This is a genomic window from Duganella sp. Dugasp56 (assembly GCF_047304105.1).
Classification (GTDB): Bacteria; Pseudomonadota; Gammaproteobacteria; order Burkholderiales; family Burkholderiaceae_D; genus Rugamonas; species Rugamonas hordei.
On sequence record NZ_JBGLYQ010000007.1, the window covers coordinates 1 to 211,001 of the forward strand.

Sequence of the window (211,001 nt, forward strand, 5' to 3'; positions counted from 1 at the left end):
TCCATGGCTATCCTCCCGAGGCATGCTGACCTCTGTTAGAGTGTCCATGAAACCCGGGGTTCCTCAATCTGACCCCGAAGTGACGTGGTGATTTGACAAACCATCAACAAAACATGAAAACGCTTAACTGGTTCCAACTTGGTGCAAAGAGGGTGGAAATGTTTATAAAAGCGTCTCTTTCGTGCACCAATTGCTCTGCTGCGGTGCAGCAATGTTTGACGTGATACAGTAAAGACACATATAATCCCGTGTCTTTGGGTTTTATCGGCTTTTTGGGAGCTCGCCAAGTGAGTGATTCGACGAGTATTTCCAAGCCGATTTTTAAAGTCGTCGCCCTCCAGTTGGCCATCGTCACTGGATTCGCCTTGCTCGCCTGGAACTTGGGCGGAGTACTCAAAGCTTGGTCGGCCGCCTATGGCGGAGCAATCGCAGTCATCGGGAGTCTGATGTACGCGATGATTGTTGCGGGCGGAACAAATGACGCCAAAAAAGCTTTCCGGGCGCATGTGCGCGCCGAAGTAGTGAAAATATTTATCACGGTAGTGCTGTTCGTGTTGGCACTAGCGCTGTTTCAGTCGGCCTCATGGTTATGGCTGATCTTGGGTTTCGCGGTGGCAACCTTGGCTTACTGGTTCTCACTGCTCGCAGTTTAATCACCAAAATCTAATACTTTTATGACCACAGAAAACGCTGTTGAGGCAGTCCACGAGGCGCCGACTTCCATCGAGTACATCCAGCACCACTTGAGCCATCTCAAAAATGCTGACGCAACCTTCAACCTGGACACGTTCTGGGTTTCGGCCATTCTGGGCCTGATCTTCCTCGGCGTGTTCTACATGGCGTCGCGCAAGGCGACCGCCGGCGTGCCGGGCAAGCTGCAAAACTTCGTCGAAGCCGTCATGGAGCTGGTCAACGAGGTGGTCAATTCCGCATTCCACGCCAAGAGCAAGGTCATCGCGCCGCTGGCCATCACGATCTTCTGCTGGGTTTGGCTGATGAACGCGATGGACTTCCTGCCGGTCGATCTGCTGCCCAAGCTGCTTGGCTACTTTGGCGTCCACAAGCTGCGAGTCGTGCCGACCGCGGACGTCAACCACACTTTCGGCATGTCGTTCGGCGTCATGCTGTGCATTATTGGTTTCTCGATCAAAGCCAAAGGTCTCGGCGGCTGGGGTAAAGAGTTGCTGACCGCCCCCTTCCACGCCCATGGCTTCATGGCCGTCGTGCTGGCTCCGGTCAACTTCATCTTCCAGATGATCGAGTTGCTGGCTAAGCCACTGTCGCTGTCGCTGCGACTCTTCGGCAATATGTACGCCGGTGAGCTGCTGTTCATTCTGATCGCTCTGCTGCCATGGTGGGCGCAGTGGCTGCTGGGTGGTCCTTGGGTCATCTTCCACATCCTGGTGGTGACCCTGCAAGCGTTTGTGTTTATGGCGTTGACTGTCGTGTATCTGAGCCTCGCGGTTGAGAAGCACTAAGCAACAAATCGTTTTTAACTTTTCAGTATCGTAGTCTTTTTTAAAATCTTAGGAGAAATTCAATGCAAGCTCTGATCGCACAAGTACAAGGCATGACCGTTCTGGCCGCAGCAATCATCATCGGCCTGGCCGCAATCGGCACCGCACTCGGTTTCGCAATTCTGGGCGGCAAATTCCTGGAAGCCTCGGCTCGTCAACCAGAACTGATGCCACAACTGCAAACCAAGCTGTTCGTTATCGCTGGTCTGCTGGACGCGATCTCGATGATCGGCGTCGGTGTTGCTCTGCTGTACACCTTCAGCAACCCATTCCTGGCCGCCGTTATCGCTGCTGCTGGCAAGTAATTCGCTCCCTTCTAGGAGAAACTTTTAGTTAGGAGCAAAGGTATGGACATCAATATGTCTCTCATCGGTCAGATGATCACCTTCGCGGTGTTGGTCTGGGTTTCGATGAAGTTCGTATTTCCATCGCTGAATGCAGCGTTGGATGAGCGTGCCAAGCGTATCGCTGACGGTCTGGCTGCGGCCGACCAAGGCCAGCAAGCGATGGTGGTCGCTGAGAAGCGCGCCAGCGAAGCGCTGGCAGGTGCACGCGAAGAAGCTTCGCAACGCGTTGCCGACGCTGAAAAGCGCGCGCAACTGGTCGCCGAAGAAATCAAAGCTAATGCACAAGCCGAAGCGAACCGCATCATTGCGCAAGCCAAGGCCGACGCCGATCAGCAACTGGCCAAGGCGCGCGAAGCGCTGCGCGCTCAGGTGGCTGACCTGGCTGTGAAGGGCGCCGAGCAAATCCTCAAGCGCGAAGTCAACGCCTCGGCCCACGCCGATCTGTTGTCGCGCCTGTCTGTCGAGCTGTAATCATGGCAGAAAACGCAACCGTCGCCCGTCCCTACGCGGAAGCTTTGTTCCGCGTAGCCCAAGCAGGTAAGGAATCGTTCAACCTCGCGGCGTGGTCCGAACTGGTGGCCGAACTGGCCCAGATCGGTGCCCACCCCGAGGTGCAAGCATTCGCCCGCAACCCGAAAGCTTCGGCTAGCGATGTGAGCGCCGCCATTACGGCATTGGTCAAGTCGCCGTTGAACACGGAAGCGAAAAACTTCCTGGCGATGCTGGTCGACAACGGCCGCATCAGTCTGCTGCCGGAAATCGGCACGCAATTCCAGGCGTTGAAAAACGCCAAGGAAGGTGCGGCAGACGCCGAGATCACCAGCGCCTTCGACCTGAGCGCGGCTCAAGTGAGCGAGCTGGTCGCCACGCTGGAAAAGAAATTCAGCCGTAAGCTGAACCCGGTAGTGACCGTGGATCCAGCGTTGATCGGTGGCGTGCGCGTGGTCGTTGGCGATGAAGTGCTGGACACTTCGGTCCGCGCCAAGCTGCAGCAAATGCGTGTCGCACTGGTCGCATAAGCGTCGCTTAGAACAGATTCTTCATCTCGCGCAAGCTGAGAGAAACACTTTTAGGAGTTAGTATGCAACTCAACCCATCTGAAATCAGCGAGCTGATCAAGAGCCGTATCGAAGGCCTTGATGGCGGCGCTGAAGTACGCAACCAAGGCACGGTTATTTCCGTCGCCGACGGTATCGTCCGCATTCACGGCCTGTCGGAAGTGATGCAGGGCGAAATGCTGGAATTCCCTGGCAACACCTTTGGTCTGGCGATGAACCTGGAGCGTGACTCCGTCGGCGCCGTGATCCTGGGCGCTTACGAGCACATCTCCGAAGGCGACACGGTCAAGTGCACCGGCCGCATCCTGGAAGTGCCGGTCGGTCCTGAACTGCGTGGCCGCGTGGTCAACGCCCTGGGCCAGCCGATCGACGGCAAAGGCGCCATCGACGCCAAGCTGACCTCGCCTATCGAAAAGATCGCTCCAGGCGTTATCGCCCGTGAGTCCGTCTCGCAGCCGATGCAGACCGGTCTGAAATCGATCGACGCGATGGTGCCGATCGGCCGTGGTCAGCGCGAGCTGATCATTGGCGACCGTCAAACCGGTAAGTCCGCCGTGGCGGTTGATGCGATCATCAACCAAAAAGGCCAGGGCATGACCTGCATCTACGTGGCTATCGGTCAGAAAGCCTCGACGATCAAGAACATCGTGCGTTCGCTGGAACAGCACGGCGCGCTGGAGTACACCATCGTTGTTGCCGCATCGGCCGCCGAATCGGCAGCGATGCAGTACATCTCGGCCTACTCGGGCTGCACCATGGGCGAATACTTCCGCGACCGCGGCGAAGACGCGCTGATCGTCTACGATGACCTGTCCAAGCAAGCCGTCGCCTACCGTCAGATCTCGCTGCTGCTGCGCCGCCCACCAGGCCGCGAAGCGTATCCAGGCGACGTGTTCTACCTGCACAGCCGCCTGCTGGAACGCGCAGCCCGCGTGAACGCCGACTACGTGTCCGCCTTCACCAACGGCGCCGTCACCGGCAAGACCGGTTCGCTGACCGCACTGCCGATCATCGAAACCCAGGCTGGCGACGTTTCGGCGTTCGTGCCGACCAACGTGATTTCGATTACCGACGGTCAAATCTTCCTGGAAACCTCGCTGTTCAACTCGGGCATCCGTCCTGCGATCAACGCCGGTATTTCGGTGTCGCGCGTCGGTGGCGCCGCTCAGACCAAGGTCATCAAAAACCTGTCCGGCGGTATCCGTACCGACTTGGCGCAGTACCGTGAACTGGCTGCGTTCGCGCAGTTCGCTTCCGACCTGGACGAGTCGACCCGCAAGCAGCTGGACCGCGGTGCCCGCGTGACCGAACTGCTGAAGCAGGCTCAGTACTCGCCACTGTCGATCTCGCTGATGGCCGCTTCGCTGTTCGCCGTGAACAAAGGCTTCCTGGATGATGTGCCAGTCAAGAAGGTACTGCCGTTCGAAGCCGGTCTGCACGCTTACCTGAAGACCAAGCAAGCCGACCTGCTGTCCAAGATTGAATCGTCGAAGCAACTGGACAAAGACGGCGAAGCAACGCTGTCGGCCGCCGTTGCTGACTTCAAGAAATCCGGCGCATTTTAAGCACAACGGCGACCCGGGTTCATTCCCGGGCCGCCTTCCGCGCAGAAGGAGTAAGGACTCATGGCAGTAGGCAAAGAGATACGTGGCAAGATCAAGAGCGTAGAGAATACGAAGAAGATCACCAAGGCGATGGAAATGGTCGCCGCATCGAAAATGCGCAAAGCGCAGGATCGCATGCGCGCCGCCCGTCCCTACAGTGAAAAGATTCGCAATATCGCCGCCAATCTGGCTACCGCAAATCCGGAATACACCCACCCGTTCCTGGCAACAGAGCAAAAGGATACGGCGAAGGCAGTTGGCTTCGTGATCGTCACCACCGACAAAGGTCTGTGCGGCGGCATGAACACCAACATCCTGCGCATGGTGACGGCGAAAACCCGTGAGCTGGAAACGGCCGGCAACAAGATTGCCGCGGTAGCTATCGGTAACAAAGGTTTGGGGTTTTTGAATCGCGTAGGCGTCCCTGTCGTTGCGCAAGTAACGCAGATCGGCGACACGCCGCACCTGGAAAAACTGATCGGACCGGTCAAGGTCATGCTCGAGAAATTCCAGAACGGCGAGGTCGACGCAGTCTACCTGTGCTACACCAAGTTCATTAACACGATGAAGCAAGAGCCGGTAGTGGAGCAACTGTTGCCACTGCCAGCCGCCAAGACGCAGGCCGACGCGGGTAATCACAACTGGGATTACATCTACGAGCCGGATGCTGCGACCGTGATTGATGAGCTGCTGGAGCGCTATGTTGAAGCGCTGGTGTACCAGTCGGTGGCGGAAAACCTGGCGTCCGAGCAATCGGCGCGCATGGTGGCGATGAAGTCGGCAAGCGACAACGCCGGCAGTGTGATCGGCGAATTGAAGCTGATCTACAACAAGACCCGTCAAGCTGCGATTACCAAAGAACTCTCCGAAATCGTCGCCGGTGCGGCAGCGGTTTAAACGAATTTAACTATATTTGAAGGAACGAACATGGCTGATGGCAAAATCGTTCAGTGTATCGGCGCTGTGGTGGACGTAGAGTTTCCACGCAACGCGATGCCTAAGGTATTTGATGCCTTGAAAATGGAAGGCTCCGAGCTGACCCTGGAAGTACAACAACAGCTGGGCGACGGCGTAGTCCGTACCATTGCGCTGGGCTCGTCCGACGGCCTGCGCCGCGGCATGATGATCCAGAACACCGGCAAGCCGATCATGGTGCCAGTGGGTAAAGCTACCCTGGGTCGCATCATGGACGTGCTGGGCAACCCGATCGACGAATGCGGCCCGGTCGCTCACGACCAGATCGCCTCGATCCACCGCACTCCTCCTGCCTACGACGAACTGTCGCCATCGCAGGACCTGCTGGAAACCGGCATCAAGGTGATTGACCTGGTCTGCCCGTTTGCAAAAGGCGGTAAGGTCGGTCTGTTCGGCGGTGCAGGTGTGGGCAAGACCGTGAACATGATGGAACTGATCAACAACATCGCCAAGGCGCACTCGGGTCTGTCCGTGTTCGCCGGCGTTGGTGAGCGTACCCGCGAAGGTAACGACTTCTACCACGAAATGGCTGACGCTAAAGTGGTTGACCTGGAAAACCCGGCCAACTCGAAAGTAGCGATGGTCTACGGCCAGATGAATGAACCACCAGGCAACCGTCTGCGCGTCGCGCTGACCGGCCTGACCATCGCGGAATCGTTCCGTGACGAAGGCAAGGACGTTCTGTTCTTCGTGGATAACATCTACCGCTTCACGCTGGCCGGTACCGAAGTCTCCGCACTGCTGGGCCGTATGCCTTCCGCAGTGGGTTACCAGCCTACCCTGGCCGAAGAAATGGGCCGTCTGCAAGAGCGCATCACCTCGACCAAGACCGGTTCGATCACCTCGATCCAGGCCGTCTACGTTCCAGCGGATGACTTGACCGACCCATCGCCAGCGACCACCTTCGGTCACCTGGATTCGACCGTCGTGCTGTCGCGTGACATCGCCTCGCTGGGTATCTACCCTGCGGTGGACCCGCTGGACTCGACCTCGCGTCAGCTGGATCCGCTGGTCGTCGGCCAGGAGCACTACGACACCGCGCGCGCCGTTCAGGGTACGCTGCAGCGTTACAAGGAACTGCGCGACATTATCGCGATTCTGGGTATGGACGAGCTGGCACCGGAAGACAAGCTGCTGGTGGCGCGCGCACGTAAGATGCAGCGTTTCCTGTCGCAGCCGTTCCACGTTGCTGAAGTGTTTACCGGTTCGCCAGGTAAATACGTTTCGCTGAAGGACACGATCAAGGGCTTCAAAATGATCGCTTCCGGCGAACTCGATCACCTGCCGGAACAAGCGTTCTACATGGTTGGCACGATCGACGAAGCCATCGAAAAAGCCAAGAAACTCAACTAATTGTTGAGACCGCTCCTGCCGTGAGGCGGGAGCGTTCCACCCGACAGGACACACATGGCAAATACTATTCACGTTGACGTGGTTTCCGCCGAGGAGTTGATCTACTCCGGCGAAGCCGAATTCGTCGCGTTGCCGGGCGAGCAGGGCGAGCTGGGGATCTATCCCAAGCACACGCCGCTGATCACCCGCATCCGTCCGGGCGCGGTGCGCATCCAGGTACCAGGTCAAGCTGAGGAAGAATTTGTCTTCGTCGCTGGCGGCCTGCTGGAAGTGCAGCCGAACGCCGTGACGGTGCTGGCGGACACCGCGATTCGCGGCAAGGATCTGGACGAAGCCAAAGCGGCAGCGGCCAAGAAACGTGCCGAAGAAGCGCTGGCCAACAACAGCTCCGGCATCGACTACGCGAAAGCGCAAGCCGAACTGGCAGCGGCCATCGGCCAGCTGGCGGCCATCGCCAAACTGCGCGCGAAGCACTAAGCAACGCAAGGCATCACAGCAAAAAGGCAGCTTCGGCTGCCTTTTTTATACGCTACCCATGCAAACAGAAACTGTTGCCTCGATTTACAAGACGGCCGAACGCGCCTGCCTGGCCGTAGTGGCGCTGCTCGTGCTGTATCTGTTGTGGGCGGTCTTTTCGTCGCCGTTCTCCGGTGCGGATTTTGACGAAAAACGGTGGGCCGACGCCGGCGGACACGATGACACGTGCGTCCGGGGATCAATGGTCAACGACTTGCTGAAAAAGCGTGTCCAGATCGGTATGCCAAGGAGCAGTCTGGTCGCCATTATCGGCAAACCTGACCACGGTGATGGCGCTGAGATTTCCTACTATTTGGGCTTTTGCCAGACCCCTGTCGACCCCGACACATTGGATTTTTATTTCGACAGTCGCGGCGCGCTGACAAGTCACGAAATCAGAAATCATTGAACAGGACCGCATCGCCGGCGGACTTTATTTTTGCGCCGCTTCGTCAGTGCGGGCTTTGACGGCTAGCAGGGCTTGTGGGTTTTCGCGAGCGATGGCCAGCAGCGTCAAGGCGGCGCCGCTCGGCCGTCTCCTTTCCTGCTCCCAGTCGCGCAAGGTGCGGACAGACACGCCTAAGAGTTCGGCGAACTCCGCGTGTGACAAACCTGTGTTTTTTCGCGCTGCGATAATTGGTGAATAGACCACCCTGACTCGTCCAGCCTGTATGTCGCGCGCAGCCTGCTTGAGCTCAGCATACAAGTCGCGCATGGTTGTCGGCTAGTTGACCTGCAAGCTGCAACGCAGCAATCGCGGCCTCTCTGGAAACGGATGGGTATTGGTCGATGAACGTCTCAATTGACTCACCCGCTTTCAAATAGTCAAACATGAAAGATAGCGGCACACGGGTACCAACAAAAACAGTAGCGCCGCTATAAATCTCCGGATCACGATGTATGACTTGCTTGCTCATATGTCCGATTCCATCGATCGACTATAAAGGCAGTATAGTCGATCTGGTTCTACTGGCTGCCGTTCGCCCTGCGGAAGTGCCGTTCATCATTTTCCCATCGCTATTGTCGGCGCGCGGGATTATTCTGGCTGCGGATCTTTGATCGGGGGAACGCATGAACTCAGCGATGCAAACTTGTTTGTCCGTGGGCGCCAGCATGGTCGCCGCGCTGCTGGTCCTGGCGCTGCCGGCGCGGGCGGCTACCGGCCCGCTGCCGGCCGCAACGCCGCAGATCTTTGCGCCGGGCGTCATTTCCGGTCCGGCCAACGATGCCGACCCGGCTTTTGCGCCCGACGGCAATACAGTCGTTTTCTCCCGCAACAACACCATCCTGATCGCGCAACGCAGCGGCGACGGCTGGGGCCAACCGCATATCGCTCCGTTTTCCGGCCTGTGGATGGACCAGCAGCCCAGCATGGCGCCGGACGGCTCCTTCCTGGTGTTTGTCTCGAACCGGCCGGTGCTTCCGGGCGAGTCGAAGGGGCCTTCGGGCAACCTGTGGCGCGTCGACCGTCAAGGAGACGGGTGGGGTGCGGCAGTACATCTGCCGGCCAACGTCAATCGCGGCGACAGCACATGGGCGCCAAGCGTGGCCGGCGACGGCAGCCTGTATTTCATCGAGCGCACCAGCGCGGAATCCCCGTTCCGTCTGTGGCGCTCGCAGTTCCGTGACGGCCAGTATCTGGCGCCGGTGGCGCAATCGTTCGGCGACAGCCGTACCCAGGATGTCGATCCCGCCGTGGCGCCGGATGAATCATTCATCGTTTTCGGCTCGATGCTGCCGGGGCCGAACGCGCACGAGCGATTGTTCATCGCGTTTCGCCACGGCACCGGCTGGGGCACGCCGATCGATCTGGGCAAGGCGGTCAACGGTAGCGGCGCCACCGATACCAATGAGGCGCGTCTAGGTCCGGACCATCGTACCTTGTATTTCAGCACAGACCGCAGCGAACCTGTCCCCTTCCCGCGCACTCTTGCGCAAGCGGAAGCCGATCTGGCAAGGAGCCAACGCTGGGACAACGGCAGCCAGAATATCTGGAGCGTTTCCTTGTTGCCGTGGCTGAATGCGGAGCGTGCGCAATGACGGCTCCTTTGCTTGCGTCGGTCGAGCAGCTGAACGCTGTGTTGGCGGAAGCCGCGTTCCTGGCGCCGTATGGATTTTCGGTGCGTTCGTGCGAGGAGGGGGTATGCACCCTCGTCGTCCCGTTCAGCGCGACGCTCGAGCGGCCGGGCGGCATCGTCAGCGGCATGACGATCATGGGGGCCGCCGACGTCGCCATGTGGCTGGCCATCATGACCCAACGCGGCACCAGCGAGCGCTGGGTGACGTCGGACATGAAAACGGCATTTCTTCGCAGCGCCCGCCAGGAGGATATCGTGTGCGTGGCGCGGGTACTGAAGCTTGGAAAGCGGACCGTCTACGGCACAGCCGAATGTTTCAACGAGCAGTCGGAACTGCTCGCCCATCACGTCATCAGCTACGCGCGTATCGTTGAATAAGCCGGTGCGATGATTTACGGCTAACGTCGTTTGTCCCTGGACCGGACAGCGGCTGCACGATTCAGGATTTTCCATTTGGCGACTTCGGCGATGCGGTCCAGCGGGGTTTGCTGGCTGCGGCGGGCTTCGCGCAGCAGCTTGTGATAGTTCTGCAGCCGGTCGTCGTCGACCGCTCCGCGTACCGCGCAACCGGGCTCGCTGTTGTGGCGGCAGTCGCGGAACTGGCAGTGTGCCGCCAGCGCGTCGATATCTTCGAAGGCGGCGGTGAGGCTCGCTTCGTCGGCGTCGGGCTGCCAGCTGCGCAGGCCCGGCGTGTCGATGATGCAGGCGCCGCCGGCGCATTGGTGCAGCGTGCGCGACGTGGTCGTATGCCGGCCGCGTCCGTCGCCCTTGCGCACGCCGCCGGTTTGCTGGGCGGCCAGCGTCAGCGTGTTGGTCAGCGTGGACTTGCCGGCGCCTGAAGAGCCCAGCAACACCAGCGTCTGGCCGATGCCCAGCCACGGCACCAGTTGGGCCGCGTCGTCGCCGCTGAGCGTGTTGATGGCCAGCAGCGGAATGCCGGCTGGCAGGCGCTGCCGCAGCAGCTCCATGCGCTGTTCCACCTCGCCGCCGATGTCGGCCTTGCTCATCACCACTACCGGCTCCACGCCCGCTGTCTTGACGATGGCGAGATAGCGCTCCAGGCGGCGCGGGTTGAAGTCGTGATCCAGTCCCATCACCAGCAGCGCGGTGTCGACGTTGCTGACCAGGCTGTGATGCCGGCCATCGTTGCCGCGCCGGGCGATGTGCGTGGTGGGCGGCAGCAGGGCGCTGAGCCAGCGTTCGTCGTGCGCCAGCGTGGTGCTGAGTACCCAGTCGCCGACGGCCAGCGCTTCGTCGTGCAGCGCCGGCAGCACGCGTGCGCGGAACTCGGCGTGGCCGTCGTGGACGGTGAGCCAGTCGCGCTGGATCTCGGTGATGCGGACCAGCCGGGCGTCGGCTTGGGCGTCGTGCAACAGGTGTAGCTGGCTGGCGATGGTTTGCGTCAAGCCGATAAGGCGCAGCGATTCAAAATCGATGTCGATCATGATGTGTGTGATTCCTGATTTCGTTAGGGCGAACGATGCCCTTCGCGGTGTCGCGACGGGCGGCGAAATACGGGAAGTCAGCTGCGCGAGAACGCGCGGATCAACACACTACAGAGGGAGTCCCGACGTAGTCAGGCAGCCGACAGGAGGTCAATGTCTGGATGGCGCATTTTTTAGTCTCCTGTGGATTGGTAGGGCGTTCAGTGTCTCATCGGATGTTGGCGCCGTCAATAGTGCAGGCTGCCGTCGATGACGGTGACTACGTTGCCGCCTATCCATGGCTCGCCTTCGCTGTAGGTGACGGCGACCCGGCCGTCGCGGCCCAGCGCCGTGCCCTGGCGTGCCACGTAGGGCCGGTCCGATGGCAGCAGGCGGGCGATGCAGGCGTTGGCGCTGCCGGTGACGGGATCCTCGATCATCACATCGTGTTCCTTGAACAGCGCGCGCACTTCGTAGTCCGCCGGGCCGCCGGACGGATGCGGGCCGTAGACCGCCACACCGTTGCTCGACGTGCACCGCATCAACTCCTGCAACGCGGCGGCGTCCGGCGCCAGCGCCATGCAATCTGCCGCCGTGCCGAGCCGTGCAACCAGCCAGCAGATGCCCATGTTGACCGCAACCGGCGGCTGGCTCTCGGTCAGCGCCTCGCTGCCCAGCGCGGTGCGCAGCAGCGGCAGCAGGCCGGCGTCCAGCGTCTCGAACGTCGCCGGCGGTGCCCGGAACGCCAGTTCGCCGCCGGCGGCTATCCGCACCGGCACCAGGCCGACGCCGCATTCCTGCATCAGCATGCCCGGTGTCTTGGGCTGCAGTCCCGCCTCCAGCAGCGCGTGGGCGGTGCCCAGCGTCGGATGGCCGGCGAATAAAAACTCTTCCGCCGTCGTGAAGATGCGCACGCGGTAGTCGGCGGCGGGATCGGTGGCCGGCAGCACGAAGGTGGTTTCCGACAGATTGGTCCAGCGGGCGATGGCCTGCATCTGCTCATCGCTGAGACCTTCGGCGTCGAGTATCACAGCCAGCGGATTGCCTTTGAACGGCGTGGTGGTGAAGACGTCCACCTGTTTGAAACGACGGATCATGCTTGCTCCTTGCAGCTGCGGCGGTAGTCGGCGGGCGGCTTGCCCACCAGTTTTTCGAAATCGGTGGTGAAGTGGGACTGGTCGTAATAACCCAGCGCCTGCGCCAGCGAGGCGAGGTCGACCTCGGTGCCGGTGGCCAGCTGGTCGGCCGCGTCGAGCAGCCGGTTGCGGCGGATGACCCATTTGGGCGTCGCGCCCACGTATTCCTTGAACAGTATCTGCAGCCGCCGCACGCTGATGCCGGTGACGTCCGCCAGTTGCTGCACCTGGGTGATGTCGGCATGCTGCTGGACGGTCTGCATGATGGTGCCGATGCGCTCGATTTCCGCATCCGGCGGCGGCAGCGCGCGGCGGATCACGGTGCTGGCCGCCGCCACCATGCCTGCGTCGTCCGGCGCCTCCAGCACACTGCGCTCGGCTTCAACGTCATCGCAGTGGAACAGCGACGACAGCGACAACTCACGGTTGGTGATGGACTGTACCGGCTGTCCGAGGAAGCTGCGAAACGCGCCCGGCCGGAAGCGCACGCCCAGCACGCGTCCGCTGTTTTGCAGCGTGTATTCGAACGAGCCCGTCATGACGCCAAACACCGCCGTCTTTCCCGCATCGAACACCAGGTGGATGCAGGGCGAGGGCAGCGTGCGCTGCACGTGCGTCACGCCGTCGGGCAGCTGCCACGCGACCAGCCAGAAATACTCGATGAACGGCGCCAGGTCGGACGCGGGCGCGAAGCGCTCCAGCCGGAAGACCTTGCCCACCGCCGAGGGATTGACCACGCCTTTGTAACTATCCGCCATAGTGTGTTCGCGTTTTTACAAGACCGTCATCATAGCAAGAGATATCGTGGCCTTTCCTCACCAACTCAAGGAGACCCACCATGGCACCACAATTGACGCTGTACCACTGCCCGCATTCCCGCTCGACCGGCGTGCTGACCTTGCTGGAAGAACTGCACGCGCCCTACGAGCTGCACGTGATGAACATGAAAAAGGGCGAGAACCGCGAGGCCGCCTACCTGGCCGTCAACCCGATGGGCAAGGTGCCGGCGCTCCGCCACGGCGACGCCGTCATCACCGAGCAGGTGGCGATCTACCTGTACCTGGCCGACCTGTTCCCGGACGCCAAACTGGCGCCGCCGCTGGGCGATCCGGAGCGCGGCCCCTACCTGCGCTGGATGGCTTTCTACGGCAGCTGCTTCGAGCCCGCGGTGATCGACCGGTGGATGAAGCGCGAGCCGGTCGACAAGTCCGCCTGCGGCTACGGCGATTTCGACGACATGTTCAGCACCATGACGGCGCAGCTGTCCAAGGGACCGTATCTTTTGGGCGACAGGTTCAGCGCCGTCGATGTGCTGTGGGGCGCGTCGCTGGGCTGGATGAGCGCGTTCGATCTGCTGCCCAAACGCCCGGAAATCGCCGATTACGTGGCCCGCGTCCAGGGCCGGCCGGCCGCCGTCGCCGCCGGTGAAAAGGATAGCCAGTTGGCCGCCGCCCAAGCGGCCTGATGATTTTTTTGTGTTTAGTGCCCCGCTGGGTTATTGTGTTAAGACTATTGCGATTGGTAAAACAATAATTCATAGGGGTAACGCATGAGCAGGGTAGTCGCTTTGTTGGGCGCCATGGCGCTGACCGGTTGCGCCTCGGTGATCGGCGAGAAGATGCAGCCGCTGGCGTTGCAGACCGTTTTGGACGGCAAGGAAATCGCCGGCCTGGGCTGCACCTTGAGCAACGACGCCGGCAGCTGGACGCTGACCAGCCCGGCCAGCGTCATGGTGCACAAGAGCACCGGCGACCTGGCCGTGGACTGCAAGAAGGACAGCTATGTCGGCAACGCCACCGTCGTGTCGAAGTCGAACAAGGCGGTCTGGGGCAACTTGTTGCTGGGTGGTGGCATCGGCTACATCGTCGACCGCAACACCGGCGCCGGCTTCGACTACCCGCCGAATATCACCGTCACGCTGCGCCACGTGGATATGGCCGGCATTCCATCCACGGCCGCACTGGCGCCGGTGGAGGTCCCGCTGAAGCCCATGTCGCCCAGCCAGGCCGCTGCGCGGGTTTATTGAGGCGGCGCGCGCTTGATCGTATTGATCTGGCTGGAAGCCGGTTTCAAGGCCATTTCAATGATAGCAAGCGCTAACTCCGGCTGGGCGCTGCCGCACATGAAAATGTCGGCGGCGGCAAAGCCGCACTCCGGCCAAGTATGAATCGAGATATGCGATTCGGCCAGCAGCACCACTCCCGTCACACCCAATCCCTCGCCAAAGCCGTGAAAATGGCTGAACAGCACCTGCGCATGCGCGGCTTGGGCGGCGGTGCGCAGCAGTTGTTCCAGCTGGCCGCAGCTGCCTAATATTTCGGCAGCGATGCCGCTCAGGTCGGCCAGCACGTGGGTGCCGGACGGCGCATGGACGACCGCGGCCGCGCCGCCGGGAAGCGCTTCGCGTTTCACTTGTGGCCCCCGCCGCCGGAGCCGCCGCCATAGCTGCCGCCCCCGCCGCCGGTATGCGAGCTCCACGTGCTTCCGCGGTAGCCGCTGTTGTAGTTGCTGCCGCCGCTCATGGCACGCATCCAGCTGCTGCCCGAGGTGACGACGCTGACGATGATCGCGTAGATGAAGAATTTGCTCATGATTTGCTGTCGTTATCCATAAACCACGCGGGCAGGTAGATCGCCGCCGCGCCGATCAGGCTGAGGAACCAGGTGCCGGAAAAATTCATCAGCAGCGGGATCGCATTAATCGCCAGCATGAACCAGATGATGTACTTGGCGGCGTTGCGGTAGCGGCGATTGTCGTTGCCGCCCTTGGCTGCGGACGGCGCGACACGGCCCTTGAACTGGTTGCCGAACCAGGCCTTCAGTTGGTCGGCCGGCACCGGCGAAGAGCGCGACCACGTCATTTCCTGCGCAGTGGTCTCGGACGCGAGCCGCAGCTGGCCGGCCGAAAATTCCTCGACCCGGGTGCGGTCGCCAACCGCCACGCGCCAGTTGAAGGCGCCCGCAGCGAAGGTCACCACCGAGCCGTAGTCATAGAGGCGGTTAAACTGCACCTTGTCCACCGTTACCCGCTCCGAACCGGGGGCATACCAGAGCGGCCATTCGGACATCACGTTGGCGCCGGACCAGCCTTCGTCCGTCTCCACCAGCCACGAGAAGCCCGCGCGGGTGCCGTACATCAGGTACTCGGTCCATTCCGTGCCTTCGTCGTCGGCGCGCCGCATCATGCCGATGATGGTGAAGTCCTGGTTGTTGATCTTGGCGGTCGCGCCCAGCTCCAGCGAGGATTCGTAGCGCGTCACGCGTTCGCCCGCCGCCAGCACTTGCGCTTCCGGACTGGCCGCGTCGATCTGCGTCTGGCAGGCCGGGCACACCAGCGTCGCCGTCACGCCCGGCAGGTATTTGATGGCGCTGCCGCAGGAAGGGCAGTCGAGCGCATCGAGCTTGCCGCGATAGCGGCCGGCCGCGCGCTGGATCGCGTCGGCGTCGCGCAGCAGCTGGCATTGCATGCTCTCCAGCGTGACGGCCAGGCCGGTGTAGACTACGGGGCGGGGCGCATCGGAATAATCGAGCGTGATGAATTCCACGCCGCGGCGGAAGTCGGCCACCCTGGCCTGGTAGCCTTCGCCGACCTTGAACGGCAGCTCGCCCTGGCCGCCGATGCAATCGGCGACGCGGATCTCGGCGGCGGTGTAGGGCGCGCCGAAGATGCCGTAGTTGCGGCCCGGCTGCAACTGCTCGAAGGCCGGCAGTTCGCCTTCGCCCTTGTACTCGGCGGTGATGGTGTACATGCCGGACGAGTCGCCCAGCCACGAAGTCTTGCCGTCGTCGAACAGCAGATACCACTCGTTCCACATGCCGGCCGAATAGCGCAGCTGGATGCGGCCGACCACGTTGTACGGCCGTCCGCCCAACACGCCGGACGTGCCGATCTGGATCGGCGAGTAGTCCTCCAGCACGGACGACATCTTGCCCAGATCCTTGACCGAGTCGGCGTCCTTGAGCACGCTGGTGCTGCAATACTCGCAGACGGCCATGACCGAGGCATGCGAGCGGAATTTGACTTCCGCACCGCAGCTGGGACAGGAAACGATTTGCATGTAGCGCGCTTAGCCGATCAGTTTTTTCAGCAGTTCGGCCTTGGTGCTGTCGTAGTCGGCGGCCGAGATCAGGCCTTTGTCCATCAGCCCTTTCAGTTTTTCCAGGCGGGCTTCAATCGAATCTTCCGCCGGCGCTGCTGGTGCCGCAGCCGGCGCGGCTTGCGGCGCCAGCGTCGAGCCGAGCGCCTGGCCCATCACCTGTCCCAGCGTGACGCCGGCACCCAGGCCGGCGCCGATGCCGGCCATGCCGCCTTCGTTCTGCGCCGCCAGCGGAATCGCGCTGGCCACCTGGTACTTGGTGAAGCCGGCCATCTTGTCGGCGCTCATGCCGCCTTTCATGCCGGCGGAGATGCGCTCGTCCAGCGCGGCCTGCAGTTCTTCCGGCAGGCTGACGCTGGCGACGTTGAATTCGTCAAGGCCGATGCCGTAGCGGCCGAACGCCGCCGCCAGGTCGCCCTTGACCTGCTGCGCCATCAGCGCCTGGTTGGCCGCCATGTCGAGGAAAGGCACCTGCGCGCTGCCCAGCGAGCTGGCCATGGTCGCCATCAGGATGCCGCGCAGCTGGTCTTCGACCTGGTCGCGGGTGTAGCTTTCGCGGGTGCCGCTGATCTCCTTGAAGAACAGGCGCGGATCGGCCACGCGGTACGAGTACATGCCGAAGGCGCGCACGCGCACCATGTCGAAGTCCTTGTCGCGGATGGTGATCGGTTGCTGCGTGCCCCATTTGCGGCCGGTCTGCACGCGGGTGCTGAAATAATAGACATCCGACTTGAACGGCGAGTCGAACAGCTTGTCCCAGTTTTTCAGGTTGGTCAGCACCGGCAGGGTTTGCGTGGTCAGCTTGTGGGTGCCGGGGCCGAACACGTCGGCGATCTGGCCCTCGTTGACGAACACCGCCATCTGCGATTCGCGCACCACCAGCACGCCGCCGTTCTGGATCTCCTGGTCCTGCATCGGATAACGCCAGGCCAGTACGCCGTCGACTTCCTCGTTCCACTGCAGTACGTCGATAAACTGCTTCTTGATAAAGCTGCCGAGACTCATGATGTGATCCTCATTGAATTAGGAAACGCAAATTAGGAAATGCAGGCGCCGTTGATGACGCCGATGGAAATGGAGATCGCGCCCAGCAGGCCGCCGAACGCTGCGTTGTTGCCCTCGATCTGGTCTTTCGACATATTCAGCACCCGGGTCGTGATCGCATACGCCAGCATCTGCACCACCATCGCGCCGAAGGCCCAGGCGGAGAACTCGCGGTAATCGGCAGTATGCACCAGTGCCGAACCGATGGTGATGGAAAAACCTATCAACGCCCCGCCCAGCGATAGCGCCGCCGCGAAATTCCCCTGGCGTATCAGCAAAACCTCGTCAAAAGGCGTCATCCATGTGTAGGCTTTGAAAAACACGGCCAGCAACACGGCGGCCAGTAAAAGATGAATCAGATAGTTTAGGATGGCGGGCACGGCGCACCTTCAGTTAAAGTGGTGAACTTGGCAATGATTCGTTGATAATAGTTCAAAAAAGCGCAAATGACCAAAAAGATTCTGATCCTGTCCGTGTTCGTGGTTGCTTCCTGTGGGCTGGCCTATGAATTGATCGCCGGCGCGCTGTCCAGCTACCTGCTGGGCGACTCCATCCTGCAGTTTTCCACCATCATCGGTTGCTATTTGTTCGCGATGGGCGTCGGCGCGCATTTTTCCAAGTATGTACGGGATGAGGATGTGCTGTCGCGCTTTGTCGATATCGAACTGGCGGTCGGCCTGATCGGCGGCGTGTCGGCCGCGATCCTGTTCCTGACCTTTTCGTGGATGGCCGCGCCGTTCCGCACGCTGCTTTACGTGATGGTGTTCCTGATCGGCGCCTTCGTCGGCATGGAGGTGCCGCTGGTGATGCGCGCGCTGAACGCCCGCCAGACCGAATTCAATGAACTGGTCAGCCGCGTGCTGACCTTCGACTATCTCGGCGCGCTGGCCGTGTCGCTGCTGTTTCCGCTGGTGCTGGCGCCGTACCTGGGACTGGTGCGCACCGGCTTCCTGTTCGGCATGCTCAACGTCGGCGTCGCCCTGTGGACAATTACCGCGTTTCGCACAGAGCTGAAAAACGTCAGCGGCCGCATGCTGCGCGCGGCCAGCGTGATGTGCGTGCTGGTGTTCGGCTTCGCCTTCGCCGACAAGCTCACCTACTGGGGCGAGCATGGCCTGTTCGGCGACGAGATCGTGTTCGCCACCACCACGCCGTACCAGCGGCTGGTGATCACGCGCTGGAAGGACGACCTGCGCCTGTACATCAACGGCAACCTGCAGTTCTCCTCGCGCGACGAATACCGCTATCACGAGGCGCTGGTGCACCCGGTGCTGCAACCGCTGCCCTGGGCGAAGCATGTGCTGGTGCTGGGCGGCGGCGACGGATTGGCGCTGCGCGAGATCCTGCGCTATCCGAACATCGAGCAGGTCACGCTGGTCGACCTGGACCCGGCCATGACGGGCGCCTTCACCAAGCGCGAGGAGCTGGTCAAGCTGAATGGCGGCTCGTTCAGCGACAAGCGCGTGCGCGTCATCAACGCCGACGCGGCGATCTGGCTGCAGCACAACGACGACATGTTCGACGCCGTCATCGTGGACTTCCCCGATCCGTCCAGCTTCGCGCTGGGCAAGCTGTATTCGGTGCCGTTCTACGGCATGGTGAGGAAGCACCTGGCCGCCAATGGTTTGATGGTGGTGCAGTCGACGTCGCCGTTCTTTGCGCCGCATGCCTACTGGACCATCGACGCCACGCTGCGCGAGGTGGGCATGAAGACCTGGCCATATCACGCCTACGTGCCGTCGTTCGGCGAATGGGGCTTCATCCTGGCCTCGCCGCAGGCGGACTACAAGCCGCCGGTGAACTACCGCCTGCCGATGCGCTACCTGAACGCCGACACCACGCGCGAGATGTTCATCTTCCCGCCGGATATGAAGCCGCTGCCGATGGAACCCAACCGGCTCAACACGCAGTCGCTGGTGCACGAGTTCGAGCAGGACTGGCGCCGGGTGATACGCTGATGCTGCGTCGTTCCTTCCTCGTGTGGGCCGGCGCCAGCGGCGTGGTGGCGGCCGGCAGCGTGGCCGGCTTCCAGCGCTGGCAGGAGATCACGCCGACGGTCCGCTATCCGGGCCGCGACGAAGGCCACTATCTGCGCGACCGCCGCCCGTTGCCGCCGCCGTCAAAAGTTATCCACATCGATATCGCGATACTCGGCTCCGGCATCGCCGGCCTGACCGCCGCGTGGAAGCTGAAAAAACTCGGCCAGTCCGACGTGCTGATGATCGACGGCCCGCAGCCGTACGGCAACGCGGCCGGCGGCGCCTTCGACGATCTCGAATATCCGACCGGTGCGCACTACCTGCCGCTGCCGTCGCCGGAGTCGGTGCACGTGCGCGAGATCCTGGCCGACCTGGGCATCATTCAAAAAGACGCGATGGCGGAGAAGCCCTACTACGACGAGCGCTACATCCTGCACGGGCCGGAGGAGCGGCTGCTGTTCAACGGCCATTGGCAGGACGGCTTCATCCCGACGGACGGCGTGCCGCAATGGGAGCGCGACGAGCATGCGCGCTTCTTCGCCGAAGTGACCAGGCTGCGCCAGACCAAGGGCGCCGATGGCCGCCGCGTGTTCGTGTTCCCGACCGTGATGTCGTCGGAAGACCCGCAGTGGCAGGCGCTGGACCGCATCACGCTCAAGCAGTGGCTGGAACAGAGCGGCTACAAATCGCCGACCTTGCACTGGTATCTGAACTACTGCTGCCGCGACGACTACGGCACCCGCTACGACCAGGTGTCGGCGTGGGCCGGCCTGCATTACTACTGCAGCCGCTGGGGTCAGGCCGCCAACGCCGGCAACGGCGCCTGGCTGACGTGGCCGGGAGGCTTGCAGCCGCTGGCCAAAGGCATGGAACGCGCGGCCGGCGTGCCGCGCCTGGCCGGCACCGTGGTGTCGCTGAAAAAAACGGCGAACGGGGTCGAAGCGCTGTGCTTCGCGCTGGAAGCCGGCAAGCCCAGCACCTATCTGGTCCGCGCCCGCAAGGCGATCTGCGCCATGCCAGTCAACATCGCCGCGCGGGTTGTGGATAACATCGCCGAATACGGCTTCGATCCGGCCAAGCACATCCCCGAATACGCGCCGTGGATGGTGGCGAACTTCCTGCTCAAGCGCTTTCCGGAAGAGCGGCCCAGCCAGCCGCTGTCGTGGGATAACGTGGTGTACAGCGAGCCGGGGCTGGGCTTCGTGGTCTCCACCCACCAGGACATCCGCGTGCGGCCGCCGGAAAAGACGGTGTTCAGCGCCTATGTCGCGCTGTCGGACCGCAAGCCCCTCGCCGCGCGCCGCTGGTTGGCGGCGGCCAGCCCGGAGGAACTGCTGGCGCTGGCCAGCGCCGATTTGAAGGAGGCCTACGGCGCGCAGTTCGCGTCTTGCGTCGAGCGGGTCGACATCACCTTGCGCGGCCACGCGATGGCGTCGCCGTGGCCCAACTTCCGCAGCAACGCCGGCACGAAGGCGCTGCGCGAGGCGGACGGCAGCATCCTGTTCGCGCATGCCGACCTGTCGGGTTTCTCGGTGTTCGAGGAGGCGGCGTGGTGGGGTTATCGTGCCGCCACGCTGGCCGTAAAGTGATAAGCTTGCCTCATGACACATGACGCCCGCCAGCGCTTCCGCGCCACCGCCAAGCAGAAACTGCATGAAAAATATGCGGATGACGATGCTTTTTCCAGCCGCTCCGCCAATCCGGAACTGAGCAAGTCCAAAGGCAAGGCGCTCGACATCAAGCGCACTGTCGCGCTGATCGACCGCATCTCGGCCTTGCAGGACAAGCTGTACGCGCAGCACAATCAAAAAGTGCTGCTGATCCTGCAGGGCATGGACACCTCCGGCAAGGACGGCACGATACGCGTCATGTTCAGCGGCATCAGCCCGATGGGGGTGAAGGCGGTCGCCTTCAAGGCGCCGACCGACAACGAACTGGCCCACGACTACCTGTGGCGCGTGCACCAGCAGGTGCCCGTCAAGGGTGAAATCGCCATCTTCAACCGCAGTCATTACGAAGACGTGTTGATCACCAAGGTGCAGGGCATGATCGACGCCAAGGAATGCGAGCGCCGCTACGCGCAGATCCGTGATTTCGAACGCATGCTGAGCGAGACCGGGACCACCATCATCAAGGTCTTCCTGCACATCTCGAAGGAAGAGCAGCGCCAGCGCCTGCAGGAGCGCCTGGACGATCCGGACAAGCAGTGGAAATTCAATCCGACCGACGTCGAGCAGCGCAAGAAGTGGGACGATTACCAGCGCGCATACGAGAAGGCCATCCGCGAAACCAACGCGCCGCACGCGCCGTGGTACATCGTGCCGGCCAATTCCAAGACGCACCGCAACCTGGTGGTCGCCAGCCTGCTGCTGGAGACGCTGGAAAGCATGGATCTGGCCTATCCGGAACCGCATCCCGACCTGTCCTCGTTCACCGTGGAGTAAAACGCGCCGCCGCGGTCTGTGGCATAGTGATCCTTTGCGCAATGAAGGAGATCACCCATGCTGCAACTGAAAGATCCGACGCTGCTGCGCCAGCAAGCCTACATCAACGGCCAGTGGAGCGACGCCGACAACGGCGCCACGCTGGCCGTCACCAATCCCGCCACCGGCGAACAACTCGGCACCATTCCGCTGATGGGCGCCGCCGAAACCAAACGCGCGATCGCGGCCGCCAACGCGGCCTGGCCGGCCTGGCGCAAGAAGAGCGCCCGCGAGCGCGCCATCATCCTGCGCAAGTGGAATGACCTGATCCTGGAAAACACCGAAGACCTGGCGCAGCTGATGACGGCCGAGCAGGGCAAGCCGCTGGCCGAGTCGCGTGGCGAAGTCGCCTACGGCGCCTCCTTCATCGAATGGTTCGGCGAGGAAGCCAAGCGCGTCGCCGGCGAAACGCTGGCCTCGCCGTGGCAGGACCGCCGCCTGCTGGTGACCAAGGAACCGATCGGCGTCTGCGCCGCCATCACGCCGTGGAACTTCCCGATCGCGATGATCACCCGCAAGGCCGGCCCGGCGCTGGCCGCCGGCTGTCCGATGGTGCTCAAGCCCGCGGAAGCGACGCCGTATTGCGCGCTGGCGCTGGCGGTATTGGCTGAGCGTGCCGGCGTGCCGGCCGGCGTGTTCAGCGTGGTGACCGGCACGCCGAAGGACATCGGCGCCGAGATGACCTCCAACCCGACCGTGCGCAAGCTGACCTTCACCGGCTCCACAGCCGTCGGCCGCCTGCTGATGGAGCAGAGCGCCAAGACGATCAAGAAACTGTCACTGGAACTGGGTGGCAACGCGCCCTTCATCGTGTTCGACGACGCCGACCTCGATGCCGCTGTCGAAGGCGCGCTGGCGTCCAAGTATCGCAACGCCGGCCAGACCTGCGTCTGCGCCAACCGCATCTACGTGCAGGATGGCGTCTACGAACAGTTCGCGGAAAAACTGGTGGCGGCCGTGGGCAAGCTCAAGGTCGGCAACGGCGTCGAGCCTGGCGTCACGCAAGGACCATTGATCGACGAGAAGGCGGTGCAGAAGGTCGAGCAGCACGTGGCCGACGCGCTGGCCAAGGGCGGTCGCCTGCTGACGGGCGGCAAGCGCCACGAGCTGGGCCACAGTTTCTTCCAGCCTACCGTGATCGCCGACGTCAGCAACGACATGATCGTGGCGACCGAGGAAACCTTCGGCCCGCTGGCGCCGCTGTTCCGCTTCAAGACCGACGAGGAAGCCATAGCCCTGGCCAACGACACCGAGTTCGGCCTGGCCAGCTACTTCTATTCGCGCGACATCGGCCGCATCTGGCGCGTGGCGGAGGGACTGGAGAGCGGCATGGTGGGTGTCAACACCGGCCTGATCTCCACCGAAATCGCGCCGTTCGGCGGCGTCAAGCAGTCCGGCCTGGGACGCGAGGGTTCGCACTACGGGCTCGATGAGTTCCTGGTCATCAAGTACATCTGCCTGGGCGGCATCTAGGCACTTCGCGCACCAGCACGGTGACCGGCGAGACGCCCGTCAGCCGGTCGACCATGCGCTTGACGGCCGCCATCTGGTGGCCGTTTTTCTGTGCGTAGCGCGTGTCGTCATAGGCAAACCAGTCCCAGCATGCGTTGGGATTGGGGTAGGGAAAAATCGCAGTCGCCTGCGGATACAGGATCACTATTTTGTTGGTGTCGGCCCAGGCGTTGTAGCCGGCGCGCTCGATGAAGGTGGTGCCGATATCGTCGAGGTCCTGCAGGCAGCCGTGGAAGGCCACATGCAGCCGGCAGCCGGCGCCGGCGTCCGTGTCGCAGGCCGGTGGCACGTACAGATAGCCGGTGTCGGCCATGCCGTGCCATCCCGGCAGCGGGATGAACTCCGACTGGTCGAAGGCGATGAAGCGCCCGCTGCGGTTGCCGGTGTTGCGCGGGAACAGCGGGCCGTAGATCCACTTCAGCAGCTCGCCCGCCGCATCGTAGCCGCAGTTGTTGATGTAGGGGCTGCCCAGCGTCTTGCAGCTGCTGCCGTAGCGGTCGGTGGGCATCGCATGCTCGGCCTCCAGGTCGCGCGTGTAGGAAATCCGGTTGGCGTCGACGTAGTGGCGCAGATAGGCGTACAGGTCGTGCATCACCGGCTGCGGCACGACGCTGTCGGCGCTGCCCGAAAACATCCATATCTTGTGGGCGGCCAGCGCGGAGGTCGGATCGATGCTGCCGCCTTCGGCAAACCAGTCGGTAAAGGCGATCAGGTCCGGCACGTGGGTCGAGCCTTGCCGCACGCGGCAGGAAAACAGTTCGGTGGTGCAGCTGCAGCTGGTGGTGGCGGTGAACACGCTGCCCTGCGAGCAGAAGTACGGGCCGCCGGCGATGATGCCAGCGCCCGTGACGACGCTGGAAAACGCCACCTCGAACTGCACCGCCATGAAGGCGCCGGACGACAGGCCGGATACGCTGACCTGGGTGGTGTTCATCGCCGGCAACGAGACGGTCTGCGCGCGGACCAAGCCGGTTATCAGCAGACATAACAACCAAAGAATTCGCATGATGGCCTCCATGCTGGCGCGATCGGATTCCCAGTGTGCGGCAGGCTTTTGGATTTTGCTTAATCCCGCTCAATCGTGTGGAGGACCAGGGCCGGAAATTTCGGGCCTCCCGGCAATTTTGTCGGGTTTGGCATAGAATGATTTCCCCTTCCTTTTTCGGCCGATAACCATGTCCAAGTCCCTTGCCCAGTTGTGCCTGATTTCCTCGCTGACCATGCTGGCCAGCGCTTCGGCGTTTGCCCAAGCGCCAGCGGCGACCGCGCCTGCGGCGGCGCCTGTCGCCGCGCCGGGCAGCTGCCCCGCGATCCTGAAGCAAACCTTCAAGCGCCTGCAGGACGAGGCGCCGCAAGACCTGTGCCAGTATTCCGGCAAGGTGATTCTGGTCGTTAACACCGCCAGCTATTGTGGTTTTACTAACCAGTACGAAGGCCTGGAAGCGATGTATGCCAAGTACGGCAGCAAGGGCCTGGTGGTGCTGGGCTTTCCGTCGAACGACTTCGGCCAGCAGGAGCCGGGCAGCAGCAAGGAAATCGCCGATTTCTGCTACAACACCTACGGCGTGAAGTTCCCGATGTTCGCCAAATCGGTGGTGTCGGGCAAGGAACCTAACCCGCTGTTCGCCAACCTGATCAAGATCACCGGCAAGGCGCCGGCCTGGAACTTCCACAAATACCTGATCGACCGCAACGGCAAGGTGGTGGACAACTTCGGCAGCAAGGTAACGCCTACCGACAAGCAACTGGTCGGCGCCGTGGAAAAAGCGCTGGCGATGTAATCCTGCCTGAACTTTTGAGCTTGCCCCGGGTCTGACAGACATGGCCGCCCCGGCGGCTCAATGTTCAGCGGAGGATGCAATGGCGCGCAGTGGCAAGAAAGTCCGAGTCAGTGGAATCGTAGTCCGAGCATCGCCCGACCGCCCCGAGTGCAACCGCGCCGCCACCGCGCTGGCCGATGCACTCGATCCCGATACCCCCGTTTTCAGCGTCGATCCGCAAGATCCCGACCTGGTGATCCGCGAACTCGACGGCTATGCTGTCCGTGGTTATTTCAAGCGCGGAAAATTCATCGAAATTTTATGATCCCGTGGCCAGGGCGAAACCTTCGTCCAGCCAGCCCGTGATACCACCCGGCATGACTTTGACGGGACGGCCCAGTTGCGCCAGTCGTACGGCGGCGCGGGCGGCGCCGTTGCAGTGCGGACCGGCGCAATAGACGACGAACAAGGTATCCGCCGGGAACTCGGCGATCTTCGAGCCGATGATCTTGCGGTGCGCCAGATCGAGCGCGCCAGGCACGTGGCCGGCAGCGTATTTTTCCGTGCCGCGCACATCGAGCAGGACGAAATCCTGCTGGCCGCCGGTCAGCGCGTCGTGCACGTCCCAGCAGTCGGTTTCATAGCTGAAACTCGCTTCGAAGTGGGCGAGAGCGGCGGCGCTGGGGGCGGCGGGTATGGCGCTGACGAGGGATTTGGCGGACATCTTGATCTCCTTCAATGAGTGGACAGTGACGCCATTGTGCGGCCGCGCCGTCGTCGTCGGCAGTGGCGCATAAGCCATTCTGCGTTAAGATTGCGCCATGAAAAAACATCTTGTCGTCGCACTGGCCTACGACCGCCTGTGCACCTTCGAGTTCGGCTGCACGGTCGAACTGTTCGCGCTGGAGCGTCCCGAGCTGGACGTGGACTGGTACGATTTTGCCGTCTGCGCCGTCGAGCCCGGGCCGATACGCGCAGCCGGCGGCATCATCGTGCAGGCGCCGTACACGCCGGAATTGCTGGAGCGGGCCGACACCATCATCATTCCCGGCTGGCGCGATGCCGACGAATTGCCGCCGCCCGCGCTGCTGGACATGATCCGCGCCGCCCACCGGCGCGGCACCCGCTTGTGCTCGATCTGCTCCGGCGTGTTCGTGCTGGCCGCCGCCGGCGTGCTGGACGGCCAGCGCGCCACCACCCACTGGCGTTATGCCGACCGGCTGGCGCAACGTTATCCACAGATCGCGGTCCAGCCCGACGATTTGTATGTGGATAACGGCCAGGTGATCACCGCCGCCGGATCGGCCGCCGGCCTCGACATGCTGTTGCATCTGGTACGGCGCGACTACGGCGCCAAGGTCGGCAACCTGGTGGCGCAGCGGCTGGTGGTGGCGCCGCATCGCGAGGGCGGACAGGCGCAGTTCCTGCCGCGTCCGATGGCGCAGGGGGAGCAGGGGCGGCTGTCGCGGCTGATGGATTGGCTGCGCAGCAATCCGGCGCAGCAGCACACCGTCAACAGCATGGCCGAGCGCGCCGCGATGAGCCCGCGCACCTTGCAGCGGCAGTTCCAGCAGGCGACCGGCCTCGGCCCGGTGGAATGGCTGATCCGCGAGCGCGTGGCGATCGTCAAGGAGATGCTGGAAGTGCTCGACGTGCCGCTGGCGCAGATCGCCGAGCGCGCCGGCTTCGGTTCGGAGGAATCATTGCGCCACCATTTCCGCCGCCTGGCCGCGACCACGCCGGGCGCCTATCGCCGCCGCTTCGCCAACACGATCTAGGTCTAGGGTGCGCCGCTTGTCATTTTTGTCAACCTTGGCTAATCTGAATCGCTCAACACAACCAAGGAGACGGACATGCCATACGTAGACGGTTTTGTGATTCCAGTACCCAAGGACAAGGTGGAGGAGTACAAGAAGATGTCGCTCGAGTGCGGCAAGGTGTGGAAGGAATTCGGCGCGCTGGAATTCCGCGAATGCATAGGCGACGATGTCCCGCCCGGCAAGATCACTTCCTTCCCGCTCAGCGTGGAGTTGAAGGAAGACGAGGCGGTGGTGTTTTCATGGATCGTCTACGAATCCCGCGCCGCGCGCGACGCCATCAACGACAAGGTGATGAAGGATCCGCGCATCGCCGCCTACATGGATCCGAAGAACATGCCCTTCGACGGCAAGCGCATGATCTTTGGCGGCTTCGAGATGATGATCGACATGTGAGGCCGGGCCTCAGGCCAGCGTCGCCCTCATCGCACCGCGCAACGCGTTGCAGACGACGATCTCGTCGGCCGTTTCCAGCATCGCGCGGGTGATGACCGCCTCGCTGGCGTTCCATTGCGGATCGTCCAGCATCACGGCGCGCATCACGCCGGGCAGGATGCCGCTGCTTAAAGGCGGCGTGAGCCAGCGGCCGGCTACGCGCACGAACACATTGCTGCGGCCGCCCTCGGTCAATTCTCCGCGCTCGTTGAAGAACAGCGTATCGAACGCGCCCTTCGCTTCGGCCTCGCGCCAGGCGGCGTCGTAGCGGGTGCGGATGCTGGTCTTATGGCGCAGGAACAGGTCGCCCGAATGCGTCGTGTCCGGCGCCAGCAGCACGCGCACCGGTTCGGCCAGCGGCGCCAGCGGCGCGTGCTGCACCGAGAACGCGCCCGATGGGCTCAGCGCCAGGCGCAGGCGGTAGTCGATGCCGGCATCCAGCATCGCGCAGGCGGTGTCCAGGTAGGCATCGGCCGCCGCCGCATCCCAGGAAAAACCGAAGTACTTCGCCGATGCGGCCAGCCGCGCCAGATGGCGTTGGCGATGGCGCGCGCCATCGCGGGTGGCACGCATGGTTTCGAAAATCTCGAAGTCGTTTTTCAGGCCGGTGAGGAAGCGCGCCTTGAGCTGGCATTCGGCGTATTCCTCCAGCGGGTCGCTGTCGAAGACGATGCCGGCGCCGACGCCCATCTCGCCTTTGCGCAAGCCGTGGGGGCTGTCCGGCGCCCGCAGCGTCAGCGTGCGGATCGGCACCGACATGCAGAAGTCGCCGACCTTGCCGTCCGCGCGCGGATCGAACCAGCCGATGGCGCCGGTGTAGACGCCGCGCGGGTCCGGCTCCAGTTCGCGGATGATCTCCATGGTGCGCCGCTTCGGTGCGCCGGTGATCGAGCCGCACGGGTAGAGCGCGTTGAAGATATCGGCCAGCGTGGCATCCTCGCGCAGCCTGGCGGTGATGGTCGAGGTCATCTGCAGCACGCTGCTGTAGCGGTGCACTTCGAACAGTGCCGGCACTTCCACCGAGCCGGTCTGCGCGATGCGGGCGATGTCGTTGCGCAGCAGGTCGACGATCATCAGGTTCTCGGCGCGGTTCTTCGGATCGGCAGCCAGCACGGTGGCGCGCTGGATGTTGTCGGCGGCCTGCGCAGACGGCGCGGCGGGCGCCGTGCCTTTCATCGGCCGCGCGGTGATCACGCCGTTCTCGTGGCGCGCAAACAGCTCGGGCGACAGCGACAGGATGGCAGTGCCGTCGTCCAGCCGCACCAGAGCGCCGTAAGGAACCGGCTGGCGGCCGCGCAGGCGGGCGTACAGCGCGTGGATGCTGCCAAACGCGTCAAAACGCAGCCTGTAGGTGTAATTGACCTGGTAGGTGTCGCCGGCCTCGATGTAGTCGCGGATGCGCGCCAGCGCGCCGGTGAAGGCTTCCTGGTCGATGTTGGCGCGGATGTTGGCGATGCCGGCCGGTCGCTCGATCGGGAAGGAGCGCGCCGCCAGCCAATCGCCGACTTCGGATGCGGACAGCTGCGTGCAATCCTTGAACAGCAGGACTTGCGCCAGCGGCAATGGCAAGGCCGGATCGGCAGGCGCCGGCGCCGCGCCGAGTTCGAGCAGCTCGGCACCCAGTTCGTAGCTGCACACGGTGACCGCGTATTCGCCGCGCGTCAGCGCCGCCTGCATTTGCGCCAGCAGTTGCGGCCACTGGCCGATGTCGTCGCAGCGCAACGTGGCGGTGTGGCCGGTGTACAGGCGTGAGCGCGCGTCCGGGGCTTGCGTGCCTTCGGGGCTGGCGTCATCGAGCAGTGCGAAAACTTCGTCGTTCATGTTCAACTTACGAAAGCAGCAGGGCGATTTGCAGCGGTGCGTCCTGCGACGGGTTGTTCTTGAAGCCGCTCTTGGCGTAGCGGTGCCAGCGGCCGATGACGAAGCTGGCCAGCATGCCGGCGCGCGCGTTCACGTCCGCTTCATGTCCATGGCCTTCGGTGACGGCCAGCCGCAAGGCCTGCTTCAGCGCCAGCTCGACGCGATCGTAAAACTGGTTCATGCGCGCCTGCAGCCGCTCGTCCTCGTTGACCAGCGCGTCGCCGATCAGCACCCGCGTCATGCCCGGGTTCTGGCTGGCGAAATGCAGCAGCATGCCGACGATATCACGCGCCTGGGCGGCGCCGTCGCTCTGGCGGTCGGCGATCTGGTTGATCAGGCCGAACACCGTCGACTCGATGAACTCGATCAGCCCCTCGAACATCTGCGCCTTGCTGGCGAAGTGCCGGTACAGCGCGGCTTCGGAAAACTCCAGCTTGCGCGCCAGCGCGGCGGTGGTGATCTTGTCGCCCTTGGGCTGTTCCAGCATCTCCGCCAGCGCCTGCAGGATTTGCATGCGGCGCTGGCCCGGCGGTGTGCTTGCCATGTGATCTCGCGAGTAAATGGATGGGTTGGTTAATGCAGGTGACGCAGGTAATGCAGGCGTGCCGGTAAATTCCTGACAGATTTTACTTTGACATCGACATAAGCGGGGCGATTTAGCCTTTTTTGCGGATGGGCCAGGCCGATGGCGTCGCCCACCTCCAGGTATTGCGTGACCCACGCCGTGCGCATGCCCAGCTCGTGCGCGCTGCGCAGGTTGGCCAGCGTGTCCTCGACCAGGATGCAGCGGCCGGGCGCCAGCCCATGGCGGCGCATCAGTTTGCGCAGCAGCAGCTTCGACGGCTTGGGCCGCATCTGCCGGTGCACCGTCATCGCCTCCACCGATATGTGGTGGCTGAATTCGCGCTGCAGTCCCAGGTGGCGCAGCACCTGCGTCGAGTAGCGGTGCGGCGCGTTGGTCAGCAGGATCTTGCGGCCGGGCAGGCGGCGCAGCAGCTGGCGCAGGCCGCGCTCGGCGCGGATCATCGCCGTCAGGCCGGCGATCGCATGGGTTTCGCGCAGAAAGTGCTCGGCCCGCACGCCGTGGTGCTTGACCAGTCCCAGCATGGTGGCGCCGTAGCGCCGCCAGTACATGGTGCGCGCCGCGTTGACGGCGTCCTCGCCGGCCGGCGTCACGCCGTCGCCCAGCACATTGGCGATGTAGACGTTCATGTTGGCCATGATCGTCGGGAAGATCGCGTGCGAGGCGTTGTGCAGGGTGTTATCGAGATCGAACAGCCACACCGGGGAGTTGCGAGTAATATTCACTTCAGAGCCATCTTTAAAGGAAACCATGCTGCGCCAGATTATAGTGATGTTCTGCGGTTTGTTCTGGTTTGTCCTCAGTCCGGCCTGGGCGATCGACAAGCACGGCGCGCTGTTCAAGGTGGAGCACGGCGGACACACGCTGTACCTGTTCGGCACCATCCACGTCGGCGCCGCGGATTTCTATCCGCTGGAGCCGCGCGTGGCGGAGGTGATAGCCAGGGCGCCGGTGCTGGCGCTGGAGATCGATCCGCTGGGCGACCAGCAGCAGCTGACGCGCGCCGTGCAACGGCACGGCATGGTGATGCGCGGCGGGCCGGCGGGGCCGGCGCTGTCGGCGTCGTGGCGGCTGCGGCTGGAGCGCTTGCTGAAGCAGTACGGCATCGAGCCGGAGACGGTGGCGCCGATGAAGCCGTGGCTGCTGGCCAGCCTGCTGACGGTGAGCGAATTCTCGGCGCAGGGCTACGATGCGGCGCTGGCGGTGGACGGCTACCTGTCCAGGCAGGCGCACGCGCGCGGCCAGAAGATCGTCGAGCTGGAATCGGCGGACAGCCAGATGGCGCTGTTCGACAAGATGAGCGCCGCCGACCAGTTGAAGTTTTTGGAGGAGGCCATCGCCGGCATCGAGGACAAGGAGCAGGCCAACCAGGCGCGTGAGATCGCCGACGCCTGGCGCAAGGCCGATATCGCCGGGCTGGACGCGCTGGCGGCCAAGGCGGCGAGGGACGACAGCTTCTCCGGCCGCTTCGTGCAGAGGGTGCTGCTGGACGGCCGCAATCCGGCGCTGGCCGACGGCATGGTCAAGTTGATGGCGCGCGAAAACAACAGCCTGGCGGCGATCGGCATTTTGCACCTGATCGGCAATGGAAGCGTGCCGGAACTGCTGCGCAAGCGCGGGCTCAAGGTGGAGCGGATTTACTAGTCGGGGAGGGTACTGCAGAGGTGAAGCCGAAAGATGGTGCCCTTTACGTGGATTGAACACGTGGCCTCTCCCTTACCAAGGGAGTGCTCTACCACTGAGCTAAAAGGGCGTACTGGTATGGCGATGCACTTGAAATCGCGGCAAAATGTGCATCGCCGTTTTTTCAGTGAGACCGGATCATAGTGCCAAAAGCCTGTTCGGTCAACACCTCGAGCAATAAACTGTGTTCAATTCGCCCGTCGATGATGTGAACGGTGTTGACGCCGGACTTCGCCGCATCCAGTGCTGATGAAATTTTAGGCAGCATGCCGCCCGAAATCGTACCGTCGGCGAACATCTCGTCGATCTCGCGCGCCGACAGGTCGGTCACCAGATTGCCCTGCTTGTCCTGCACGCCGGCGATGTTGGTCATCATGATCAGCTTTTCAGCCTTCAGGATTTCCGCGATCTTGCCGGCGACGACGTCGGCGTTGATGTTGTAGGCCTGGCCATCCTGGCCGAAGCCGATCGGCGAAATGATCGGGATGAAGGCGTCGTCCTGCAGCGCCTTGACCACGGCCGGGTTGATCGCGTCGATCTCGCCGACGAAGCCGATGTCGAGGAACTGGCCCGGATTGTCCTTGTCCGGCATGGACATCTTCTTGGCGCGTATCAGGCCGCCGTCCTTGCCGGTCAGGCCCACCGCCTGGCCGCCGTAGTGATTGATCAGCATGACGATGTCCTGCTGGACTTCGCCGCCCAGCACCCACTCCACCACTTCCATGGTTTCTTCGTCGGTGATCCGCATGCCCTGCACGAAGGTGCCCTGCTTGCCGATTTTTTTCAGCGCGTTGTCGATCTGCGGACCGCCGCCGTGCACCACGACCGGGTTCATGCCCACCAGCTTGAGCAAAATGACATCGCGGGCGAAGCCGTGTTTCAGGCGCTCGTCGGTCATCGCGTTGCCGCCGTATTTGATGACAATCGTCTTGCCGTGGAAGTTACGGATATAGGGCAGGGCCTCGGCCAGGATCTGCGCCTTGATCTGCGGTGCCACCGCGGTCAAGTCGTCAGTCATGCCTAAGTTAAGGTTAGCAAGTTGGGTCATGGCGAGTCCGGTTTGGAAAATTGGTGCAATTTTACAGCCTGATGCTGCAATCAACCATGCATTATAGGGCCATCCGGTTGTATTTTCCCGGAACCTCCGATACGCTGCCCGACTATGACCGCCACCAACACCCTCCACCGCCAGCTAGAAGTCATGCGTCCACTGCTTGTCCGTTTTGCACAATTGCAAATTCGGAATCAGGCATTGGCGGAGGACGCCGTGCAGGATGCGCTGATCGCGGTGCTGGAAAAGCCCGAGCGCTTTGCCGGCCAATCGTCGCTGCGCACCTATGTGACGGGCATCCTGAAGTACAAGATCATCGACTGCCTGCGCGCCAGCTCGCGCGAGCGCCAGATCGACACCCACGACGACCAGTCCGAGGACGACGCCATCGACGCCTTGTTCATCGCCGACGGCCACACGCGCGAGCAGCCGATGGCCTGGGGCGACCCCGACGCCACGCTGGAGCAGAAGGATTTCTTCAAGGTGCTGGAGATCTGCCTGGAGAAGCTGCCGGCCAAGACCGCCCGGATTTTCATGATGCGGGAGTGGCTGGAGCTGGAAACCGACGAAATTTGTAAGGAATTGGCGATTACCACGTCTAATGCATGGGTGCTCCTGTACCGGGCGCGCATGCGCTTGCGTGAATGCCTGGACTTGAACTGGTTTGGCAACCGCCAGGCCACGTGACCGCATCATTGATTGTCTGCGACTATGGAATCTCATAAAACCGGCTTGAAGCCGACCTGCCGGGAAGTCCACCGGCTGGTGTCGGAAGGGATGGACCGCGATTTGTCATTCGTCGAGCGCACCCGCATGCGGCTGCACTTGATGGTGTGCGACGCCTGCACCCGGTTCAACGGCCAGATGTCGATGCTGCGTTCGGCCATGCGCCGCTTTCCGCTCGATTTTGAGCCCGACAGCCCGCCGCCGCTGGACGACGACGAAGCGGAACACCGCCACACGTAGCCCGCCATGAGCACCTGCTCGCGCTGCGGCGCCGAATTCAGTTGCGCGATGGCGGACGCCGATCCGTCGGCCCCGCCGCAGCCCTGCTGGTGCACCTATTTGCCGGCCTCGCTGCCGGTACCGTCCACGCCGGGCGCCAGCTGCTGGTGCCCGGACTGTTTGAAGAAACACATCGCCGACCACCCGAAGCCGGCCGGCTAGCCACAAGGAAGCAAGCATGCGTCGTTTTAGCGACATGGGTATCCGCGCGCGTATCAGCAGCGGCTACATCATCCTGATCCTGCTGCTGATCGGCGTGATACTGGTCGGCGTCAGCCGCATCTATGCCATCCGCGCCGAGAGCGACCATATCCTGCACCAGGACTGGGCCGCCAGCGCCGCCATCAACACCATCGACACGCAGTCGCGCGAGGCGGCGACCCGCATCGTCACGCTGATCATCCAGAAGGAAAAGCACCGCCGCATCGACAGCTACAGCCGCATCGACAAGATCAAGATCGACATCGACGCCCAGCTGGAACTGCTGGCCAGGCTGGATGCGGCGCCGGAGGCGCGGGCGCAGATCGAAAAGGTCAAGCAGGCGCGTGCCGCCTACTACGACAGCTTCATCGCCGTGGCCGACATGGTCGAAGGCGAGGACCGCGAGGCCGCCGAGGAGAAGATGAACTCGATGGCCTTGCCGGCGCTGGAGCGCCTGCAGGAAGAGATCAAGAAGCTGGGCCAGCTGCAGCAGGCGCAGGTGATGACCAGCGCCGAACAGGCGCGCGCCGACATCAATATGTCGCTGATGGAGATTTCCGCGATGGGCGCGCTGGCGGTGATCGTCGGCATAGCCTTCGGCTTCTCGGCGCGCTCGATCACGCGTCCGCTGGAGGCGGCGATCGCGATCGCCAAGCGGGTCGGGCAGGGCGACCTGAGCTCCGTCATCGAGGTGACGTCGCAGGACGAGACGGGCGAGCTGCTGCATGCGCTGAAGCTGATGACGGCCAGCCTGGCCGCCGAGCAGGAGTTGCGCAAGGCGGTGACGGTGGCCGAGGATGCGACCAAGATGAAGTCCGACTTCCTGGCCAATATGTCGCACGAAATCCGCACGCCGATGAACGGCATCATCGGCATGACGCACCTGGCGCTGCAAACCGACCTGACGCCTAAGCAGCGCAACTACCTGGAGAAGGTCGAAGGCGCGGCCAAGAACCTGCTGGGCATCATCAACGATATCCTGGACTTCTCGAAGATCGAGGCCGGCAAGCTGGCTTTCGAGCAGGTCGATTTTTATGTGGAAGACGTGATGGCGAACATCGCCGACCTGTCCATCATGCGCGCGCAGGACAAGGGACTGGAACTGCTTTTCGATATCGCGCCGGAAGTGCCGCAGGCGCTGGTCGGCGATCCGCTGCGCTTCGGCCAAGTGATGATCAACCTGACCAACAACGCCATCAAGTTCACCCAGCACGGCGAGATCGTCGTGACGATACGCGTGGCCGAGCGCCTGGCGGACCAGCGCGTGCGCCTGCGCGTCGACGTGCGCGACACCGGTCCGGGCATGACGCCGGAGCAGCAATCGCGCCTGTTCCAGGCCTTTTCGCAGGCGGACACCTCGACCACGCGCCATCACGGCGGCACCGGCCTGGGCCTGACCATCAGCAAACGCCTGGTCGAATTGATGAACGGCGAGATCGGCCTGGAAAGTCAGCCCGGCGTCGGCAGCACGTTCCATTTCACCGCCGAATTCGGCGTCGCCGACATCGAGGCGCCGCAGCCGATGCCCGACATCTCCGGCCTGCGCGTGCTGGTGGTGGACGACAACGCCAGTGCCCGCGAAATCTTCATGGGCATGCTGTCGGCCATGCAGTTCGCCGCCGCCTCGGCCGACAACGGCCGGCGTGCCGTCGACATGGTGACGCAGGCACGCAGCGAAGGCCGTCCGTTCAACATCGTGCTGCTGGATTGGCAGATGCCCGGCATGAACGGCATAGAAACGCTGCAGGCGATGCGCGAGCAGGCCGCGGCCGCCGGCGCCGAGGCACCCGCCGTCATCATGGTCACCGCCTACAACCGCGACGTGCTGCTCGACGAAACGCGCGGCATCGCCATCGACGCCATGCTGAACAAGCCGGTCAGCTCGTCGACGCTGCTCGATTCGATTTCCACCGTGTTCGGCAAGGACTTGAGCAGCTGCCGCCGCACGCGCCGCCGCGCCGACTACATGGCGGCCGAGGAATCGGTGCGCGGCGCGTACCTGCTGCTGGTGGAGGACAACGAAGTCAATCAGGAAGTGGCGCAGCAGATCCTCAGCGACGCCGGCATCCGCGTCGACATCGCCAGCAACGGCGCCATGGCGCTGGCCAAGATCGCCGTGGCCGACTATGACGGCGTGTTGATGGACTGCCAGATGCCGGTGATGGACGGCTACGACGCCACCCGCAAGCTGCGGGAGGATCCGCGCCACGCGAGCCTGCCGGTGATCGCCATGACCGCCAACGCCATGGTCGGTGACAAGGAAAAATGCCTCGCCGCCGGTATGAACGATTTCATCGCCAAGCCGATCGACGTGGCGCAGCTGTTCACGACGCTGTCGCGCTGGGTCAAGGTGAAGAACCCTGTGGCGCTCGACGCGGCAGAAGCCCAGCCGGCCGGCGACAGCCGCGACGAAGCGCTGCCCATCATCGCCGGCCTGCGCATGGAGGCGGCGCTGCAGCGCGTCGGCGGCAACGTCAAGCTGATGCGCAAGCTGTTGTCGCGCTTTGTGGAAACCCAGATCGACGCCATGACGCGCATCGCCAACGCCATCGAAAACAACGACCTGGCCGGCGCCACGCGCGAGGCGCATACTGTGAAAGGCCTGGCCGGAAATATCGGCGCAACCGGCATGGCCGATGCCGCCGGCAAGGTGGAACAGATGCTGGCCATGGGCGCCACCAAAGGCCGCGACGAAGCCATCGCCGCCATGGCGCAGGAGCTGGGCGACCTGGTGGCCCGCATCGCCATGGCGATGAACGACAAGCCGGGCGCCGGCGCCGCGATTGAATCGCCGCAGCAGATCGACCTCGGCGAACTGGCCGCCATGGCGAAGGAGCTTGCGTTGCTGCTGGCGCAGGACGACAGCGCCGCCGTCAAGCTGCTGGACCGTATCTGTCCGCTGTTGACCGCGGCAGGGCAGGCCGAGCATGGCCGCCAGCTGCGCCGCCTGCTGGGGCAGTATGATTTCGAAGGCGCGCTGGATGAATTGAAGTCCGCCGCCGCAGCGCTGGATATCTCGCTGAATGCCGATTTATAAGAAGGAAAAACCGATGAACGCCAAGCCAACCATCCTCGTGGTCGACGACACGCCCGATAACATCGACCTGCTGTGCGCGGTGCTGGAAGAGGACTACCGCACCAAGATCGCCGTCAACGGCGAGCGCGCGCTGAAAATCGCCAACGGCGAAGCCAAGCCGGACCTGATCCTGCTGGACGTGATGATGCCGGGCATGAGCGGCTACGATGTCTGCAAGGCGCTCAAGGCCAATCCCGATACGCGCGACATTCCGGTCATCTTCGTCACCGCGATGAGCGAGACGGTGGACGAGCAGCTGGGCCTGGGCCTCGGCGCGGCGGACTACATCACCAAGCCGATCTCCGCGCCCATCGTCCTGGCGCGCATCAAGACCCAGCTGTCGATGAAGCGCGTGCACGACTTCCTGCGCGACCAGAACAACTTCCTCGAAACGGAAATCGAGAAGCGCACGCGCGAGATCGTCGCGCTGCAGGACGTCACCATCCACACTATGGCCTCGCTGGCCGAAACGCGCGACAGTGAAACCGGCAACCATATCCGCCGCACCGCGCACTACGTCAAGACGCTGGCCGAAAAGCTGCGTGCCAATCCGCGCTTCAGTGACTTCTTGACCGACAAGACGATTGAGCTGCTGTTCAAGTCCGCGCCGTTGCACGACATCGGCAAGGTCGGCATCCCCGACCGCATCCTGCTCAAGCCTGGCCGCTTCGAGGGCAACGAATTCGAGATCATGAAGACCCACACCACGCTGGGCCGCGACGCGATCCGCCAGGCCGAGCGCGAGCTGGGCCTGGAAGTGGAGTTCCTCAAGTACGCCAAGGAGATCGCCTACGGTCACCAGGAAAAGTGGGACGGCAGCGGTTATCCCGAAGGCCTGGCCGGCGACGATATCCCGATCTCGGCGCGGCTGATGGCGGTAGCCGACGTGTACGATGCGCTGATCAGCCGCCGCGTCTACAAGGACGGCATGTCGCACGAGGCTGCGGTGGCGATCATGGTCGAAGGCCGCGGCTCGCACTTCGATCCCGACATGCTGGATGCCTTCCTCGAACTGCAGCCGGAGTTCATCGAGATCGCCAAACGCTACGCGGACTCCGATCACGACATGGAGCACACACGCGCGAAGATCGAGCGCTTTACCAGCTGATGCTTTGCCAGTGGATCCTTGGGCGTAGTCGCTCAAACTCGACCTGACGTGAATTGTCAGATGGATTAGAGTTCTCATGCGTCTGTTACCGGCCAGGAGCGATCGCTGGCGAAAGCCAATTACCAGTGTTCCGAAGAAGAAAAGCAGGTTATGGAGAGCCAATGTCAGAAATTAGTGAAGTTGCAGGAAATAATATCCTTATCATTACGTCGAATAGTGTTGAAAATGATGCTTTGGTGACCCAACTACGTAGCAAGGGTGTCTCGCTAACAAAGCAACCGCAACTTTCAGGGAGAGTGAAAGCAGGCGGTCTAAGTGGGTATCCGATTTTCGTTCTTAATGCGGAACGTGGTAGCTTAAAACCCGAGTCCGTCGGGGCCCTGCTGCCAAAACTTCTTTTAAGTATCAAACCAAAGCTAGTAGTTTTGGTTGGGTTTTCATATGGAAGAAAAGGCCGAGTTGAACTTCATGATGTGGTTATCACCAATGAGGTAGTTTCGCTTGGAGATTTTGAAGGCACTGATTCCGGTATAGGTTTTCGTACTTTTCCTCGGTTAACTTCTTTGTTAAGTGGCGAGTCATTTCAGGCGGTTTTCGATAAGGCAAAAAATGATCTCAAAACCGACTTTAAGCGACTTAATTTAGAATCAAAGTTGATACAGGGTGTAAGCGTTAGCGGTGAGGTTTTCGCTAATGGATTTCAATTCACTGAACGTTTATTTGCGAATGTGACGGATGCGGTTGCAGGCGACATGGAGGGACATGTTGTCGCGTTAAATTGTAGAAACCTCGAAATCCCGTGGTTGGTTGTGAAATCTCCTAGCGATTTCGGAGATGGAACGGCGGGAACTCGCAATGCACAAGCGCATTCCGCTTCGTTATCGGCGATGGCTGCAGTTCACTTAATTCAAGCCTTCCTTTCAGAGAATAAACTCCGCTCCGCTGAGCCTTTGCCGGAGTTCCTAGAATCTGCTATTCCTGTGCCGTATGAATCAATTCAGGTTCAAGGCAGTTCAAAGTATCCTGCCTATATCAGAAAATTTGTGGCCAGTCTAGCACTTGGAGATAGGTACGACAAAGACTTTCATGATCACCTGATTGGAGTGCTAAAAGAGCATGCCGAAAACGCGGCAAAGCACGCTCCAGGGGCTGAAGTTTGCCTTCGGGGAGATACTAACGCCATTGTTCTTGAATACGGCGGCGGTGTTTTTAACCCACTTAAGGAATATCCAAAAATGAAATCGGCTGGAGGTGGAAAGCGTGAATTAACCTCCTTCATGTCGAGCTACGTTGAGTCTGAGAAGATTGTTTCTATCGACTGGACGCATGAAGACGCAAAGAACTTCTTGAGAGTTGTATTTATTGAAGCAAACGCGAATCTTCGAAAAAATTTTAGTTGTTCACTAACACTAACTACAGAAGAGATGCGCGAATACTACCTATTTGGCAACAGAAATCTTACTGAATTTTCTAGCTGTGAGACTCTTTGGATTCATGTTGACGATCAAGTAATCAGTGACTCCGATGGGATGCTATTGCACAATCTTGTTGGGAAGGTGCCGAAAACTGTACAACGGATTGTGGTTAAAGGATGGCCTAAGAGATTGATAGCTGAACACACCAGGATGTTTAGTTATGATGGCCGTTTGGAGTTTGCATAAGTCAACTGATTTATCATGTAGGTCCCTTATATTTTCTGAACAATGCAAAAGCCGTAGCAGAGGAGCTGGCTGTTCCTTTGCGAAGGAATACGCTCGTTGCCGCTACTGTTCTAGTTCCTTAACCACTGCAGTGGGTCGGAAGCGGTCGCCGTTGAAGGGCCGCAACCCAAAGCAGTCATTGAGATTTTATTATTTATTAGTATGAATTTGCATGACATAATTACTCCTCGCTCCCAATCTATCGGGCCTACTTTTGGTCTTGGCTCTGGACTGTCTACTCAGTCATAAGGAATAGAATGACAAAACCTCGTGTGTTCATTGGTTCGTCTGTTGAAGGCCTGAATATTGCTTATCCCGTGCAGCAAAATCTTTGTCATGTTGCTGAGGTGACGGTTTGGCCTCAAGGCATATTTGAATTATCAGGCACTACAATTGAATCTTTAACAAAAGCACTCGATGAAACCGATTTTGCAATCTTTGTGTTTTCAGGTGACGACCTGGCAACGATTAGAAAAGAAACTGCGAATGTTGTCAGAGATAACGTGCTTTTTGAATTTGGTTTGTTTATAGGGAAGTTGGGGCGTCAGCGGGTATTTTTTTTAATCCCGTCCGATGCCGAACTTCACCTTCCAACTGACTTATTAGGCATCACACCAGGAAAATATGAGTCTGCACGCCAGGATAAAAATATGATTGCTGCAACAGGTGCTGTCTGTCATCAGATTCACCAGCAAATGAAGGTTGTAGGAATTCTACCAAATAGAACCACAACCGACATAGGTAAGGATAAAGTCGAAGAAGAAAAACCATTAGATTGGATTTCCGAAATAGAGAATAAAAAATACGCTAGTGCGAAGGTTATTCTTGAAAATAATCTGAAGAGTATGTCTGGCGATGATGCTTTGGAAGCTACTGCGCTTATTTTGTATTGTGAAATCAAGGATAAGAAATCTTCGGATTTCTCAGGATTGATTGAGTATGCCACGAAAAACCAGAACTGTTCCCGTGTTCAATCGGCGATAGGGATGGTTTTGCGGTTAGAAGGATATATGGGGGACGCAATTAAAGTGCTATCCTTTGCAATTGAAAAATTCCCCGAGAACTTTGATGTCTTGAGCCAACTTTTCTATACTTTACGAGAAAATGCTGATGACGAGGTTGCTGTCCAGAGATTGCAGAGTTTCGGTTTAGAAAAAAGTCCGGAAGCAACTCTCCTACTTGCAGAACACCTTGAACGAATCGAAAAAACGGAAGAGGCAATGTCGGTTGTGCAACGATGCTTTGCGAACAATCCTAAACACATCGGTTTGCAATTTAAGTATGCGCGCCTCGCGCAGGAGATGGATAAGTTACCAATCGCCGCGTATCTGTTTAACGCTCTGACGCGCGAGGAGCCGACGAATGATGGATATTGGGGCTACCTTGGAAATTTATGTGTCTCAATGAATCTATACGACATGGCACTCGGAGCTTATCGCGAGGCAGAAAAGCTTTCTCCTAATTCTGGATGGATAACTGCTAATATTGGAAACGTATTTTTAAATAATGGTTTGCCAAAAGAAGCGTGTCATTACTTTGAGCGTGCTATATTGGTTGACAAACATGATGAGTATAGCCTCGAAAAACTATCTGGTGTGATTAAAAAAATGTCTGAAAATCAGAAAGCTTTCGACAAACAGTGCGCGGAGGGAAAGCGGCTGCTATATGAGGCAATGAAGGATATTATCTCGGAAAATGCTCCGGCACTCGCATCCCCCGCACCCACTCCTCTCAGCAAATAGCCAATGATGGCGTAGAAATTTGTCGCGTTCTAATATGCAAGTCTGGTTTGGGGCGGCGGCCGGCAGTCATCAGGCACACTGAGTCAGCTCAAGTCCGAGCTAGCACACCTTAGCTGACCGTGCGGAAGAAGCGCAGCATCTCGCGGCTGGCGTCCGGACCTTTGGCGTCGGTGTAGGTGCCGTTGGAGCTGCCGCCGAACCATGCGTGGCCGGCGCCGTGCACCACCCAGTGTTCGCCCACCGGCGTACCATCCGCCTTGGTGTGCGTGGTCTGCGTGTAGCGGTGGCCGTTCGGCACCGATCCCGATTGCGTCAGCGACGCACCCTTGTGGCTGTGCAGCCGCTGCTCGATCACCTGCTCGCCGTTGCGCGGATTGACTGTGGTGTCGCTGTCGCCATGGAAGACGATGATGGGCTGCGAACCGTCGCTGGTCTTGAGCGACGCGGCGCCGCGCTTCATGGCCGTCAGCGCCGACGGCAGGTCCTGCGCCGAGGCGAACGGCAAGCCCGAATGCACGCCCACGGCGGCAAACATTTCCGGATACAGCGTGGCGACAATCGCCGCCATCGCGCCGCCGGCCGACAGGCCCGCCACGAACACCCGGCGCTCGTTGACCGGATACTCGTCGATGATCTGCTGCGTGATGCCGGCGATGATCGAAGGCTCGCCCTGGCCGCGCGTCTGGTCGATGGCGTTGAACCAGTTCCAGCACTTGGAGTGGTTGGCGCTGGCGTTCTGCTCCGGATAGGCGACCAGGCATTCCATCTCTTCCGCCACCTGGTTCATCTGCGTACCGGCGGCGAAATCGTCGGGATCCTGCGTGCAGCCGTGCAGCATCACCAGCAGCGGCATCGCCTGGCCACGGTAGGTGGACGGGATGTACAGCTTGTAGTTGCGGGTGCCGGCGTGATTCGTGTAGCTGCCCTTGATGAACTGCGCGCCTTCCGGCAGCGGGGCGGGCGCCGATGGATGCGTGAAGCTGCCGGCGTCGATGGCGCGGTCGATATTCGCCTGCAGGTCGATCTGGATGCCCATGCGGTTCAGCATGTCCTGCGCGAACTCGGTCGGATTGGTGGCCGGGTTCGGCGTTGCGGCTGGCGCGGTCTCCGGCGCCGTGCTGGATGGCGCGGATTTTGGCTGTGCGTGGCCAGGCGGCGGATTCAGGTCGCGCATCGCCGGTTGTGCGGAAGCCGGCGCCGCCGGCTGGTGCGCGCGCATGGCTTCCTGAACGGTCGCCATCGCCTGCTGCATGGCGGCGGTGGAATTTCGGTTCAATAGTCTTTGCGCGGCTTCGCGCATCTGGGATAGCAGGGGTAGTTTCATGTTGGTGTCCTTTAGTGGATCCGTTTGGCCAGCGCGGTTTTCAGCACGGCGCTGGCGTGCAGGGAGCCTAATACGAAGATTGATTCGATTGTTGCCAGTGCCAGTTCGACCGATACGTCGCTGGCGATGCTGGCCAAGCCCAGTACCTGTATCTGCAGCCGCTGTCCCGCCGCCTGGATGGCCTCCAGGTCGGCGCGCGAGTAATGCTGCATACCGAGCACAAGGCTTTTGCGCGCCACCGTCTGCTTGACGACGTCGGCGTGCTGGTTCAACTGATTGCGGATCGCTGTGCGGATCAAGTCGGTACGGTTCGAGTAGAACCCTTCCTGTACCAGCAAGTCTATCTGTCCTAGGTCTATGGGACCGAGGTTGATGGTGATTTTTTCCGATTCAGCGGTCTTCAGTTTTAATTCTTGCTTTGCCATAGTCTCCATCCGGTTACCATCTACATGGATGGTATTATGGAGATGAAACTCCCTAAGTCAAGGGTGTTCGAGGCATAATGGGCATATGAGTGAGCCAACTAACTTAATTCCCGCCGAGGGATCTGAAAATTCGCCCGAATTGGCAACACCGGTGCCGTCGCCTTGCGTCAGCCTGTGCAAAATGGATGAGGATCGCATGTATTGTATGGGCTGCATGCGCACCATTCCGGAGATCATCGCGTGGTCGAAGGCGGATGACGATTACAAGCGCGGCGTGTGGGCGGAGATCCGCCGCCGTGAACAATTAATCAACTTTGACGATCAATGAACGGGTTGCCCGATTCGATCCAGGTATTTGAACGGGGCTGGCTGTCGTCCAACAACGTGATGCTGCTGGGCCGCCATGACACGGCGATCATCGATACCGGCTACGTGACGCACGCGCCGCAAACGCTGGCGCTGGTGCGTCATGCGCTGCACGGGCGCCATCTCGACCAGATCGTCAACACCCATCTGCATTCCGATCATTGCGGCGGCAACGCCACGCTGCAGGCGCATTTCGGCGCGCGCACGTCGATCCCGGCGGCCGAGGCGGACAAGGTGCGTCACTGGGACGTGGAGGCGCTCAGCTTCAAGGCCACCGGCCAGCGCTGCGATCGTTTCACTTTCGACGCCACCATCGCCCCCGGCGACGTGCTGCGGCTGGCCGATATGGAATGGCAGGCGCTCGGCGCGCCCGGCCACGATCCGCATTCGCTGATCTTTTACTGTCCGCAGGAGCGGGTGCTGATCTCGGCGGACGCGCTGTGGGAGAACGGCTTCGGCGTCATCTTCCCGGAGCTGGACGGCTTGTCCGGCTTTGCCGAGGAACGCGCTACGCTGGACGTGATCGAGGGGCTGGACGTGCGGCTGGTGATCCCCGGCCACGGCAAGCCGTTCGAGGACGTGGCCGGCGCGCTGGCGCGGGCCCGCTCGCGGCTCGATTACCTGCAAGCCGATCCGGTGCGCAATGCGCAGAACGCGCTGAAGGTGCTGCTGAAGTTCCTGCTGCTGGAGCGCCAGCGCATCCTGCTGGCCGAGGTGCCGCAGCTTTTGCTGGCGATGCCGGTGTTCGCGTCCGCCAATGCCAACTTCCTGAAGCAGACGCCGGAGCAGCTGGGTTCCTGGGCTACCAGCCAGCTGGTGCGCGCAGCTGCGGCACGTATTGAGGGTGAGTACTTACTTAATGAGTAAGGGCAGGGCGAATATAGAGGGACTTGCCTAGTTTCTGCACGATCGTACTTTTTTGGATCTATAATCGGTTTTCCGATAACTTCCGTCAGTGAGTTCGCCATGGCCCTGCCTGCAGCGTTGCAAAACCTCTCCCTTCCCGTCATCGCCTCCCCGATGTTCATCGCCAGCGGCCCGGCCCTGGTGGCGGCGCAGTGCAAGGCCGGCATCGTCGGCTCGTTCCCGGCTCTGAACGCGCGCCCGGCGGAAACACTGGATGTGTGGCTGACCGACCTGCAAAAGGAACTGGCCGACTTCCAGATGGCCAATCCGGACAAGCGCGTCGGCCCGATCGCCGTCAACCAGATCGTGCACCAGTCGAACGACCGCCTGGCGCATGACGTCGAAGTCTGCGTCAAGCACCAGATCCCCATCATCATCTCGTCGCTGCGCGCGCCGCCGAAAGAGATGCTGGACGCGATCCACAGCTACGGCGGCATCGTCATGCACGACGTGATCTCGATCCGCCACGCCGAGAAGGCGCTGGAAGCGGGCGTCGATGGCCTGATCCTGGTGGCCAGCGGCGCCGGCGGCCATGCAGGCACCCTGTCGCCGTTCGCGCTGGTGGGCGAGATACGTAAGTTCTTCAAGGGCCCGATCGCGCTGTCCGGCTCCATCGCGACCGGCGACGCGATCCTGGCGGCGCAGGCGATGGGCGCGGACTTCGCGTACATCGGCTCGCGCTGGCTGGCGACGCAGGAGTCGAACGTCAGCGACGATTATCGCAATGCGATCGTGGAATCGACGGCGGCGGACATCGTGTATTCGAACCTGTTCACCGGCGTTCACGGCAACTACCTGAAGAAGTCCATCATGGCCGCCGGCCTGGATCCGGACGCGCTGCCGCAGGCCGACAAGAGCTCGATGAACTTCGGTTCCAGCAGCGCCAAGGCCTGGCGCGACATCTGGGGCGCCGGCCAGGGCGTGGGCCTGATGGACGACGTGCCGACCACCGCCGAGATGGTGGCACGCCTGAAGCGCGAGTACGACGCGGCCCGCGCGCGCCTGGCGCTGTAATTACTGTTTGACCGCCAGGCTGCCGCGCGCAGCCTGTTTGCCGCGCACCCAGACCGTGTCCACGCTGTCGTAGGCGCGGATGTCGGCCAGCGGCGACATCTTCATCAGCACCAGGTTCGCCACCTTGCCCGCCTCGATGGTGCCGACCTGCGCATCGATCTTGAAGGTACGGGCGTTGTTGATGGTGGCCGACTTGAACACCTGCGCCAGCGACATGCCGGCCTTGTGCATGTCCTGCATTTCCAGATAGCCGTTCAGGCCGGGGATGTTGCCGTAGGTCGGCGACGACGGCGTATCGGTGCCGAACACGAAGTTGGCGTCCTTGCTGGCCAGGTAGGCCACCACCTGCGCCTGGCGGCGCAGCGGCGCTTCCATTCCCCTCAGGATCACGGCGTCGGTTTCATCCTCGGCGATCTCCTGCTTGAACCATGCGCCCTCCGGCGTCTTCAGCCACGCCAGCATCGCAGGCGGCAGCAGCTTGGCCAGCGCCGGGTTGTTCAGGTACGCCGGGTCGAAATAGGCGCCCAGGCCGTACAGCACCTGCATCGTCGGCTGGAAGCCGATCTTGCGTTCGACGATCTTGTCGAGCAGCTGCTTGATCTCGGCCGGCAGTTCCTTTTCCTTGTCCAGCGCACCCCAGTGCCACATGCCGTGCGCCAGCACGTCGACGCCGCCGTTGACGGCGAAGGTCTGCGCCTCGAACGAATTGCCGTGGGTGACCAGCACCACGCCTTCTTTGGTCGCGGCCGAGCGCACTTCGGCGTACACGGCGGGGCTCATCACCGGCAGGTTGTGCATGGCGCCGAAGCCGTGTTCGAAGTGGGTTTTGACGCAGATGGCGTTGTCGGCCTTGACCCGCGCCACGCCCTTGGCCGGGGTGTAGTCCTCCGGCTTGAACCGGGCCGGGATCTTGTCGGCCTGCGCCGGATCGTAGATGAAGTTGGAGAAGGTATCGAAGCGCGTCTCGGGCGAGGCGTACGCCGACGGGTAGCCGTTGGCGAACACCAGCGGCGCGCCGCAGTCGTAGATGTCCGGGTGCAGCGGCGAGGCCTTGACCCGGTCAATGAAGGTGCGGCTGCCGGCGGCCAGGTCGATCACCGTGGTGTAGCCGTAGTAGAGGAAGGAGCGCGGCATCTGCGCGAAATAGTCGGCGGCCATGGTCTTCATTTTGTCGGCCTGCTCGAAGCTCATGCCGGGCACCGCATACAGGTGCACGTGCGAGTCGATCAGGCCGGGCGTCAGGTAGCCGCCTTTGCCGTCGATGGTGCGGGCGCCTTTCGGGGCCTTGTGGCCGGCGCCGCGTTCGACGCGCACGATGCGGTCGTCTTCAATCAGCACGCTGCCGGTGACGATGCTGTCCAGTTTTTCCGGCGACACCAGCTTGACGTTGGTGATCCAGGTCTGCGGCGCGGCGCAGGCCTGGGCGCAGATCAGGAGGGACAGGCTGGCGATCAGTTTGGTGGTTTTCATACTAGGCTCCGTGTTGTGATGAGCCCAGTTTGCAGCCCGGGACGGGGTTTTGCGTCCCAAATGATGATTTGGCACTCGCTACGCGGGCGTTTCGGCCTGGCTGCGGAACTCGCCGGGCGTCATGCCGGTGGACTTTTTAAATACGCGGTTCATCGCGCTTTTGCTATTAAATCCGGCCAACATCGCCAGGTCCAGGATGCTGGCACTGCTCTGTTGCGGGTCGAGCAAGGCGAATTTGAGCGCCTCGACGCGGTATCGGTTCAGGTAATCGGCGAAATTGGTGCCGCAGCTTTCGTTGATCAGCTGGGACAGTTCGTGCGGCGTCATCGCGAGCTGTCCGGCCAGTTCTTCCAGCTTCAACTCGCCGTTGCGGTAGGGCTGGTCCTGTTCCATGCAGGCGGTCAGCCGTGCCAGGAAGGCGCCGCTGTCGGCTGTGGATAACTTGTTGCTGGCGTAGCGAGGTTTCGGTGGCGGCAGCGTTTGAGGGCGATAGCCCAGCGGCAGCCGCATCGCCGTGAAGGCGGTCGCGAACACGAACAGCATCAGCGCGATGCCGTCCACGGCATCGGCGGACACCGGCAGCTCGACGTCCAGCAGCGCCATCGCTAGCGCGGCGATACTCAGCGCGGCGCTGGCCAGCCAGACGCGCATCAGCCGCCGCAGGCCATGCACCAGGCCGGAACCGGCCGGCACCCGCTGCACCAGCCGGTAGCTGGCGTAGATATAAGACAGCAGGATCGCCAGCTTGACCACTCCGCCCAGCGCCAGATACCACGGCAGGCCGTCCCACTGCCGCATCCACGTCAGTTTTTCAGCGGCCGGGCGCAGGTAGAACGGCATCATCGCCAGCGTGGCGGCGCCGAACGGCACAAAATGCAGCAGCGCGCGGCGGCCCAGCGGCTGGTTGGACAGCATCGCATGCAGGTAGAGATACAGCAGCGGCCCGACGGCCAATCCCAGCGTGACGATGGACAGCGCGCTGTGCGGATACTGCGGGTAGAGATGATTGATCCCCAGCCAGCCGTGACCCATGATGGCCGCGAACATCAGCAGCAGCGCGGACAGCAGCCGGTTGGCGGTGCGCATTTCCGGCTGGCGGGTGCTCAGCAGCGTGGCGCTGAGGAAGAAGGCCTGGCCGATCGCCAGCAGGTATAAGCCCGAGAGTATCTGTATCAACATGATACAAATCCTGACAGTATCGGCCGATGAAAGCAATTACAATAAATCCAACATTATTAAAAAATGAAAGCGCGGCCGATGAAGAAACTGCTTGCTGTATCGATGATGCTGGCGCTGGCCGGCGCGGCCCATGCCGCCGTGATGCCCAACCCTGCCGCCGAGGCGCTGGTCAAGGAAGCCAATGTGCTGGCCGCGCAAAACAAGTACCAGGAAGCGATCAACAAATATTCCGAAGCGATGAAGGCCGATCCTTCGTCGTCGACGCCGCTGTCGCATATCGCCCACGTGTTGCTGATGGTGTCGCTGAAAAACACGCCGGAGAACGCGGCCAAGTTGAAACAGCAGGCCGAAGGCGCTGCGCGCCAGGCATTGAAGATTGCATCGGACGACCCGTTGGCACAGGAAGTGCTGCGCACGCTGTTGGACGATAAGCCGGTGCCGCTGCACGCTCCGACAGAGGCGGCGTGGAAGCTGGCGCAGGAAGGCGAGGTGCTGTTCCAGTCGCAGAAGCCCGACGAGGCGCGGGCAAAATACGAACAGGCGGCACAACTGGATCCGCTGTATTCGAGTGCCTGGGTCTATGCCGGCGATTGCTACTACACGCAGAAGAACTGGCCGGAGGCGGAGGCGCACTTCCGCAAAGCGACCGAGATCGAGCCGCTGAACAGCCAGGCCTGGCGCTTCCTGTCCGACGCGCTGGCCCAGCAGGGTAAGCGGCCGGCGGCCGAGGCGGCGCTGTTGAGCGGCATCGCGGCGCAACCGAGCCAGCAGCCGAACTGGGACAAGCTGGCGGCCCTGCGCAGCGCGGCCGGTTTCCCGCTGACGTCCCTGCATCTGGTGCGCAAGGGTAGCGGCAGGGTGGATCCCGATACCGGCAAGCCGGTCGTCAATCTCGACCCATCGCTGAACGGCGCGGCCGAGCAAAAGAGTCCGGACGGCGCCCTCTGGATGATGGTGGGCATGACACAGGCTAACCTGCTCTTGAAGAACCGCGAGGCCAAGGTGGCCGACAAGCCGTTCGCCATCGAACTGGCGGCATGGGAGGGCGCGATGAAGGTGGCCGATGAAATCGCCGGCAACGGCGGCGGCGAGGTCACCGATCCGGCGCTGAAATCCATGCGCATGCTGGCCAAGGCCGGCCAGCTGGAAACGGCGCTGCTGCTGTTGCAGTACAAGGAATCCTGGCGCCCCGAGTTCGAGGCGTGGAAGAAGGAGAACCCGAACGGTATCCGAAAATTCATCGATACCTACGGGCTGCGTCCCTGATCAGCTCTCCGTCTGGATGGCCCACAGGCCCGGCAGATTGCGCCAGTAGCCATAGGCGTCCATGCCGAAGCCGACGACGAAGCGGTTCGGAATGGTGATGCCGACGATGTCCGCCTTGACCGGCTTGGCCTTGCCGATCGCCTTGTCGGCGAAGACGGCCAGCACCACCTCGGCGGCGCCCATGTCCAGCAGGCGCTGTTTGACGTGGGCCAGCGTTTCGCCTTCGTCCAGGATATCGTCCAGCACGATGACCACGCGGCCTGCCACGTTCGAACGCGGCACCACTTTCCACACGACCTGGCCACCCCGGTCTTCGTCGCCGTAGCGGCTGACGTGGATGTAGTCGAATTCGAGCGGGAAGGTCAGCTGCGGCAGCAGGTTGCCGGTGAAGACCACCGCGCCGCCCATCACGCCCAGCACCAGCGGGAATTCCTCGCTGTCCGGCCGGTCGAAACGGGCGTTAAGGGTATCGGCCATCGCGGTGACTGCGTTGTCGACGGTCTCTTTGCTGAACAGCTCTTCCGCGTTCTCCAGCAGGGCGCGGGCGCGGTTGTGGTGGAAGTCTTGCATGATCTTCTTCGGCTTCTAAAAACAGGTGGGAAGTTCGCTATTATCCGCCATATCCCGGCCCTACGCTTGGCGTTGGATTTATGCCACAAACGTTGTCCTACTTATAATCACGCACGTCGTCGATCACCTTGCCGTCGTTGGGGAGGCTGCCGATGCCGGCAAATTGCACCTCGCCCCGCAGCTTGGTCAGGTCTCGTATCGATTCGACAATGGCGCCGGCGCTTGCGGAACCGGGATCGGCCACCTCGCAGTGCAGCGTCATCACATCCTGCGCCATCTGGCCGGAGACCACCAGCCGCGCCTTGACGATTTCCGGATGCCGCTGCGTGACGGCATGCACTTGCGACGGGTGGACGAACATCGCGCGCACCTTGGTGGTCTGGTCGGCGCGGCCCATCCAGCCTTTGATGCGGGTGTTGGTGCGGCCGCAAGGCGAGTCCGGCACGCCGGTCAGCACCGCCGACAGGTCGCCGGTGGCAAAGCGTATCAGCGGATAGTCGGGGTTGAAAACGGTGAGCACCACTTCGCCGATCTCGCCCGGCGGCACGGGATCGCCGCTGCCGGGGCGGACGATTTCCAGTATCACGTCCTCGTCGAGCACCATGCCCGGATGGCGCACATCGCCGCTGCGGGTTTCGTAGGCGATGCTGCCGATATCGGCCGACGCATACGCCTGCAGCACGTGCGGCACACCGTTCTCGGCGAACCAGGTGCGCAGCGATTCGGGCAGCGCCTCCGCGCTCATCAGCGCCTGCCTGATGCTGCTGACGTCCGCGCCCAGTTCCCGCGCCTTCTCGATGATGATCTTCAGGAAGGACGGCGTGCCGATGTAGGTATCGGGGCGCAGCGCGCTGATGGCCTGCACCTGCATTTCGGTCTGGCCGGCGCCGGCCGGTATCACGGCGCAGCCGATGCGGGCGGCGCCGCCTTCCACCATGAAGGCGGCCGGCGTGAAGTGATAGGAGAAGCAGTTCTGCAGCAGGCCGCCGGGACGCACGCCGGCCGCATACATCGGCCGCGCGAAACGCCACCAGTCCTGGCTGCGGCCTTCGGGATCGAAGATCGGGCCGGGCGACATGTACACCCGCGCCAGCTGACCGGCCGGGGTTGTATTCAGGCCGCCGAACGGCGCCTGTTTTTTTTGCAGCGCGTGCAGATCCGATTTGCGCGTGACCGGCAGCGTGGCCAGCGCGGCGCGGCTGTTGATGCTGGCGGCGTCCACGTTTTCGAGTATGCGCGACCAGCCGGCGGCGGCCTTCGCGCGCGCCACCAACTGCGGCAGGCGCGCCATCAGTTCGCGCTCGCGTTGTTCCGGCGGGCGCACTTCCAGGCTATCGAGGGTATCGGCCATGTGCTTATCCTTGTATTTCGCGTTGCAGCTTCTTGGTCAGTTTGGCGAACACCAGCTCGTAGGAACGCTTCAGCAGTTCCGCGGCTTCGGCATCGCTGACTGACTTCAGGTCCTCGATATAGACCCATTTCGCGCGCGCCAGGTACGGCGCGGGAATGATGCCGGGGCGGTCGGTCAGTTCGAGAAAACGATCGTCGTCCACCTTGAAGCTGATGCCCTTGGCGTTGTCGTCGAGCGAGGTGACGGCGAACATTTTTTCGCCGACCGAGAAGACGAGGTCGGCGCCCCACTTGGTGTCTTCGGTGGCGCCGGCAAAGCTGCGGCACAAGGCTTTGGCCTTCTTGATATTCATTCGTTGCTGTCCTTAGTCCTTATGCCAGCCAGCGTTTGCGGCGGCGGTAAAATTTCATGTCGCGGAAGCTCTTGCGGCCGGCGCCTGAAACGCCGAGGTAGAACTCCTTGACGTCTTCGTTGCTGGCCAATTCGGAAGCCGCGCCTTCCATCACCACGCGGCCGTTTTCCAGGATGTAGCCGAAATCGGCGTAGCGCAGCGCGATGCTGGTGTTCTGCTCGGCCAGCAGGAAGGAGACGTTCTCCTTGCTGTTCAAGTCCTTCACGATGCCGAAGATCTCATCGACGATCTGCGGCGCGATGCCCATCGACGGCTCGTCCAGCAGGATCATCGACGGCTTGGCCATCAGCGCGCGGCCGATGGCGCACATCTGCTGCTCGCCACCCGAGGTGTAGCCGGCCTGGCTGCCACGGCGTTCCCGCAGCCGCGGGAAGTAGTGGTAGACCTTTTCCAGCGATTCCTTCAGCTCCGCGCGCGATGCGCTGCGCGTGTAGGCGCCGGTGAGCAGGTTTTCCTCGATGGTCAGGTGGCCGAAGCAGTGGCGGCCTTCCATCACCTGCGACAGGCCGCGCTTGACCAGTTCATTCGGCGTCAGCTGGTCGATGCGCTCGCCCTTGAACTGGACTTCGCCCTTGGTGACGTCGCCCCGTTCGCCGCGCAGCAGCGTGGAGATGGTCTTCAGCGTGGTGGACTTGCCGGCGCCGTTGGCGCCCAGCAGGGCCACGATCTTCCCTTGCGGGACCTGCAGCGACACGCCTTTGAGCACCAGGATAACGTGGTCGTAGATGACTTCCACGTTATTCACCGAGAGATAAGGTGTCGTCATTTTGCGCAGGCCGGCGTGATTTTCTTCTCGGCGGCATAGGCTGCGGAGCTTTCCTCCAGCAGCTTGCGCGTCAAGGCCTTGTCGCCGACGATCCAGTTCGGCGTGATGGCGTTCCACTTCTTGCCGTCCCATTGCTGGACCTTGACCGCGCCTGAGCCTTCATGATCGTCGCAGCTGGTTTTAACCACCGGCAGCATGCCGAACGCGCCGATGGCTTTCTGGCGCGCCTCGTCGACGTTCAGGTGTTCCAGGCCCCAACGCATTTGCTCGCCGGTGACCGGTTTGCCCTTGCCGAATTTTTCCTGCGCGGTGCGCATCGCCTCGACCCACAGGATCGCCGCGCTGACGCCGCGCATGTGGTACACGGAGCCGATGCGGCTGCGGTCGGCCAGGTTGCCCTTGCCGGCGTCGTAGATTTTCTTGTGGATCTCATCCATCACGGGGTAGTTGCCCGGCGTGTTGAAGGTCATCGCGCTGTAGCCCTTGGCCGCATCGCCCGTAGGTACGGTATCTTCTTCCGATCCGGCCCACCATACGCCGAGCATTTTCTCGCGCGGGAAGCCGTTGCGCTGCGCGGTCTTGATGGCGACCGCGTTCATCGAACCCCATCCCCACAGGATCACGTAGTCCGGATTGGCCTGGCGGATCTGCAGCCACTGCGACTGCTGTTCGCTGCCCGGCGGCGTGACGGGAATCTTGATCAGGTCGAAGCCGTACTGCTTGGACAAGGCTTCCAGCACCGGCAAGGGTTCCTTGCCGAACGCCGAGTCGTGGTACAGGTGGACGATCTTCTTGCCCTTCAGCTTGTCCATGCCGCCGCTTTTATCACCAAGGTATTTGATCATAGCGGCCGCCTGATTCCAGTAGCTGGTGATCAGCGGGAAGACGTAGGGGAAGACCTTGCCGTTGGCGGCGTCCGAGCGGCCGTAGCCGATCATCGTCATCGGAATCTTGTCGTTGGCCAGGCGATCGAGCACGCCGTAGGCGACGCCGGTCGACAGCGGCTCGACCAGCGTGGCGCCGCCGTTCTTGGTCTTCAGCCGTTCGTAGCATTCGACGCCGCGCGACGGGTTGTATTCGGTCTCGCATTCTTCCCACGAGATCTTCACGCCGTTGACGCCGCCCGACAGGTTGACCAGGTTGAAGTAGTCGATGATGCCGCCGTAGAAGCCGGAACCACCGGCCGCGTAAGGACCGACGCGATAGGAGGGCAGGGCGACGTACTGGTCTTGCGCCCATGCGGTACCGGCGGATGCCAGTGTGAGTCCGAGTGCGATGATGGATGCGATGCGCTTCATAATCTTCTCCTCAAGTTATAGTTTTATGCGTTCAGTGCGGGAACGGCCACAGACGCAACTTCTCTTTACCGATTTGCCACAAACGCGCCAGGCCGTGAGGCTCGACGATCAGGAAAAATATGATCAGCGCGCCAAACACCATCAACTCCAGGTTCGACGCCACGCTGGTCGGCAGCGCCAGGCTGTGCGCGAAAATATTCAGGAACACCGGCAGCAGCACGATGAACGCCGCGCCGAGGAAGGATCCCAGCACCGAACCGACGCCGCCGATGATGACCATGAACAGGATGCGGAACGACAGGTCGAGGTTGTAGGCTTCCGGCTCCACGGTGCCGAGGTAGGCGTACGCGTACAGCGCGCCGGCCACGCCGCAGTAGAACGAGCTGACGGCGAAGGCCAGCAGCTTGGTGCGCATCAGGCGGAAGCCGATCACCTCGGCCGCCACGTCCATGTCGCGCACCGCCATCCACGAGCGGCCGACGTTGGAGCGGATCATGTTCTTGGCCAGCAGCGCCATCACGGCCACCACGCCCAGCACCAGCAGGTATTTGCGGTCCGGCGTGTCGAACTGGTAGCCGAGGATGACGATCTTCTGCGCGGTGATGACGCCGGAGCTGCTGTAGTTGGTGAGGTAGGGGATCTTGGTCAGGCACCAGACCACGAAGAACTGCGTGGCCAGCGTCGACGCGGCCAGGTAGAAGCCGCGTATCCGCAGCGACGGCAGGCCGAAGGCGATGCCGACCAGCGCCGCGCTCAAGCCGCCCAGCACGAACGCCAGCAGCACCGGCAGGCCGGGCAGCCGGGCCAGGAAGTTATACGAGGCGAAGGCGCCGACCGCCATGAAGGCGGCCGTGCCCAGCGACAGCTGGCCGGCATAGCCGGTCAGGATGTTCAGGCCCAGCGCTGCCAGCGAGAAGATCAGGAAGGGGATCAGGATCGCCGACAGCGTGTACGGCGATGCGAACAGCGGCACGACCACAATCGCCACGGCCAGCAGCGCGAACAGCGCGATGCGGTCCTGCAGGATGGGGAAGATCTGGCTGTCGGCCTGATAGCTGGTTTTAAATTGTCCTGCTTCGCGGTAGAGCATTCTGGCCTCTCAGATTCTGCGGATGATTTTTTCGCCGAACAGGCCTTCCGGCCGCACCAGCAGGAACAACAGGGCCAGCACATACGGGAACCAGCCCTCGATGCCGCCGCCGACCAGCGGGCCGATATACACCTCGGCCAACTTCTCGGAGGCGCCGATAATCAGACCGCCGACGATGGCGCCCGGCATCGAGGTAAAGCCGCCCAGTATCAGCACCGGCAGCGCCTTCAGCGCCACGAAGGTCAGCGCGAACTGCACGCCGTTGCGGGCGCCCCACAGCAGGCCCGCCACCAGCGCGACCAACCCGGCCACCGCCCACAGCACCGCCCAGATGCGCTGTAGCGGAATGCCCACCGCCAGCGCCGCCTGATGGTCGTCCGCCACGGCGCGCAGCGCGCGGCCCACCTTGGTCTTGGAGAACAGCAGGGCCAGTGTGGTCACCAGCAGGCCGCACACCGCCGCCGCCATGATGTCGAACTGCGACACCAGGATGTTAAATTTGTTCATCAGGTATTCGGACGGCACGTCCTCGATCGGCAGTTCCAGCTTGTGCACCTGCGCGCCCCACATCAGCTGCGCCAGGCCTTCGATGAAGAAAGCCAGGCCGATGGTGGCCATGAACAGCGTGATCTCCGGCTGGTTGACCAACGGCCGCAGCACCACCCGCTCGATCGCGATGCCGAGCAGGATCATGACGACGATGGTCAGCGGTATCGCCACCCACAGCGATACGCCGAAGTTGTCGACGATGCCGACGCAGGTCAGCGCGGCGAAGAACACCATCGCGCCCTGGGCGAAGTTGAACACGCCGGAAGCCTTGTAGATCAGCACAAAGCCGATCGCCACCAGCGCATACATCACGCCCGACAGTAGGCCGCCGATCAGCACCTCAAAGAAGAAATTGATGTTCATTTTAAGACCCTGTCAGATTGCAGGCGGGAGACTGCCCATTCATGGGCAGTCCGTTCCGTAGGCAGGCAGCATGCTGCCTGAATTCCCTACTCCACCTCCAAGGTAAGCGTTGATCACGTCCTGGTTGCAGCGGACCTCGTCCGGCGTGCCGTCGCCGATTTTCTTGCCGTAGTCGAGCACCACCACGCGGTCCGAGATATCCATCACCACGCCCATGTCGTGCTCGATCAGCACGATGGTGGTGCCGAATTGGTCGTTGACGTCGAGGATGAAGCGGCACATGTCCTGTTTCTCTTCGACGTTCATGCCGGCCATCGGTTCGTCCAGCAGCAGGATCTCCGGCTCGGCGGCCAGCGCGCGGCCCAGCTCCACGCGCTTCTGCAGGCCATACGGCAGGCGGCCCACCGGCGTCTTGCGGATCGCCTGGATCTCCAGGAAGTCGATGATTTCTTCCGCCTTGACGCGGTGGGCGATTTCCTCGCGTCGGGCCGGGCCCCAGTACAGGGCCTGCATCAGGAAGTTCGATTTCATCTTCAGGTTACGGCCGGTCATGATGTTGTCGAGGACCGTCATGCCCTTGAACAGCGCGATGTTCTGGAAGGTGCGGGCGATGCCGGACTTGGCCGCCGCATGCACATCCATATTCTTGCGATGTTCGCCGCGATAGATGATCTCCCCCTGCTGCGGGCGGTACACGCCGTTGATCACGTTCAGCATCGAGCTCTTACCGGCGCCGTTCGGGCCGATGATGGCGCGGATTTCATGCTGCTTCACGTCGAAGGAAATATCGGTCAGCGCTTTCACGCCGCCGAAAGACAGCGAGATATTTTTCAGGTCGAGAATCACCGGCCCGATCTTGCGGCGCGTTGGATCGGTGCCGAAATGGGCGTCTGGTTCGTTCATTTGCATGGTGTCGTCCTCCATTCCGACCTAGGCCGCTGCCTGGATGGCAGGGAAGGTCTTGCACGGTTCGATCTTCAGATCCGCCGCCACCAGCCCGGTGCGCCCATCCTCGAACTTGACCTGCGTTTCGATGTACTGCGAAGTCTTGCCGCTGTAGAGCGCATCGATCAGCACCGCGTATTTTTCGGCGATGAACTTGCGCCGCACCTTGCGCGTGCGTGTCAGCTCGTCGTCGTCGGGATCGAGCTCCTTGTGCAGCATCAGGTAGCGGTGGATCTGCGTGTCGCTCATCATCGGCTCGGCGGCCAGGTCGGCGTTGACCTGCTCGATGCAGTCGCGCACCAGGCCATAGACCTGCGGATGCGCGGCCAGGTCGGTGTAGCCCGAATAGGCGATGCTGCGGCGCTCGGCCCAGTTGCCCACGGCCTCGATGTCGATGTTGATGAAGGCGCAGACCTCGTCGCGCTTATCGCCGAACACCACCGCCTCCTTGATGAAGGGGAAGAACTTGAGTTTGTTCTCGACGTAGTTGGGCGCGAAGATGGCGCCGCCGTTCATCCTGCCCACGTCCGCCGCGCGGTCGATGATCTTCAGGTGGCCTTCGTGGTCGAACAGGCCGGCGTCGCCGGTATGGAAGTAGCCCTGCGCGTCGATCGCCTCGGCGGTGGCGTCGGGACGCTTGTAATAGCAGTCCATCAAGGTTGGCGATTTGACCAGAACCTCGCCGTTGTCGGCCAGCTTGACCTCCACGCCCGGCGCCGGCAGGCCGACGCTGTCGAACTTGATCTGGCCGTTCGGCTGCAGACATATATAGGCGCAGGTTTCGGTGGAGCCGTAGAACTGCTTCAGGTTGACGCCGATGGAGCGGTAGAAGCGAAACAGGTCCGGGCCGATCGCCGCGCCTGCGGTGTAGGCGACCCGCACGCGCGAGAGGCCCAGCACGTTTTTCAGCGGACCGTAGACCAGCGCCTTGCCCAGCGCGTACGACAGCCGGTCGCCCGGCGGCACCGGCTTGCCGTCGAGGATGTCGGAACCGCAGCGGCGGGCCACCGCCATGAAGTGATGGAACATGCGGCGCTTGATCGCGCCCGCGTCCTCCATCCGTATCATCACCGTGGTCAGCATGTTCTCGAACACACGTGGCGGAGCGAAGTAATAAGTAGGGCCGATTTCGCGCATGTCGGTCATCACGGTGTCGCCGGATTCGGGACAGTTGACTGTGAAGCCGGCCGTCATCGCCTGGGCGAAGGAGAACAGGCAGTCACCCACCCAGGCCATCGGCAGGTAGGACAGGATGTCTTCCTCGTCGGTGAGCTTTTCAAAGCCGACGCCGCCGGTGCCGGCCGCGATCAGCGCGGCGTGGGTCTGGCACACGCCTTTCGGCTTGCCGGTGGTGCCGGAGGTGTAGAGGATGATGGCGTTGTCGCCGCCCTTGCCGGCGTTGACGGCGGCGTCGAACTTGCCGGGATTGGCCTTGTCCCATTCGCGGCCCAGCTCCTGCAGCCGGGCGAAGGACAGCAGGCCGGTCTGGCGGTAGTGGCGCATGCCGCGCTCGTCGTCGTAGGCGATGTGCTCGATGTGTGGATATAAAGATTGCAATTCAAGCAGCTTGTCGACCTGTTCCTGGTCTTCGACGACGGCGTAGCGGATCTCGGCGTTTTCCAGCACATAGGCCATGTCGGCGGCGGGGGCGTCCTGGTACAGGGGGACCGGTACGCCGCCCAGGCATTGCGCGGCCAGCATGGACCAGTACAGGCGCGGACGGTTGTCGCCGATGATGGCCAGGTTCATGCCACGTTCGAAGCCCAGCGACGCCAGGCCGCAAGCGAGCGCCCGCACCTCGTCGCTTACCTGCGCCCAGGTCCAGCTTTGCCAGATCCCCAGGTATTTTTCGCGAAACGCGGGTTTCCCCGGGCGGACCTGGGCATGCGTCAGCAGCCAGCGTGGAAAGGTCTCGTTCTGTGTATGCACCAGTGTCTCCCTGTTGCCATCTATTTATGATGATGCCGCTTTTTTATGTGATGATATTAGCCTGCCGCAGAAAGGGAAGTTGTCTTTTCGGCGACATTTGATCGAACTTTCTATGGTGCGTCGCAATATGTCTGATCGGAATCAAATTACTCTAAAAGAAGCTTTGCGTTCGGCGATCTGGGCCCAGGGTCTGACGCCGGAACAAATGGCGCGCGTCGAGGCCGATACCTTTGAAACTTTCGTTCCCAAGGGCGGCTATGTTTGCCGCAAGGGCGAAATGGTGGAGCATTGGCTGGGTATTATGGAAGGCATGGTCAAGATGACCAATTTCTCCGCTGCCGGTAAAAGCGTTTCTTTTACCGGCGTACCGCCGGGTGGCTGGTTTGGCGAAGGTTCGCTTTTAAAGAAAGAAATCCTTAAATATGATGCGATGACCTTGCGCGATAGCCGCATCGCGCGCATGCCTATGTCAACTTTTCATTGGCTGCTGGAATCAAGTTTGCCGTTCACCCGTTTCCTTTTAATGCAGTTGAACGAGCGCCTGGGCCAGTTTATCGGCATGGTGGAAAATGACCGTTTATTGAATCCGGATACCCGGGTGGCGCGCTGTCTCGTTTCCATGTTTAACTCCCATCTTTATCCGGGATTGGAGAAGCTGGTGCAAATATCGCAGGAGGAATTGGGGCTGCTCTCAGGCGCGTCCCGGCAGCGCGCAAACCAGGCATTGCAGCTTTTGGAAAAACAAGGCTTGCTCAGCCTTGATTATGGCGGCATTCGCATTCTGGATCTTGAAGGTTTGCGCCGTTACGAAGCCTGAAACAGGTTCCAATAATCATCAAAAAAGCTCCCGCAAGGGAGTTTTTTTTTGTTCGGAGTGTGCCATGCCCTTGAATCATGCTGATTTTTGGCGCGTTCTAGCCAAACTTCGGCATGTGAAGCTCGCCGCAGGGCGATCAGGGAGCGACGCTGCCTGCCCGATGATGAATAAAATCTGAGGAGTTGATATTCAGGCGGCGCTACGCAGCTTTGCCTGCCAGCGGTCGTACATTTCTTGCATGGCGAGCCAGCTTTCAGGTGAACGTCCTAAACCTGCAGATAAGCGCTGGGCCATTGCGGCAGTTACCCTGCCACGGCCACTTAAAATGCGATTTAAGGTTGACGGTGCTACTCCCAACTTTTCCGCGCATTGGCGGCCACTTAATTTTTGTGGACGCAGATATACTTCTAAAATAAATTCACCAGGATGGAGAGGGTTGTGCATTTCCATTAGTGATAATCCTCATAATCAACTACATAAGCATTGCCTTGATTGAATTCAAACGTCATGCGCCAATTAGCACTTACTGTAACTGCCCAGCGGGGCAGTGTTAATCCCTTCAATCGATGAAAATAATACCCTGGTTGATTCATGTCATTAATTTTTTGAGCGGAGTGTAATGCAGTCAACAGTATTTGCAGCCGCTTTGAATGTTTAGGCTGAATACCGGCGAGATTCCCGGTTTCAAAAAAGCGCTGTAAACCTTTGTGCTGGAATGAAACGATCATGATCACTATAGCTTTCGGCATGTTGCGTAACAAGCTGAGCGATTAAATCATTTCCACTTTCCATACGTCTGGCGACAGATCAAACTTCGGAACCAGCGCCCCGGGCAATCGCGGTATCATAGCGACAAGCTATGCCGCACCGGCGGCGCATTAGAAGTGAAATCCATGCAAACTCCAGACACCTCCCAAGTCGTCGAGCGCCTCGCGCTGTTGAGGACGGCGATGCATCAGCAACAGATCGATGCGCTGATGGTGCCGTCGGCCGACCCCCACCTGTCCGAATACCTGCCCGAACGCTGGCAGGGCCGCGAATGGCTGTCCGGCTTCACCGGTTCGGTCGGCACCTTCATCGTCACGCCTGACTTTGCCGGCGTCTGGACCGACGCCCGCTACTGGACCCAGGCCGAGCAGCAACTGGCCGGCACCGGCATCCAGCTGATGAAACTGACCTCCGGCGCCAGCGTCCAATATGTCGACTGGCTGGCCGCCAACCTGAAAGCCGGCCAGACCGCCGCCGTCGACGGCGCCGTGCTGGGCCTGTCGATTGCCCGCCTGCTGGAGCAGCCCCTGGCCGCCGCCGGCGTCAAACTGCGCACCGATATTGATTTATTGCAACAAATTTGGGCCGACCGCCCGCCATTGCCGGCGGCGCCGGTGTACCAGCACCTGCCGCCGTACGCGTCGAAAACCCGGGCCGAAAAACTGGCCGAGCTGCGCGGCGCGATGCAGCAGCTGGGCGCCCAGCGCCACCTGATTTCCACGCTCGACGACATCGCCTACCTGTTCAACCTGCGCGGCGCCGACGTCAATTACAACCCGATCTTCCTGTCGCACGCGCTGGTCGCCCCCACCCGCGCCACGCTGTTTGTCGCCGGCGGCAAGATTCCGGCCGAACTCATCACCGCGCTGACGGAAGACGGCGTCGATGTTGCACCATATGAAACGATTTCCGTTGCCTTGGCCACGCTGCCGGCCGACAGCACGCTGCTGATCGACCCGCGCCGCATCACCTACGGCACCCGCCAATGGATACCGGCCACGGTCAAAGTCATCGAGTCGATCAACCCGACCACCTTCGCCAAGTCCAAAAAGAGCGACGCGGACGCCGCCCACGTGCGCGCGGCGATGGAGCAGGACGGCGCCGCCCTGTGCGAATTCTTCACCTGGCTCGAAAAGACGCTGGCCGACCCGCAGCGCGCGCCGTTGACCGAAGTGGCGATCGACCACCACATCACGGCGGCGCGCGCGCGGCGTCCGGGTTTCGTCAGCCCGAGCTTCTCGACCATCGCCGGCTTCCGCTCGAACGGCGCGATCATGCACTACCACGCCACCGAGGCGCAGCACTCCATCATTGAAGGCGACGGCCTGCTGCTGATCGATTCCGGCGGCCAGTACCTGGGCGGCACCACCGACATCACCCGCGTGGTCGGCGTCGGCAGCATCACGGCGGAGCACAAGCGCGACTTCACGCTGGTGCTCAAGGGCGTGATCGCCTTGTCGTCGGCGCGCTTCCCGCGCGGGACCAGGTCGCCGATGCTGGACGCCATCGCCCGCGCGCCGCTGTGGGCCGAGGGCCTGGACTTTGGCCACGGCACCGGCCACGGCGTCGGCTACTTCCTCAACGTGCACGAAGGTCCGCAGTCGATTTCGCAATCCGCGATGCCGGAGCCGCATACCGCCATGGAGCCCGGCATGATCACCTCGATCGAGCCAGGCCTGTACCGGCCCGGCAAATGGGGCATCCGCATCGAGAACCTGGTGCTGAACCGCCCGGCGGGCCAGACCGAATTCGGCGACTTCCTGCAGTTCGAAACGCTGACGCTGTGCCCGATCGACACCCGCTGCATGGCCGCCGATCTGCTGCGCGACGACGAAAAACAATGGCTGAACAACTACCACGCCACGGTGCGCGAGCGCCTGTCGCCGCTGTTGTCGGGCGACGCGCTGGCGTGGCTGAACCAACGAACGGAGGCACTATGAGCGGCCGCGCAACCCGGGCCACAACGGCCGTCGACCGCCTGAAAGTCCGCAGCGGCAATCCGAGATATTCGATGTCGCGCACCGGCAGCGGCCATTTCTTCCTGACCGAAGGCGCCGGCCAGCCGCCGCTGTGCGCGCCGCTGGAACTGGACGATTTCGTCGCCTTCGTCAACGGCATTTCGCCTGCGGCGCCCAAGCGCGTCAGCAAACTCGATGTGGCGTTCGAAAAACAGCTCGTAAAAAAAGCGCCGTAAGCGGCGCGACATAACTAGAAAGGGCGGGTATGCCGTCGATCGAATTCCTGTTTGCCTATTGGTCCGCCCACGAGATCGCCACCAACGGCGTCATCCTGCTCAATTTGGTCGGCGCGCTGCTGCTTGGCCTGATGGTCGGCTATGAGCGTTCGTATCACGGCCGCGCGGCAGGCATGCGCACCTACGGCCTGGTGTGCATGGCGTCCGCCGCGCTGACGGTGATCGGCGGCTATCCCGGCGACTGGTTCGGCGGCCACGCCGGCCACACCATCCTGACTTCCGATCCAACCCGCATCGTGCAGGGGATCGTCACCGGCATTGGCTTCCTCGGCGCCGGCGTCATCATGCGCGAAGGTTTCAACATCAGCGGCCTGACGACCGCGGCGTCGATCTGGGCGTCGTCGGTGATCGGTGTCATGGTCGGCATCGGCTTCTACCTGGGCGCCATCGGGCTGTCGATATTGTGCGCCGGCGCGATGATATTCCTGTCAAAGTTGGAAGCCTGGCTGCCGTCGCGCCATGCGATCGCGATCACCATGCGCTTCAAGGAAGGCTATATGCCGCAAGAGCCGGCGCTGCGCGCGCTGGCGCTGCAGCGCGGTTATGAAATCGCCGGTGGCTCGCTGATGATCGGCAGCGATGCCGGCATGCAGGAGTGGCGCTTCGTCGCCATCGCGCTGAGCAAGCGCAGCGGCGCGCCGATGTCGGTGCTGTCGGCCGAGCTGGCGGTGTTTGACGGTATCCACAGCTTCCAGCTGTCGCACGCACGGAACTAAGACCATGAACGCACAAGCCCGGGCCGTATTCGATTTCTGGTTCCAGCCGTCGCCGGGCCAGCAGGCAGACGCGCCGCGCCGCGAGTGGTTCCAGAAGGACGACGCCTTCGACCGTGAAATCGCGCTACGCTTCGGCGAACAGATAGACCAGGCCCTGGCCGGCGGCCTGCATGGATGGGAAGCGGAAGGCCCGCAGTCGGCGCTGGCGCGCATCCTGGTGCTGGACCAATTCTGCCGCAACGTTTATCGCGGTACGCCGCTGGCGTTTGCCGGAGACCACCAGGCATTGCAGGCGGCGCTCGACATGGTCGATGCGGAACAGGACCTGGAACTGCCGCCGTTGCAGCGCGCCTTTGTCTACCTGCCTTTCGAGCACGCGGAAGACATGGCGATGCAGGAGCAGGCGGTGGCTTTGTTCACGCGCATGGAAGGCAGCAACGGCATCGCCGGCATGCTCGATTACGCCAAACGGCACCGCGAAGTGATACGCCGCTTCGGCCGCTTCCCGCACCGTAACGCGATCCTGGGCCGCACCTCGACGCCGGCGGAAGCCGAGTTCCTGAAGCAGCCGGGATCGGGCTTCTGATGGTGGCGACGCTCAACCTGATCGGCGCCGGCCATGTGGGCCGCGTGCTGGGCCGCCTGTTGGCGGCGCAGGGCGGCTACACTGTCCAGCAGGTGCTGACACGCTCGGCGTCGAGCGCGCGGCAGGCGGTGGCCTTCATCGGCGCGGGTGCGGCGGTGGAGCGCTACGACCAGCTGCAGCCTGCCGCCGTGCACGTGCTGGCCGTCGGCGACGACCAGATCGTTCCGGCCTGCGCGGCGCTGGCGGAGGCCGTGCCGCTGGCAGGCAGCATAGTGTTTCACTGCAGCGGGGCGCTGGCCTCGACCCAGCTGCAAGCGGCGCGCGACGCCGGCGCATGGGTGGCCAGCGTGCATCCGATCCGCAGCTTTGCCGATCCGGCGGCGGTGGCCGCGCAATTTGCCGGTACTTTTTGCGGCATCGAAGGCGACGCCGCCGCGCTGGCCGTGCTGACGCCGGCGCTGGAGGCGATAGGCGCGCAGCCGGTGCCGATCGATGCGTCGGCCAAGACCGTGTATCACGCCGCCGCCGTCTTCGCCAGCAACTACCTGGTCACCGTGCTGGACGCGGCGTTGCGCGCCTACCAGGCGGCCGGCATTCCGGAACCGGTGGCGCGCCGGATGGCGCAGCCGTTGGCCACCGAGTCGATGGCCAATGTGTTCCGCCTGGGCGCCGCGGCCGCGCTCAGCGGGCCGGTCGCGCGCGGCGACATGGTCACCGTCGAACGCCAGCAGCGCGCCGTCACACAATGGGATGCGGCGACCGGCGAGTTGTACCGGGCGCTGGTGGCGCCGACCGCCGATCTGGCGCGCCGCAAGTAGGCCGGCTGCGCTGCCCGGCCCGTTATCTTCTTGAAAATTACTACTTACTAACTATATTTCAGGTAGGCGTTGCAGTTTTATTGGTACGAATTCACAAATAAGTGGCGGGATTAGTCGACAAACAGCTCAATTAGCAATAAGCTTGTTTCTTAGAATGTTTTCTTTTGAGAATCTAGCAACAAGCCGGCGCGCGAAAAGGATAGGGGTAAGAACATGTTATTTCTGAAAAGTACGACCGTCACGAAAGCGCCTGGGATTTACGACGTAGATATCGCCGCCAAACCGCCGGGCAAGACCTTCGGCGTGTTCATGGCCACCGATCCGGACAATCCCCCGACCGAAATCCTGGCCGCGCTCGCCGCCATGGGCTTCAAGAATACCTACAGCGGTGGTTACACCCACAAAGACCGCGGCAAGGTGCTGGACCTGCACTTCCAGAAGGACGGCACCGACCTGTTCCAGGGCTGGAAGGCGGAGGAGATGGAAGCCAATATGGCCGCCATCACCGCGCTGTTCAGCGGCATCGGCATTACCATCGCGCCGCGCGTCATGACCTTGGCCGAAGCCTACGCCTAGAAGTCGCCGCAAAAAGACCGCAGCGTCGTTGCAGCGCCTCGCCGTGCTAGCGCACTGCCTTCGCCGCTGCGCCTAGCTGCGCTCATTTTGCGACAACTTCTACACTTCGATGTGATACAGCGCCCAAGGGCAGGAACCGAACCGTTCAGCGAGCGGTTTGACCGCCATCTCGGGCACCTTGTCGGCATCGTAGATCGCCCATAGCGGACCGAGTCCGCCCAGCGCCATCGGCGCGCCATCCAGATGGGTGGCGACGATCCAGCGCTGCGCGCGCGCCTGTGCCACCGTGATCGTGGCGGCATAGCCATCCACCGCGCGCAACACCAGCTTGCCGTTGTCGCTCAATCCCGCACCGGCCGCCTTCATCACGTCCAGCAGCAGCGGGCCGCGCAGCGTGTGCGGCTTGCTGTCGTATTCCAGCGTCGGATGGATGGTGATGCTGGGCAGCGCCGCCAGCGCGGCGAAATCGAAACCATGCGCCTTGTCGAAGGTCAGCTTTTGCTTGAACATCATCTGGTCCAGCACCGGGTCGAAGCGGCCGCGGTTGGGCTTGCCGATCGCGCCGGTGACGGTGAGCAGCGCCGGGCCGGCGCTCTTGGCGGCGGCGCGCGCAGGCAAGGCTGTTGCTGCGGCCATGCCGGCCAACGCGGCGGTGCCCAGGAACTGGCGTTTTTTCATGCGGTTCACTCCTCGATGACGTAGTGCCGGTATCATACCGCGCATGGATCTTTTTGCCGACGACACCAGCCTGACCGCCATCCCCATCGAGGACGGCGAACTGTGGTTTCAGCAGCGGCTGGCGCTGGACCTGGCGCCGGCCGAAGTCATGCAACGCCTGCTCGACGAAACCGACTGGCGCGCCGAGGAAATCCAGGTGTGGGGCAAGCTGCACCTGCAGCCGCGCCTGTCGGCCTGGCATGGCGAGGCCAGCTACCGTTACTCCGGCAAAACCTTCCACCCGCTGCCGTTCACGCCGCTGCAGCTGCACATCAAGCAGGCGGTGGAAAAGGCCACCGGCCGCCAGTTCAACAGCGTGCTGCTGAACTACTATCGCAACGAGCGCGACAGCATGGGCTTCCATGCCGACGACGAGCGCGAGCTGGGGCCGGATCCGGCTGTCGCGTCGGTCAGTTTCGGCGATCCGCGCACCTTCATCCTCAAGCACCGGCGCCTGCCGAAGACCGTCAAGCTGGCGCTGGGCGACGGCTGCCTGCTGCTGATGGCCGGCGCGCTGCAGCGGCACTGGCTGCACGGCATCAACAAGGAACGCGCCGCGCGTGGTCCGCGCATCAATTTGACCTTCCGCCTGATAATGCCTTAAGCCTCTCTTAAGTTTGGCTTGGAAGGTTTTTTACCTGCAATCGTTCGGCTTACATCCTGTCACACTTCTTACTAATTCGGTGGTGACGGGTGTTGGTTGGAGTGCTATCTTGGTTCCATCGCAATTCAAAGAACTGCGATCCCAAGCAAGTCCTGCTTCAACCATTTTGCTGAAAGATCCAATACCATGAAAAAAATTCTGTTCGCATTAGTTGCTTCCGCAGCCGCCTTGGGCGGTACTTCCGCATACGCCGCCGATGATGCCGGCACCGCCTACATCGGCGCCGGTGTCGTGGGCAGCCACTACAAGTTCGACGTGCCGAATACGACCACGTCCAGCGACCGTAGCGGCGATAAGGCCACCGGCAAAATCTTCGCCGGCTACAACATCGACAAGACCTGGGCGGTTGAAGGCGGTTATACCGACTTCGGCAGCAAGGCGTTTAACTACACCGACGCCACCGGCGCCGCCGGCCGCATCGAGAGCGATGCCCACTCCTTCTATCTGGCGGGCAAGGGCAGCTGGCCGGTGAACGAGCAGGTCGCCCTGTTCGGCAAGCTGGGCGTGGCGCGCAACCACAACAGCGTGGACACCTCGGGCGTCGCCTCGGTCAGCGGCGGCAGCAACAAGAACGCGCTGTACGCATCGGTGGGCGCGGAATACGCGATCAACAAGAACGTCAAGGTCTCGCTGGAGTATGAAAACTACGGCAAGAACGACATCGATGTGGGCCGCAAAAACGGCGCCATTACCGCCGGACTGCGCTACAACTTCTAAGCCGCTCCAGCGTCGGGAAAGCCGCCTTCGAGGCGGCTTTTTTGCGCCCATATTTGATAATCGAAAATTTCGAACATGATTCGCAAAATTTTCCGTTTTTCTTTTGAGTCAGGATGGAAGATACTTCATTCCAGCAGAGAAAACACCGCAAACAACGCGGATCAGAAAATCGAAATTATTGAATATAGACTGGAGATTCACATGCCTACCGCTATCGCTAAACCAGGAAGCACCCTGCTCGATCCAAGCAACCACACGCTGATCATGATCGATCACCAATCGCAGATGTCCTTCGCCACCAAGTCCATCGACCCGGTACAGCTGCGCAACAACGTCGCGCTGGTCGCCAAGGCCGCCAAGGGCTTCAACGTGCCGACGATCCTGACCACGGTCGCGGAAAAATCGTTCTCCGGTCCGATCTTCGACGAAATCAAATCCGTGTTCCCGGACCAGGCGGCCATCGACCGCACCACCATGAACACCTGGGAAGATCCACGCATCGCCGAGCGCGTCAACGCCATCGGCAAGGGCAAGATCGTGCTGGCCGGCCTGTGGACTTCCGTATGTATCGTCGGCCCCGCGTTGTCGGCGCTGGACCAGGGCTTCGAGGTCTACGTGATCACCGACGCCAGCGGCGACGTGTCCGACGAAGCGCATGAGCGCGCTGTCGAGCGCATGGTGCAGTTGGGCGCCCGTCCGATGACCTCGCTGCAGTATCTGCTCGAACTGCAGCGCGACTGGGCGCGCGGCGAAACCTACAACGAGACCGTGGCGACCTCGATAGCCCATGGCGGCGGCTACGGCCTCGGCCTGATCTACGCCAAGACCATGTTCGGCGCGGCGGAAGGCCATTAATGCGAAAACCCCGAAAGCCGTCGCCGGCTTTCGGGGTTTGTCGTTGCCCGCCACGTAGATTTAGACGGTCAGCGGCTTGTAGCGGATGCGTTTTGGCTTCGCGCCTTCCTCGCCCAGTCGTTTCTTCTTGTCGGCTTCGTATTCCTGATAGTTGCCGTCGAAGAAGGTGACCTGCGAGTTGCCTTCGAACGCCAGGATGTGCGTGGCGATACGGTCGAGGAACCAGCGATCGTGGGAAATCACCAGCACGGAGCCGGCGAATTCCAGCAGCGCGTCTTCCAGCGCGCGCAGGGTTTCCACGTCCAGATCGTTCGACGGTTCATCCAGCAGCAGCACGTTGCCGCCCTTGAGCAGCGTCTTGGCCAGGTGCAGACGGCCGCGTTCGCCGCCGGACAGGTTGCCGACGATCTTCTGCTGGTCCGAACCCTTGAAGTTGAAGCGGCCCAGGTAGGCGCGCGACGGCATGTCGAAGCGGCCGACGCTGAGCATGTCGGCGCCGCCGGACACGTCCTCGAACACGGTCTTCGCGTCGCCCAGCGTGTCGCGGCTCTGGTCGACCAGCGAGATGCGCGCGGTCTGGCCGATCACCACCTCGCCGCTGTCCGGCTTGTCGAGGCCGGCGATCATCTTGAACAAGGTCGATTTACCGGCGCCGTTCGGGCCGATGATGCCGACGATCGCGCCCGGCGGAATGGTGAACGACACATTGTCGATCAGCAGGCGGTCGCCAAACGCTTTCGAGACGTTCTTGAATTCGATCACTTCGTTGCCCAGGCGCTCGGCCACAGGGATGAAGATCTCCTGGGTCTCGTTGCGCTTCTGGTATTCGTACTCGCTCAGCTCGTTGAAGCGGGCCAGGCGGGCCTTGGACTTGGCCTGGCGCGCCTTCGGATTCTGGCGCGACCATTCCAATTCCTTCTGCAGCGCCTTCTGGCGCGCCGATTCGGTGGCTTCTTCCTGCTTCAGGCGGTTGGACTTCTGGTCCAGCCACGACGAGTAGTTGCCTTTCCATGGGATGCCGTGGCCGCGGTCCAGCTCCAGAATCCATTCGGCGGCGTTGTCCAGGAAGTAGCGATCGTGGGTGATGCCGACCACGGTGCCCGGGAAGCGCAGCAGGAATTGTTCGAGCCATTCGACGGACTCGGCGTCCAGGTGGTTGGTCGGTTCGTCGAGCAGCAGCATGTCCGGCTTGGACAGCAGCAGCTTGCACAGTGCCACGCGGCGCTTTTCGCCGCCGGACAGCACGCCGATCTTGGCTTCCCAAGGCGGCAGGCGCAGCGCGTCGGCGGCCATTTCCAGTTGCAGGTTCAGGTTGCCGCCGTCGGAGGTCGAGATGATCGCTTCCAGCCGCGCCTGTTCGGTGGCCAGCGCGTCGAAGTCCGCGTCTTCGTCGGCGTAGGCGGCGTACACGGCTTCCAGCTTGGCTTGCGCCTCGAACGCTTCGCCCAGGCCGGACTCGACTTCCTGGCGCACGGTTTTTTCCGGATCCAGCTGCGGTTCCTGCGGCAGGTAGCCGATGTTCAGGCCCGGCATCGGCACGGCTTCGCCCTGGATGTCGGTGTCGAGGCCTGCCATAATTTTCAGCAAGGTCGACTTACCGGAGCCGTTCAGGCCCAGCACGCCGATCTTTGCGCCCGGGAAGAAGGACAGCGAAATATCTTTCAGGATCTGGCGCTTGGGCGGGACGATTTTGCCCACGCGGTTCATGGTGTAGACGTAATTTGCCATTGAGAATCTCAGTGATAGGTATAAATGCAAGGAAGGACGACAGGATACGATAAATCCCGCCATCCGCCCACTATTTAGCGCGGCGGCTGACCCACAGCCCCTCGGCCACGTACAGCAGCAGCGCGCTCCAGATGATGACGAAGCCGATCAGCCGCGCCTGCGGGAAGGTTTCATGGAACACCCATACGCCCAGCAGCGCCTGCATGCTGGGCGACAGGTATTGCAGCAGGCCCAGCACCGACATCGGGATCTTGCGCGCGCCGGCCGCGAACATCACCAGCGGAATCGCGGTGATCGGCCCGGCCGCCGCCAGCAGCCAGCGGGTGCTGTCGTTGGGGCTGTTGATGAAGGTGTTCTGGCCATGCAAGGTCAGCCACAGCACATACACCAGCGCCAGCGGGAACAGCAGCATGGTTTCCAGCGACAGGCCCTCCAGCGCCGCCAGCGCGGCGGTCTTGCGCAGCAGGCCGTAGCCGCCGAAGGTGATGCCTAAAATTAAGGCAATCCACGGCAGCTGGCCGGCCGACCAGGTCAGCCAGGCCACGCCGCAGGCGGCCACGCCGATGGCGATCCACTGGGCGCGGCGCAGCTTTTCCTTCAGCACCAGCAAGCCCAGCAGCACGTTGACCAGCGGATTGATGAAGTAGCCGAGGCTGGCGTCGATGACGTGACCGTTGTTGACCGACCAGATGTAGACGAACCAGTTGGCCGTCAGCAGCACGGCGCTGGCGATAAAGCTGCCCAGCACACGCGGCTGCCGCAGCACCCGCGGCAGCCACTTCCATTGCTGGCGGACGGTCAGCACCAGGCCCAGGAACAGCAGCGACCACAGCATGCGGTGCGCCAGGATTTCCATCGCCGGCACTTCGCCGATGGCGTGGAAATACAACGGGAACAAGCCCCAGCAAAAGAACGCGAATGTGGCGTACAGGATACCTGTGTTCATGTGGGGCGGTGGCGGGGAGGGGGCAAGGTCTGCCATTATCGCTGAAATACCGCCTGGCCGCAGGCGGGGGAGCAGGTTCGGCTGCCAGACTCGCACTCCCGCCCGCACCAGCGTACACTGGCGATATTGAAATATTGGAATGCTATTCCATGCGAAAATATCCTTGCCTTTTGCAAATACTTATCCTATTGTGCAATGCACCAAAACAACAACAGGTGCAATCTTGACCGTGCAACACAAGAAAAGTAGCCTCGCCGCGCTGACGCTGGCGGCCGTGGGCATCGTCTACGGCGACATCGGTACCAGTCCCCTCTACACCCTCAAAACCATCTTCGATCCCGAGCACGGCCTGGCGTTGAACGAGTTCAATCTGCTGGGCATTATTTCGCTCATTTTCTGGGGCCTGACGATGATCGTCTCGCTCAAGTACGTCAGCCTGGTGCTGCGCGCCGACAACCGCGGCGAGGGCGGCATCATGGCGCTGATGGCGCTGGCGCTCAATTCCGTCGCCAAGACGGCTGGGCGCTGGCACTATCCGCTGATGCTGCTGGGCGTGTTCGGCGCGACGATGTTCTACGGCGACAGCGTGATCACGCCGGCGATTTCCGTGCTGGGCGCGATCGAGGGTCTGGAAGTGGCCGCGCCGGGGCTGGAGCAGTACATCGTGCCGCTGACCCTGATCGTGTTGGTGACGCTGTACGCGGTGCAGCGCCATGGCACGGCCGGCATCGGCCGCTGGTTCGGTCCGGTCATGGTGGTCTGGTTCGCCGCGCTGTCGGTCATGGGCCTGGTCAACATCGCCGCCGCGCCGCAGATCCTGTGGGCGCTCAATCCGCTGCATGCGCTGCGCTTCATGTTCGAGAACCGCATGATCGCCTTCGTCGCGCTGGGCGCGGTCGTGCTGGCCTTCACCGGCGCCGAGGCGCTGTATGCCGACATGGGCCACTTCGGCAAGAAGCCGATCCGCGCCGCCTGGTTCCTGATCGTGTTTCCGTCGCTGGCGCTGAACTACCTGGGCCAGGGCGGGCTGCTGCTGACCCATCCCGACGCGATTTCCAACCCGTTCTTCCAGCAGCTGGGCGCGTGGAGCGTCTATCCGCTGGTGGTGCTGTCGACGCTGGCGGCGGTGATCGCCTCGCAGGCCACCATTTCCGGCACCTTCTCGATGACCAAGCAGGCCATCGCGCTGGGCCTGTTGCCGCGCATGCGCGTGGTGCACACGTCGGAGCGTGAGATTGGCCAGATCTACATCCCTGCCGTCAACTGGCTGCAGCTGGTGGTGGTGCTGCTGGCGGTGATCGGCTTCGGCTCGTCGGACAAGCTGGCCGGCGCCTACGGCATCGCGGTGACGGCGACCATGCTGGCGACCACCTTCCTGACCTTCTTCGTGATCCGCTACCGCTGGAACCTGCCGCTGTGGCTGTGCTTTGCCGCCACCGGCTTCTTCATCATCATCGACATCCTGCTGTTCTCGGCCAGCACGCTCAAGCTGCTGCACGGCGGCTGGTTCCCGCTGCTGCTCGGCTCCGTGCTGTTCACGGTCATGCTGACCTGGAAGCGCGGCCGCGAGCTGGTGTTCCAGAACCTGCAGAAGCACGCCATTCCGCTGGAGGACTTCCTGTCGTCGCTGTTCGTGGCGCCGCCGACGCGGGTCTACGGCACCGCCATCTTCCTGCGCGGCGAAAGCGACGGCGTGCCGCACGCGCTGCTGCACAACCTGTCGCACAACAAGGTGCTGCACGAACGGGTGGTGTTCTTCACCGTGCACGTGGTCGAGGAGCCTTACGTCGCCGAGGCCGAACAGGTCAAGGTGACGGACCTGGGCCACCAGTGCTACCAGCTCAACGTCTACTACGGCTTCAAGGACGAACCGGACATCCCGCGGGTGCTGGCGCTGTGCGAGTGCATCGGCCTGCCGTTCGAAATGATGGAGACCTCGTTCTTCATCGCCCGCCAGACGGTGATCTCGACCCCCGGCGCCGGCATGGCGACCTGGCGCGAGCACCTGTTCGTGACGATGTCGCGCAACGCGCGCGGCGCCGCCGACTACTACCAGATTCCCACCAACCGTGTCATTGAATTAGGCACGCAAGTGGAAATTTAAGCACACAAACGGTGCTAAAAGATGTAACCGAATGTAGTGCCCGGAGCGGAAGCGGCGCGGTCTGCTAAACTTCTGCTCCGACATGCCCGCATCCGTGCGGCGCAAGCGTACGAATACGAACATTCCATCAAAGGTAATCATGAAATCGATGTTTCAAATTATTGCTGCCGTCGTCTGTGCAGCAGTCCTGGCGGCCTGCGGCGGCGGCTCGAAGACCCCGGCCGTCGTGGTGGTGGCACAGCCGACCTACAAAGTGACTGAAACCGTGGTCGGTACCGGCCTGACGGCGGAAACCGGCGACCTGGTGGTGATCAACTTCGTCGGCTACCTGTACGACTCGACCAAGGCCGACGGCAAGGGCGCCAAGGTGGAAAGCTCGGTCGATACCGGCAAGACCGCGGCGCCGTTCACCATCGGCGTCGGCGCCGTGGTCACCGGCTGGGACCAATCCATCCTGGGCATGAAAGTGGGCGGCAAGCGCACCGCGATCCTGCCGGCCAACCTGGCCTACGGCGCCGTCGCGCACACCGCGCTGCCTGCGATCGGCAGCATCACCTACCAGCCGATTCCTGCTAACCAGGCGCTGGTGTACGACTTTGAACTGGTCGACGTGACCAAGGCGGTGCTGCCGGTTGTCGTGCCGCCGCCGACCACGCTGAAAATCGTCGACACGCTGGTTGGCAGCGGCGCTGCCGCCGCCAACGGCAAAACGCTGAGCGTCAACTACTCGCTGTATGTCTACGATGGCACCCGTGCCGACTTCCGCGGTCCGGCGGTGCAGACCACCGTCGGCGCCACGCCGTTCAGCTTCCAGCTGGGCGCCGGCAAGGTCATCGCCGGTTGGGAGCAAGGCGTGCCTGGCATGCTGGTTGGCGGCAAGCGCACGCTGACCGTTCCGCCTAGCCTGGGTTACGGCACGGTTGCGCAGCCCGGCATCCCCGCCAACTCGACGCTGATCTTCGATATCGAACTGCTGTCCGTGCAATAAGGCGCGGTTCGGCAAGCGGAAAGGCAGCCTGTGTGGCTGCCTTTTTTTTCGGCTAGTCGCGCAGCGCTTCTGCGGGCGCGATGCGCATCGCCGCCAGCGTGTGGCGGGCGGTGGCCGCCGCCACGATCAGTGCCGCAAACGCCAGCGCCGCCACCGGCGCCCAATCGCCCAGCGGCGTGTGCTCGGCAAACCCGGACAGATAACGGGCAATGCCCAGCCAGGCCAGCGGCAATCCCATCGCCGCCGCCACCGCCGTCAGCAGCACGAACTCGCGGCCGACCAGCGCCGCGATCGCCCTGCGGCCGGCGCCGTGCAGCTTGCGCAGCACGATCTCCCGCGCGCGCCGCTGCACGCTGTGGGCGGCCAGCACGTAGATGCCGAACGCCGCCAGCGCGAACACCACGGCCGTAGCGCAGGCCAACAGGCGGGCCAGGCGAACGTCGTCCGCATAGGCCCGCTTGTAGTAGCTGGCGGCGCCGCGCATCACCAGTTCGCGGTCCGGATAGTAGCGGCTCCACGCGGCGGCGATGTTCTGTTCCAGCGTGGCCGGCGCACCGGCGCGCGCGCGCACGGTCAGCAACCGGCCGCCACGCGCCAGATCGTAGATGGTTGGTCGCACCGGGTCGCGCAGCGTTTCCCAGCGCAGGTCCGGCGCGATGCCGACGATGCGCTGCCGCGTGCCGTTGATGCGCTGGCCCAGCGCCTGTTGCGCCGACTGCCAGCCCAGCGCGCGCAGCGCCGCCATGTTAAGCAGCACGTTCTGCTCGCCATCGTCCACCAGCCGGTCCATCGACGGATCGAAGATGCGGCCGGCAACGGCCGGCAAGCCGTAGACGCGGAAGAAGTCCGGCCCGACCATCTGCACCGTCAGCGCCACCTCGCTGCCGTCGAGACGCTTGACGTTCTCGCTGCCGCGCGTGCCGGTACCGTTATCGCGTCCCGGCACCTCCTGGCTGTCCGCCACGCCCTCGACACCGGGCAGCTGCGTCACCGCATCGCGGAAGGCTGTCGCCGCCGGTGCGGTGGCGCTTTCGGGCAGTTCCACCACCAGCAGCGGCGCCGTATCGAAGCCCGGCGGGGCCGACGCGGCGAACTGCGTCTGCCACAGGATCGCCAGCGCCATGCCGCCCATACCCATGGCGGCGCCGAACTGCACGGCCGTCAGCACCCGCCGCATCCACGCACCGCCGGTGGTTTCGCCGCTGCGGTGGGCCAGCGTCTCGTTCATATCGACGCCACGCGCCAGCCAGCCGGGATAGGCGCCCGCCGCCGCGCCGACCGCCACGCCGAACAGCAGGCAGGCACCGATGGCCGGTGGCGTGAACATGCCGTCCAGCCGCCGCTCCAGCATATCGGACGCCAGCGGCAGCAGCAGCCACGCTAGCAGCACGCCCAGCAAGGAGGCGAGCAGCGACAGCAGCGTCGATTCGGTCATGAACTGCGCCAGCAGCTGGCGCGTGGTGGCGCCGAGCACGCGGCGCACGGCGATCTCGCGCCGGCGCTGCAAGGTGCGCACCGTCGCCAGGTTGACATAGTTGACCGCGGCGAGGAACAGGATCAGCAGCCCGACCGCACCGAGCGCCAGCACCATGCGCTTGTCGCCGCGCGGACCGGTACCCATGGTGTTGGCCACGGTTCGGTCGAAGTAGGCCTCGGCCAGCGGACCGAGTCCGATATCGACGAACTTGCGCCCGCCCAGTGCCTTCTTCATTTCCGGCGTAGCCATGTTGTCCCATGGCGCGCGGTCGACGGCGTCTTGCAGCACGGCCTGCAGCGCCTGTGCGCTGACGCCTGCACCGGTCTTGACGTAGATGCGGCCGCCGATACCCATCCAGTTGGCCAGCGCCTCGCGGCGTTCCTGCTCCGGCCACAGCGCGCTGCCGACGCCGACCAGCGCGCCGAACTGGATGGTGCTGTTGGCCGGCCGGTCCGCCAGCACGGCGCGTACCTGCAGCAGCTGGCTATTGATGGTGATGCTCCGTCCCAGCGGCAGGGCGCTGCCGAACAGGCGCAGCGCCTCGTGCTGCGTGACGGCCAGCCCATCGGGTTGCGTCAGCGCCTGCTGCAGATCGCCCGCCAGGGCTTGCAATCCGGCGATGCGCTGGAATGCCGGGTCCACGACCGTCATTTGCAGCAGCGTTGGACGGCCTTGCAGTTGGAGTGTCGCCTCGCGCGGCCACCATGCGCTGGTTTCCAGCTGCAGGCCGCTGCGCATCGCCACTTCGCGCAGGGCGAACGGCGTGTACTCCATCCACTGCGGCTGCGGGATGAAATTCAGCCGGTGCTTGATGACGAAGACGCGTTCGCGCTCCGGCACATCGCTGTCGTAGCTGAACGAGTAGCGGACGAATCCCAGCAGCAGGAAACAGACGGCGAAACCGGTCGCCAGCCCCAGTATCTCCACGGTGGAGTGCCAGGGCTGGCGCAGCAGCAGGCGCCAGCCGATGCGAAAATCTCGTAGTGCCATGGGTGTTCTCCTCTTTATTCGCGCAGCGCGAGGGCCGGCGACATGCGTAAGGCGGTCAGCGTGTGGCGAGTGGTCGCCAGCAGCGCCACCAGCGCGGCCAGCAGCAACGCCGCCGCCAGCGTCCAGCCGCCGACAGGCGCGCGATCCGTGTAGCTGGCCAGGTAGCGCTGTATCGCCACCGCCGCCAGCGGCAGGCCGACCAGCGCGCCGGCCCCTACCAGCGTCGAGAATTCTCGGCCCATCATCAGCGCAATATCGATGCGGCCCGCGCCGTGCAGCTTGCGCATGACGATCTCGCGCCGGCTGCGTTGCACGCTGTAGGCCGACAGCACGTAGATGCCAAAGGCCGCCAGCGCGATCGCGATCACGCTGGTGGTGATCAGGATACGCATCAGGCGCGCGTCGGTGGCATAGCGTTCCGCCAGCACGGCTTCCTGGGTTGTCATTTCCAGGATGGCGTTAGGGAAGTGGCGACGCCATAGCGGTTCGATGTTGTTGTACGCCGCCCCCAGGCTGTCGGTGGTGCGGATCGTCGCCACAAAGCCGGGACGTATGAAGTAGACGATGGCTTTCGGTGGCTGTCGCAATCCCTGAAAGCGCACCTCGGGCGCGATGCCGACGATCTGCATGCCGCCGGGGACTGTCTGGCCGACGGCGTCCTGCGGTTGCGCATAGCCCAGCGCCTGCGCGGCGGTGACGTTGACCACGGCGCGCGGGGCTTTGCCATAGTCCACGTCCAGCTTTTCGTCGTACAGCCGGCCATAGAGTGGCTTCAGATGGTTCACTTCGAACCAGTTGGCGCTGACGTACTTCCCTTCCAGCGGAATCTCATTGCCCTCCTTGGTAGTGACCGTGTTAATCAATTTCATACGGTCGCGTCCCACCGCTTCGGAGATCGACGACACCCCCTGCACATGCGGCAGACGCTGAGCCTCTTCGATGAAGGCGGCGACTGTCGGCTTGCCCACTTGGCCTTCCGGCAAATCCACCACCATCAGATTGGACGGATCGAAGCCAGGCGATGCGTGGCTGGCGAAATAGGTCTGCCAACTGACCGCCAGGGCTGTCGCGCTGAGTGCCATCGCGCTGGAAAACTGCAACACGGTCAGCACGCGCCGCATCCACAGACCTGCGACCGTTTCGCTATTGCCGCGTCCTGCCAGCGCGGGGCCGGGCAGCGAGTTCTGCGCCAGCCAGGCGGGGTAAGCGCCCGCGCAGATGCCGATGAAAATGCTGAACAACAGCGCGATCGCGCAACGCAGCGGTGTGAACATGCCGTCCAGCCGGCGATTGACCAGATCGGAAAACACCGGCAGCAGCAGCCACGCGAGCATCAGGCCCGCGATGGCGGCCAGCATCGCGGTCAGCACCGCTTCGCTGAGGAACTGCCGTACCAGCCGCGAAGCGCTGGCGCCCAGCAGTTTGCGGATGCCGATTTCACGTTGGCGGCGCAGCGTGCGCACGGTCGCCAGGTTGACGTAGTTGATCGCCGCCAGCAGCAGGATCAGCAAGCCGCCGGCCGCCAGTCCGTACACGCTGCTGCGCTGGCCGTGGCGCTCGGCTTCGCGGCCGCTGGCCAGGTCCTCGTCGAAGTAGGCGTCGCGCAGCGGCAGCAAGCTGATATCGGCGACATTGCGGCCATTCAGGCCCTTGCCCAAGCCGCCGGTTTTCACGCGTTGGTTAAGCGGCGACTTCTCGCTCTCCGCCTGCAGCAACGCCGTCAGCGCGGATATCGATGCGCCGGGCGCCAGTTTGATGTAGATCGGGCCGCGTCCCCATTTGCTGGTGGCCGTGTCGCGTTCGTCCCATGCGCTGCTGCTGGTGCCAACCAGCGCTTCATACTGCTGCGTGCTATTGGCCGGCGCGTCGGGCAGCACGGCCCTCACCTGCAACGCGGTATCGCCAATTTTGACGGTTTGGCCAAGCGCAGAGGCGGCGCCGAACAGTTTGTGGGCGCCGGTGCGCGTCAGCGCCAGACCGTCCGGCTGGGTCAGCGCGGCATGTAGATCGCCCTGCAGTGCGCTGATGCCGAACATCGCGCGAAACGCCGGATCGACCACGAGCAGATCGACCTTGTGCAGCTCGTTCCCGGACCGCAGCGGCGTATCGATCGGTTTGGCGATGCTTGCCTCCGTCGCCATGCCACTGGAGAGTGCGATGTCTCGCAAGGGGATGAACGCCCACATTTGCCATTCCGGACGCGGGAAAACATTGATGCGCTGCTTGACCACGACCACGCGGTCGTTGTCAGGCACGCTGTTGTCGTAGTTCAGGCAGAACTCGACAAAGCCGAACAGCAGGAAGCAGGCGGCAAAGCCGATGGCCAAGCCGCCGGTAACCACGAGGGAATAAGCCGGCTGCTGCACGAGCAGACGCCAGCCGATGCGAAAATCGCGCAGGTTCATGTGGGTGATCCTGTCGCTTAAGCGGCTTGCAGGGCGTCGACCATGATGCGGCCGTCGAGCAGATTCAATGTGCGCGACGCTTGCGCGGCATGGTCCGGCGAGTGCGTGACCATGACCACGGTGGTGCCTTCGGCATTGATTTCGCGCAGCAGGCGCATGACTTCGTCGCCGTGGGCGGAATCGAGGTTGCCGGTCGGTTCATCGGCCAGCAGCACGGCGGGGCCGGCCACCAGGGCGCGTGCGATCGCGACGCGCTGCTGCTGGCCGCCGGACAGCTGCGAAGGCCGGTGCGCCGCGCGGTGGCCGACACCCAGCTTGTTGAGCATCGCGGTGACGCGCTCGCGCCGTTCGCGCGCCGGCGTGCCGTTGTATTCCAGCGCCAGTTCCACGTTCTCGAACACCGTCAGCTCTTCGATCAGGTTGAAGCTCTGGAAGATGAAGCCGATGCGGCCGCGCCGCAGCTGGTTCAGTTTCGATTCGCTCCAGCCGGCCACGTTCTGCCCCTCGAACCAGTACTCGCCGTGGTTGGGCACGTCCAGCAGGCCCAGTATGCCCAGCATGGTCGACTTGCCGCAGCCGGAAGGCCCGGTGATGGCGACGTATTCGCCCGCCTCGATTTCGAGGTCGATGCGGTCAAGGGCGGTGGTCTGGATTTCTCCGGCCTGGTGGATCTTGCTGATGCCGACGAGTTTGAGCATATGCGTTTGCCTTTGATGGTGGTGATGAGAATTTACTGCGTAATTTGCAGTCTGGGTGAATTTCCGTATGCGGCGTAGCTGGACAGGATCACCCTGTCGCCGGGGGCCAGGCCTTCCAGTACTTCGATCTGGCTGTTGTTGCGGCGGCCGATGCGCACCGGGCGGCGCTGCGCCATGCGGCCGCCCGCGTCCAGCACGTAGACCCAGGCGCCGCCGCTGTCGTTGATGAAGGCGCCGTTCGGCAGTAGCAGCGCCTTGGCTGGCTCGCCCAGCGTGATGCGCGCGTCCAGGCTCTGGCCGGGGTTCAGCACCGGCGGCTGGCCGGCCGTGAACACCAGTTCGACCATGAAACGGCCTTCCTTGATTTGCGGGTAGATGGCGCTGATGTCGGCCGCGTAGCTGCGCTGGTCCTGCTGCACGCTGCCGTGGCGGCCGACGGCCATGCGGTTCAGGTAGTACTCGTCGACGCTGGCCGAGAGCTTGAAGCGGGTGGGATCGTCGATGCGGCCGATGTTTTTGCCGGTGGCGATCGACTCGCCGACCTGCAGGCGGAAGTTGGTCAACCGTCCCTCGACCGGCGCGCGCACGGCCAGCGCCTCGACGGTGGCGGAGACCAGCTTGAGGCCGTTGTTCAGGCCATCGATCGAGGTTTCCAGCTGCTGCGCGGCGCTGCGGCGCACGTTGGCTTCGGTGCCGGAGGCGCGCTCCTCTTGCGCCAGCAGGCGTTGCTGCTGTTCGACCTTGTCGGCCGATTCCTCCAGCGCGACGGCGGAGATGAAGCCTTGCGCGGCCAGCCGCTTGTTGCGCTCATGCTGCTTGCGTGCCTGGTCCAGCGCATACTGCAAATCTTCGTGGCGGCGCAGATGGTCGCTGGCGCTGGCCTCCTGCGACACCCGCAGGTTGGACAGGTTGAAGATGCTGATCGCGTGCTCCGACTGGCGCGCCAGCAGTTCCAGGTTGCGTTGTGGGTTGGAGATGCGGAACAGCAGCTGGCCCTTCTTCACCAGCGCGCCGTCGGTGGCGAAGACTTCCTCGACCCGGCCCGACTCGACCGAATCGAGTATCACCGAGTTAAGCGGCTCGGCGCTGGCGCGCACCACGATTTCATCGACGAAGATGCCCGGTGCCGCCTGGCCCACGCGCAGCTCGGCGCCTTCCACCTGCAGACCGCGCGGCATCAATGACCACAAGGCATAGCCGCCGGCCGCGATGGCCAGCGTTGCGGCAATTGCGATGGCGGCTGTCTTGCCGCGCCGGCGCGGTACGACGATATCCATCGCAGCGCCGCTGGATGGCAGGTTGGGAACCGGACCGCTGATATTTTTTTTGGTGTGCATGCGGGCCATACTGCAAACCCCGTGCCATGGCTGAAAAGCGCTATTCGATGCGGTTTTGGCGCGTTATGCCTGCGAGGTGTTCATTTCCGGACACCGGCCGCTGTCCGGAAGTGGACAGCGCCGCGCCGTGAGCGCGGATGGGTCGTTTACAGCCGGCCGGCGGCTGATAGAATGACTTCCCATGTCCGCCTACATCCTGATACTTGACGATGACCCCGATGTCGCCACCGCCGCGCAATTGCTGCTGCGCCGGCGTTACGGCAAAGTCGCGACCTTGTGCGATCCGGCCGGCTTGCCGGCCTTGCTGGCACAGGGCGTGCCGGACGTGGTGCTGCTGGACCTGAACTTCACGCCCGGCTTCATCGACGGCGCGGAAGGGCTGGCGCTGCTGGACGTATTGCGCGCGCAGTCGCAGCCGCCTTCGGTGATCGCCATGACCGCCTATGCCGACGTGCCGCTGGCGGTGGAAGCGCTGAAGCGCGGTGCCGGCGACTTCATCACCAAGCCCTGGGACAATGCGCGGCTGGTGGCGGCGATCGACCAGGCGCTGGCACGGCGGGCGGCATCGCGCGGGCCATCGGCATCGGCGCCGGATTTGATGGGCGAGTCGACGGCGATGCGCGAGTTGAAGGCCTTGATCGCCAGCGTGGCGCCAACCGAGGCGAACGTGATGGTGTTGGGCGAAAACGGCGTCGGCAAGGAATTGGTGGCGCGCGCGATTCATGCGATGTCGCGGCGCTCGGCGGGCACCTTGCTGGCGGTCGATATGGGCGCGTTGCCGGAATCGACGTTCGAGAGCGAGTTGTTCGGGCATCGCAAAGGCTCGTTCACTGATGCCAAGGCCGACAGGGCGGGGCGCTTCCAGGCCGCGCGCGGCGGTTCGTTGTTTTTGGATGAAATTGGCAATATGCCGCTGGCTGCGCAGGCCAAGCTGCTGACGGCGCTGGAGCGGCGCGAGGTGACGCCGATCGGCGCCGACAAGCCGGAAGCGATCGATGTGCGCATCGTCAGCGCGACCAACCTGGACGAGGCGCGCTTGTTCGATCCCGCGGTGTTCCGGCCGGATTTGCTGTTCCGCTTGAATACCATCGTGATCCGCGTGCCGCCGTTGCGCGAGCGGCGGGAGGACATTCCGCTGTTGCTGGGTCATTACCTGAAACAGTACGAACTGCAGTACCAGCGGCCGGCGCGCAATGTGAGCGCGGCCGCGCTGGACGGACTGGTGGCACATGAATGGCCGGGCAATGTGCGCGCGTTGCGGCATGCCTGCGAACGCGCCGTCATCCTCGGGCAGGGCGCGGAATATGGTTTGGCCGATTTAGGCATGGCCGCCGCTGCCCCGGTCGCCGCCTCGATCCCTGTGGCCCCGGACGCCATCTCCAATGACATGACACTCGACGCACTGGAGCGCGACGCCATCGCGGCCACGCTGGCGCAATTCAACGGCAACATCAGCCACGCCGCCAAGACGCTGGGCATCAGCCGCGCCGCGCTGTACCGCAAGCTTGGCAAGCATGGCATCTGAGCGCGCCCTCAAGTTCGGCGCGGCCGCCAGTGTCGCCGCATTGATGGCGTTGACGGCCGCCGCCGACATGCTGGCCGTCACGCCCGAACCGCGCCGCATCGTATTGTGCTGCCTGCTGGCGGTCATCCCTGCGGCCACGCTCTGGCAATGCCTGCGCCGCCTGGCTCCGCGCATGCCGCGCATGGAGCGGAGCGATAGCGCCTTCGAAGTCCGCAGCTCCGCCGAAGCCGACACCATCCTCAATCTGGAAGCCCGCCTTGAACACGCGCCCATCGCGCTGTTCCGCATCCAGAACGCCTCCGGCCCGGGAGCCGTCGCGCCGCTGAACGCCAGCGCGCGCAGATTGCTCGCCCCCGGTCGCGCCAGTGCGCCGCAGGATATGCAGCTGCTGCTGGCGGCACAAGCGGCCGGTCAACGCCAGCTGGTCAGCTTCGACACCGAGCGCGGCGTGGAGCGCGCACTGGTCGCCGTCGCCGCATTGACGATGCAAGGCTCGGCCCAGCGCCTCGCCGCGATGATGCCGGTGGAAAGCGAACTCGAAGCCGAAGCCCTCAACGCCTGGCGCGAACTGGTTCAGGTGCTGACGCACGAAATCATGAATTCCCTGACGCCTGTCGCCTCGCTGTCGCGCACCGCCTGCGGCCTGCTGGAAGAAGCCGGCGCCGGCCTGCCCGCCGACATCCACGCCGACCTGGGTACCGCGCTGGACGCGATCTCGCGCCGCGCCGCCAGCCTGGTCGACTTTGTCGGCAGCTACCGCAGCCTGTCGACCGTGCCGCAGGCGCAGCCGCAGCGCGTGCTGCTGGAGGAATTGTTCGAGCGCCTGAATATGCTGCTGATGCCGCAATGGCAGGCCGCCGGAGGACGCGTGACGTTCTCGGTGGAGCCGGCCTCGCTGGAGGTGATGATCGATCCCGGCCAACTGGAACAGGCGTTGATCAACCTGCTGAAGAACGCCGCCGAGGCGATCACCGGCAAATCGCCGGAAGCCCAGGTGAGCGCAAGGCTGAGCCGGGGCGGCCGCCTGCGCATCGAAGTCTCCGACAACGGCCCCGGCGTGCCGGAGGCGCTGGCCGCGCACATCTTCACGCCGTTCTTCTCGACCAAGAAGCAGGGCAGGGGCATCGGCCTGGCGATGGTGCGCCATCTGGTGCACGCCAACGGCGGCACGGTGCGTTACGCGCGCTCGATCAGCAGCGGCGCGCGCTTCATGCTGACGTTCTAGATTAGCGGACCATGTCGATGTGCATGATGCCGTCTTCGTCATACGGCTCGGTCACCGTCTTGAAGCCGAAGCTGCCGTAGAATTTTTCCAGGTGCGCCTGCGCGCCGATGCGGAAGCCATGGCCCGGATGCAGCGCCTCGGCCAGCGGGATCGCCTTGGCCAGCAGCTCGCGGCCGATACCGCTGCCGCGCGCGGCCTGCGTGGTCAGCACGCGGCCCAGCGACATCTCTTCGTATTTCAACCCCGGCGGCACGCAGCGCAGGTAAGCCACCAGCGTGCGCTTGCCGTCGATCTCACGCCACGCCATCAGGTGATGGCACTGCGGATCGCAGCCATCGATGTCGGGATACAGACAGGTTTGCTCGAGGATGAACACCTGCTGGCGCTGCAGCAGTACTTCATACCAGTCGGCGCGGGGGATGTCGTCAAAAGCCAGCCATTGCCACTCAATCATTGCGTATCTCGGTTAGGAACGGGAACGATGATTGTATGTGAAAAAGCCGGCGCCTTTGAAGGGCGCCGGCTTCCGGAGGCTGACTCGATTAAACGATGGTCAGGGTCACGTCGATGTTGCCACGGGTGGCGTTCGAGTAAGGGCAGACGATGTGGGCGGCGGCGACCAGTTTCTCGGCTTCTGCGCGGTCCAGGCCTGGCAGCGAGATTTTCAGTTCGACTTCGATGCCGAAACCGGTAGGGATCGCGCCGATGCCGACAGTGCCTTCGACCGATACGTCTGCCGGTACGGCGATCTTGTCGCGGCCGCCGACGAATTTCATCGCGCCCAGGAAGCAAGCCGAGTAGCCGGCGGCAAACAGTTGTTCAGGATTGGTGCCCACGGCGCCGGCGCCGCCCAGTTCTTTCGGGGTCGTCAGTTTGACGTCCAGCACGTTGTCGGAGGAAACGGCACGGCCTTCGCGGCCACCGGTTGCTTTTGCGTTTGCGCGGTACAGAACTTGTTGGATCGACATGATGATTTCCTTTTCAGTGAGTGGGACTACATAAGTTAGGTACTATCTAATCGCTTGCTACCTACATGACGGCATAGCTAGCTTGCTAATTTACTTCTGTTCGGCGTTGTTTGCAGCGCCCATGTACACACTATAGATCGTGCACTACATAATAGCAAGCGATTTTTAAAAATATTTTCGCTTGCCTTAGACGAATCGGACATATGGATGGATTTGCGTTTACTGATGTTTGTCGACAACAGCCAGATTGAGCTGCGCTTCAATCTGGACCCGCGCCAACGCAAGGGCGTCGCGCAGCACAGCCATGTCGCCGATATGATTCGACAATAACAGTACCAGCCGAGCGTTGAGCATCGCGCTCTGGTCCGGATCCAAACCGTCATGAGAATCGCCCAGCATGTCATAGAATTCTTCAAAATCGCCGAGATTCTGGCGCAGGTTTAAAGAGGTATTCATACTCTTGCTCCATCTGGTTAACAACAGAAAAGGCGGCTGTCGCAGTCCGAAGCCCGATCGGGATCGACCTTTGGATACGCGGCAGCCGCATCCGGACGCTATCTTGAAACCTTGCCCTCGGCGTGCGCGATGGCGATGGCGGGATCCCATCCGCCGCCCAATGCGCGGTAGACCCCGACGGCGGCCCTGGCGGCATCGGACCGCTGAGTTTCAAGCAGATCTTTCGCTCCGAGCAGCTGCCGGTCGGCATCGAGCACATCCGTGAGCGTGATCGACCCCGCCCGGTATGCGCTGGCCGACAGCGCGCGGGCCTTTTCCAACGACTGGACTTCGTCCTGCAGCTGCGTCACATTGAGCTGAGTCTGTGAAAGACCCATGAATGCGTTCTCCACATCCTCCGCCGCGCGGAGCACGGATTGGCGGTAGACCGCCAGCGCCTCGGCGTTGGCGCCCTTTGCGCGCTTGATATCGGCGTCCACTTTTCCGAAATCGAACAGGCGCCAGCGCAAGCCCAAACCGCCCGCCGCCTGGAAAGCGCTGGAAGAGAACTGATGGCCGTTGACGCTGTCAAACCCCAGCGCTCCCGACAGCGACAGCTTGGGATAGTATTCCGAGATCGCCGCCCCGATGCGTTCATTGGAGGCCGCCAACCGGCGCTCGGCCGCAATGACGTCGGGACGGCGCCGCAGCACGTCGAGCGGCTGGGCGTCCGCCGGCACGGCAGGAATGCGTGGTATGTCGGCCACGACCTGCAGTTCGCTCGCGTAGGTGCCAGGCTGGACGCCCATCAGCACGTCCAGCCGGTTCAACTGGCGCTCGATGGCGATACGCAGCGGCGGCACCGTCGCCCGCGCGGCTTTCAGCAAGGCGTCGGCTTGCGCCACCTCCAGGCCCTGGGCGACACCCGCGGCATATCGGCGGTTGACCAGCGCCAGAAGCTGCTCGTCGGTCTCGATGTGTTTTTGCGCGATGAGCAGTCGCGCCTGATAGCCGCGTATCTGCAGATACGCGTCTGCCGCGTCGGCGGCGATGCTGACGTGCGTGCCCGAATGGTCGGCCTCCGCCGCCTGCGCCTCCCCTTCGGCCGCGCCGGAGTTGCGGCGCAGCCCGCCAAACAGATCCAATTCCCAGCTTGCCGCCGGCCCGATTGTGACGTCATGGGTATTGCGCTGGAAACCGGGGCTGGCACCGGCGATGGCGCCGAGCGGACTGCGCAGGCTTTGGCGCTGTGCGACAGCGGCACCGGCCAGGTCCGCCGTCGGCGCCAGTTGCGCCGCCGCGCCACCGGCCGCTGCTCGCGCCTGACTTACGCGGGCGATTGAGGCGGCCAGGTCGAGATTCTGCCGTAGCGCCCGTTCAACGATCGAGGTCAGGACCGGGTCGTCAAAACCCAGCCACCAGCGCTCCAGCGGCGGGGTGTTCACGTCGGCTTTGCCCGACAAGGGCTTCGCGTTGTGGAACGCGCCCAGACTGTTTTCCGGCGCTTTGTAGTCAGGGCCCACCGCGCAGCCGGCCAACGCCAATCCGGCCAGCAAGCCGCCAAAGGCGATCCTGATTGAAACGGGAATAATGGTGTTCATGCTGCTCTCCTAAAGCCGAGGAAATGGGTGCCCAGTTTGAATTTTCGGACAACGGTGTAGAACGCCGGCGTGAACATCAAGCCGAATATGGTGACCCCGAGCATCCCGAAGAACACTGTCGTCCCCAGCGAGCGACGCATCTCCGAACCCGCTCCCGTGGCGACGACCAGCGGCGCGACGCCGGCGATGAAGGCCAGCGACGTCATCAGGATGGGGCGCAGACGCTCGCGGGCGGACAGCACCGCCGCCTCCTCCGCCTCCATGCCGCTGTTGTCCTGGTGATGCTTGGCAAATTCCACGATCAAGATCGCGTTCTTGGCCGCCAGGGCGAGCAGCACCACGAATCCGATCTGCGCCAGGATGTCGATCGGCAGGCCGCGCAGGTGCAGGCCGCTGGACGCCGCCAGCAGGCACATCGGGATGATCATCAGGATCGCGAGCGGGATTCTCCAGCTTTCATACTGGGCCGCCAGCACGAGGAACACGAACAGGGCCGACGCCGCGAAGATGAACATGGTCGGGATGCCCTGCTGCTCCTGCTGGTGGGCCAGGTCCGCCCATTCGAACCCGATGCCGTTCGGCAGGGTCTGCTTCGCGAGTTCTTCCATGCGTTTTATGGCGCTGCCCGACGCCACGCCGGGCGCCGCGCTTCCCATGATTTCCGCGGCGGGATAGAGGTTGTGGCGCGGCACCCGATACGGTTTGGTCTGGTCCTTGAAGCTGGCGACCGAGCCGACGGGGATCATCTCGCCGCTGGCGTTACGCACCTTCAACCGCGCGATATCCTCGGCCGACTCGCGGAACTGCTGGTCGCCTTGCACATAGACGGGATAGGTCCTGCCCATGAAATTGAAGTCGTTCACGTATTGCGAACCCAGGTAGAGCTGCATCGTCGAGAACACATCGCCAGGCGTGAGGCCGAGTTTTTGCGTCTTGAGCCGGTCGACATCCACATACAGCGATGGCGAACCCGCGTTAAACAGCGTAAACGTGCCGGCGAAGGTCTTGTCCTTGTTCGCTGCGGCGACGAGATCGTTGGCGGCCTTGGCCAGGGCTTCGTGACCCAAGCCGCCACGGTCCTCCAGCATGAGCTTGAAGCCGCCCGCCGATCCGAGGCCTTGCACGGTCGGCGGCATGACGGTGATAACGTAGGCGTCCTTGATGGCGGCGTTGAATCGCTTTTGCAGGGTTTGAACCATCGATGCGGCGTTGACGCCCGGTACGTGCTTGCCGTACAGGGACGGCAGCGACGAGAACACGGTGCCGACGTTGGGGGCGACGGTGTAGGTGGTGACGTCGAAGCCGGCCGTCGGCGAGGTATGTTCGACCCCCGGCGTGCTCAGGGCGATTTCATTGACCTGGCGGATCACCTCGTCGGTACGCTCCAGGCTCGAACCCGGCGGCAGCATGACGATGGTGGCCAGGTAGCCGATGTCGGAGTCCGGGATGAAACCGGTGGGCATCTTCGATACCTGGAACGAAGTCAGGCCGATCAGACCCGCATAGGCCACGAGCATCACGCCAGTCGCGCGCACCAGGCGGCCGGTGAGCTTGCCGTATTTCGTCGACATCCATTCGAAACCGACATTGAAACGCTCGAAGAAGCGTTGCAGAGGCTTCATGACGGGATGCACGTCCTCTTTCGCGTGTGGCTTCAGCAAGACGGCGCACAGCGCCGGGCTGAGCGTCAAGGAGACAAAGCACGAAATAATGGTGGAGGCGGCGATCGTGATGGCGAACTGCTTGAAAAAGATGCCGGTGATGCCGGAGATGAAAGCCGTCGGGACGAAGACTGCGCACAGGGTCAGCGCGATGGCGATCAGCGCAGTCGACACCTCTTTCATCGTTTGATGCGCCGCTTCGCGGGGCGCCATGCCCAGCACCATGTTGCGCTCGACGTTTTCCACCACCACGATGGCGTCGTCGACCACGATCCCGACCGCGAGCACAAGTCCGAACAGGGAGAGATTGTTGATGGACGCGCCGGTGAGCGCCATGACGGAGAAGGTGCCGATGAGCGAGATCGGAATGGCCACCACGGGGATGATCGTCGCGCGCCAGCTTTGCAGGAACAGGAACACCACGCCGACGACCAGCACGATCGCCACCGCGATGGTGACGATCACTTCTTCGATCGACTGGCTCACGAAGGTGGTCGGATCATACAGGTGGTCGATGTAGTCGACGCCGGGCGGGAAGCTTTTCTTCAGTTCGGCCATTTTCTTCCAGATAGCCCGCTCGACCTGGACCACGTTCGCGTCTGGCGTGGCGATCACCCACCACGGCGCCGACGGATACCTGTCGGCATAGGCCTTGGAGCCGTAGTCGATCGAGCCCAGCTCCACGCGGGCCACATCGCGGACACGGGTGACTCGGCCCTGCGGGTCCGACTTGATGATGACGTCGCCGAACTGTTCGGGCGTCGTCAGGCGGCCAAGCGTCTCGACATTGATCTCATAGGCGGAATGGCTGGAAATCGGCGGCTTGTTGAGCACACCCGCCGGCACCTGAGCATTCTGCGCGCGCAATGCCGCCAGGATGTCGTTGGCGGTGATGCTGTAGGCCGCGGCCTTGTCCGGATCGACCCAGACGCGCATGGCGTACTGGCGCTCGCCCAAGGCCCAGAACTGGGATACACCTGGAAGCCGCGCGATCTCGTCGCGGATCTTCAGCATGTAATTGGACAAGTACTCAGGGCTGCGCGAGCCGTCCGGCGAGATGACGTGGATCCCCAGCAGCAGCGCCTTCACGGTTTTATTGACCGTGACGCCCTGCTGTTGAACCTCGGGCGGAAGCCGGGACAGGACATCCTGCACGCGATTGCGGGTCAGCATCAGCGCGGTGTTGGGATCGGTGCCGACCTTGAATATGACGGTGGTGGTGAGGCGGCCATCGCCGGTGGACTGGCTGGTAATGTAGTCCATCTTCTCGACGCCATTGACCGCCTGTTCGATCGGCGTCGCGACCGTGTTGGCGATTGTTTCCGCCGAGGCGCCGGGGAACGAGGTGGTGATATCGATCGCCGGAGGGACGATGTTGGGATACTGGGCGACGGGCAGGAAGAACATCGTGGCCAGGCCGGCGATCACTATGAAGGTGCTGAGGACGGCGGCGAACCGCGGGTGCTCAATAAAAAAGTGGGCTAGTTTCATGATTTACCTCGTCCTTAGCGCAGGTTCGCGACAGTTTGAATCGGAGCGTTCTGCGGCGTTACCTTTTGGCCAGGCACCGCCAGCGGAATGCCTGCGGTGACCACCCGGTCCGTCGGCTTCAATCCGGACTGGATCACCCGCAAGCCATCGCGCATCTCGCCGATTTGCACCTGCTTGGGCGTCACGGTATTGTCCGGGCCCACGGTCAGCACGATATGGTTGGACTGGTCCGCCAGCACCGACGCGTCCGGCACCAGCAGCGTCGGCTTCGCGTCTGATAGCGCGAGGCGCACCCGGGCGAAGGCGCCCGGCGTCAGCATCAAATCGGGATTAGGCACCGTCGCCCTCGCGTGTATGGTGCCGCTGGACCTGTCGAGCGCATTGTCGATAAAGTTGAGGGTGCCCTGGCGGCCGTAGTTTTTTTCGTCGCTCAGCGCGATCTCCACCTTGTCGGCCAGTTCCCCCTTCTGGCTCGTGCGTTCGCGCATGAAGGCCATGTAATCGGCTTCGCTCATGTCGAAGTTCAGGTACACCTGATCGAGGGAGACCAGCGTGGTGAGCAGCGTCGTCTGCGCGCCGCCGGCGCGGCTGCCGGACACCAGGTTGCCGGCCGATACCAGATGCGTACCGATGCGTCCGGTGAAGGGCGCGGTGATACGCGTGCGATCCAGGTCGAAGCGGGCGTCGCGGATCAGCGCCTGCGCCGCATCCACGGCGGCTTGCGCCTCGCGCTTCTCGGCTGCTCTTTGGTCGACGTTTTGACCGCTGCCCGCATCGTCGCGCTTGAGCGTCTCGGCGCGCTGCAGCTCGCGGGATGCCAGTTCCAGACGCGCGCGCGCCGTCTCCAGCTGCGCGTTGGCCTGGCTCAGCCGGATTTCGTAAGGCGTCGGATCAACGACGAACAGCAACTCGCCCTTTTTCACCACGCTCCCGTCCTTGAAACCGATCTGAGTGAGGATACCGCCGACCTGTGCGCGTATTTCCACGCTGCTCACAGCGGAAAATTGCCCCAGAAATCCCAGTTGTGGCGCCAGGTCGCGCTGGGATGGCGTGGCGACGGTCACGTTTGGCGGCGGAGGGGGGGAGGTGTTGGCGGGCGAGTCGCCCGAATAGACGGCCAGGCCTGCCGCCAAGGCGATGGCCGACAACGCGATGCCGGAGCCGATCCAGATTTTTTTAATCCCCCGCGTGCCCGAGGATCCCGCATCGTCTTGATAGATATCGTTCTTCATAATTTTCCTTGTTGGTCTTGAAGTTGATTTGCGTCGTTAAGTGATGTTTGCCGCAAGCGTCGATTCGACTGCCTGACCCGGATTTAGATGATCAGGTGACACTATGATTTAATGGTAAAACTCATCATCTAAAAAGTCAACGTTTAGATGATGATCTTGCACAAAAAAATGCCATGGCCGTGCGGTGGTGCGAAATGGATGTGAAATCGGAATCGGTGCGGGAGCGCCGGCCGACGGGATGGCCTGCCGGGACGCGCGGAGGAAGCTGGGGAGCGGGTTATGGCTTGTGCGCGGCGGCGCGATGTGCGCGCGCATGGGATGTGAAGCGCGGCCACATTGCGATCATGGCCAGAATACGGGGTGGGTACAGCAGTCCTCGCCGGATTGCCGCAGAACTTCATTTGCGCTTCGGCGATGACTTTGCGGAGTGCATAAAGGCGCTGATGAATGTTTGAAGGCATTACACATCCGTTGAGAATGTGGACTATGGAGATGGCGTATCTTGGCCTGCATCTAAAAAAAAATGTTTGACAAAAAAAGTACAAATTCTGCCATTCCCCAAGCCGGACGCATTACGCGCATTGGCGAAAATTGCCCCTTTTTTGTCAAACATTTTGTTTTGAATGGCAGCCAGAATTAACTTTCGTAAAGAAATTTCACTACCTGGTCATGAAGGAGTACGAGGAAGTGCATTGCTGCTTTCGTGGCTCAGCACACGCCAACCGGAGCCTGAGCAATCCACTTTTTCTGCGAGATTAAAAATGTTCAATAAAAAACTTACCGTGGCAAGTCGTTTGGCTTTTGGATTTGGCGCACTGCTGCTGTTGATGGTCGTCGTTGCTTTGATTGGGGTTTCGCGTCTTCAGGATGTGGAGGAAATTACCAACACATTAACGGACAAGGACCGCTTGGTCGCCTACGCCATCACCGACATTGAGGCGCTTGTCCGCTCCAACGGGTTGGCAGTATTGGAGCTCACGATTGTCAAAGATGTGGCGCGCATGGAGCACCTTCGTAAGGAAATCACGAGAAACAGAAGCAAGATAAGCGATGCATTGTCGACCGTTGAATCAGTAGACGGCGAGGTCTCGCACCGGCCATTGCTCGCCGACATCGTCAGGGCCCGTGTAACGGCCGCGGATTCGATTGACAAGGTTTTGAAGTTGATTGAAGACGGGCGCAGGGAAGACGCAATCGCGACGGTAACGTCTGAAACGATTCCGTTCCTTACCGCTACGCAGGCTGCAATAGCTACGTTATCCGCAAGCGAATCCAAAATCATCATATCCAGGGCCGCCGACGTCAAGCGAATCACCAATGCCGCCTACGCCATGATTTTCACAGTGAACGGAATCGCGATTGGTATCGCAATACTCATTGCGTTGTCGATTTCAAGAAAGCTTACGGGGCAGTTGGGCGGCGAACCTGAATACGTCGCCTGCGTCGCAAAGGCAGTAGCAGCGGGTGATTTAACCATGATTGTCGAGACCAAAGACGGTGACAAATCCAGCCTGCTTTTCTCTATGAAGGAGATGTGCTTCCGGCTCTCGTGTAACATTCTGCGAGTGCAAACCGGCACAGACACCATCGCAAGCGCGACGAACCAAATCGCCGCGGGAAACCTGGATTTGTCAGCCCGCACGGAACAACAGGCGAGCGCGTTGGAAGAGACTGCGTCTTCGATGGAGCAGCTGTCGTCGACCGTAAAACAGAACGCTGACAATGCGAAACAGGCGAACACCCTGGCCATCTCCGCCTCTGATGTTGCCAGTCGCGGCGGAAAGGTCGTTTCCGAAGTCGTTGATACGATGGGCGCAATCAACGACTCCGCGAAAAAAATCGTGGACATCATCGATGTCATCGACGGCATCGCCTTCCAGACGAATATTCTCGCTCTCAACGCGGCGGTTGAAGCGGCACGCGCCGGCGAGCAAGGCAAGGGTTTTGCTGTGGTCGCTACGGAGGTGCGCAGCCTGGCCCAGCGTTCCGCAAGCGCTGCGAAGGAAATAAAGTTCTTAATCGACACCTCAGTAGAGAAAATCGAAATCGGCAGCGCGCTTGTAGACCAAGCGGGCGCAACGATGGAGGAGATTGTCGCATCAGTCCGGCGAGTGACGGACATCATGAGCGAAATCACGACTGCAAGCATGGAGCAGGAGGCCGGCATTCAACAGATCAACCAGGCGATCACTGAAATGGATGACGTGACCCAACAGAACGCTTCACTGGTGGAACAAGCGGCCGATGCTTCAGCTGCGCTGCAAGAACAGGCGTCAGTCTTGATGGATGTGGTTCACGTATTTAAGGTTGACCGCACATCGACGCGGCGCGGGCTGGAAGGCATCAAGAACGTCGCTGTCGAAGTGGATGTGCATGGCAGGGATGTCCCTGTGAAGATGGTCCGCCTTCGGTAAGGAGGCCGCTTGTCTACTTCATGCTGAAGGCCTTTGGGCGCACGGCACCTGTGGCTCGAGAGTCGTCAATGCCAAGTCCATCCGATGATATCGAATGGCATCCCTCGGTTCGCGGCGTAACTGGCGGAGTTGCAAAGCGGCCACGCGAAAGACCGAAGCTCTCCCGGTATTCTTTCGGCGTTATCGCGAGCTGCTGCACAAAGGCCCGGCGAAGTGATTTCTCATCGCGAAAGCCCGTCAGTCCGGCGATTACCTTGAGTGGAAGGTCATCAGTTCCGAGGTGCTCGCACACGGCCTCTACACGAAGAGCCTGTACCCAACGTGCAGGAGTCATTTTGAAATGCAGCTCAAAATGCCTTGCGAATGTGCGTGGAGTCATCGAAACGATTTTAGCCAGGGTGTTAACTCCAAGTTTTTCTGTCAGATTTGCCTTGGCCCAGGCCGGCAAACTTCGCATTGGCGAACCGCCGACGCTATCTTGCTGGGCAAGCATTGCGCTGTACTGGACTTCGGTTCCCGGCCGACGAACGTAGAGCACAAGAGCGTGTGCGATTGATGCGACCATCTTGTGACCGAAATCCTCCTCGACGATGGCTAAGGCCATATCTATTCCAGCCGTCACGCCGGCAGTCGAATAGACATTGCCGTCCTGGATGAAAATCTGGTCTTGCTCCATCAAAATCTTCGGATATTGTTGCGCGAGCCTGTGCGAGTGATGCCAATGCGTAGTGGTGCGCTTTCCATCAAGCAGGCCTGTAGGTGCCAACACGAATGCCCCAGTACAGACCGAGACAATGCGCCGCGCGCGAGACGCCCGCTCGCGTATCCACTGAATTAACTCCAACGCAGGCGCCTCAAAAACGCCCGTGCCTCCCAGAACAATTAGCGTATCGATAGCTCCATCATAGTCGGTATAGGGAATGCAGTTGGTCACCGTGACGCCATCTATGCCGCGAACTTCGCGCTCCGAAAGCGTCGAAAGCAGTACCGGGATATAAGCCGGCTCGCCATCTATGGTGGGGTATGAAAACACGGATGTAATCGAGACTAAACTTATAAGGTCCCCTGGCGAAGAAACCAGATACACGATGATTTTTTGACGACTAGGCATGCAGCTACCTCAAAACAAAAAGTGGAGTCTTCGTCTGCCGGCGCGAGGCTCGTGGCCGGGTGCCTCATGCCCGATAGATACTTCTACCATGCATCTTACACGTCTAGAAAAAATGTTAGTAGGGACCAAGAACTCGTTGGCAATGCGTCATTTTGAGCGGCGAGTGCAAGCTGGTAGCGACGCGGGAGCTAAATTAATTGCGTCAAAATCGGCTAGAAGGACCGCAGAATGCCATGTGACGGCCCTTGGGGGAGGTGAGACTGGCGCATTTTGATATCACTGAAAAATGGAAACGTTACCGTCATGCTAGACACGGTGGCAAAAAAGTGCCCGTTTTTTGTCAAACATTTTGTTCTCAATCAACGTCAAAATTAAAATGAAGTTAAGGCATGCCTGACGCTGCGGGAATAAAAATGGCGCGGGGGACCGTAGTTTTTCCATTGCCTCGGCCGTGAATCTCGAAGCGAAAAACAGCTCTGTTGAATAAAGAAAATCGATGTCTTACGAATACATTTGGGTTGATTCACCCGTTGGAAAATTACGCATCGTAACTAAGGGTGATGCGCTCTCCGCCATTCTATGGGAGGTGGACCGCCCGAACCGTGTGAAGCTCGGCCTCATGACGGAAAACAAAAATAGCGTGGTGCTGGCCCAGATCGCAGAGCAGCTTTCCGAATACTTTGACGGGCGCCGCGACACCTTTGACGTGAAGCTTGATTTCAACGGAACTGAGTTCCAAAAGAAGGTGTGGGCTGCATTGCTAAAGATACCGTTCGGTGAAACGAGAACATATGGCGAGATTGCCGAGCAAATTGGTTTGCCGACCGCGGTGCGTGCGGTTGGGGCCGCGAATGGACGAAATCCTATTTCAATCATCGCGCCGTGTCATCGGGTTATCGGGGCGACGGGCGCTATGACCGGTTTCGCCGGAGGCCTGAGAGCAAAGGAAATACTGTTAACGGTGGAAGGGCACCACCTGGTGCAGGGCAAAGTCGTTGACAGGGGAGTAGGTAGCCAGTGCTCACTGAATATATAGAAATTGACACAAGTTTCCTAGTCTCCCTTGGGAGATTTTTCTGCCTCCGATCTGGAGGCAGTTTTTTATTTTCGAAACGAAGTCTACAGAGACTTGCCGTTGGCGCTCACTTTCCTCGGTTTGACCGGGGCTCCCAGCTTGTCGTCCGGCGTTTTGCGGGGAGGCTTCAGCAGGCGGTTCTTTGTTACGTCGAGGACGCGCTCCGACAGTTTGGCGTCGTCAACAAGCCGCGACATCGTTATCGCGCCGATCATGGCCGATATCGTAAAAATCGCGTCGTCCTCTGCGGAGTCGCCGGCATCGGCGCCGCCCGTCTTGACGGCGATCTCGATCAACTGCTTGAGGCCCCTGGAGATGCCCTCGCGCGTGGCGGTGTCGACGCGGGCCAGCTCACTGCCCAACTGGATCACCGGGCAGCCGCCCAACTCCTCGTCCCGGAACTCGGACGTCAGATAGCTTCGGAGGTATTTGAGAAAGGAAGAGGGGCCCTTGGCGGCCGCCGACTGGGCCGCGTCGACAAACACATCCATGCTGACCGTCGCGGCTTCGGCGACCAGGGCTTCCTTCGAAGGAAAGTGCCGGTAAAACGCGCCATGCGTCAGGCCCGCGGCGACCATCACCTCGGCCACGCCGGTGGCGTCGATTCCTTTTTTCTTAAACGCCTGCGCGGCCACCTCGACGATCCGCTTGTGGGTCTCCGCTGTTTCGGCTTTGGACTTTTTCATTGCTTAACTCCTTGGTAATGTGGCTTCAATCCTCCCCGGCGGCGAGGTCGTGTCGGATTGATAATGTGACGCCTGTATAAGTTAGATGATACAGCTAAACTAAAAATAACGCACAATGCCGCTTGTGCCTGGGGTGTTGCCGTCATTTCGTACTCCTGGAATTGGCGCTGTCCGGTGCGGACAAATAGGCGACGACCGCCAGCAGTTGGATCGCGGCGGAGATTAAAAATATGCTGTGGTCCGACCAGGTCTGTCGAAGCAGGCCAAACACGGCCGGCGCCATCGCGTACGCGCCTTGCGAAATGGCGACGATCAACGCGACCGCCCTGGCGGCGTCCCGGCTCGAAAATTCAATATTGGCGATGACGGGTGGAACGGAGATGGCATTGCCGACGCCGAACCCGAACAGCACCACGCCAAGAATCAACAGAGCAACATCGGCGCCGCCGGCGAGGATAAAGATGCCGCAACCCAGCGCCTGGGAAAGCAGGCTGAGCGAGGCGATCGCGCGCCAATTGGAACGACCCGATGCCCTCCATCCCACGACCAGGCGGCCAGCCACCGCGGCCACACCGCAGGCGCCGGCGGCCAGGCCCGCGCCTTGCGCTCCGAGAGCCGGCGTCAGCACCGAAATCAGGTGGGCGACCAATCCGGTCTGCGCGAACAGCGCCAGTGTCATCCCGATACACAACGTCAGGAATGCTCGATCCCGGAATGGAACGAAGCGCGCGGGGATGCCGGTTTCCGCAATCGCAGCCGACGCCGGATTGCCGCCGGCCGATGTTGCGCCATCGGGCGACTGGCCGAGGCTTTCGGGCGACCGCCCAAGAACCAGGACGGCCAGCGCACCGAGCGTCCCGACCATGACGACGCCGACCACGACAGCCGCCGTTAAAAACCCCACGCTGTGAATCAGCGCGATCCATAGCGGAGAAAATATCACGCCGCCGACACTGCCGCCGTTGAACGCCACACCGAGCGCCAGCGGGCGTCTGGCGTTGAACCAAGGCGCGACGATGGCGTTAACCGTCGCCGCGCCGAGGGCGGACCAGCCGATGCCGGTCAGGACCGCCGCCGCGTAGAGCTGCCAGGGAACGGCCGCGCACGCCCACCCCACCACCCCCAGCGCCATGACAACACCAGCGGCGAAGGTCATGATCGGAAGCCCGAATCGGCGGTGGAGCGCCGGAAGCGTGGGAATGAGCGCGAGGCCGACCAGGAAGTGCAGGGTCACCGCCCCCGACACCAGCGCGATGGACCAGCCGCGCGACTGGTGCACCATCTCCAGATACGCCGGCGGTCCGTAAAAACCCGTACCCCAGCCAAATACCGCCACCACAAAGGCGGCGGCGACGACGCGCCAGCCGTAGAACGGCGCGTCGCCGGCGCGGATCGCCGCGCGGTGACCGGCGGGCCCCGGCGCCGGCTTGCCTGGCTGGGTGGGTGTAATAGTTTCGTAGTGAGCCACGATCAAATCTCCATGTGGGCTGTCTGTCGGCGGGGCGTCCAGCGCCCCGGCCAGTGGCATCAGTACATGGTGTTGCCGTTTTTCGACGTGTCGGGGATCGTCTGGATGACATCCCAGTGCTCGACGAGCTTGCCATCCTTGACACGGAAGAAATCGACACCCACATCGCCATTTTTTCCGATCAGGCCGGTCCAATGGGCATGCACGGCGACGATGTCGCCATCGGCGATCACATGTCGAATATCACCCTTGGCGTTGGGGAACGCTTTCAGGAAAAAGTTAATGTAGCTTCGCAGCCCTTCCACACCGTCCTCGGCGGCCGGCGTGTGTTGAATGTAGGTGTCGCCGACGTAAAGCGCGATTGCGCCATCGACATCGCCATCAAAATGCGCCTGCTTGTAGAAGGCTACGACGGCTTCTTTATTTTTTTCCTGAATGCTTTTGGTATTGGTCATGATCTTTTCCTTTGATGTGCGCGGCGCGCGGACGGGTGTCCGGCGCAAAAAATTTGAGTAATGAAGCACTGCTTTGTCGATGCAAGCGAAGCCTGGGAGCGTCAGGCGGCGCCATCGAGCGCAGCGATAAACTTCTCTGCCAGCTCGTGGTCCGACATCGGGTTCTGGCCGGTCACCAGTTCGCGGTCGACGACCACATGCGACGTGAAGTTGTCCGCAGTGATGATCTTGCCGCCGGCCGCCTCCAGCGCGTCGGGCATGTTGAAGTGGAGCTTGGCATGGAATACGTTGTCCTCGGCGTATTCCTCTTCGCTGCGCGAGAAGACGGTCATGCGGTAGCCTTCATACTGCCAACCCTTGGCCAGTTCGGCGGCCTTGGCCTTGTCTTCGGCGATCAACGCGGCCCGGAATTCCGGCGCGGTGTTCAGTTCCGCAAGAATCGACACCGGTCCGTGGCAGATTGCCGCGGTGGGTTTTTTGTGTGCGTGGAAATGGCGAAGTATCTCGCGCACGCTTGGGTCTTGCATGACGTCGACCACCGGCGCGTGGCCGCCGGGGAAGAAGACGCCGGCGTATCGGTCCAGTCCATCGTCGACCACCGAACGCAGCGTGCGAACCTTGTTCATGGCGGGGTCGTTGACGAAGAAGTTGCGGGCGCGTTGACGAGCTTCATCGTCGCCGCCGAAATAGATCAGCGCATCGGAATCCTTATCCATATGCGGCTTCTCGCCGGTCGGCGTGGCGAGAACAAAGTCGTAGCCCGCCTCGACCAACGCCATGATCGGCACGGCCGTCTCGTTCAAAAACTGTCCGATCAAAATCGTGCCGCCGCCTTTCGCTTCCAGCAAGGTGGCGTTGGAGCCGACGACCAGGATTGTGCCCTTTTTCATGATGATTTCCTTTTTCTTTGCGGGGCCGCCCCGGTTGCTCACCATGAGCAGTCGAACCGGCACCCAATTAGTGGGGATAGTGAATCTGAGAACAGCGATCGCATGAAAATCCGACGCCACATGATTCGGACTTGCCGTGCTTTTTAGCTGATGAAATCTCACTAAACGCAAAGATAATACTCATCATCTAAAGTGTCAAGCGGTTTTTCTCTACGGTTTTCACGCATGCGAAAAAAACTCTTGAATTTTTAGAGGATGGGTATTACCATTAATTTCAGTGCAGTGTCATCATCTAAACGAGCGGGGATAGGTCATATGGTTTTGTTCCTGTCCGTCGCAAATTGGCGCTGCATCTGGTCAGGCTCGAACATGGCCAGAACCTACTCATCGCTTCATTTTTATAGGACTTAGGAAATGACTACCTTTACACACCGCAATCCAGAAATGGAACTCGAAAAAGGCCGGACCGCTTTGGTGCTGGTCGATATCCAAAACGACTTTCTGACCGAAGGTGGCAAGTATCACGTTCTCATCGCGGAGCTGATGAAGAAAAATAAGGTGAATGAAAAGCTGGAGACGCTGCTCCAGACGTCGAAAGCCAACGACATTCCGGTCTTCATGTCGCCGCACTACTTCTTCCCTCACGATCATCACGGCCATCATGGACACACGCACCTGGGCGCCATGGAAGACCTGGCGCTCAATGGCGGGGTCGTTGCCCGCCAGAGCGCGCTCAGCTTCGAGGGGGTACAGGGTTCGGGGGCGGACATTCCAGACCGCTTCAGAAAGTACATGGAAGACGACAACACGACCATCACATCGCGCCACGTCTCCTATGCACCCACCAACGATCTCGTACTGCTGCTGCGTCGGCGCGGTATCGAAAAGGTGATCATGGCCGGACCGGTCGCCAATCTCTGTCTCGAAGACCATATGCGCAACCTCATCCAGAACGGCTTTGAAGTGGCGATGGTGCGCGACGCGGTGGCCGCGGCAGAGAACGAGGAAGGCTCGGGCTACGACGCGGCGATGATCAACTGGCGCTTCATGGCCAACGCCGTATGGACCGCCGAAGACACGGTCCGCCGGATGGCCGCGATCGGCGGCGCATGACCTGCCCGCGGTCCACAAGAATCTGATTCACCCAACTAACATCACATTTTTCAGGAGTTCATATGAGCAAAGGCACTATTCTCGTCGTCGGTTCCAACGCAACCCAGCTGGAGGCCAAATCCGGCGGCACCATCACGATCGGCCAATTCCTCAACGAAACGGCCGTGCCGCTGATGGCGATCGAGGCCGCCGGGTACGACTTCGTCCTCGCCACGCCGACCGGCGACAAGCCGCACGTGGATAAAGATTCCGACGCGTTGCTTTATTTCGCCAACGACGATGCGGCCAGAACCCGGGCGCGGGATTTCTTCAACAATGCCCCGGCCATGAACGCGGTACGCAGCTTGCGGTCCGTGATTGACGAGGGGCAGGACCGCTACGCCGGCGTGTTCTTCCCTGGCGGTCACGCTCCCGTCGTCGACGTCATGCAAGACCCGGACGCGGGCGAGGTCTTGCGTCACTTCCACGCTCACAACAAGCCGACGGCCGCCATCTGCCACGGTCCGATGGGCATCCTCGCGGCGCTTGATAAAGCGCGTGAATTCCGCGCGGCGCTGATCGCCGGCGACCAGGCCAAGGCGCGCGACCTGGCCAAGGGTTGGCCGTACGCAGGTTATCGCATGACGGTCTTCTCCCGCGGCGAAGAGGAATTCGCCGAAGACAATGTCTTCAAAGCCAAGCTCTTCTTCAATATGCCGGATGCGCTGGAGGCCGCAGGAGGAAAAGTAATCACGACCGCGGAGAACTTCACGTCGCACGTCGTCGTTGATCGCGAGCTGATCACTGCACAGAATCCGATGTCGGACCATGAGCTGGCGGCCAACTTCATCGCAGCACTCGACAAGCGCGCTTGAGAGCGCGCTGCGAGATATCTTTACCAACAGAAAACGGAGTCCAACTATGAAAATCAAATTCGCAGCAGCTATCGCCCTGGCGGCCTTAACATTCACGTCGGTTTCGAATGCCGCAGACAGTGGCTTTGCATACCCTCCAGCCCAGGGCGGCAGGTCCGTATCGATTCCTTCCAGCGCGCTGAAGTTTCAGCACACCGGACTGAAAGGAGAGGACGGCAGTGAAATCCTGGTCGTCGATGGTTATGGCGATCAAAAGAACCGGGAGCACGGCACCTTCATGAAGTTCTCTTACGGCTTCAAGAGTCCCGTCCATAGCCACACCTATGACTACTACGGCGTGGTCATCAAGGGCGAAATGGCCAACTACAACCCGGAAAAACCACTCGTCAAAATGGGCCCGGGTTCGTACTGGTACCAGCGCGGCCTGGAAGCTCACATCACGGAATGCTTGTCCAAGGATGGATGCGAGGCCTGGGTTGTGCAGAGCCAGAAATTCGATGCCCAGATACCGCCGAAAACCGAATAAGCGGAACCAGGTTGGCATTGAAATCCGGGTGATCATCCCGAGCAACTCGCGGGCCGTACGGCACGGCAATGAGTTGGTTCGCGATCACCCGCTTTCAACCGCCCTCCCGGAGAAAGTAAATTCAGGCGGAAGGAATGCGCCCGAATTCAGCGAGCAACTCGCGAAGTTTCGGCACAGCATAATCAATAAATCGCCGTAACTTTGCTGGCATTGCTGCTCGGGAGAGGTAAACCACGTGAACCGGAATCGGTTCAATCTCGAAATCTTGCAGGATGTATTTTAACTTCCCTGCTATTACCGCCTCGTGCACATCGTGTTCAAGGATGAACGTCACACCGATTCCATCAATCGCCGCATCAACAGCTGCATCGGGCGACGAAACGAGCAACCTCGGTACGTCAGCGATCGTGTAGATTTGCCCCGTATCCTGGCTACGATAACGCCACGGCGAAAGACTAGGGCTATCGAATACGACGCAGGGCAATTCACGCAAGTCTTCCGGCGTCTCCGGCCAGCCATATTTATCCAGAAGAGCCGGGCTGGCTACCGTCACCACCCGTAATGCCCCGACCCGCGTAGCGACCAAACTGCTATCGCGCAGGCGTCCAACACGGATTGCTATGTCGGCGTGCACATCAACCAAATCAATAATCCGATCGGACTGCACGAGCCGGATTCGAATCTCAGGATATAGCGCGAGAAACTGGTTAACGACCGGCAGCACTCGCAAACGAGCGACCTGCACAGGTGAGGCGACGACCAGTTCTCCCCGTGGGGTCGTGAATTCGCCGGCGGCACGCCGTTCCAATTCGTCCACCTCTTCAAGAATTCGCTTTGCCGTGGCCACATATTCGGCGCCAACATCGGTCAACGCGAGCTTTCTTGTTGTCCTGATGAGCAGTCTCGTGCCCACCAGCGCTTCAAGGTCATTGACGTTCCGCGTGAGCGTTGCAACCGGTATGTTCAACTTTCTGGCAGCGGCCGACAAGCTACCTTCCTCAACTGAGGACACCAGCATCGCCATCGCTTCTAGTCGGTCCAAGTGACGCACCCGGGAAAAATATGAAGAAGCAATTCTAACCCTTTGGTTGCCGAATTGAACCTAAACCCCGTCCACTAGGACGGGGAACTCATTAGAATTGTGTCAAACCACCATCAACCACCATTTCGGTTCCGGTGGTGTACGACGAATCGTCGCTTGCCAGGAACAAGGCCGTCTTGGCCAGCTCGGCAGGCTCACCAAAACGCTTAAGTGCAACCTTGTCTGTAATACTGGCGGCGACTTGGGACAGCACGTTGTCAGGCAGGCCCATCTTGCCATAGAACGGTGTGGCGATTGCGCCCGGGCTGACGGCGTTAACCCGGATGCCGAGCGGTGCCAATTCGGCGCCCAAGGTACGAACCAGCGAACGCGTTGCGGCCTTGGCCGCTGCCAGAATCGACAGGCCTGGATAGCCGATGGTGTTCAGGAAGGAGGTCGTCACGATCACACTACCGCCCTTCTTCATCAGGGGGGCCGTTTTTTGGATCGTGAAGAATGTCCCAGTGAAATTCAACGCGAGGTTGTCGTTGATGTACTCCTCCGTGACGGCAGCGAGAGGAGCGACCGTGCTGGCGCCAGCGTTGGCAAATACGACGTCGATATGACCGAACTTCGCACGGGTTTCTTCGACGGCACGTTCGATGTCGGCTACCTTGCGGATGTCGGCTTGGACCAGCAGAACCTTGCCGTCGAGTTCCTTGCCGGCCTCTGCCAGACGGTCGGCGTTCGAACCAACCAACACGACATTAGCGCCTTCCGCCTGGAACAGCTTTGCAGTTTCCAGTCCGATGCCCGATGTACCGCCAGTAATGAACGCTACTTTGTTTTGAAGTTTCATAATATTTTCCTTTAAGTAAAGTGATTAAGTCCGATCGCAATACAACAGCTGGCAAACGCGTCGCTTTGTGGATTTGGCGAATGCCTCGCTTGGTGTGAATAGTAGGTCTCGCCATTTATTTATGGAATCCGCTAAATTTGCGCAAGATTTAATCGAAAAATGAGGAAATGGCCGGAATCTCGGCCTGGCGCAGAGACGCGCCTGATCCATGGGGATCTAAGGGAATTGGGTTTTGAAGAGTCCTGCGACAGGGGCGCGGCGTTCGCGAGGGTATGGAGGGCGGGTCAATCTGACCGGGTCAACAGTTCATAGACTGTATTCATATTTTACAGGATACAGACTGTAATCAGGAATAACAGGTTTTACCTTGTTTTTCCACATAACAGGCTATACACTGTAAAAACTTCTTTCGAACGGATCTGCACATGCAATTTCCACTTCAAACTATTGACCAGCTAAAACCACTGGTCCAAGGCTTTCGAAAACGGGCTGGCCTGACACAGGCCGCGATGGCTGAAAAACTGGGGATAACCCAACAAAGCTATGCGCAAATGGAATCAAACCTGGGCTCTACGAGTGTGGAGCGTCTCTACACAATCATGCGTCTGCTCGACGTACAGCTAAGTTTCCTACCATCTGATGGCGAGGTAGCGACTAAGCCAAGTAAAGCAAATAAGATAAAGTCGGCCATGACAGGGCCACAGGAAGTTAAACAATCCGACAAGACGAAATGGTGAACCATGGCGCGAGCACGTAACCGAGGAAGCCTCAATGTCTGGCTCAATGGCATCCCGGTCGGGCAATGGACCAATGCTGCGAACAGCTCAACGTTTGAGTATTTCGGCCGATGGCTTGAGCACGAGCAAGGACGCCCACTTTCGTTGTCTATGCCTTTCCGGGCAGACAACGCCGCATACTCGGGCGACGTGGTCACGAACTACTTTGACAATCTCTTGCCAGATAGTGAGCCTATTCGGCGGCGCTTGGCCCAGCGTCATCATACCGGAGGGACTTCGCCGTTTGAGTTGCTTGCCGCCATAGGTCGCGATTGCGTTGGCGCGGCCCAGTTGCTACCGGTCGATCAAGTCCCGGATGATTTATTTCGCATAAGCGGCGAGCCGCTCGATGAACATCGAATTGCGAAACTGCTGCGGTCGACCACTGCCCCGGCGGGAGGCTTGGTTCGTGCGGACGCCAATGCAGACCTTCGGCTTTCGATCGCCGGCGCACAGGAAAAGACCGCTCTGCTCTGGCACAACGATCAGTGGCTCCTCCCTGATGGAAGCACGCCAACCACGCATATATTGAAGCTTCCTCTCGGCTTGGTCGGCGATATGCGGGCTGATTTTCGAACATCGGTTGAGAACGAGTGGCTTTGCGCTCAAATCATGGAGCTATTCGGCCTGCCTGTCGCACGAACGGCCATACTGCAATTTGAAGACCAAAAGGTATTGGCCGTTGAGCGGTTCGATCGTAAGATTTCTGACGATGGCCGGTGGATAGCACGGTTGCCGCAGGAAGATATGTGTCAGGCCGTGGGTTGCTCTCCGCTTCAAAAATACCAGCGAGAAGGCGGCCCAGGCATCGAACGGATTATGCAATTGCTTCTTGGGTCCGACACAGCCGAAGTGGACCGCTTTAACTTTTACAAGACGCAACTCATATTTTGGCTTCTGACTGCAACGGACGGGCATGCCAAGAATTTCAGCATTGCGCTATTGCCTGGGGGACATTACCGTGCAACGCCGCTGTACGATGTATTGTCTGCGCATCCGATCGTCGGTACCGGGAAAAATCAAATCCAGCCGCGTGATGCAAAGCTCGCGATGGCGGTCCGAGGAAGTAGCAATTACTACGAGGTGTACCGAATTCAGCGCCGGCACTGGTCCGCGATGGCCCAGCGGGTGAATCTCGGCGCGCAGATGGCCGAGCGAATTATCGAAGAACTGCTCGAACAAACACCGCAGGTCGTACAAGATGCGTATCAGAGAATTCCCGAGGGATTTCCGCAGGATTTAGCAGACAGCATCTTATCGGGAATAATGCGGCAGCTAGAGACCTTGCGGAGACAGCCATCGGGCATTCAGGCGCGATCAGCTTGAAGTGATCATTGGCGAGACACGCGCCCGTCGTCGATCAGCGCACAATCAGCAGTGCGCGGAAGTCGTTGACGTTGGTGAGGGTAGGGCCGGTGACGACGCTGTCGCCCAGCGCCTGGAAGAAACCATGGCCGTCGTTGTTATCGAGGCTGTCGCGCGGCCGCAGGCCGTGTTCCCATGCGCGGGCGAGTGTGTCGGGCGCGATCCAGGCGCCGGCGATTTCTTCCTGTCCGTCGACGCCGTCCGTATCGCCGGCCAGGCCGTGGATGCCCGCCTCGCCTTGCAGCGCGATGGCGCAGGACAGCAGGAACTCGACGTTGCGGCCGCCGCGTCCCTGGCCGCGGACGGTGACGGTGGTCTCGCCGCCGGACAGCAGCACGCATGGCGTGGCGAACGGCTGGCCGCGCCGCCCCGCCTGCAGCGCAATGCCGGCCATGACCTTGCCGACGTCGCGCGCCTCGCCCTCGATGCTGTCGCCGAGGATGTGCGGCGTGACGCCCTCCGCCGCCGCCACTTGCGCCGCCGCTTCCAGAGCCATTTGCGGCGTGGCGATCATCCGCACTTCCGCGCGGGCCAGTCTCGGATCGCCGGGTTTGATGGATTCGCCACGGCCGCTGCGCAGTACTTCCAGCACATGCTCCGGCAGCGCGATGCGGTAGCGGCGGATGATGTCCAGCGCGTCGGCGCAGGTGCTGGCGTCGCCGATGGTGGGGCCGGAGGCGATGTCGCGCGGATCGTCGCCTGGCACGTCTGAGATCAGCAAAGTCACCACCCTGGCAGGATGGCAGGCGGCGGCAAGGCGGCCGCCCTTGATGGCGGACAGGTGGCGCCGCACGCAGTTCATTTCGCCGATGCTGGCGCCGGAGGTCAGCAAGGCCTGGTTGACCAGCTGCTTGTCTTCCAGGCTGATGCCGTCGGCCGGCAACGGCAGCAGCGACGAGCCGCCGCCGGAGATCAGGCACAGCACCGTGTCGTCGGCGCTCAGGCCGTGCACGCGGTCGAGCATGCGCCGGGCGGCCGAGAGTCCGGCGGCGTCGGGTACCGGATGCGAGGCTTCGACGATTTCTATGCGCTCGCACGGAACGGCGTAGCCGTAGCGGGTCGCCACGAGGCCGGTGAGTGGTCCCGGCCAGTTGCGCTCGACGGCGCGCGCCATCTCGGCCGAAGCCTTGCCCGCGCCGATCACGATCAGGCGTCCCTTGGGCGCCTCGGGCAGCGCCGGCGGCACGCACAGCGCCGGCTGCGCCGCCGCTATCGCCGCCTCGAACATGCGTTGCAGGAGTGCGCGTTCGATGGTTTGCTCATTCATGATGTTCACCGGTCAGGCAGATGCTTTTTGCAGGATCGCCACTTCGGGCAGCGGCTCGTTGGCGGCGTCCTCCGGCGCATACAGCGCCCGCATTTCCTCCTGCGTGGATTCGCCGTTCAGCACGCGGTTCATGCGGTCGTGGTCCAGCGCGCCGACCCACTGCGCAATGGCCATGGTGCCGACCGCATTGCCGATGGTATTGGTGATGGCGCGTGCCTCGGACATGAAGCGGTCGACGCCGAGCAGCAGCACCATGCCGGCCACGGGAATCTTGCCCATCGAGGCCAGCGTTGCCGCCAGCGTGATGAAGCCCGAGCCGGTCACGCCGGCCGAACCCTTGGAAGTCAGCATCAGCACGCCCAGCACGACAAACTGGTCCATCATGGTCAGCGGCGTATTGGTCGCCTGGGCGATGAAGATGGCCGCCATCGTGTAGTAGATGCACTGGCCGTCCGGGTTGAAGGTGACGCCCGCCGGAATGACCAGGCCGACCACCGGCTTGGACACGCCTACATGTTCAAGCTTGCGCATCAGTTGCGGCACCACCGATTCCGACGAACTGGTTCCCAGCACCGTGAAGATTTCATCCTTGATGTAGCGCAGGAACTTGAGCAGGCTGAAGCCGGAAACGCGGGCGACCAATCCCAGCACGACAAACACGAACAGCACGCAGGTAATGTACATGCTGCCCATCAGCTGGCCCAGCGAGACCAGCGAACCCAGGCCGTACTTGCCGACCGTGAAAGCGATCGCGCCGAACGCGGCGATGGGCGCGGCGCGCATGATCATGCCGACGACGATGAACATGCTGTTGCAGAAGGCATCCAGGAAGTCGACCACCGGCTTGGCGCGGCGGCCCATGTGCGACAGCGCGATGCCGAACATCGTCGCGAACACCAGGATCTGCAGGATGTCGTTCCTGGACAGGGCTTCGACCACGCTTTGCGGGATCATGTTGAGCAGGAAGTCCGTGAAGCCGGTGGATTTTGCCGCCGCCGCCGTGTAGTTGGCGATGCTGTGGGTATCGAGCGTCGTCGCATCGACATTCATGCCGGCGCCGGGCTGGACGACGTTGACGACGATGAGGCCCAGCAGCAGGGCGAACGTCGACATCACTTCAAAATAGATCAGGGCGCGGACGCCGACGCGCCCGAGCTCCTTCATGCTCTCCATCTTGGCGATGCCCAGTACCACCATGGCGAAGATCACCGGCGCAAAGACCATCTTGATCAGCCGGATGAAGGCGTCGCCCAGGGGTTTGAAGTCGGTGCCGAGCTTGGGGTAGAAATAACCCAGCAGGCCGCCGGCGACGACGCCTGTCAGTACCTGGACGTACAGTTTTCCAAAGAAACGCTTAGACATGATGCCTCCTTATGTTTTGCTGCCTGGATCGCGCCCCGCCATGCTCTTGGGGGCGGGTGGGGGCGGACCTGCGCCGATGGCGCGTATTTATGCGGCCTGCAGTTCCTGTACGGACGTCAGGTATTCGCATACGGCCTGCGTGACGTCGGCCGTGGTGGCGACGCCGCCCAGGTCGCGCGTGTGCAGGCGGACGTTGGCTGTCACTTTTTCGATGGCGCGCATCACGCGCTGCGCCGCCTCGTGCTCGCCCAGGTGCTCGAGCAGCATGACCACCGACCAGAAGGTGCCGACCGGATTGGCCAGGCCCTTGCCCATGATGTCGAACGCCGAACCGTGGATAGGCTCGAACATCGACGGGTAGCGGCGCTCCGGATCGATGTTGCCGGTGGGGGCGATGCCCAGGCTGCCGGCCAGCGCGGCGGCCAGGTCGCTCAGGATGTCGGCATGCAGGTTGGTGGCGACGATGGTGTCCAGCGTGGCCGGACGGTTGACCATGCGCGCCGTGGCGGCATCGACCAGCTCCTTGTCCCATTTGACGTCGGGGAAATCGCGCGACACTTCCAGCGCGATCTCGTCCCACATCACCATCGCGTGGCGCTGGGCGTTGCTCTTGGTGATCACGGTCAGCAGCTTGCGTGGACGCGACTGGGCCAGCTTGAAGGCGAAGCGCAGGATGCGCTCGACGCCGACGCGGGTCATCATCGAGACGTCGGTGGCCGCCTCGATCGGGTGGCCTTGGTGCACGCGGCCGCCGACGCCGGAATATTCGCCTTCCGAGTTTTCGCGCACGATGACCCAGTTCAGGTCTTCCTGTTTGCAGCGCTTCAGCGGGCCGTCGATGCCGGGCAGGATGCGGGTCGGACGCACGTTGGCGTACTGGTCGAAGCCCTGGCAGATCTTCAGGCGCAGGCCCCACAGCGTGATGTGGTCGGGGATGTCCGGGTCGCCGGCGGAGCCGAACAGGATGGCGTCCTTGTCGCGCAGGGCCTCCAGGCCGTCGGCCGGCATCATGACGCCGTGCCGGCGGTAGTAGTCGCCGCCCCAGTCGAAGTCTTCGAACTCGAACTGGAAGCTCTTGCTGCCGGCGGCCAGCGCGGCAAGCACCTGCTGGCCGGCCGGCACGACTTCCTTGCCGATGCCGTCGCCGGGAATGGTTGCGATTTGGTAGGTCTTCATTGCGGTCTCCTGTGCATGATTGGGGCGGTAGTGCATGCACTGTAAGCGGTGGACGGGGCGCTTTAAGGGGGCTAAACTCAATCCATTGTTAACCTTCAGCTCAACAATCAATCATGAGTAACGGATTCCAACCGGCCGAGCTCGGCTTCATCGTTTCCCTGTCGAATGCCGGCAGCTTGAGCGGCGCCGCGCGGGAACTGGGCATCACCACGTCGGCGGTCAGCAAGCGGCTGTCCCTGATCGAGGCGCGCGTGGGCGTGCCGCTGGTGAACCGGACCACCCGGCGCATGAGCCTGACGCCCGAGGGCGAGGTGCTGCTGGAGCATGCGCGCCGCATCCTGGGCGAGATCGCCGACCTGGACCAGTTGCTGACCACGTCCAAGGGCGTGCCCAAGGGGCAGCTGCGGGTCAACGCGACGCTGGGCTTCGGGCGCCTGCACATCGCGCCGGCGATTTCCAAATACGTGCTGCGCTATCCGGAGGTGGATGTGCAACTGCAGCTGTCGGTGGATCCACCGGCGCTGACGGACGACCAGTTCGATGTCTGCATCCGCTTCGGCGCGCCGACCGACACGCGCGTGATCGCCAGGCGGCTGGCGCCGAACCGGCGGCTGCTGTGCGCGTCGCCGAAGTATCTGGCCCGGCATGGCGAGCCCAGGTCGCCGGCCGAGCTGCGGCGGCACAACTGCATCTGCATCCGGCAGGGCGATGAGGCGTATGGCCTGTGGCGGCTGTTCGCGGGACGCGAATCGGAGCGTCATGCGGAAGCGGTCAAGGTGCGCGGCAACCTGGCGACCAACGACGGCGAAATCGCCGTCAACTGGGCGCTGGATGGCCACGGCATCCTGATGCGGGCGGAATGGGATATCGAGCGCTATCTCGAGAGCGGGCGGCTGGTGCAGGTGCTGCCCGGCTTCAGGACGCCCGATGCGGACATCTACGCGGTGTATCCGCAGCGGCACCAGTTGTCGGCGCGGATACGGACGTTTGTCGATTTCCTGGCGGAGTCGTTCGAGCGCTTTGAATAACTAGTGCTCGATGCGGCGGGCTGCCGCCTGGTGCAGTTCTGCCAGGGTGGCCGCGTCGTCCGGCCAGCGCACCAGGCCGATGCGCGGGTGTACGCGGTGCGACTCGCCGGCCTCGATGCCCGCCTTCAGCCGGTCGGCGATCTGCTGGCCCTGCAGCTGCGTCACCCACGGCACCAGCACGCAAAACCGCGCGTCGCCGAAACGGAACGCCCAGTCGCTGCCCCGGCAGACTTCCTCGATGCGGCGGGCGACGTGGACCAGCGCAGCGTCGTCGTGCTGGTCCACGTCGATCAGCATCAGCGACACGGTGGCCGGCTTGCCACGCTGCGGACGGGTCAGCTGGCTGAAGATGGATTCGAGGTAGAGATGGTTATGCAGGCCGGTCACCGGATCCAGCGCGGCGGTGCGGCGCAAGGCTTGTATCAGCGCCTCGCGTTTGACCTCGAACAGGTGCGACAGCACGCCGACGCCGAGCAGGGTCGCACCCAGGCTGGATAGCTCCTCGGCCGTGCTGCCGGGCCGCAGCATCAGTATCGCCATGCCCAGCACCGGCCAGCCGACGCTGTAGACCATGCCCATTCTCTGCCCCAGCGTCAGGTAGGACAGCACCGGCACCAAGCACAGCAGGCTGGCCACCGACGGCAGCAGGTACAGCGCTGCCAGCAGGGCGCTGAAGCAGCAAAACAGGATGGCCGACCACAAGGTCAGTCCCGGCGTGCTGTCGGCCCAAGGCAAAGGTTTCTCCATGGCCCAAGTATGGTTGTGGCGGTTTGGGGCGTCAAGGCGGGGCGGCGTACGTAGTAATCGCAATTGATAATGATTCGCATTATCGATATAATGTGTAACCTTCGTCCTATTTCGCCGCCATGCCCCACGCCCGCCTGCCCTTGTACCTCATGTTGACCCTGGCTTTTCCCGCCGCCGCGCAGGAGGCGGATGAGCTGGTCCTGCAGGCCGTGCGGGTGACGGCGGCGCGTGCCGACGGCTTTGCGCCGAAAACGGTGGAGGCGGGCAGCTTCCGCGGCGCCGACATCATGGACGTGCCGGCCACCGTCAACGTGGTCACGCGCGAGGTGCTGGAATTGCAGGCGGCCGGCGGCTTGTACGACGCGCTGCGCAACACCGCCGGCGTCACGCGCCAGCAGAATGGCGGCGACACCTGGGACCAGCTGGTCATACGCGGCATCGCGGTGGAGAACCGCACCAACTACCGCCTGAACGGCACGCTGCCGATCATGAACTTCTCGCAGGTGCCGATGGAAGACAAGGAACGCGTCGAAGTACTGAAGGGCGCCACCGCGCTGTACTACGGCTTCACCTCGCCGGCGGGCGTGGTCAACTTCGTCACCAAGCGCGCCGGCGCCGCGCCGGTCAGCACGGTCGGCATGACGGTCGACCAGAACGGCACGGCGGTGGCGACGGCCGATGTGGCGCGCCGCTTTGGCGGGGAGCGGCAGTTCGGCGTGCGCATCAACGCCGCCGCCGGCACGCTCGGCTCCTACCTGGACAACGTCGGCAACGGCAACCGCGGCTTCGCGTCGGCGGCGCTGGACTGGCGCGTCAATGCGAGCCTGCGCCTGAAGGCCGATCTGGAATACGACAAGCGCCGTGTGACCGAGCAGGCGGGCATCGCCTTGCCGGCCGTCGTCAACGGCGCCATTCCGCTGCCGGCCACGGTCGATCCGCACCGGCTGATCGGCCCGGACTGGGCCAGCTTCGACGCACAAACCAGGAATGCGCAACTGCGCGCCGACTATGCGCTGAGCGACGTCTGGGCCCTGACGGTGGAAGGCGGCCATTCCGAAACGGCGCGCGACCGCAGGCTGGCCATCTTCAGGCTGAATAACACGGCGGCGCTGCAGACCGGCGCGGGCCGCATCAACGGCAATCTGCAGTACAACGTGGTGGACTCCAGCATGCTGCGCGTGGAACTGGCGGGCAGCGTGGCGACCGGTTTCGTCCAGCATGACGTGACCTTCGGTGCCACCCGCACCGACAAGAGCCAGGACCCGATCTATCAATCGACCTACACCGTCGCCGCGCAAAACCTGTACAACCCGAGCGCCATCACCAGCGTGACCTACGGCGCCGTGCCGACAACGCCGACCACCGCCGCGCTGGACTCGCGTGATGGCGGGATCTATGCGATAGACCGGCTGACCTTCTCGCCCCACTGGCAGGCGGTGGCCGGCGTGCGCAGCGTGCAGTACACCAGCGACCAGGGCGCGAACCACTACGACGTCAGCAAGACCACGCCGATGGCGGCCTTGATCTACAAGGCCTCCGCCGACCTGTCGTTCTACGCGTCCGGTTCGCAGGGGCTGGAAGAAGGCGAAACCGCGCCGACCGGCAGCGCCAACGTGGGCGAACGCATGGCACCGGGCGTGAGCCGCCAGAAGGAGCTGGGCGCGCGCTGGCGCGTACCGGGCGGCACGCTGGTGCAGGCGGCGCTGTTCGACATCAATCGTCCCGGCTACTACACCAATACCGCCAACGTCTTCACCGCCGACGGCGAGCAGCACTATCGCGGCCTGGAGTTGTCCGCGCAGGGCAAGCTGGCGCGTCAGCTGTCGTGGCAAACGTCGGCGCAGTGGATCGCGCCGGAATTCCGCAACATCAACGCGAACTACAACGGCAAGCTGCCGGAGAACGCGTCCAGGCGCACCGCCAGCGCGTTCCTGTCGTATGAACTGGATGCGGTGCCCGGTTTGTCCTTCAACGGCGGCGCCTACTTCACCGGCCGCCGGCCGGTCAACGATCTTGACCAGGCCTTCCTCGGCGGCGTGACGCTGTTCAGCGCCGGCGGCCGCTACGTGACGACATTGATGGGCAAACGCACCACGTGGCAAGCCAATATCGACAACGCCGGCGACAAGCGGTACTGGGCCGGCGCCGGCACGCGCCTCAGTGCCGGCATGCCGCGCCTGGTCAAATTGAGCGTGAAGGTCGACCTGTGAAAAAGCTCTGGTTCCAGCTGCACTGGTTCATCGGCATCACCGCCGGCTCGGTATTGGTCGTGATCGGCCTGACCGGCGCCATTCTCGCCTTCCGCGAAGAGCTGCTGGACCTGCTCAATCCGGGCGTGACCAGCGTGGCCGTGCAAGCGGCGCCGGTGCTGGCGCCACCGCAGATTGCGCAGATCGCGCGGCGCGCGCATCCCGAGGCGCGCATCACCAGCATCATCGTGTATTCCGAGCCTGGCACGACGGCCCGTGTCGGCTTTGCGCCGGCGCCGGGCGAAAAACACGGCGAGACCGTCTTCGTCAACCCTTACACCGGCGCGCTGCTGCCGCCGCTGCGCTACGACGACGCGTTCGAGTGGGTCGAGTCGCTGCACCGCTACCTGCTGCTGCCGCGCGAAAGCGGCCGTCCGGTGGTGGGCACGCTGGCGCTCTGCCTGATGGGATTGGCCCTGAGCGGGCTGTATCTGCGCTGGCCGCGCCGCGCGCTGGACTGGCGCACCTGGCTGACGTTCGACACGCGTCTCAAGGGCCGCTCCTTCCTGTGGGGCCTGCATTCGGTGGCGGGAACGTGGGCGCTGGCGGGCTATCTGATCTTCACGGCCAGCGGCGTGTACTGGAGTTTCGACGTGGTGCGCGATACGGTCGATGGCTGGGCCGGCGTGCAGCGCCCGCCGCGCGAAGCTGCCGCGCCCAAACCCAAGGTGCCGAAGACGGATGGCGCGCCGCGTACCGCCGTGGCGGAAGCGGTCGACCTGACGACATCGTGGTCGGCCTTCCAGCAGCAGGCGCCGAACTGGCGCATGGCGATCCTGCGTCCGCCGGAACGCGCCAAGCAGCCGATCCAGGTCATCTGGGTGGCGAAGGACGCGCCGCACGTGCGCGCGCGCGGGCGCATGTCGATCAACCAGCAGACCGGCGTCATCGTCAAGAACGAGCCGTACGACGGCATGGCCGCCGGCCAGCGCGCGCTGTCGGTCATCTATCCGCTGCACATGGGGACTTACTTCGGCCTGCCGGGCCGCGTGTTGATGTTCCTGGTCAGCCTGTCGCTGCCCGGCTTTGCGGTCACGGGCTGGATGCTGTACCTGAAGCGCCGCCGCCAGAAGCGCGAGGCGCAGGCGGAGCGCGCGCGGCTGGCGGAGGTGCCGGTGTCGGGCGATATGCACGATCCGGTGCTGATGGCCTACGCCAGCCAGACCGGCCAGGCGGAAAGGCTTGCGCTGCAAAGCGCCGCCGCGCTGCGCGAGGCCGGTGTCGCGGTGCACGTGCAATCGCTGGAAAAGCTCACGCCTCCGCTGCTGGGCAATTATCGCCGCGCGCTTTTCGTCGCCAGCAGCTTCGGCGAGGGCGAACCGCCCGATGCGGCGCGCCGCTTCAACCGCCTGCTGCATGCCGCCGCCGGCGAACTGGCGCATCTGCAATACGCGGTGCTGGCGCTGGGCGACCGCAATTATCTGCAATTCTGCGGTTTCGGCCAGACGCTGGACCAGCGCTTGCGTGTACTAGGCGCGCAGGCGCTGCATCCGATCATCGAAGTCGATAACGGCGATGCCGGCGCGCTGGCCCGCTGGGCGCACGCGCTGCGTGAACTGATCGGCGGTGATGCGCTGGACATGAACTTGTCGACCGCAGTGCCGGACAGCGACTACGCCAGCTGGCGCCTTGCCCGGCGCACCTTGCTGAATCCCGGCAGCAGCGGCGCGCCGTTGTACGAACTCATGCTGAGCGGGCCTCCGACGGAATGGCGTCCCGGCGCGCTGGTCGACATCTGGCCTGGCCATTACGGCGAGGACCTGGTGCCGCGCCGCTACTCGCTCGCTTCGCTGCCGCAGGACGGCGGCATGCAGCTGGTGGTGCGTCAGGCAGGCCTGGCCTCGGGCTGGCTGACCGCGCAGGCTTCCATCGGCGATGACGTGCGGGTGCGGTTGATCGCCAATCCGGCCTTCGACGCGCCTCTACAGCCGCTGCCGGCCATCTACATCGGCAATGGTTCCGGCATGGCCGGCCTGCGTTCGCATCTGCGTGCCCGCGTGGCCGATGGCCTGCAGCGCAACTGGCTGATCTTCGGCGAGCGGCAACGCGCGTTCGACAGCATCTGCGCCGAGGAGATCGAGCGCTGGCGCGGCGGCGGCTTCCTGCCCGAGCTGGACCTGGTTTTCTCGCGCGACGCGGAAGGCGGCGGCTACGTGCAGGACCGCCTGCGGGCAAAGGCCGACACGCTACGCGCATGGCTGGCCGACGGCGCCGTCATCTACGTCTGCGGCAGCCTGCTAGGCATGGCCGCCGGCGTCGACGCCGCGTTGGAGGAAATCATCGGCCGCCCGGCACTGGACGAGTTGACCGAGGCCGGCCGCTATCGCCGCGACGTCTATTAAAGGGCGGTTTCGCAGTCCGAGATATACTGGTTTGCCCTCACCTCGACCATGGAATGGAGCGATATGATCAGGATAGTTCTTTCTTTGATGCTGGCCGTCGTGTCGTCGACTGCCGTCGCGGACGATGAATGGCCGCGCACCGCACCGGCCGCCGCAGGATTGAATCCGCAGCCGCTGGAGGCGATGGACGCCGCGGTCCGCAAGGGCGACTTCAAGCAGATCACCAGCATCCTGATCGCCAGGGACGGCAAGCTGGCGTTCGAGGCCTACTACGACGCCGACGGCGAGGCCGGCCTGCGCAACACCCGTTCGGTGACCAAGAGCGTGACTGACATGTTGGTCGGTATCGCGATCGACCAGGGCAAGCTGGCCGGCGTGGGCGCGCCGGTGTTTGCCTTCTTCCCGGAGAAGCATCCGGTGCTTCATCCCGATCCGCGCAAGGAAAAAATCACCGTCGAAGATTTGCTGACCATGAGTTCCCTGCTGGAGTGCGACGATCAGAACCAGTACTCTCGCGGCAACGAGGAAAGCATGTATCTGCTGGAGGACTGGACCCAGTTCGCGCTGGACCTGCCGGTACGCGGTTTTCCCGACTGGGTCGCCAAGCCGCAGGACTCGCCCTACGGCCGCAGCTTCTCCTATTGCACTGCCGGGCCGACGCTGCTGGGACCCTTGCTGGAGAAGGCCACCGGCGAGAAGGTCGACCAGTTCGCGGCGCGCACCTTGTTCGGCCCACTGGGCGTCACGCGGCTGAAGTGGCAGTACACGCCGGCCGGCCCGGCGATGACCGGCGGCGGCCTGGGCCTGCGCAGCCGCGATCTGCTGAAGCTGGGCCAGTTGTACCTGGACGGCGGCGTATGGCGCGGCAAGCGCATCGTCTCCGCCGGCTGGGTGAAACAGTCGATGGCGCCGCATGCGCAAGTCGACGAGAACACGGACTACGGCTATTTTTGGTGGATCAAGAAATTCACGCAGGACGGCAAGACCTACCGCGCGGTCATGATGTCCGGCAGCGGCGGCAACAAGGTGGTGGTGATGCCGGAGCAGCATGTGGTCGCGGTGATCACGACCACCAACTTCCAGGTGAAGATGCCGCATGCGATCAGCGAGAAGCTGATGACCGACTATCTTTTCAAGGCCTTTTAAATCCGGGGTCAGATCTGACATTCGGACACGAGCTCTGCCGTAGCGGCCGCTACGGCAGAGCTCGTGTCCAAATGTCAGACCTGACCCCGGATTGACGGATTTAAAGCGCGGTCTCGTAGCCTTCGAGGACGTTGACGACGTTGGTGCCCAGTTCCTTGACCGCGTAGCCGCCTTCGAAGACGAAGGCGGTCGGCAGGCCGAGGTAGGCCAGGCGCTCGCCGACCTTGAGGTAGTCGGCGCTTTGCAGCTCGAAGCGCGACAGCGGGTCGCCGGCGAAGGTGTCGACGCCCAGCGAGACCACCAGCGCGTCCGGCGCGAAGCTGCCCAGGCGGATGCAGGCCGTCTCCAGCGCCGCGAACCAGGCCTTGGACGAACTGCCCGCCGCCAGCGGCAGGTTCATGTTGTAGCCCAGCCCCGCGCCTTCGCCGCGCTCGTCGGCGTGGCCCAGGTAGAACGGATACTCGTTGCGCGGATCGGCGTGGATCGAGATGAACAGCACGTCATCGCGGTTGTAGAAGATGCTCTGCGTGCCGTTGCCGTGGTGGTAGTCGATGTCGATGATGGCGACCTTGCGCGCGCCGTCGTCGAGCATGTGCTGCGCGGCCAGCGCGGCGTTGTTGAGGAAGCAGTAGCCGCCGAAGAAATCGGCGCCGGCGTGGTGGCCGGGCGGGCGGCTCAACACGAAGGCGCCGCGCTCACCCAGGCGCAAGGCATGGGCCGCGTTGACCGCGCAGTCGGCGCCGGTCTTGGCGGCGGTCCAGGTGCCGGCGGTCAGCGGCGTGCCGCTGTCCATCGAATACAAACCGAGCTTGGCGCAGAAGTTGTCCGGCTCGATGTCGTCGCGCAGCGAGCGTATCGGCCAGACGGCGGGGAAGGCGTCCTTGCCGGCGTTGGCCGGATCGAGCGCCAGCCATTCGCTCCAGGCGTTGCGCAGGAAGTGCAGGTAGCGCGGCGTGTGGATGCGCTCCAGCGACATCAGCGGCACGCCGTGCGGCGTGACGATCTTGCCCAGGCCGCGCCGCCCCAGCTCCGCCAGCACCGAATCGACGCGCTCCGGCTTTTCAAAGCAGGGCACCATCTCGCCGCGGAAGATTTCATAGCGGCCCCGGTGCTGAGCGTGCAGTTCGTTGTAGAAGGTGAGCAAAAGGGGCCTCGCGCGGTAGTGGCGGTGATGAAGCCCCCAGTTTAGTCGCAATCCATGCTTGAGTGGCACAGATTGCTGGCGCGGTAGGCGGCGACGAAATCGTCGAAGCTGATTTGCGGCGCCGCTTCCATCTCCGCCTGCTCGGCCAGCGAGACGGCGGCCAGGCCGTCGAAATAGGCGGTCTCCTCGGCGGTCGGCGGATGGCTGCGGAAGTAGGCGGCGTGCTTTTCGCTTTGCGCCAGGCCGAAGGCGGCGAACGACTTGCCGTTGGCGCGCAGGGCCGCCAGCACCTTGGCCGACGGCGTCAAATCCGCATCGGCCAGCTTGGCCGCTTGCGCCGCCATCGCGTCGGCGTGGACGCTGTCGCCGCGCAGGGAGTCCAGCAGCGCCGCCACCGGACGGATACGTTCCAGCAGCTGCTCGCCCCACTGGCGCAGGCCGATTTCGCCGTCCTCGTTATTGAGCATCAGGCCCGGACGGCGGCCTTCCTTGACGGTGCGGGCGAAGTTGTCGGTGTGGCGCATGCCTTCCTCCGGCGAGATGGCCGGGCTTTCCTCGAGGGCGCAGAACAGCAGGAAGGCGTCCAGGAAGCGGCCCGCCTGCACACTGATGCCGACCGGCTCGAACGGATCGACGTCCATGCAGCGCACTTCGATGTACTGCACGCCGCGCGCGCACAGCGCCTGGATCGGCCGTTCGCCGGTCTGGATCACGCGCTTCGGGCGGATGGTGGAGTAGTACTCGTTTTCGATCTGCAGCACGTTGGTGCTCAGCTGGATCCATTCGCCGTCGCGCTTGGTGCCCAGCGCCGCATACGGTTCATACGGCTGGTTGACGGCCTTGGTCAGCGCGGCGACGTAGCTGTCCAGGCAGTTTTCGTGCGGGCTCAGGCCCGATTGCGCGTCGTTCTGGTAACCGAGGTCGCTCATGCGCAGGCTGGTGGCGTAGGGCAGGTACAGCGTGTCGCCGGACAGCGTTTCGAGCTTGTGCGGTTTGCCGCGCAGGAAACCCGACTGCAGCACCGGCGAGGCGCCGAACAGGTACATCAGCAGCCAGCTGTAACGGCGGAAGTTGCGGATGGTGGCCAGGTAGGCTTCGGACTGGAACGACTTCGGCGACAGGCGCTTGCCGCTGACTTCATTCTCGGCCAGCACGCGCCACAGGCGTTCGTCCAGCGAGTAGTTGTAGTGGATGCCGGCGATGCACTGCATCGCCTTGCCGTAGCGCAGCGCCAGGCCGCGGCGGTACACATGCTTCAGCGTACCCATGTTGGAGGTACCGTACCAGGCGATCTCGATGTCTTCCTCGTCCGGCAGCTGGGCCGGCATCGACTGGCTCCACAGCAGCTCGTCGCCCAGCTTGCTGTAGGCGTAGCGGTGGATGCCGTCCAGCTTTTCCAGCGTGGTGGCGATGTCGGATTCGGCCGGGGTGATGAACTCCAGCAGCGTTTCGGCGTAGTCGGTGGTGATCTGCGGATGCGTCAGGGCCGAGCCCAGCGCCACCGGATGCGGGGTCGCGGCCAGGTGGCCGTGCGGATCCACCCGCAGCGTTTCGCGCTCGATGCCACGCAAGCCACCCAGCACCGGACGGTGCTCTGGCTTGGCCAGCAGGGCCAGGCGGCGAGTCAGTAGATTGGACAATTGGATCTTCCTTTCGTAGTGCATCAAAGCGGTGAGGTGCGAGATTAACCGAAAACGGAAAAACGCGTCGGCGGCGGTCCAAAGTCCGGCCATTGCCGAAGATCGCTTGTTAGTTTATCAAATACTGGGAAGGGCGGCCGAAAGCCAGAATACCGTCTTGGAGCGGGGCCGTCAGTGCGTGCGCGCACCCGTGACGCGCTCGATGCCGGCCAGGTCGGTCCAGCTTTGCACGTCGGTGTAACCTTGTTCGGTTAGCAACTGTCGCACGGCGGCGGACTGGTCGTAGCCGTGCTCCATCAGCAGCCAGCCCCGGGGCTTCAAACGCTGCGCCGCGCCGGCGATGATGATGCGCAGGGCGGACAGGCCGTCCGCATGATCGGTCAGCGCGCCGGCCGGTTCGTAGCGCAGGTCGCCCTCGGACAGGTGGCGGTCGCCGCTGGCGATGTAGGGCGGGTTGGAGACGATGACGTCGAACGGCGGCGCGCCGTCCAGCGCGGCGTACCAGTCGCTTTGCAGGAAGGCGACCCTGGCCTGGTTGGCGGCGGCGTTGCGGCGGGCCACGGCCAGCGCGTCGGCACTGACGTCGAGCGCGGTGACCTCGGCGTCGCGCCGGGTGTGCGCCAGGGCGACGGCGATGGCGCCGCTGCCGGTGCCCATGTCCAGCACGCGGCCGCGCGGCGGCAGGCGCTCCAGCGCCAGTTCGACCAGCAGTTCGGTGTCGGGACGGGGGATCAGCACGGCGCCGTTGACTTCAAACGGCAGGCCGAAGAATTCGCGCTGGCCGACGATGTAGGCGATCGGTTCGCCGTCCAGCCGGCGCCGCACCAGCGCGGCGAAGCGCGCGGCTTGGTCTTGGTCCAGCGCGAGTTCGGACTGGGTGATCAGGCCGACGCGCGACAGGCCCAGCGCGTGGCACAGCAGGATGCGGTTGTCCAGCGGGTCCAGCAGGGACTGCACTTGCAGCGCGGCGATGGTGGCGCCGGCCGCGATCGCGCTGGTGTCCGTGATCATCAGCGGCTGCGGCGTATCAGCAGCCACGCCAGCGACAATGTGAACAGGCCGAACCACAGGAACGACCACTGCGGAATCGACAGGCCGAACCACGGCGCCAGCGCGTCCTCGCACAGGCCGTCGGCCTTGAACAGGAAAGGCAGGTAGGTCGCGGTCGGGATCTTGTTGAGGAAGGTTTCCACCGGGTCGATGCCGCACGACAGGCCGGGATGGGCCAGCACCCACAGGTGCTTGCCGGCGGTGCCCAGGCCGCCCAGCGCGGCCAGCAGGCCCAGGCCGGCGCCGACCTTGGGCTGGCTGTAGGCGCCGATCACGCACAGCACGCCGATGGCGATGAACAGGTAGCGCTGGATCACGCACAGCGGGCAAGGCAGCATGTCCAGCCCGTGCTGCAGGTACAGGGCGACGCCGATCAGGCCGAAGCAGGCAAGGGCGATGGACAGCAGCAGCGAGCGTGTATGAATCATGAGGAAATCCGGTCAGATGGGCGGGGACCTGATTTTCCCACAAGTTTGTCGATTCGACCTTAGCCGGCGCTTAATTCAGGTTTTGTCAGGTTTTGCCGGTGCGTTTCTTGTACTGCTCGTAGGCCACCTGTTCGACCGCGTTGAACAATTGATTGGCATTTCTGCTGGTGAAAAGGCTGGGCCTCTTGGGGTAGCCCCATTCGACCAGCCAGCCCAGCACGTTGTTGACGCAGGGGTCGAACTCCACGCCCGCGTACATGGTGGTGCCGTATTCCATTTTGTCGACCACCATCTTCTTCTTGGTCGCGCTCAGGTCGGAACCGGCGATACAGGCCTTGATCTGCTGGCCCAGTATCAGCAAGGGGGCCAGCGCGTCTTTTTCAGGCGCCTGCAGCGCTTCCTGGTTGGTGACATAGCCGGTGCCGCCGGCACGGCTATAGGTGCGGGCTGGTTTGACCCTGGCGGTCGGATGCCAGCAGAGGAAATCGTTGTCGTAGCTGATGTAGCACGCCATGTGGGTCAGCTCGTGCACGATATTGGCAAGGTTGCCCTCCTGGTAGCGAACATCGTATTCCGCGCCGAACTGCGTGTAGACCGGAACGGCGCTGCCGCTGGTCGACACCTTGGTCCATGACTTGACCAGGAACACATGCGCCATCAGTTCGTTGATGATCTTGGCGTAGGTCGAGCCGGCGCGTGCCCGCGACAGCTCCCGCAGTTGATTGAGTTCCGCTGTCGGCTCGGTCATTTTGCGCCTCTTATAATTGTTTTCTTCGGAAAGCAATATTAGAACAGGAAGCGCCGCTTGACAACCGGCCGCTCAGTCGCCCAGCGCCGCCAGCAATTCGGCCTGGTGCTCGGCCGCCAGCGCGTTGGTCAGCTCGGTCAGGTCGCCGTCCATGATGAAGTCCAGCTTGTACAAGGTCAGGTTGATGCGGTGGTCCGTCATGCGCCCCTGCGGGTAGTTGTAGGTGCGGATACGTTCGCTGCGGTCGCCCGAGCCGATCAGGCTCTTGCGGGTGGCCGCCTCCTTCGACTGCTGCTCGCGCAGTTGCACGTCCTTGATGCGCGCCGCCAGCACCTTCATCGCCTGCGCCTTGTTCTTGTGCTGCGAACGGTCGTCCTGGCACTCGACCACGATGCCGGTCGGCAGGTGGGTCAGGCGCACGGCCGAATCGGTCTTGTTGATGTGCTGTCCGCCGGCGCCCGAGGCGCGGAAGGTGTCGATGCGCAGGTCGGCCGGATTGATGTTGACGTCCTCCACCTCGTCGGCCTCCGGCATCACCGCCACGGTGCAGGCGGAGGTGTGGATGCGGCCCTGGGTTTCGGTGGCCGGCACGCGCTGCACGCGGTGGCCGCCGGATTCGAACTTGAGCTTGGAGTACACGCTGTTGCCGATCAGGCGCACGATCACCTCACGGTAGCCGCCCAGGTCCGACGGCGATTCCGACACCACTTCCACCTGCCAGCGGTTGCGCTCGGCGAAGCGGGTGTACATGCGCAGCAGGTCGCCCGCAAACAAGGCCGATTCGTCGCCGCCGGTGCCGGCGCGGATCTCGAGGAAGATGTTGCGCTCGTCGTTGGCATCCTTCGGCAGCAGCATCTTTTGCAGCTCGAGTTCGAGTTCGGCCAGGCGGGTCTTGGCCGCTTCGATTTCGTCCTGCGCGAAGTCCTTCATCTCCGGATCGGACAGCATCTCCTGCGCGGCGGCGGCGTCGCCCTGCGCTTCCTGGTAGGACTTGTACAGCGCCACCAGCGGGCCGAGTTCGGCGTGCTCTCGGGTCATCTTGCGGTAGGCGTCCATGTTATTGGTCGCGCCTTCGGACATCAGCAATTCATCGAGTTCGACCAGGCGGTTCGCCAGTTGATCGAGCTTGGCCAGCATGGATGGTTTCATAGCGTATTCTTTGAGAGGTAAAACATGCGCCGCGCGTGCGGCGGCGAAGAGGTGCGGCGGAGGTGCGGAGACGCTAACGACGGCCGCGGAACAGCTGCGGCAGCAGCTCGGCCAGGTGGGCGCGCTCGTCGCCCTGCGCACGGTGCAGCGCCTGCTGCGGACCGTGCATGAACTTCGCGGTCAGGCCCTTGGACAGCGCCTCCAGCACGGCGTCGATATCCTCGCCCCGGGCCAGCATCTTGCGCGCGCGTTCGAGTTCGATCTGGCGCAGCGCCTCGCCGTTTTCGTGCAGGCTTTGTATCACCGGCACCACGGCGCGGTCGTCGATCCAGTGCATGAAGGACTGCACGCGGGTTTCGATGATGGCCTCGGCCTGCGCCACGGCGGCCTGGCGGTTTTCCATGCCGGTCTGCACCACCTTGCCGAGGTCGTCGACGGTGTACAGGAAGGCGTCGTTCAGGCGCGCCACTTCCGGTTCGATATCGCGCGGCACGGCCAGGTCGACCATGAACATCGGCTTGTGGCGGCGCGCCTTGATCGCGCGTTCCACCATGCCCAGGCCGATCAGCGGCAGCGACGACGCGGTGCAGGAGATGACGATGTCGTACTGGTGCAGCTTGTCCTGCAGGTCCGCCAGGCGGATCGCGCGGCCGCCGAAGCGGTGCGCCAGTATTTCGCCGCGATCGAGCGTGCGGTTGGCGATGGTGATGGATTTCGGATTCTGCGCCGCGAAGTGCGTCGCGCACAGCTCGATCATTTCGCCGGCGCCGATGAACAGCACGTTCTGCTCGGAGATCTTGTCGAAGATGCGCTGCGACAGCCGCACGGCGGCGGCGGCCATCGACACGCTGTGCGCGCCGATCTCGGTGGTGCTGCGCACCTCCTTGGCCACCGAGAACGAGCGCTGGAACAGCTGGTGCAGATAGGTGCCCAGGCCGCCCGCCTCGTCGGCGGTGCGGATCGCGTCCTTGATCTGGCCGAGGATCTGGGTTTCGCCCAGCACCATCGAATCGAGCCCGGAGGCGACGCGGAAGGTGTGGCGCACGGCGTCGTGCTGCGGCAGCAGGTACAGGTGCGGGCGCAGCTCGGCGTAGTTCAGCTTGTGGAAGTCGGCCAGGAAATGGGCGCCGGCGTCGAGCGGATCGGGCACCTGGCTGGCCGCGTACAGCTCGGTGCGGTTGCAGGTCGACAGGATCGCCGCCTCGTCGCTGCCCCGGTGGTCGATGCGCTCGAACCACGAACGCGCCGCCATCACCGCCTGGCCCAGTTGCTCAGGGGCGAACGCCAGCTGCTCGCGGAGCGAGACCGGTGCGGTGGTGTGATTGAGGCCGACGGCAAGCAGCTGCATTTCGGGTCCGGATGAGGAGTTAGCGGACATTATACCGTGATGTATCTCCATGCTGCCCGGGCCCTGCCTATACCGTTGGCAGTATCCGCGCTATATCAGGCGCCCAGCTTTTCCAGGCGATAGCCGTAGCTGTACACCGGCACCAGGCGGAAACCGTTTTCCGGCTTTAATTGCAACTTGTTGCGGACGCGGGAGACGTGGGTGTCCATGGTGCGCGACGGCACGGCGGTCTCGCGTATCCACACCGCCTCATGGATGTAGGCGCGCGACAGCGGACGGCCGATGTTGCGAAAAAATAACAGCGCCAGGTAGAACTCTTTGTGGGTCACGTCCAAAACGATGCCATCCATCAACAAACGTCCGGGACGGGTTTCAAACACGTATTGACCGAATTGCAATTGTTCGGCGCCGTTCTGGGCCGGGTAGGCGCGGCGCAACAGTGCTTGCACGCGGGCCACCATTTCACTCCGGCGCAGCGGCTTGATCATGTAGTCGTCGGCGCCGGCGGCCAGGCCGGCGACGATGTCGTCTTCACCTGAACTGGTGGTCAGGAACAGCACTGGGGCGCTGTCGGGCAGCTTCTCGCGCGAGCGGCGCAGCACTTCGGCACCGCTCAGATCGACCACTTGCCAGTCGAGGATCAGCATGTCGTAGCTATCCTTGCGCAACTGCGCCAGCACATCTTTTGCGGTTTGGAAACTGTGGCAGGTATGGCCGGCCGAGGTTAATACCTGACAAATCAGTTCGGCCTGGCTGCGGTCGTTGTCTAGTACAGCGATTCTCATACTGCTGCCTGTTGGAAAATGTTAAGGAGAAGTCACTTCAAATATAACAGAGATTTACAAAAAAAGTTAGTAAAATAGCCAACTATTTTTCCATAGACACTAATAGTTATTTTTAGACAATCTCGATTTCCGTGGGGTGCGCCTATGCAACCATTACACGGTACACTGGAAAAACCGCAAATTCAATGAACAAGTTGAGGTTTGGAAAGAAAAATTCTGTGGATGCGCAGTAAGCGTCGCGGAATTGTGGAAGACACAAAAATGCTGCCAAGCAGGAAACCGGCGGGGGAGGGAAGGCGAGAAGAAGCTGGCGTGGCCGGCCGGCGCGCGGGCGCCGGGACCGGCCAGCCGGTGGTGTTACGCGTCCGGCAGCACCACGTTCACGTCCAGCACCTCCAGGTTGCCCTGGCGGTCCAGCGAGATCTTGATGTCGTCGGCGTTGACCTTGGTGTACTTCGAAATCACCTCGATCAATTCCTTGTGCAGCGCCGGCAGGAAGTCCGGGCCGCTGCGGCCATTGCGCTCACGCGCGATGATGATCTGCAACCGCTCCTTGGCCGCGGTGGCGGTTTTCGGTTTTTGCGGGAACAGGAAAGAAAGCAGGGCCATGGTCACTTGCTCCCAAAAATACGCTGCAGCAGGCCCGGCTTTTCATAGGTGGTGAAGCGCAGCGGCAATTCCTGGCCGAGGAAGCGCGACACGACGTCTTCGTAGGCTTCCGCGACATCGGTGCCCTTGAAGTGAATCGCCGGATTACCCTGGTTCGAAGCGTGCAGCACCGATTCCGATTCCGGAATGATGCCGATCAGTGGAATGCGCAGGATTTCCTGCACATCTTCGTGCGACAGCATTTCGTCCGCTTCCACGCGCTTGGGCGAGTAGCGGGTGATCAGCAGGTGCTCCTTGACCGGTTCGCCGCCGGTCTGCGCGCGGCGCGACTTGGCCTGGATGATGCCGAGGATGCGGTCCGAATCGCGCACCGACGATACTTCCGGATTGGTGACGATGATGGCCTCGTCGGCAAAGGTCAGCGCCATCAGCGCGCCGTGCTCGATGCCGGCAGGCGAATCGCAGATGATGAACTCGAAGCCCATGTTGATCAGTTCGTGCAGCACCTGCTCGACGCCGTCCTCGGACAGCGCATCCTTGTCGCGCGTTTGCGAGGCGGGCAGGATGAACAGGTTGTCGCAGTGCTTGTCCTTGATCAGCGCCTGGGTCAGCGTTGCCTCTTTATTGATCACGTTGATCAGGTCGTACACCACGCGGCGTTCGCAGCCCATGATCAGATCGAGGTTGCGCAGGCCGACGTCGAAGTCGATGACCGCGGTCTTGTGGCCGCGCATGGCCAGACCGGTGGAGAAGCTGGCGCTGGAAGTCGTTTTGCCGACACCGCCCTTACCGGACGTTACTACAATAATTCTCGCCACAAATAATCCTTTTCAGAGAGGTGTTGTCAAGCGCGGGTTGCCGAATTGACAGATAGTATATCGATTCGGTCGCCCACCAAGCGAATTTGCGTAGGGGAACGTGCATATTCCTTAGGGAAGCCGTCTTCGAAAGTACGGTAGACGCCGGCGATGGAGACCAGTTCCGGCGCCATGTTCAGCGCAAAAATACGGGCGTCGCGATTGCCGGACGCCCCGGCCAGCGCGCGGCCGTTGAGCGTGGCGTAGACGTGGATGCTGCCGTCGGCGATGATTTCGGCGCCGTTGTTGACCACGGCCGTGACGATCAGGTCGCAGCCGCGCGCGTAGATGCGCTGGCCGGCGCGCACCGGCGTGTCGATGATCATCACGCCGGCGTTGCCGGGAAGGCCGTCGGCGGCGGGCGCCACGGGAGCCGGCGCGGCAGGCGCCGGTGCCGACGGGGCTGCTTGTGCGGCCTCCTCGCGCGGCTTGGTCGCCGCTTCCAGGCTCAGGCCGTGGGCGGCGATTTCCGCGTGCAGCGCCGGCGCGGCGTTGCGCACGGCGACCGGCTTCAGGCGGTATTTGCTCAGCACGGCGATCAGGCCGGCCCAGTCGATCTGGCCGCAGCCTTCCGGCAGCGCGGCAACGTCGATCACGGTGAGGTCGTCTTCGAAGAAGTCGCTGGTGCCGCCGGTCATTTCGGCCAGCGCGGCGTCGAGGGCCAGGCGGTCCGCCGTGGACAGGATGGCGGAAACTGCGACTACGGTGGAAATCTTGATTTCTATGGGCTTCTGAAACAGGCTCTTGGACATGGGCGACAGTATTAGAGGGTTAACCTCGCGCGCATGCGCAGGCACCAGCATTTTACTGTGGAAAACGACAGATGGGGAGGGCTGGCACCGTACTGAGCCAGTAAAAATGCGGGATGGCGGCGGCCTGTCCGGCCGCCGCCCGCTATTGCTTAGTAGATCGCTTGCTCGGCGCGTAGTTGTTTGGCGGCCGCGACCATATTGCCCAGCGCCGTTTCAGTCTCCGCCCAGCCGCGCGTCTTCAGGCCGCAATCCGGATTGACCCACAGGTTGGCCGGCGGGATCACCGCGCTGGCCTTCTGCAGCAGCCGCACCATTTCCGCCTGGTCCGGCACGCGCGGCGAGTGGATGTCGTACACGCCGGGGCCGATCTCGTTTGGATAGCGGAACTGTCCAAAGCCGTTGAGCAACTCCATGTCCGACCGGCTGGTCTCGATCGTGATGACATCGGCGTCCATCGCCGCGATCTGCGGCAGGATGTCGTTGAACTCCGCGTAGCACATGTGGGTGTGGATCTGCGTGCCGTCGGCCGCCGCGCTGGCCGCCACCCGGAACGCCCGCGTGGCCCAGTCCAGGTACTCGTCCCAGCGGCCGCGGCGAAGCGGCAAGCCTTCGCGCACGGCAGGCTCGTCGATCTGGATGATGCCGATGCCGGCCTGTTCCAGGTCCGCCACCTCGTCGCGGATCGCCAGCGCGATCTGCAGCGCGGTGCGCGAGCGCGGCTGGTCGTCGCGCACGAACGACCACTGCAGGATGGTGATCGGCCCGGTCAGCATGCCCTTCATCGGCTTGGCGGTCAGGCTTTGCGCGTAGCGCGTCCACTCCACCGTCATCGCTACAGGACGGCTGACGTCGCCGTAAATGACCGGCGGCTTGACGCAGCGCGAGCCGTACGATTGCACCCAGCCCAGTTGGGTGAAGACGAAGCCGTCGAGCTGCTCGCCGAAATATTCGACCATGTCGTTGCGCTCGGCTTCGCCGTGCACCAGCACGTCCAGCCCCAGCGCTTCCTGGCGGCCGACGGCGTAGGCGATTTCCTCGCGCATCCTGGCGGCATAGCCGGCGGCGTCCAGCTCGCCGCGCTTGAAGCCGGCGCGGGCCGCGCGGATGGCCGGCGTTTGCGGGAAGGAGCCGATGGTGGTGGTCGGGAAGGACGGCAGCTGGAAGCGGGCGCGCTGCACCTGCTGGCGCTGCTCGAATGCCGCGTGGCGGCGGTCGGCGTCGGCCGGCAGCGCGTCGAGGCGGCTGCGCACGGCGGCCTGGTGCACGCGTTCGCTGGCGCGGCGGCCGGCGATGGCGGCGCGCGAGACGTCCAGCGCGTTGGCCGTGGCGGCGTCGTATTCGCCTTGCAGCGCCCGCTTCAGCACATACAGCTCGTCCAGCTTTTCGGTGGCGAAGGCCAGCCATGAACGGATTTCCTGGTCAAGCGCGTTTTCGGCGGCCAGCGTGAACGGCACGTGCAGCAGCGAGCACGACGACGACAGCCACAGCTTGCCTGCGCGCTTGTCCATGACGGGCGCCAGCACGGCCAGCGCCGCGTCCAGGTCGGTGCGCCAGATGTTGCGGCCGTCGACGATGCCGACCGACAGCACCTTGTGCACCGGCAGCCAGTCGGCGATGCTGGCCAGTTCGTGGGCGGCGCGCACGCCGTCGACGTGCAGGCCGGCCACCGGCAGGCGGCAGGCCAGGCTCAGGTTTTCCTCCAGCGGCGAGAAGTAGGTGGCCAGCAGCAGCGGCACGCCGACCTGGTTCAGCTGCCAGTAGCTGTTCTCGAAGGCGCTGCGCCATGCGGCGGGCAGGTCGAGGCCGAGGATGGGCTCGTCGACCTGCACCCATTGCACGCCCTGGGCCTTGAGGCGGTCCAGCACCTGGCCGTAGACCGGCAGCAGCTGGTCCAGCAGGCTGAGGCGGTCGAAGCCTTCGGCGCCGCGCGACTTGCCCAGCCACAGGAAGCTGAGCGGCCCCAGCAGCACGGCCTTGACCTGGTGGCCGAGCGCCTGGGCTTCGGCAACTTCGTCGAACAGGCGTTCGCAGGCCAGCGAAAACACGGTTTCAGGCGTGAATTCCGGGACCAGGTAGTGGTAGTTGGTGTCGAACCACTTGGTCATTTCCAGCGCGGCGGATGCGTGGACGTGGCCGTCGTCGTGGGAATGGTCGTGGCCGCAAGCCGCCGGCTCGGCCTTGCCGTTGCCGCGCGCCATGGCGAAATAGCGGCTCAGCTGCGATTGCCCGGCGCGGAAGCCGTAGCGGGCCGGTTCGCAGCCCAGCAGCTGGATGTGGTTGGCGACCTGGTCGTAGAAGGCGAAATCGCCGACCGTGACGAAGTCGAGCCCGGCCGCCTGCTGCAGCGCCCAATGGCGGGCGCGCAGCTCGCGGCCGGTCGCCTCCAGCTGCTCGTCGCTCAGTTCGCCGCGCCAGTTGGCCTCCAGCGCGAACTTCAGTTCACGTGCCGCGCCGATGCGCGGGAAGCCCGGAATGTGGCTGTGGATTGCTTTATTTGGTGTTGTCATTTTGATGTCATCCGCATTTAATATTGGTGATATAAAGTGTGCGGCAATCCGGTCTATAATCAAAACGAAAGATTTTGCGGCTTCACATGAAAAAAATTAATAGACCATGCTAGAGATACGCCACCTCCGAACCCTCAGCGCGCTGCGTTCCGCCGGCAGCCTGGTGCGCGCCGCCCAACTGTTGAACCTGACGCAGTCGGCCTTGTCGCATCAAATCAAATTGCTGGAAGATCGCTACGGCGGGCCGCTTTTTGAGCGAAAATCCGTGCCGATAGGCTTTACCGCCACCGGCGCCCGGCTGCTCAAGCTGGCCGATCTGCTGCTGCCGGAAATCGAGGCGGCCGAGCGCGAAGTGGCGCGCCTGACCCAGGGCGACACCGGCCAGTTGCGCGTCGCGCTGGAATGCCACACCTGTTTCGACTGGCTGATGCCGGTGATGGATGAATTCCGCAAACGCTGGCCGGAGGTGGAAATCGACCTGGTGTCCGGCTTCCACAGCGAACCGGCCGAGCTGCTGCGCAGCGGCGCCGCCGACCTGGTGATCGGCTCGCCCTACGGTCCCGATTTTGCGACTTTCCCGCTTTTCCGTTTTGAAATCTTGGTCGTGATGGCGCAAAAACACCGGCTGGCGGCCCAGCGCCGCCTGCAGGCGGCCGATTTTGAAGGGGAAACGCTGATCACCTATCCGGTGCCGGAAAGCCGCATCGACCTGATCCGCGAAGTGCTGCAGCCGGCCGATATCCACTTCGAACGCCGCACCGCCGAGCTGACGGTGGCGGTGCTGCAACTGGTGGCCAGCCGCCGCGGCATCGCCGCGTTGCCTAACTGGGCCATCAAAAACTATGTCGATTACGACTACGTGATCGCCCGCCCGGTCGGCGAGCTGGGCCTGTGGAGCGACCTGTTCGTCTCCGTGCCCGAATCGCAGAAGCACAAGGCCTATGTGCTTGATTTCGTCAACGTGATACGCGAACAGTGCGCCAGCACGCTGGACGGCATCAAATTATTGTCGTGACAAATTAATACTGTTTCTTCAGAATGAATGAAACTGGTTTGACGCATGTCAAACATGTGGCGATGCGCGCCGCTTACGATGGGTCCCCGGCGATTGATGATTTCTGGCACGGATGCTGCTAGACAAGTCTTGCATGACCTGGGCAAGTTTCTCGCGGCGACGCACAATCGAAACCCTGCACGGCCTGCGCGCTGGAGCGTATTATCGAAGTTCGCGTTGTTGCTAAACTAAGCCGGCTGCGGCCGGCGCATTGGAGAATTAAATGGATGATGTAGTTATCGTGGCCGCTGGCCGTACAGGCGTGGGTAAATTCGGCGGCAGCCTGGCCAAAACCCCGGCATCCGAGCTGGGTGCGCACGTGATCAAGGGCCTGCTGGCCAAGACCGGCATCGATCCCAACCTGATCAGCGAAGCCATCCTCGGCCAGGTGCTGACCGCCGGCGTGGGCCAGAATCCGGCGCGCCAGGCCGTCATCAAGTCGGGCCTGCCGAACACTATCCCGGGCTTCACCATCAACCACGTGTGCGGCAGCGGCCTGAAAGCCACCCACCTGGCGGCGCAGGCCATCAAGGCCGGCGACTCGGAAATCATCATCGCCGGCGGCCAGGAAAACATGAGCGCCTCGCCGCACGTGATGAACGGTTCGCGCGACGGCTTCCGCATGGGTGACTTCAAGATGGTCGACAGCATGATCGTCGACGGCCTGTGGGACGCCTTCAACCAGTACCACATGGGCACCACCGCCGAGAACGTGGCGAAGAAATACGACATTTCCCGCACCGAGCAGGACGAGTTCGCGCTGAATTCGCAGCTGAAGGCGGAAGCCGCGCAAAAGGCCGGCAAGTTCAAGGATGAGATCCTGCCGCTGGAAATCGTGCAGAAAAAGGGCAGCATCGTGTTCGACAGCGACGAATACGTCAAGCCTGGTTCGACCATCGAAGCGCTGGCCGGCCTGCGTCCTGCCTTTGCCAAGGATGGCACGGTAACCGCCGGCAACGCCTCCGGCCTGAACGACGGCGCCGCCGCCGTCATCATGATGTCCGCCACCAAGGCCAAGGAACTGGGCCTGCCGGTGCTGGCCAAGATCAAGGCCTACGCCTCGTCCGGCCTGGATCCGTCGATCATGGGCATGGGCCCGGTATCGGCCACCAAGCTGTGCCTGAAAAAGGCCGGCTGGACCCCGGACGACCTGGACCTGATGGAAATCAACGAAGCCTTCGCCGCGCAAGCGGTGGCGGTGAACAAGGAAATGGGCTGGGATACCAGCAAGATCAACGTCAATGGCGGCGCGATCGCCATCGGCCACCCGATCGGCGCATCCGGCGCCCGCATCCTGGTCACCCTGATCCACGAAATGATACGCCGCGATTCGAAAAAAGGCCTGGCCTCGCTGTGCATCGGCGGCGGCATGGGCGTGGCGCTGGCGATCGAACGCGCATAAGCAACCGCGTATAAGCAACATATAACAGGTTTTGCGGAAGAGCCGCTCCGGTCCCGGAACTCGGCTGGAGCGGTGTCAGATGATTTTTAGTGTCAATTAACAAGAGGGGACGAAAAATGGCAAGAGTTGCATTAGTAACCGGTGGCATGGGTGGTCTGGGCGAAGCGGTGTGTTTCAAGCTGTCGGCGCTCGGCTATTGCGTAGTCACCACATATTCCCCTGGCAATCCGAAGGTCGAGCAGTGGCTCGCGACTACCCGCGATCAGGGCTTTAATTTCCGCGCTTACCCGTGCGACGTGGCCGATTACGATTCGGCCCAGGCTTGCGTGGCTGCCATCGAAAAGGACATCGGTCCGATCGATGTGCTGGTGAACAACGCCGGCATCACCCGCGACATGACCTTCAAGAAAATGGACAAGCCGAATTGGGACGCCGTCATGGCCACCAATCTGGACTCCGTGTTCAACATGACCAAGCCGGTGTGCGATGGCATGGTGGAGCGCGGCTGGGGCCGCATCATCAACATCTCGTCGGTGAACGGCCAGAAGGGCGCCTTCGGCCAGACCAACTATTCGGCCGCCAAGGCCGGCATGCACGGCTTCACCAAGGCGCTGGCGCTGGAAGTGGCACGCAAGGGCGTGACCGTCAATACCATTTCGCCGGGCTACATCGGCACCAAAATGGTGATGGAAATCCCTCAGGAAGTGCTCGATACCAAGATCATTCCGCAAATTCCGATGGCGCGCCTGGGCAAGCCTGAAGAAGTGGCCGGCCTGGTGGCCTATCTGTCGTCGGACGAAGCGGCGTTCGTCACCGGCGCCAATATCGCCATCAACGGCGGCCAGCACATGTCCTGACCGGCATCTGCAGCAGCCTCGAGCCAGGATCGTTCGCGATCCTGGCTTTTTTTTCGTACAATCTGCTATCACCGCCCTAAGGATAGCCATGTTCGACCCGACCTCGCCCCTGTTCCCGCCTGTTTTGCCCGTGCGTCATGGCATGCTGCCGGTGGACGACCTGCACACCATCTACTGGGAAGAAGTCGGCAATCCGGACGGCATACCGGTGATCTTCCTGCACGGCGGCCCGGGCGCGGGCCTGTCGCCGCAGCACCGCCGCTTTTTCGATCCGAAGGAATACCGCGTGATCCTGTTCGACCAGCGCGGCGCCGGCAAGTCGCTGCCGCTGGGAGAATGCCGCAACAACACCACCCAGCTGCTGGTGGAGGACATCGAACGCCTGCGCGCCATGTTCAACATCGAGCAGTGGCTGGTGTTCGGCGGCTCCTGGGGTTCGACCCTGGCGCTGGCCTATGGCCAGGCGCACCCGGAGCGCTGCCTCGGCTTCGTGCTGCGCGGGATTTTCCTGTGCACGCAGACGGAAATCGACTGGTTCCTCGACGGCGCGCAATGGTTCCATCCCGAGGTGCACGCCGAATTCATCGCGCCGATTCCGCCGGAGGAGCGCGGCGACCTGCTGCAGGCCTATGTGCGACGCATCATGAGCGACGACCCGGCGATCCACTGGCCGGCGGTGCGCGCGTGGAGCCGCTTCGAGGGGCGCCGCGTGTTCCTGCTGCCGCAGGCCGAGGATCCGCCGTCGGACACGCTGGACCTGGGCGTCGGCCGCCTGGAGTCGCACTACATGGCCAACCTGGGCTTCTTCAGCGACGAGCAGCTGCTGCGCAACGTCGGCCGCATCGCCCATCTGCCGGCGGTGATCGTGCAGGGCCGCTACGACGTGATTTGCCCGCCGGTGTCGGCCTGGCGCCTGCACCAGGCCTGGCCGGGTTCCATGCTGACCATGGTGCCGGACGCCGGCCACGGCGCGATGGAAAAAGGCATCGCGCGCGCGCTGGTCGGCGCCACCGAGGAATTCAAGCGGACCCGCACTTTTGCTTGAACAGGGGCGCGGGCTGTTACACTGTTAAAAAATCAAGCGCAACATACGTAAACACGCATACATGAACATCCAGATCGGCGATATCGGCCACATTATCCAACTGGCTATCGCGCCGGTTTTCCTGCTGACGGGCGTTTGCACCAACCTGATGGTGCTGACCAACCGCCTGGCGCGCATCATCGACCGCTCGCGGGTGCTGGAAGACCGGCTGGACATCGGCTACAGCGACGTCTATCTGAACGAACTGGATGTGCTATACCGAAGATCACACCTGATTAACGCGTCCATCACGCTGTCGACAGCCTGCGGCTTGCTGATTTGCCTGGTGATTGCGATGCTGTTCCTGGGCGATATCACCAACATCTCGCTGGACAAGTACATCGCCGGCATGTTCGTGGTGGCGATGCTGGCGCTGATCGGCAGCTTCTGCTACCTGCTGCGCGAGATTTTCATCGCCTCGGCGTCGATGCGCTCGCACCGCCACGTGCGCCGCCCGCTCAAATAACTTTGTAGAGAATAGAGTACCAACATGCACGACTACCAACGCCCTCCGACCCTGTACCGCTACGGCGTGCGCGAAGACCTGGAACTGGCGCTGACCCAGGGCCAGTTCATCCTGACGCCGGCGTCGAACTGCCTGACCTTGAGCTTCTCGCAGGTATGGGAGCGCAAGCTGTTCGAGCTGTTCTCGTCGGACAGCTGCCTGATCATCCACAACACCGAGGAATTCGGCGAACGCTTGCACCGCGCGGTGCAGCGCGCCCTGCCGAGTTGGGCAGGCATCGACGGCGCCATCGAATACGGCACCCGCGCCGCCCTGGGCGCGGCCTTCACCAAGACCGCCGCCGAAGCGCAGGAACACGAGTGGCAGTTCGCCTGGCGCGCGATGCAGGCCAAGCTGAGCCTGAACCCGGTGCTGATCAAGATCGGCAGCCTGGAAAACTTCGCCGAACTGCGCGACCGCGATACCTACCTGGCCTGAAGCCGGGGCTACTTCGGAATAGCTTCCACCCGCGGCTCGTCGCGGCGGTCGAGGCGGGCCAGCACGGCGCCCATCATGCGCTCGATATCGCCGCGTATCATCTTGGCGCCGAGGATGCCGGGCACGTAGAAGTTCGGTATCAGCCGGCCGCTGTAGACCACCTTGGTGCCGCCGGTTTCGGGCACCGGGATCAACTCCCAATGCGATTCATAGTGCTTCATGTCGCCCGAGATCAGCGAGATGTCGATGGAGGACATCGGCTGCTCGGTCGCGCGCACGATCAGGTGGATGGATTTGGACATGAACAGGAAGCGGGCCACGCCGAATTGTTCAATGATGACTTCATTGCCATTGCGCGACAGGACCTTGCACGACTCCAGGTCCGGCACGAATTCGGCCATGCGCTCGTAGCCGGTCAGGATGCGCCATACCTTGGTCAGCGGCGCCGCCACGGTGCCGGTGGCGTCCACTTCGTACATGCGCTGCGCGTCGAGTTCAACGCGGTTGACCGAAACCTCCAGCTTGGGCAATTCAAGCTTAGGTGCCTGCGCCATCGCCACCTGGGCGGCCGCACCTAACAACAGAAACAGAAGGAATCGCATCATTTTTCCAGCGTACGGGAAAGGGTGGCAGAATACAAGAGCGCTACCGCATGGTTACAAAAATTCGGCGGCCGGCGGCGGGACTTTAGAAGCCCGGGTCTAGAGAATTGGGTTTTAATGCGGGCATTCACGTCTGACTCTAACAACCATAATGACAACTACACCATACCCACACCTGCTGGCCCCCCTGGATCTCGGCTTCACCACGCTGCGCAACCGCGTCCTCATGGGATCGATGCACACCGGCCTCGAGGACCGCTTCTACAACTACGGCAAACTGGCCGCATTCTATCGTGAGCGGGCCCGCGGCGGGGTGGGATTGATTGTCACGGGCGGTATCTCGCCCAACCGCTCCGGATGGCTGCTGCCCTTCGGCGGCACGCTCAACTTCAAGGGCGACGTCTACAATCACCGCCGCGTCACCAATGCGGTGCACGAGGAGGGCGGCAAGATCCTGATGCAGATCCTGCACGCGGGCCGCTACGGCTATCAGCCGTTCGTGGTGTCGGCGTCGGAGAAGAAGTCGCCGATCTCGCCGTTCAAGCCGCGCGCGCTGACCGAGGCCGGCATCGAATCGACCATCCGCGACTACGCCCGCTGCGCCAAGCTGGCGCGCGAGGCCGGCTACGACGGCATCGAGGTGATGGGCAGCGAAGGCTACCTGCTCAACCAGTTCCTGTGCGCGCGCACCAACCTGCGCACCGACCGCTGGGGCGGCAGCATCGAGAACCGCATGCGCCTCTCGGTGGAAATCGTCAAGCGCATCCGCGCCGAAGTGGGCAAGGACTTCATCATCATGTACCGCCACTCGCTGCTCGACCTGGTCGACGGCGGCAACACCTGGGAAGACGTGGTGGCCGTGGCCAAGGCGCTGCAGCAGGCCGGCGTGACGATCTTGAATTCGGGCTACGGCTGGCACGAGGCGCGCGTGCCGACCATCGTGACCTCGGTGCCGCGCGGCGCCTTCGCCAGCCTGGCGGGACGCCTGCGCCGCGAAGTGACGATACCGGTGGTGGCGTCCAACCGAATCAACATGCCGGCCGAGGCGGAAGGCATCCTGCAGCGCGGCGATGCCGACATGATCTCGATGGCGCGCCCCTTCCTGGCCGATTCGCATTTCGTGGCCAAGGCCGCGCAGGGCCGCGCCGACGAGATCAACACCTGCATCGGCTGCAACCAGGCCTGCCTGGACCACACCTTCTCCAACCAGCGCGCCAGCTGCCTGGTCAACCCGCGCGCCTGCCACGAGACGGAGCTGGTCTATGCGCCGACGGCGAAGAAGCGCCGCGTGGCGGTGGTCGGCGCCGGTCCCGCCGGCCTGTCGGCGGCGACGGTGGCGGCCGAATGCGGCCACGACGTCACGCTGTTCGACTCCAGCGACAGCGTCGGCGGCCAGTTCAAGATCGCCATGCAGATTCCCGGCAAGGAGGAATTCGCCGAGACCATCCGCTACTTCCGCCGCAAGCTGGAATTGACCGGCGTGACGGTCAGGCTGGGCGTGCGCGTCACGCGCGAGCAGCTGCTGGCCGACGGCTACGACGACGTGATCGTCGCCACCGGCATCAAGGTGCGCCGTCCGCCGATCGAAGGCATCGACCACCCGAAGGTGCTGTCGTATATCGACGTGTTGCAGAACAAGGCGCCGGTGGGCAAGCGGGTGGCCATCATCGGCGCCGGCGGTATCGGCTTCGACGTGGGCGAGTACCTGCTGCACGACCCCGCGCATCCGCTGCCGCTGGCGCTGGATGTCTGGGCCAGGGAGTGGGGCGTCGACATGCAGGGCGATAAGCCCGGCGGCCTGACCACAGCGGCGGCGCCGGAACCGGTGCGCCAGCTGTATCTGCTGCAGCGCAAGACCTCCAAGCTGGGCGCGGGCCTGGGCAAGACCTCGGGCTGGGTGCACCGCGCCGTGTTGGCGCGCAACGGCGTGGTGATGCTGGCCGGCGTGCAGTACGACCGCATCGACGACCAGGGCCTGCACGTCACCATCGCCGGCGAACAGCGCCTGCTGTCGGTCGATAACGTGGTGGTGTGCGCGGGCCAGGACAGCCTGACCGAGTTGATGCCGTCGGAAGAGGAAGTCAAGGCCAACGCCAATTGGCCACGCTTCCACAAGATCGGCGGCGCGGCCTTGGCGGCGGAGCTGGACGCCAAGCGCGCCATCAAGGAAGGCGCGGAACTGGCGGTCAGCCTGTAGGCGCGCGGAGCGCCTCGTCAGCAGGATGTCGCGGTCAATCTCTTCTCAAGCAATTTCTGGATACTGCGGGATTTTGTCAGCCGGTCGATGGCCTCGTTCAGGGCGGGCAGGACGCTGTTGAGCTGCGCCGATTTCGACACCGCGAGCAGCACCGGTTCCGTGTCGAGCGGCTTGTCCACCACCGTCCACTTGCCGTCGCCCGGATACAGGCAATTGAGTCGCGCCTCGAGTTGCGCCGCGCCGCGGAAGCTGTCGAGCATCACCGCGTCGACGCGGCCTATGCTCAGCATCTTCAGGCGGCTGGCGATGGTCGCGGCGTTGTCCTCGACGGTGAAGGTCTTGCCGCGATGCTCCTCGAATTCCGTGCCATAGCGGCCGCCGCTCGATATCGAGATGACTTTGCCGCGCAGGTCTTCCCAGCGCTGGAAGCTCAAGGTGCTGCGCGCCGGCGTCACCAGCCATTGGCTGGCGGCGTATAGCGGCTTGCTGAAGTTGAACATGCGCTGGCGCTCAGGCGTCGCGGCCGCCCCGTACAGCAGGCCTTCGCCGTTCTCGGCCAGCATCTGAGCGCGTCGCCACGGATAGGGGTGGAGCACCAGGTTGAGCCCCGTCTCCGCTGCGAGCAGGCCGACGACGCCGGTGATGGCCGGTGCGGTCGGCATCGGGTTGCCGTTGGCGTCGCTCTGGTCGGCGACCAGCACCGCAATTTCGCTGGCTGTCTCGCCGGCCAGCGCGGGGCCCGCTGGCGACAGCGTGGCGAGCAGGGTGACGAAAAGAAGTTTTTTCATGAGTAAGTTGCCGCTCCCGCGCGGCCTTGTATCGATGGTTTTAATGAGATGACCGATTGCGCTTCAGGTTGGACAGCACATATTCTGTCATCCCCTTGGCCAGCTCCTGCTCGCCGATGAAGATCTCGCCCGCGCGCTCGCCGCGCAGCAGTTCCGCCTCGGCGTCGCTGTGGGTGCGCACCACGGTCTTGATGTCGGGATTGAGCGCGCGCGCCGTCTCGATCATCGCCCGCACATGGAAGGTGTCCGGCGTGGCGATCACCAGCATCGAAGCGCGCGCGATGTGCGCCTGGATCAGCACCGCCGGCTCGCCCGCGTTGCCGGCCACCGCGTGCACGCCGTCCTTGCGCAATTGGTCGACCACTTCGCGGTTCTGCTCCGCCACCACGAAGGGGATGCCACGCTCCGTCAACGAGGCGGCGATGCGGCTGCCCACGCGGCCGTAGCCGACCAGCACCACCTGGCCAGCCAGGTGCTCCTGCGGCACCGACAGCGGCAGCTCCGCCAGCGGATCGGCGGCGCGTTCGAATTTCGCGGCCAGCGCGCCGTTCCTGCCGATCCAGCGCTCCAGCGGCTTGGTGATGCGGAACACCACGGGATTGAGCGCGATCGAGATGATCGCGCCGGCCAGTATCAGGCTTTGTCCTTCAACCGGCATCAGTTTGAGCGACAGCCCTAGCGCCGCCAGGATGAAGGAGAATTCGCCGATCTGCGCCAGGCTGGCCGACACCATCAGCGCCGTCTTGGCCGGATAGCGCAGCAGCAGCACCAGCAGGAAGGCGGCCACCGATTTGCCGATCACGACGATCGCCACCACCGCCAGCAGCTTGAGTGGCTGCTCGACCAGTATCGACGGCTCGAACAGCATGCCGACCGAAACGAAGAACAGCACCGCGAACGCGTCGCGCAGCGGCAGCGATTCCTCGGCTGCGCGATGCGCCAGTTCGGATTCGCGCAGCACCATGCCGGCAAAGAAGGCGCCCAGCGCGAACGACACGCCGAAGTAATGGGTCGACGCATAGGCGATGCCGACGGCGGCGGCGATCACGCACAGCGTGAACAGCTCGCGCGAGCCGGTGCGCGCCACCTGCCACAGTATCCACGGGAACAGCTTGCGGCCGACCACCAGCATCAGCGCGATGAAGGCCGCCACCTGGCCCAGCGTGATCGCCAGCGTGGTCCACAGGCTGGCATCGCCCGCAGGCGCGCCGTGGGCGCCAGTCAGGTCGGCCGGCGTGCCGCCCAGCGAACCGGCCAGCGCCGGCAGCAGCACCAATACCAGCACGGTGACCAGGTCTTCCACCACCAGCCAGCCGACGGCGATGCGGCCGTTGAAGCTATCGAGGATGCCGCGCTCCTCCAGCGCCCGCAGCAGCACCACGGTGCTGGCCACCGACAGCGCCAGGCCGAACACCAGGCCGCCGCCCAGGCTCCAGCCCCAGAAGTGCGCCAGCGCCATCCCGAGCGCGGTGGCCACGGCGATCTGCAGCACCGCGCCGGGCAGCGCCACGCGCCGCACGGCCCACAGGTCGTCGAGGGAAAAATGCAGGCCGACGCCGAACATCATCAGCATCACGCCGATTTCGGCCAGCTGCCCGGCCAGCGCGGTGTCGGCCACGAAGCCCGGCGTGGCGGGGCCGATGATGATGCCCGCAGCCAGATAGCCCACCAGCGCCGGCAGTCTGAGGCGCGTTGCGAGATAGCCGAACAGCAGGCCGAAGCCCAGCGCGGCCGCGATGGTGGTGATCAGGCTGATATTGTGGGGCATGCGTGCGGGGCTCCTGCTGCAGGATGAATGAACCCTAGCGTAGCACAATCGCCCGGCGCGCGAAGTTGTGGAAACTCACATGGCCATGTCACATCAGCTTCAATATCCGCTCGCCCAGTTCACGCGCCCGCTGCGGCGTGTCGATGTTGGTGAACCCCAGCAGCAGCGCGGACGCGGGGTGCGGCAGCACCGTCCGCTCCGACAGCGGCAGCGCCGCCATGCCGTCCTGCAGCATGCGCGCCGCCAGCGCGCGGTCGGTATGGTGGCCCTTCATGCGCAGCACCAGGTGCATGCCGCCCGGCTGCGGGTCGACCCGCAGATGCTTGCCCAGCACCGCGTCGAGGCCTTCGGCGGCGATCTTGCGGCGCTCGGCGTACAGCCGCCGCATGCGCTGGATGTGACGGGCGAAATGGCCTTCGTTCATGAAATCGCTGACGATGGCCTGCGTCAGCGCCGGGCCGCCTGACGAGAAGGTCTGGCAGGTTTGTTCGAAGCGGCGCACCTGCGCCTGCGGCACCACCAGGTAGGCCAGCCGCGCGGCCGGGAACAATACCTTGCTGAAGGTGCCGGCGTACAGCACGCGGCCTTCGCGGTCCAGGCTTTTGAGCGCCGGCAGCGGGCGGCTGACGTAGCGGTACTCGCCGTCGTAGTCGTCCTCGACGATCCAGGCGCCGGCCTGGGCGGCCCAGTCCAGCAGGGCCAGGCGGCGCGGCAGCGACAGCGACACGCACAGCGGGCTTTGATGCGCCGGTGTGACGATGGCGGCCCTGGCGTGCGGCGCGGTGGCCACGCCGTGCGACACCACCAGGCCGTCGGCGTCGACCGCCACCGGCGCCAGCGTCATGCCGGCTTGACGCAGCAGATCGCTGGTGGGCGTGTAGCCGGGATCTTCGACCCACACGCCGTCGCCCGGTTGCAGCACGGCGCGCGCGACCAGTTCCAGCGTGTTGCGGTAGCCGGAGGTGATGAACACCTGAGCCGGCGAACAGTCGATGCCGCGCGCCAGCTGCAGGTAGGTGGCGATGGCGGCGCGCAGCGGCGCATGACCGGCGAACGGCGGGTAGACCATGTGCTCGGCCTGCATGGCGCGGATCGAACGCGCCGCCAGCCGCGCCCACACCTTGCGCGGAAAGGCGTCCAGCGCCGGCAGGCCCAGTTGAAACGGCCGGTTCAGCGAGACGATCTCGGAGAAGGGCGCGGCCGTGTCCTTGGCCTTGCGCGCGCGCGGAGGGGCGGCCGATGCGGTTGCGGCATGGCGCGCCAGCGCCGGCGTGACGATGGTGCCGGCCTGGCCGCGCGTTTCGACATAGCCTTCGGCCGCCAGCAGCGAGTAGGCCGCTTCCACCGTGCCCCTGGCCAGTCCCAGTTCCAGTGCCAGCGCGCGGGCGGACGGGATACGCGCTTCCGGCGGCAGCAGGCCTTCCGCGATGGCGCCGCGGAAGCGGGTGTAGATTTGCCGGTACAGCGGCTCGGCCGCGGCGGCGTCGAGCCGGAGGAAGTCGGGTGTCTTGGTCATATGGCCTAGTCTATATGTCATATCATGGCTCTGTGGATTATGCCATTAACGTCTTAAGATGGCATTTTGAAAGGATCGACCATGAACGACCAACCGAGTGAACAACTGAATGAACAACTGAATGAACAACTAAGGGACGTGGAAACGGAAGACCAGCTGCGCGCCTGCTATCCGGTGATGAAGGAACTGCGCCCGCACCTGGAAACCGAAGAGGAATTCGTCGCCCGCGCGACGCGCCAGGCCGCGCAGGGCTACCGCATACTTGCGGCCTGGGACGGCGGCGAGGTGGTGGCGCTGGCCGGCTACCGCCTGCAGGAGAACATGGTATATGGCCGGTTCCTGTACGTCGACGACCTGGTCGCCGCCGAGAAAAGCCGCCGCCACCGCTGGGGCGCGCGCCTGCTGGAACAGTTGAGCGGCTACGCGGAACGCGCCGCTTGCGCCAAGTTGGTGCTCGATACCGGCTTGTCCAACGCGCTGGCGCAGCGCTTCTATTTCCGCGAGGGCCTGCTGCCGGGCGCGATGCGCTTCGGTAAACTCCTGAAGGAGGGGGCCGTATGAAGATCCTGCACATCACTTGCAGTCCGCGCGGGCAGCAGTCCGCGAGCTACCGCCTGTCGCAGCGCGTGATGGACCGGTTGCTGGCGGAGCATCCGGCGGCGCAGATCGTCACGCGCGATTTATGGGCCGAGCCGCTGGCGCACGTCGATGGCGAATATGCGGCCGCTTTGGGCGGCACGCGGGACGGCGCACCGGCGGCGAACGCGCGCGGCCTGTCGTCGCTGGCCATGTCGGACCGGCTGATCGCCGAGCTGGGCGACGCCGACTGCGTGGTCATCGCCACGCCGATGCACAACTTCACGGTGCCGTCGGTGCTGAAGGCGTGGCTGGACCACGTGGTGCGCATCGGCGTGACCTTTAACGCCACGGCGGAAGGCAAGATCGGCACGCTGGCGGACCGGCCGGTGTACATCGCCGTCAGTTCCGGCGGCTATCGCACCGGCGAGCGCGCCCGCCAGCCCGACTTCCTCGAACCCTATCTGCGCGCGATCCTGGCGACGATAGGCCTGAAGCGGCTGCGCTTCGTCTCGGTCGAGGCCACCGCCGCCGGCCCGGAAAGAGCGACGGCCGCATACGCGGCCGTCGAGGAAGAGCTGAACGACTGCTTCGCCGTCGCTTAAATCCGGCGCACCACCACGCAGCCGATCGAGTAGCCGGCGCCGAAGGAGCAGATGACGCCCAGCTGGCCCGGCGCCATGTCGTCCGAGTACTTGTGGAAGGCGATCACCGAGCCGGCCGACGAGGTGTTGGCGTAGGTGTCGAGGATCACCGGCGCCTCGCCCGGCTCGGCGTCGCGGCCCAGCACCATGCGGCTGATCAGCAGGTTCATGTTCAGGTTGGCCTGGTGCAGCCAGTAGCGGCTCACTTGCGGCACTTCCAGGCCGGCGCCGGCGATGGTGGTCTTGATCATCTCGGCAGCCATCGGGCACACGTCCTTGAACACCTTGCGGCCCTGCTGGCGGAACAGCTTGTCCGGCTGGCCGATGCCCGTTTCGTCGAAGCGGTTGAGGAAGCCGAAGTTGTTGCGGATATTGTTCGAGAAGCTGGTCTTCAGCTTGGTCTCGACGATTTCCCAGCGGTGTGCACCCTTGGCCGTATCGGCCGCTTCGATCACCATCGCCGTGCAGGCGTCGCCGAAGATGAAGTGGCTGTCGCGGTCGCGCCAGTTCAGGTGGCCGCTGGTGATTTCAGGATTGAGCACCAGCACCGCGCGCGCCTGGCCGCTTTGCACCGCCGCCACCGCCTGCTGGATGCCGAAGGTGGCCGACGAGCAGGCCACGTTCATGTCGAAGCCGTAGCCTTCGATGCCCAGCGCGCCTTGCACTTCCACCGCCATCGCCGGATAGCCGCGCTGCATGTTCGAGCAGGCCACCAGCACCATGTCGATATCGGCCGGCTCGCGGCCGGCGCGGTCCAGCGCCTGGCGCGCCGCCGCCACGCAGATCTCCGCCTGCAGCGACAGTTCGTCGTCCGCGCGCTCCGGAATGCGCGACACCATGCGCTGCGGATCGAGGATGCCGGTCTTTTCCATCACGTAGCGCGACTTGATGCCCGACGCTTTTTCGATGAAGGCCACGCTGGACAGCTCCAGCGCCGTGACGGTGCCTTCGGCGATGGCGGCGGCGTTGTCGGCGTTGAACTGTTCGGCGTAGGCGTTAAAACATTCGACCAGTTCTTCGTTGGAGATCGATTGCGCTGGCGTGTAGAGGCCGGTACCGCTGATGACGGCTTGTTTCATGATTAAACTTTCAAATTAGGCAATGGCTTGCGCCAGTAATGGTGCAAATTCTACACAATGAGTACACGTTAGGCGAAAATAAAAGCGGCGCCCTGAGGCGCCGCCGAAAAACCGTAACAACAAATACAGTTATTTCTTGGCCAGATCCTTCTTGATGCCGCCGCCGCCGCCGACTTCCGCCTGCACCACCGTGGTCTCCGGCTTGGCCAGCTGCACCGGCAAGCCCTTCAGGTGGTTCAGCGCCTGGATCAGCTGGAAATCGTCGCTGCTGCCGTATTCCAGCGGCTTGCGTTTCTTCTCCAGCGCCACGATGCGCAACTGTTCTTCCAGTTCGTCGCGCTTGCTCTTGGCGATTTCCTGGTCGCGGTCGTTGCTCAGGTGCTTGTCCAGATCGGCTTCGCGGGTGCGCAGCGCGTTCAGGCCGTCGCCGTCGGCGTTCTCGTCCACCGCCACGTCGGGCACGATGCCCTTGGCCTGGATCGAGCGGCCGTTCGGCGTGTAGTAGCGCGCCGTGGTCAGCTTGACTGCCGTGTCGGCCGTCAGCTGGCGGATGGTCTGCACCGAACCCTTGCCGAAGGTCTGCGTGCCGATGATGTCGGCCCGTTTGTAATCCTGCAGCGCGCCGGCGACGATTTCCGAGGCCGAGGCCGAACCGGTGTTCACCAGCACCGCCATCGGCACCCGCTTGACGGCGGCCGGCAGCTTGGCCAGCGCGTCGCTTTCGCTGCGCAGCGCATAGTATTCGGGACGGCCGTAGAAGATCTGCTTGGAGTCCGGCAGCTGGCCGTTGGTCGAGACGATGGCCGCGTCCTTCGGCAGGAAGGCGGCCGCCACGCCGATCGCGCCTTGCAGCACGCCGCCCGGGTCGTTGCGCAGGTCCAGCACCAGGCCCTTGATGTTCGGGTCCTGTTTGTACAATTCGACAATCTTGGCAGCCAGGTCGTCGACGGTCGGTTCCTGGAACTGCGAAATGCGCAGCCATGCATAACCCGGCTCGACGATCTTGCCCTTGACGCTCTTCTGGTGGATCTCTTCGCGGGTGATGTTGAACACCAGCGGCTCGGCCTCGCCCTTGCGCAGGATCGTCATGCTGACCTTGGTGTGCGGCTCGCCGCGCATCTTCTTGACCGATTCGTCCAGGGTCATGCCCTTGACCGGCGTGCTGTCCAGACGGCTGATCAGGTCGCCCGCCTTGATGCCGGCGCGCCAGGCCGGCGAATCCTCGATCGGCGCGACGATCTTGATATAGCCGTCCTCGCTCTGGCCGATCTCGATGCCGAGGCCGACGAACTTGCCCTGCGAGCCTTCGCGCAGTTCGGCGTAAGCCTTTTTGTCCAGGTAGGCCGAGTGCGGGTCGAGCGAGGCGACCATGCCGGAGATGGCCTCGGTCAGCAGCTTCTTGTCTTCGACCTTTTCCACGTAGTCGGACTTGATCAGGCCGAACACGTCAGCCAGCTGGCGCAGTTCTTCCAGCGGCAGCGGCGGATCCACCGGCTTTTGCGCCATGGCGGAAAATTGAAGGGAGACAGCGATGCCAGCCACGACGCCCAGGCCGACCAGTCCGGAGTTTTTGAGTTTCTTGCCCATGTTTCACCTGTCAAAAGCTTTTGCCGGGTAGCTGCTGCCTGCGGGTCATCCCGCCGCAGCATGCATGAGTTGAGTATAAACCTGATTTCCAGCAAACGTAGTAGCCATCACGAAATGATTTATACCTTTACGAGAATTTACAACGCCGGCTGTTGACATTCGAAGCACACCATAGCCCGCTTGGTGTAACGTCAAGTTTGCTGTTTTGTACCAACTGTATCCCTCCCGTTCACGTCGGTAAGCAATTGTAAGAACACCTGTAACGGCGGGATCCGCGGCCTAAACTGAGCTCGTATTTCTCTCTACCCTGAAGTGGTTTTTCGCCTGCGCCCCAAGCGCAGGCTTTTTTTTATCTACGGAGCTACCATGCGTCTTGTTTTCTCATCCACGTTGCAGCGCGTGACCGCCGCACTGGTCCTGAGCGCCGCGCTGTCGCCGGCGTTTGCCCTGCCTGTCATGGAGATGCGCGCCGAGGATTTCCTGCCGATGGCGGCCGAATTGAAAAAATCGCTGAACCTGAATCCCAACCAGCAAACCCTGTGGCAGCAGACGGAAAGCAAGACCCGCAACCTGCTGCGCGAACGCCAGGCGCGCCGCGAGCGCCTGCAGGCGGCCACGCTGGCCGGCACCAGGGTGGCCGGCGCCGAGCTGCGCGACCTGGCCAAGGCCATCGACGAGGAAACCGCCACCAGCGCCAACGAGGAAAAGCTGATGCGCGAATGGTGGCTGACTGTCAACGATGCCTTGAACGAAACCCAGCGCCAGGCTGTCGTGCAACTGGTCGGCGAACAGCTGCTGCGCGTGCCTGACAACGGCGGCAGCCATGAAGGCGCCGCCCCGCGCAAGGAGGGCGGCGAGCGCCACAGCGGCGGCCGCAAAGGCGGCATGGGCGGCAGCGTGGGCGGCCCCGGCGGCGCCAGCATCAGCCTGCCGGGCGGCGGTGGCTGACAGTTGAGGGCATCCCTTGACGCGGCCGGCGCGTGTGTATCGTAAAGTAAAAATTGGCCCCGCGACCGGCTTGCAGCCGGGCCTGACGGTAGAATATTCAGCCTATGAACAGACTGATACCTATCGCTTGCCTGACGCTGTTGGGCGCCCCCGGCGCCTACGCGCAAACGGCACAAACCGATGCCGCGCCGGCCACTTCAGCCACCCCGCCTGCCAAACCCGCGCTGGGACCGGACGGCAAGCCGGTGCAGCAAGTTACCATCAGCGGCGGCCGCGCCAGCGACATGGACGAGCGCCGCAACTCCATCGCCGGCAAGCAGGTCTACGGCCGCGAGGAGCTGGACCGCAACGGCGACAGCAATCTCGGCGACATCCTCAAGCGCTTGCCGGGCGTGACCATCGGCGGCCGTCCCGGCCGCGGCGGCGATGTGCGCATGCGCGGCATGGGCAGCGGCTACACGCAGGTGCTGCTGAACGGCGAGCGTCCGCCGGCCGGCTTCTCGATGGAGTCGCTGTCGCCGGACCAGGTCGAGCGCATCGAGATCATGCGCGGCCCGATCGCCGAGCACAGCACGCGCGCCATCGCCGGCACCATCAACATCATCCTGCGCGACGGCTACCAGCAGCGCGACAACCAGCTCAAGTTCACCGACACCATCGAGCAGGGCCGCCACGCGCCCAACGTCTCGCTGACGGTGCCGGGCAAGGTCGGCAGCCTGACCTGGCTGCTGACCGGCTCGATCTTCGAGAACCGCCAGCACGACCAGACCGAAACCTACAACCGCGACACCCGCGGCGACGGCGTGGTGCTGAAGGACCAGAACGTCCTCGACGAAACCAGCCGCAACTCGCGCGGCATCCATTTGACGCCGCGCCTGACGTATAAATTCGACAACGGCGACACGCTGAACTTCCAGCCCTTCCTGATGGCCAACCGCAGCGACGGCAATTCGCGCAGCGACCTGACGCAGAACTTCGGCCTGGTGCCGCCGGCGCTGCAGCAGCCGCCCGAATACAACCTGGCGCTGACCAGCAGCCATTCCGAGTCGACCTTCCTGCGCGGCTTCGGCAACTGGGTGCACAAGCTGCAGGGCGCGTCCAAGCTGGACGTCAAGTTCGGCTTCGGCAGCGGCCACAGCGACAACGATTCGATCCGCTATCAATACGACAACGCCGGCGGCCTGCTGAACCGCTACACCGACACCTCCAGCGTGCGCGACCGCAGCGCCAGCAGCGGCGGCAAGTACACCACGCCGATCGGCAAGGAGCACTCGCTGGCGGCCGGCTGGGATGTCGAGCTGGGCCACCGTGTGGAAACCAAGACCTCGCTGGACAAGGACGGTGTCGCGCAGTTCGAGGATTCGGGCGACAACCTGACCGCCGACACGCGCCGCCTGGCCGTGTTCGCGCAGGACGAGTGGGACATCAGCAAGCAGTGGTCCGGCTACGCCGGCCTGCGCTGGGAAGGCATACGCACCACCAGCACCCGTTCCGGCACCGACATCAGCAACACCAGCAGCGTGCTGAGCCCGCTGCTGCACGCGGTCTACCGCATCCCCGATCATGACAAGGACCAGATCCGCGCCAGCCTGACCAAGAGCTACAAGGCCGCCAACATCCAGGACTTGATCGCCTTGCCGTCGTTGTCGCGCCTGAACAGCGCCACCCGTCCCGACCGCACCGGCAACCCCGACCTGAAGCCCGAGCTGGCGACGGGGCTGGACTTCGCCTACGAGCATTACCTGGGCCGCAGCGGCATCCTCACCGCCGGCGGCTTCATCCGCGATATCGACGACCTGATCCGCCGCCAGCTGAGCCTGCAGAACACGCCGACCGGCCCGCGCTGGGTGTCCACGCCGGCCAATATCGGCCACGCCCGCACCAAGGGCATCGAGCTGGAAGCCAAGTTCCAGCTGCAGGAGCTGGTGGCCGACGGTCCGGCGCTCGACTTCCGTTCCAACTACAGCCGCTTCTGGTCCAGCGTCGACGACATCCCCGGCCCCAACAACCGCCTCGACGCGCAGCCCAAGCAGACCGCCAACGTCGGCCTGGACTACCGCCTGAAGCAGGTGCCGCTGACCCTGGGCGCCAGCCTGAACTGGACACCGGAGACCACCATCCAGAGCAGCGTCGAGCAGGTGGTGTACACCAGCCGCAAGCGCTCGTTCGACGCCTACGGCCTGTGGAAGTTCAACGCCCGCAACCAGATTCGCATTTCTGCAAATAACTTAATGGCGGAAGACGCACTCGGTAGTAATATCGTGACCACCAATGGCCTGGCACAACTGGCCAACACGACCAACCAGACCTATGTGGTCTGGAGCGTCAAATATGAGATGAAGTTCTAACCAAAGGACCGCACGTGAACCGTTTTCTGTTGAGCACCCTGGCCTTGAGCCTCAGCACCGCCTACGCCGCCGACACCGTCCCGGTGTCCGGCATCGACACCCAGTACATCGACGCCAGCGTGCGTCCGCAGGACGATTTCTTCCAGCACCTCAACGGCCAATGGCTGAAGACCACCGAGATCCCGGCCGACAAGTCGAGCTGGGGTTCGTTCGCCAAGCTGCGCGACGACACCCTGCCTCAGCTGCGCGGCATCATCGAGGCGGCCGCCGCCGACAAGGCCCGCAAGCCGGGCAGCGACGCGCAGAAGATCGGCGACCTGTACGCCAGCTTCATGGACGAGGCCAGGCTGGAACAGCTGGGCACCAAGCCGCTGGCCGGCGAACTGAACCGCATTCGTTCGATCAAGGACAAGAAAGCCTTCCCGATGCTGGTCGCCCACCTGGACCAGATCGGCGTGACCACGCCCTACGGCGTCTACGTCAGCCAGGACGCGCGCGAGTCGACCAAGTACGCGGTAGGCATCTCGCAGAGCGGCCTGGGCCTGCCGGACCGCGATTACTACCTGAAAAAAGACGACGCCAAGATGGTGTCCACGCTGGCCAAGTACGAAGCCCACGTGGCCAAGATCCTCGGCCTGGCCGGCGACAAGAACGCCGCCGCCAGCGCCAAGGCCATCGTCGCGCTTGAAACCGCGCTGGCCGAGGCACAGTGGACCAAGGTGGAAAACCGCGACCCGGTCAAGCGCTACAACAAGACGCCGATCAGCCAGCTGGCCGAACTGGCGCCGGGCTACGACTGGCAGCACGCGCTGGCCGCCGAAGGCGTCGCCGCCAAGGTCGACTACGTGATCGTCAACCAGCCAAGCTACCTGAAGGCCTTCACCGCCGTGGTCGACAAGACCGACCTGGCGACTTGGAAATCCTACTTTGAATGGCAGCTGCTGCGCAGCGCCTCGCCTTACCTGTCGAAGGCCTTCGCCGACGCCAATTTCGATTTCTACAGCACCGTGCTGACCGGCGTGGCCGTCAAGCCGCCGCGCTGGAAATCGGCGGTGGCGCTGGAAGAGCGCGCGCTGGGCGAAGGCCTGGGCAAGCTGTATGTGGCGCAATACTTCCCTGCCGAGCGCAAGGCGCGCATGGAAGAGCTGGTGAAGAACCTGCTGGCCTCGTACAAGACCAGCATCGACACGCTGGACTGGATGAGCCCGGAAACCAAGAAGGAAGCGCAAGCCAAGCTGGCCAAGTTCACGCCGAAGATCGCCTATCCGAACAAGTGGCGCGACTACTCGTCGCTGTCCATCGTCAAGGGCGACCTGATCGGCAACGTGCTGCGCGCCTCGACCTTCGGCCACCAGCGCATGGTCAACAAGCTGGGCAAGCCGATCGACCGCGAGGAGTGGGGCATGACGCCGCAAACCGTCAACGCCTATTACAACTCGACGATGAACGAGATCGTGTTCCCGGCCGCCATCCTGCAGCCGCCGTTCTTTGACGCCAAGGCCGACGACGCGGTCAACTACGGCGCCATCGGCGCGGTGATCGGCCACGAGATCAGCCACGGCTTCGACGACAAGGGCAGCCAGTCCGACGGCGACGGCAACCTGCGCGACTGGTGGACCAAGGAAGACCGCGCCAACTTCAAGGCCAAGACCGACGCGCTGGTGGCGCAGTACAACGGCTACAGCCCGATCAAGGGCTACAACGTCAACGGCGCGCTGACGCTGGGCGAGAACATCGCCGACAATTCCGGCATCGCCATCGCCTACAAGGCCTACAAGCTGTCGCTGGGCGGCAAGCCGGCGCCGGTGATCGACGGCCTGACCGGCGACCAGCGCTTCTACATGGGCTTTGGCCAGGTGTGGCGCAGCAAGATGCGCGACGAGCAGCAGATCGTGCTGATCAAGACCGACCCGCATTCGCCGGGCCAGTTCCGCGCCAACGGCACCATGGTCAACCAGCCGGGCTTCTACGAAGCATTCGGCGTGAAGCCGGGCGACAAGATGTATGTTGCGCCGGAACAGCGCGTGATCATCTGGTAAGCGTTTATTTGCCGTAAATTTTCAGAAAAAGGCCACCTCGTGTGGCCTTTTTGCTATTGTTCCAAGACTTGCCTATACATTTATTGGAGATAGACTTGAAAGCACACTTACTGAGCGCCCTGATGCTGGCGCTGCTGGCCTCCGCCGGTGTCCACGCCCAGCAAAAAATTTCCGGCGTGGATATCGCCAACATCGACCCGTCGGTACGCGCGCAGGACGACTTCTTCGTCAACCTGAACGGCAAATGGCTGGCCAAGACCGAGATTCCTTCCGACAAATCGAGCTGGGGCTCGTTCGAGAAGCTGGACGACGACACCAAGCCGCAGCTGCGCGCCATCATCGAAGCGGCCGCCGCCAATCCGGACAAGGCCAACGGCACCGACGCCCAGCGCATCGGCGACTTCTTCGCCAGCTACATGGACGAGGCCAGGCTGGAGCAGCTGGGCCTGAGCCCGCTGCGCGCCGAGCTGGACCGCGTCGCCGCGCTGAAGGACAAGAAGGAAATCCCGGCGCTGATCGCCCACTACAACCGCTTCAGCGTGACGGCGCCGTACGGCTTCGTCATCCACCAGGACAACAAGGATTCGACCAAGTACGTGGCCGACATCGTGCAGGACGGCCTGAGCCTGCCGGACCGCGACTACTACCTGAAGAAGTCCGACAAGAAGATGGCCGACACGCTGGCCAAGTACCAGCAGCACGTGACTAAAATGCTGGCGCTGGCCGGCAACAAGAACGCCGCGGCCGACGCCAAGTCCATCGTCGCGCTGGAAACCGAACTGGCGAAAATCCAGTGGACCAAGGTCGAGCTGCGCGACCCGGTCAAGGCCTACAACAAGGTACCGCTGGCCAAGCTGTCCAAGCTGGCGCCGGGCTACGACTGGTCCACCTGGCTCAACGACACCGGCATCGCCGGCAAGGTCGACTACGTCATCGTCAGCCAGCCGAGCTTCGTCACCGGCTTCAACAAGGTGCTCAACAAGACGCCGCTGGCTACCTGGCAGGCCTATTTCCAATGGCAGGTGATCCATGCCAGCGCGCCCTACCTGTCCAAGGACTTCGCGCTGGAAAACTTCGCCTTCTACGGCACCGTGCTGGCCGACGTCAAGGAACAGCAGCCGCGCTGGAAGCGCGCGGTCAACGCCACCGACGGCGCGCTGGGCGAGAGCCTGGGCAAGCTGTACGTCGAGCAGCACTTCCCGGCCGAGCGCAAGGCGCGCATGGAAGCGCTGGTCAAGAACCTGCTGGAAGCGTTCAAGCAAAGTATCACCACCCTGGATTGGATGAGCCCGGCCACCAAGGAGCAGGCGCAGGCCAAGCTGGCCAAGTTCACCACCAAGATCGGCTATCCGAACAAATGGCGCGATTATTCCAAGCTGGTGGTGGCCAAGGATGACCTGGTCGGCAACATGCAGCGCTCGCACGAGTTCGAATACCTGAAGGAGCTCAACAAGCTAGGCAAGCCGATCGACCGCGACGAATGGGGGATGACGCCGCAAACCGTCAACGCCTATTACAACCCGGAACTGAATGAGATCGTGTTCCCGGCCGTGATCCTGCAGCCGCCGTTCTTCAACGCGGACGCCGACGACGCGGTCAACTACGGCGGCATCGGCGCGGTGATCGGCCACGAGATCAGCCACGGCTTCGACGACCAGGGCGCGCAATACGACGGCGACGGTAACCTGCGCGACTGGTGGACCAAGGCCGACCACAAGAACTTCGCGGCCAAGACCAGGATGCTGGTCAAGCAATACAACGCCTACAGCCCGGTCAAGGGCTACAACGTCAACGGCGAGCTGACCCTGGGCGAAAACATCGCCGACAACAGCGGCGCGGCGATCGCCTACAAGGCCTACCTGATTTCGCTGAACGGCCAGCCGGCGCCGGTCATCGACGGCCTGAGCGGCGAGCAGCGCTTCTACATGGGCTTCGGCCAGGTGTGGCGCAGCAAGATCCGCGACGCGCAGCAAATCGTTTACCTCAAGTCCGACCCGCACTCGCCCGACCAGTTCCGCGCCAACGGCACGGTGCGCAACCAGCCGGGTTTTTACAACGCTTTTGGCGTAAAACCGGGCGACAAGATGTATCTGGCGCCTAAAGACCGCGTCATCATGTGGTAACCATTTTGTGTTGGCCGGCCCCTGTGATATAAAACCGCACGGGGCCAAACAACGTGGATTGGCCTGTTTCGTTTTTCAAACCAGAAGGATAATCGTGAAACGTCATCTCGTAAGTGCATTGACCCTGAGCCTGATCGCAGGCCTGGCCGGCGCCGCGGACAACACCAAAAGTGTAGCTCCCGCCAGCGCCAAGATAGCAAGCGGCACCATGGCCTCCGGCATCGCCGTGGAATACATCGACCCGGCCGTGCGCGCGCAGGACGATCTGTTCACCCACATGAACGGCAAGTGGCTGGCGACGACGGAAATCCCGGCCGACAAGGCCAGCTGGGGCTCGTTCGCCAAGCTGCGCGACGATATCCAGCCGCAGCTGCGTTCCATCATTGAAGGCGCCGCGTCGAACAAGGCTGGCGGAGCGGAAGCCCAGCGCATCGGCGACTTCTACGCCAGCTTCATGGACGAAGCCAGGCTGGAGCAACTGGGCCTGACCCCGCTGAACGCTGAAATGGCGAAGATCGCCGCGATCTCGGACAAGAAGCAATTGCCGGCGCTGATCTCGCACCTGAACCAGATCGGCGTGACCGCGCCGTACAACTACGGCGTCCACCAGGACAACAAGGATTCGACCAAATACGTGGCCGACCTGTACCAGGACGGCCTGGGCTTGCCGGACCGTGACTACTACCTGAAAGCGGACGACGCCAAGATGGCCGACGCGCTGGCCAAGTACGAACTGCACATCGGCAAGATGCTGACCCTGGCCGGCGATCCGCACGGCGCCGTCACCGCGCACGCCATCGTCGAATTTGAAAAAGAGCTGGCCAAGATCCAGTGGACCAAGGTCGAACTGCGCGACCCGGTCAAGGCCTACAACAAGGTCGACATCGCCAAGCTGGGCGCTACGGCGCCAGGCTACGACTGGAACGCCTACCTGGCCGACGCCGGCGTGGCCGGCAAGGTCAGCTACGTGATCGTCAGCCAGCCTAGCTACCTGAAGGGCATGACCGCGCTGCTGGACAGCACCCCGCTGGACACGCTGAAAGCCTACTTCCAGTGGCACCTGCTGCGCTCCAACGCGCCATACCTGAGCAAGGCCTTCGTCGACGAAAACTTCTCGTTCTACGGCACCGTGCTGAGCGGCGTGACCGAGCAGCGCCCACGCTGGAAGCGCGGCGTGTCCGTGACCGAAGGCGCGCTGGGCGAAGCCGTCGGCAAGATCTACGTCGAGCAAAACTTCCCGGCCGAGCGCAAGGCGCGCATGGAAGCGCTGGTGAAGAACCTGCTGGCCGCCTACAAGACCAGCATCGACAAGCTGGACTGGATGAGCCCGGTCACCAAGAAGCAGGCGCAGATCAAGCTGGCCAAGTTCACCACCAAGATCGCCTATCCTAACCACTGGCGCGACTACTCCAAGCTGGAAGTGTCCAAGGACGACCTGGTCGGCAACGTGCTGCGTTCGCGTCAGTTCGACTACAACAAGGAACTGAACAAGCTGGGCAAGCCGATCGACCGCGAAGAGTGGGGCATGACGCCGCAAACCGTCAACGCCTACTACAATCCCGAGATGAACGAGATCGTGTTCCCGGCCTCGATCCTGCAGGCGCCGTTCTTCAACGCCGACGCGGATGACGCGGTCAACTACGGCGCCATCGGCGGCGTGATCGGCCACGAGATCAGCCACGGCTTCGACGACCAGGGCGCCCAGTACGACGGCGACGGCAACCTGCGCGACTGGTGGACCAAGGCCGACCACAAGAACTTCGCGGCCAAGACCAAGATGCTGGTCGACCAGTACAACCAGTTCAGCCCGCTGCCCGGCTACCACGTCAACGGCGAGCTGACCCTGGGCGAGAACATTGCCGACAACAGCGGCGTGGCGATCGCGTACAAGGCCTACAAGCTGTCGCTGAAGGGCAAGCCTGCTCCGGTGATCGACGGCCTGACCGGCGACCAGCGCTTCTACATGGGCTTCGCGCAGGTGTGGCGCATGAAGATGCGTGAAGCGGCGCAGATCCAGCAGATCAAGACCGACCCGCACTCGCCAGGCCAGTTCCGCGCCAACGGCACCATGCGCAACCAGCCGGGCTTCTACGACGCCTTCGGCGTGAAGCCAGGCGACAAGATGTACCTGGCGCCAAAAGACCGCGTGATCATGTGGTAATCGCCACGTAACGCAACAAGGGCCGCAGCGATGCGGCCCTTTTCAATTCGGGATCGGTTTGTCAGAGCTTGCTGACTGGAACTGGCTTTCCTTTTTGGACCTTGGTCAGGTAGACCTTGTTCAAGCCCTGGTGGTCTTGCGGGCCGAAGGCGATGTCCAGGCCGCCCAGGTTGACGTTCATGCTCTCCAGCGCGGCGAGGAAGCTGGCGCGGGTCAGGTCGGGGCCGGCTTTCTTCAAGCCTTCCACCAGCGCGACGGCGTCCACGTAGCCTTCGAAGGACGTGTAGTCCACTTCGTTGATGCCCGCCGCCTTCATGTCCGCGTGGTATTGCTTGGCGATGGCCAGCGATTCGTCGAATGGCGACGGCACCACCTGGGTGATGTAGACGCCTTCGGCCGCGTCGCCGGCCGCCTTGATGAAGTTGGCGGTGCCGACAAACGACAGGTTGAAGAATTTCGGTTTGAAGCCGGCTGCGTTGGCTTTTTTCACCAGCTCGGCGCATGCCTTGTAGGTGCCGACCATCAGCACCGCTTCCGGCTTGGCCGCCAGCAGCGCCGCCAGCCCGGCGTCGACATCCTCGGTGTTGCGCAGATAGTGACCCTCGCCGGTAATGTTCATCTTGCGCTTTTGCAGCGCCAGCTGCAGCCCTTCCTTGCCGACCTTGCCGTAGGTGTCTTCCTGATAGAACAGGCCGATCTTGGTGATGCCGGCATCGGTGACCAGGCGTTCGACCTGCAGCTCGATCTCGTTGAAGTACGACGACCGGATATTGAAGACATGCTTGTTGAGCGGCGTGCGCAGGAACTCGGCGCCGGTGAACGGCGCAAAAAACGGGATGTTGTTCTCGTTCACCAGGCCGATCGCGGCCTTGCTGGTCGGGGTGCCGACATAGCCGAACAGCGCGAACACGCCGTCCTTCTTGATCAGTTTTTCGGTGGCGGTGGCGGTGCGCGGCGGATCGTAGCCGTCGTCCTCGCTCACCAGCGTGATCTTGCGTCCATGGACGCCGCCAGCGGCATTGATTTTTTTAAAATACGCCTCGCTGCCAGCCTTCATCCCCTGGCCGAGCCCCGCTGTGGGGCCGGACAGCGCGTTGGCCATGCCTATCTTGATTTCCGTCGCCGTCACGCCGGTTTCCGCTGCTGCGGCCGACATCCATGATGCAAGAAACAGCCCGGCTACCCTGCGAAAAATTGTAGTTTTCATATGGCGTGCTTTCAGGTGGCGCGGGGTTTCCTCCGCAGTTAGGTTGATTCACAGTATCCTTTTGAGTGGGGGATATCAAGCGTGCGCCAACTGTTTTCAAGGAAATGCAACACTAGCTAACAACCACCCACTCCTCCTTCGAGAAGGTCGTCCGGCCGCCAATGAGGTAAACTAGGGCGCCTTCAACTCACGAACTGCTCCTATGCGCCTGCGTCACGTCGCGCCCTTGTCCTTGTTGTCCCTGCTGACCGCTTGCGGCGATTCTTTCACGCCTGTTGATGTGTATATGGCGAAGACGCCGGAGTGCAAGACCTGGCAGGAGGGTTCGCGCTACGAGTTGCCGCGCGGGATAAGCGTGTCGACCACGCCGCCGGTCACGCTGCCCGACGGCGGCGCCGAATTCACCTTTGTCTACCTGGTGCCGCGCGGCGAACGGGCGATGTTCCTCAGCCGCGACTACCACGTCACCGCGCCCAAGGGGCCGGTGCTGGCGAAGCTGGAACTGGTCAGCTTCTACCAGCGCGCCACCAATTCCAAGCCGGAAATCGTCGACGTGATCCCCAAGGTGCCGGACATGCTGGTGGCCGGCGCCACCAGCGACGACACCATCTGGCGCGTGCGCCTGCGCGTCAAGGACAAGCTGCCGGAACGCTTCGACGTGGTGCCGCCCGCGTTCGAGATCGCGCTGACCAAATACCCGATGCGCACCTTCACCTACCGCTACTTCGCCGACCGCAAGGCTTTCGGCCTCTGCAGCTGACGCAAGCTTTCTCCATCAGAACCGCAGTTTCAGCACCGCGTACTCAGACGTGACGTACAGTTCGCCGTTGGGGCCGGCGCTGATATTGCCGGGAAAGTAAAGCGATCCCGGCAAGCTGCCCAGTGAGATGCCCAGGGTGCCGCGCTGTCCCGCAACGGTCGTGACCACGCCATCGGGCGTGATGCGGCGGATCAGGCTGTTGTTCTTGTCGGCCACGTAGACATTGCCGTCCGTAGCCACCGCGATGCCGGCGGCGCTGCGAAAACTCGCCGCCGCACCGTTACCGTCCGCATCGCCGTTCACTTGATACGTTCCCGCCAGCGTCGTCACATTGCCGGCCGGCGTGATCTTGCGGATGGTGCTGCTGCTGCCTAAATACATTTCCCGCGTATCGCTGACGTAGAGGTTGCCGCTGCGGTCGACCGCGATGCCAGCGATCCCGGACAACGGCACATCATTCGCAGCGTACGACAGTGCGAGCGTGGTGACTATGCCCGCCGGTGTAATCTTGCGGAGAGTTCTGCTGCCGACGTCGGCGACGTAGATGTTGTTCGCGCTGTCGACCGCCAGATGCGCTGGCGAGCTGAATCTGGCCGCCGCGCCGGCGCCGTCGTCGCTGCCTGCCTTGCCGGCGGAGCCGGCCAGCGTGGTGACCGTACCGTTGGCCGCGATCTTGCGGATCGTGTGGTTGCCGTTGTCCGCGACGTATATGTTGCGGTCGCTGTCCACTGCCATGCCGGTGGGATTGTTGAACAAGGCGTCTGTCGCGTTGCCATCGGTCGAGCCTGACTTATCCGCGGACCCCGCCAGGTTGGTGACGACACCGGCCGGCGAGATCATGCGGATTGCGTGCATCGGGACGGTGTGGCCGTCGAGGGTGCCTTGGGTGACGATGACATTGCCTGCGGCATCGCTGGCGATGCCGGTCAGGTTGCCGAAGCGGGCGCCGGCGCCGGCACCATTAGCCGCGCCGCTTTGCTCCATCGCACCGGCCAGCGTGGTTACCATACCAGCGGGGGTGATCTTGCGTAGCGCGCTGCTATCGCCGGCATACACATTGCCCGAACGGTCGGCTGTGATGCCCCACAGTTGCTGAAAGCGCGCATCGCTGCCGGCGGCATCGACATAGCCAGCCATACCGGCCGCTCCGGCCAGGATGGTGATGCTGCCATCCGCAGCAATCTTACGGACCGTGTTGTCGAGACCATCAGCAAGGAAAACATTGCCTGCCCGATCGGCGCTCAGGCCGACCGAGCCGGGGTCAATCAACGGTATCGTGTATCCGGTTGCGATCTTGGCCAGCGTGCTGACGGTGCCGGCGGCAGATACCTTGCGCACGTAATAAAACACGCCGTCGAACTCGACGACGTAAATATTACCCGCACCGTCGATCGTAATCCCGTTGGGGCCGTTGAAGCGCGCCGACTGTACCGGTCCGTCGGTAATAGCCGTCTCTCCGGCCTTGCCCGCCACCGTCGTCACTACGCCGCCCGGCGTAATTTTGCGCACGCTTGCATTGCCGGTGTCGGCAACGTAGATATTGCCCGCATCATCGACGGCGATTCCTTGCGGCCGGTGAAAACCTGCATCGGCGCCGGCGCCGTCGTTTGTGCCATAGCTGGACGCTTTTCCCGCCAGCGTGGTCACCGCGCCGGCAGGCGTGATCTTGCGGATCGCGCTGCCATCCACCACATAGACGTTGCCTGCGCCATCTACGGTCAGCGCCTCGGGGTCGGAGAATCCGGCGCCGGTACCGATGCCGTCCAGTGTGACGAACTTGCCATTGCCGGCAAATATCGTGACGGCGCCAGCCGGCGTCACCTTGCGTATCGCGTAGTTGCTTCGCTCGGCTATGTAGAACGTGCCATCGACGCCTGCGGCGACGCTGAACTGCGACGCCAGCCGTGCTGCCGTGCCTGTGCCATCGATATTGCCGGCGCCGCCAATCGAACCTGCAAGCAGGCTGATGCCGGCCAGCGTCGGTGGTGGCGGGGCCGGTGGCGCAGGCGCTGACGGAGCGCCGCCGCCTCCACCGCCGCAGGCGGCCAGGGCCGCGATCATGGCGGCTATGATTATGGAGCGTATGGAGAAGCGGAAAGCGGACATGGTAAAGGCGCATCGAAGCGCGTTGATAATATGCAACCATATTAACATGATAATATTTTTGGAAATACATCACGGGCCGATAACTGGCGGATTTCCGCATGGAGGCGGCCTTGCTTATGCGGGTTTCCGCCGCCGGCATGCTTGGCCAAGCAGGCGGATTCTTTATAAATCAATGACTTGAAGCACAGGCCGTGCTTGGCACGGAAGCTGCAATGTCTCCGGTAACTACAACCACAATGGAGACCAGCATGTCCAAGTTCCGTCTGTTAGCCCTGACCCTCGCCGTCGCCGCCGCATCCAGCGCGCAAGCCCAGGAAGTGGTCCGCCTCGGCAACCTCAAGTTCGCCCACTACGGCGCCGTCTCGTATATCAAGGAAATCGCGCCCAAGTGCGGCATCAAGGTGGAAGAGCATGTCTTCGCCAAGGGCCCGGACGTGATGCAGGCCATCCTGGCCGGCGAGCTCGACGTCGCTGCCACCGCCTCCGAGGCCGCCATTTCCGGCCGCGCCAACGGCGCGCCGATCTATGTGGTGGCCGGCTTCGCCAAGGGCGGCGCGCGGCTGGTCGCCCGTCCCGACAGCAACATCAAGTCGATCAAGGATTTGAAGGGCAAGCGGGTCGGCGTCACGCGCGGCGGCATCCACGAGGTGCTGCTGATCGCCGAGCTGGCGCAAGCGGGCCTGACCGTCTCCGACCAGCCCGGCAAGGATGTGCAACTGGTGTTCCTGGCGTTCGCCGATCTGAACCAGGCGCTGCTGGGCAAGAACCTCGATGCCATCATGCAAAGCGAGCCGCAATCGTCGCAGGCGATCAACAAGGGCTACGGCGTTGAAGTGATGAAGCCTTACGACACGCCGATCGGCGCGCCGATCCGCACCATGGTGATGAGCGAGAAATTCTACAAGGAACACCGCGCCACCGCCGCCAAGTTCATGACCTGCTTCGTCCAGGCCACCAAGCTGTTCATCGACAACAAGCCGGTCGCCGAGAAATACGTGCGCGAAGTGATCTTCAAGAACCAGATCACCAAGGACGATTTCGACGACGCCATCAGCAACTCGCCGTACAGTTACGACGTCACCCCCGAGCACATCCAGGTCACCACCGACGTGATGGCCAAGCACGGCACCGGCAAGATGCGCGCCGCGCCGGTGGCCAAGGACTGGGTCAAGACCGACCTGCTGGAAGCGGCCAAGAAAAGCCTCAACATCCAATAACATGCAATAAGCGGAGACACTCATCATGAGCAAGCAAAACTGGCGGGAAGCCGCCTCGGGCGTGATTGCGCCCATCGTCATCATCGCGCTGTGGCAAGCCAGCGCCATGCTGGGCTGGGTCAACCCGCAGGTGCTGCCATCGCCGGCGGCGGTGGTGCAGAAGTGGTTTGAATACCTGTTGCCGCTGACCGCCTACGATCCGGCCGCGGGATCCTGGCTGAGCTGGGCGCTGTCCGGCGAACTGCTGGGCGACACCTTGGGCAGCATGTACCGCGTGGTGGTCGGTTTCGCCGTTGGCGCCGGACTGGCGCTGCCGCTGGGCCTGCTGATGGGATCGAGCAAGCGCATGTATGCATGGTTCAATCCGCTGATGCAGCTGCTGCGCCCGATCCCGCCGATCGCCTACATCCCGCTGGCCATCCTGTGGTTCGGCCTGGGCAACGCGCCGGCCGTGTTCCTGATCGCGCTCGGTGCCTTCTTCCCGGTGCTGGTCAACACCATCGCCGGCGTGCGCCAGGTGGACGGCATCTACATCCGCGCCGCCCGCAACCTCGGCGTCAGCCAGCGCACGATGTTTGTCCGCGTGATGCTGCCGGCCGCCGTGCCCTACATCCTGTCCGGCGTGCGCATCGGCATCGGCACCGCCTTCATCGTGGTCATCGTGTCCGAGATGATCGCGGTGAACAACGGCCTCGGCTTCCGCATCCTCGAGGCGCGCGAGTACTTCTGGTCGGACAAGATCATCGCCGGCATGATCAGCATCGGCATGCTGGGCCTGATCATCGACGTGGGCATGAACAAACTGAACAATCATTTGCTGCGCTGGCACCGCGGCCTGGAGAACTGACATGAAGATGGACATCAACTCGACGCATATCGAAGTCAAAGACGTCAACAAGGTCTTCAAGACCGACAGCCGCGAAGTGATCGCCCTCAAGGAGATCAACCTCGACATTCCGCAAGGCCAGTTCGTCTGCCTGCTGGGGCCTTCGGGCTGCGGCAAGTCCACGCTGCTGAACGCGATCGCCGGTTTCTCGCTGCCATCGTCGGGCACCATCACGGCCGACAAAAAGCTGGTGACCGGCCCCGGCCCCGAGCGTGGCATGGTATTCCAGGAGTACGCGCTGTTCCCCTGGATGACGGTGGAAAAAAACATCGCCTTCGGCCTGGAGATCAAGGGCATGCCGCAGGCGGAAATCACGGCCAAGGTCGATCAGCTGCTGGGCATGCTGTCGCTGAGCGATTTCAAAAACCGCTATCCGAAAGACCTGTCCGGCGGCATGCGCCAGCGCGTCGCCATCGCCCGCGTGCTGGCCTTGGACTCGCCGATCATGCTGATGGACGAGCCGTTCGGCGCGCTGGACGCGCTGACCCGCCGCAACCTGCAGGACGAATTGCTGCGCATCTGGGCCGAGCTGAAGAAGACCATCATCTTCGTCACCCACAGCATCGAGGAGGCGATTTACCTGGCCGACCGCATTGTCGTCATGACCTACCGTCCCGGCACCGTCAAGCGCGACCTGATGGTGGACCTGCCGCGCCTGCGCGACCCGGCCGCCGCCGAGTTCAACGCGCTGAAACGCGAACTGGGCCAGCTGGTGATGGAGGAACAGCAGCGCCATCACAACGACGAGATGCGCATGGCGGCGGTGGATTAAGGCCGCGTCCGCACGGTGCAGTAGAATCTGCGTATGCGCGCCCAAAAATCCCTGCTATTGCTGTTCGCACTCGTGTGCGCGCTGGGCGTGATTGCCGGATCGTATCTGGCAGGCACCTGGCGCGCCCGAGAGGAACTGCGGCAGCAGGGCCAGCGCCAGTTGCAGCTGATGGCGCCGGACCTGCAGTCGCTGCTGCAAAAATATGAGACGCTGCCTTTCGTGCTGGGCTTCCAGCCCGACTTGATCGTGGCGCTGGCGCACCCGTCCGACGCGCAAGCGATCACCCGCCTCAACAGCACGCTGCAGACCATCCAGCAGCAGGCCAAGGTCGGCGCCATCTACGTGATGGACCGCGACGGCCTGACCATAGGCGCCAGCAACTGGGACCAGCCGCTGGGCTTTGTCGGCAAAAACTTTTCCTATCGTCCCTACTTCGACGCCGCTCTGCATGGCAGGGCGGGGCGCTTCTACGGCATCGGCACCAGCACCAGCGAGGCCGGCTACTTCATCGCCCAGCCCGTATACCGCAACGGCACGGCCGGCGGCCCCGTCACCGGCGTGGTCGCCGTCAAGATCAGCCTGGCCGATTTCGAAAGCACCTGGCGCAGCAGCGACGACGCCATCGTGCTGGCCGACAGCGCCGGCGTGATTTTCCTCAGCAACCGTCCCGACTGGATTTACCGCAGCCTGAACAAGCTGGATGCCGCCACCGAGCGGCAACTGGCGCACACGCAGCAATACATGGGCCAGAAGGTGACGCCGCTGAGCGGCCATCCCGACCTGTTCGTCACGCAGGCGGTCGGCCAGCTGGGCTGGCAGCTGATGCTGTTCCCCGGCCAGGCCCGCGTGCTGCGCACCGGCGCGCAGTGGGCGTCAGCGGCGACCCTGTTGCTGGCCTGCGCCGTGGTGTCGGTCTGGGCTTTGCATCAGCGCCGGCGCCGGCTGGAAGAACGCATGGCCTCGCGCGCCGCGCTGCAAAAAGCCGCCGCCGAACTGGACGACAAGATCGTCGAGCGCACGCTGCAGCTGCGCACCACCAATCAGCACCTGGAAAGCAAATACGCCAAGCTGCAGGAAACCGAACACCTGCTGCGCTCCACGCAAAACGAGCTGGTCCAGGCCGGCAAGCTGGCGATGCTGGGCCAGATGGCGACCGGCATCACCCACGAACTGAACCAGCCGCTGGCCGCGATCCGCGCCTTTGCCGACAACGCCCGCATCTTCCTGGAGCGGGGGCAGGGCGAGCAGGTGGCGGGCAACCTGGGCCACATCAGCGAGGCCAGCGCGCGCATGGGCGCCATCATCGGCCAGCTGAAAGGCTTCGCCCGCAAGGACGAGACGGTCGCCACGGTCGACCTGGCGGCCTCGGTGCGGGCCTCCGCCTTTCTGCTGGAGAGCGAGTTCCGCCGCCACGCCGTCACGCTGGAGATCGCGGCGGCGGACGGCATCAAGGTGACCGGCGACAGCGTGCGCATCGAGCAAGTGCTGATCAACCTGCTGCGCAACGCGCTGGATGCGGTGGAAAGCGCCGAGCGCCGCGAAGTCGCCATCCGCCTCGAACGCGAAGGCGGTTGCGCGCTGGTCAGCATCAGCGACAGCGGCGCCGGCATCTCCGAGCAGGTGGTGGCGCATTTGTTTGAACCGTTTTTCACCACCAAGCCTTCCGGCAAAGGGCTGGGCTTGGGACTGGCGATCTCGTCGTCCATCGTGCAGGCCATGAACGGCCGGCTGGCGGCGCATAATCAAGCCGGGGGCGGCGCGTGCTTCGAGCTGCGCCTGCCGCTACAACAAGAAGGAGCATGAAGTGCAGGCTATCCTGATCGAAGACGAAGCCGCGCTGCGCCTCGCCACCAGCCAGACGCTGGAGCTGGGCGGCTTCAGCGTGCAGGCCGTCGCCAGCGCCGAGGAAGCGCAGCCGCTGCTGCGCGCCGATTATCCCGGCGTGGTGGTTACCGACGTGCGCCTGCCTGGCCGCTCCGGGCTCGACCTGCTGGCGCAGGTCGCCGCGCTGGACGCGGAATTGCCGGTCATCGTCGTCACCGGCCACGGCGACGTCGAGATGGCGGTGGCCGCGATGCGCAGCGGCGCCTATGACTTCATCGAAAAACCGTTCGCCACCGAGCGCCTGCTGGAGGCGGTGCGCCGCGCGCAGGAACGGCGCCGGCTGGTGCTGGAAAACCGCCAGCTGCGCACGGCCCGCGCCCGGCATCCGGACATGCCGGACCTGGTCGGCCGCTCCGCTGCCATCGAGCAGTTGAAAGTCATGATACGCAACGTCGCGCCGGCCGGCGTCGACGTGCTGATCAACGGCCAAACCGGCACCGGCAAGGAAGTGGTGGCGCGGCTGCTGCACGCGGCCAGCGGACGCAAGGGCAACTTCGTCGCCATCAACTGCGGCGCGCTGCCGGAATCGGTGTTTGAAAGCGAAATCTTCGGCCACGAAGCGGGCGCCTTTACCGGTGCGCAAAAGCGCCGCATCGGCAAGCTGGAGTTCGCGCATGGCGGCACCGTGTTCCTCGACGAAATCGAAAGCATGCCGATGGCCTTGCAGGTCAAGCTGCTGCGCGTGCTGCAGGAGCGCCGGCTGGAACGCCTGGGAGCCAACGAATCGGTCGCGCTGGAATGCACGATCGTCGCGGCAACCAAGGTCGACCTGCTGCAGCTGAGCGCGCAAGGCCAGTTCCGCGAGGATTTGTACTACCGCATCGGCGTGGTCAGCATCGACCTGCCGCGCTTGCGCGACCGGCGCGACGACATTCCTTTGCTGCTTGCCCACTTCGCCGCCGACGCGGCCGCCCGCTACCATCGGCCGCTGCCGGAGTGGAGTCCGCAGCAGATGGCGCAATGGCAGGCGGCGGAATGGCCGGGCAACGTGCGCGAGCTGCGCAACTTCGCCGAACGGCTGGTGCTGGGACTAGGGCTGGGGACGGCTGCGGCGGCCGCCGGCGAGCCCTTGTCGCTGCCGCAGCAGGTCGACCATCACGAGCGCGAGCTGATCGTGCAGGCGCTGGCCGCGGTGGACGGCAATGTCGCGCTGGCGGCGGATCAGCTGATGGTTCCGCGCAAAACCCTCTACGACAAGCTGAAGAAATACCAGATCGCGTCCGGCCGCAAATAAAAAAACCGGCCATGGAGGCCGGTTCTTCAGGAGCAGCGGAAGCTTACTTGGCTGGAGCCGATGCGGCTGGAGCGGAAGCTGCCGCAGGAGCGGCGGCTGGCGCCGGCACTTCAGGTTCCTTGAACTTGGCGCCGCCTTTGTTGGCCATGTAGACCACGGCGCGGGCCACTTCGACGTCGTCCAGGTCCGGATTGCCGCCTTTGGCCGGCATGGCGCGGATACCTTCAACAGCGTGCTTGAGCAGGGTGTCGTAACCTTGGGCGATGCGGGCAGTCCATGCACCGGCGTCGCCGAACTTCGGAGCGCCGGCGGCACCGCTGCCGTGGCAGGCTGCGCAGGTCGAGGTGTAGATGGCTTCGCCGGACTGCAGCACTTTTGGTGCGTTCGCGTCTTTCAGCGTGAAGCCGGTGTCGGCGACAGGAGCGATACGGGCGGCGACTTCTTCAGGAGCCTGGCTGTTCGAGCCACGGCCGGTCAATTTGTCTGCGGTGACGAACTGCACCAGCAGGATAATACCGATAACTGTAACCCCAAAGAAGCCAATCACCGCAGCAACGAGCTGCTTGGGCGTGCGGATGGCGGATTCGTGTTCGTTGTGTGCGTCGCTCATGATTTCCTTAACAGACTAAATTCGAAGCCGGGTGGCGTGCGAAAAATTGATCAGCCAGCTGCCTAGTAAAACCTTCACCAAACGGGCGATTATAGACGTAAAAATGCCTTCATGGAAACGCTAAGATGCTCAAAACGACACTTTCCATGGACGGGTGTCGATAAAAACGGTATCCTACGGCACACTTCAGAAATTCCCCTCCGTGCGGCTGTAGCTCAGTGGATAGAGTATTGGCCTCCGAAGCCAAGGGTCGTGGGTTCGATCCCCGCCAGCCGCACCAAAATTTTCCATATAAATCAAATACTTAACCTTTACATTGGTTCGCAATGTGATGCGTTAATTCGCATATTTCGGCACACTCACTGTGCACAAAATCGTGCCGAGCATTCTGTCATCAGGCGTTGTAAAAGGATTGTTGGCACAGTCGTGCTGCATTGATCGTACATAGGCTCGGACTTAGCCTTGATCTGCCTGCCGCTTCGCCAGAGTCTCAATAGCGTTGATTCCCGCCAACATTTTTCCCGTGCAGAGCTGTTAGACGAATGGACAAAAAGTGCTGGAGGACTAAACCCCCGATAGATGCTTTGAAAGGCGAATGGTGAAGCCATGCGCATCAGTGATACATCTCATTACAAATGATGATTGGCGAAATATGGCGCGGCGCAGCATAATTTCTCTGTCTCCTCCAACTCCCTCCAAGGATTGGATTTAACCCGCCCCAGTTGGCGGGTTTTTTTTGTCAAAATTGTGGCTTTGGGATTGATGGGGTAAGTACTCGCCGTTGCTAAAGCTCGTGGGGCAAGTTCGACTTTTCCCCATCATCAACGATGACTTAGTAGGTGTAGAACATGCGCTGGATTTCCTTGCTGTCGCTGGTCTTGGTCAGCGCCAGCATCAGTAGGATGCGCGCCTTTTGCGGGCTCAACGTATCGGAGACCACGAAGTCCAGCTCGTCGTCGTTGGCTTCGCCGTTGCGGGCCACGATGCCCTGGCCGACGCGGGCCGAGCGCACGATCAGCACGCCTTGCTTGCGGGCCGCGGTCAGCGAAGGCAAGACCTTGGACGCCAGGCTGCCGTCGCCGACGCCGGCGTGGATGATGCCCTTGGCGCCAGCCGCCACCAGCGCATTCAGCGCGACCGGGCTGACGTTGGCGTAGCCATAGACGATGTCGACCTGCGGCAGCGCGTCCAGCTTGCCGATGTCAAACTCGGTGTCGGTCGTGTGCTTGCGGGTCGACGCATGGTAGAAGTAAGCCTTGTTGCCCTGGATGTAGCCCAGCATGCCCAGCTCCGGCGTCTTGAAGCTGTCCAGGGTCGAGGTGTTGGTCTTGGTGACGTCGCGCGCGCCCTGGATCTGGTCGTTCAAAGCCACCAGCACGCCCTTGCCGATGGCTTCCTTGCTGGCCGCCAGCAGCACCGCGTTATACAGGTTGATCGGGCCGTCCGCCGACAGCGCGGTGCCCGGGCGCATCGCGCCGACCAGCACCACCGGCTTGTGGCTCTTCACCACCATGTCGAGGAAGTAGGCGGTCTCTTCCAGCGTGTCGGTGCCGTGGGTGATGACGATGCCGTCGACGTCCGGCTGCGCCAGCAGCGTGTTGACGCGCTTGGCCAGCACCAGCCAGTGTTCGTTGCTCATGTTTTCGCTGGCGATCTGGAACACTTGCTCGCCCTTGACTTGCGCCACCTTGGCCAGTTCCGGCACGGCGGCGATCAGGCGGTCCACGCCGACGGTGGCGGCCGTGTAGCCGACCGTGGTGGTACTGGTGGCTCCGCTGCCGGCGATGGTGCCGCCGGTGGCCAGGATGGTCACATGGGCCGATGGCGCGGCGTCGGCGGCGCGGACCGCTGGAACGGACCCGGCCAGCAGCGCCAGGGCGCACAGCGCGGACAACAGACGGGAGGAAATAGGAACGAACATAGAGTCTCCAAGAGAGTTAAGGGGGATGGATAGGGCCTGATCCCGAAAGGGGCCAAACCCCGGTGGTGCTTTATGGGTTTTATTCGCCGGGATGTCAGAACTTATGCCGGATCCCGACCGACAGTGCTCGCGATCCATCTCCAGCAGCCGGCGCGCTGCCGCCGCTGGAGGCATCGCCCACCACGTTGGTGGCGGCCAGTTCGTTGCGGATGCTGCCGAATGAACTGTAGAGGTTGGTGCGTTTGGAAAGCGTGTAGGTATAGCCCACCGCAAACTGTCTTCCGCCCCGCTGGGTCGCGGAACGGTCCTGTTTTTTCACATACGAGGCCAGCAGCTTGCCCTGTCCGAGCGGCACTGAGGCACCCAGCAGGAAGTCGCGGAAATCGCCGCCGACGTCGTTCTTTTCGGTTTCAAACGCGGCGTGCACAGTCGCGGGGCCGAAGTTGTAGCTGGTGCCCAGCAGGACCTCTTTCATCGTATTGAAAGAAGTGATCTTCAGGCTGTCATATGCCAGGGTTCCTACCAACGGGCCTGAGGCGTAGTCGATGGAAAAAGCGATGGTACGGCCCAAGGTGCTATCGCCGGCCTGTTCGCCAAAACCAACCATCACGGTGGCCGACAGGCCATTCAGCCTAGGCGTTGCATAGCTGACGGTGTTATTGGTACGTGCCGTGCCGATGCTCATCAGGTTGGTGGCGGCGCCGGTAAAGCCGGTTTCAAAGGGGTCGATGCCGTCCAGCGCGATGAAGATCGGGTTGCATTGACGGCCCAGGTTGACGGTACCGGCGCTGGTCGTCAGGCCGACATAGGCATGGCGGCCGAATAAGGCGCCGTTCTGGCGCGCCTTGCCGGTGTCGAGATCCAGCCCGTTCTCCAACACGAAGTGGGCGTTCATGCCATTGCCCAGGTCCTCCTGCCCCTTGAAGCCCAGCCGGCTGCCGGACTGCACGCCAGTGGCCAGCTTGGTGACCGCGCCATCGGCGCCCCCGGTTTCGCGGGCGATGCCAGCGTCCAGTATGCCGTAGACGGTGACGCCAGATTGCGCCGAGGCGGCGCCGGCTGCGGAGGCGAGCAAGAGCCCAGCTACTAATGATGTTTTCATAAACGATCCAATAAGATTGTGCGATAGGTGCAACTACGCGACCGGGCACTGGAACGCCGCGCCCTGAAAATCGAGGGTGCGGCGATACCCGCCGGACCTGCGGGAGCAAGGTCCGGACTCGGTCAGCCGTGAAATTAGCGATGGAGTGGCGCTGCCGGCGCTTGCGTCAAGAAGCCGGTCTGCGCGTTCGGGCGGGAATTACTTTGTTCATTGTCTTTGTCTCCGTTTTATTTATAGTAAAAAGCGATTCGACGCGGATGACCACCATCGAATATCCTTTTCACAACAGAGTTAGCACTATCTGTGCCACGGGAATGGCAAGCCGGGCCATTGAACCAAACCATTGATTACATGAGGTTTTTTTGAAATGGACGGGGCCAGGCGCCGGTGCCCGAGTATGAACTTTCATACTCGGACCTTGAGCTGAGTATCAATTTCGTTAACGATTTTTTCTTCGGACCGATCCGTTTTGCCCCGCTTCGTCGTCTTACACATAACAGGCCCGATTGGCGGGCCTGCCCGACCGGAGACGAACTATGACAACCTTGATGATTCCCCTGACCATCGACCCCGCCAACCAGCGCCAGGTGCTGGACATGTTGCGCGACAATATCAACACGGTGATCCGTACGTTGGACGGGTGGATTGCCACCGACTTGATCGCGAGTGCGGACGGAACGCGCATCGTCATCCATTCCCAATGGCGTGACGTCGCGGCGGTCGAAACGATGCGAACCGACTCCAGAATGGTCGCCTACTACCCCAAGCTCGCCGCACTCGCCACGATCGACCCCATCATGGGTGAAGTCGTCGAGGCGGCCAGGGCTTGATAGTTTGATAAACTCGTACCCGGTATCGACGGACGTGGAGGCGGCCAGCAATGAACGATGTGGCGCAGGATTTTGAAAAACTGCTCGGTGAGATGCGGCCCAGGCTTCATCGCTATTGCGCCCGCATGACCGGGTCCGTGGTCGATGGCGAAGACATCGTCCAGGATACGCTCGTGAAAGCATTTGCCGCGCGTGCTTCCTTTGACGGACTGGACAACCCCCAGGCCTGGCTTTATCGAATCGCCCACAACGCGTCGCTGGATTTCCTGCGGCACCGCGCACGCACGCCGGTGATGGAGGACGAAGGCGAGCTTGCCACATTGGCGTCTCCCGAAGTTCCAGATCCCGAGATTGCCGCGACCTGCCTGCGCAGTTTCATGCGGCTGCCGGCGCTGCAGCGAAGCGCGGTGATTTTGAAGGACGTGCTGGGCCATTCGCTGGGGGAGGCGGCGCTGATCACCGCATCCAGCGAGCCGGCCGTCAAATCGGCGCTGCAGCGGGGACGTGAGCGGCTGCGCGTGGTGGCCGGCGAATCCGTCGAACCGGCACCGCCCGGTATCGACGGCGCCGTCAGCGCCCGGCTGCTTGCCTATGTGGAGGGATTCAAGACCGGTGATTTCGACACGGTACGCGCCATGCTGGCCGATGACGTCAGACTTGAGCTCGTGACCAAGCTGCGGCGCAACGGCAAGAGCGAAGTCGGCGAATACTTCGGCGCCTACGCCATTGCCGTGCAATGGGTATTCTCGCCGGCGGTGGTTGACGGCCGCGCCGCGATGCTGGTGTTTGACCGCAACGTATCGCTTGATGCGCCGGCGTATTTCGTGGCGCTGGAATTTGCCGGCGACCACGTCGTTGGCATACGCGACTTCCTGTATGCCCGCTACGCGATGGACGGGGTGGAGATACGGGCTATCGCCTGAGCCATGATCGATAACTGCAAGGAGCAACGATGAAAATACGAGCAATAGCGGTGCTGTGCCTGGGCGTGCTCATGATGGCAGGTCCGGGCGTCTCTGCGTCTGCGGAACCCGCCGGGCACATTACCGGTGTGGGCGGCATATTCTTCAAGGCCAAGGATCCCAAGGCGCTGGCGGCGTGGTATCGCGATGTGCTGGGCATGCCGCTGGAAGTGTGGGGCGGCGCGAAGCTGCGCTACGATGCGCCCAACCATCCTCCGGCGCTGATCTGGAATGCCTTCCCCGCCACGACCAACTACTTCGCGCCGTCGACCAGCGAGTTCATGATCAACTACGCGGTCGACGATATGGATGCGTTTCTCGCGCGCCTGGGCACGAAAGGCGTCGCCATCCTGAAGCGCGCCGACGATGCGAACGGCCGCTTCGCATGGGTTCTCGATCCCGAGGGGAACAAGATCGAGCTGTGGGAGCCTAAGCGCACAACGCCTCCCTGATTATTTTTTGGACCAGATGAAGCGGGCGCCGTCGCTGCCGTCGGGCAGCGGACCGGGGGCGTCGGCGCGGACGGCGCCGGTCCGCGGGTCGATCCGCAGGAAGCGGTTGGTCAGTAGCGACATCAGCACCAGCTCGCCCGTCGGCGTCTCTATCCACTGGAAAGCTTGCGTCACGCCGGACTGGGCGGGTTGCAGCGCGGCGCTGCCGTCGGCCGCGATGGTCACATAACTGTTGCCGGACTGGAGCGCCGCCCGGCCCAGGCCCAGATCCAATATCGTGAACGGCGTCGGCGCCGCGTTGACGAGCGCTTCTCCGCGCGCGGCCAGCCCGGCCGAGCCCCTGAAGGAAGCGAGCTGTATCACCTGGCCATACGGAATGGGCCGCGTCAAACCGTGAGGGTAGGGCTGGTAGACCTCGAAGCTGGCGAAGTCGGCGGCGCCGCCGTTCTGCTTGCCCGTGTTGTAGTTGAACAGTGCGTAGCGCACGCCCTGCGAGGTGACGGGCTGGTAGATCATCGTGAATTCCTGCCCGATGGGCTGGAAGCGCTCGCCGTCGAACGAATAGCTGAAGCGTGCCTTCTCGGTCCGGAAGTCGCATTCGGCGCGCAGCCACACGCGCGTGGCGGTGATACCGATGCGCGTGGACTGGTTGCGTGCCTGATCGAACAGCACCAAGGCGAGCTTGCCATTCTTCTTTTCCACCGCCAGCGTGGCATACGGCAGGTTCAGCAGGCCGAGGCCGGCCACGTCGTTTTCCAGCAGCCCGGATGCGTCCAGCGCCGCCGTCGGCACGGACACCGGCCCGATTGCCCGTTGCGTCAGCGAGTTGCGCGCTTCCCAGAACGACGCCGCCTGCATCGAGCGCAGGCGCAGGAAGCCCGGGCGTTCGCTCAGCGACCACTTGTCTTCAACCGGCGCATGGTTCCACTGCCAGACGGGCTTGAGCGCGGGCTCGGAAAAATCGTCGCTGCGCACGAACGGCGCCGCGATCTGCTGCGCTTGCGCTGTGCGCGGCTTGACCCAGGTGCGCGGACTGTGTCCCACGTTGCCCGGCAGGCCGAAGTAGGGCCAGCCGTCCTGCCAGGTCACCGGCGACAAACTGAGCAGGTGGCCCGCCGAGTTGTAGTCCATCATTGAAAAGCCCCACCATTCGCCGGCCTCGGTCGGCACGATGCCGCCCTGGTGCATGGCCGTCATGGCGCGCGACGCTGGACTGGGCGGCACGACTTCGAACGGATACTGCCTGTTCTTCAGCCGGTAGCCGCCGGCCATGCCGAAACCTTCCTCCTTGCTGATCGCCGGGTTTACTTCGTACGGTCCGTAGACATGGTCGGCGCGCGCAGCCGGCATGGTGCCGCCCGCATCATTGGCGCTGACGATGTAGTACTTGCCGTTGACCTTGTAGAAGTGCGCGTTTCCGCCCATGCCGTCGGCCTTGGTGAACAGCTCGCGTTCCGTGTCCGGCACGATATCGCTCAGGTCATTGGTCAATTGCGCGATGCGCAGTTGCTGGAGGCCCCAGACAGCATAAGCCTTGCCGTCGTCGTCGAACAATACCGACAGGTCTTGCAGGCTGCGCTTCATTTTCCAGTGCGTCCACGGTCCTTTCGGATTGATGGCGGAATACATCCAGGTGCCGCGACCGTTCACGTTGGCGAAGATATAGAACACGCCGTTGTGGTGGCGCAGGCTGGGCGCCCAGATGCCCTGGCCGTAGACGTTCCTGCCGCGCTCCAGCCGGTAGCTCGGCCCGAGATCCAGCTCGCCGGCGGCATAGCCGAGGAATTCCCAGTTGACCAGGTCCCGCGACCGCAACAGCGGCAGCCCGGGCATCGCGTGCATGGTGGCGCCGGTGAGATAGAACCATTCGTTTACCCGTATCAGGTCCGGGTCGGCCAGCTCGTCGTAGAAGAGGGGATTGGTATAGCTGCCGTTGCCGTTGTCCGGCGTCCAGGTCTTCATCGACAGGCCGGAGTCCGTACGGGGCTCCTGTTGGGCCGCCGCCGGCAGCGTCAGCGCGAGGGACAGCATGCACGCAATTGCGAGTTTGGTCATAGCGTCTCTATTTTTCCGGGGAAACATTCGGATAATGCCATCCTTGATTATTTGTGACATATGTCGCACAATGGCGACGTGTATCGCAAAGGAACTTAAATGGCCATCCCCTCGATCTCCGAGCTTACTCTGTTGAAGGCCTTATGGCGGCAGCAGCCGCTCAGCGCCCGCGAAATCCACGAGCAGGTCGAGGAGGAGCTGGGCTGGTCGTACTCGTCCACGCGCAAGACCCTGGAGCGCATGCTGGACAAGGGCTCGGTAAGGCAGCGCACGCTGCACGGTGTGCAGGTATATGAGGCGGCGCTTGAGAAGGTCGGCACGCTGGCCGCGTTCGCGCGCGACTTCAGCAAGCGAGTGATGGAGATGGATGCGCCTTTGCCGGCCAATATGTTCACCGGCAGCAAGCTCGTCGACGAGGATGAGCTGGCGCAGCTCGAGCAGTTGCTGAACGACTGGCCCACCGGCGAGGACGGCGCCAAATGACGCCATCCGACCTGCTGGCTTTACGCTTCCTGCTGGCCAGCTGCGGCTCTGTGGCCGTGGGACTGGTCGTGTGGGCGTTGCTGGTTGCTTTCCGCCGCCGCCTGCCCGAGTTTTCCCTGCAACGCTCGACGTGGCTGCTGAGCCAGGCGACGGTTGTGGCGGCTTTCCTGGTGATCCTGCTGCCGCACAGCGAACGCCTGCGTTTTATTCCACCGATAGAACTGTCCGACAATGTGGCCGCGCATCTGGCCGATCCCGGCAAAACGGGCACGCCGGCTGCCGCCGCCAACCCGGCCGGCGCGGCGAATACGGAGGCGGACTATCGCTCCTGGCTCGCCATCGGCGCGCAAGCCTGGCTGCTGCTATATCCGCTCGGCCTGGCTTATGCGCTGGCCAGATTGTGGCTGGGGCGCCGGACATTGAATGGCCTCGCCGCGGCCGGCCACCGGCTGTCCGTCTTGAATCAGCACGACGGCTTTGCCGCGCCCGGTACGCCCGCGCTGGCGGTCATCGAAGTGGACGCGCCAATCTCGCCCATGCTGTTCGGTCTGTTCCGTCCTCGCCTGCTGCTGCCGCGTCACCTGCGCAGCTTTGAGGCTGGCCAGCAACGGATGATCGTCGAGCATGAACTGACGCATATGCGGCGGCATGACCTGCAATGGATGAGCGTCGGCCTGCTGCTGCAAACGCTGCTGTGGTTCAACCCCTGCATGCGTTTGTTGCGCGCCCAGCTCTCGTGGGCGCAAGAGCTGGGCTGCGACCGCGATGTGCTGCGTGGCCGTCCGCAGACAGAACGCAAAGCCTATGCGGCGGCGCTGATCGCTCAATTGAAACTGCAGCATCGCCAGGTAAACGCCACGCTTGCTTTCGGCGGCGTCAGCGCGAGCACCGTGGCGGCCCGCATCGGCCTGATACGCGAGCCCGCCGCGCCGCGCGGCCCATGGGCCCGATGCGCCGCGCTGGCCGGCCTGGCGGCAGTGTTCGCGGGCAGCCTCGCCTTCCAGCCGGCCTTCGCGTGGCGCATCGCCCCGCTGGCGCAGGCCGTGCTGCCGGCAACGGAAACGCCGTTCAGCTGTACCGAGATGGCGGATGCCGACAGCGGCAAGCGGCTGGTCCACGACGGCCATTGCGACGAACGCGTCACGCCCGCCTCGACGTTCAACATCGCCGTCAGCCTGATGGGCTACGACAGCGGCATCCTGCGCGACGAGCACACGCCGAGACTGCCGTTCAAGGCCGGCTATACGGACTGGAACCCGTCATGGCGCGCAACCACCGACCCGACCAGCTGGATACGGAATTCAACCGTGTGGTATGCCCAGCAGGTGACCTCGCAGTTGGGCGCCGAGCGCTTCCAGCGCTACGTGAACAGTCTCAACTACGGCAACCGCGATGTCTCCGGCGATGCCGGCAAGGACAATGGCCTCGCGATGTCGTGGATAGCTTCCAGCCTGAAGATATCGCCGGTTGAACAGGTGGTTTTCCTCAGCAACATGTTGAACCGCAAGCTGCCGCTGTCGGAACATGCCTATGAGATGACGGCCCGACTCACCGAGCTCGATGCCCTGCCCAACGGCTGGGAGATCCACGGGAAAACCGGCACGGCCGCGCCGGTGCTGGCCAACGGCCGCGATGACGAGAAACACCGCTACGGCTGGTTCGTCGGCTGGGCGACCAAGGGCAGCCGCAAGGTGGTGTTCGCCCGCCTCGTGCTGGAGGACAGGCAGCAAGCCGCCGCCGGCCCCCGCGCCAAGCAAGCCTTCCTGCGCGATCTGCCGGCGCAACTGGACGCGCTTTAACAAGGAGACAGCAGTATGAATTTTCGCCACATGGTCATGGGGGCGCTGTGCAGCCTCGTCTGGACTTCAGCCGTCCATGCCACCGAAGTGTGCACCGCCATTGCCGAAGCCGTCACCGGCGCGATGCTGGTCCAGCGCGGCGACTGCCAGCGCCAGGTGACGCCGGCGTCGACCTTCAAGATCGCCATCAGCCTGATGGGCTACGACTCCGGTTTCCTCAAGGATGCGCACACGCCGAAGCTGCCGTTCCGCCCGGGCTATGTCGATTGGCGACCCAGCTGGCGCGAAGCGACGGATCCCGCCAAGTGGATGAGCGATTCGGTCGTATGGTATTCACAGCAGGTGACAAAATCCCTGGGCATGCAGCGCTTCGCCGAATACACGCGGAAATTCAATTACGGGAATGCCGACGTCTCGGGCGACGCGGAAAATGACGGACTGACCATGTCGTGGATAGGTTCCTCGCTGCGGATCTCGCCGCTGGAACAGCTCGCGTTCCTGGACAAGATCGTCAACCGCCGGCTGGGCGTGAGCGCCCATGCCTACGACATGACGGCCCGGCTGACGCAGTTCGGCCAGCCTCCCGCAGGCTGGCGCATCAACGGCAAGACCGGCGCGGCTTCCGGCTTTGGCTGGTATGTCGGATGGGCGTCGAAAGGTTCGCGCACCTTCGTCTTTGCGCACCTGATGCAGAGGGACGCGACGCAGCCGCAGGACGTGTCGGCCGGCGTGCTGGCGCGCGATGAATTCCTCAAGGAATTGCCGGCCTTGCTGCTCAAGTGATCCACAAGACCCGATCAAGGCAGCCGTCACGCGCGGGGCTTGGCCACCACCTTGGTTGATGGCCGCAGGCGCGGCGCGGCGTCGGATTGGCGGCGTATCAGTTTGTAGTCGATCACCGCGTGCTTGGGCGCGTCCGGCTCGCCGTTGCGCTTGGCGCGGATCTGGTGCACCAGGAACTGCACCGCCTCTGCCGCCATATCGGTGATCGGCTGGCGCACCGTGGTCAGCTCCGGCCAGATGGTGCTGGCCAGCGCGGTGTCATCGAAGCCGGCCACCGTCAGGTCGCCCGGCACGTCCAGCCCCAGTCGGTGGGCGATCGCCACCACGGCGGCGGCCATGTCGTCGTTGCTGGCGAAAACGGCGGTCGGGCGCTGCTCCAGGCCCAGCAGCACTTCGGCCGCGTCCAGGCCGGAACGGTAGGTGAACATGCCCTGCACGATCAGCTCCGGCGAACTGGGGATGTTTTTCTCGGCGATGGCGGCCTTGAAGCCGGCCAGCCGGCGCGCGCTGGCGGTCTGGTTCGGATGGCCGATGACGAAGCCGATGCGCTGGTGGCCCAGCGACACCAGGTGGCAGGTCATCGCATGGGCGGCGCTGAAGTCGTCGATGCTGACGCCGCCGACGCGGGCGTCCGGCTGGCCGCAGGCCACCGTCACGGCCGGCGTGCCGGAGGCGACGATCAGGTCGATCAGGTTCGGGGTGTCGCACAGCGGCGGCGGCAGGATGATGCCGTCGACGCCGTTGGCGATCAGGCGGCGCGCCTGCTCGATGCCGTGCTCGTCGGCCTCGCACTTTTCCACCACCAGCTGGACGTTGTTGGGACTGGCCTGGTTCAGCAGGCCGACCAGGAATTCGCTCAGGTAGCCGGCGCTGGGATTGCTGTAAAGGAAACCAACCCGTATCGGGCGCGAGCCGGCAAGCCGGCGTGCGGCCTGGTTGGGGACGTAGTTCAGCGCGGCCACCGCCGCGTCGACGCGTTGCCGGGTCTTGTCGCGGACATTGGTATCGCCGTTCATCACGCGCGACACCGTCATCGGCGAGACGCCCGCCAATTTGGCCACATCGGACATGGTCGGCGCCTGCGACCGGATTTCCACCACCGGCTCCGCCTTCGGTTTCACCTTATTGCTTGTCATCTGCCTTCGTAACCTTGTGTGAAAAATGTAGCTAAGTTCAGCGCCAGACTTTACCACAAGGCCTTGCCTGCCGGGGCGGAATGCCCCCGGCAGGCAGCTGTTTGCCGGAGCGTTTAAACCCTCGCAGGCGGGGCGGGATTGCAGGGTGTTCCGCCGTTGACCTCGGGCGCGTCCGACCGGATCAGTTGCGGTGGGCAAGCTGTGCCTGGCCGATCAACCATCACGTCCTTTAATTGATAGAGTTTGTGTATATTTAACGGTGAATTAATATTTCGATATTAAATACTGTGAGAATTTGTGTATTTTAAGGAAAACCGCGGGCCGTTGCTGAATTTTTGTGTATTAATTTCCAAACGGCAGGAATCTATTTATCCATGCTATAGTCAATTCATGCTGCAGGCACTGCGAAATTTTTTTCACATTCTATGTCATTCACATGTGAAAACATTTATTTACCAATATCTTGAATTGGCACTTCAGTAGCGCAGCTTATTTACGGGCGTTGTGCTGAAATGCGATTCTTTACATAAGAGTCCTATGAAATCTGCACCCACGCCGAGTGCTCGTCTGAGCAAAGCGTCCACCGGAATTACTGGCCTCGATGAAATGACGGGCGGCGGTTTACCCCATGGCAGGACCACTTTGCTGGCTGGCGGACCTGGGTCGGGAAAGACCATCCTGTCGCTGCAATTTCTGGCGAATGGTGCGCGCAGCTCGCAGGAGGCCGGCATTTTCGTGGCGTTCGAAGAATCATCGAAGCGTATTGTTGAAAATGCCGAAGGCTTTAACTGGAAAATACCGGAATTACAAGAAAATAAACAACTTTATTTTATGGATGCGCAGCCCGAAGCGGATCTCGTACTGTCCGGAGGCTTTGATTTGAGCGGCATGCTGGCGGTATTGGAAGGGCAGGTCCATGCGATGAAGGCCAAACGCATCGTGATCGATGCGCTCGACATCGTTCTTGCGCTCCTGCCCGATCCGATGTCGGTTCGGCGCGAAATCTACCGCTTGCACGACTGGCTGCTGGCGCAGCAATTGACGGCGATTATTACTGCCAAGGCTAGCGGTGCTGCCAACGGTGCCCTGCATCAGGAATCGCTTGGTTTCATGCAGTTTATGGTGGACTGTTCGATTTTCCTGAACCACGGCGTGGTGCTTGGCGTCTCCCAGCGCAATGTGCGGGTGCAAAAATACCGTGGATCGAGTTTCGACGAGAACGAGTCGCCTTTCCTGATCAGCAAGACAGGCTTCGAAGTGGCCGTCGCCCGGACCTTGGGCCGGGTTGACGCGGATGTGACCGATGAACGCGTTTCCAGCGGCCTCAAGCGGCTCGATACGATGCTCGGCGGCGGCTATTATCGCGGCGCCAGCGTACTCATCACCGGCTTTCCGGGCACGGCCAAAACCACCCTGAGCGGGGCGTTCGCCGAAGCCGCGTGCAAGCGCGGCGAACGTACGATGTTCGTCAGCTTCGACTCGGACGGTTCCGAAGTCATCCGTAATTTGCGCTCGGTCGGGATTAAACTGGATGGCTATGTCAAGAGCGGCATGCTGAGCATGATCTCGGCCCGCACCATTACCGGCAGCGCCGAAACCTATCTGGTGCGCATCAAGTTGCTGACGCAGGAGCACAAGGCGCGCTGCCTGGTCATCGATCCGGTCTCGACCCTGTCCAAATCGGGCAATGAGCTCACCGCGCACAGCGTCGCGGAGCGCCTGATCGACTGGGCCAAGGCGTGCGGCATCACACTCGTGTGCACCAGCCTGCTCGATGAAATGGCCAGCCAGACGGAGGGCGGCTCGCCGCTGCAGATCTCCACCTTGGCCGATACCTGGATCCACCTGAATTACCTTGTTCAGGGAGGCGAACGCAACCGCGGCATGTCGATCATCAAATCGCGCGGCACGGCCCACTCGAACCAGGTGCGCGAATTGATCCTCAGCGACGCCGGCGTCACGCTGGCCGACACCTACACCGCCGGCGGCGAAGTGCTGATGGGTACCATGCGTTGGGAAAAGGAGAGTGCCGAACGGCTTGCCACTGAGATGGCCGAGGTCGCCGCCAGGCTCAAGAAAGTCAAGCTGGACGCCGAAGAAGCCGAGCTGGAAGTACGCGTCAGGTCCTTGCAGACTGAGCTGGTGGCAAAGCAGGTGGAAAAAGAGCTGTTGATGCGCAGCACCGAAAGCCGCGAACAAGAAGTCACGCGCGGGCGCAGTGAGATGGCTGAATTGCGGGGCGCCGACGCCCACCTTGTCAGGGAGTAGGCACGTGAAGCAATCGTCTGTTTTCAAGTTTCGCCTGTATATGGCGGGTGACGCCCAGAACTCCCTGTTGGCCAAGGCCAACCTGCGCGCCTTGTGCGCCACCTATCTGCCCGATTGTCATGAGATCGAGGTGCTGGACGTTTTCCACGACCAGCAGCGCGCCAAGGAGGACAATATTTTCATGACGCCAACCTTGCTTAAATTGGCCCCGGACAGGGAGCGCAGGATTGTCGGCACACTCAGCCAGACTCAAGCCGTATTGCTGGCACTGGGACTCGATGGCAGCCTGCCATGATCCCGAGTCAAGATGCGGAAGATCCGTTTGTCGAAGTGACGGCGCTCATCAGCACATTGCATGCCACGGTGGCGCGCCTTGAGGAGTTGACCGACGGCCAGATCGACACGATCACCGACCCGCACGGCCAGCCCTTCCTGTTGCGGCGCGCCCAAGCGCAAGTGCGCCTGAATGACGCGACCAGGCAGCATGCCATCCTCAATTCCCTGCCGGCCTACATTGCCATCCTTGATGCCGACGGTGTCATCGTGTCCGTCAATGAAGCATGGTTGGCCTACGACAATGCGCTATGCGACGGCGGGCCGGGGCATGCGGTCGGCCTGAATTTCCTCCAGCAATGCGAGCGGGTACGCGGCGACGCCGCCGTGGACGGGCGCGACGTGGCGGACGGCATTCGCCAGATACTAGCCGGCAGCAGCCGTCACTGGTCCTGCGAATACGCTTGCGGAGCGGGTTCGCAAAACTGGTTCTTCATGACGGCGACACCTTTGGCCGGCGCGAACTTGTGCGGCGTGGCCGTGATGTACATGGATATCAGCGAACGCAAACGCAACGAGGACGACTTGCGCCGGTTTAAGGCCGCGATGGACTGCACCAGCGACGCGATCTTCCTGGTCAGCCGGTCCAGCATGGGCTTTGTTGAAATGAACGCGTCCGCCAGCATTATGCTGGGCTACTCGCGCGCCGAATTGCTCGGCATGGGGCCGAAGGATATTACCGACGAATCCCTTTGGCCGAAGCTGGCACCCCTTTACGACAAGCTCATTGCACAGAGCGGAATAAGCCTGTCGCATGAAGTGGAGCTGCTGCGCAGGGACGGTTCTCGGGTACAAGTTGAACTGCATCGACAGGCGCTGCGGTCTGGAACGGACTGGATCATCGTTGCCGTTGGGCGCGACATCACCGAACGCAAGGACGCGGCCATGCGGCTTCAGCACCAGGCGCACCACGACGGCCTGACCGGACTGCCGAACCGCACGCAGTTCTACGATACGCTATCGCGGACGCTACGACAGGCGACCCAGCATGGCTGGAAGGTCGCGGTGCTGTTTATCGACCTCGACAACTTCAAGATCGTCAACGACACGCTGGGGCACGGCGTCGGCGACGAGCTGCTGGTCAACGCCAGCGGCCGCCTGCTCGAATGTGTGCGCCTGCGCGATACGGTCGGGCGCCTGGGCGGCGATGAATTTGCCGTGATCCTGGTCATGCAGGATGAGCAAAACGATGCCGCGGTGGTGGCCGCAAAGATCTGCGACATCTTGCGCGCTCCCTTCATGCTAGGCGAACATGAAGTGACCGTCACGGCCAGCATCGGCATCACCATGCACCCGGCGGACGCCTCCACCCCCGCCGAGCTGATCAAGTATGCCGACACCGCGATGTACCGGGCCAAGCAGGCGGGCCGCGATACCTTCCGCTTCTTTACGGCGCAAATGAACATCGAAGTGCTGGCCAAGCTGGATCTGGAGATCGCGCTGCGCAAGGCGGTCGAAAACGGGGAGTTCGTGCTGCACTACCAGCCGAAAGTCCAACTCGCCAGCGGCCGCATCGTCGGCCTGGAGGCGCTGCTGCGCTGGGAGCGTCCGGGTTACGGTCTGGTCCCGCCGCACGTGTTCATCGGTTCGCTGGAAGAGACCGGAATGATTGTGCGGGTCGGCAGCTGGGTCATCGCCACCGCCTGCCGCCAGATCGGCCATTGGCTGCAATCGTCGGTGGGACCGATGCAGGTGTCGGTCAACGTGGCCGGCCGCCAGTTCCTGGAAGGCGATCTGGACGCGGATGTCATTGCGGCGCTGGAGGACAACGGGGTGCCGCCGGAACTGCTGGAGCTGGAGCTGACTGAAAGCTCGTTGATGAGCAACACCGAACGCACCATCAACACGCTCAAGAACCTGAAACGGCACGGTGTGCAGATTTCCATCGATGACTTCGGGACAGGGTATTCGAGCCTGGCGTACTTGCGCCGCTTCCCGATCGACAAGCTGAAGATCGACATCGCCTTTATCCGGGAAGTCACCAGCAATCCTGACGACGCCGCCATCGTGCTGGCCATTCTCAGCATGGCCCACAGCCTGAAGCTTGACGTCGTCGCGGAAGGGGTGGAGACAGCGGCCCAGCTGGCGTTCTTGAAGCGCAATCACTGCGATCAGGTTCAGGGCTATTTTTTCAGCAAGCCGTTGGGACTGCTTGCAGTGGAACAGCTGCTGCTCAAGGACCAGCAGATGTCGCCGCCGGAACCGGAATGTTCGTCACTCCAGAAGACGCTGCTGCTGGTCGACGACGAGGCCAACATCCTGTCCGCGCTGCGGCGCCTGCTGCGCAACGAGGGGTACCGCATCCTGAGCGCAGGTTCGGCGGCGGAGGGGTTTGAGTTGCTGGCGCAGCATCGGGTGCAGGTGATCATCTGCGACCAACGAATGCCGCAGATGAGCGGAACGGAATTCTTCGATCGCGTCAAGGACATGTATCCGGATACTTTCCGCATCGTGCTGTCCGGTTATACCGATCTCGAATCAATCATGCGTGCGGTGAACAAGGGCGCGATCTACCGGTTTTATACCAAACCCTGGACCGACGCCGTGCTGCTCGACGAACTGCGTGATGCGTTCCGTCACTACAGCCTGTTGCATGACGTCGAACTGGGCGACAGCAAGCGCATCGAGGTGGTGAGGAAGCTGGCCGCCACACACTTGTAGAACGTTGGCGTGAACCAGGCCGCGGTACATATCGGGCGGCGCCTAGGCCAGACTTTTTCAGTGTCCCGGCGCATAGGGGAAGCGCATCGCCTGGTAGCTTTCCAGCGGCAGCGCCGGCGGGTGCACGCCCGGCGGCAGCGGCAAACCGGACACCGACTGGAAATACGCGATGCAGGCGTCGCGCCATAGCACGGCGTCGTCCACTTGCCGCGCCAGGCGCTGCGCCACTTCGGCGTGGCGGCGGGCGTCGATCAGCGGCCGCATCGCCGCCCAGCGCGCCTGCAGATTTCTTGCGGACGCGACGCCGGTGTCGTACCGGGTCAACAGTTCGGCCCACAAGGTGCGGCCGGACGGCATCGTGTAATCCCACGGCAGGTGGTGGAACCACAGCAGGAATTGCTGAGGCGTGGTGTGCGGGTCGGCGTACTGGCGGGCGATCTCCGGCGCGTACTGCGCCAGCGCGTTGCTGCCGCTGGCGGTGCGGTCGAAGCCGATGCCGTTGCGGTCGGCGCGGTGGTAGTAGACCGGGTTCCAGTCCGGCCGCTCCAGGTTGGCCACCCACGGCGCCGGGCCGTGGTGGTGGCCGGTGCCCATCATGTGGTGCAGGCCCAGGGGGGTCATGTAGTCGACCACCGCTTCGCGCGACAGCATCATCATGTCGACGATGGGAGTGGTGACGGCGGGATCCGCGCTGAAGGTCTGCGCCGCCCACTCGGTGGCGATGTCGCGCGCCGAGGCCTGCGGGTTCCACGCCAGCCGCCCGTAGGCGTACCAGTTGGCCTGGTCGAAGTGGGAACCGGTCCAGTTGCGGTCGGTGCCGATGTTGGCCACGCCGGCCATGCCGCTCAGGGTCTGCGCCACGGTGGCGCCCTGCGGCGAGGTCTTGGTATCGCTGCGCAGCGTCTCCTCAAACAAGGTGCCCAGGTAGGCCATGTCGGTGGAGAAGCCGAGATACTCCTTGGTGACCTGGAATTCCATCATCAGCGGCGTCTTCGGCATCGCGCCGAACAGCGGATGGAACGGTTCGCGCGGCTGGAAGTCGATCGCGCCGTTCTTCACCTGTACCAGCACGTTGGCGGCGAAAGTGCCGTCCAGCGGCTTGAATTCGTCCCACGCCTGCTTGGCGCGGTCCGATGCCTTCTCGGCGCCGGGCGCGTAGACGAAGGCGCGCCACATGACGATGCCGTGGTGCGGCGCGACCGCGGCGGCCAGCATGTTGGCGCCGTCGGCGTGGCTGCGGTGGTAGTCCTGCGGGCCGGGCTGGCCCTCGGAGTTGGCCTTGACCAGGAAGCCGCCGAAGTCCGGGATGGCCTTGTAGATCTCGTCGGCCTTGCGCCGCCACCAGGCTTGCACTTCGGGCGACAGCGGATCGGCGGTGGAGGTTTCGTGCAGCTCCAGCGGCGTCGAGAAGCGCGCCGACAGATAGACCTTGATGCCGTAGGGGCGCAGCACGTCGGCCACGGCGGCGGCCTTGGCGATGAACTGCGCGGTCAGCGACTCCGGCTTGGCGTTGACGTTGTTGAGCACCGTGCCGTTGATGCCCAGCGAGGCGTTGGCGCGCGCATAGTCGGTGTAGCGACGGTCCTTGATGTCGGGCAGCGCCCACCAGTCCCAGATCGAGGCGCCGGCGTAGCCGCGTTCCACCGTGCGGTCCAGGTTGTCCCAGTGATTCAGCACGCGCAGCCGCAGCTTGGGCGCGGAGGACGCCTCCGGCGCCTTGCCGTCGGCCGCGGCGCGCAGCCAGGCAAAGGCGCCGTACAGCAGGCCGGTGTCGCTGTTGGCGGCGATCAGCGTGACCTCGTGGCCCTGCAGGCGGGTGCGGCGCAGCAGATAGCCTTCGGCGCCCAGAGCGGCCAGTTCGGCGCGCAGCGGCGAGGCGCCGGCGGCCAGCTCCGGCAGCGTGGCCGGCGTGGCCAGCAGCAGCGCGCCGTCCTGTATCTTGGCGGACAGCGCGGGGGCGCGGCCCAGCATGCCGGCCAGGCCCGTTTGCAGTTCATCCAGCGCGGCCTGGGTGGTCGGCGACGGAGCGCCGCTCAGGACGATGCTGCGGGCCTGCGCGCCCAGGCGAACCTGCGCCGCGTGCGGCAAGGGACGGTAGCGCAGCCACAGTTGATAGCCGTCTTCGTCGGCCGGTACATTGGCCGCCGACGCGTTGGCGCATAGCGCAAGCAGCGCCGCTGCCAACAGGGTGTTGAGAAAATTCCGCATACCGTCTCCATTTTGGTGCATTATGTTAGCGTAACCATTTGATTATGCCACGATGTTAGCGAACATTTTTACCTTGGAGTGTAACAATGACGATTTCTCGCCGTAATGTTTTATCGATGCTGGCCGCCGGTCTGCTTCCGCTGCCGGACGTGCTGGGCGCCGAAGCCGGTCCCACGCCCCTGAAAGTGCTGGGCAAGCGCAAGGGACTCAATATCGGCAACGCCATCGGCACTCGCGACTTGCGCGATCCAGGCTACAGGGCATTGATGGCGCGCGAGTGCAACATGATCGTGGCCGACAACGAGGGCAAGTGGCAGGCGCTGGCGCCGCGCCAGGGCCAGTACAACTTCGCGCCGGCCGACGAGCTGTATGCGTGGGCCAAAAGCCAGGGCATGCTGATACGCGGGCACAACCTGATCTGGGAGCCCGCCAAATGGCTGCCGAAATGGGTCAACGAGCACGATTTCGGCAGCCAGCCCGCGCGCGAGGCGGAACGGCTGCTGCGGGTGCACACCCAGGCGGTGTGCGGCCACTTCGGGCGCGACGTCCACAGCTACGATGTGGTCAACGAGGCGGTCGATCCGGCCACCGGCGCCTTGCGCGCCAATGTCTTCACCGAACGCCTGGGCGCGCTGGAGCAGGTCGAGCTGTCGTTCCGGCTGGCGCGCGAGTATGCGCCGCATGCGCAACTGGTCTATAACGACTACATGCGGGCCGACGAGGGCAGCGCCAAGCACCGCGCGGGCGTGCTGAAGCTGCTGCACGACCTGAAGTCGCGCGGCGCGCCGGTGCAGGCGCTTGGCCTGCAAAGCCATATCGGCTCGTGGGACGAGGTAAGCGGCGGGACGGGCGCCGCGCATCAGCTGGAGTGGCGCAAGTTCCTCGACGAAGTCACCGGCATGGGACTGGACCTGCTGATCACGGAATTCGACGTCAACGACCGCAAGCTGCCGGGCGATATCAAGGCCCGCGACGTCGGCGTGGCGGCCCTGGCCAAGGACTACCTGGACGTGACCTTCAGCTATCCGCAGTGCCGCGACTTCCTGATGTGGGGCATGGCGGACAACTTCAGCTGGTTGCAGACATGGGACGAAGCGCCGCGCACGGATGGCTTGAAAATGCGCCCGACGCCTTTCGACGACAAGCTGCGCGCCAAGCCGCTGCGCGACGCCATCGCCGCCGCCATCGAGGCGATGCCGCAGCGCGCGGCCTGACGGCTTAGCGTCTCGGACTTTCGGGCGGACCCAGATAGCTGTTGCGCTGGCCGCCCGCATCGACCACCAGCTTTTGCAGCACCACACCGGGATCGATGGCCCAGAACTTCAGCGTATGCTGGCCCGGCGCGGCGATCTTGTGCCGCGAGCTCAGTACCGTCGCGCCGTCGGATACGCTGCGTTCCCACGCCTTTTCCGTCGCGTCGGCGTGCATGTTGACGATCTGCGGCGCCTCGTCGTCGAAGGACACGGCGTAGCGCAGGCCGGCGCCGGGCTGGAACTTCTGGGTAGGCGCCAGCGTCGCCTGCACGCCGACTGTTCCCGCGCTGAACAGATGCATCTCGTATTCCAGCCGCATGCGCGGCGTGTCGTCCGCCGCAGCGCCGGTCGGCGCCGCCGGCTGCAGCACCGTCATGCCGGACAGCGTGCGGCCATGGTCGGGGATGCGCAGCCAGGTGCGCTGGCCGTCCGGCACTGCGCGGCTGTAGTGCTCCGCCTCCATCGCCACCACGCCGCCGGTTTCGACAAAGCCGCTCGGCGCCGCGCCGGCCGGCTTGCGCAGCGGGACTTTCAACGTGGCCTTGCCGCCGTCGGGACCTGTAACTGTCAGCGTCGCCTGCGTCACGCCATCCGGCACTTCCGCCCAGCGGGCGCCAACCTGCACACGCTGCTCGCGCAGCACCTTGCCCTTGGGCTTGTCCAGCGTGATCCACGGTTCGCTGGCGGTGATGGTGTAGTCGAACGGCTGCTGTCCGCGGTTGAAGATCTCGACGAAACGCGCCCGCTGCTCGAACACGTCCAGCGCCGGCAACGACAGCTTGTCGCCGTCTGGGCCTGGCCATACCTGCTCGCTGCCTTCCACCGCCACGCCCATGTCGGCCTGTTTGGGCACCTGCATCTCGGTCACCTGCGGCATCACGTTGCGCGGCGGCTGGTTCCAATAGGTGTAGCCCAGGTGGGTCTGCGACATCATGTGATTCCATTTGCCGCCGCTGATATCCTCGTGATAGCGCCGCACCAGTTCGGCGTCCTCCCTGAACAGCTGCCGCGCGCGCGCCGCCAGGTCGTTGGTGGAAGCCCGTCCCTGCAGGCCGTACAGGCGGTTCATGCCCGCCGTGACATACAGCTCGTTGACCACCGCGCCGGCCTTCACCGGGTACAGCACCAATTGATAGAAGGCGTCGCGCCGCGAGGCGGGCAATGCGGCGGAGATTTTCTCGGCGCGTGCGGCGATGTCCTTGTACTCGGCGACGATGCGCTCGGCCTCGCCGTAGTTGACCGGGCTGTAGGTGGTGGGCTCCAGCTGCTCCGGCTTGCGGCGGCCGTTATACTTCGCATATTTGGCCACGATGTCGGCGATATCGTCCGCATGTTCGGGGCCGAATTCGCGCGCCGCCCACAGCTTCAGGTACTCCGGCAGCCGCTCCGCCGGCCAGGCGGCCGGGTTCCACGCATAGGTCAGGAAGAATTCGATCGGCACTTCCATCGGCTTCAGGTCGCCGACGTTGACGATCCACATGCGGTTGGCCTGGTATTGCCAGGCCAGGTGCATCTGCTCCCATACCTTGGGTAGCGGGGTGACGTTGATCCACTTGTACGAACGCGGACCGCCGACATAATCGAAGTGGTAGTAGACGCCGGCGCCGCCCGAGCGCAGGCGTTCCGCCGGCGTCGGCAGGCGGCGGATATTGCCCCAGTTGTCGTCGCACCACAGCAGCATCACGTCGTCCGGCACGCGCATGCCCTTCTCGTAGTAGTCCTGCACTTCCTTGTACAGCGCCCATACCTGCGGCACCTTGGCCACGTCCGGGTTGATCTCCCTGGCGATGATGGATCGCTGGTCGTCGACGATATGCTCCAGCAGCGAGACGTTCGACTCGCGCGACATCGGCTCGTCGCCGTCGCCGCGCATGCCGACCGTGATCATCTTTTCGCCGCTGCCGGCGTTGCGCAGGCCTTGCGCCCAGAACTCCTTCAGCTTGTCGGCGCTGCGGTTGTAGTCCCAGGCGCTGCCGCCGCCGTAGCGCCGCCATTCATCATGCGCGCGCATCATCGGCTCGTGGTGCGAGGTGCCGATGACGACACCGTATTCGTCGGCGCGCTGGCCGTTCAACTTGTCGTCGTCGTAGAAAGCCTCGCCCCACATGGCCGGCCACAGATAGTTGCCGCGCATGCGCAGTATCAGCTCGAATACTTTTTCGTAGAACTGGTGATTGAAGCCGCCATAGCGCTGCTTGACCCAGCCGGTCAGCGCCGGCGCCTCGTCGTTGAGGAAGATGCCGCGATACTGCACCACCGGCGCGTCGCTGGTGGCGGTCGCGGACGAGGCGTAGATGCTGGCATGCTTCGCCGCCGGCACGTCGGCCCACCAGTTCCAAGGCGACACGCCGATCTGCTCCGACATCTCGTAGATGCCGAAGATGGTGCCGCGCTTGTCGCTGCCGGCGATCACCAGCGCACGCTCGACGCCGGGCATCGGATTGCGCAGCGTCTGCACCTGCCAGCCTTCCCACTTGCCCTTGATCGCGGAGACATCCAGCGCTCCCGACTGCACCAGCTTGTCTATCAGCGCGCTCTTGCCGATGGTGCCGATGATGACCACGTCCGCGCCGGCCGGCTGCAGGCCCTTGGTCAGCGTCGCCTTGGCCGCGCTGACGCGGCCGATGTCGGCCTGCAGGTCGACCGCCGCGCGCAGCACGCCGGGATAATCGGACGGATCGACGTACAGCCTGGCGGCATGGCCGGCCTGCGCCAGCGCGACAGCGCCGGCCGGAGGGTGATCGAAGAAGGCCAGCCGTTTTTCGCCCAGCGCTTGCGCGGGCAGGGCGTGCGACAGCAGGGCCGCCATCAGCGCCCCTGCCGCCATATAGTGATGTCTCATGGTGTTATTTTTCTATGGCCTGGTAATCGAACCATGCGAAATCCGCAGGCGGCATGGGTTTGTTTTTGCCCGCACCTTCGGCGTACATGCCGATGAAGACGCCGGTGAATCCTCCTGCCAGTTCGGAGGTGAGGGGAGCGGTGGCCGCCACGCCGATCCGCGTTGCCGGCGCGTTGTCGCCTGCGACAGTCTTGTAGCTGAATTCGTAGCGGTCGGGCCAGGATTCCACCTGCAGCACGACCGGGTCGTCGCCCGGCGGCAACGATGCCGTGGCTTGCAGCGCCGTCACCCCGGCCACGCGGGTGATCAGTTCGAGCCGCCGCTGCGGTGCGCCGGTGACGCGCAATTCGTAATAATTTTTTTCGTTCTGGCGCAGCACCAGTCCCGCCGCCTGCGAAGTCGAGTCCGGACGGAACTCAAGCTGCGTGGCGGCGCGCATGCGCAGATGCTCCTGGCGGCGGCCGATAAACGCCGGCTGCGCGACGTCGTTCATCGTCACGTCGCTGCCCTTGAGCCGCAGCACGCCGGCGCGCTCGCCCAGCGACCACAGGCCATCGCCGGGGCCGCGCAATTGCGTCCATTGCAGCGCCAGCGTGGGCGCGTCAAAGTTGTCGCGCACCGGCTCGGCGGGCCACGGCGCCGATGGCGGCAGGCCTGCCGCCGGCATCGTCAACTGCAGCGGCGCGCCGTCGTTCACCGTCAGCCATCCCTGCTCGTTCCACTTGGCCGGGGCCAGCAGCGTTTCGCGTCCCAGGTGATGGCGCTGCGATTGCGGACGGATGCCGAGCAGCGTCACCCACCATTTGCCGTCCGGCGTTTGCACCAGGTCGCCGTGGCCGGTGGCTTGCAGCGGCAGTTCCGGGTGGCCGCGATGGGTCAGTATCGGATTCGAGGGCGCCGCCTCGAACGGTCCGAACGGCGATTTGGAGCGCGCCATCGTCAGGCTGTGGTTGTACGAGGTGCCGCCTTCGGAAATCATCAGGTAGTACAGGCCATCGTGCTTGTACAGGTGAGGACCTTCGGGCCATATCCCGCCGGTGCCAGGCCAGATCAGGCGTGGCTGCTCCAGCAGCTTGCCGGCCTCCAGGTCGATCTGCGCCTGATAGACGCCGCCATGTTCGCCGCCGCCATGGCGGGTGTAGTAGACCTTGCCGTCGTCGTCGAAGAACAGCGACGGGTCCATGCCCCACGATTTGTCGTTCAGCCAGACCGGTTCCGACCATGGTCCCGCCGGGTCCCTGGTGTGAACGTAGAAGGCGCCGCCGCCCTCCATATTGGTGGTCACCATGTAGAACGTGCCGCCGTGGCAGCGCAGCGTTGGGGCGTAGATGCCTTGCGAGCTGCGGGTGTGCGCCATCGACAGCTGGCTGGCGCGGGTCAGCGCGTGGCCGACCTGGCGCCAATGCACCAGGTCCTTGCTGTGATAGATAGGCACGCCGGGGAAGTATTCGAAGCTGCTGGTGGCGAGATAGTAGTCGTCGCCGACGCGGCAGACGCTGGGATCGGCATGGAAGCCGCTCAGGACGGGATTGGTGTAGACGGTATCCGTTGCCGCCTGTGCTCCGGTTGCGGCCAATAGCGCGCAGACCGCAACGGATGCCGCGCGGATCGCGGCCATGGCATTCATCGCGCCTCCCTGCAAGAGCTGCGCAGCGCGGCCAGCGGCACCGCGTTGGCGATGGCGCGGTAGCCGGCGGCCGATGGATGCAGGCCGTCGCCGGAATCGTAGTCCTTTGCCATCAGCTGCGGCTGCGCCGGATCGCGCAGCGCGGCGTCGGTGTCGGCCACCGCGTCGAACACGCCGGAATGGCGTATCCAGTCGTTGAGCGCCTGGCGGTCGGCTTCGTTTTCCGCTTCGGGATGGTAGTAGCCGCTGGCCTTGTAGGGCGTGATCGTGGCGCCGATCAGGCAGATGCCGTGCGCGTGGGCGCGTTCGGCCAGCTGGCGGTGGGCTGTTTGCAGGTCGGCCAGCAGCTGCTGGCGGTCGGCCGGCAGGTCCGGCGTGTTGCGGTGCTGGCTACCCAAATCGTTCACGCCGATCAGCACCAGCGCGTGCGTGACGCCGGCGCGCGACAGCACGTCGCGGTCGAAGCGGGCGGCCAGGCTGGTGCCCAGGCCGTCGCGCAGCATGCGGCCGCCGCCGATGCCGGCGTTGACCACGCCGATCGCCGCGCCGCTCTGGCGCAGGCGCGCGGACAGCGCGTCGGTCCAGCGCGTGTTGCTGTCCGGCGCCACGCCGTAGCCGTCGGTGATCGAGTCGCCCACGACCACCAGCGCGCCGGTCGTGGCCGGGGCCCGGACCTCGACATCGGCCAGCATATACCAGTGGGCGATGCTGCCGGCGTCCGCCCAGGCGGCGTCCATCACGCGGTTGCCCTTGGCGAGGAAGCTGGCGGCGCGCGAACCGGGATGGCCGGTCTGGCGCGCCGGTTCGCCCTTGAAATACAGCGAAACCGCCAGGTCGGCGGCCGGCTTGACGGTCATGTCGACGGCGTCGCTGTAATACTCGGCGCCGGCGGGAATCATCACGGTGCCGCGGCCGTCAAAGGTCAGCGGACGCAGGGTGGTGGCGTCGATATCGGCCTTTCCGGGCTGCGCCAGCGCGATGCTGGCCCCTTCCACCACCAATGGTGCGCTGCCGTAGGCGTTGCTGATGCGGACCCGCAAGCGGCTGCCTCCCAGCGACAGGCGCACGACCTGCCGCAGGCTGGCGTCGCGCCAGTGCTCCGCGGGCAGTTCGTTCGCCGGTTCCGGCAATTGTTGCGCCGCACCCCAGGTGGCGACCCAGTGCTGCAGGTTCTGCGCGGCCATCGCCGGGCTGGCGTTCAATAGCAGGGCCGCCAGGACGGTGCTTATCGACCGGCTCAAAGACCTGTACAACGCGTGTTGACTTGATCGCATAAATCCTTCACACTGGTGTAATGTTAGCGCTATTCATTTTAGGGTAAAGAGATGGTACATGCAACAAATTTGCCGGGAAGCGCATCTCCGGTAATTACGGAAATGCGGGTTGTGCCAGTCGCCGGTCATGACAGCATGCTACTGAATCTGTGCGGCGCCCACGCGCCATACTTCACCCGCAACCTGGTCCTGCTGAAGGACAGCGCTGGACATACCGGCATGGGCGAAGTGCCAGGCGGCGCCGGCATCCTGCGCGCGCTGGAAAACGCCGTGCCGCTGGTGGTCGGCACCCAGATCGGCCGCTACAACCGCACGCTGAACGGCATCCGCGACGCCATCGCCAACAAGGACGTCAGCGGCCAGCAGTACCAGGTCACCTCGGCCGCCGAGGCGGAAGTGCTGAAGCAGCCGCACGAGATCAACCTCCGTCTGGAGAACGTGGTCACCGCCGTCGAAGCGGCGCTGCTCGATCTGCTGGGCCAGCACCTGGGCGTGCCGGTATGCGAACTGCTCGGCGCCGGCCAGCAGCGCGACAGCGTGCCGATGCTGGCCTATCTGTTCTACATCGGCGACCGTACCCGCACCGACCTGCCGTACCTGACCGGTGACGGCGCGTCCGGCTGGTACCACATGCGCCACCAGGAAGCGCTGACGCCGGCCGCCATCGCGGCGCAGGCCGAGGCCACCGTCGCCAAGTACGGCTTCCGCGACTTCAAGCTCAAAGGCGGCGTGATGCGCGGCGCCGAGGAAATGGAAGCCGTGGCCGCGATCAAGGCGCGCTTCCCCGATTCGCGCGTCACGCTCGATCCGAACGGCGCCTGGTCGCTGAGCGAAGCGATAGCTTTGTGCAAGGGCCAGGGCCACGTGCTGGCCTACGCCGAGGACCCGTGCGGTCCCGAAAACGGCTACTCCGGCCGCGAGATCATGGCGGAATTCCGCCGCGCCACCGGCATCGCCACCGCCACCAACATGGTCGCCACCGACTGGCGCCAGATGGCCCATTCGCATTTGCTGGGCGCGGTCGACATTCCGCTGGCCGATCCGCATTTCTGGACCATGCAGGGCTCCGTGCGGCTGGCGCAGCTTTGCCAGGACTGGGGCCTGACCTGGGGTTCGCACTCCAACAACCATTTCGATGTGTCGCTGGCGATGTTCACCCATGCGGCGGCCGCCGCGCCGGGCAAGATCACCGCCATCGACACCCACTGGATCTGGCAGGAAGGCCAGGAACGCCTGACCGTCGATCCGCTGCGGATCGTCGGCGGCGAGGTCAAGGTGCCGCAGGCGCCGGGGCTGGGCATAGAGCCCGACATGGAGCGCATCGAAGCTGCGCACCAGCTGTATAAGAAAGTAGCCACCACGGCGCGCGACGACGCGATGGCGATGCGGTATCTGGTACCTGATTGGACATATTCACCCAAAAAACCGAGCCTGGGGCGTTGAGCTGTACCTGCACCTGGCCTTACGAGACATAGGAAAACCCGTGAAAAATAATCTCAAGCATGCGCCCGCAGCGGCGCACCTGCCGTCCGACCTGCCGGACGCCCTGCTGGTAGGCCGCGTCTGGCGCGCCGGCGACATCAACGGCCCTTGCGTGGTGGTCGTGCGCAACGGTGAAGTGTTCGACATCACCTCCCAGGCCAATACCGTGGCCGACCTGCTGGACCGCGACGATCCCGCCGCGTTCGCGCGCAGCGCGCCGGGCGAGCCGCTGGGCCGCGTGGAAGCGCTGATCGACAACGCGCTGGCCAACAACGCTTCCCCGCAGGCTCCGCGCCTGCTGGCGCCGTGCGACGTGCAGGCGATCAAGGCCTGCGGCGTGACCTTCGCCGTCAGCCTGCTGGAACGCGTGATCGAAGAACAGGCCGGCGGCGACGCCAGCCGCGCCGACGCGCTGCGCAGCGCGCTGCTGAAGGACATCGGCGCCGACCTGTCGGCCATCAAGCCGGGCTCGCCGGAAGCGGAAAAGCTCAAGCAGCAGTTCATCGAGCGCGGCGCCTGGTCGCAGTACATGGAAGTGGGCATCGGCCCGTATGCCGAGGTGTTCTCGAAATCGCAGCCGATGTCGGCGGTCGGTTTCGGCGCCGACGTCGGCCTGCATCCCGAATCGAAATGGAACAACCCTGAGCCGGAGATCGTGCTGGCGGTGAACAGCCGCGCCGAGACCGTCGGCGCCACGCTGGGCAACGACGTCAACCTGCGCGACATCGAAGGCCGCAGCGCGCTCCTGCTGGGCAAGGCCAAGGACAATAACGCCTCCTGCGGCATCGGTCCGTTCATCCGCCTGTTCGACGGCGGCTTCACCATCGACACCGTGCGCGGGGCGGAACTGCGCATGCTGATCGAAGGCGCGGACGACGGCTTCACGCTCGACGGCGCAAGCTTCATGCGCGAGATCAGCCGCGACCCGCTCGACCTGGTGTCGCAAACCTGCGGCGCGCATCATCAATACCCCGACGGCTTCATGCTCTTCCTCGGCACCATGTTCTCGCCGATCAAGGACCGTGGTGCGAAGGGCGCCGGCTTCACCCACAAGTTGGGCGACCGGGTCAGCATCAGCAGCCCGTCGCTGGGCATGCTGGTCAATCACGTACAACTGAGCGACGCCATCACGCCATGGACTTTCGGCGTGCGCGCGCTCTATCGCAACCTGGCCCAACGCGGCCTGCTATGAACCCAACGAATCAACAGGAGAAACACACTATGGCGCAACCCATGGCCTACGCCACCTATCCCAGCCTGGCAGACAAACGCGTACTGATCACGGGAGGCGGCACCGGCATCGGAGCCGCCATCGTGGACGCCTTCGTCAAGCAGGGTGCGCAGGTGTACTTTATCGACATCGCCGTGGAGGAGTCGAAGGAGCTGGCCGCCAGCCTGAAGGACGCCAAGTATCCGCCGCGCTTCTTCCCTTGCGACCTGACCGACCTCGATGCGCTGGCCGGCGTGTTCGCGCAGATCGAGCGCGATCACGGCACGGTGGAGGTCATGATCAACAACGCCGCCAACGACAACCGCCACAACATCGAAGACGTCACGCCGAAATACTGGGACGACAGCCTGGCCGTCAACCTGCGCCACCAGTTCTTCTGCGCCCAGGCCGTGGCGCCGGGCATGAAGGCTGCAGGCACCGGCGTGATCCTGAACTTCGGTTCGATCTCGTGGCACCTCGCGCTGGGCAACCTGAGCCTGTACATGACCGCCAAGGCGGCCATCGAAGGCATGACCCGCGGCCTGGCGCGCGACCTCGGCGCCTCCGGCATCCGCGTCAACTGCATCATCCCGGGTTCGGTGCGCACGCCGCGCCAGATGGCGCTGTGGCATACGCCGGAAGGCGAACAGGAGATCCTGAACGCCCAGTGCCTGCATGAGCGCGTGGAGCCCGAGGACATTGCCGCGATGGCGCTGTTCCTGGCATCGGACAATGCAGGGCGCTGCTCCGGCCGCGATTACTTCGTAGACGCCGGATGGTATGGTGCATGAACATCACCCAGCCTGAGTGCATCTGGCCGCTGGCGGCCACATTGGGCGAAGGCCCGGTGTGGCATGCCGGCGACAATGCCCTTTATTTCGTCGACATCAAGCAGCGCGCCATCCATCGCTGCGGCGAGGACGGCAGCCGCCGGCAAAGCTGGACGGTGCCGCAGGAAGTCGGCTTCGCGCTGCCTATGCACGGCGGCGGTTTCGTCTGCGGCCTGCCGGGCCGCCTGATGCGCTTTTCGTTCGACAGCGGCGAATTGACGCCGCTGGTGGAGCTGGAAGCCGACCTGCCGGGCAACCGCCTCAACGACGGCTATGTGGACCGTCACGGCTGCCTGTGGTTCGGCTCCATGGACAATGCCGAAACGGCGCCCAGCGGCTCGCTGTACCGCCTGTGCGAAGACGATGCCTTGCAGTGCAAGGACAGCGGCTACGTGATCACCAACGGGCCTTGCATCAGCCCGGACGGCCGCACCTTCTACCACACCGATACGCTGGAAAAAACCGTCTACGCGTTTGACGTTGACGACCAGGGCGCCCTGGCCAACAAGCGGGTCTTCATCCGCATCGAAGGCGAAGGCTATCCGGACGGCACGGCGGTGGACGCCGACGGCGCGTTGTGGATCGCCCTGTTCGCCGGCGCGCGCATCGAGCGCTATTCGTCGGCAGGCGAATTTCTCGATTCGGTTAATATGCCATGCTCTAACATCACCAAAGTCGCCTTTGGCGGCGCCGACCTGCGCACCGTCTTCGTGACGACCGCGCGCAAGGGACTGACGGACGAAGAACTGAGCCGGCAACCGCTGGCGGGAGGCTTGTTCAGCTTCCGCGTGGCGTCGCCGGGCCAGCTGCAAAACGAATATTTACCAGGACAGGCAATATGAACACACCTCGCCGTTTTCGCTCGCAGGATTGGTTTGACAATCCGGACCACATCGACATGACCGCGCTGTACCTCGAGCGCTTCATGAACTACGGTATCACGCCGGAGGAGCTTCGCTCCGGCCGCCCCATCATCGGCATCGCGCAATCGGGCAGCGACATCAGCCCGTGCAACCGCATCCACCTGGAGCTGGCCAAGCGCGTGCGCGACGGCATCCGCGACGCGGGCGGCATCGCCATGGAATTCCCGCTGCATCCGATTTTCGAAAACTGCCGCCGCCCGACCGCCGCCATCGACCGCAACCTGGCCTATATGGGCCTGGTCGAGATCCTGCACGGCTATCCGATCGACGCCGTGGTGCTGACCACCGGCTGCGACAAGACCACCCCGGCGCAGCTGATGGCCGCCGCCACCGTCGATATCCCCGCCATCGTGCTGTCCGGCGGCCCGATGCTGGACGGCTGGCTCGATGGTGAACTGGTCGGTTCCGGCGCCGCGATCTGGAAAGGCCGCAAGCAGCTGGCCGCCGGCAAGATCAACGAAGAGAAGTTCCTGCAGATCGCCGCCGCTTCGGCGCCGTCGGCCGGTCACTGCAACACCATGGGCACCGCCTCGACGATGAACGCCATCGCCGAGGCGCTGGGCATGTCGCTGACCGGCTGCTCCGCGATTCCGGCGCCGTACCGCGAGCGCGGCCAGATGGCCTATGAAACCGGCAAGCGCATCGTCGAGATGGCGCACCAGGACCTGCGTCCGTCGGCGATCCTGACGCGCGAGGCCTTCCTCGACGCGATCGTGGTCAACGCCGCCATCGGCGGTTCCACCAACGCCCAGCAGCACATCGTCGCGATGGCGCGTCACGCCGGCGTCGAACTGAAGTCGAGCGACTGGATGGAATATGGCCACAAGGTGCCGCTGCTGCTGAACATGCAGCCGTCCGGCAAATTCCTCGGCGAGCGCTTCCACCGCGCCGGCGGCGTGCCTGCCGTGATGTGGGAACTGGAACAGAACGGCAAGCTGCGCTCGGACCGACTGACCGTCACCGGCGCCACCATGAGCGACAACCTGAAGGGCCGCGAGACCAACGACCGCGAAGTGATCTACCCGTTCGCCGCGCCGCTGAAGGAAGACGCGGGCTTCTTCGTCCTGAAGGGCAACCTGTTCGACTTCGCCATCATGAAGACCAGCGTGATCTCGCCGGAATTCCGCGCCCGCTACCTGAGCAAGCCGGGCGCCGAGAACATCTTCGAGTGCCGCGCCGTGGTGTTCGACGGTTCCGGCGACTACCACGACCGCATCAACGATCCGTCGCTGAACATCGACGAGGACAGCATCCTCGTCATCCGCGGCGCCGGCCCGGTGGGCTGGCCCGGTTCGGCGGAAGTCGTCAACATGCAACCGCCTGATGCCCTGATCAAGCGCGGCATCATGAACCTGCCGACCCTGGGCGACGGCCGCCAGTCCGGCACCTCGGACAGCCCGTCGATCCTGAACGCCTCGCCCGAGAGCGCGGTGGGCGGCGGCCTGGCCTATATCCGCAACGGCGACATCGTCCGCGTCGACCTGAATGAAGGCACCTGCAATATGCTGGTCGGCGACGAGGAACTCGCCAAGCGCAAGGCCGAAGGCATACCGGCCGTGCCGCCAAGCCAGACGCCGTGGCAGCAGCTGTACCGCTCCACCGTCGGCCAGATGGAGAGCGGCGCCTGCATGGAACTGGCGGTCGACTACCGCGGTGTCGGCCACACGCTGGCGCGCCACAACCACTAAACATAAAAAATCCTACTGGAGACAGCAACATGAAGAAGATTATCGCCACCGCCGTACTCGGCGCCATGATGGCATTGGCCGGCGGCTACGCGCAAGCGGACGCCAAGAACCCGAAGATCGGTTTTTCCATCGACGACCTGCGCCTTGAGCGCTGGGTGCGCGACCGCGACTACTTCACGGCGGAAGCCGAGAAGCTGGGCGCCAAGGTCTACGTGCAGTCGGCCGACGCCAGCGAACAGCGCCAGATCTCGCAGATCGAAAACCTGATCTCGCGCGGCGTCGACGTGCTGGTCATCGTGCCGTACAACGCCACGGTGCTGAACAACGCGGTGCGCGAGGCGAAGAAGGCCAAGATCAAGGTCGTGTCCTACGACCGCCTGATCCTCAACGCGGACATCGACGCCTACATCTCCTTCGACAACGCCAAGGTCGGCGAGCTGCAGGCCGGCAGCCTGGTCGCGCTGAAACCGAAGGGCAACTACTACCTGCTGGGCGGCGCGCCGACCGACAACAACGCCAAGGTGCTGCGCGAAGGCCAGCTGAAAGTGCTGCAGCCGCTGATCGACAAGGGCGACATCAAGATCGTCGGCAAACAGTGGGTCAAGGACTGGAGCGCTTCCGAGGCGTTGTCCATCGTCGAGAACGCGCTGACCGCCAACGGCAACAAGATCGACGCCGTGGTGGCCTCCAACGACGCCACCGCCGGCGGCGCCATCCAGGCGCTGGCCGCGCAAAAGCTGGCCGGCAAGGTGCCGGTGTCCGGGCAGGACGCCGACCTGGCAGCCGTCAAGCGCGTCATCGCCGGCACTCAGGCGATGACGGTCTACAAGCCGCTCAAGCTGATCGCGACGGAAGCGGCCAGGCTGTCGGTGCAACTGGTGCGCAACCAGGCGCCTGCCTACAACTCCACCTACGAGAACGGCATGAAGAAGGTCAGCACGCTGCTGCTGGCTCCGATCGCGCTGACCAAGGCCAACGTGAACGTGCTGTCCGACGACGGTTTCTACACCAAGGCCCAGCTGTCCGCCAACTAAGGAGTCGGTATGGCTGACTATCTGCTGGAAATGAAGAACATCGTCAAGGAATTTGGCGGTGTTCGCGCGCTCAACGGCATCGACATCAAGCTCAAGGCCGGCGAGTGCGCAGGCCTGTGCGGTGAAAACGGCGCCGGCAAATCGACGCTGATGAAAGTGCTGTCCGCCGTGTACCCGCACGGCACCTGGGACGGCGAGATCCTGTGGGACGGAAAACCGCTGCGGGCGGAGTCGATTCGCGAAACCGAAGCGGCGGGCATCGTCATCATCCACCAGGAACTGATGCTGGTGCCCGAGCTGTCGGTGGCGGAGAATATCTTCCTCGGCAACGAGATCAAGCTGCCCGGCGGCCGCATGGACTATGCGGCCATGAACCGCCGCGCCGAGGAACTGCTGGCCGAGCTGGATATCCGCGACGTCAACGTGGTGCTGCCGGTGAAGCAGTACGGCGGCGGCTACCAGCAGCTGATCGAGATCGCCAAGGCGCTCAACAAGAACGCCCGCCTGCTGATCCTGGACGAGCCGTCGTCGTCGCTGACGGCCTCCGAGATCAAGGTGCTGCTGAAGATTATCCATTCGCTCAAGGCCAAGGGCGTCACCTGCGTCTACATCTCGCACAAGCTCGATGAAGTGGCGGACATCTGCGACACCATCGTCGTCATCCGCGACGGCCAGCACATCGCCACCACGCCGATGGCCGACATGAACATCGAACGCATCATCGCGCAGATGGTCGGCCGCGAAATGAACCAGCTGTATCCGGAACGGAGCCACGTGCCGGGCGAAGTCATCTTCGAAGCGCGCAACGTCAACTGCTACGACGCCGACAACCCGCAGCGCAAGCGCGTCGACAACATCTCCTTCAAGCTGCGCAAGGGCGAGATCCTCGGCATCGCGGGCCTGGTGGGCGCCGGCCGCACGGAGCTGGTGTCGGCGCTGTTCGGCGCCTATCCGGGACCGAGCGAGGCCGAGGTGTGGCTCAACGGCGTCAAGCTCGATACGCGCACACCGCTGAAGGCCATCCGCGCCGGCCTGGCGATGGTGCCGGAAGACCGCAAGCAGCACGGCATCGTGCCCGACCTGGGCGTCGGCCACAACATGACGCTGACGGTGCTGAAGGATTTCGCGCGTGCCACCCGCATCGACCAGCAGGCCGAACTCGCGACCATCCACAAGGAGATCAAGAGCGTCAAGCTGAAGACCGCCACGCCGTTCCTGCCGATTACCAGCCTGTCCGGCGGTAACCAGCAAAAGGCCGTGCTGTCGAAGATGCTGCTGACCAAACCGAAGATCCTGATCCTCGACGAACCGACGCGCGGCGTCGACGTCGGCGCCAAGTTCGAGATCTACCAGCTGATGTTCGACCTGGCCGCACAGGGCATGTCCATCATCATGGTGTCGTCTGAGCTGGCCGAAGTGCTGGGCATCTCGGACCGCGTGCTGGTGGTCGGCGAGGGCAAGCTGCGCGGCGATTTCGTCAACGACAACCTGAGCCAGGAAACCGTGCTGGCCGCGGCGCTGGACCAAACGCAGCCTGCGCTGCACTGATACTCTCCTAGATCTGGATTTGCCATGAACAGTAACAACATCAAACAGTTATTCACGCAGTACAAAATGCTGGCCCTGCTGATCGCAGTCGCCTTGATCTGGGGTTTCTTCAGCTACCATACCGAGGGCGGCTTCGTCACGCCGCGCAACCTGTCCAACCTGATGCGCCAGATGGCCATTACCGGCATCGTCGCCTGCGGCATGTCGCTGGTGATCATCGCCGGCGAGATCGACCTGTCGGTCGGATCGCTGCTTGGCCTGCTGGGCGGCGTGGCGGCGGTGCTGGATGTGTCGCACCATCTGCCGCTGCCCTTGAACCTGCTGATCGTGCTGGGCATCGGCCTGGTCATCGGCCTGTTCAACGGCTACCTGACCGCCTACCTGAAAATCCCGTCGTTCATCGTCGGCCTGGGCGGCATGCTGGCCTACCGCGGCATCGTGCTGGGCGTGACGGGCGGCGTGACCATCGCGCCGGTATCGGACGACCTGGTCTACCTCGGCCAGGCCTACCTGTCGCCGACCCTGGGCGTGGCGCTGGGCGTGGTGCTGTTCGCCGTCGCGGTATTCCTGGTATGGCAGCAGCGCCGCAGCCACGCCGCCTACGGCCTGGCCGTGGCGCCGGTCTGGCGCGACGCCGCCAAGGTGGTGGTGCTGGGCGCCGTGCTGCTGGCGTTCGTCACGACCTTCAATTCGTACGAGGGCATTCCGCTGCCGGTGCTGCTGTTGCTGGCGTTGCTGGGCATCTTCAGCTACGTCACCACGCAGACGGTGTTCGGCCGCCGCGTCTACGCAGTCGGCAGCAATATGGAAGCGACGCGCCTGTCGGGCATCAACGTGCAGGCGGTAAAGCTTTGGATCTTCGGCATCATGGGCCTGATGTGCGCACTGGCCGGCCTGGTCAACACCGCGCGGCTGGCCGCCGGTTCGCCGTCGGCCGGCACCTCCGGCGAGCTCGATGCGATCGCGGCCTGCTTCATCGGCGGCACCTCGATGCGCGGCGGCTCGGGCACCGTGCACGGCGCGCTGATCGGCGCGCTGGTGATGGCGAGCCTCGACAACGGCATGTCGATGCTGGACGTGGACACGTATTGGCAGATGATCGTCAAGGGCTGCATCCTGACGCTGGCCGTGTGGGTGGACGTTGCGACCCGTGCGGGCAAGCGCTGAGCGGCATCATCAAAGAACACCATAAAAGAATACCAACGGAGACAGATAACATGAAGAACAACCGCAGACAGTTTTTAACTTCCATGTCCAGCATCGCCGGCCTGTCCGTGCTGCCTGGCTCGATGGCGCTGGCCGCCGCCGCCAAGGCGCCGTACAAGGATGCGACCCTGCCGGTGCAGCAGCGCGTCGACGACCTGCTGGGCCGCATGACGCTGGAAGAAAAAATCATGCAGATGCAGTGCACCTGGCAGCAGAAGACCGAGATCCAGGACGCGAAAGGCGAGTTCTCGCCGGCCAAGGCGCAGAAGGCGTTTCCGAACGGCCTGGGCATGATCGCCCGTCCGTCGGACCGCCAGCTCGGGCAGGCGGCGGGCGCCGGCGACACCGGCGCCCATAACAACCGCAACGCGCTGGAAACGGCGACCTATGTGAACGCGGTCCAGAAGTGGGCGGTCGAGCAGACCCGTCTCGGCATCCCGCTGTTCATGCACGAGGAATCGCTGCACGGCTACGTCGCCCGCGACGCCACCAGCTTCCCGCAGGCGATCGGCCTGGCGTCGTCGTTCGACACCGACCTGGCGCGCAAGGTGTTCAGCGTGGCGGCGCGCGAGATGCGCGCACGCGGCGCCAACCTGGCGCTGGCGCCGGTGGTGGACGTGGCGCGCGAACCGCGCTGGGGCCGCATCGAGGAAACCTACGGCGAAGACCCGCACCTGTGCGGCGAGATGGGCAAGGCCGCCGTGCTGGGCTTCCAGGGCGAGAGCAAGGTGCTGGCCAAGGACAAGGTCTACGCCACGCTCAAGCACATGACCGGCCACGGCCAGCCTGAAAGCGGCACCAACATCGGCCCGGCCGAAGTGAGCGAACGCACGCTGCGCGAGGAGTTCTTCCCGCCGTTCGAAAAACTGATCAGGGAAACCAACGTCGCCGCCGTCATGCCGTCGTATAACGAGATCGGCGGCGTGCCGTCGCATGCCAACCACTGGCTGATCACCAAGGTGCTGCGCGAGGAGTGGGGTTTCAAGGGCGTGACCGTGTCGGACTACTTCGGCATCAATGAACTGGTCACGCGCCACAAGCTGGCAGCCACGCCGAAGGAAGCCGCTTATCGCGCGCTGAAGGCCGGCGTCGACATCGAAACGCCGGATGGCCTGGGCTACAAGACGCTGGCGGAGCTGGTGAAGGAAAAGCGCATCGCCGAAAGCGAGATCGACGCCGTGGTGCGCCGCGTGCTGGAACTGAAATTCAACGCGGGCCTGTTCGAGCAGCCCTACGTCGACGCGAAAGCGGCCGACGGCCTGACCGCCACGCCGGAAGCCGTCGCGCTGGCGCGCCTGGCGGCCACGCGCACGCCGGTGCTGCTGAAGAACGACAAGGGCGTGCTGCCGCTGGACGGCAAGAAGGTCGGCAAGGTGCTGCTGCTCGGTACCCACGCCAAGGATTGCCCGATCGGCGGCTACTCGGACGTGCCGCGCCACGTGGTGTCGATCTACGAAGGCCTGCAGGCCGAGGCCAAGGCGCAGGGCTTCGAGCTGGCGTATTCCGAAGGCGTGCGCATCACCGACAGCCGCGTATGGGGCGCCGACGAGATCAAGTTCACGCCGCCGGAAGTCAACGCCAAACTGATCGCCGAGGCGGTGCAGGCGGCCAAGTCGGCCGACACCATCATCATGGTCCTGGGCGACAACGAGCAGACCAGCCGCGAGGCCTGGGCCGACAATCACCTGGGCGACCGCGACAGCCTGGACATGCTGGGCCAGCAGAACGACCTGGCGCGCGCCATCTTCGCGCTCGGCAAGCCGACCGTGGTGTTCCTGCTCAACGGCCGTCCGCTGTCGGTCAACCTGCTGGCGGAAAAGGCCGACGCGCTGATCGAAGGCTGGTACATGGGCCAGCAGACCGGCTTCGCCGCCGCCGACCTGCTGTTCGGCCGCGCCAACCCGGGCGGCAAGCTGCCGGTGTCGATCGCGCGCAGCGTCGGCCAGCTGCCGATCTTCTACAACCACAAGCCGTCGGCGCGCCGCGGCTACATCGACGGTTCGACCAAGCCGCTGTATCCGTTCGGCTTTGGCCTGAGCTACACCACGTTCGATATTTCCGAACCGCGCCTGGTCAAGGCCAGCATCGCGGTCGGCGAATCGACCAAGGTGGAAGTGGATGTGACCAACACCGGCAAGCTGGCCGGCGACGAAGTGGTGCAGCTGTACATCCGCGACGATATCAGCTCGGTTACGCGGCCGGTGCTGGAGTTGAAGGGCTTCCAGCGCGTGACGCTGAAGCCGGGCGAGAAGCGCACGCTGTCGTTCGACATCAAGCCGTCCGACCTGTGGTTCTTCAACACCGAGATGGTGCGCGTGGTGGAGCCGGGCAGCTTTACCATCCATGTCGGCCCGGACAGCGTCAAGCTGAAATCGGCCAAGCTGATGGTAGGTTAAGATCCGCTCAGCTCCAGGACCAGAAGCCGGCGGCGACGCCGGTGGCCTGCGGCAGGCCGGTGCCGACTTTCGGGGTGGGCCGGCGCCCGCCGCTCTGGTCGGCGAATGGCCGCATCAGGTAATGGCGCGCCATCGCCGCGCCGCCGATGGCGATGGCGTTGATGCCGAAGCGCGGCGTGCGGATCGCCGGCGCAGGCAGCAGCGTCGCGCTGGCGCAGTCGTTGAGCACCTGGCGGCCCGGCTCCAGGAAGCGGTCGCCCAGGCGCAGCGCGGCGCCGCCGATGACGATGCACATCGGATCGAACGCCACCCACAGGTTATTCAGCAGCACCCCCAGCTTGCGGCCGGCCGCGGCCACCACGTCGCAGGCGGCGGCGTCTCCCGCCTCCACCTGCACGAACAGCTTTTCCAGCAGCTCGGCGCCGTGCGCCGGCTTGCCGTTCACCTCGTCCATCAGTGCCTGCAGGCCGATCAGCGCGTCGGCGCAGCCGCGCCGGCCGCAGGAGCAGGGCGGTCCGTCCTGCTGCAGGATGGTGTGGCCGACCTCGCCGGCGAATCCGTACAAGCCGGTCAGCAGACGGCCGTTGACGATGATGCCGGCGCCCACGCCGTAGCCTATGCTCAGGTAGATCAATGGATCGGCGCCGGCCTGGTTGGAAAATTCCAGCTCCGCCAGCGCGGCCACGTTCGCCTCGTTCTGGATGAACAGCGGCTTGCCATCCAGCGCGGTGAAGGCGAAGTGCGAGCGCATCTGGTTGGCCACGTCGACGTTGCGCCAGCCGAGGTGGGGCGCGTAGTGCAGCACGCCGGTGGCGTCGTCGACCACGCCGTGCAGGCCGATGCCCACGCCCAGCAGCGCGCGGCCGGCCAGCGCGCCGTCGGCGCGCGCCATGTGCAGCACGCCGGCCGCCATCTGCCCGACGCAGGCGACGGCGTCGGCGCCGTTGGCGTAGTCGATCACCGCCTCGTCCAGCACCTCGCCCAGCAGGTTGGTGGCGACGATGCGCGCCGCGCCGATGCCGAGGTCGACGCCGAGCAGCGCCAGGCGGGTGCCGTCCAGGTGCAGCGGCGTCGCGCGCCGGCCCAGCGCGCCGGTGGCCAGCAATGCGCTTTCGCTGAGCCAGCCTTCGTCCAGCAGCTCGCGCACCAGCAGGCTGACGGTGGACTTGGTCAGGCCGACGGTTTCGGCCAGCCCGGCGCGCGACAGTCCCGGCTGGTTGCACAGCTGGCGCACCAGCGCCATGCGATTGACTTGCTTGAGTAGCTGTTGGTCGCCGGCGACGATCATAGGTGAAAGCGTTCGAGGTGAGGAGTCAGGCAGGGATCATACACCAATGAAATGCAGTCGAGTCATCCGCGCTTTTTTGGCGCTTTGCGGCGTCCATACAACAGCTCGCAACTTCCTCGTTTGAATTCGTTCGATCAATTGACTAATGAGTTTTTTTCTCATATCCTGAGCTGGCTTTATCAATTCGTCATTTGATTGAACTAAGTTTGAAAACGTTTGCACGCCGACCTGGCGTGCGCGTGACCGGGGGCCATCCGCGCCGCCGCCAGTTTCTGTAGCAGAACACTTCAGAGTAGTTGTAGTTGTCACCACGACGGCGTTGCTTACGACCTGCTCGATCAGCGTCGAAGACATAAATAAATCTAATAAGGAGACGTAGTGCGAAATCAATCCAACAAGGGGGCAGTCCACCCGAATTCCCGACGCAGGGCCATCAGCCTGGCGGTCGCCAGCGCCTGCTTGAGCCTGTCGTCGGCCTACGCGCAAGAGGCCGTCAAGGCGGCCGATGCGCCGCCGGCCGAACAGACCGTCGTTGTCACCGGTATCCGCGCCAGCATGCAGTCGACGCTGAACCTGAAGCGCAATTCCGACGGTATCGTCGACGGCATCGTGGCCGACGATATCGGTAAGTTCCCCGATACCAACCTGGCCGAATCGCTGCAGCGCATTTCCGGCGTGTCGATCGACCGCAGCAACGGCGAAGGGCAGAAAGTCACCGTGCGCGGCGTCGGTCCCGACCTGAACATGGTGCTGCTGAACGGCCGCCAGATGCCGACCTCGAACCTGGGCGACCTGTCCGGCCGCGCGTTCGATTTCTCCAACCTGGCGTCCGAGGCGATCTCGCAGATCCAGGTGTACAAGACCAGCCGCGCCGACACGCCGCCGGGCGGCATCGGCGCCACCGTCAACATCATGACCGCGCGTCCGTTCGACAATCCCGGCATGCATTCGAGCGTCGGCGTCAAGGGCGTGTACGACACCTCGAACAACCACCTGCCGGACGCCGACAAGGCCAGCACCTCGCTGACGCCTGAAATCTCCGGCATCTACAGCAACACCTCGGCCGATGGCCGCTGGGGTGTCGCCCTCAGCGGCAGCTACCAGAAGCGCAACCTGGGCGTGAACACCGCCGGCATCACCAATGGCTGGCGCGGCCCGTTCACCGGCGACGAAAACAACTGGGGCACGATCCCGCAGGCGGGCCAGCCGGGCTACAGCGACATCACCAACCGTCCGAAACCGGGCGACGTGTACTCGGTGCCGCAGAACATTTCCTACTTCATGAAGGGCATGCAGCGCCAGCGCACCAACGGCCAGCTGGCCTTGCAGTTCAAGCCGACCACCGAGCTGACCACGACGCTGGACTACACCTACTCGGAAAACAAGATCCAGACCCGCTCGCACGAACTGAGCGCCTGGTTCAACATGGGTCCTTCGGTCAGCAAGTGGACCGATGGCCCGATCGCCTCGCCGATCTACTACCAGGAAAACGTCACCGCGCAGGATATCGCGATGAACGGCGGCGACTACGCCACCAAGTCGACCAACAAGTCGCTCGGCTTCAACGCCGTGTGGAAAGCCACCCCGTCGTTGAAGGTGGTGTTCGACGCGCATAGTTCGTCGGCGGTGTCGCAGAAGGACAGCCCGTTCGGCTCGGCCAACGACCTGGCCACCGTCAGCTTCAGCCGCGGCAATACCGGCGTCGACTTCACCCACGAAATGCCGGTGCTGAGCATCCAGGGCGCGAACTTCACCGCGGCGCCGATGCAGGTGTCCGGTTCCTGGTTCCAGGACGGCTACCAGAAGATGACCATCGACCAGGGCCAGGCCAGCGGCAGCCTGAAACTGATGGAGGCGTCCAACCTGAACTTCGGCCTGGCGGTCACCAACGTCAAGAACCGTTCGGCCTTCCAGCAGGTGCAGAGCGACAGCTGGGGCGGCGCCACCAAGGCCTCCGACTATCCGCAATCGCTGTTCCAGGCGGACGACCTGCGCAAGTACTTCGGCAAGATGGATGGCGTGAGCGATCCTAACCTGTTCAACCAGATCCACACCTTCAACTTCGCCGCCGTGCGCCAGGTGGCGTCGGACACCACCGGCAAGCCGGCGTTGTACATGCCGAGCCTGGAGAACCCGGACTACGATCGCCGCACCACCGAGAAATCGAAGTCGGCCTTCGTCCAGCTGGTGACCGAATGGGATACCGCGATTCCTATCCACACCGGCATCGGCGCGCGCTTCGAGAAGACCGACGTGCTGTCGACCGCGTTGTCGCAGACGCCGACCGCGGTGCGCTGGGTCTCGCAGAACGAGTTCCCGATCACCTTCTCCGGCAAGGCGTTCACGTCGCAGGCTGGTTCCTACCACAACCTGCTGCCTAGCCTGGACATCGACGCCGACCTGCGCTCGGACTTCAAGGTACGCGCCAGCTACGGCGAGACCATCGGCCGTCCGCGCTATGACCAGATCCAGGGCGGCACCACCATCGGCGCCACCGCGTCGGTCAACGGCGACTCGGCATCGACCGGCAACCCGGCGCTGAAACCGGTCAAGTCGAAGAACCTGGACTTGTCGGCAGAGTGGTACTACGACAAGCGCAGCCTGGTGTCGCTGGGCCTGTTCGAGAAGAAGCTGACCAACTACGCCGGCCAGTCGGTGACCGATGTACCGCAGGCCAACCTGCATACGCCGGTCGGCGGCAAGTACTGGAACGCGGCGCTGGGCGCCGGCTGTATCGTCACCGATACCGCCTGCATCCGCAACTACATCTTCAAGAACTTCAACGGCCAGCCCGGCGTGGTGCGCGGGCCGGACAACGAGAAGGGCGAGATCACCGGCGTCATCACCGGCCAGCCGAGCGATCCGGCGATCAAGTTCCAGACCACCAGCTACGTCAATGCGCAGGACGCCAACCTGCACGGCGCCGAGATCAACTGGCAGCACATGTTCGGCAACAGCGGCTTCGGCATCCAGGCCAACTACACCTACGTCAAGTCGGGGCTGGCGTTCAACAACGCCAGCAAGGGCGACCAGTTCGCGCTGGTCGGCCTGAGCAACTCGGCCAACCTGGTGGGTATCTACGAGGACGACAAGTGGAGCGTCCGCGCCGCGTACAACTGGCGCGGGCAGTTCCTGTCGTCGACCACCGACCTGGCAGGCGCCAATCCGCAGTACGTGGAGCCGTATGGACAGGTGGACGTCAACGTCGGCTATGCCTACAACAAGAACCTGAGCTTCCAGCTGGAGGCGATCAACCTGACCGACCAGCTGCAGCGCGTGCACGGCCGTACCGACATGATGGTACTGAGCCTGGCACAATCGGGACCGCGCTACATGTTGTCGGCACGTTACAAGTTCTAACCGCCGCAGACACCGGGACGGCGCCCGCCGTCCCGGCCTGACCCGCAGGCCGCCTTCATGGCGGCCTGTGCTTTCTCGTGCCTGGTGGTGGCACCGGGCTGCAAGGATTCCAACATATGAGTGGGCCTGAGCTGCAACAACTGCAACAGCTACAACATATCGTCATCGTCGGCGGCGGTTCGGCCGGCTGGCTGACGGCGGCGGTGATCGCCGCCGAACACGCGGCGCTGAAGGTGACCGTGCTGGAGTCGCCCGACGTGGCGCCGATCGGCGTCGGCGAGGGCACCTGGCCCAGCATGCGCGACACCCTGGCGCGCATCGGCGTGTCCGAGACCGATTTCTTCCGCGAATGCGACGCCTCGTTCAAGCAGGGTTCGCGCTTCAACGCCTGGGTCGACGGCGGCGACGACGATTTCTATTTCCATCCCTTCGTCGTGCCGCACGGCTACGGCGAAGCCAACCTGCCGGCCCGCTGGCGCGCCCGCCACGCGGACCAGCCGTTCGCCGGCGTGGTCAGCTTCCAGCCGCAGCTGTGCTTGCACGGCAAGGCGCCCAAGCAGGCCGCCACGCCGGAGTTTGCCGCCGTGTCGAACTACGGCTACCACCTCGACGCCGGCAAGTTCGGCCTGTTCCTGCGCCGCCACTGTACCGAGGTCCTCGGCGTGCGCCACCTGGTCGACCATGTGGACGCCGTGCTGCCGCAGGACGACGGCGACATCGCCGCCCTGCAGACGCGCCGCAACGGCGCCGTCCGGGGCGACCTGTTCATCGACTGCAGCGGCGCCCAGTCGCTGCTGCTGGGCCAGCACTACGGCATCGAGTTCCTGTCGCAAAAACACGTGCTGTTCAACGACAGCGCGCTGGCGCTGCAGATGCCCTATCCCGACGAGCACAGCCCGATCGCCTCGCAGACGCTGTCGACCGCGCAGGCGCACGGCTGGATCTGGGACATCGGCCTGCCGGCCCGGCGTGGCATCGGCTATGTCTATTCCGGCGCCCACACCGGCGACGAGCAGGCCGAGCGCACGCTGCACGCCTATGTGCGGCGCACCAGCCCCGGCCAGGAAGTGCCGACGCCGCGCAAGCTGTCGTTCCAGCCCGGCTACCGCGCGCGCTTCTGGCACCGCAACTGCGTGGCGATCGGCCAGTCGGCCGGCTTTCTCGAACCGCTGGAGGCGTCGGCGCTGGCGATGGTCGAGCTGTCGGCCGCCACGCTGGCCGACGCGCTGCCGGCCAACCGCGCCGCGATGGACATCGCGGCGCGCCGCTACAACGACGCCTTCCTCTACCGCTGGGAACGGGTGATCGATTTCCTCAAGCTGCACTACGTGTTGAGCCGGCGCGACGACACCCAGTACTGGCGCGACAACCGCCGCGCGGGATCGATTCCGCCACGCCTGAAGGAGTTGCTGACCTTGTGGCGCCACCAGCCGCCGTCGCGCTACGACCTGCACCGCATCGAAGAAGTGTTCCCCGCCGCCAGCTACCAGTACGTGCTGTACGGCATGGGCTTCGACACCGACTACGGCGACGGCCGCCGCCGCTCCGACCATCCCGGCCTGGCCGACGCCTGCTTCCGCGACACCCGGGCGCTGGCCGGCCGGATGCTGGCCGGCCTGCCGGACAACCGCGAACTGATCGACCACATCAAGCGTCACGGCCTGCCGGTACAACCCTGAGGTGCCAAGCCGTGGCTCAAACGCGTTATGGACTGTTCGCCTCGTCGATACGCGCGCAATTGATATACCTCTTATTTGTTAATGACAGCGTGTGCCAAATTTGACTAGAATGAAACTAGTTGTATAAATTGACACCGTTACTGAGGGGTTCACAATGAATATCCTGGCGGCGCTGGCGTCTACACGCTGGTTCAAATTATCCATACTCCTCGCGCTGCTGGCCGGCTGCGCCAAGCACGAGGAGGGGGGGGGGCCCCGGGGGGGGGGCCCCCGGGGGGGGGGGGGGGGGGGGGGCGCGGCCGCGCGCGGCGGGTGGGGGGAAAAAAAACCCCCCCCCCCCCCCCGCCCCCCCGCGCCCCCCCCC

Annotated in this window: 187 protein-coding genes, 2 tRNA genes and 1 pseudogene; 103 read left to right on the plus strand and 87 right to left on the minus strand. The window is 63.2% G+C overall.

The annotated features are described in order from the left end of the window. The first annotated feature begins 287 nt into the window (after positions 1 to 287). From ACCD07_RS06090 to ACCD07_RS06135, 10 genes are all read left to right on the plus strand, one after another. Complete coding sequence (locus ACCD07_RS06090; protein WP_413446800.1) at positions 288 to 653, plus strand: ATP synthase subunit I; 366 nt, start codon at positions 288 to 290, stop codon at positions 651 to 653. Positions 654 to 674: 21 nt separating this feature from the next. Next, complete coding sequence (gene atpB / locus ACCD07_RS06095) at positions 675 to 1,478, plus strand: F0F1 ATP synthase subunit A (protein ID WP_176653209.1); 804 nt, start codon at positions 675 to 677, stop codon at positions 1,476 to 1,478. Positions 1,479 to 1,552: 74 nt separating this feature from the next. After that, a complete protein-coding gene (atpE, locus tag ACCD07_RS06100; protein WP_342742472.1) occupies positions 1,553 to 1,822 on the plus strand; it encodes a F0F1 ATP synthase subunit C in 270 nt (89 codons plus the stop codon). Positions 1,823 to 1,864: 42 nt separating this feature from the next. Next, positions 1,865 to 2,335, plus strand: a complete 471-nt coding sequence (locus tag ACCD07_RS06105) for a F0F1 ATP synthase subunit B (protein WP_176653208.1) — start codon at positions 1,865 to 1,867, stop codon at positions 2,333 to 2,335. A 2-nt stretch (positions 2,336 to 2,337) separates the two neighbouring features. Further along, complete coding sequence (locus ACCD07_RS06110) at positions 2,338 to 2,883, plus strand: F0F1 ATP synthase subunit delta (protein WP_176653207.1); 546 nt, start codon at positions 2,338 to 2,340, stop codon at positions 2,881 to 2,883. Between the two features lie 62 nt (positions 2,884 to 2,945). Further along, positions 2,946 to 4,487, plus strand: coding sequence for a F0F1 ATP synthase subunit alpha (atpA, locus tag ACCD07_RS06115; RefSeq protein ID WP_176653206.1), 1,542 nt, complete (start codon positions 2,946 to 2,948; stop codon positions 4,485 to 4,487). A gap of 60 nt (positions 4,488 to 4,547) precedes the next feature. After that, positions 4,548 to 5,423: a F0F1 ATP synthase subunit gamma gene (atpG, locus tag ACCD07_RS06120; protein ID WP_176653205.1), complete on the plus strand. Its 876-nt coding sequence runs from the start codon at positions 4,548 to 4,550 to the stop codon at positions 5,421 to 5,423. 30 nt (positions 5,424 to 5,453) lie between these two features. Beyond that, positions 5,454 to 6,854, plus strand: coding sequence for a F0F1 ATP synthase subunit beta (atpD, locus tag ACCD07_RS06125; RefSeq protein WP_152807971.1), 1,401 nt, complete (start codon positions 5,454 to 5,456; stop codon positions 6,852 to 6,854). Positions 6,855 to 6,908: 54 nt separating this feature from the next. Beyond that, positions 6,909 to 7,331: a F0F1 ATP synthase subunit epsilon gene (locus ACCD07_RS06130; RefSeq protein ID WP_176653204.1), complete on the plus strand. Its 423-nt coding sequence runs from the start codon at positions 6,909 to 6,911 to the stop codon at positions 7,329 to 7,331. A gap of 58 nt (positions 7,332 to 7,389) precedes the next feature. Then, a complete protein-coding gene (locus ACCD07_RS06135) occupies positions 7,390 to 7,779 on the plus strand; it encodes a hypothetical protein (protein ID WP_413446801.1) in 390 nt (129 codons plus the stop codon). 24 nt (positions 7,780 to 7,803) lie between these two features. On the opposite strand, the gene ACCD07_RS06140 is transcribed toward ACCD07_RS06135, so the two are convergent. Both ACCD07_RS06140 and ACCD07_RS06145 read right to left on the minus strand, forming a co-directional pair. After that, a complete protein-coding gene (locus tag ACCD07_RS06140) occupies positions 7,804 to 8,085 on the minus strand; it encodes a helix-turn-helix domain-containing protein (protein WP_413446802.1) in 282 nt (93 codons plus the stop codon). Then, positions 8,066 to 8,287, minus strand: a complete 222-nt coding sequence (locus tag ACCD07_RS06145) for a DUF433 domain-containing protein (RefSeq protein WP_413446803.1) — start codon at positions 8,285 to 8,287, stop codon at positions 8,066 to 8,068. The genes ACCD07_RS06140 and ACCD07_RS06145 overlap by 20 nt, the downstream gene beginning before the upstream one ends. 166 nt (positions 8,288 to 8,453) lie before the next feature. Between ACCD07_RS06145 and ACCD07_RS06150 the strand changes: the two genes are divergently transcribed. Both ACCD07_RS06150 and ACCD07_RS06155 read left to right on the plus strand, forming a co-directional pair. Next, entirely contained in the window at positions 8,454 to 9,410 is a 957-nt protein-coding gene (locus ACCD07_RS06150; RefSeq protein ID WP_413446804.1) for a TolB family protein, read from the plus strand. After that, positions 9,407 to 9,826 (plus strand): PaaI family thioesterase, encoded by a 420-nt coding sequence (locus tag ACCD07_RS06155; protein WP_413446805.1) that lies wholly within the window; start codon positions 9,407 to 9,409, stop codon positions 9,824 to 9,826. The genes ACCD07_RS06150 and ACCD07_RS06155 overlap by 4 nt, the downstream gene beginning before the upstream one ends. Positions 9,827 to 9,846: 20 nt before the next feature. Here ACCD07_RS06155 and rsgA read toward each other — a convergent pair whose 3' ends face one another. The 3 genes from rsgA to ACCD07_RS06170 form a co-directional block, all read right to left on the minus strand. Beyond that, the gene (rsgA, locus tag ACCD07_RS06160; RefSeq protein ID WP_413446806.1) at positions 9,847 to 10,893 is read right to left on the minus strand and encodes a ribosome small subunit-dependent GTPase A; all 1,047 of its coding nucleotides are present in this window, start codon (positions 10,891 to 10,893) and stop codon (positions 9,847 to 9,849) included. A gap of 227 nt (positions 10,894 to 11,120) precedes the next feature. Then, positions 11,121 to 11,969, minus strand: a complete 849-nt coding sequence (locus tag ACCD07_RS06165) for a PhzF family phenazine biosynthesis protein (protein ID WP_413446807.1) — start codon at positions 11,967 to 11,969, stop codon at positions 11,121 to 11,123. Further along, entirely contained in the window at positions 11,966 to 12,766 is an 801-nt protein-coding gene (locus ACCD07_RS06170) for an AraC family transcriptional regulator (protein ID WP_413446808.1), read from the minus strand. The genes ACCD07_RS06165 and ACCD07_RS06170 overlap by 4 nt, the downstream gene beginning before the upstream one ends. An 80-nt stretch (positions 12,767 to 12,846) precedes the next feature. Between ACCD07_RS06170 and ACCD07_RS06175 the strand changes: the two genes are divergently transcribed. Further along, the gene (locus ACCD07_RS06175; RefSeq protein WP_413446809.1) at positions 12,847 to 13,473 is read left to right on the plus strand and encodes a glutathione S-transferase family protein; all 627 of its coding nucleotides are present in this window, start codon (positions 12,847 to 12,849) and stop codon (positions 13,471 to 13,473) included. Positions 13,474 to 13,557: 84 nt separating this feature from the next. Continuing rightward, positions 13,558 to 14,034: a hypothetical protein gene (locus tag ACCD07_RS06180; protein WP_353401841.1), complete on the plus strand. Its 477-nt coding sequence runs from the start codon at positions 13,558 to 13,560 to the stop codon at positions 14,032 to 14,034. Here ACCD07_RS06180 and speD read toward each other — a convergent pair. The 5 genes from speD to ACCD07_RS06205 are packed head-to-tail and all read right to left on the minus strand — an operon-like array spanning position 14,028 to position 17,528. Continuing rightward, positions 14,028 to 14,420 (minus strand): adenosylmethionine decarboxylase, encoded by a 393-nt coding sequence (gene speD, locus ACCD07_RS06185; RefSeq protein WP_413446810.1) that lies wholly within the window; start codon positions 14,418 to 14,420, stop codon positions 14,028 to 14,030. The two genes, ACCD07_RS06180 and speD, sit on opposite strands and share 7 nt — an antisense overlap. Next, positions 14,417 to 14,599: a hypothetical protein gene (locus ACCD07_RS06190; RefSeq protein ID WP_176653195.1), complete on the minus strand. Its 183-nt coding sequence runs from the start codon at positions 14,597 to 14,599 to the stop codon at positions 14,417 to 14,419. Before ACCD07_RS06190 ends, speD begins: the two co-directional genes overlap by 4 nt. Continuing rightward, positions 14,596 to 16,065: a DUF4178 domain-containing protein gene (locus tag ACCD07_RS06195; protein WP_413446811.1), complete on the minus strand. Its 1,470-nt coding sequence runs from the start codon at positions 16,063 to 16,065 to the stop codon at positions 14,596 to 14,598. The genes ACCD07_RS06190 and ACCD07_RS06195 overlap by 4 nt, the downstream gene beginning before the upstream one ends. A 9-nt stretch (positions 16,066 to 16,074) precedes the next feature. Continuing rightward, complete coding sequence (locus ACCD07_RS06200) at positions 16,075 to 17,109, minus strand: SPFH domain-containing protein (RefSeq protein WP_176653193.1); 1,035 nt, start codon at positions 17,107 to 17,109, stop codon at positions 16,075 to 16,077. Positions 17,110 to 17,141: 32 nt separating this feature from the next. Beyond that, complete coding sequence (locus ACCD07_RS06205; protein ID WP_176653192.1) at positions 17,142 to 17,528, minus strand: DUF350 domain-containing protein; 387 nt, start codon at positions 17,526 to 17,528, stop codon at positions 17,142 to 17,144. Positions 17,529 to 17,594: 66 nt separating this feature from the next. On the opposite strand from ACCD07_RS06205, the gene ACCD07_RS06210 reads away from it, so the two are divergent. The 4 genes from ACCD07_RS06210 to ACCD07_RS06225 are packed head-to-tail and all read left to right on the plus strand — an operon-like array spanning position 17,595 to position 23,083. Beyond that, the gene (locus ACCD07_RS06210) at positions 17,595 to 19,106 is read left to right on the plus strand and encodes a polyamine aminopropyltransferase (RefSeq protein ID WP_413446812.1); all 1,512 of its coding nucleotides are present in this window, start codon (positions 17,595 to 17,597) and stop codon (positions 19,104 to 19,106) included. Beyond that, on the plus strand, positions 19,106 to 20,716 hold the full coding sequence (locus ACCD07_RS06215; protein ID WP_413446813.1) for an NAD(P)-binding protein: 1,611 nt from the start codon (positions 19,106 to 19,108) through the stop codon (positions 20,714 to 20,716). The genes ACCD07_RS06210 and ACCD07_RS06215 overlap by 1 nt, the downstream gene beginning before the upstream one ends. 12 nt (positions 20,717 to 20,728) lie before the next feature. Then, a complete protein-coding gene (locus ACCD07_RS06220) occupies positions 20,729 to 21,571 on the plus strand; it encodes a polyphosphate kinase 2 family protein (RefSeq protein ID WP_413446814.1) in 843 nt (280 codons plus the stop codon). A gap of 57 nt (positions 21,572 to 21,628) precedes the next feature. After that, on the plus strand, positions 21,629 to 23,083 hold the full coding sequence (locus ACCD07_RS06225; RefSeq protein WP_413446815.1) for an NAD-dependent succinate-semialdehyde dehydrogenase: 1,455 nt from the start codon (positions 21,629 to 21,631) through the stop codon (positions 23,081 to 23,083). Here ACCD07_RS06225 and ACCD07_RS06230 read toward each other — a convergent pair. Beyond that, complete coding sequence (locus ACCD07_RS06230) at positions 23,055 to 24,089, minus strand: PHA-depolymerase-like protein (RefSeq protein WP_413446816.1); 1,035 nt, start codon at positions 24,087 to 24,089, stop codon at positions 23,055 to 23,057. The genes ACCD07_RS06225 and ACCD07_RS06230 overlap by 29 nt on opposite strands. 208 nt (positions 24,090 to 24,297) lie before the next feature. Here ACCD07_RS06230 and ACCD07_RS06235 point away from each other — a divergent pair, with 208 nt between their 5' ends. Further along, entirely contained in the window at positions 24,298 to 24,903 is a 606-nt protein-coding gene (locus tag ACCD07_RS06235) for a glutathione peroxidase (RefSeq protein WP_413446817.1), read from the plus strand. 79 nt (positions 24,904 to 24,982) lie between these two features. Then, positions 24,983 to 25,207 (plus strand): hypothetical protein, encoded by a 225-nt coding sequence (locus ACCD07_RS06240; RefSeq protein ID WP_413446818.1) that lies wholly within the window; start codon positions 24,983 to 24,985, stop codon positions 25,205 to 25,207. Here ACCD07_RS06240 and ACCD07_RS06245 read toward each other — a convergent pair. Continuing rightward, positions 25,202 to 25,606: a rhodanese-like domain-containing protein gene (locus ACCD07_RS06245; protein ID WP_413446819.1), complete on the minus strand. Its 405-nt coding sequence runs from the start codon at positions 25,604 to 25,606 to the stop codon at positions 25,202 to 25,204. The two genes, ACCD07_RS06240 and ACCD07_RS06245, sit on opposite strands and share 6 nt — an antisense overlap. Positions 25,607 to 25,703: 97 nt before the next feature. On the opposite strand from ACCD07_RS06245, the gene ftrA reads away from it, so the two are divergent. Continuing rightward, on the plus strand, positions 25,704 to 26,660 hold the full coding sequence (ftrA, locus tag ACCD07_RS06250; protein WP_413446820.1) for a transcriptional regulator FtrA: 957 nt from the start codon (positions 25,704 to 25,706) through the stop codon (positions 26,658 to 26,660). 75 nt (positions 26,661 to 26,735) lie between these two features. Beyond that, positions 26,736 to 27,095, plus strand: coding sequence for a DUF1428 domain-containing protein (locus ACCD07_RS06255; RefSeq protein ID WP_353401863.1), 360 nt, complete (start codon positions 26,736 to 26,738; stop codon positions 27,093 to 27,095). Between the two features lie 9 nt (positions 27,096 to 27,104). On the opposite strand, the gene pabB is transcribed toward ACCD07_RS06255, so the two are convergent. Genes pabB through ACCD07_RS06270 form a run of 3 tightly spaced genes read right to left on the minus strand, consistent with a single transcriptional unit; the run spans position 27,105 to position 30,302 of the window. Further along, complete coding sequence (gene pabB, locus ACCD07_RS06260) at positions 27,105 to 28,955, minus strand: aminodeoxychorismate synthase component I (RefSeq protein WP_413446821.1); 1,851 nt, start codon at positions 28,953 to 28,955, stop codon at positions 27,105 to 27,107. A gap of 7 nt (positions 28,956 to 28,962) precedes the next feature. Beyond that, on the minus strand, positions 28,963 to 29,538 hold the full coding sequence (slmA, locus tag ACCD07_RS06265) for a nucleoid occlusion factor SlmA (protein ID WP_176653181.1): 576 nt from the start codon (positions 29,536 to 29,538) through the stop codon (positions 28,963 to 28,965). Between the two features lie 29 nt (positions 29,539 to 29,567). Further along, on the minus strand, positions 29,568 to 30,302 hold the full coding sequence (locus tag ACCD07_RS06270) for a pyrimidine 5'-nucleotidase (protein WP_413446822.1): 735 nt from the start codon (positions 30,300 to 30,302) through the stop codon (positions 29,568 to 29,570). A gap of 25 nt (positions 30,303 to 30,327) precedes the next feature. Here ACCD07_RS06270 and ACCD07_RS06275 point away from each other — a divergent pair, with 25 nt between their 5' ends. Continuing rightward, positions 30,328 to 31,221: a TraB/GumN family protein gene (locus ACCD07_RS06275; RefSeq protein ID WP_413446823.1), complete on the plus strand. Its 894-nt coding sequence runs from the start codon at positions 30,328 to 30,330 to the stop codon at positions 31,219 to 31,221. Positions 31,222 to 31,255: 34 nt separating this feature from the next. On the opposite strand, the gene ACCD07_RS06280 is transcribed toward ACCD07_RS06275, so the two are convergent. Together ACCD07_RS06280 and argB are read right to left on the minus strand one after the other, a co-directional pair. Next, a tRNA-Thr gene (locus ACCD07_RS06280) sits at positions 31,256 to 31,330 on the minus strand. 54 nt (positions 31,331 to 31,384) lie between these two features. Then, positions 31,385 to 32,278, minus strand: a complete 894-nt coding sequence (argB, locus tag ACCD07_RS06285) for an acetylglutamate kinase (protein WP_176653178.1) — start codon at positions 32,276 to 32,278, stop codon at positions 31,385 to 31,387. Between the two features lie 144 nt (positions 32,279 to 32,422). Between argB and ACCD07_RS06290 the strand changes: the two genes are divergently transcribed. From ACCD07_RS06290 to ACCD07_RS06320, 7 genes are all read left to right on the plus strand, one after another. Continuing rightward, on the plus strand, positions 32,423 to 32,998 hold the full coding sequence (locus ACCD07_RS06290) for a sigma-70 family RNA polymerase sigma factor (protein ID WP_413446824.1): 576 nt from the start codon (positions 32,423 to 32,425) through the stop codon (positions 32,996 to 32,998). Between the two features lie 24 nt (positions 32,999 to 33,022). Next, the gene (locus ACCD07_RS06295; protein WP_176653176.1) at positions 33,023 to 33,277 is read left to right on the plus strand and encodes a zf-HC2 domain-containing protein; all 255 of its coding nucleotides are present in this window, start codon (positions 33,023 to 33,025) and stop codon (positions 33,275 to 33,277) included. 6 nt (positions 33,278 to 33,283) lie between these two features. Further along, positions 33,284 to 33,478, plus strand: coding sequence for a cysteine-rich CWC family protein (locus ACCD07_RS06300; protein ID WP_413446825.1), 195 nt, complete (start codon positions 33,284 to 33,286; stop codon positions 33,476 to 33,478). 16 nt (positions 33,479 to 33,494) lie between these two features. Then, positions 33,495 to 36,554, plus strand: a complete 3,060-nt coding sequence (locus ACCD07_RS06305) for a response regulator (RefSeq protein WP_413446826.1) — start codon at positions 33,495 to 33,497, stop codon at positions 36,552 to 36,554. Positions 36,555 to 36,567: 13 nt separating this feature from the next. After that, positions 36,568 to 37,701: a two-component system response regulator gene (locus ACCD07_RS06310; protein ID WP_413446827.1), complete on the plus strand. Its 1,134-nt coding sequence runs from the start codon at positions 36,568 to 36,570 to the stop codon at positions 37,699 to 37,701. 161 nt (positions 37,702 to 37,862) lie between these two features. Then, a complete protein-coding gene (locus tag ACCD07_RS06315) occupies positions 37,863 to 39,362 on the plus strand; it encodes a hypothetical protein (protein ID WP_413446828.1) in 1,500 nt (499 codons plus the stop codon). Between the two features lie 296 nt (positions 39,363 to 39,658). Further along, a complete protein-coding gene (locus ACCD07_RS06320; RefSeq protein WP_413446829.1) occupies positions 39,659 to 41,143 on the plus strand; it encodes a TIR domain-containing protein in 1,485 nt (494 codons plus the stop codon). Between the two features lie 109 nt (positions 41,144 to 41,252). Here ACCD07_RS06320 and ACCD07_RS06325 read toward each other — a convergent pair whose 3' ends face one another. Both ACCD07_RS06325 and ACCD07_RS06330 read right to left on the minus strand, forming a co-directional pair. Then, a complete protein-coding gene (locus tag ACCD07_RS06325; protein ID WP_413446830.1) occupies positions 41,253 to 42,467 on the minus strand; it encodes an alpha/beta hydrolase family esterase in 1,215 nt (404 codons plus the stop codon). A gap of 11 nt (positions 42,468 to 42,478) precedes the next feature. Further along, positions 42,479 to 42,892 carry a CopG family transcriptional regulator gene (locus tag ACCD07_RS06330; RefSeq protein ID WP_176653169.1) on the minus strand — a complete coding sequence of 138 codons (414 nt, stop codon included), beginning with the start codon at positions 42,890 to 42,892 and terminating at the stop codon, positions 42,479 to 42,481. An 85-nt stretch (positions 42,893 to 42,977) separates the two neighbouring features. On the opposite strand from ACCD07_RS06330, the gene ACCD07_RS06335 reads away from it, so the two are divergent. From ACCD07_RS06335 to ACCD07_RS06345, 3 genes are all read left to right on the plus strand, one after another. Next, entirely contained in the window at positions 42,978 to 43,220 is a 243-nt protein-coding gene (locus ACCD07_RS06335) for a DUF1289 domain-containing protein (RefSeq protein WP_176653168.1), read from the plus strand. Beyond that, positions 43,217 to 44,125, plus strand: a complete 909-nt coding sequence (locus tag ACCD07_RS06340) for an MBL fold metallo-hydrolase (protein ID WP_176653167.1) — start codon at positions 43,217 to 43,219, stop codon at positions 44,123 to 44,125. The genes ACCD07_RS06335 and ACCD07_RS06340 overlap by 4 nt, the downstream gene beginning before the upstream one ends. A 99-nt stretch (positions 44,126 to 44,224) precedes the next feature. Beyond that, the gene (locus tag ACCD07_RS06345; protein ID WP_176653166.1) at positions 44,225 to 45,178 is read left to right on the plus strand and encodes an NAD(P)H-dependent flavin oxidoreductase; all 954 of its coding nucleotides are present in this window, start codon (positions 44,225 to 44,227) and stop codon (positions 45,176 to 45,178) included. Here ACCD07_RS06345 and ACCD07_RS06350 read toward each other — a convergent pair whose 3' ends face one another. Then, positions 45,179 to 46,648: an amidohydrolase family protein gene (locus ACCD07_RS06350; protein ID WP_413446831.1), complete on the minus strand. Its 1,470-nt coding sequence runs from the start codon at positions 46,646 to 46,648 to the stop codon at positions 45,179 to 45,181. It lies immediately after the preceding gene. 78 nt (positions 46,649 to 46,726) lie between these two features. Further along, on the minus strand, positions 46,727 to 47,827 hold the full coding sequence (locus ACCD07_RS06355) for a helix-turn-helix transcriptional regulator (RefSeq protein ID WP_413446832.1): 1,101 nt from the start codon (positions 47,825 to 47,827) through the stop codon (positions 46,727 to 46,729). A 78-nt stretch (positions 47,828 to 47,905) separates the two neighbouring features. Here ACCD07_RS06355 and ACCD07_RS06360 point away from each other — a divergent pair, with 78 nt between their 5' ends. Continuing rightward, positions 47,906 to 49,093 carry a tetratricopeptide repeat protein gene (locus tag ACCD07_RS06360; RefSeq protein WP_413446833.1) on the plus strand — a complete coding sequence of 396 codons (1,188 nt, stop codon included), beginning with the start codon at positions 47,906 to 47,908 and terminating at the stop codon, positions 49,091 to 49,093. On the opposite strand, the gene ACCD07_RS06365 is transcribed toward ACCD07_RS06360, so the two are convergent. From ACCD07_RS06365 to ACCD07_RS06405, 9 genes are all read right to left on the minus strand, one after another. Continuing rightward, positions 49,094 to 49,663 (minus strand): hypoxanthine-guanine phosphoribosyltransferase, encoded by a 570-nt coding sequence (locus ACCD07_RS06365; RefSeq protein WP_176653162.1) that lies wholly within the window; start codon positions 49,661 to 49,663, stop codon positions 49,094 to 49,096. A 97-nt stretch (positions 49,664 to 49,760) separates the two neighbouring features. After that, positions 49,761 to 51,014 (minus strand): phenylacetate--CoA ligase family protein, encoded by a 1,254-nt coding sequence (locus ACCD07_RS06370; protein WP_413446834.1) that lies wholly within the window; start codon positions 51,012 to 51,014, stop codon positions 49,761 to 49,763. A gap of 4 nt (positions 51,015 to 51,018) precedes the next feature. Next, a complete protein-coding gene (locus tag ACCD07_RS06375) occupies positions 51,019 to 51,366 on the minus strand; it encodes an MmcQ/YjbR family DNA-binding protein (RefSeq protein ID WP_413446835.1) in 348 nt (115 codons plus the stop codon). Positions 51,367 to 51,385: 19 nt separating this feature from the next. Next, complete coding sequence (locus ACCD07_RS06380; protein ID WP_176653159.1) at positions 51,386 to 52,192, minus strand: ABC transporter ATP-binding protein; 807 nt, start codon at positions 52,190 to 52,192, stop codon at positions 51,386 to 51,388. Next, on the minus strand, positions 52,189 to 53,490 hold the full coding sequence (locus ACCD07_RS06385) for an ABC transporter substrate-binding protein (protein WP_176653158.1): 1,302 nt from the start codon (positions 53,488 to 53,490) through the stop codon (positions 52,189 to 52,191). The genes ACCD07_RS06380 and ACCD07_RS06385 overlap by 4 nt, the downstream gene beginning before the upstream one ends. Before the next feature lie 31 nt (positions 53,491 to 53,521). Further along, the gene (locus ACCD07_RS06390) at positions 53,522 to 54,580 is read right to left on the minus strand and encodes a branched-chain amino acid ABC transporter permease (protein ID WP_176653157.1); all 1,059 of its coding nucleotides are present in this window, start codon (positions 54,578 to 54,580) and stop codon (positions 53,522 to 53,524) included. Positions 54,581 to 54,589: 9 nt separating this feature from the next. Further along, positions 54,590 to 55,486 (minus strand): branched-chain amino acid ABC transporter permease, encoded by an 897-nt coding sequence (locus tag ACCD07_RS06395; RefSeq protein ID WP_176653485.1) that lies wholly within the window; start codon positions 55,484 to 55,486, stop codon positions 54,590 to 54,592. A 45-nt stretch (positions 55,487 to 55,531) separates the two neighbouring features. Continuing rightward, positions 55,532 to 56,401, minus strand: coding sequence for an ABC transporter ATP-binding protein (locus tag ACCD07_RS06400; RefSeq protein WP_176653156.1), 870 nt, complete (start codon positions 56,399 to 56,401; stop codon positions 55,532 to 55,534). Between the two features lie 21 nt (positions 56,402 to 56,422). After that, positions 56,423 to 58,369: an AMP-binding protein gene (locus ACCD07_RS06405; RefSeq protein WP_413446913.1), complete on the minus strand. Its 1,947-nt coding sequence runs from the start codon at positions 58,367 to 58,369 to the stop codon at positions 56,423 to 56,425. Positions 58,370 to 58,493: 124 nt separating this feature from the next. On the opposite strand from ACCD07_RS06405, the gene ACCD07_RS06410 reads away from it, so the two are divergent. Further along, positions 58,494 to 59,183, plus strand: coding sequence for a Crp/Fnr family transcriptional regulator (locus ACCD07_RS06410; RefSeq protein WP_176653484.1), 690 nt, complete (start codon positions 58,494 to 58,496; stop codon positions 59,181 to 59,183). A 189-nt stretch (positions 59,184 to 59,372) separates the two neighbouring features. Here ACCD07_RS06410 and ACCD07_RS06415 read toward each other — a convergent pair whose 3' ends face one another. Together ACCD07_RS06415 and ACCD07_RS06420 are read right to left on the minus strand one after the other, a co-directional pair. After that, positions 59,373 to 59,633, minus strand: coding sequence for a HigA family addiction module antitoxin (locus ACCD07_RS06415; protein ID WP_413446836.1), 261 nt, complete (start codon positions 59,631 to 59,633; stop codon positions 59,373 to 59,375). Next, positions 59,633 to 59,911: a type II toxin-antitoxin system RelE/ParE family toxin gene (locus ACCD07_RS06420; RefSeq protein ID WP_413446837.1), complete on the minus strand. Its 279-nt coding sequence runs from the start codon at positions 59,909 to 59,911 to the stop codon at positions 59,633 to 59,635. Before ACCD07_RS06420 ends, ACCD07_RS06415 begins: the two co-directional genes overlap by 1 nt. Before the next feature lie 165 nt (positions 59,912 to 60,076). On the opposite strand from ACCD07_RS06420, the gene ACCD07_RS06425 reads away from it, so the two are divergent. The 6 genes from ACCD07_RS06425 (at position 60,077) to ACCD07_RS06450 (ending at position 64,901) form a co-directional block, all read left to right on the plus strand. Further along, a complete protein-coding gene (locus ACCD07_RS06425; RefSeq protein WP_413446838.1) occupies positions 60,077 to 61,891 on the plus strand; it encodes an aminopeptidase P family protein in 1,815 nt (604 codons plus the stop codon). Beyond that, positions 61,888 to 62,145 (plus strand): hypothetical protein, encoded by a 258-nt coding sequence (locus tag ACCD07_RS06430; protein WP_413446839.1) that lies wholly within the window; start codon positions 61,888 to 61,890, stop codon positions 62,143 to 62,145. Before ACCD07_RS06425 ends, ACCD07_RS06430 begins: the two co-directional genes overlap by 4 nt. 29 nt (positions 62,146 to 62,174) lie before the next feature. Continuing rightward, positions 62,175 to 62,921 (plus strand): MgtC/SapB family protein, encoded by a 747-nt coding sequence (locus tag ACCD07_RS06435; protein WP_176653151.1) that lies wholly within the window; start codon positions 62,175 to 62,177, stop codon positions 62,919 to 62,921. 4 nt (positions 62,922 to 62,925) lie between these two features. Beyond that, positions 62,926 to 63,507 carry a DUF924 family protein gene (locus tag ACCD07_RS06440; protein WP_413446840.1) on the plus strand — a complete coding sequence of 194 codons (582 nt, stop codon included), beginning with the start codon at positions 62,926 to 62,928 and terminating at the stop codon, positions 63,505 to 63,507. Continuing rightward, positions 63,507 to 64,325, plus strand: coding sequence for a Rossmann-like and DUF2520 domain-containing protein (locus ACCD07_RS06445; RefSeq protein ID WP_413446841.1), 819 nt, complete (start codon positions 63,507 to 63,509; stop codon positions 64,323 to 64,325). Before ACCD07_RS06440 ends, ACCD07_RS06445 begins: the two co-directional genes overlap by 1 nt. A gap of 213 nt (positions 64,326 to 64,538) precedes the next feature. Next, positions 64,539 to 64,901 carry a hypothetical protein gene (locus ACCD07_RS06450; RefSeq protein WP_176653148.1) on the plus strand — a complete coding sequence of 121 codons (363 nt, stop codon included), beginning with the start codon at positions 64,539 to 64,541 and terminating at the stop codon, positions 64,899 to 64,901. 99 nt (positions 64,902 to 65,000) lie between these two features. On the opposite strand, the gene ACCD07_RS06455 is transcribed toward ACCD07_RS06450, so the two are convergent. Continuing rightward, positions 65,001 to 65,579 carry a molybdopterin-dependent oxidoreductase gene (locus tag ACCD07_RS06455; protein WP_413446842.1) on the minus strand — a complete coding sequence of 193 codons (579 nt, stop codon included), beginning with the start codon at positions 65,577 to 65,579 and terminating at the stop codon, positions 65,001 to 65,003. Between the two features lie 43 nt (positions 65,580 to 65,622). Here ACCD07_RS06455 and ACCD07_RS06460 point away from each other — a divergent pair, with 43 nt between their 5' ends. From ACCD07_RS06460 to ACCD07_RS06470, 3 genes are all read left to right on the plus strand, one after another. Beyond that, positions 65,623 to 66,222, plus strand: a complete 600-nt coding sequence (locus ACCD07_RS06460; protein ID WP_353401907.1) for an alpha-ketoglutarate-dependent dioxygenase AlkB family protein — start codon at positions 65,623 to 65,625, stop codon at positions 66,220 to 66,222. 186 nt (positions 66,223 to 66,408) lie between these two features. Then, positions 66,409 to 66,999 carry an outer membrane beta-barrel protein gene (locus ACCD07_RS06465; RefSeq protein ID WP_176653145.1) on the plus strand — a complete coding sequence of 197 codons (591 nt, stop codon included), beginning with the start codon at positions 66,409 to 66,411 and terminating at the stop codon, positions 66,997 to 66,999. A gap of 201 nt (positions 67,000 to 67,200) precedes the next feature. Further along, positions 67,201 to 67,854 (plus strand): hydrolase, encoded by a 654-nt coding sequence (locus tag ACCD07_RS06470; protein WP_176653144.1) that lies wholly within the window; start codon positions 67,201 to 67,203, stop codon positions 67,852 to 67,854. A 60-nt stretch (positions 67,855 to 67,914) separates the two neighbouring features. Here ACCD07_RS06470 and ettA read toward each other — a convergent pair whose 3' ends face one another. Both ettA and rarD read right to left on the minus strand, forming a co-directional pair. After that, positions 67,915 to 69,582: an energy-dependent translational throttle protein EttA gene (gene ettA, locus ACCD07_RS06475; RefSeq protein WP_176653143.1), complete on the minus strand. Its 1,668-nt coding sequence runs from the start codon at positions 69,580 to 69,582 to the stop codon at positions 67,915 to 67,917. 70 nt (positions 69,583 to 69,652) lie between these two features. Continuing rightward, a complete protein-coding gene (gene rarD / locus ACCD07_RS06480) occupies positions 69,653 to 70,528 on the minus strand; it encodes an EamA family transporter RarD (RefSeq protein ID WP_176653142.1) in 876 nt (291 codons plus the stop codon). Between the two features lie 223 nt (positions 70,529 to 70,751). On the opposite strand from rarD, the gene ACCD07_RS06485 reads away from it, so the two are divergent. Both ACCD07_RS06485 and ACCD07_RS06490 read left to right on the plus strand, forming a co-directional pair. Further along, complete coding sequence (locus ACCD07_RS06485; protein ID WP_413446843.1) at positions 70,752 to 72,632, plus strand: potassium transporter Kup; 1,881 nt, start codon at positions 70,752 to 70,754, stop codon at positions 72,630 to 72,632. Positions 72,633 to 72,771: 139 nt separating this feature from the next. Then, complete coding sequence (locus tag ACCD07_RS06490; protein ID WP_413446844.1) at positions 72,772 to 73,620, plus strand: FKBP-type peptidyl-prolyl cis-trans isomerase; 849 nt, start codon at positions 72,772 to 72,774, stop codon at positions 73,618 to 73,620. Between the two features lie 52 nt (positions 73,621 to 73,672). On the opposite strand, the gene ACCD07_RS06495 is transcribed toward ACCD07_RS06490, so the two are convergent. The 4 genes from ACCD07_RS06495 to ACCD07_RS06510 are packed head-to-tail and all read right to left on the minus strand — an operon-like array spanning position 73,673 to position 80,527. Next, positions 73,673 to 76,087: an FtsX-like permease family protein gene (locus ACCD07_RS06495; protein WP_413446845.1), complete on the minus strand. Its 2,415-nt coding sequence runs from the start codon at positions 76,085 to 76,087 to the stop codon at positions 73,673 to 73,675. A 14-nt stretch (positions 76,088 to 76,101) separates the two neighbouring features. Beyond that, positions 76,102 to 78,492 carry an ABC transporter permease gene (locus ACCD07_RS06500; protein WP_413446846.1) on the minus strand — a complete coding sequence of 797 codons (2,391 nt, stop codon included), beginning with the start codon at positions 78,490 to 78,492 and terminating at the stop codon, positions 76,102 to 76,104. Between the two features lie 17 nt (positions 78,493 to 78,509). After that, positions 78,510 to 79,190: an ABC transporter ATP-binding protein gene (locus tag ACCD07_RS06505; RefSeq protein ID WP_176653137.1), complete on the minus strand. Its 681-nt coding sequence runs from the start codon at positions 79,188 to 79,190 to the stop codon at positions 78,510 to 78,512. A 32-nt stretch (positions 79,191 to 79,222) separates the two neighbouring features. Further along, complete coding sequence (locus ACCD07_RS06510; RefSeq protein WP_413446847.1) at positions 79,223 to 80,527, minus strand: efflux RND transporter periplasmic adaptor subunit; 1,305 nt, start codon at positions 80,525 to 80,527, stop codon at positions 79,223 to 79,225. Between the two features lie 181 nt (positions 80,528 to 80,708). Here ACCD07_RS06510 and ACCD07_RS06515 point away from each other — a divergent pair, with 181 nt between their 5' ends. Beyond that, complete coding sequence (locus ACCD07_RS06515) at positions 80,709 to 82,052, plus strand: sigma-54-dependent transcriptional regulator (RefSeq protein ID WP_413446848.1); 1,344 nt, start codon at positions 80,709 to 80,711, stop codon at positions 82,050 to 82,052. Next, complete coding sequence (locus tag ACCD07_RS06520) at positions 82,042 to 83,277, plus strand: sensor histidine kinase (protein WP_413446849.1); 1,236 nt, start codon at positions 82,042 to 82,044, stop codon at positions 83,275 to 83,277. The genes ACCD07_RS06515 and ACCD07_RS06520 overlap by 11 nt, the downstream gene beginning before the upstream one ends. 1 nt (position 83,278) lies before the next feature. On the opposite strand, the gene ACCD07_RS06525 is transcribed toward ACCD07_RS06520, so the two are convergent. The 6 genes from ACCD07_RS06525 to ACCD07_RS06550 form a co-directional block, all read right to left on the minus strand. Further along, positions 83,279 to 83,731, minus strand: a complete 453-nt coding sequence (locus tag ACCD07_RS06525) for a GNAT family N-acetyltransferase (RefSeq protein ID WP_176653134.1) — start codon at positions 83,729 to 83,731, stop codon at positions 83,279 to 83,281. 88 nt (positions 83,732 to 83,819) lie between these two features. Continuing rightward, positions 83,820 to 84,245 (minus strand): organic hydroperoxide resistance protein, encoded by a 426-nt coding sequence (locus ACCD07_RS06530; protein WP_176653133.1) that lies wholly within the window; start codon positions 84,243 to 84,245, stop codon positions 83,820 to 83,822. Positions 84,246 to 84,464: 219 nt separating this feature from the next. Then, positions 84,465 to 84,701: a DUF2783 domain-containing protein gene (locus ACCD07_RS06535; protein WP_413446850.1), complete on the minus strand. Its 237-nt coding sequence runs from the start codon at positions 84,699 to 84,701 to the stop codon at positions 84,465 to 84,467. 98 nt (positions 84,702 to 84,799) lie between these two features. Continuing rightward, on the minus strand, positions 84,800 to 86,281 hold the full coding sequence (locus tag ACCD07_RS06540; RefSeq protein ID WP_413446851.1) for an efflux transporter outer membrane subunit: 1,482 nt from the start codon (positions 86,279 to 86,281) through the stop codon (positions 84,800 to 84,802). Beyond that, positions 86,278 to 89,433: an efflux RND transporter permease subunit gene (locus ACCD07_RS06545; RefSeq protein ID WP_413446852.1), complete on the minus strand. Its 3,156-nt coding sequence runs from the start codon at positions 89,431 to 89,433 to the stop codon at positions 86,278 to 86,280. The genes ACCD07_RS06540 and ACCD07_RS06545 overlap by 4 nt, the downstream gene beginning before the upstream one ends. A 14-nt stretch (positions 89,434 to 89,447) precedes the next feature. Continuing rightward, positions 89,448 to 90,665: an efflux RND transporter periplasmic adaptor subunit gene (locus ACCD07_RS06550; protein ID WP_176653129.1), complete on the minus strand. Its 1,218-nt coding sequence runs from the start codon at positions 90,663 to 90,665 to the stop codon at positions 89,448 to 89,450. A gap of 761 nt (positions 90,666 to 91,426) precedes the next feature. Between ACCD07_RS06550 and ACCD07_RS06555 the strand changes: the two genes are divergently transcribed. Continuing rightward, complete coding sequence (locus ACCD07_RS06555; RefSeq protein WP_413446853.1) at positions 91,427 to 93,079, plus strand: methyl-accepting chemotaxis protein; 1,653 nt, start codon at positions 91,427 to 91,429, stop codon at positions 93,077 to 93,079. A 13-nt stretch (positions 93,080 to 93,092) separates the two neighbouring features. On the opposite strand, the gene ACCD07_RS06560 is transcribed toward ACCD07_RS06555, so the two are convergent. After that, on the minus strand, positions 93,093 to 94,190 hold the full coding sequence (locus tag ACCD07_RS06560) for a DJ-1/PfpI family protein (RefSeq protein WP_176653127.1): 1,098 nt from the start codon (positions 94,188 to 94,190) through the stop codon (positions 93,093 to 93,095). A 496-nt stretch (positions 94,191 to 94,686) separates the two neighbouring features. On the opposite strand from ACCD07_RS06560, the gene ACCD07_RS06565 reads away from it, so the two are divergent. Further along, positions 94,687 to 95,226, plus strand: coding sequence for a methylated-DNA--[protein]-cysteine S-methyltransferase (locus ACCD07_RS06565; protein ID WP_176653126.1), 540 nt, complete (start codon positions 94,687 to 94,689; stop codon positions 95,224 to 95,226). A gap of 83 nt (positions 95,227 to 95,309) precedes the next feature. Here the strand turns inward: ACCD07_RS06565 and ACCD07_RS06570 are convergent, their stop codons facing one another. From ACCD07_RS06570 to ACCD07_RS06585, 4 genes are all read right to left on the minus strand, one after another. Continuing rightward, entirely contained in the window at positions 95,310 to 95,951 is a 642-nt protein-coding gene (locus tag ACCD07_RS06570) for a TetR/AcrR family transcriptional regulator (RefSeq protein ID WP_413446854.1), read from the minus strand. A 142-nt stretch (positions 95,952 to 96,093) separates the two neighbouring features. After that, entirely contained in the window at positions 96,094 to 97,419 is a 1,326-nt protein-coding gene (locus ACCD07_RS06575) for an MFS transporter (RefSeq protein ID WP_413446855.1), read from the minus strand. Positions 97,420 to 97,478: 59 nt separating this feature from the next. After that, the gene (locus ACCD07_RS06580) at positions 97,479 to 97,874 is read right to left on the minus strand and encodes an ester cyclase (protein ID WP_413446856.1); all 396 of its coding nucleotides are present in this window, start codon (positions 97,872 to 97,874) and stop codon (positions 97,479 to 97,481) included. 101 nt (positions 97,875 to 97,975) lie between these two features. Further along, complete coding sequence (locus ACCD07_RS06585) at positions 97,976 to 98,764, minus strand: type 1 glutamine amidotransferase domain-containing protein (RefSeq protein WP_413446857.1); 789 nt, start codon at positions 98,762 to 98,764, stop codon at positions 97,976 to 97,978. 414 nt (positions 98,765 to 99,178) lie between these two features. Between ACCD07_RS06585 and ACCD07_RS06590 the strand changes: the two genes are divergently transcribed. From ACCD07_RS06590 to ACCD07_RS06600, 3 genes are all read left to right on the plus strand, one after another. Then, positions 99,179 to 99,877, plus strand: a complete 699-nt coding sequence (locus ACCD07_RS06590) for an isochorismatase family protein (protein ID WP_413446858.1) — start codon at positions 99,179 to 99,181, stop codon at positions 99,875 to 99,877. 62 nt (positions 99,878 to 99,939) lie between these two features. Beyond that, positions 99,940 to 100,731, plus strand: coding sequence for a type 1 glutamine amidotransferase domain-containing protein (locus tag ACCD07_RS06595; RefSeq protein WP_413446859.1), 792 nt, complete (start codon positions 99,940 to 99,942; stop codon positions 100,729 to 100,731). 46 nt (positions 100,732 to 100,777) lie between these two features. Continuing rightward, positions 100,778 to 101,257, plus strand: coding sequence for a DUF4437 domain-containing protein (locus ACCD07_RS06600; RefSeq protein WP_413446860.1), 480 nt, complete (start codon positions 100,778 to 100,780; stop codon positions 101,255 to 101,257). 121 nt (positions 101,258 to 101,378) lie between these two features. Here the strand turns inward: ACCD07_RS06600 and ACCD07_RS06605 are convergent, their stop codons facing one another. Both ACCD07_RS06605 and ACCD07_RS06610 read right to left on the minus strand, forming a co-directional pair. Continuing rightward, entirely contained in the window at positions 101,379 to 102,299 is a 921-nt protein-coding gene (locus ACCD07_RS06605) for a LysR family transcriptional regulator (RefSeq protein WP_413446861.1), read from the minus strand. A 91-nt stretch (positions 102,300 to 102,390) separates the two neighbouring features. Further along, positions 102,391 to 103,137, minus strand: a complete 747-nt coding sequence (locus ACCD07_RS06610) for an SDR family oxidoreductase (RefSeq protein WP_176653118.1) — start codon at positions 103,135 to 103,137, stop codon at positions 102,391 to 102,393. Positions 103,138 to 103,562: 425 nt separating this feature from the next. Here ACCD07_RS06610 and ACCD07_RS06615 point away from each other — a divergent pair, with 425 nt between their 5' ends. Both ACCD07_RS06615 and ACCD07_RS06620 read left to right on the plus strand, forming a co-directional pair. Beyond that, entirely contained in the window at positions 103,563 to 103,874 is a 312-nt protein-coding gene (locus ACCD07_RS06615) for a helix-turn-helix domain-containing protein (RefSeq protein WP_413446862.1), read from the plus strand. 3 nt (positions 103,875 to 103,877) lie between these two features. Continuing rightward, positions 103,878 to 105,239 (plus strand): type II toxin-antitoxin system HipA family toxin, encoded by a 1,362-nt coding sequence (locus ACCD07_RS06620; RefSeq protein WP_413446863.1) that lies wholly within the window; start codon positions 103,878 to 103,880, stop codon positions 105,237 to 105,239. Positions 105,240 to 105,273: 34 nt separating this feature from the next. On the opposite strand, the gene ACCD07_RS06625 is transcribed toward ACCD07_RS06620, so the two are convergent. From ACCD07_RS06625 to ACCD07_RS06635, 3 genes are all read right to left on the minus strand, one after another. Beyond that, entirely contained in the window at positions 105,274 to 106,545 is a 1,272-nt protein-coding gene (locus ACCD07_RS06625; RefSeq protein WP_413446864.1) for a glycerate kinase, read from the minus strand. Positions 106,546 to 106,557: 12 nt separating this feature from the next. Then, positions 106,558 to 107,907, minus strand: a complete 1,350-nt coding sequence (locus ACCD07_RS06630) for a dicarboxylate/amino acid:cation symporter (protein WP_413446865.1) — start codon at positions 107,905 to 107,907, stop codon at positions 106,558 to 106,560. Between the two features lie 87 nt (positions 107,908 to 107,994). Beyond that, complete coding sequence (locus ACCD07_RS06635) at positions 107,995 to 109,083, minus strand: tartrate dehydrogenase (RefSeq protein ID WP_413446866.1); 1,089 nt, start codon at positions 109,081 to 109,083, stop codon at positions 107,995 to 107,997. A 113-nt stretch (positions 109,084 to 109,196) separates the two neighbouring features. Between ACCD07_RS06635 and ACCD07_RS06640 the strand changes: the two genes are divergently transcribed. After that, positions 109,197 to 110,111, plus strand: a complete 915-nt coding sequence (locus ACCD07_RS06640; protein WP_176653112.1) for a LysR family transcriptional regulator — start codon at positions 109,197 to 109,199, stop codon at positions 110,109 to 110,111. Here ACCD07_RS06640 and ACCD07_RS06645 read toward each other — a convergent pair whose 3' ends face one another. Further along, positions 110,112 to 110,846, minus strand: a complete 735-nt coding sequence (locus ACCD07_RS06645; protein ID WP_413446867.1) for a GGDEF domain-containing protein — start codon at positions 110,844 to 110,846, stop codon at positions 110,112 to 110,114. 161 nt (positions 110,847 to 111,007) lie between these two features. Here ACCD07_RS06645 and ACCD07_RS06650 point away from each other — a divergent pair, with 161 nt between their 5' ends. The 3 genes from ACCD07_RS06650 to ACCD07_RS06660 all read left to right on the plus strand — a co-directional run bounded on the left by ACCD07_RS06650 (position 111,008) and on the right by ACCD07_RS06660 (position 116,595). Then, on the plus strand, positions 111,008 to 113,068 hold the full coding sequence (locus tag ACCD07_RS06650) for a TonB-dependent siderophore receptor (RefSeq protein ID WP_413446868.1): 2,061 nt from the start codon (positions 111,008 to 111,010) through the stop codon (positions 113,066 to 113,068). Then, positions 113,065 to 115,449, plus strand: coding sequence for a PepSY domain-containing protein (locus tag ACCD07_RS06655; protein ID WP_413446869.1), 2,385 nt, complete (start codon positions 113,065 to 113,067; stop codon positions 115,447 to 115,449). The genes ACCD07_RS06650 and ACCD07_RS06655 overlap by 4 nt, the downstream gene beginning before the upstream one ends. A 63-nt stretch (positions 115,450 to 115,512) precedes the next feature. Continuing rightward, complete coding sequence (locus tag ACCD07_RS06660; RefSeq protein ID WP_413446870.1) at positions 115,513 to 116,595, plus strand: serine hydrolase domain-containing protein; 1,083 nt, start codon at positions 115,513 to 115,515, stop codon at positions 116,593 to 116,595. A 100-nt stretch (positions 116,596 to 116,695) separates the two neighbouring features. On the opposite strand, the gene ACCD07_RS06665 is transcribed toward ACCD07_RS06660, so the two are convergent. The 12 genes from ACCD07_RS06665 to metE form a co-directional block, all read right to left on the minus strand. After that, complete coding sequence (locus ACCD07_RS06665; RefSeq protein ID WP_413446871.1) at positions 116,696 to 117,739, minus strand: histone deacetylase family protein; 1,044 nt, start codon at positions 117,737 to 117,739, stop codon at positions 116,696 to 116,698. 41 nt (positions 117,740 to 117,780) lie between these two features. Further along, positions 117,781 to 119,379: a glutamate--cysteine ligase gene (gshA, locus tag ACCD07_RS06670; protein ID WP_413446872.1), complete on the minus strand. Its 1,599-nt coding sequence runs from the start codon at positions 119,377 to 119,379 to the stop codon at positions 117,781 to 117,783. Positions 119,380 to 119,550: 171 nt separating this feature from the next. Further along, positions 119,551 to 120,390 (minus strand): peptide chain release factor N(5)-glutamine methyltransferase, encoded by an 840-nt coding sequence (prmC, locus tag ACCD07_RS06675; RefSeq protein ID WP_413446873.1) that lies wholly within the window; start codon positions 120,388 to 120,390, stop codon positions 119,551 to 119,553. Continuing rightward, positions 120,390 to 120,857, minus strand: coding sequence for a disulfide bond formation protein B (locus ACCD07_RS06680; RefSeq protein WP_176653105.1), 468 nt, complete (start codon positions 120,855 to 120,857; stop codon positions 120,390 to 120,392). Before ACCD07_RS06680 ends, prmC begins: the two co-directional genes overlap by 1 nt. A gap of 85 nt (positions 120,858 to 120,942) precedes the next feature. After that, on the minus strand, positions 120,943 to 121,605 hold the full coding sequence (locus ACCD07_RS06685; protein ID WP_176653104.1) for a hypothetical protein: 663 nt from the start codon (positions 121,603 to 121,605) through the stop codon (positions 120,943 to 120,945). A gap of 72 nt (positions 121,606 to 121,677) precedes the next feature. Then, complete coding sequence (gene prfA / locus ACCD07_RS06690; protein ID WP_176653103.1) at positions 121,678 to 122,754, minus strand: peptide chain release factor 1; 1,077 nt, start codon at positions 122,752 to 122,754, stop codon at positions 121,678 to 121,680. A 73-nt stretch (positions 122,755 to 122,827) separates the two neighbouring features. Continuing rightward, positions 122,828 to 124,102 carry a glutamyl-tRNA reductase gene (hemA, locus tag ACCD07_RS06695; RefSeq protein WP_176653102.1) on the minus strand — a complete coding sequence of 425 codons (1,275 nt, stop codon included), beginning with the start codon at positions 124,100 to 124,102 and terminating at the stop codon, positions 122,828 to 122,830. 95 nt (positions 124,103 to 124,197) lie between these two features. Continuing rightward, positions 124,198 to 124,887, minus strand: a complete 690-nt coding sequence (locus ACCD07_RS06700) for a response regulator transcription factor (RefSeq protein WP_176653101.1) — start codon at positions 124,885 to 124,887, stop codon at positions 124,198 to 124,200. A gap of 357 nt (positions 124,888 to 125,244) precedes the next feature. Next, positions 125,245 to 125,496, minus strand: a complete 252-nt coding sequence (gene minE, locus ACCD07_RS06705; RefSeq protein ID WP_008443622.1) for a cell division topological specificity factor MinE — start codon at positions 125,494 to 125,496, stop codon at positions 125,245 to 125,247. Positions 125,497 to 125,498: 2 nt separating this feature from the next. Further along, on the minus strand, positions 125,499 to 126,314 hold the full coding sequence (gene minD, locus ACCD07_RS06710) for a septum site-determining protein MinD (RefSeq protein WP_176653100.1): 816 nt from the start codon (positions 126,312 to 126,314) through the stop codon (positions 125,499 to 125,501). A gap of 26 nt (positions 126,315 to 126,340) precedes the next feature. Next, positions 126,341 to 127,105, minus strand: coding sequence for a septum site-determining protein MinC (gene minC / locus ACCD07_RS06715; RefSeq protein ID WP_176653099.1), 765 nt, complete (start codon positions 127,103 to 127,105; stop codon positions 126,341 to 126,343). Positions 127,106 to 127,254: 149 nt separating this feature from the next. Next, positions 127,255 to 129,612 carry a 5-methyltetrahydropteroyltriglutamate--homocysteine S-methyltransferase gene (gene metE / locus ACCD07_RS06720; RefSeq protein ID WP_176653098.1) on the minus strand — a complete coding sequence of 786 codons (2,358 nt, stop codon included), beginning with the start codon at positions 129,610 to 129,612 and terminating at the stop codon, positions 127,255 to 127,257. A gap of 106 nt (positions 129,613 to 129,718) precedes the next feature. On the opposite strand from metE, the gene ACCD07_RS06725 reads away from it, so the two are divergent. The 6 genes from ACCD07_RS06725 (at position 129,719) to ACCD07_RS06750 (ending at position 134,952) form a co-directional block, all read left to right on the plus strand. Further along, positions 129,719 to 130,627 carry a LysR family transcriptional regulator gene (locus ACCD07_RS06725; protein ID WP_353401943.1) on the plus strand — a complete coding sequence of 303 codons (909 nt, stop codon included), beginning with the start codon at positions 129,719 to 129,721 and terminating at the stop codon, positions 130,625 to 130,627. A gap of 262 nt (positions 130,628 to 130,889) precedes the next feature. Beyond that, the gene (locus ACCD07_RS06730) at positions 130,890 to 132,068 is read left to right on the plus strand and encodes an acetyl-CoA C-acetyltransferase (RefSeq protein WP_176653096.1); all 1,179 of its coding nucleotides are present in this window, start codon (positions 130,890 to 130,892) and stop codon (positions 132,066 to 132,068) included. 116 nt (positions 132,069 to 132,184) lie between these two features. Further along, positions 132,185 to 132,925, plus strand: coding sequence for an acetoacetyl-CoA reductase (gene phbB, locus ACCD07_RS06735; protein ID WP_008443632.1), 741 nt, complete (start codon positions 132,185 to 132,187; stop codon positions 132,923 to 132,925). An 88-nt stretch (positions 132,926 to 133,013) separates the two neighbouring features. After that, positions 133,014 to 133,970: a prolyl aminopeptidase gene (gene pip, locus ACCD07_RS06740; protein ID WP_176653095.1), complete on the plus strand. Its 957-nt coding sequence runs from the start codon at positions 133,014 to 133,016 to the stop codon at positions 133,968 to 133,970. A gap of 61 nt (positions 133,971 to 134,031) precedes the next feature. Next, positions 134,032 to 134,475: a DUF2721 domain-containing protein gene (locus ACCD07_RS06745; RefSeq protein WP_176653094.1), complete on the plus strand. Its 444-nt coding sequence runs from the start codon at positions 134,032 to 134,034 to the stop codon at positions 134,473 to 134,475. Between the two features lie 24 nt (positions 134,476 to 134,499). Next, positions 134,500 to 134,952, plus strand: coding sequence for a hypothetical protein (locus ACCD07_RS06750; protein ID WP_176653093.1), 453 nt, complete (start codon positions 134,500 to 134,502; stop codon positions 134,950 to 134,952). Positions 134,953 to 134,960: 8 nt separating this feature from the next. On the opposite strand, the gene ACCD07_RS06755 is transcribed toward ACCD07_RS06750, so the two are convergent. Continuing rightward, positions 134,961 to 135,554, minus strand: coding sequence for an SRPBCC family protein (locus ACCD07_RS06755; RefSeq protein ID WP_176653479.1), 594 nt, complete (start codon positions 135,552 to 135,554; stop codon positions 134,961 to 134,963). A 151-nt stretch (positions 135,555 to 135,705) separates the two neighbouring features. On the opposite strand from ACCD07_RS06755, the gene ACCD07_RS06760 reads away from it, so the two are divergent. Next, the gene (locus ACCD07_RS06760; RefSeq protein ID WP_413446874.1) at positions 135,706 to 137,751 is read left to right on the plus strand and encodes an FAD-dependent oxidoreductase; all 2,046 of its coding nucleotides are present in this window, start codon (positions 135,706 to 135,708) and stop codon (positions 137,749 to 137,751) included. Positions 137,752 to 137,768: 17 nt separating this feature from the next. On the opposite strand, the gene ACCD07_RS06765 is transcribed toward ACCD07_RS06760, so the two are convergent. From ACCD07_RS06765 to ACCD07_RS06775, 3 genes are all read right to left on the minus strand, one after another. Continuing rightward, positions 137,769 to 138,539 (minus strand): transporter substrate-binding domain-containing protein, encoded by a 771-nt coding sequence (locus ACCD07_RS06765; RefSeq protein WP_176653091.1) that lies wholly within the window; start codon positions 138,537 to 138,539, stop codon positions 137,769 to 137,771. Positions 138,540 to 138,579: 40 nt separating this feature from the next. Further along, a complete protein-coding gene (ybaL, locus tag ACCD07_RS06770; RefSeq protein WP_176653090.1) occupies positions 138,580 to 140,307 on the minus strand; it encodes a YbaL family putative K(+) efflux transporter in 1,728 nt (575 codons plus the stop codon). Positions 140,308 to 140,395: 88 nt separating this feature from the next. Beyond that, positions 140,396 to 141,823, minus strand: a complete 1,428-nt coding sequence (locus ACCD07_RS06775) for a PLP-dependent aminotransferase family protein (RefSeq protein ID WP_413446875.1) — start codon at positions 141,821 to 141,823, stop codon at positions 140,396 to 140,398. An 81-nt stretch (positions 141,824 to 141,904) separates the two neighbouring features. On the opposite strand from ACCD07_RS06775, the gene ACCD07_RS06780 reads away from it, so the two are divergent. Then, the gene (locus ACCD07_RS06780) at positions 141,905 to 142,384 is read left to right on the plus strand and encodes a GNAT family N-acetyltransferase (protein WP_413446876.1); all 480 of its coding nucleotides are present in this window, start codon (positions 141,905 to 141,907) and stop codon (positions 142,382 to 142,384) included. Beyond that, entirely contained in the window at positions 142,381 to 143,004 is a 624-nt protein-coding gene (locus ACCD07_RS06785; protein ID WP_176653087.1) for an NAD(P)H-dependent oxidoreductase, read from the plus strand. The genes ACCD07_RS06780 and ACCD07_RS06785 overlap by 4 nt, the downstream gene beginning before the upstream one ends. Here the strand turns inward: ACCD07_RS06785 and ACCD07_RS06790 are convergent. Then, positions 143,001 to 144,122 carry a beta-ketoacyl-ACP synthase III gene (locus tag ACCD07_RS06790; protein ID WP_413446877.1) on the minus strand — a complete coding sequence of 374 codons (1,122 nt, stop codon included), beginning with the start codon at positions 144,120 to 144,122 and terminating at the stop codon, positions 143,001 to 143,003. The two genes, ACCD07_RS06785 and ACCD07_RS06790, sit on opposite strands and share 4 nt — an antisense overlap. 129 nt (positions 144,123 to 144,251) lie before the next feature. Next, a complete protein-coding gene (locus ACCD07_RS06795; protein WP_413446878.1) occupies positions 144,252 to 145,709 on the minus strand; it encodes a S41 family peptidase in 1,458 nt (485 codons plus the stop codon). A 366-nt stretch (positions 145,710 to 146,075) separates the two neighbouring features. On the opposite strand from ACCD07_RS06795, the gene ACCD07_RS06800 reads away from it, so the two are divergent. The 5 genes from ACCD07_RS06800 to ACCD07_RS06820 all read left to right on the plus strand — a co-directional run bounded on the left by ACCD07_RS06800 (position 146,076) and on the right by ACCD07_RS06820 (position 155,328). Beyond that, entirely contained in the window at positions 146,076 to 146,657 is a 582-nt protein-coding gene (locus ACCD07_RS06800; RefSeq protein ID WP_353401955.1) for a hypothetical protein, read from the plus strand. 104 nt (positions 146,658 to 146,761) lie between these two features. Further along, the gene (locus ACCD07_RS06805; protein WP_413446879.1) at positions 146,762 to 149,005 is read left to right on the plus strand and encodes a TonB-dependent receptor plug domain-containing protein; all 2,244 of its coding nucleotides are present in this window, start codon (positions 146,762 to 146,764) and stop codon (positions 149,003 to 149,005) included. Between the two features lie 14 nt (positions 149,006 to 149,019). Continuing rightward, positions 149,020 to 151,044, plus strand: a complete 2,025-nt coding sequence (locus ACCD07_RS06810; RefSeq protein WP_413446880.1) for a M13 family metallopeptidase — start codon at positions 149,020 to 149,022, stop codon at positions 151,042 to 151,044. 122 nt (positions 151,045 to 151,166) lie between these two features. Beyond that, the gene (locus ACCD07_RS06815) at positions 151,167 to 153,167 is read left to right on the plus strand and encodes a M13 family metallopeptidase (RefSeq protein WP_413446914.1); all 2,001 of its coding nucleotides are present in this window, start codon (positions 151,167 to 151,169) and stop codon (positions 153,165 to 153,167) included. 94 nt (positions 153,168 to 153,261) lie between these two features. Continuing rightward, complete coding sequence (locus ACCD07_RS06820; RefSeq protein ID WP_353401961.1) at positions 153,262 to 155,328, plus strand: M13 family metallopeptidase; 2,067 nt, start codon at positions 153,262 to 153,264, stop codon at positions 155,326 to 155,328. 61 nt (positions 155,329 to 155,389) lie between these two features. Here the strand turns inward: ACCD07_RS06820 and ACCD07_RS06825 are convergent, their stop codons facing one another. Further along, positions 155,390 to 156,484, minus strand: coding sequence for an ABC transporter substrate-binding protein (locus ACCD07_RS06825; protein WP_413446881.1), 1,095 nt, complete (start codon positions 156,482 to 156,484; stop codon positions 155,390 to 155,392). 253 nt (positions 156,485 to 156,737) lie between these two features. Between ACCD07_RS06825 and ACCD07_RS06830 the strand changes: the two genes are divergently transcribed. Continuing rightward, positions 156,738 to 157,295: a hypothetical protein gene (locus ACCD07_RS06830; protein ID WP_176653079.1), complete on the plus strand. Its 558-nt coding sequence runs from the start codon at positions 156,738 to 156,740 to the stop codon at positions 157,293 to 157,295. A 15-nt stretch (positions 157,296 to 157,310) separates the two neighbouring features. Here the strand turns inward: ACCD07_RS06830 and ACCD07_RS06835 are convergent, their stop codons facing one another. Then, positions 157,311 to 159,449 carry a hypothetical protein gene (locus ACCD07_RS06835; RefSeq protein WP_413446882.1) on the minus strand — a complete coding sequence of 713 codons (2,139 nt, stop codon included), beginning with the start codon at positions 159,447 to 159,449 and terminating at the stop codon, positions 157,311 to 157,313. A 200-nt stretch (positions 159,450 to 159,649) separates the two neighbouring features. Between ACCD07_RS06835 and ACCD07_RS06840 the strand changes: the two genes are divergently transcribed. Genes ACCD07_RS06840 through ACCD07_RS06860 form a run of 5 tightly spaced genes read left to right on the plus strand, consistent with a single transcriptional unit; the run spans position 159,650 to position 165,394 of the window. After that, on the plus strand, positions 159,650 to 160,618 hold the full coding sequence (locus ACCD07_RS06840) for an ABC transporter substrate-binding protein (protein WP_413446883.1): 969 nt from the start codon (positions 159,650 to 159,652) through the stop codon (positions 160,616 to 160,618). A 25-nt stretch (positions 160,619 to 160,643) separates the two neighbouring features. Next, positions 160,644 to 161,465, plus strand: a complete 822-nt coding sequence (locus ACCD07_RS06845) for an ABC transporter permease (protein ID WP_413446884.1) — start codon at positions 160,644 to 160,646, stop codon at positions 161,463 to 161,465. Position 161,466: 1 nt separating this feature from the next. Next, positions 161,467 to 162,276, plus strand: coding sequence for an ABC transporter ATP-binding protein (locus ACCD07_RS06850; protein ID WP_353401970.1), 810 nt, complete (start codon positions 161,467 to 161,469; stop codon positions 162,274 to 162,276). A gap of 33 nt (positions 162,277 to 162,309) precedes the next feature. Next, on the plus strand, positions 162,310 to 164,079 hold the full coding sequence (locus ACCD07_RS06855; RefSeq protein ID WP_413446885.1) for a sensor histidine kinase: 1,770 nt from the start codon (positions 162,310 to 162,312) through the stop codon (positions 164,077 to 164,079). A 1-nt stretch (position 164,080) separates the two neighbouring features. Then, on the plus strand, positions 164,081 to 165,394 hold the full coding sequence (locus ACCD07_RS06860; protein WP_413446886.1) for a sigma-54-dependent transcriptional regulator: 1,314 nt from the start codon (positions 164,081 to 164,083) through the stop codon (positions 165,392 to 165,394). A 43-nt stretch (positions 165,395 to 165,437) separates the two neighbouring features. On the opposite strand, the gene ACCD07_RS06865 is transcribed toward ACCD07_RS06860, so the two are convergent. Beyond that, the gene (locus ACCD07_RS06865; RefSeq protein ID WP_413446887.1) at positions 165,438 to 166,004 is read right to left on the minus strand and encodes a c-type cytochrome; all 567 of its coding nucleotides are present in this window, start codon (positions 166,002 to 166,004) and stop codon (positions 165,438 to 165,440) included. 204 nt (positions 166,005 to 166,208) lie between these two features. On the opposite strand from ACCD07_RS06865, the gene ACCD07_RS06870 reads away from it, so the two are divergent. Then, a tRNA-Arg gene (locus ACCD07_RS06870) sits at positions 166,209 to 166,284 on the plus strand. 552 nt (positions 166,285 to 166,836) lie between these two features. Here the strand turns inward: ACCD07_RS06870 and ACCD07_RS06875 are convergent. Beyond that, on the minus strand, positions 166,837 to 167,925 hold the full coding sequence (locus ACCD07_RS06875; RefSeq protein ID WP_413446888.1) for a type II asparaginase: 1,089 nt from the start codon (positions 167,923 to 167,925) through the stop codon (positions 166,837 to 166,839). Between the two features lie 94 nt (positions 167,926 to 168,019). Beyond that, complete coding sequence (locus tag ACCD07_RS06880; RefSeq protein ID WP_413446889.1) at positions 168,020 to 169,000, minus strand: porin; 981 nt, start codon at positions 168,998 to 169,000, stop codon at positions 168,020 to 168,022. A gap of 563 nt (positions 169,001 to 169,563) precedes the next feature. Between ACCD07_RS06880 and ACCD07_RS06885 the strand changes: the two genes are divergently transcribed. The 3 genes from ACCD07_RS06885 to ACCD07_RS06895 are packed head-to-tail and all read left to right on the plus strand — an operon-like array spanning position 169,564 to position 171,271. After that, positions 169,564 to 169,857 (plus strand): antibiotic biosynthesis monooxygenase, encoded by a 294-nt coding sequence (locus ACCD07_RS06885; RefSeq protein WP_413446890.1) that lies wholly within the window; start codon positions 169,564 to 169,566, stop codon positions 169,855 to 169,857. A gap of 50 nt (positions 169,858 to 169,907) precedes the next feature. After that, on the plus strand, positions 169,908 to 170,780 hold the full coding sequence (locus ACCD07_RS06890; protein ID WP_413446891.1) for a sigma-70 family RNA polymerase sigma factor: 873 nt from the start codon (positions 169,908 to 169,910) through the stop codon (positions 170,778 to 170,780). A 29-nt stretch (positions 170,781 to 170,809) separates the two neighbouring features. Then, positions 170,810 to 171,271, plus strand: a complete 462-nt coding sequence (locus ACCD07_RS06895) for a VOC family protein (protein WP_176653069.1) — start codon at positions 170,810 to 170,812, stop codon at positions 171,269 to 171,271. Here the strand turns inward: ACCD07_RS06895 and ACCD07_RS06900 are convergent, their stop codons facing one another. Beyond that, the gene (locus tag ACCD07_RS06900) at positions 171,272 to 173,326 is read right to left on the minus strand and encodes a family 43 glycosylhydrolase (protein WP_413446892.1); all 2,055 of its coding nucleotides are present in this window, start codon (positions 173,324 to 173,326) and stop codon (positions 171,272 to 171,274) included. 99 nt (positions 173,327 to 173,425) lie between these two features. Between ACCD07_RS06900 and ACCD07_RS06905 the strand changes: the two genes are divergently transcribed. The 4 genes and pseudogenes from ACCD07_RS06905 (at position 173,426) to blaOXA (ACCD07_RS06920) (ending at position 176,391) form a co-directional block, all read left to right on the plus strand. Beyond that, a complete protein-coding gene (locus tag ACCD07_RS06905) occupies positions 173,426 to 173,809 on the plus strand; it encodes a BlaI/MecI/CopY family transcriptional regulator (protein ID WP_413446893.1) in 384 nt (127 codons plus the stop codon). Continuing rightward, positions 173,806 to 174,651: pseudogene (locus tag ACCD07_RS06910) on the plus strand (M56 family metallopeptidase); the annotation flags it as partial. The gene ACCD07_RS06905 and the pseudogene ACCD07_RS06910, both read left to right, overlap by 4 nt. Positions 174,652 to 174,786: 135 nt before the next feature. Then, positions 174,787 to 175,608 carry a class D beta-lactamase gene (blaOXA, locus tag ACCD07_RS06915; protein WP_413446915.1) on the plus strand — a complete coding sequence of 274 codons (822 nt, stop codon included), beginning with the start codon at positions 174,787 to 174,789 and terminating at the stop codon, positions 175,606 to 175,608. A 15-nt stretch (positions 175,609 to 175,623) separates the two neighbouring features. Then, complete coding sequence (blaOXA, locus tag ACCD07_RS06920; RefSeq protein WP_413446894.1) at positions 175,624 to 176,391, plus strand: class D beta-lactamase; 768 nt, start codon at positions 175,624 to 175,626, stop codon at positions 176,389 to 176,391. Positions 176,392 to 176,417: 26 nt separating this feature from the next. On the opposite strand, the gene ACCD07_RS06925 is transcribed toward blaOXA (ACCD07_RS06920), so the two are convergent. After that, positions 176,418 to 177,527: a LacI family DNA-binding transcriptional regulator gene (locus ACCD07_RS06925; RefSeq protein WP_413446895.1), complete on the minus strand. Its 1,110-nt coding sequence runs from the start codon at positions 177,525 to 177,527 to the stop codon at positions 176,418 to 176,420. 537 nt (positions 177,528 to 178,064) lie between these two features. Here ACCD07_RS06925 and kaiC point away from each other — a divergent pair. Genes kaiC through ACCD07_RS06940 form a run of 3 tightly spaced genes read left to right on the plus strand, consistent with a single transcriptional unit; the run spans position 178,065 to position 182,789 of the window. After that, complete coding sequence (gene kaiC, locus ACCD07_RS06930; RefSeq protein WP_413446896.1) at positions 178,065 to 179,795, plus strand: circadian clock protein KaiC; 1,731 nt, start codon at positions 178,065 to 178,067, stop codon at positions 179,793 to 179,795. Between the two features lie 4 nt (positions 179,796 to 179,799). Continuing rightward, positions 179,800 to 180,090 (plus strand): circadian clock KaiB family protein, encoded by a 291-nt coding sequence (locus ACCD07_RS06935; protein WP_176653062.1) that lies wholly within the window; start codon positions 179,800 to 179,802, stop codon positions 180,088 to 180,090. Beyond that, positions 180,087 to 182,789 (plus strand): EAL domain-containing protein, encoded by a 2,703-nt coding sequence (locus ACCD07_RS06940; protein ID WP_413446897.1) that lies wholly within the window; start codon positions 180,087 to 180,089, stop codon positions 182,787 to 182,789. The genes ACCD07_RS06935 and ACCD07_RS06940 overlap by 4 nt, the downstream gene beginning before the upstream one ends. 57 nt (positions 182,790 to 182,846) lie before the next feature. Here ACCD07_RS06940 and ACCD07_RS06945 read toward each other — a convergent pair whose 3' ends face one another. Further along, a complete protein-coding gene (locus ACCD07_RS06945) occupies positions 182,847 to 184,997 on the minus strand; it encodes an alpha-glucuronidase family glycosyl hydrolase (protein ID WP_413446898.1) in 2,151 nt (716 codons plus the stop codon). 86 nt (positions 184,998 to 185,083) lie between these two features. Here ACCD07_RS06945 and ACCD07_RS06950 point away from each other — a divergent pair, with 86 nt between their 5' ends. Then, the gene (locus tag ACCD07_RS06950) at positions 185,084 to 186,211 is read left to right on the plus strand and encodes an endo-1,4-beta-xylanase (RefSeq protein ID WP_413446899.1); all 1,128 of its coding nucleotides are present in this window, start codon (positions 185,084 to 185,086) and stop codon (positions 186,209 to 186,211) included. A gap of 4 nt (positions 186,212 to 186,215) precedes the next feature. Here ACCD07_RS06950 and ACCD07_RS06955 read toward each other — a convergent pair whose 3' ends face one another. From ACCD07_RS06955 to ACCD07_RS06965, 3 genes are read right to left on the minus strand one after another with little or no spacing between them, the layout of a single operon-like run. Next, complete coding sequence (locus tag ACCD07_RS06955; protein ID WP_413446900.1) at positions 186,216 to 189,092, minus strand: glycosyl hydrolase 115 family protein; 2,877 nt, start codon at positions 189,090 to 189,092, stop codon at positions 186,216 to 186,218. Positions 189,093 to 189,096: 4 nt separating this feature from the next. Beyond that, positions 189,097 to 190,719, minus strand: coding sequence for a glycoside hydrolase family 43 protein (locus ACCD07_RS06960; RefSeq protein ID WP_413446901.1), 1,623 nt, complete (start codon positions 190,717 to 190,719; stop codon positions 189,097 to 189,099). After that, the gene (locus ACCD07_RS06965; protein WP_413446902.1) at positions 190,716 to 191,960 is read right to left on the minus strand and encodes an SGNH/GDSL hydrolase family protein; all 1,245 of its coding nucleotides are present in this window, start codon (positions 191,958 to 191,960) and stop codon (positions 190,716 to 190,718) included. The genes ACCD07_RS06960 and ACCD07_RS06965 overlap by 4 nt, the downstream gene beginning before the upstream one ends. Before the next feature lie 84 nt (positions 191,961 to 192,044). Here ACCD07_RS06965 and ACCD07_RS06970 point away from each other — a divergent pair, with 84 nt between their 5' ends. From ACCD07_RS06970 to ACCD07_RS07010, 9 genes are read left to right on the plus strand one after another with little or no spacing between them, the layout of a single operon-like run. Continuing rightward, positions 192,045 to 193,436 (plus strand): enolase C-terminal domain-like protein, encoded by a 1,392-nt coding sequence (locus ACCD07_RS06970; protein ID WP_413446903.1) that lies wholly within the window; start codon positions 192,045 to 192,047, stop codon positions 193,434 to 193,436. 40 nt (positions 193,437 to 193,476) lie between these two features. Continuing rightward, positions 193,477 to 194,667: a fumarylacetoacetate hydrolase family protein gene (locus ACCD07_RS06975; RefSeq protein ID WP_413446904.1), complete on the plus strand. Its 1,191-nt coding sequence runs from the start codon at positions 193,477 to 193,479 to the stop codon at positions 194,665 to 194,667. A 41-nt stretch (positions 194,668 to 194,708) separates the two neighbouring features. Continuing rightward, the gene (locus ACCD07_RS06980) at positions 194,709 to 195,476 is read left to right on the plus strand and encodes an SDR family NAD(P)-dependent oxidoreductase (protein WP_353403952.1); all 768 of its coding nucleotides are present in this window, start codon (positions 194,709 to 194,711) and stop codon (positions 195,474 to 195,476) included. Beyond that, positions 195,473 to 196,357: an SMP-30/gluconolactonase/LRE family protein gene (locus ACCD07_RS06985; RefSeq protein WP_413446905.1), complete on the plus strand. Its 885-nt coding sequence runs from the start codon at positions 195,473 to 195,475 to the stop codon at positions 196,355 to 196,357. Before ACCD07_RS06980 ends, ACCD07_RS06985 begins: the two co-directional genes overlap by 4 nt. Beyond that, positions 196,354 to 198,126, plus strand: a complete 1,773-nt coding sequence (locus ACCD07_RS06990) for an IlvD/Edd family dehydratase (RefSeq protein ID WP_413446906.1) — start codon at positions 196,354 to 196,356, stop codon at positions 198,124 to 198,126. Before ACCD07_RS06985 ends, ACCD07_RS06990 begins: the two co-directional genes overlap by 4 nt. A gap of 29 nt (positions 198,127 to 198,155) precedes the next feature. Next, entirely contained in the window at positions 198,156 to 199,160 is a 1,005-nt protein-coding gene (gene xylF / locus ACCD07_RS06995) for a D-xylose ABC transporter substrate-binding protein (RefSeq protein WP_353403850.1), read from the plus strand. 9 nt (positions 199,161 to 199,169) lie between these two features. Further along, the gene (gene xylG / locus ACCD07_RS07000) at positions 199,170 to 200,708 is read left to right on the plus strand and encodes a D-xylose ABC transporter ATP-binding protein (RefSeq protein WP_176653053.1); all 1,539 of its coding nucleotides are present in this window, start codon (positions 199,170 to 199,172) and stop codon (positions 200,706 to 200,708) included. 24 nt (positions 200,709 to 200,732) lie between these two features. After that, a complete protein-coding gene (locus ACCD07_RS07005; protein ID WP_176653052.1) occupies positions 200,733 to 201,875 on the plus strand; it encodes a sugar ABC transporter permease in 1,143 nt (380 codons plus the stop codon). A 50-nt stretch (positions 201,876 to 201,925) separates the two neighbouring features. Next, on the plus strand, positions 201,926 to 204,310 hold the full coding sequence (locus ACCD07_RS07010; RefSeq protein ID WP_413446907.1) for a glycoside hydrolase family 3 N-terminal domain-containing protein: 2,385 nt from the start codon (positions 201,926 to 201,928) through the stop codon (positions 204,308 to 204,310). A 7-nt stretch (positions 204,311 to 204,317) separates the two neighbouring features. On the opposite strand, the gene ACCD07_RS07015 is transcribed toward ACCD07_RS07010, so the two are convergent. Beyond that, entirely contained in the window at positions 204,318 to 205,598 is a 1,281-nt protein-coding gene (locus ACCD07_RS07015) for an ROK family transcriptional regulator (protein ID WP_413446908.1), read from the minus strand. A 36-nt stretch (positions 205,599 to 205,634) separates the two neighbouring features. Continuing rightward, a complete protein-coding gene (locus tag ACCD07_RS07020; protein WP_413446909.1) occupies positions 205,635 to 205,952 on the minus strand; it encodes a hypothetical protein in 318 nt (105 codons plus the stop codon). Between the two features lie 24 nt (positions 205,953 to 205,976). Between ACCD07_RS07020 and ACCD07_RS07025 the strand changes: the two genes are divergently transcribed. The 3 genes from ACCD07_RS07025 to ACCD07_RS07035 form a co-directional block, all read left to right on the plus strand. Further along, on the plus strand, positions 205,977 to 208,958 hold the full coding sequence (locus ACCD07_RS07025) for a TonB-dependent receptor (protein WP_413446910.1): 2,982 nt from the start codon (positions 205,977 to 205,979) through the stop codon (positions 208,956 to 208,958). Positions 208,959 to 209,074: 116 nt separating this feature from the next. Next, a complete protein-coding gene (locus ACCD07_RS07030; RefSeq protein ID WP_413446911.1) occupies positions 209,075 to 210,637 on the plus strand; it encodes a tryptophan halogenase family protein in 1,563 nt (520 codons plus the stop codon). Positions 210,638 to 210,791: 154 nt separating this feature from the next. Beyond that, positions 210,792 to 211,001: hypothetical protein (locus ACCD07_RS07035; protein ID WP_413446912.1), on the plus strand; the 210-nt coding region annotated here is incomplete at its 3' end.

Excerpts from the sequence above, each read along its gene's own strand:
- ACCD07_RS06525 (WP_176653134.1), bottom strand. The coding sequence starts at position 83,731 with ATGATTGAGTGGCAATGGCTGGCTTTTGACGACATCCCCCGCGCCGAC.
- ACCD07_RS06310 (WP_413446827.1), top strand. The coding sequence starts at position 36,568 with ATGAACGCCAAGCCAACCATCCTCGTGGTCGACGACACGCCCGATAAC.
- ACCD07_RS06845 (WP_413446884.1), top strand. The coding sequence starts at position 160,644 with ATGAGCAAGCAAAACTGGCGGGAAGCCGCCTCGGGCGTGATTGCGCCC.
- ACCD07_RS06565 (WP_176653126.1), top strand. The coding sequence starts at position 94,687 with ATGTCTTACGAATACATTTGGGTTGATTCACCCGTTGGAAAATTACGC.
- ACCD07_RS06375 (WP_413446835.1), bottom strand. The coding sequence starts at position 51,366 with ATGAATATCAAGAAGGCCAAAGCCTTGTGCCGCAGCTTTGCCGGCGCC.
- ACCD07_RS06745 (WP_176653094.1), top strand. The coding sequence starts at position 134,032 with ATGAACATCCAGATCGGCGATATCGGCCACATTATCCAACTGGCTATC.
- ACCD07_RS06610 (WP_176653118.1), bottom strand. The coding sequence starts at position 103,137 with ATGAAACTTCAAAACAAAGTAGCGTTCATTACTGGCGGTACATCGGGC.
- ACCD07_RS06380 (WP_176653159.1), bottom strand. The coding sequence starts at position 52,192 with ATGACGACACCTTATCTCTCGGTGAATAACGTGGAAGTCATCTACGAC.
- ACCD07_RS06320 (WP_413446829.1), top strand. The coding sequence starts at position 39,659 with ATGACAAAACCTCGTGTGTTCATTGGTTCGTCTGTTGAAGGCCTGAAT.
- ACCD07_RS06210 (WP_413446812.1), top strand. The coding sequence starts at position 17,595 with ATGACCAAAAAGATTCTGATCCTGTCCGTGTTCGTGGTTGCTTCCTGT.
- ACCD07_RS06895 (WP_176653069.1), top strand. The coding sequence starts at position 170,810 with ATGAAAATACGAGCAATAGCGGTGCTGTGCCTGGGCGTGCTCATGATG.
- ACCD07_RS06450 (WP_176653148.1), top strand. The coding sequence starts at position 64,539 with ATGTTATTTCTGAAAAGTACGACCGTCACGAAAGCGCCTGGGATTTAC.
- ACCD07_RS06580 (WP_413446856.1), bottom strand. The coding sequence starts at position 97,874 with ATGACCAATACCAAAAGCATTCAGGAAAAAAATAAAGAAGCCGTCGTA.
- ACCD07_RS06445 (WP_413446841.1), top strand. The coding sequence starts at position 63,507 with ATGGTGGCGACGCTCAACCTGATCGGCGCCGGCCATGTGGGCCGCGTG.
- ACCD07_RS06275 (WP_413446823.1), top strand. The coding sequence starts at position 30,328 with ATGCTGCGCCAGATTATAGTGATGTTCTGCGGTTTGTTCTGGTTTGTC.
- ACCD07_RS06465 (WP_176653145.1), top strand. The coding sequence starts at position 66,409 with ATGAAAAAAATTCTGTTCGCATTAGTTGCTTCCGCAGCCGCCTTGGGC.
- ACCD07_RS06905 (WP_413446893.1), top strand. The coding sequence starts at position 173,426 with ATGGCCATCCCCTCGATCTCCGAGCTTACTCTGTTGAAGGCCTTATGG.
- minE (WP_008443622.1), bottom strand. The coding sequence starts at position 125,496 with ATGGCCCTGCTTTCTTTCCTGTTCCCGCAAAAACCGAAAACCGCCACC.
- ACCD07_RS06110 (WP_176653207.1), top strand. The coding sequence starts at position 2,338 with ATGGCAGAAAACGCAACCGTCGCCCGTCCCTACGCGGAAGCTTTGTTC.
- ACCD07_RS06200 (WP_176653193.1), bottom strand. The coding sequence starts at position 17,109 with ATGAGTCTCGGCAGCTTTATCAAGAAGCAGTTTATCGACGTACTGCAG.
- ACCD07_RS06940 (WP_413446897.1), top strand. The coding sequence starts at position 180,087 with ATGATCCCGAGTCAAGATGCGGAAGATCCGTTTGTCGAAGTGACGGCG.
- ACCD07_RS06825 (WP_413446881.1), bottom strand. The coding sequence starts at position 156,484 with ATGTCGGCCGCAGCAGCGGAAACCGGCGTGACGGCGACGGAAATCAAG.
- ACCD07_RS06840 (WP_413446883.1), top strand. The coding sequence starts at position 159,650 with ATGTCCAAGTTCCGTCTGTTAGCCCTGACCCTCGCCGTCGCCGCCGCA.
- minC (WP_176653099.1), bottom strand. The coding sequence starts at position 127,105 with ATGTCCAAGAGCCTGTTTCAGAAGCCCATAGAAATCAAGATTTCCACC.
- ftrA (WP_413446820.1), top strand. The coding sequence starts at position 25,704 with ATGAAAAAACATCTTGTCGTCGCACTGGCCTACGACCGCCTGTGCACC.
- ACCD07_RS06865 (WP_413446887.1), bottom strand. The coding sequence starts at position 166,004 with ATGAGCGACGCACACAACGAACACGAATCCGCCATCCGCACGCCCAAG.
- ACCD07_RS06515 (WP_413446848.1), top strand. The coding sequence starts at position 80,709 with ATGTCCGCCTACATCCTGATACTTGACGATGACCCCGATGTCGCCACC.
- atpA (WP_176653206.1), top strand. The coding sequence starts at position 2,946 with ATGCAACTCAACCCATCTGAAATCAGCGAGCTGATCAAGAGCCGTATC.
- ACCD07_RS06760 (WP_413446874.1), top strand. The coding sequence starts at position 135,706 with ATGACAACTACACCATACCCACACCTGCTGGCCCCCCTGGATCTCGGC.
- ACCD07_RS06955 (WP_413446900.1), bottom strand. The coding sequence starts at position 189,092 with ATGAGACATCACTATATGGCGGCAGGGGCGCTGATGGCGGCCCTGCTG.
- ACCD07_RS06560 (WP_176653127.1), bottom strand. The coding sequence starts at position 94,190 with ATGCCTAGTCGTCAAAAAATCATCGTGTATCTGGTTTCTTCGCCAGGG.
- ACCD07_RS06410 (WP_176653484.1), top strand. The coding sequence starts at position 58,494 with ATGTCTGATCGGAATCAAATTACTCTAAAAGAAGCTTTGCGTTCGGCG.
- ACCD07_RS06490 (WP_413446844.1), top strand. The coding sequence starts at position 72,772 with ATGAAATCGATGTTTCAAATTATTGCTGCCGTCGTCTGTGCAGCAGTC.
- ACCD07_RS06700 (WP_176653101.1), bottom strand. The coding sequence starts at position 124,887 with ATGAGAATCGCTGTACTAGACAACGACCGCAGCCAGGCCGAACTGATT.
- ACCD07_RS06750 (WP_176653093.1), top strand. The coding sequence starts at position 134,500 with ATGCACGACTACCAACGCCCTCCGACCCTGTACCGCTACGGCGTGCGC.
- ACCD07_RS06835 (WP_413446882.1), bottom strand. The coding sequence starts at position 159,449 with ATGTTAATATGGTTGCATATTATCAACGCGCTTCGATGCGCCTTTACC.
- atpB (WP_176653209.1), top strand. The coding sequence starts at position 675 with ATGACCACAGAAAACGCTGTTGAGGCAGTCCACGAGGCGCCGACTTCC.
- ACCD07_RS06570 (WP_413446854.1), bottom strand. The coding sequence starts at position 95,951 with ATGAAAAAGTCCAAAGCCGAAACAGCGGAGACCCACAAGCGGATCGTC.
- pip (WP_176653095.1), top strand. The coding sequence starts at position 133,014 with ATGTTCGACCCGACCTCGCCCCTGTTCCCGCCTGTTTTGCCCGTGCGT.
- ACCD07_RS06890 (WP_413446891.1), top strand. The coding sequence starts at position 169,908 with ATGAACGATGTGGCGCAGGATTTTGAAAAACTGCTCGGTGAGATGCGG.
- ACCD07_RS06550 (WP_176653129.1), bottom strand. The coding sequence starts at position 90,665 with ATGAAGAACGATATCTATCAAGACGATGCGGGATCCTCGGGCACGCGG.
- ACCD07_RS06135 (WP_413446801.1), top strand. The coding sequence starts at position 7,390 with ATGCAAACAGAAACTGTTGCCTCGATTTACAAGACGGCCGAACGCGCC.
- ACCD07_RS06925 (WP_413446895.1), bottom strand. The coding sequence starts at position 177,527 with ATGACAAGCAATAAGGTGAAACCGAAGGCGGAGCCGGTGGTGGAAATC.
- ACCD07_RS06235 (WP_413446817.1), top strand. The coding sequence starts at position 24,298 with ATGTCCAAGTCCCTTGCCCAGTTGTGCCTGATTTCCTCGCTGACCATG.
- ACCD07_RS06630 (WP_413446865.1), bottom strand. The coding sequence starts at position 107,907 with ATGTCTAAGCGTTTCTTTGGAAAACTGTACGTCCAGGTACTGACAGGC.
- ACCD07_RS06615 (WP_413446862.1), top strand. The coding sequence starts at position 103,563 with ATGCAATTTCCACTTCAAACTATTGACCAGCTAAAACCACTGGTCCAA.
- ACCD07_RS06140 (WP_413446802.1), bottom strand. The coding sequence starts at position 8,085 with ATGCGCGACTTGTATGCTGAGCTCAAGCAGGCTGCGCGCGACATACAG.
- xylG (WP_176653053.1), top strand. The coding sequence starts at position 199,170 with ATGGCTGACTATCTGCTGGAAATGAAGAACATCGTCAAGGAATTTGGC.
- ACCD07_RS06545 (WP_413446852.1), bottom strand. The coding sequence starts at position 89,433 with ATGAAACTAGCCCACTTTTTTATTGAGCACCCGCGGTTCGCCGCCGTC.
- ACCD07_RS06600 (WP_413446860.1), top strand. The coding sequence starts at position 100,778 with ATGAAAATCAAATTCGCAGCAGCTATCGCCCTGGCGGCCTTAACATTC.
- ACCD07_RS06755 (WP_176653479.1), bottom strand. The coding sequence starts at position 135,554 with ATGCGATTCCTTCTGTTTCTGTTGTTAGGTGCGGCCGCCCAGGTGGCG.
- ACCD07_RS07015 (WP_413446908.1), bottom strand. The coding sequence starts at position 205,598 with ATGATCGTCGCCGGCGACCAACAGCTACTCAAGCAAGTCAATCGCATG.
- ACCD07_RS06390 (WP_176653157.1), bottom strand. The coding sequence starts at position 54,580 with ATGCTCTACCGCGAAGCAGGACAATTTAAAACCAGCTATCAGGCCGAC.
- ACCD07_RS06170 (WP_413446808.1), bottom strand. The coding sequence starts at position 12,766 with ATGGCGGATAGTTACAAAGGCGTGGTCAATCCCTCGGCGGTGGGCAAG.
- ACCD07_RS06950 (WP_413446899.1), top strand. The coding sequence starts at position 185,084 with ATGACGATTTCTCGCCGTAATGTTTTATCGATGCTGGCCGCCGGTCTG.
- ACCD07_RS06435 (WP_176653151.1), top strand. The coding sequence starts at position 62,175 with ATGCCGTCGATCGAATTCCTGTTTGCCTATTGGTCCGCCCACGAGATC.
- ACCD07_RS06470 (WP_176653144.1), top strand. The coding sequence starts at position 67,201 with ATGCCTACCGCTATCGCTAAACCAGGAAGCACCCTGCTCGATCCAAGC.
- ACCD07_RS06725 (WP_353401943.1), top strand. The coding sequence starts at position 129,719 with ATGCTAGAGATACGCCACCTCCGAACCCTCAGCGCGCTGCGTTCCGCC.
- ACCD07_RS06620 (WP_413446863.1), top strand. The coding sequence starts at position 103,878 with ATGGCGCGAGCACGTAACCGAGGAAGCCTCAATGTCTGGCTCAATGGC.
- ACCD07_RS07030 (WP_413446911.1), top strand. The coding sequence starts at position 209,075 with ATGAGTGGGCCTGAGCTGCAACAACTGCAACAGCTACAACATATCGTC.
- ACCD07_RS06945 (WP_413446898.1), bottom strand. The coding sequence starts at position 184,997 with ATGCGGAATTTTCTCAACACCCTGTTGGCAGCGGCGCTGCTTGCGCTA.
- atpD (WP_152807971.1), top strand. The coding sequence starts at position 5,454 with ATGGCTGATGGCAAAATCGTTCAGTGTATCGGCGCTGTGGTGGACGTA.
- ACCD07_RS06365 (WP_176653162.1), bottom strand. The coding sequence starts at position 49,663 with ATGCAAGACTTCCACCACAACCGCGCCCGCGCCCTGCTGGAGAACGCG.
- atpG (WP_176653205.1), top strand. The coding sequence starts at position 4,548 with ATGGCAGTAGGCAAAGAGATACGTGGCAAGATCAAGAGCGTAGAGAAT.
- rsgA (WP_413446806.1), bottom strand. The coding sequence starts at position 10,893 with ATGATCGACATCGATTTTGAATCGCTGCGCCTTATCGGCTTGACGCAA.
- ACCD07_RS06795 (WP_413446878.1), bottom strand. The coding sequence starts at position 145,709 with ATGGGCAAGAAACTCAAAAACTCCGGACTGGTCGGCCTGGGCGTCGTG.
- ACCD07_RS06980 (WP_353403952.1), top strand. The coding sequence starts at position 194,709 with ATGGCCTACGCCACCTATCCCAGCCTGGCAGACAAACGCGTACTGATC.
- ACCD07_RS06240 (WP_413446818.1), top strand. The coding sequence starts at position 24,983 with ATGGCGCGCAGTGGCAAGAAAGTCCGAGTCAGTGGAATCGTAGTCCGA.
- ACCD07_RS06345 (WP_176653166.1), top strand. The coding sequence starts at position 44,225 with ATGGCCCTGCCTGCAGCGTTGCAAAACCTCTCCCTTCCCGTCATCGCC.
- ACCD07_RS06790 (WP_413446877.1), bottom strand. The coding sequence starts at position 144,122 with ATGAAACAAGCCGTCATCAGCGGTACCGGCCTCTACACGCCAGCGCAA.
- ACCD07_RS06730 (WP_176653096.1), top strand. The coding sequence starts at position 130,890 with ATGGATGATGTAGTTATCGTGGCCGCTGGCCGTACAGGCGTGGGTAAA.
- ACCD07_RS06650 (WP_413446868.1), top strand. The coding sequence starts at position 111,008 with ATGTTGACCCTGGCTTTTCCCGCCGCCGCGCAGGAGGCGGATGAGCTG.
- ACCD07_RS06765 (WP_176653091.1), bottom strand. The coding sequence starts at position 138,539 with ATGAAAAAACTTCTTTTCGTCACCCTGCTCGCCACGCTGTCGCCAGCG.
- hemA (WP_176653102.1), bottom strand. The coding sequence starts at position 124,102 with ATGCAGCTGCTTGCCGTCGGCCTCAATCACACCACCGCACCGGTCTCG.
- ACCD07_RS06165 (WP_413446807.1), bottom strand. The coding sequence starts at position 11,969 with ATGATCCGTCGTTTCAAACAGGTGGACGTCTTCACCACCACGCCGTTC.
- ACCD07_RS06305 (WP_413446826.1), top strand. The coding sequence starts at position 33,495 with ATGCGTCGTTTTAGCGACATGGGTATCCGCGCGCGTATCAGCAGCGGC.
- ACCD07_RS06805 (WP_413446879.1), top strand. The coding sequence starts at position 146,762 with ATGAACAGACTGATACCTATCGCTTGCCTGACGCTGTTGGGCGCCCCC.
- blaOXA (WP_413446894.1), top strand. The coding sequence starts at position 175,624 with ATGAATTTTCGCCACATGGTCATGGGGGCGCTGTGCAGCCTCGTCTGG.
- ACCD07_RS06180 (WP_353401841.1), top strand. The coding sequence starts at position 13,558 with ATGAGCAGGGTAGTCGCTTTGTTGGGCGCCATGGCGCTGACCGGTTGC.
- ACCD07_RS06290 (WP_413446824.1), top strand. The coding sequence starts at position 32,423 with ATGACCGCCACCAACACCCTCCACCGCCAGCTAGAAGTCATGCGTCCA.
- ACCD07_RS06985 (WP_413446905.1), top strand. The coding sequence starts at position 195,473 with ATGAACATCACCCAGCCTGAGTGCATCTGGCCGCTGGCGGCCACATTG.
- ACCD07_RS06245 (WP_413446819.1), bottom strand. The coding sequence starts at position 25,606 with ATGTCCGCCAAATCCCTCGTCAGCGCCATACCCGCCGCCCCCAGCGCC.
- ACCD07_RS06155 (WP_413446805.1), top strand. The coding sequence starts at position 9,407 with ATGACGGCTCCTTTGCTTGCGTCGGTCGAGCAGCTGAACGCTGTGTTG.
- ACCD07_RS06455 (WP_413446842.1), bottom strand. The coding sequence starts at position 65,579 with ATGAAAAAACGCCAGTTCCTGGGCACCGCCGCGTTGGCCGGCATGGCC.
- prfA (WP_176653103.1), bottom strand. The coding sequence starts at position 122,754 with ATGAAACCATCCATGCTGGCCAAGCTCGATCAACTGGCGAACCGCCTG.
- ACCD07_RS06190 (WP_176653195.1), bottom strand. The coding sequence starts at position 14,599 with ATGAGCAAATTCTTCATCTACGCGATCATCGTCAGCGTCGTCACCTCG.
- ACCD07_RS06505 (WP_176653137.1), bottom strand. The coding sequence starts at position 79,190 with ATGCTCAAACTCGTCGGCATCAGCAAGATCCACCAGGCCGGAGAAATC.
- ACCD07_RS06440 (WP_413446840.1), top strand. The coding sequence starts at position 62,926 with ATGAACGCACAAGCCCGGGCCGTATTCGATTTCTGGTTCCAGCCGTCG.
- ACCD07_RS06815 (WP_413446914.1), top strand. The coding sequence starts at position 151,167 with ATGCTGGCGCTGCTGGCCTCCGCCGGTGTCCACGCCCAGCAAAAAATT.
- ACCD07_RS06775 (WP_413446875.1), bottom strand. The coding sequence starts at position 141,823 with ATGACCAAGACACCCGACTTCCTCCGGCTCGACGCCGCCGCGGCCGAG.
- ACCD07_RS06145 (WP_413446803.1), bottom strand. The coding sequence starts at position 8,287 with ATGAGCAAGCAAGTCATACATCGTGATCCGGAGATTTATAGCGGCGCT.
- ACCD07_RS06460 (WP_353401907.1), top strand. The coding sequence starts at position 65,623 with ATGGATCTTTTTGCCGACGACACCAGCCTGACCGCCATCCCCATCGAG.
- ACCD07_RS06295 (WP_176653176.1), top strand. The coding sequence starts at position 33,023 with ATGGAATCTCATAAAACCGGCTTGAAGCCGACCTGCCGGGAAGTCCAC.
- ACCD07_RS06640 (WP_176653112.1), top strand. The coding sequence starts at position 109,197 with ATGAGTAACGGATTCCAACCGGCCGAGCTCGGCTTCATCGTTTCCCTG.
- ACCD07_RS06340 (WP_176653167.1), top strand. The coding sequence starts at position 43,217 with ATGAACGGGTTGCCCGATTCGATCCAGGTATTTGAACGGGGCTGGCTG.
- ACCD07_RS06850 (WP_353401970.1), top strand. The coding sequence starts at position 161,467 with ATGAAGATGGACATCAACTCGACGCATATCGAAGTCAAAGACGTCAAC.
- ACCD07_RS06885 (WP_413446890.1), top strand. The coding sequence starts at position 169,564 with ATGACAACCTTGATGATTCCCCTGACCATCGACCCCGCCAACCAGCGC.
- ACCD07_RS06425 (WP_413446838.1), top strand. The coding sequence starts at position 60,077 with ATGCAAACTCCAGACACCTCCCAAGTCGTCGAGCGCCTCGCGCTGTTG.
- ACCD07_RS06105 (WP_176653208.1), top strand. The coding sequence starts at position 1,865 with ATGGACATCAATATGTCTCTCATCGGTCAGATGATCACCTTCGCGGTG.
- prmC (WP_413446873.1), bottom strand. The coding sequence starts at position 120,390 with ATGATCACGGACACCAGCGCGATCGCGGCCGGCGCCACCATCGCCGCG.
- ACCD07_RS06960 (WP_413446901.1), bottom strand. The coding sequence starts at position 190,719 with ATGAATGCCATGGCCGCGATCCGCGCGGCATCCGTTGCGGTCTGCGCG.
- ACCD07_RS06900 (WP_413446892.1), bottom strand. The coding sequence starts at position 173,326 with ATGACCAAACTCGCAATTGCGTGCATGCTGTCCCTCGCGCTGACGCTG.
- ACCD07_RS06330 (WP_176653169.1), bottom strand. The coding sequence starts at position 42,892 with ATGGCAAAGCAAGAATTAAAACTGAAGACCGCTGAATCGGAAAAAATC.
- ACCD07_RS06430 (WP_413446839.1), top strand. The coding sequence starts at position 61,888 with ATGAGCGGCCGCGCAACCCGGGCCACAACGGCCGTCGACCGCCTGAAA.
- ACCD07_RS06360 (WP_413446833.1), top strand. The coding sequence starts at position 47,906 with ATGAAGAAACTGCTTGCTGTATCGATGATGCTGGCGCTGGCCGGCGCG.
- ACCD07_RS06830 (WP_176653079.1), top strand. The coding sequence starts at position 156,738 with ATGCGCCTGCGTCACGTCGCGCCCTTGTCCTTGTTGTCCCTGCTGACC.
- ACCD07_RS06150 (WP_413446804.1), top strand. The coding sequence starts at position 8,454 with ATGCAAACTTGTTTGTCCGTGGGCGCCAGCATGGTCGCCGCGCTGCTG.
- ACCD07_RS06590 (WP_413446858.1), top strand. The coding sequence starts at position 99,179 with ATGACTACCTTTACACACCGCAATCCAGAAATGGAACTCGAAAAAGGC.
- ACCD07_RS06780 (WP_413446876.1), top strand. The coding sequence starts at position 141,905 with ATGAACGACCAACCGAGTGAACAACTGAATGAACAACTGAATGAACAA.
- ACCD07_RS06225 (WP_413446815.1), top strand. The coding sequence starts at position 21,629 with ATGCTGCAACTGAAAGATCCGACGCTGCTGCGCCAGCAAGCCTACATC.
- ACCD07_RS06680 (WP_176653105.1), bottom strand. The coding sequence starts at position 120,857 with ATGATTCATACACGCTCGCTGCTGCTGTCCATCGCCCTTGCCTGCTTC.
- metE (WP_176653098.1), bottom strand. The coding sequence starts at position 129,612 with ATGACAACACCAAATAAAGCAATCCACAGCCACATTCCGGGCTTCCCG.
- ACCD07_RS06785 (WP_176653087.1), top strand. The coding sequence starts at position 142,381 with ATGAAGATCCTGCACATCACTTGCAGTCCGCGCGGGCAGCAGTCCGCG.
- ACCD07_RS06990 (WP_413446906.1), top strand. The coding sequence starts at position 196,354 with ATGAACACACCTCGCCGTTTTCGCTCGCAGGATTGGTTTGACAATCCG.
- ACCD07_RS06625 (WP_413446864.1), bottom strand. The coding sequence starts at position 106,545 with ATGAATGAGCAAACCATCGAACGCGCACTCCTGCAACGCATGTTCGAG.
- ACCD07_RS06255 (WP_353401863.1), top strand. The coding sequence starts at position 26,736 with ATGCCATACGTAGACGGTTTTGTGATTCCAGTACCCAAGGACAAGGTG.
- ACCD07_RS06500 (WP_413446846.1), bottom strand. The coding sequence starts at position 78,492 with ATGAACCTGCGCGATTTTCGCATCGGCTGGCGTCTGCTCGTGCAGCAG.
- rarD (WP_176653142.1), bottom strand. The coding sequence starts at position 70,528 with ATGAACACAGGTATCCTGTACGCCACATTCGCGTTCTTTTGCTGGGGC.
- ybaL (WP_176653090.1), bottom strand. The coding sequence starts at position 140,307 with ATGCCCCACAATATCAGCCTGATCACCACCATCGCGGCCGCGCTGGGC.
- ACCD07_RS07020 (WP_413446909.1), bottom strand. The coding sequence starts at position 205,952 with ATGTCTTCGACGCTGATCGAGCAGGTCGTAAGCAACGCCGTCGTGGTG.
- ACCD07_RS07010 (WP_413446907.1), top strand. The coding sequence starts at position 201,926 with ATGAAGAACAACCGCAGACAGTTTTTAACTTCCATGTCCAGCATCGCC.
- ACCD07_RS06875 (WP_413446888.1), bottom strand. The coding sequence starts at position 167,925 with ATGTTCGTTCCTATTTCCTCCCGTCTGTTGTCCGCGCTGTGCGCCCTG.
- ACCD07_RS06855 (WP_413446885.1), top strand. The coding sequence starts at position 162,310 with ATGCGCGCCCAAAAATCCCTGCTATTGCTGTTCGCACTCGTGTGCGCG.
- ACCD07_RS06540 (WP_413446851.1), bottom strand. The coding sequence starts at position 86,281 with ATGAACACCATTATTCCCGTTTCAATCAGGATCGCCTTTGGCGGCTTG.
- pabB (WP_413446821.1), bottom strand. The coding sequence starts at position 28,955 with ATGAACGACGAAGTTTTCGCACTGCTCGATGACGCCAGCCCCGAAGGC.
- ettA (WP_176653143.1), bottom strand. The coding sequence starts at position 69,582 with ATGGCAAATTACGTCTACACCATGAACCGCGTGGGCAAAATCGTCCCG.
- ACCD07_RS06595 (WP_413446859.1), top strand. The coding sequence starts at position 99,940 with ATGAGCAAAGGCACTATTCTCGTCGTCGGTTCCAACGCAACCCAGCTG.
- slmA (WP_176653181.1), bottom strand. The coding sequence starts at position 29,538 with ATGGCAAGCACACCGCCGGGCCAGCGCCGCATGCAAATCCTGCAGGCG.
- ACCD07_RS06520 (WP_413446849.1), top strand. The coding sequence starts at position 82,042 with ATGGCATCTGAGCGCGCCCTCAAGTTCGGCGCGGCCGCCAGTGTCGCC.
- ACCD07_RS07005 (WP_176653052.1), top strand. The coding sequence starts at position 200,733 with ATGAACAGTAACAACATCAAACAGTTATTCACGCAGTACAAAATGCTG.
- ACCD07_RS06215 (WP_413446813.1), top strand. The coding sequence starts at position 19,106 with ATGCTGCGTCGTTCCTTCCTCGTGTGGGCCGGCGCCAGCGGCGTGGTG.
- ACCD07_RS06175 (WP_413446809.1), top strand. The coding sequence starts at position 12,847 with ATGGCACCACAATTGACGCTGTACCACTGCCCGCATTCCCGCTCGACC.
- ACCD07_RS06300 (WP_413446825.1), top strand. The coding sequence starts at position 33,284 with ATGAGCACCTGCTCGCGCTGCGGCGCCGAATTCAGTTGCGCGATGGCG.
- ACCD07_RS06355 (WP_413446832.1), bottom strand. The coding sequence starts at position 47,827 with ATGTTGATACAGATACTCTCGGGCTTATACCTGCTGGCGATCGGCCAG.
- ACCD07_RS06535 (WP_413446850.1), bottom strand. The coding sequence starts at position 84,701 with ATGAATACCTCTTTAAACCTGCGCCAGAATCTCGGCGATTTTGAAGAA.
- ACCD07_RS06415 (WP_413446836.1), bottom strand. The coding sequence starts at position 59,633 with ATGGAAATGCACAACCCTCTCCATCCTGGTGAATTTATTTTAGAAGTA.
- ACCD07_RS06510 (WP_413446847.1), bottom strand. The coding sequence starts at position 80,527 with ATGCACACCAAAAAAAATATCAGCGGTCCGGTTCCCAACCTGCCATCC.
- ACCD07_RS06555 (WP_413446853.1), top strand. The coding sequence starts at position 91,427 with ATGTTCAATAAAAAACTTACCGTGGCAAGTCGTTTGGCTTTTGGATTT.
- ACCD07_RS06370 (WP_413446834.1), bottom strand. The coding sequence starts at position 51,014 with ATGGCCGATACCCTCGATAGCCTGGAAGTGCGCCCGCCGGAACAACGC.
- ACCD07_RS06400 (WP_176653156.1), bottom strand. The coding sequence starts at position 56,401 with ATGCAAATGAACGAACCAGACGCCCATTTCGGCACCGATCCAACGCGC.
- ACCD07_RS06660 (WP_413446870.1), top strand. The coding sequence starts at position 115,513 with ATGATCAGGATAGTTCTTTCTTTGATGCTGGCCGTCGTGTCGTCGACT.
- ACCD07_RS06635 (WP_413446866.1), bottom strand. The coding sequence starts at position 109,083 with ATGAAGACCTACCAAATCGCAACCATTCCCGGCGACGGCATCGGCAAG.
- ACCD07_RS06585 (WP_413446857.1), bottom strand. The coding sequence starts at position 98,764 with ATGAAAAAGGGCACAATCCTGGTCGTCGGCTCCAACGCCACCTTGCTG.
- ACCD07_RS06685 (WP_176653104.1), bottom strand. The coding sequence starts at position 121,605 with ATGACCGAGCCGACAGCGGAACTCAATCAACTGCGGGAGCTGTCGCGG.
- ACCD07_RS06420 (WP_413446837.1), bottom strand. The coding sequence starts at position 59,911 with ATGATCGTTTCATTCCAGCACAAAGGTTTACAGCGCTTTTTTGAAACC.
- ACCD07_RS06350 (WP_413446831.1), bottom strand. The coding sequence starts at position 46,648 with ATGAAAACCACCAAACTGATCGCCAGCCTGTCCCTCCTGATCTGCGCC.
- argB (WP_176653178.1), bottom strand. The coding sequence starts at position 32,278 with ATGACTGACGACTTGACCGCGGTGGCACCGCAGATCAAGGCGCAGATC.
- ACCD07_RS06315 (WP_413446828.1), top strand. The coding sequence starts at position 37,863 with ATGTCAGAAATTAGTGAAGTTGCAGGAAATAATATCCTTATCATTACG.
- ACCD07_RS06970 (WP_413446903.1), top strand. The coding sequence starts at position 192,045 with ATGGTACATGCAACAAATTTGCCGGGAAGCGCATCTCCGGTAATTACG.
- ACCD07_RS06325 (WP_413446830.1), bottom strand. The coding sequence starts at position 42,467 with ATGAAACTACCCCTGCTATCCCAGATGCGCGAAGCCGCGCAAAGACTA.
- ACCD07_RS06195 (WP_413446811.1), bottom strand. The coding sequence starts at position 16,065 with ATGCAAATCGTTTCCTGTCCCAGCTGCGGTGCGGAAGTCAAATTCCGC.
- xylF (WP_353403850.1), top strand. The coding sequence starts at position 198,156 with ATGAAGAAGATTATCGCCACCGCCGTACTCGGCGCCATGATGGCATTG.
- ACCD07_RS06800 (WP_353401955.1), top strand. The coding sequence starts at position 146,076 with ATGCGTCTTGTTTTCTCATCCACGTTGCAGCGCGTGACCGCCGCACTG.
- ACCD07_RS06530 (WP_176653133.1), bottom strand. The coding sequence starts at position 84,245 with ATGTCGATCCAACAAGTTCTGTACCGCGCAAACGCAAAAGCAACCGGT.
- ACCD07_RS06130 (WP_176653204.1), top strand. The coding sequence starts at position 6,909 with ATGGCAAATACTATTCACGTTGACGTGGTTTCCGCCGAGGAGTTGATC.
- kaiC (WP_413446896.1), top strand. The coding sequence starts at position 178,065 with ATGAAATCTGCACCCACGCCGAGTGCTCGTCTGAGCAAAGCGTCCACC.
- ACCD07_RS06385 (WP_176653158.1), bottom strand. The coding sequence starts at position 53,490 with ATGAAGCGCATCGCATCCATCATCGCACTCGGACTCACACTGGCATCC.
- ACCD07_RS06220 (WP_413446814.1), top strand. The coding sequence starts at position 20,729 with ATGACACATGACGCCCGCCAGCGCTTCCGCGCCACCGCCAAGCAGAAA.
- ACCD07_RS06335 (WP_176653168.1), top strand. The coding sequence starts at position 42,978 with ATGAGTGAGCCAACTAACTTAATTCCCGCCGAGGGATCTGAAAATTCG.
- ACCD07_RS06495 (WP_413446845.1), bottom strand. The coding sequence starts at position 76,087 with ATGGCACTACGAGATTTTCGCATCGGCTGGCGCCTGCTGCTGCGCCAG.
- phbB (WP_008443632.1), top strand. The coding sequence starts at position 132,185 with ATGGCAAGAGTTGCATTAGTAACCGGTGGCATGGGTGGTCTGGGCGAA.